Genomic DNA, 228,830 nt, shown 5'->3' on the forward strand with positions numbered 1-228,830 from the left:
CCGCGCTCGACCCTCAGCTGCTGCACCCGGCGCCCGATGATCCCCGGGTCGTCACGCTCGGCCATGCCCAACTCCCCCTGCACCCCTTGCCGTTCGGCTTGGACGGCCCCTAGGTTAAACGGTGTATTAAACCTGCTTAATTGAAACCGCCCGATACCTTGCCTGCCGCTGAGAGGTCGCCGTGGTCGGACGCACCAGCACCACCGCGCGTTACACCCGAGGTGTCGCCGCCGCCGTGGTCACCGTGGCGACGCTGATCCTGGCGGCGAACGCGGGGCCGGCGAGAGCGGCGGAGACCCGGCCGGCGTGGCATCCGCAGACCACGACCGGACCGGCGGCCTCCGCCGGCCGCTGAGGGCACCGTCAGAGCTGGAACTCCGCCGGGGACAGACCCAGCGCCGCGCATGCCTCTCTGAGGACCTCCTGCTCCGACTGCGAGAAGTAGCCGTCGGCGCCCGCGATGACGATGCCGGTCTGGATGACCGCCCGCGCCTCGGTGGGCTTCTTCGCGGCCTTGGCGATCTCCTGCATCGCCTCGGCCTTGCCCTGCGGGAAGTTGCGGGTCAACAGGTCCACGTGCTTGTTGAAACGCTGGCGCAGCTGGTCCGGCGGGAAGTTCTGCAAGACCTCGTTGCTGAGGATCATCGACTCCATCTGCTGCTGCTCGGACGGGTCCACATGACCGTCCGCCGCCGCGACCAGGGCGCACATCGCCATGCTGGCGTCCCGGTACGCCCCGCTCTTCAGCTCCGTCTTGAGGGAGCCGAGCTGGGTCTTGAGCAGGCCCACCAGCTGGGCGCGCGACGCGCCCCGCGAGCCGCCGGACCGGGAGCCGCCGTGTCCGGCCTGCCCGCCGTGCCCGCCGTGCCCGCCACTCGCTCCGTGGCCCCCCTGCACCTGCTGCTGGAGATTCTTCGCCTGGTCCTTGAGCCGGTCGAACAGCGCCATTGACGTCACCTCGGTATTCGTCGGAGTCATCCGGGTCATCGGTCATGACCCCGCTCGCACGCACTACCCCGATCAACGTCTGCCCATGACCGGAAGTTCCAAGCCGCCCCCGGACGGCCCGATCATCCTGGCCGGCCGGGTCGTCCGTCAGCCACTGACCTGAAGCTGCCGCAGCCGCTCGTGGACGTTCTCCAGGGCGCCCCGCCGACGGCCGGGCACCCGGCCGCGCAGCTCCGCGAGGAGGCCGCCCAGCTCCTGCGCGAGCGCCGTGTCGTGGATCTGCCCCCACTGGTGGTGGGCCCGGTCCACGGCGGCCTGCACCACCGGCAGGTCCGGGCTCTGCCCCGCGGAGAGCCGAGCCGAGGCGACCGTCAGCCAACTCCGGCAACTGCGCACCGCGTCCCCCGCCAGCATCGCCAGATCCGCCCGCACCTCGATCCAGTGCCACGCCTCCTCGGAGGCATGCCCATGGGCCCGCATGGCTACGAGCTCATGATGCGCGGCCAACGCATCGGCCTCCCCATGCCGCCCGGCCTCCACAGCGGCACTGATGACACTGTGCGGATCACCGGCGACGTCTGCGGCGGCTGGCGCGGAGGCCGGGGCGGGCGCGAAGGCCGGGGCGGGGGCCCGGGTCGGGATCGGGGGAATGGCGTCGGCGGAGATCCGGGTGGCACCGTCCACGAGGGCGAGCGCGGGGGGCTCTCCCGCACTCGGGGCCGGAGTGGCCGCGAGGGCGTGCGCGGGGGGCTGCGCGGAAGTCGGGGCTGGACTCGCCGCGAGGGCGTGCGCCGGGGGCTGTAGCGAACTCGGGGCTGGAGTCGCCGCCGGCACAGGCGCGGACGGCTCCGCCGAACCCAGCGCGGCACCCGGCCCTGGCGCGGGCGTGGGGGACTGCGCTGCGCCCAGGGCTGCACCCGCCACACGGGCGTGGGCGAGGGGCTGCGCGGAAGACGCCGCGGCGTCGGCACCGGCGTCGATACCTGCCGTGGCGGTCGGGGCCGAGGCAGGTGCGGGTGCATGTGCGGACGCAGAGTGCGCGCTCTCAGCCGAAGGAGACGGCTCAGCGAGCGGAGCGGTCAGCGCGGGGAGTTGCAGGGTTTGCGGCTCGGTCGGCTCCGGCAGGCTCCCGCTCCGGACTGAATCCGGGACGGCAGCCGGCGCGGGACTCGCAGCCTGCTTCTGATCCGGGCTCACCGCAGGCACTCCCACGGCACTTGCGGCGGCCGAGTGCTGATCCGCACCCGCCCCAGGCACCCCCACGACACGCACAGCCAAGTCCTGATCCGCACCCGCCCCAGGCACCCCCACGGCACTCGCCACAGGGACCTGTACAGCACCCGGCCGAGGTGCCGTCACCGAAGCGGGCACGGGAGCCGGGGCGGGGGCAGCCGCAGGGAGCGGCCGGCTCTGCGGGGGCGTCTGGGCGGGCATCGCGGGCAGACCCCGCGGGGCGCCGTGAGGCAGTCCCTCCGGGGCGCCGTGCGGCAGACCCTGCGAGCCGCCGTGGGGCGGGCCCGGCTGCAGGTCCGGGGTCGGGAGTGGCTGGGCGTGGGGGGTCGCTGGTTGGAAGCCGGGGGCCAGGGGCAGGGAGGGTGGGGGGAGTTGGGGGGCCTGCTGGGCCGTCAGGACGATGTCGGTGGCCGGGCCGCCGTCGGGGGTGGTGCGGGAGAGGGCCTGCTGGTGGAGCTGGTCCAGGGGCGGGCGGTGGCCGCTGCGCAGGAGGGTCGCGACGGCCTTCATGTACGCCGGTCCCGCGACCCGGCGCCGCTGCGGTGGCGGGGCGACACGGCCGTACACCGCGTTGTTGCGGCCCGAGTCGAGGGGGTTGGCGCGCAGCCACTCCCAGGTCTCGGCGTCGGCGTGCAGGTCGAGGAGGAGGGAGGTCGAACCCGGTGCGCGCAGGCGCAGTTCCTCACGGATCCAGTGCCAGGGAAAGCCGGTGTAGCGGACCGTCGACGGGGTGGTCCGGGCCAGCGCGAGGTGGGGCAGGTGCTGGCGGCGGTCCAGTTGCAGCTGGCCGGTGACGAACACGGTCAGCGGGCCGGGAGCGACCGCGGCGGCGCGCAGGCGGGTGAGGACGGCCTGGGGTTCCAGGGGGTCGGCCAGTTCGATGACGTTCGCCGTGTCCGTGCCGGAGAGCACCGCCGGTGGCACCGCGGCGAGCACCGGAAGCACGGAGGCGGCGTCCACCAGACACCCCTTGCCCGCCGGTGCGGCGGCCAGCAGCAGAACGGTTCCGGGCATCGGTCCCTCCCCATCCCCCGTCGATCACGTACGGCAGCACCGTAACCGGTGCGGCTGCAAAGCGGGATCTCCGGACGGCCTCAGGGCTCTTTTCGGGCGCTGGTGGTCCCGTTCCCCGCAGCGGCTGTCCTGCGCACCGCGAACACGGTGGTGTCGTCGCCCAGACGGCCGCCGCAGTGCCGCAGCGTGCGCTCCCGCACGAACCCCACCAGCCGCTGCGGCTGCACGAGCTCCGGATCGGCGGCGACCGCGGCGGCGACCTCGTCGGCGAGCGGGTAGAAGACGCCGTCGCCGTCCCTGGCCTCGGTCACCCCGTCCGTGGTCAGCAGCAGCGTCTCGCCGGGCCCGAGGGGCACCCGCAGCACCGGCGGCGGCCCTTCGTCGGGGGCGAGTCCGCCGTAGCCGAGGGGCAGGCCGTGCCCGGGCGGCAGGGGCCGTACGCCGTCGTGGCACACGACGAGCGGGGCGTCGTGGCCGAGGACGACGGCGTCCAGCGCATCCGGCCGCTCCTCGGGGAAGCCGAGCAGCACGGCGGTGGCGAACCGGTCCCCTTCCTCACCCCCGAGGGCGGTGCGCATCCGGATGTGCCGCTGCATCCGCACCTCCAGCCGCCACGCGACCGTCGCCAGCTCCGGCTCGTGATAGCCGGCCTCCCGGAACGTGCCGAGCAGGGCCGAGGCCGCCTCCACCGCGCCGAGCCCCTTGCCCTGGACGTCGCCGAGGATGACGCGAGTGCCGTGCAGGCCGGCCTGGATGTCGTAGAAGTCGCCGCCGACCCTGGCCTCGCTGTCCGCGGCGAGATACACCTCCGCGTGATCCAGGCCGCCCCAGCCCGGCGGCAGCGGGCGCAGCACGGTACGGCGGATGGTCTCGGCGACGTCCTGCATGTGCAGCATGCGCTGCTCGCCGCGCACCCGGACCACGCAGGCCAGCGTGGCGAGGACACCACCGAGGCCGGCTAGGACCAGGTCGGGCAGGCCGGCCTCGTACTGGTGCGGCAGAAAGGCGTCCGCGGCGACATAGCTGGCGGGCGCGAGCACCGCGAACGCGGCCGTCCCCCACACCCCGCAGATCGCGGCGGCGATACCGGGCACCAGCACGGTCCAGGACAGGATCCGGAAGTCGCTGCTGGTGCGGAAGTCGACCGCCACGATGGCGATGAGCAGCAGCAAGGGGGGCACCCAGGCGACGCTGCGGCCTCGCACACGCAGCAGCTGCGGCCGGCGCGCGCTGCCCAGCGGGCTGGCTCCACCGTCGCTGACGGCCCTCATGAGCCTCAGCGAAGCACGCCGTCCGACCCACCGCATCCGGGTGCCCGGGCCCGTACGACTTGCCGCGGCCCGGCCACAGGTGTGCCCTGGATGGCGGGGGCGAGGAGAGAGGAGTGCTCCCATGGCTCATGCGGCACCCCTGCCCGGCGGACAGGCCGGACGGGCGACGACGGCGATCGGAGCGACCGGTGGGAGCGGCCCGTCCGGCACTACCGGTACGAGTGGTCCGCGCCGTGCGCCCGATGTCTTCGGCGCGCAGACGCACCGGATCGCGCACATCGGCGTGGCGATCGTCCTCGGCCTCGTCTATGGCTACTGGTGCGCGGCGAACCAGCGCTTCGGCGGGGAGATCACCGGCTGGAACCTGCTCTTCGGGTTCGTCACCGCGATCGTGTTCGCGGCGCTCTACCTCGCTCTGCACGCCCTGGCCCCTCATCTGAGGCGCGAGCTGCACGCGCTGCTGTGGGCCGCGTTCGCCGGCAGCGCGGGCGGGTTCCTGTACAGCCAGAGCAGCGAGACCGTGCTCAGCTCGGCGATCCTGGGGGCGGTGATCGGCGCGGGCTGCTTCGTCGTGCTGTTCTACCGGTACTACACCCACGAGGACGCCCAGGGCCGCCGGATCGGCTGAGGTCTCCCGGCCCGCGGTTCGGCCCCGGCTGCGCGCCGGGGCCGAACCGTTCCCCTTCATCCACCCACGTGAGCGCCCTGCTCGCTCCCTCGGACTCCGCTGGGCGCTCCTGATCCATGAGACACCCGTTCGGGTGAACTCTCCACCGGAGAGCGCTTCGGTGCGGCCGTATGCAGTCACGCGGCTGGCGCCCCCGCCCCGGTGCTCCTTGCCTGAGAGGGTGCCCACCCCTTTGCGGAACGCCCTGTCGGCGGCGCTGATCGCGCTGGCGTGCCTCCTGGTGCCCTTCGGGGCCCTCGCGGCCTGGGTGGCGTACGGACTGGCCGACACCGGGCGCTATGTCACCGCGATGGCCCCGCTCGCCGCGGATCCGGCCGTGCAGGGCGCGGTGGCGGACACCGTCGGGGACGGGATCATGCGGGAGGTCGCTCCCCGGCTCGAGGACGAGCTCGGCGCCCGTGAGCTCGGCGCCCGTGACGAGCGCGGTGCCGTGCGGCCCTTCGTACGGGACGCGGTGCGCTCGTTCACCCGGACCGATGCCTTCCGCACGGCCTGGGAGGGCGGGAACAGGGCGGTCCACGACGCCGTGCTGAGCGCCCTGAGGGACGGGCGCGCCCGTGCGGTCACCGTCGATCTGGCCCCGGTCACCGCCCAGGTCAAACGCCGGCTCACCGAGGACGACGTGCCGTTCGCCCAGCACATCCCGGTCGAGCACACCGAGGTCGCCGTGCTCCCGGCCGAGGAGCTGGACCGGCTCAGGAAGGGGTACCACGTGCTGGAGGTCGCCGGTTTCTGGCTGCCTGTCTCGGCCGCCGTCCTCGCCGCGACCGGTGTCGCGGTCGCCGCCTGCCGCCGTCGCGCGATCACGGCGACCGCGCTGGGCACGGCTCTCGGCGGCGCCTTTCTGCTGCTCGCGGTGGCGATCGGCCGCCGGCTCACGCTGGCCGACCTGCCCGAGGCCGCCCACCGCCCGGCCGCGGGCGCGGTCTACGACGCCCTGACCGAGACCCTGCGCACGGTGTCCTGGCTGCTGATCGCGCTCGGTCTGGCGGTCGCCCTCGGCTGCCGACTCATGGGCCTGTTCGCGCGACGCCGGCGAGTGTCCGCAGCGCCCGCCGCAGATCCGGCTCAGGAGCCGACGCGAGCCCGAGCCTGACCGCGTCCGGGGTGCGGCTGGGGTCGACGGCGAAGGCGGGGCCCGGCGTCACCGCGATCCCGTGCGCGGCGGCGGCGGCCGTGAAGGTGTCGGCCCGCCAGGGCGCGGGCAGCTCCCACCAGGCGAAACCGGCCCGGGGATCGGACCGTACGGCGAATGCGCCCAGCTCCTCGCCGACGAGGCGCTGCCGGTGCGCCGCGTCCGCGCGCTTGGCCGCGACCAGCCGCCGCACCGTTCCGTCCCCGATCCACCGCACGGCCGCCTCCAACGCGAAGCGTCCGGCACTCCACCCACCCGACCGCACGGCGCCCGCCACCGCCTCGACGCGCCCCTCGGGCACCACGAGGAAGCCGACGCTGAGCCCGGGGGCGACGCGCTTGGAGAGGCCGTCGACGACATGGACGAGACCGGGGGCGTGCACGGCGAGGGGGTCGTCGTCGGTGAGGTACGACCAGATGCGGTCCTCGACGACCGGGATGTCCAAGTCGACGGCCAGGGCGGCGAGTCGGCGCCTGCGCTCGGGGCTCGTCGTCACCGACGTCGGATTGTGCAGGGTCGGCTGGAGATACAGCGCGGCCAGGGGAGCGGTGCGGTGGGCGGCGGCGACGGACCGCGGTAGCGGGCCCTCCGCGTCCGTGGCCAGGGGCACCAGGGTGATGCCGAGCCGGGCGGCGATCTCCTTGACCACGGGATACGTCAGCGCCTCGGCGCCGACCCGGCCGCCCGGCCGGACCAGACCGGCAAGAGCGGCGGCGATGGCCTGGCGGGCGTTGCCGGTGAAGAGGACCTGGTCGGGGGCGGGGCTGTGGCCCGGGGTGGCGAGGAGGGACGCCGCCGCGGCACGGGCCTCGGGGGTGCCGGTGGCTGCGGCCGGGCGCAGGGCCTCGGTCAGCACGTCGGCGCGCAGGAGCGGTGCGAGCGAGCGGGCGATCAGCTCCGACTGGCCTGGCGCCGAGGGGTAGTTGAGCTCCAGGTTGACCGGCGCCTCGGTGGCGGCCTCGACGAGGGACCGCCCGGTCCCCTCGGGGGCGGCCCGTACGAAGGTGCCGCGGCCGACCTCGCCGACGACCAGCCCGCGCCGTACGAGTTCGGCGTACACCCGCCCCGCGGTGGAGGCGGCGATGCCGAGCCGGCGGGCGAACACGCGCTGCGGAGGCAGTCGTTCTCCGGGCTTGAGCCGTCCGGAGGCGATGCCGTCGGCCACGCGGTCGGCGAGACGCCGGTAGTCCTCCATGAGCTTGCCCCCTGCACCCTTTCGACTTCAACGCTGCCCGCCCTTCCGGGCGCCGCTCCCTCGATTGCACCGAGGGCAAAGATCTTATTGCACCGAGGAGTTGAGCCGCTCTAGGGTCGTTCACATGAGCCCCTTCCTCGCATACGAGGACAAAGGCACCGAGACCTCTTCGGTCCCCCTCGTTCTCGTCCACGGCCATCCCTTCGACCACACGATGTGGACCCCGCAGATCGAGGCGTTCTCCACCGCCCGCCGGGTCGTCGCCCCCGATCTGCGCGGCTACGGCTCCTCGCCGGTCGTCCCCGGCATCACCCGCCTCGCCGACTTCGCCGGGGACATCGAGGCGCTCCTGGACGACCTGAAGGTGGAGGCGTTCGTCCTGGCGGGCCTGTCGATGGGCGGCCAGATCGCCATGGAGTGCTACGCCCGCTTCCCCGGCCGCATCCGGGGCCTGGTCCTGGCGGACACCTTCGCCGCCGCGGAGAGCGCGCAGGGCAGGCGGGCCCGGGGCGCCATGGCGGACCGGCTGCTGCGCGAGGGCATGCGCTCGTACGCCGACGAAGTGCTGGAGAAGATGGTCGCGCCGTACGCCGACGCCGAGGTCAAGGCGCACGTCCACCGCATGATGACGGCGACGCCCCCAGAGGGCGCCGCGGCGGCCCTGCGCGGGCGCGCTGAACGTCCCGACTACCGGGACCTGCTCACCCGGGTCACGGTCCCCGCCCTGGTCGTCGTCGGCGAGGACGACGCCTTCACACCGGTCCGCGACGCGGAGGCGATGCACGCGGCACTCCCCGACTCGACACTGCGGGTGATCGCGCGGGCAGCCCATATGCCGAACCTGGAACGGCCGGCGGAGTTCGACGCGGCGCTGGAGGCGTTCCTGACCCGCATCGACGGATGATCCGCACCCCGCCTCACCCCGCCCCCGGCTCGGCCTGCGCACGACCTTCACTCATGAGCCCCGTCCTTGAGGGAGAATCCGGGCATCCCACCCACGAGCGGAAGGCCCGGACTTGGAGACTGCGGCTGCCGGGTGGACCTCGCCCCCGGACGACAGGCCCCGTCGGCGCCCCGGACGCCGGACCGGGCGGTGGTTCGCCGCCTTCCTCCTCGTCTGCGTCACCGTCGTCGTGGGATGCCGCACCCTCGACACCGACGGCATCACCCCGGTCCCCCAGCTGCTCGCCTTCCTGCCCTGGCTGCTCGTCCCCACGGGCTGCGCGCTGCTGCTGTGCCTGCTCACCCGCTGGTGGACCGGCCTGTGCTGGGGCGTGGTCGTGCTGGGGCTGCTGGCGTGGTTCATCGAGCCGTACGGAACGAGCGAGCAGGCGGGCGGGCCACCGCTCGCGTCCTTCCGGGTGCTGACCTCGAACCTCGAGTTCGGGCACGCGACCGACGCCCTCGTCACCGCCGTCCGCAGCGAGAAGCCGGACCTGGTCTTCGTCCAGGAGTGCGAGCACAGCTGCGACGCCACGCTCCGCACGGCCCTCGGCGCCGAGTATCCGCACCGGGTGGCACGCGTGGCCGACGGTTCGGCGGGGTCGGTCGTCCTCAGCCGCTTCCCGCTGAAGCCGGCCGAGGGGGTCGACGGCGCCATGGCCATGCCCGGCGCCGTCGCCGACGTCCGCGGGCACGCCGTACGGCTGCAACTCGCGCATCCGATGCCGCCGCTGCCCGGCGAGGTCGACGCATGGCGCCGGGAACTCGGTGCGCTGCGGGACTTCGCCGCCGCGGCCGGCCGCGAGCCCCTGATCCTCGCCGGGGACTTCAACGCCTCCCAGGACCACGCCGTCTTCCGGCACATCCTGGACACCGGCCTGCGCGACGCCGCCCGCCTCACCGGCCACGACCGCACGCCCAGCTGGCCGGCCCGGTCGGCACCGACGCTCGGCGCGCAGATCGACCATGTGCTCGTGTCCGCCCACTTCTCCGTCGGCACCACCCGCTTCCTGGACCTGGCCGACACCGACCACCGGGCCGTGCTCACCGACGTCACCCTGCACGACAGAAGGTGACAGCCGTCAGGGACGGGCGTGGGGCAACATGTCGGCGCGGCCGCCCCGTGCAGGAGGGCGACCGCGCCGTGTGTGGGGGGTGGGTTCCGGCTGACTAGCGCGCGGACTTCTGCAGGGCCTTGTCCATGGCCGCCGCGAAGCCGTTCGCCCACAGCTGGTTCACGCGGGCCCGCTCGTTGGCGTCCGGGTTGGCGTTGGTGCAGGACGGGCCCGGGCCGCCGCCCGACATCAGCTCGCTGCACGGGCCTTCGTAGTGGTCGGGCAGACCGAGGACGTGACCGGTCTCGTGGGCGGTGACGCGGGTGGAGTCGTACTGCTGGTTCTGCCGGTAGTCGAGGAAGATGTAGCCGTTGCCGTGCCCGTCGGTCGAGGCGTAGGAGCCGCGCGGGTCATTGCCCTCGCGGTAGGTGAAGTCGGCGTTCGAGCCCTGCTGGAGCCGGACGTTGGACACCGAGCTGTTCCATATCTGGGTGCTGCGGGCTATCTGCGCGCTGAACGTCGGCGCGCGGGAGGCGTCGTAGACGACGGTGACGGCCTTCAGGCTCGGGTTCGCGGCGCGCTTCTCGGCCACGGACTTCAGTACGGCCTGGAAGAACGCCTCGCTCGCGTCCGACTTCGGTGATTCCGCCGACTTCGTGACGAACCCGGCGTGACCGGGAGTGGCGGCGGAAGCGGGAACCGCCGTGCCGAGGCCGGCCGTTGCGAGAGTGAGGGTGAGGACCGCCACCGTACGGGCGGACAGGGACGTACGGATACGCATTGAAGACTCCTAGGTGGGGGGTGAGTCGTTCAACACGTGAGTTTCGGCCCCTGTGGGCCCGCTGTGATGATGGCAACCGGTGATAGCCCAGCCCTATCGGGGGCCCAATTGGCAGGCATCCGAGGGGATTTGTATGGCTGGTGAAAGCCTTGATTCCGCTTTAGTCTCCGAGGGCATGGACCTCGAGGTCAGACACCTCCGCGCGCTGTGCGCCATAGCGGACACCGGCAGTCTGCACCGGGCCGCTCGCCAACTGGGGGTCGCCCAGCCGTCGTTGAGCACTCAGCTGCGGCGGATCGAGCAGGAGCTCGGCGGCGCGCTGTTCCTGCGCACGCGATCCGGCTGCCGCCCCACCCCACTGGGCCGCCTGGTCCTCAGCCGCGCCCGCCCCCTGGTGGCCGACATGCGTGCCCTCGTCGCCGAGGCCCGGGCAGCCGCGGTGGGCGGCCCGCAGCTGCGCATCGGCTCGACGGCCAGCAAAGCCCTGGCCGGCTGGCTGCGCAGGCTGCGCGGCCACGGCCAGGACCCCACCCTCCATATGAACGTGTCCCCCAACGCCCTGCTGCGCATGGTCGCCGACGGCCAGCTGGACGTCGCCTTCGTGCACGAGGTGGAAGGCAGCCCCCTGCGCATCCCGCCGGAGCTGCGGCTGCGGGTGCTGATGGAACGCGAACCGCAGTTCGTGTCGTTGCCGGCCGACCATCCGGCGGCGGCCAAGCCCGAGGTCGACCTGCGGGACCTGGCCGGCGACCGCTGGATGATCGACCCCACGGTGGACGGCGAGTGGGACGCCGTGCAGAGGATGTTCCGCGCGGCCGGCGTCAACCCCCACGTACTGCACGGCGACTACCACACGGCCGGCGCCCTGGTCGCCACCGGCGAGGTGGTCACCGTCTGCCAGCCGACCAACGCCTCCAGCGCCGACATGGCGGTACGCCGCCTGCACGGCGACCCGCTCGGCGTACGCCTGCTCCTCGCGGGCCGTACGGAGACGGACCTGGACGGCGTCTATCCCGCGCTGGCCGAGGCGTACGGGGAGGCGGCCCGGCAGGCACCGGCGTACCGGGAATGGCTGGAACACGACGGCGAAAAGCAGCCACCACCGGTCCCAGCCCTCCCCTGACCGTCCTGCGGCCGTCCCACGGCCGTCCCTACGACCGCACCAAGACCGCATTCCCCCCATCGGCCGGGGCTCAGACGCCGATGTCGCAGCCGTCCTTGCGCCAGACCGCCACCACCGCCGGACGGTTGATCTTCCCGGCCCCGTCGGGCCAGGCGCTCAGCGGCTTCTCGGCCGTGGCACCGTCGATCTCGCCCGGGTGCTGCACGGAGACGAGCACCCGGCGGTCCTGGATGACCGGGCCGCAGGTCTCCGCGCCCTTCGGCATCGTCAGGAACTGCTTGAGCTCACCGCGCCGGTCACCGCGGGTCGCGACGCCGAAGAGGCCGTCGTGGAAGCCGAGGGCGTTGCCGTCGGTGGAGATCCACAGGTTTCCGTAGGAGTCGAAGGCGACGTTGTCCGGGCAGGAGATCGGCGAGACGTCGCTCTTCGGGAACCCGGCGAAGTAGGTGGCCGGGTCGTCGGGGTCGCCCGCCACCAGGAACAGCTTCCAGGCGAACTTCTTGCTGTCGGCGCAGTTCCAGCGCTCGGTGAGCTCCAGGACCTGGCCGTGCTTGTTGGAGTTGCGCGGGTTGGCCTCGTCGGCCTTGGCGTTGCTGCCGACACCGCGGTTGGTGTTGTTGGTGAGGGCGACGTACACCTTGCCGGTGTGCGGGTTGGGCTCGATGTCCTCGGGCCGGTCCATCTTGGTGGCGCCGACCTTGTCACCGGCGAGACGCGTGAAGACGAACACCTCCTCGGCGCTCATGCCCTCGACATGCGAGACGGCACCCTTCGCCGTCGCCGTGGCCAGCGGGATCCACTCACCGCTGCCGTCGAACTCACCGTCGGCGGGAAGCTTTCCGGTCCCGTCGATCTCGATGGCGGGGGAATCACCGGTGAGCTTGGCGACATACAGCGTCCCCTCGTCCAGCAGCGACAGATTGTGCTCCCGCACCGCCCGGCTCGACCCCTTCCGCATCCGCTTGCTGCCGACGAACTTGTAGAAGTAGTCGAAGCGCTCGTCGTCCCCGGAGTACACGACGGGCCGCCCGTCGTCGGTCAGCCGCACGGTCGCGCCCTCGTGCTTGAAACGGCCGAGCGCGGTGCGCTTGCGCGGCTTGGAGGTGGGGTCGTACGGGTCGAGCTCGACGACGTACCCGAACCGGTGCGACTCGTTGGGCTCCTGCGCCACGTCGAACCGCTTGTCGAACCTCTCCCACTTGCGCTCGCTCGCGCCCGTCCCGAGCCCGTACCGCTTGTCGGTGGCCCGGGTGGCGTTGGCGAAGTACTGGTTGAAGTTCTCCTCGCCGTGCAGCGTCGTGCCCCACGGGGTGACGCCGCCGGAGCAGTTGTTGAGGGTGCCGAGGACCTTGGTGCCGGTCGGGTCGGCGGAGGTCTTCAGCAGGTCGGAGCCGGCGGCCGGGCCGGTGACCTTGAACTCGCTGGTCGCGGTGACCCGGCGGTTGAGCGGGTGCCGCGGCACGGGCGTGAGCTTCCCGCTCCTGCGGTCGCCCTCCACGACGACGGCGGACAGCCCGTGGGCGGCCCACGCGACCTCGACCTGCTGCCGGGTCGGGTTGGCGGCGTCGTACCCGCGGAACATGAGCACCTCGTCGGTGTACTCATGATTGGCGACCAGGATCTGCCGGCCCCGCTCGCCCGGCAGCGGGAGCAGGGCGAGGAAGTCGTTGTTGTAGCCGAACTGCTTGGACTGCGCCTCGCCGGTCTGCTTCTCCGGGTCGAAGGCGGGCGCGCCCCGCAGGATGGGCTCGCCCCAGCGGATGACGATGTTCTGTACGTATTCGTCCGGAATCGTCACAGCATCAGCGGTGTTGGGCGCGACGGGAGTGAAGCGCAGACCGCGCGCACCCCGGGAGTGACGCGGTCCCGCCGCGGGCTTCTCGGCGGCCTTCGCCTCCGGCGCGGCGACGGTGGCGGAGGCCCCCACGGCGGCGGCCGCGGTGACGACGGCGGCGGCGCGCAGCGTCGTACGGCGGCTGACGGCCTCGGCGATGACGTCGCCTACGTATGGGTTCGTGGTGGTATTGGGCACCTCGTGGAAACAGGCGTCACCACACCGGAACCGGCAGGTCAGGGCGGCCCGGCCGCCGTGGTGCGAGTCACTGTTCGTGCGGACGATCGGCAACGGAATGCGCATGGTGTGTCTTTCTCCCTGCTTCCCCATGAAGTGCAGCGTGGGGGACGCTAGGGGCACGTTTGTGCGGCAGTGGAGCGACGGCGTGAACGACGGGTGAACCAGAGGTGTCCGTAAGCCAGTTGAGCCCCGACGCGCGCCCCTCGCCCGACTCGGCGCGATCCGGCCTTGACGCAGGGGGTCCACCGCGCCCGCCCCTCCCCAAGATCGCTACCGAGGGCCGCTAACCTTACGTGTCCGTCCTGGCCAGGGATCTACGGGCATCAACTCACGCGAAGGGTTGCGCACATGGGCATTCTCACTCTCCTGCGGAACGCATTCGGCCGGTCACGCAAGGGACGTACCGCCGAAGCAGAGGGTGCGACTCCTTCGCCGGAACCGCAGCCGACACTCCCCTCCCCGTCCCCGGAACCCCAGCCCCCGGCCACGGCCCAGGTCCCGGAACCCCGCACCGCGGAACCCTCGGGCGACGAGGAACACGAACTGGTCTCGGCGGCCTTCGACAACATCACAGTCCCGAAGCCGACGTCTCCGGCAGACGCCCACCCCGAGCCTCAGACGGGCGCGACGGCGGCCGAGGAGCCGACGCCCACGGCGCCGGCGACGCAGACACCGGCGGCCGAGGAGCGGACCCCTGCGGAGGCCGCGGCGGAGACGCCGGCGGTTGAGGAGACGGCGCCCGCGGAGCCGGTGGCTGAGGAGCAGACCCCTGCGGAGGCCGTGGCGGAGACGCCGGCGGCGATCGAGGATCCGGTGGCGGACACACCGGCGGTTGAGGAGGCGGCCCCTGCGGAGGCGGTGACAGAGACGCCGACGGCGATCGAGGATCCGGTGGCGGAGACGCCGACGGTTGAGGAGGCGGCCCCTGCGGAGGCGGTGACAGAGACGCCGACGGCCGAGGAGACGGCGCCCACGGAGGCCGTGGCGCAGACGCCGGCGGTTGAGGAGACGGCGCCCGCGGAGCCGGCGGCTGAGGAGCAGACCCCTGCGGAGGCCGTGACGGAGACGCCGGCGGCGGTCGAGGATCCGGTGGCGGAGACGCCGGCTGTTGAGGAGGCCGCGACGGAGAAGCCGGTCGCCGAGACACCGGCTGCGGACGAGCCTGCCGAGGAGCCGCTCGTCGAGGCGCCCGCAGCCGAGGAGGCGGTCGCGCCCGCAGCCGCCGACGGCGAGGACGCCCCACAGGGGCCACCCGCAGCCGACGACGAAAGCAGCACGGGTGGTGCGGGTGGGACCACGAACGCCGAAGGCGAAGCCGAGGCGCCGGTCCCGGTGGAGCCGCCCGCAGCCGCCGTCGGCGAGGACGCCCCACAGGGGCCACCCGCGGCTGACGACGAAAGCAGCACGGGTGGTGCGGGTGGGACCACAAACGCCGAAGGCGAAGCCGAGGCGACCCCCACAGCCGCCGCAGGCACAGGCACCCCCACCCCCGCCCCCACCCCCCGAACCCTCCGCACAGCCCACCGCGCCGCAGCCGCAGCCCTGGAGAAGTTCGACCTCACCGGCACCCGAGCCAAGGTCTACCTCGTCCTCGACCGCTCCGCCTCCATGCGCCCGTACTACAAGGACGGCTCCGCCCAGGCCCTCGGCGACCAGACCCTCGCCCTCGCCGCCCACCTCGACCCGGCCCCCGAGCCCAAGGTCCAGGTCGTCTTCTTCTCCACCGAACTCGACGGCACCGGCGAGCTCACCCTCACCGACCACGAGAACAAGATCGACGAGCTCCACGCGAGCCTCCCCCGCATGGGCCGCACCAGCTACCACGTGGCCGTGGAGAAGGTCCTCACCCACCACACCGAGACGTCCCCCGAGACCCCCGCCCTGGTGGTCTTCCAGACGGACGGCGCCCCGGACGCCAAGACTCCCGCCACCCACGCCCTCACCGTGGCCGCGAAGGACCACCCCGCCGTCTTCTTCTCCTTCGTCGCCTTCGGTGACCCCGAGCAGAAGGCGTTCGACTACCTGCGCAAGCTCAAGACGGGCAACACGGCCCACTTCATGGCGGGCGAGACCCCCCTCGAACTGACCGACAAGCAGCTCTACGAGGGCATCCTCGCGAACTGGCGCCCCTAGCCCCACCAGCGCCCCGACCAGCGGCCCCACCAGCGGCCCCGCCCAGACCCGCACCCGGCCGCCCGCCCACCCCTTAAAACGGGAAGCGGGCGGCCCACCCATGTCGGCTACGATTTCAAGGTTCGAAAACAACGACAGACGCCCCGAAACCCGGCGCCCGTCACCCCACGTAGCGACTTGGGAGCAGCCCGCGATGGCTCGACACCTCATCACCAGCGCCCTTCCGTACATCAACGGAATCAAGCACCTGGGCAACATGGTGGGGTCCATGCTCCCGGCGGACGTGTACTCCCGGTACCTCCGCCAGCGCGGCCACGACGTCCTCTACATCTGCGCCACGGACGAGCACGGCACCCCGGCCGAGCTGGCCGCGAAGGAGCAGGGCCTGCCCGTGGCGGACTTCTGCGCCCAGGCGCACGACGCGCAGAAGGCGGTCTACGACGGCTTCGCGCTCGCCTTCGACTACTTCGGCCGCAGCTCCAGCGAGCAGAACGTCGAGATCACCCAGCACTTCGCCCGCAAGCTGCACGAGAACGGCTTCATCGAGGAGCGCGCGATCCGCCAGGTGTTCTCACCCGCGGACGACCGCTTCCTCCCGGACCGCTACGTCGAGGGCACCTGCCCCCACTGCGGCTACGACAAGGCCCGCGGCGACCAGTGCGAGAACTGCACCCGCGTCCTGGACCCCACCGACCTGCTCGACCCGCGCTCGGCGATCTCCGGCTCCACGGACCTGGAGGTCCGTGAGACCAAGCACCTGTTCCTCCTCCAGTCCAAGCTCCAGCGCGAGGTCATGGAGTGGGTGGCCCGCCACGACGGCGTCTGGCCGCACCTGGCGTCCTCCATCGCCCACAAGTGGCTGACCGAGGGCCTGCACGACCGCGCGATCACCCGTGACCTGGACTGGGGCGTCCCCGTCCCGGCGGACACCTGGCCGGAGCTGGCGGCCGAGGGCAAGGTCTTCTACGTCTGGTTCGACGCCCCGATCGAGTACCTCGGCGCGACGAAGGAGTGGTCCGACCAGGACACGGAGAACCGCGACTGGAAGTCGTGGTGGTACGACGTCGACACCGACGTCCGCTACACGCAGTTCATGGCCAAGGACAACGTCCCCTTCCACACGGTGATGTTCCCGGCCACCGAGCTCGGCATCCGCGAGCCGTGGAAGAAGGTCGACTTCGTCAAGGCCTTCAACTGGCTGACGTACTACGGCGGAAAGTTCTCCACCTCCCAGAAGCGCGGCGTCTTCACCGACCAGGCCCTGGAGATCCTCCCTGCCGACTACTGGCGTTACTTCCTGATCGCCAACGCCCCCGAGTCGGACGACTCGTCGTTCACCTGGGAGCACTTCACCGCGACGGTCAACAAGGACCTCGCCGACACCCTCGGCAATTTCGTCAACCGCGTCCTGTCCTTCTCCAGGAAGCGCTTCGGCGACGAGGTCCCGGCCGGCGCCGAGGCCGGTGCGGCGGAGGCGCGGCTGGGCGAGCAGATCGCCGAGCTCCTCGCCGAGTACGAGCAGCACATGGAGACCCTCCAGTTCCGTAAGGCAGCCGCCGCCCTGCGCGCCTTGTGGTCGGCCGGCAACTCCTACCTGGAGGAGAAGGCCCCCTGGCTGGAGATCAAGACCGACAAGGACGGCGCCGCGCTGACGCTCCGTACGGCGATGAACCTGATCCACCTCTACTCGGTGGTCTCGGAGCCGTTCATCCCGGCCTCCTCCGCCGCCATGCGCGGCGCGTTCGCCCTCGCGGACGACACCGCCACCTGGGTCACCCCCGAGCAGGCCAGGTCTCTGGACTCGGTCCCGGCCGGCACCCCCTTCACCGTCCCTCCGGTCCTGTTCGCGAAGCTCACGGAAGACGACCTCCAGGCGTACAAGGAGCGCTTCGGCGGCGAGGCGGCGTAGTCGGCGAAATCGAGGTGAAGGCCCTGATGCGGGTGTGATGGAGTGAGGTCATGACGTACTACGTCACGACCCCCATCTACTACGTCAACGACGCCCCGCACCTGGGCCACGCCTACACCACGGTGGCGGCCGACGTCCTCGCCCGCTGGCACCGCGCGCGGGGCGAGGACGTGTGGTTCCTCACGGGGACCGACGAGCACGGCCAGAAGATCCTGCGCGCGGCCGAGGCGAACGGCGTGCCGCCGCAGGTCTGGGCCGACCGGCTCGCCGAGGAGTCCTGGAAGCCGCTCTGGCGGCACCTGGAGATCTCCCACGACGACTTCCTCCGTACGACGCAGAAGCGGCACACGGACCGGGTGCAGGAGTTCTACCAGGACCTGTACGACAACGGCCGGATCCGCAAGGGGGTCTACGAGGGCCCGTACTGCGTGGCCTGCGAGGAGTACAAGCTCCCCGGCGAACTGATCGAGGCGGAGGACGGCACCCTTCTCTGCGCGATCCACAAGCGCCCGGTGGAACTCCTCAAGGAGGAGAACTACTTCTTCAAGCTCAGCGAGTACGGTGAGCGCCTCCTCGCCCACTACGAGGCCAACCCCGACTTCATCCAGCCGGAGTCGGCCCGCAACGAGGTGGTGAACTTCGTCCGGGGCGGCCTTCAGGACCTCTCCATCTCGCGCTCGTCGTTCGACTGGGGAGTCAAGGTCCCCTGGGACGACGGCCATGTCTTCTACGTCTGGGCGGACGCCCTCCTCAACTACGCCACGGCCGTCGGCTACAACGAGAACCCGGACAAGTTCGGCTCGACGTTCCCCGCCGACGTCCATCTCGTAGGCAAGGACATCCTCCGCTTCCACGCGGTCATCTGGCCGGCGATGCTGCTGGCGAACGGCCTGCCGCTGCCCGGCAGGATCGCCGCGAACGGCTGGCTGCTGGTAGGCGGCGAGAAGATGAGCAAGTCCAACCTGACCGGCATCAGGCCGCAGGACCTGACCGCGCACTTCGGCGTGGACGCGTACCGCTGGTACTTCCTGCGCGCGATCGCCTTCGGTCAGGACGGCTCGTTCTCCTGGGAGGACTTCACCGCCCGCTACACCAGCGAGCTGGCGAACGACTACGGCAACCTCGCCTCCCGGGTCACCGCGATGGTCGGCAGGTACTTCGACGGCACGCTGCCGCGGGCCACCGCCGACGGCACGACCGAGGCGGCGATCCGGGCGGGCCTCACCGAGGCCGTCGCGCGGGCGGACCGCCGGATCGGCGACGAGCTGGACTTCCAGGGCGGCATCCTGGCCGTCTTCGACTTCGTGAAGCAGGTCAACGGCTACCTCACCGACCAGCAGCCCTGGAAGCTCGCCAAGGACGAGTCGCAGGAGAGCCGCGCCCGCCTCGCCACCATCCTCTACACGGCCGCGGAGTCCCTGCGGGCGATCGCGGTGCTCCTGGCGCCGATCATGCCGGAGACCTCCGGGCGGCTCTGGGCCTCCCTGAGCGCGGAGGCCACCCTGGGCCCCCTCCAGGACCAGAGGATCCAGGGTGCGTCCACCTGGGGCCGGCTCCCCGCCGGGACGAGGGTCAGCAAGGGCGCGATGCTGTTTCCGCGTCTGGAGGAGTCGCCGACCACTTGAGGACCCCGGCTCCGGTCGTCGCCGGCTCCGTCGGTCCGGCGAAACTTCCCCCACACGTAATCGGGGCACTTTGGACAGACCCGAGTTTCACCTTCCATTCCGCACCTAGACTTTTACGACCGCGGTGGAAGGGATGCCCGTGCAAGGTGGGGGGACGAACGAGATGGTCATGCAGTCGGCTGATCCGGACACGCCTGGCGCGCCTGCTCCGGCACCTGGTCAGCGCGTGACCGTACGCAACCGCCCCTGGGTGGTCACCGACGTCCTCCGGTCGACCGCCGCCAGCGACGACCCGGCTCGCGCCGCGGAAGCCGCCGCCAGCCACCTGATCACGCTGTCGTCGCTGGAGAGCGACGGTCGGGACGAGGAACTGCGGGTGGTCTGGGAGCTGGAGCAGGCTACGGACGTACACGACCAGTACGAGCTGCCTTCCCCCGCCGACGGCTTCGACGAACCCGGACGTCTGGACGCCTTCCTGGACGCCGTGCGCTGGGGAGCCATCGCCTCTGCCGACAAGACCGCACTCCAGGCCCCGTTCCGCTCGGGCGTCGAGATCCAGGACTACCAGTTGGATCCGGTGGTCCGCGCCCTGTCCATGCCCCGTACGAACCTGCTGATCGCGGACGACGTCGGTCTGGGCAAGACCATCGAGGCCGGTCTGGTGATGCAGGAGCTGATGCTGCGCCACCGCGCCCGCTCCATGCTGATCGTCTGCCCCGCCGGCCTGACCCTCCAGTGGCGGGACGAGATGCGGGACAAGTTCGGCCTGGACTTCCGGATCGTCAACACCAGGATGCTGCGCGACCTGCGCCGCTCGGCCGGGCTGTACGCCAACCCATGGACCCACCACCCGCGCCTGATCGTCTCGATCGACTGGCTGAAGCGCGAGCGCCCGCTGCGGATGCTGCGTGAGCTGCTGCCGCCGGTGCCGGAGTATCCGCGTGCCTTCGATCTGCTGGTGGTGGACGAGGTGCACACCTGCGCGCCGTCGGGCACCGGCAAGTACGCGGTGGACTCGCAGCGCACCCGTGCCGTGAAACTGCTCGCGCCGCACTGCGAGCACCGCCTCTTCCTCTCCGCGACCCCGCACAACGGCTACCTGGAGTCCTTCACCGCGCTCCTGGAACTACTCGACGACCACCGTTTCGCCCGTGGCATCAAGCCGTCCGAGGAGCAGCTGCGCCGCGTGATGGTGCGCCGCATGAAGTCGGACCTGCCGCCGCTGTGGAACGGCAAACCCCGCTTTCCCCGGCGCGTACCGCACGCCCTGGAGGTCGAGTACAGCGAGGCGATGCGTGAGGCGTACGCCAAGCTGACGGAGTACGCGCGCTCGCGCCGCGGCGGACAGGGCGACGGCAAGGCGGGCCGGACGGCCGCCGACTTCGTGACGACCCTGCTGAAAAAGCGTTTCCTGTCGTCGCCGAAGGCGTTCGCGGAAACCATCAACACCCATCTCAAGACGATGACGACCCGGCAGGTCGAGCCCGCGGAAGAACCGGCCCCGAGCGTCCGCGTGCTGCGGCCGCTGATCAACGGGATCGAGGAGGCCGAGGAGGAGGACGAGCAGGAACAGGCCGAGGCGGCGACGCGCGCCTTCACCGCGGCACGCCAGGCCATGCGTCCGCTCTCCGACCGCGAGCACACGCTCCTCAAGGAACTCGACGCCTGGGCCGTGGACGCCGGGAAACGCCCGGACGCCAAGTTCGCCTGCTTCCAGGAGTGGCTGGACGGAATCGTCTGCCCGGACGGCCCACTGGGCGAGTGGAAGCCGAAGCGGGTCATCGTCTTCACCGAGTACCGCGACACCCAGCGCTGGCTGTACGGGCAGCTGATCGCGGCAGGGTACCCGGCGGAGCGGATTGCCCAGCTCTACGGCGGCCAGGACCAGGAGGAGCGCGAGCGGGTCAAGCAGGTCTTCCAGGAGAGCCCCGACCTGTCGCCCGTCCGCATCCTGCTCGGCACCGACGCGGCCAGCGAGGGCATCAACCTCCAGGCGCACTGCCACCGAGTGCTGCACTGGGAGATCCCCTGGAACCCCAACCGGCTGGAGCAGCGCAACGGCCGCGTCGACCGGCACGGCCAGAAGGCCGAGCAGGTGGACGTCTTCCACTTCGTGCCGGAGGGCTGGCAGGGTTTCGACCCGGCGCACGACCACCAGACGGACTCGGGCTACGAGGACGGCGCCCTGGAGGACGAGCTGCACTTCCTCGCCGTCGCCGCCCGCAAGACCGAGCGCATCCGCGAGGACCTGGGCAGTGCGGGCGAGGTGATCGCCGCACAGGTCGAGCAGAAGATGCTGGGCCGCCGTTCGAACTGGACGACCGCCGACGCCGAGATCACGAAGCGGTCCGGGAAGGCCGTCCTGAAGGTCGAGCGTGACCTTGCCCGTGACCTGGAGAATCTGGTGGGCGCCCTGACGGACAGCCGCCAGCAGCTCCACCTGCACCCCGAGACCGTCGAGCGGGTCGTCCGTACGGGCCTGCTGCTGGCCCACCGCAAGGACCTCACCGAGGTCCCCGACCCCAAGCAGGGCAAGGCCGCCCGCTGCTTCCGACTGCCGGAGCTGCCCGGCGCCTGGGCGCGCGCCCGCAACGACGGCCTGCGCCACCCGCTCACCGGCAAGGAGCGCCCGGTCGTCTTCGACGAGGTCGAGGCCCGCGACCGTACGGACGTGGTCCACATGCACCTGGGTCACCGACTGGTGCAGATGTGCCTGCGGCTGCTGCGTGCCGAACTGTGGTCGAGCGGCGCGGGAGCCCATCTGTCCCGGGTCACGGCCCGGGTGGTGCCGGACGGCGCCCTGCGGCAGCCGGCACTGGTGGCGCACGGCCGGGTGGTCATCACCGGCAGTGGCGGGACGCGGCTGCACGAGGAGGTGATCACGGCGGGCGGCTTGATCGAGGCCGGAAAGTTCGTGGCCGCGAAGATGGAAGACGTCGATGGGTGGCTGGCCGAGGCGACGGAGGAACTCCCCTCCGACTCCGTAGGGACTGAACTGACGGATCTCTGGCCCCAGTTGGAGGAGCGTCTCGCACGCGCCCTGAACACCCGGGCGAACCGGCGCTTCCGTTCCCTTGAGACAGTGCTCGCGGAACGCTGCGAGCAGGAGGTCGAGGGCATGCGGGCGATCCTGGAGGACCTCGGCCGCTCGATCCGGGACCGGCTGGACGACACGGGACACTGGCAGCAGGAGTCGCTCTTCGACATCGACGACGAGCGCCGCCAGCTGCGCGCGGACCGGGCGGCGCTGCTGGAGCGGCTGCGGCGGCTGCCAGAGGTGACGGAGACAGAGACGGCCACGCTGCGCCGCCGCTGGGCCGATCCCTCGCCACGCTGGTTCCCGGTCGCCGTGACCTTCCTCGTCCCCCGTTCCCTCTCAGCAACCGCCCGCCAGGAGAACCGCTGATGCCGACCGCCGCCCGTACCGCCAGGAAGATCCCGCCGAAGGGCTCGGTCCCCACCCCCGCCGAGCAGCACGAGGACTGGCTGCGGCTGCTGCGCCCCGACGGCCCGTTCGTGTCGCTGCCGGTGCTGGTCGGCGCATTCCCGCAGGGCCTGGACACCATCCCGCCGGAGACATGGGCGAGGCTGCGGCAGGCATGGGCGGAGGTCCAGGAGGACCCGGCCCTGCTGCGGCCAGCCTGGGAGAAGTTCGTCCTGACCGAACTGCTCGGCTGGCGTGCGCCCGGCCTGCGCGAGGGCGCGGGGATCCCCGAGTCACTGCGCGCCGGCGCGAACACACCCGACGCGGTCGTCCTCGGCCCCGGACGCTCCGGCGGCTCCGCCCCGCGTGCCCTGTTCTTCCGAACGGAGGACTGGGAGAGCCCCCTCAACCGCCCGCGCGGCGAACAACCGGGCCTCGCCGACCGGGCGGCCGAGCTCTGCCGCGCCCGCGACGTGCCGTTGGCCCTGCTCACCAACGGCCGCGAGTGGGCCCTGGTCCACGCCCGCCCGAAGGAGGCGACGACCGTCGCCGTCTTCGACGCGGACCTGTGGACCGAGGAGCCGATCCTCGCCCGCGCCTTCGCGAGCCTGCTCGCGGCGAGCCGGGTGGTCCGACCGCCCCTCGACGCGGAGGGCAAGTCGACTGACTCGACGGCGGGCTTGTTCGCCCGCACGGTGGACGCCCAGGCCGACGTCACCGACACGCTGGGCCGCCAGGTGCGGGAGGCGGTGTCGCTGCTGGTCGCGGAGTTGTCCCGCCTGGACAGGGAGTCGCGGGGCGAGCTGCTGCGAGACGTACCCGCCAAGCAGGTCTACGAAGGCGCGCTCACTGTCATGATGCGCCTGGTCTTCCTCCTGTACGCCGAGGAGCAGCGCCTGCTGCCCTCCAGCGAGGAGCTGTACAGCAAGTCGTACGCCGTCGGCCCCCTGCACGACGAGCTGGCAACGGCCCAGAGCCTGCACGGCGACGAACTCGGCGACCGGGTCGAGGCGACCTGGCCGCGCCTTCTCGCCGTGTTCGCCGCGATCCACGGCGGCAGCACGCACGACCAGCTGTGGATCCCTCCGTACGGCGGCTCGCTCTTCGACCCGTCCCGCTTCCCGTGGCTCGTCCCGGCCAAGGTGACGGACCGGGTGGTGTACGAGATCCTCGACGCCCTTCTGACCCTGCGCGCCCGCAAGGGCTTCAAGGGCAAGGAGCGCCTGTCGTACAAGGGCCTGGACGTCGAGCAGATCGGCCATGTCTACGAGGGTCTGCTGGAGTACGGCTGCCACCGGGCGGAAGAGCCGTACGTGGGGGTCTCCTTCGGGCGGGACAAGAAGTACGAGGCCGTGCTGCGGCTGGAGCTGCTGGAGGAATGGGAGGCCGCCGGGACGCTCGCGGAGCGGGTGGCGGAGGCGGCGGGGACCAAGCCGGCCACGGTGGCTGCGGCGCAGGCCAAGTCGTCCGGTGCGGTGACGGTCGAGCTGGAGACGGCGTGCGGCAGTGACGTCGAGCTCGTCGAGCGGGCGGCTGCCTTCTCGGGTTTGTACGGCATCGATCTGCGCGGCGAGCCGAAGGTGTGGCCAGCGGGGTCAGTCATCGTCGTCCGCTCGGGCAACCGCCGGGACACGGGCACGCACTACACGCCGAAGGCGCTGGCGGAGGAGGTCGTGGAGCACACGCTGGCTCCACTCTGCTTCTCGCCGGGTCCGGCGGAAGGTGCGGCGCCCGGCGTGTGGCGGCCGAAGAAGGCCGAGGAGCTGCTGAAGCTGCGGGTGCTGGACCCGGCGATGGGTTCGGGGGCGTTCCTGGTGTCGGCGTGCCGGTACTTGTCGGACCGGGTGGTGGAGGCGTGGCTCCGGGAGGACGTACTCCCACCGGAGATCGCGAAGGACGTGGACCGGGACGACCACGAGCAACTGCACCAGATCGCGCGGCGGTTGGTGGCCGACCAGTGCCTGTACGGCGTGGACCGTGACCCGATGGCCGTGGAGCTGGCCAAGCTGTCGCTGTGGTTGGTGACGCTGGCGAAGGGGCGGCCGTTCTCGTTCCTGGACCATGCGTTGCGGTGTGGGGACTCGCTGATCGGGGTCATCGACGTACGGCAGGTCCGGCAGTTCCATCTGGACTGGCAGGACCGGCAGTTGAGTGCCGAGGTCGCGCGGGCGCTGGAGGGGACGGAGGGGCTGCTGTCGCAGGCCGCCGAGCTGCGGCGGAAGATCGAGTCGACTGCGGTGACAGATATCCGTGTCGTCCGGGACAAGGCGGACCTGCTCGCGAAGGCAGAGGCGCTGAGCGGCAAGCTGCGGCTGGCGGCGGACGCGGTGGTGGGGGCCGCGCTGGCTGCCGAGGGCATCTCCGACGAGGAGGCGTCCGAGATCTCCGGTGAGGAGAACGTGGGTGGGGCGCGGGGGGCTGCGCGGTTCCGGGATGCCAAGGAGGACGCGAAGAGCCGGGCCTATCGGTACCGGCTGGAGGCTGTGGCGGGGCTGGTGGCTACGGCGTTGGGGGAGGGTGACGGGTCTGAGGAGGCGGAGGCTCAGGCGCGGGAGATTGTCGCGGGGTGGTTGAAGGGGCCTCGGGCTGAGGCGGTTCGGCCGTTGCATTGGCCGTTGGAGTTTCCTGAGGTTATGGGGGTGGGGGGCTCCCATGGGTTTGATGTGGTCGTGGGAAATCCGCCGTTTGTGGGCGGACTCAAGATCACCGGGGCCCTGGGCCAGGATTACCGGGAGTACCTGGTCAATCGCCTGGCGGGCGGTGCTCGTGGGCATGCGGACTTGTGTGCCTACTTCTTGCTGCGGAATTTGAGGATCGCACCGGGACAGCGCACAGGCATCATCGCGACAAACACGATCGCTCAGGGCTACACCAGAGATGTAGGGCTTGAGCAGGCCACGGCAGAGGGTTGGACCGTTAGCCGAGCAATCAAGTCTCAGCCTTGGCCTGGGACGGCCAACCTTGAGGTTGCCCTCGTGTGGCTCGCGCAGAACCTGGGACCAGCAGAAGCAGTGTTCTTGGACGGCCACCAGGTGGATGGGATCACTCCTCTGCTAACCGCTCGTTCACAGGCATCGGGCAAACCCCATCAGCTGGTGGAAAACGAGAACCGGGCTTTCATCGGGTCGTACGTGCTGGGTTCAGGATTCCTCCTCGAGCCCGAACAGGCTCAGGCACTCATCGAGAAGAACCTCAGGAACAAGCAAGTCTTGCGTCCCTACTTCAACGGTGACGACCTCAACCAAAGAACAGGTGCACTAGCACGCCGCTGGGTTATCAACTTCCGGGACTGGTCTCAGGAAGAGGCGTCGCGATACGAGGACGTCTTTGCAATCGTAGAACGGGAGGTAAAGCCAGTACGTGCAAAGAATAATAGGCCAGCTCGCCGCGACCGCTGGTGGCAGTTCGCCGAACGAGCCCCACAGCTCTACGAGTCAATCGATCACCTAGATCAGGTGATCGCCATCGGTCAGACCAGCAGCACCCAACTCCCCGCGCTCCTGCCGCGCGATTCCGTCTTCGATCAAAAGCTGGTTGTTTTCCCCACAGACAGCTACGCAGAACTAGCCTTTCGGAGCAGCGAGTTTCAATTTTGGTGGACTGAAAAGTACGGCCCAACCCGAACAGCAGATCTCGTTTACACACCAACCACCTGCTGCGTTCCCCTACCTTTGCCTAGGCTCAACGATCAGCTTGGCGACCTGGGCAAGGAGTTGGAAGCAGCCCAGAAGCGCACGGGCCTCGCCTTGACGCCGCTGTCTCAGGGGATCCACTCCCCCAAGGAGTCAGCAGCCGAGATCGTCATGCTCAGGGATATTCATCGCCGGATCGATCACGCCATCCTGGCGAGCTACGGCTGGGACGTCGACCTAGACTATGGCTTCCACGAGACACGGCGCGGAACTCGTTACACCATGTCACCAGAGGCCCGGACCCGAATTCTTGACCTGCTCCTTGAGCTGAACCACGCCCGCTACAAGGAAGAGATGGAAAAGGGCCTGCACACTCCGGAAGCCAAGCGGCGCCGTGCTGCTGCCCGCAAGGCCAAGGCAAAAGCTCGGGCCGCCGCGCGCACCCCCCAGAGTGCCGACACCTCGGAGGACTTCAACGATGACGGACTCTTCCCTCAGCCGGACGCCCTGTTCTAAGCCCTGCGACGACGCCCCGCACTGGTGACAACCATGCGCGGGGCGTGCAGTTGCGAGGTCAGCTCCCCGACGCGTACGCCACAAAGTCCGTCCATGCCTCCCGCGCAAGCGCGAGGCGCGGGCTGGCGTCGCGGTACTTGGAGTCGCGGACGTGGATGGTGCCTGGGGTGGTGGCAACCTCAACACAGGACTCGCCGTCATTGCCACTGCTGTAGCTGCTCTTGAACCACGCCCATTCGGAGGCGTCTCCGGCGGAGGCCTTGCGGATCATGTTTCTCCCAGCAGTTGCTCGATGAAGGCCAGCGACTCCCATGGCGGGAGAGCCTGCGCCCGGATGGTGCCATACCGCAGCTCAAGGATGTGAAGCTGACTCGGTTCGGTTACCGGACGACCGTTGAACGCTCCGTCGGAACGCGCGACCGCCGTACCGTCCGCGAACTTCAGCAACTCGATCCTGCCGTCCAAGCCCGAGTGGACCTCGACGTGCGTCGGCATCACCTGAAGTGTGACGTTGCGCATCCGCCCTACCTCCAGCAGATGTTCGAGCTGCTGCCGCCACACCATTGTGCCTCCGAGCGGGCGTCGCAGCGGCGCCTCTTCCAGGACGAAGTGAATGGAAGGGACCGGGGCACGCTCGAAGATCGACTGCCGGGCCAGACGCGCGGCAACCATCCGTTCCACGTCGTCCGGTGAGTACGGCGGCTGCGCTGCCTCGATCAGAGCGCGGGCATGCTCCGGCGTCTGCAACAGCCCATGAACGCTGTGGCACTCGTACAGGCCGATCTCGACCGCCTTGGCTTCCATCTGCGCCAAGGCCCGCACCTTCTTCGGATAGCGGACCTTCTTCACGTCCTCCCAAGCCGCCGAGACGAGCCCATCCGCCCCCAACACCTCGTCGGCCTTGTCCAAATACTCCTGCCGGGGAATCCGCTTCCCGCCCTCGATCTTGTAGACGAGGTCCTCGCCGTACCCAACAGCCTTGGCGAACTCAGGAACCCGCATCCCCACCGCCTCCCGCCGCAGCCTCAACTGCCGCCCCACAGTGGCGATGACAGCCACACCCCAGTCATCGTCCGGATCCACCTTCCAACCCGGCTCGTCCGCCTCGCTCCTGAGCCGTCCAGCCTCCGCCTCCACCGACATCCCGCACCCCTCCGTCGTACGACCGTGCCGCAACGCCCCTACCCGTACGCCCTCTGGACAGCCTGGACACCTCTGGACAGGCCCTGGACAGTCGCTCTACGTACCGGCGTGATCACTCATTCACCGTAGGCACATTCGGCCACGCTGAGTGACGTGATTCAGAAACTCGCCGAGCTCACAGGCCGCTCCTCCCACCCCGCCCAACCCGACGGCCTCATCCCCAACTTCAGCGTCCTGCTGTCCCCCACCCCCCGCGGCGCCCGCCTCGCCCGCCTGCTCGCCACAGAGCAACTCCGCACCTGGGGCGCCCCCTTGGACCCGGCGGCGCACATCGTCGCCGAACTGGCAAACAACGCGGCCACCCACGGCCGCGTCCCCGGCCGAAGCTTCCGGCTCCTGCTCTACGTGGTCGGCGAAACCCTCCGCGTCGAAGTCACCGACACGCGCGGTGACCGATCACCGCACCCCCAACCCATCGCCACCCCTGACAGCGAAGCCGGCCGCGGCCTGACCCTCGTGGACGCCCTCGCCGACCGCTGGGGAGTGTCCCCAGGCCTACCCCCACGCAAGACGGTCTGGGCCGAACTCCGACTCCCCACCCGACCCCACGGGTCACCGAAGCCTGACGCCCCATACTCCGGTCCGACCTGCGCTCCCTATGCACCACCCACTGGGGAGAAAGCACCCCACCAAGCCCCACCCCTCCCTCCCGCCGGGCAAACTCACCCCCGCGAGTGAATATGCCCAACTCAGCTGGATTCGGGACCGGTTGCCTGCCTTACGCTCACCGGAGCAAGACACAACCACAGACATGCGACGGCCCCCGCCGGGACGGCAATCCCAGTGCGAGGGCCTGACCACCGAGGAAGAATTGAGCTTCCCGATGGACACCGAAAACCCTAGCGCGCCCCCGCGCGCCCAGTCCCGTATCCCGGGCAAAAACCACCCCCACGCGCGGCCACAATCCGGCGTCGTCCACGACAACGCCCGCCACACCGAGAACTTCACGGTGATCGGCAACGACCTCATCCAGCACCGGGAGCTCTCCGGGCTCGCCATCGGCCTGGCGTGCTACATCCAGTCGGTGCGCCAGGGCACCGCCGTCGACATCAAGACCCTCGCCGACCGCTTCCCCGAGGGCCCCACCCGTATCGCCGCCGCCCTGCGCGAACTCGAAACCCACGGTTACCTGCGTCGCACCCGCGAACGCACCCCCACCGGCCGAATCGTCACCCGCACGGTCTCCTGCAACAGGCCAGGACACCGGAGGAACACCCCCTCCGAGCCCTCCGACAGGCGACCCGCCCGACGCCCGGATCCGGACAAGCCACCCCCACGCAAGCGCCTCCCCGCCGTACCCCAGCCCTCGTACACCTCGCCCGCCGTCCTCCAGGCAGCCGTCGACGTCCTCGCCGGCCTCCGCCGCCGCGACCCCCGCCTCCTCCTCTCCGCCACCGACGCCGAACACCTCGCGCCGGGAGTCGCCGCCTGGCTGGAGCGCGACCTCACCCCCACCGCCGTACGCCACGCCCTGACCGAGAACCTCCCAGCGGAACCCTTGATCCGCCCGGCCGCCTTCCTCGCCCACCGCCTGGCCGCACAGCTCCCGCCCCCGCCGCCGTTCCGGCCCCCTGCCCCATCGGCCCCAGAGCCCAGGCACCCCTTCCAGACCTGCGACGGCTGCGACCGTCCCTTCCGTGCCCCAGCGCCCGGCCGCTGCCGCGACTGCCGCGTCCCCACTCCAGCCTGATGAAGAGCTCCCGCATCCCTCACTACGGGCTCCTCTGCCTCCCCCGACGGCTACCCTGGCCAGGGCATCCCCTGGAGGACACCATGAGCACGCAGGCCGACCATGGGCACGACCTGATCCCCCGCCCCGAGCAGACCCCCGACGCACTACGGGCGGCGCTCGCCGTGGTCGCACCGGGCCGTTTGGGGGAGATGCAGGCGACGAAGGACGAGGCGTTCGCCAAGGCGGTCGAGTGGCAGTCGCTCAGCCCGGTGCAGAGCTGGGTCCTGATCTGGGCCAGGGACATCGAGATCGCCCGCCGACCCGACCTGTGGACCCGCTACTCCCACGCCAAGAGCACTCTGGAGGACGAGGATCCGGTCGCCGCTGAGGAAGCCCTGCGGGAGCTCAGCGCCGTCCTTGAGGAAGCCATGAGGGCAGTGCGCGAGTGACCTGGAAATGGGAGTACGCCTTTGGCGCGGAAGAAGCCGTGCGCACCGCCCCTGCCGGCTTCCTGGCCGAAGTCCACAGGAAGGCAGACGAGCTGGTCAGGGCTGCCGAAGCACTCCATGTCCATGGCCAGGCGCACGCGGGCACGGACCCGAGGGGCGGCGACATCATCATCCCCGGCGGCATGTTCACGTACCAGGTCGTAGTACGTGCCGAACGCGTCTACGTCGTCCAGATCACCTACCTGGGCTTCTGATCCTCACACTGAGTGACTGTGCCTGGCGACAGCTGCCCGAGCGCTGCTGCACACTGAGCCGCCTTTACTCCGGCCGCACCACGAACGCAGTCACCCCCCGCATCCGCACCCCTGTGCCCCGCGGCTCCAGGTCCCCGGTCACAGCGACCTCCAGCCCGTCGCGCCAGGCGTCGGTGGCCTTGTCGATGTCCTCGGGGCGAAGCTCCACCCGAACGCGTCGCTGGCGCAGGGATTCCTCGGGGAGGAGCGAGCCGTAGATCGTCGCTTCGCGCGGGTGTACATCCCGGTGGAGTTTCATCACGACACCGCGCACAACCGCCCCTTCCTCACGCCCCAGCCGTTCCCGCAGATCCTTCGCAACCGCCTCCAGCGCACCCGCATGCTCTCGTCTGATCGCGATCGGCGGTGAGGGCTGCTCCATCGGCCTCTCGGACGACCACGAGAAGGAAAGCGAGAAGTCACGGCGCTCCTCGCCCGCGATCTTCACGAGTGCCTCGCATAGGTTCGCCGACAGGCCGGCGCCCGCCATGTCCTCGACGTGGGGCACCGAGTTCATGGCCAGGGTGCTGTCCGCCGCCGCACGAGCGCACGTAACGCCCGCGTAGAGCATTCGGGAGACCCTGCGGCCGAACGGTTCGGACGGGTGCAGGTACAGCATGCTGCGCCTGGCCTCCGCCTCGTCGAAGAGGGCCCCCTGGCCGTTCCGGTCGTTTCCGCCGGACGGGCCCTCCGGCAGAGGGGTGTGCGCGGCGATGACGTAACTGCCGACGCGGGTCTGGTCCAGCCGTACCGCCGCTACGTGGTCCTTCACGAGCTGGGGTTTCTGTGCGGGCTGTACCGCCCGTGTGCCGAGTACCGAGGAGGCCGCCGCCGTGTGCAGGTCCTTCAGGCCCGTGAGTGCCGAGACCAGGTCCAGGAGGGGTGCCGTACCCGAGGGGCCAGGCGGTACCAGGTGGAGGAACTGCCAGTCCACCGGCGGCAACCACATCTCACGCAGGATGTCCCCAGGGGGGCGCGCCTCGACCACGGCCAGAGTCTCCAGGATGTCTGCGACCCGCCCCGCGTAGTCCCGGCGGCGCTGCACCGGGACCAGGAGTTCGTACGGTGGGCCCGGTTCGTAATCCTGCGGCCGCCACTCCCACAGCTCGGCACCGGACAGGTCGCGCTCCGCACTCCACCCCTTGCCGCTCAGATAGCGCCGCAGGACTCCGGGGGCGAGGGTCGCAGCCTGCTCGAACTCGGTGTCCGTGATCGCGGTCATGAGGCTCCCACCAGCTCCCGGTAGTCCTCGGCGAACAGGTCGTGTAAGGAGCCGGCGGTCAGCAGGTGGGCACGCGGGATGTGGACCGTGCGGGTGCTGTCCGTTTTCGACCTGTTCTCGGGCGGGGGGAGCGGTTCCTGGTCGTGCAGGCACAGCCAGTACGCGGCGTGGCTGAGGCGCAGGCGGTCCTCGGTGGCGTGCGACCAGGCGAACGCGTCGGACGGGGCCAGGACGAGGAACAGAAAGCGGGGCATCTCGTAGTCCGGGCCGGCCAACTGGTTGTAGTTCTTCACCTTGAGCTTGTAGTGAATGTGGTCGCCATGGATGTCCGGAGACGATGTGCACTTGACCTGAGCCTCAATGGCCGGAAATCTTCGGGTGCCCCTCCGGCCCGTATAGCCCAACTGCCAGTCCACGCCGACCCGGTCGCGCTCCTTGCGGGTCACGTCGAGGTTGGCCGCGGTGGCCAGCATGCGGATGAACTCCTCGCCGAACGCGCCCCGGTGGCCGTTGTCGCCGAAACCCATCGAGCCCGTGGCCCATCCCGGCGCCTGCTGAGGGCTGAACAGGCGCCTCAAAAGGCCGTTTGACGGCTGGTGTGGGATACCGCCGGTCGTGCTGTCTGTCATACGCCCCCGCTCACCCTTCGCCCCGCGATACCGCGCCTCCGGCTCCCGTGCGCGTGTCGTACCCCTCAGGCGACGCACCGTAACGGCGGTCACACCCTTGGCCAACATCCTTGATCGGAATCAGGCCGGTTCCGTAAGGAAGTCCGTACCGGTTGTCAGTGCGCGGACCTACTCTGACCCCGTGACCCAGCAACCTCTCGTCGGCCCAGGCTCCGAGCCGGACCCCGCCCCCGGCGGCGCGGTGCTGTCCGCGCCCACTCCGCAGCAGCTGCGCGACAAACTCGCCGAGCTGGTCGTACGCGATCTCCAAGGGCCCACCGGAGACGAGCCGGAGGAGCTGGCGGGCAACCCCTTGGACCACTACATCATCGGGCGACTGGCCCCCGGCGGTGTACGGGACGAGGACGGAGCCCCTCTGCGGACCGTCGGCAAGGTGGTCGAGCCCGAGACACTCGAGGAGCCGGGCATGGCGCCCGAGCAGGAGCCAGAGGCCGGGGATCCCGAGCCGTCGGCACCCTCGATGCCGAGTCTGCACCCGTCGACGCTGGGACTGACGCTGAGGGTGGAGCAGCAGGTCCAGGAGCTGACGGTCGACTGCGCCTGGGCGCGGTACGAGCGCGGCGACTCGGAGATCGAAGGGAACCCGAAGCGGGTGTGGCACCGGGTGCCCTGCTCGGGCACGGTCACAGTGAAGCTGGTGGAGGGGAAACTGGCCCCCCAGCCCGTGCATGTCCGGGACTTCCCGCACATCGTGGTCCGTGGCCGAGCCCGATCGCACGAGGGGTCGTGGCTGGTGTCCCTCTTCCTCGTCAACGGGCAGGAGAACAAGCCGGGCTCCACCCATTGGATGTTCCAGGCCTCGATGACCGTGGCGGGTGCCGCGGGCACTGCCCCGTTCCTGCCGCGCCGCTCCGTCGAGCAGCCCGGCGGCAGCCAGGACGAGCGGCGCTCGCTGGCCATGACGTACCGCTTCCACCCCGAGTTCGCGGTCGGCCACGGCACTGGCGTGCACGCCGAGACGGCTCCGGAGAACCCCCGGCGGGCCGTGCGCATCTCCACCACCGCCACTCCCTCGTACGAGGTCCCGCATACGGACGTGCCGGACCCGCGCCGTGACCGGCGGGACGAGGACCTGCCGGAACTCAAAGAACTCGTCCTGGACATGAGCGAGTTGAGCAGGCTGGAAGCCACTCCGCTGCGGGCTGCTCTGCTCCCCCTCGTGGACGGCTACCGCTCCTGGATCGAGCGGCAGAAGCAGTCGATCGACGATCCAGCCACAGGGCTCGACGCCTACCGCGCGGAAGCCCGGGAGAACATGCGTCTCGCCGGTCGAGCGGCCAAGCGCATCCAGGCCGGAATCGATCTGCTACAGGACGATCCCGACGCGCTCGACGCCTTCCGGTTCGCCAATCGCGCCATGTGGCACCAGCGCGTGCACACCATCGCCGCGGGCAGCCGGCGCCGGTCATCGACCATGTCGCTGGAAGAAGCGGTCCAGGCCGCCGACGTGCCGAAGAACCGCAGCTGGCGCCCCTTCCAGCTGGCCTTTCTCCTGCTCAACCTGCCCTCGCTGGCCAATCCGGCTCATCCCGAGCGCGCCGACGACGACAGTGCCCTGGCGGACCTCCTGTGGTTCCCCACCGGTGGTGGCAAGACCGAGGCCTACCTCGGGCTGACCGCGTTCACGTTCGCCATCCGCCGCCGCAAACCCCACCTCGGCGGTCTCGACGCCGAGCACGGCGTCGCCGTGATCATGCGGTACACGCTGCGTCTGCTCACCATCCAGCAGTTCCAGCGCGCCGCCGCGCTGATCTGTGCCTGCGAGGTGATCCGCCGCGAGGAACCCGACCGTTGGGGCCGCAACCCGTTCCGTATCGGCCTGTGGGTGGGCGGCAGAGTCACCCCCAACACCACGGACCAGGCCTCCGACTGGGTCAAGGAACGCAAGAAGGACAAGGGATACAGCGGCTTCGGCCGTATGGGCTCCCCCCATCAGCTCACCAGCTGTCCCTGGTGTGGAGCGAAGATGGAGGCGGGCCGCGACATCACAGTCGACAACACCCTGCGCCGCACCTTCATCACCTGCCCCGACGCCTACGAATGCCCCTTCGGCGCCGCCGCGTTCGGTCTGCCCGCCGATGAGCAAGGGCTGCCGATCCTCGTTGTGGACGAGGAGATCTACCGCAATCCGCCCAGCCTCGTCATCGCCACCGTCGACAAGTTCGCCCAGCTGCCCTGGAAGGGCGAGACCCAGGCGCTGTTCGGCCAGGTCTCCCGCCGCTGCACACGGCACGGATACGTCACACCGTCCGCCGTCGACGTGGAATGGGAGTCCTCCAGCCATCCCGCGAGCAACGGCCATCCGGCCGCCTCCACCGTCGACGCCGCACGTGTCCGCCCGCCGGACCTGATCGTCCAGGACGAGCTGCACCTCATCTCCGGACCGCTCGGCTCCCTCACCGGCCTGTACGAGACGGCCGTGGACCGGCTCTCCACCTGGGAACCCGAACCGGGCCGAACCGTGCGGCCGAAGGTCATCGCATCAACGGCCACCGTCCGCCGCGCCGACCGGCAGATTCACGATCTCTTCGCCCGCAGGACCGCAGTGTTCCCGCCGTCGGGGCTCAACGCCGACGACACGTTCTTCGCGCGACGCCGGTCCCCCAAGGAGACGCCCGGCCGTCGGTACGTAGGCATCTGCGCGCAGGGAGTGCGTACCAAGTCCGTGGCGATCAGGGTGTTCGTCGCCCAGCTCGGAGCCGCCCAGTACCTGTACAACACCTACGGGGCGAGCGAGCTGACCGACCCGTACATGACGCTGGTCGGCTACTTCAACAGCCTGCGCGATCTCGGTGGCATGCGACGGCTGGTGGAGGACGACGTGTCGGCCAGGCTGGTCCGAGCGGACCGACGAGGGCTCGCCACACGGTACGTCGACGAACTGGCCGAGCTGACCAGTCGGATGGCCTCCGATGCCATTCCGGACATCCTGGCAAAGCTCGACATAAGCTTCGGCCGCCGGCCCAAGGGCTCGCCGCGCCCCATCGATGTCCTGCTCGCCACCAACATGATCGCCGTCGGCGTGGACGTCTCACGACTCGGCGTCATGGTCGTCAACAACCAGCCCAAGTCGACCGCCGAGTACATCCAGGCCACCAGCCGCGTCGGCCGACGGGCACCCGGCCTGGTCTTCACCGTCCTCAACTGGGCCCGGCCACGCGACCTTTCGCACTACGAGACCTTCGAGTCCTTCCACGCCACCATCTATCAGCACGTCGAAGCGCTGTCCGTCACGCCGTTCGCCGACCGCGCCGTCGACCGAGGCCTGACCGGCGTCCTGGCGTCTCTGGTCCGCAATCTCAAGCCCGAGTACAACCCCAACCGCGGTGCCCAGTGGGTGGATCGCCGCGGTGAGGTCGTCAGTCACGCCGTACGCTCCCTGGAACTGCGTGCCCGAGACGTCCTGGTCGACCAGCACGTCGCCAACGAGGTACGCACGCGGCTCGACGCCCGCCTCGACTACTGGGAGCAAAAGCGCAAGGCACCCGGGGCCGTCCTCGGCTACCGCGCGGCCCGGCGCCAGGGCGACGTCGCTCCGCTGCTGTTGGAGCCGGACAGCGGCCCCTGGCGGCTCATGACCTGCCCAACCTCGCTGCGCGAGGTCGAGCCGCCGATCAGGCTGATCTTCACCGACGCGACGGGGCCCGAACCCGACGAGGAACCGCCCTACGTCCCGCGCCAGCAGGCCGATGACAGTACGCCGGCCGGTGACGAAGATCCATGGGAGACGACATGAGCAGCCCCACCACCAACGCACTCCGCGTGGGCGAGCTGCGTCCGAGCCAGCTGCTACACACCTATGGCATCGGCGCCGTCACGGACCTGCCCAACCTGTCCACCATGGTCATGGGCCTGGACGAATGGGACCCGGTCCGCGCGCGCGTCCTGACCGAGGACCGCCTCCTGGCCGCGGTACGGCGCCGTCTTGGTGGCCAGGTCAGCGCCCTGCGTACGCCGCCCCACGTACCCGAGAACCCCGCCGACCCATACGGCGACTGGACCAGGACGGGCGTGCCGGTCGGGCTTTTCCCCCGGTGGCTGCGCTGCTCCCGCGAGCGGTGCAACCAGCTGGCTCCCGCTGCGAGCGGCCTCTTCCAGCTACGGCCGAATTTCCACCGACCGGAGAAGACCAAGTACGTCCACACCAACTGCGGCGGCCCCGGCAAGGGCCAGCCGACCGCCTTGCCCGCCCGGTTCCTGGTCGCCTGCAAGGACGGCCACATGGACGACTTCCCATGGGTCTACTTCGTCCACGGCGGCGGCTCTGGGTGTGCGAACCCCACCCTGAGCCTTACCGAGTCGGGCACCACCGGCGAGGCGGCCAACGTCTTCGTGCGCTGCACCTGCGGGGCCGTCCGTTCCATGGCGGATGCCATCGGCCAGGCAGGAGAGCGGAACCTGCCGGCATGCCGTGGTCACCACCCCCACCTCGGCATTTTCGCGCAGAACGGGTGCTCGGAGCACGCACGCACCATGGTGCTGGGTGCCACGAACAGCTGGTTCGCCTCCCAACTGAAGGTGTTCAGCATCCCGCGCGCCGAGGAGCCGCTCACTCAGGCGGTCAAGGAGCACTGGAGCCTGCTGTCCCCACTGGCCGCCGTACCGGCGGACGCGGCGAAGATGCTGCTGCCCACGCAGGCATGCTGGCCCGAGTTGGAGCAGTACGGGGCCGAGGCGGTCTGGACCGCAATCACCAGGGAGGCTCAATCGGTCGCGGGTGAACAGAACGACGAGGACGAGGAGTTTGACCTCATCAGCCCGGAGTGGCGGGCCTTCACTCATCCTCGTGACCACGCGCTCCCGGACTTCACCACCGTCCGTGAGCGACGCGTACCCGACGGCACGGCCGACTGGCTCGACAGTGTCGTCCTGGTCCACCGGCTGCGCGAGGTCTCGGCACTCACCGGTTTCACACGGATCGAGGCTCCCGAATGGCTGCCGGAGGAGGAGGCCCGCACCCGCCCGGGAGCGCCGCTAAGCCGCAACGACCCCACGTGGGTTCCCTGCGCCGAGCTGCGCGGCGAAGGCGTGTTCCTCGCTCTCAAGGAGCAGCAGCTCTCCGAGTGGGAACAGCGCGAGGCCGTACTCGCCCGCGAGGAGATCTTGAAGGACGCGCACTGGGCCTGGTGCATGGCTCGTGGAGTGGAACCCCGCTGGCCCGGTATCAGGTACGTGCTCCTGCACACCCTGGCACACGTGCTCATCCGCCAGTTCGCCCTGGAGTGCGGCTACGGCGCCTCGGGCATAGCAGAACGGATCTACGCCCGCTCCGGCCCCGATCCCATGTCCGGCATCCTGCTCTACACCGCTGCCCCCGACAGCGAAGGAACCCTGGGCGGACTGGTCTCACTCGGCCGCGGCGACCGGCTCGGACCGGCTATCGCCCAAGCACTCGAAGAGGCCAGACTGTGCAGCTCCGACCCGATGTGTGCCGAGCACGATCCGCGCATCCACTCTCGGTTGCACGGGGCTGCCTGCCACGCCTGCCTGTTCGCTGCGGAGACCTCCTGCGAGCGGGGCAACCACTACCTGGACCGAGCGCTGCTGGTGGAAACGCTGGCGGACGACAAGTGCGCTTTCAGGCAGTGAACAAGCCAAGCGGAGTACCCGATCAGGAGGAGCCAGACAGGCCTTCGCTCCGCTCAGGGGGCGTGCCGGGGGCACGAAGCAGTACGCATCCATACCGGCTTCCCGTTCTTCTGGCTGCCCTGGGCGAGCGCCTGCCTGCAGACCGCATGGCCGTCCTGGAGCATGTCCTGGAGAGGGCCAGCGGCCCTGACGACGTACTGGTGAGCCGCTTCATTGCGGCTCAGACCGCAGCCGGTCTGACTCACCAGCTCACGGAGATCACCCGAGCCTGGCGAACCGAAGCACCGGACATGACCGGAGCGGGACTGGCACTCGCCCTTGCCACGGCCCGGTCACACCCACGGACCCGGCCAGCGCAGGTGGTGATCAGCGGCCCCGTGGGCGCGTCGGTCCCGGCACGGCTGACGAGTGGAGTGGCTGTGGAGGTCATCGGTTCGGCGACCACGTCACTGCTGATCGCCAGCTTCGCTGCGCACGGTGCTCGGGACGTTGTGGCAGAGATAGGACGAGCCGTCGACCGGGGGGTTGCCGTGGACCTCCTCCTCGAAGAGTCAACTCAGGCTGCGGCAGCCTTCGCCGCGCTGCCCAGGAGGGTGCAGATCTGGCACCGCGTAGGGGGAACAGGTGTGCTGCACGCCAAAGTGATCGCTGCCGACCGGCACACCGCGCTCCTGGGCAGCGCCAACCTCACTGATCGGGCCTTGTCCGACAACATCGAACTCGGAGTGGTGCTCCGTGATCCTCGTCTGGTGGAACCCCTCATCGAGCATTTCCACTGGCTGCTGACGCCTGAGAACAACGTTCTGCGCCGGATGTGACCGATCTGCGTGGCAATTAGGGCCGAGCCGATGGCCTATTGCCAACTCCTTTCCCCAGGCCGGCGTGCTGCTTCAGGAAGTCCGCGCCCGTCGACGTCGCCATCGGTCGCTAGGTTCCTCCCAGCCCGCAGGCCCGCGTGATAGCCGGCTTCCAGTTCGTGGTCGTGGAAGTTGCAAGGTTGCCGTGATTTTCTTGCCCGATTTGTGGCCACCTCGGGGACGTCACGCGGATGTTGGCCCAGGGGTTGGCATGGATCACGCCCCACCGGCACCATGCCCCCCGCGGCAACCGTAAGGTTTCCGCCATGGCAGTCCCTGAGGTCATCCCGATCGCCTACGAGCCGCACGGCCGTACCGAGGCGATCGGCCATTACGCGGACGGGCAGTTCCTGGGTTCGGTCACCTACGCCTTTCCCAAGGGATTCGTCCTCGACTCCGGCTGGGAAGAGCACAAACGCCTCTACGCGGCCCTCCACACCTTCGACCCCGACGGCACGTACCGCGACTCGGAGATCTGGTGCGCCGGCAGCTGGGCCGAGCAGCAGCGCGCCCCGCACGGCCCGGACTCCGTCGTCGCCCGCGCCCGGGCCCACCTGGCGACACTGCTGCGCAGTCTCCCCCGGCGCACGTACACGGACATCGCGATACGTCCCTTCCAACTCACCTACGAGAACGTGCTGTTCGGGCTGGTGACGGGGGAGGACGAGGGCGAGCCCTGGGCCGAGCTCTACCCGGACCATCTGGGCTTCGGCGCGCCCTGGGACGGTTCGTACGACACCTGACGTTTACCCCCTATGCCTGGACGCCCCCGAGGGGCTATACATTGCGAAGATCACGCAAGGCCATCACATGGGGGGATCCAGCCATGGCACTCTTCGGCAACGCACACACCGTCGACCAGGGGCAGGCGCAGCAGGACTACGCGCGGCTGCTGGGCCACGGTGAGCAGGTGCACGCCGCGTATCTGCTGATACGGGACACCATCCTGTTCACCGACCGCCGTCTGATCCTGGTCGACAAGCAGGGCATCACCGGCAAGAAGGTGGAGTACCACTCCATCCCTTACCGCAGCATCACGCACTTCGCGGTGGAGACCGCCGGCACCTTCGACCTGGACGCGGAGCTGAAGATCTGGCTCTCGGGGTCGGCGACGCCCATCCAGAAGACGTTCACGAAGGGCGTCGACATCTACGAGGTGCAGGCGATCCTGACGCAGTTCGTGGCCCGCTAGCCCGACCGCACCGCCGACTGTGCGCGGCGGTCGTCTCGTCGGCCCCGCCGAGGTTCTTCCCTCGGCGGGGCCGACGGCGTTCCTTGCACGGTCCGGTGCCGACTCCGCGCCATAATCAGCGCACGATGATCCCCCACCACCGCCATCTGCCGACCGACGTCCTCACCGTCGGCGCCCGCTACCCCTTCGTGCTGGCCGGCGAGTACGCGGTCCACGCACATGGCCTGACCCCCAGGCCGCCCCGGGAGACCCCGCCGCAGGAGCCGGGCGGGGAGCCACTGGAGCTGCCGAGCGGGGAGCCGCTGGAGGAACCGCGCGGTACACGCGGGAGGGAGCGCCGCCGGACGTCACGCACCGGCCCGGTCGAAGTGGCGACGGAAGCCCCGGACCCCATGGACCGGATCGCGGCCGTGATCCGCGCCGGCCTGACCGAACGCGGCTGGCAGGTACGCCTGCTGGAGACCGACCCGCTCTCCGCCCGGCTGCTCGTCACGGACCCCGACACAGGCGAGGAACGCACGGTCGACCTGCTCAAGGAGACCTTCTGGCGCCCCCCGGTCACCACCGACCTCGGCCCGGCCCTCGCACTGGAGGACCTCATCGGCACGAAGGTCCGCGCCCTCACCGACCGAGGCTCCGCCCGTGACGTCGTCGACGTCTATCTGGCCGCGCCCGACTGGAGCTTCCCCGACCTGGAGGAACTGGGCCGCCGCCACTCCTTCGACGAGTTCGACCCGGCCGACCTCCAGTCCCGCCTGGAGGCAACGGAACTCCTGGACGACTGGGAATTCACCACCCGGGGCCTCCCCGCCCCCGCCCTGCCACCCCTACGCCACTGGATCCGCTCCTGGGCAACCGACATCGCAGAACGCCTCCTGGAAGAGCAAGCCCTCGAACCACCGCCGGAGGAATGACCGCCAGGCGACGGGAACGTTTCCCCGCCACCCGAAAGAGCGAACGACTCCGTTTTCTCGTCCGGGCGCCCATGGACCCGCCTAGGTTCCGCACATGGTCACCTCCACGCATGAGGCCTCGCACCGGATCTTCCAGGACCATCCGGAGGCCCTGGCCCCCGTTTTCGAAACCCTGGGCGTCCCGCTGCCCGCGAAGTCGGACATCAGGGAAATCACCCCGGACGCAACGGAGATCCGGCCCTTGGAGCGCCGCGTGGACACGGTGCTGAAGGTCGAGCCGCCGGAGGGCGAGAGCTACCTGCTCGCGATCGAGTCCCAGACCAAGCAGGACCCGGACAAGGCGACGAGCTGGGCCTACTACGTGGCGTATCTGCGCGCGAAGTACGACCTGCCGGTCCTGCTGGTCGCGGTATGCCGGGACCGGCCCACGGCGAACTGGGCGTCCGGGCCCTTCGAATGCGGAGTAGGGCCCTGGACGACCCAGGTCACCCGGCCGTATGTCCTCGGGCCCGGCACCGTGCCGGAGATCACCGACGCGGCGACGGTGCTCGAACAGCCGGCGCTGGCCGTGCTCTCCGCCATCGTCCATAGCGAGAGCAGGAGAAGCCCGGCCATACTGGAAGCGCTGCTCCACGGGCTCACGTCGTTCGACCGCGACACCTTGAAGTACTGGTGCGAGGTGCTGGAGCTCGGGCTGGAGAACACTCCGGTCCGTAGGAAATGGAGAGAGCTGGTGAAGGCAATCACTAACTTCCCTGGCCATGGAACCGTCTTCGAGGAGACGTACCTGGAGGGCAAGGCCGAGGGGCTGGCCAAGGGAGAGGCGACGGCCGTTCTGCGGGTGCTGGAGCGGCGTGGCATCCCCGTTCCGGAGAGTGCCCGCGTCCGTATCGCCGAGTGCACCAGCCTCGACACCCTGGGCGTCTGGCTCGACCGCTCTCTGACAGCCACCGTCGTCGACGACCTGTTCGTCGAGGGCCCGGAAGAGACCTGACAGGCGGACCGGACCAAAGGAGGAGGGGCCCGGAACCGGCGTCGGTTCCGGGCCCCTCCTCGTATGGCGGCTACTTGGGCTGCGGCTTGCGCACCGTCAGGTGCAGTTCCTTCAGCCGGGCCTCTTCCAGCTCCGTCGGCGCGCCCATCATCAGGTCCTGGGCGTTGCCGTTGAGCGGGAAGGCGATGGTCTCGCGGATGTTGGGCTCGTCCGCGAGGAGCATCACGATGCGGTCGACGCCGGGGGCGATGCCGCCGTGCGGCGGCGCGCCGAAGCGGAAGGCGCGCAGCATGCCGGCGAACTTCTCCTCGACGGTCTCACGGTCGTAGCCCGCGATCTCGAAGGCCTTGAGCATGATCTCCGGCTCGTGGTTCCGGATCGCGCCGGAGGACAGCTCGACGCCGTTGCAGACGATGTCGTACTGCCAGCCCAGGATGTCCAGCGGGTCCTGGGTCTCCAGGGCCTCCAGACCGCCCTGCGGCATGGAGAACGGGTTGTGCGAGAAGTCGATCGCGCCGGTCTCCTCGTCCTTCTCGTACATCGGGAAGTCGACGATCCAGCAGAACCGGAAGACGCCCTCCTCGAAGTGCCCGGCACGCTTGGCCGCTTCGACGCGGACCGCGCCCATGATCTTGGAGACCTCGTCGAACTCGCCCGCGCCGAAGAACACGGCGTGACCGGCGGCCAGCGACAGGCGCTTGGTCAGCTCGGCGACGTTCTCCTCGGTGAGGAACTTCGCGATCGGGCCGGAGAGTGAACCGTCCTCGGCGACGCGGACCCAGGCCAGGCCCTTGGCGCCCTGCGAGACCGCGAAGTCACCGAGCTGGTCGAAGAACTTGCGGGGCTGCGCGGAGACGTCCGGCACCGGCAGGGCGCGGACGTGCTTGCCGGCGAACGCCTTGAACTCCGAGCCCTCGAAGATGTCGGTGATGTCGACGAGTTCGAGCTGGGCCCGCAGGTCCGGCTTGTCGGAGCCGTACTTCAGCATCGCCTCGCGGAACGGGATCCGCGGGAACGGCGAGGTGACGTGGCGGCCGTTGCCGAACTCCTCGAAGAGCTCGGTCATCAGCTTCTCGACGGGCTGGAAGACGTCCTCCTGCTCGACGAAGCTCATCTCGATGTCGAGCTGATAGAACTCGCCCGGCGAACGGTCGGCGCGCGCGTCCTCGTCGCGGAAGCAGGGCGCGATCTGGAAGTAGCGGTCGAAGCCGGAGATCATCAGCAGCTGCTTGAACTGCTGCGGCGCCTGGGGGAGGGCGTAGAACTTGCCCGGGTTGAGGCGGGAGGGGACGACGAAGTCGCGGGCGCCCTCGGGGGAGGTCGCGGACAGGATCGGCGTCGCCATCTCGTTGAAGCCCAGCGCCGTCATCTTGTGGCGGATCGCCGAGATGACCGACGTACGCAGCAGGATGTTCTTGTGCATGCGCTCGCGGCGCAGGTCCAGGAAGCGGTACTCCAGGCGCCGCTCCTCGTTGACCCCGTCCTCGGTGTTGATCGTGAACGGCAGCGGGGCAGCCGCGCCGAGCAGTTCGACCTCGCCGACCTCGACCTCGACCTCGCCGGTGGGCAGCTCGGGGTTGATGTTCTCGGCGCCGCGGGAGACGACCTTGCCGTCGATGCGGACCGTGGACTCCTTGGAGAGCTTGTCGAGAGCCTCGTAGGAGGGCGTGCCGGGACGGGCGACGAGCTGCGTGATGCCGTAGTGGTCGCGCAGATCGATGAAGAGGATGCCGCCCAGGTCGCGCCGATTGTGCAGCCAGCCACTCAGCCGGACGTCGGTGCCGACGTCAGAGGAGCGGAGCTCGCCGCAGGTGTGGGACCTGTACCGATGCATCGTCGTTCATCCAGTCTTCGCGGATCGGGGGGCGTGTTTCACGTGAAACTTCTCCCAAGCCTACCGGGGACCCCAAGATCGCCTCCCCACCATTTCACCGGGTCCGTCGGCCCCTCCCGACCGGATGTCCCCTACAGCTTCGGTGGCAGTGTCCGATCACCTGTTCTTAAAGTGGGGCAATGCGCACTGGTGAGCCCCTGCCCGCCGTGGGGGAGGTCCTCGCCGCCCTCGCGACCGGCCTGTGGCACTGGAACACCGCCACGGGACTGGTCACGGTCGACGCGGAGGCGGCACGGCTGCTCGGGCTGCCTCCCGAGCAGGCCACGCTCAGCCAGGCCCAGGTGCGCGCTCGGCTGCATCCCGTCGACTGGAACGAGATCACCGGAGTGATCCAGCTGGCCGTCGCCGAAGGCACCCTCGGCGAGGTGCGGGTGCGGATCATGGACGAGCGGGGCGCAATCGTGCGGGTCGGCCGCAGCCGCTTCCACGCGGCCTTCGACCGCGAGAAACGGTCGTACGAGGTCACCGGCTCCCTCCAGGAGGTCACCGAGCCGGCTCCGGGGACCTCCGCCGGGCGCACGGCGGTCACCGGCGACTGGCGGCGCTCACGGGAGGCGTTCCTGCTGGACGCGGGGCGGGCCCTGGCCGAGGCGCGGTCGACGGCGGAGGTGCTGCGGGTCGCGGCCGGCCTGTCGATGCCGGGCTTCTCACCGGACGGTCTCGCGGTGTTCGGGATCACGGGCGACCGCCTGACGATCATCGGCCACCACGGCCACCAGCCCGGCGACGACGGCCCCTTCACACACATGGCGCTGGACACGGACTACCCGGCCGCCGAGGTCGTCCGCACCGGCCGCGCCGTGTATCTCTCCTCGCCCGAGCAGTACAAGGACCGCTACCCGGTCACCTGGCCGCTCGCCGCGCACTTCAACCGTCAGTCCTGGGCGTTCCTGCCGCTGACCGTGGCCGGACGCACGATGGGCGCCTGGATGGCGGCGTTCACCTATCCGGTCGCGTTCACCCCGGACGAGCGTTCCGTGCTGACGACGGTGGCCCGCATGCTCGCCCAGGCGCTCTCCCGGGCCGAGGCCGCAGAGTCCGCGCGGGAGCTGACGGACGGCCTCCAGCGCTCGATGCTGCCCAAGCTGGGCCCCGAGATACCCGGCATGAGCATCGCCGCCCGCTATGTCCCGACCGGCGGCGGACTCCAGGTCGGCGGCGACTGGTACGACATGATCCCGCTGCCGAACAGCCGTTTCGCCCTCGTCATCGGCGACGTCCAGGGCCATGACGTGCGGGCGGCGGGCCTGATGGGCCAGCTGCGGATAGCGCTGCGTGCCTACGCCTCCGAGGGCCATCGCCCCGACGCCGTCCTCTCCCGTGCCTCCCGTTTCCTGCACGGCATGACCTTCGGCGCCCTCGACGAGGATCCGTCCGAGCTGCGCTTCGCGACCTGTCTGTATGTCGAGGTCGACCCCACGACCGGCGTGCTGGACATCGCCCGCGCCGGCCACCCGGACCCGGCGATCCGGATGGCCGACGGAACGGTGCTGTCCCGCCCGACGGCCGGCGGCCTCCCCCTCGGCATCGATCCGGACGCCGACTACCCGACGACCCGGATCACCCTGGAACCCGGCGAGACGATGCTGATCTGCACGGACGGCCTGATCGAGACCGGCGGGCACGATCTGGAGACCGGCTGGAAACGCATCCGGGCGATCCTCGAGGACCACGACGGCGATCTGGAGGTCCTCGCCGACGCCCTGGTCCAGGCCGTCCACGGCCCGTCGTCCCACCACACCACCGGCCCGCTGGCCGACCGGCGCGAGGACGACATAGCGGTGCTGCTGCTGTCCCGGCAGGGGGAGGGCTGCGGCTGCGGTGACCCGGTGGCCGTCCGGCCGACGATCCGGCGCAGCATGCTCACGGTCGCGCAGGCCGAGCCGGAGCGGATCGCGACGGCGCGTCAGCAGCTGCGGGAGCTGCTGCACGACTGGGTGTCCGAGGACCAGGTGGACTCCGCCGTGCTGCTGCTGTCCGAGACGCTCACCAACGTGCTCGTGCACACCGACTCCGATGCCCTGCTCCTCGCCGAGGTGCGGGGTGAGCCGGGCGACCGCCGGTTGCGTGTCGAGGTCACGGACACCAGCGACGACCTGCCGCACAAGCGCCGCCCGGGGGAACTGGCGTCGTCCGGGCGGGGACTGGTGCTGATCGAGCTGCTGGCCCAGGCGTGGGGCGTCGACCCGCGGGGCGAGGGCAAGAGCACATGGTTCGAGTTCTACGAGTCCGAGGGCGCGGTCGCCTCCGACGGCCCGGCGGGGGCGGGGGGCCCGGGGCTCCCGTAGCGCTCCCGCAGTTCATGCAGAACGCCCGTGACGGCGGCGGTGAGCGGCACGGCGAGCAGCATGCCGAGGATTCCGGCGACGGACGCCCCCGCGGTGATCGTCACCATCACCAGGGCCGGGTGCATCTGGACGGTGCGGCTCTGGATCATCGGGGTCAGCACATGCCCCTCCAGCTGCTGCACGGCGAGCACGACGCCCAGCACCCACAGCGCGATGACGAAGCCCCGGTCGGCGAGCGCCACCAGCACGGCGACGGCCCCCGAGAGGAAGGCCCCGAGGTAGGGGATGTAGGCCCCGATGAAGACCAGCGCGCCGAGCCCGACCGCGCCGGGCACGTCGAGGACGAGCAGTCCCACGGTGATGCAGACGGCGTCGATGAGGGCGATGAACGTGGTCCCCCGCATGAAGCCTTCCACGGCCCTGTACGCCCGCCGGGCCATGGCCTCCGCGACGTCCCCGCCCTTGGAGGGAACGACCGAGCGCACGGCGTCGACGGCCCGGTGGGAGTCCCGCAGGAAGAAGAAGACGAGCAGCAGCGCGAGCACGGCCATGGCGATGGTCTCGCCGACGACGCTCACCCCGCTGATCACCCCGGAGGCGGCCGTCCCGCCGAACTTGGTCAGCAGCTCCCGGGAGTTTGAGGCCAGATCGTCCAGCGAGGTCCCGGCCGCCCCGAAGTGTCGGGCGAGATCGCGGCCCGCCAGTTTGAGCGAGGCGACGATCTGCTCGCCGCTGTCGACGATCGCGGCGACGACGATGTAGACGGCTCCGCCGACCAGCGCCACGACGGCGACGCAGGTGAGTGCGGCGGCCACGGACCTGTTCACCCCGGCCTGTACCAGCCGCCGGTGCAGAGGTCCGAGCAACGCGGTTCCCAGCAGCGCGAGCAGCACGGGCACCACGGCCGTCCGGAACTCCACGGCCAGCCGGATCCCGACGTAGACGACTCCGGCGGCCAGCAGCACGACGACGCACCAGGCGGCGAACCGCCGGACGGCTTCGGGCAGCAGCGGGGTGGGGGCCTGCACCCTTCCAGCGGATCATGCGCCGGTCCGTGCTGTCGTGTGCGGGCGGACCGCCCGGGTGACGGAAAAGCGGCGGGGGGTCAGGCCCCCGAGGGTCCGCTCCCGGTCATCCCGTGCACGGCCGGGATCGTCCCGAGCCGGCCCTTCTGGAAGTCGTCGAACGCCTGCTGGAGCTCTTCCCGCGTGTTCATCACGAACGGGCCGTAGTGGGCCATCGGCTCACGGATGGGCTGTCCGCCGAGCAGGACGACCTCCAGGTCCGGCGCGTGGGAGTCCTGCTTCTCGTCGGCGCGGACGGTCAGCGAGCCGCCGCTGCCGAAGACCGCCGTCTGTCCGAGCTGGACCGGCCTGCGCTCGGCCCCCACGGCGCCCCGGCCGGCGAGGACGTACGCGAGCCCGTTGAAGTCCTCGCGCCAGGGCAGCGTGATCTCCGCGCCCGGGGCGAGCGTCGCGTGGATCATCGTGATCGGGGTGTGGGTGACACCGGGGCCCTGGTGGCCGTCCAGCTCACCGGCGATGATCCGCAGCAGCGCGCCGCCGTCGGGGGTGGTGAGCAGTTGGACGTTGCCGCCGCGGATGTCCTGGTAGCGGGGCGCCATCATCTTGTCCTTGGCCGGGAGGTTCACCCACAGCTGGAGACCGTGGAAGAGACCGCCGGACGTGACCAGGGACTCCGGTGGGGCCTCGATGTGGAGCAGGCCCGAACCTGCCGTCATCCACTGGGTGTCCCCGTTGGTGATGGTGCCGCCACCGCCGTTGGAGTCCTGGTGGTCGAAGATCCCGTCGATGATGTAAGTGACCGTCTCGAAGCCGCGGTGCGGGTGCCAGGGCGTGCCCTTGGGCTCGCCGGGCGCGTAGTCCACCTCGCCCATCTGGTCCATCATGATGAACGGGTCCAGGTAGCGGTAGTTGATCCCGGCGAACGCGCGGCGCACCGGGAAGCCCTCACCCTCGAAACCGCTCGGCGCGGTCGTGACGGCGAGCACGGGACGGGCCACGGCCTCCGCGGGCGCGGCGACGCGGGGCAGCGTCAGCGGGTTCTCGACAGTCACTGCAGGCATGTCGGTACCTCCTTGTGCGGCCAGTTTAGTTGAGTATTGAACTTCTTGCCACCCCCAACAGACGAAGCCCGGAGGGCATTCCCCGCGGACGCCCGAAGGCCCTGCGGACACACCCGAAGGCCGACACCCTGACGGGTGTCGGCCTTCCCTTGCGCAAAGGACCCGGTGCTTCGGGAGCGGCTCAGTGTGACAGCAAGTGCCGCCTTGTCGTGGTCAGACCAGGAGTTCCGGCTGCTTCTCCTCCGTGGGCTCCGCCACTTCGGGCGCGCGCCGGTCGTTGCGCATGACCAGCGTCGCCACCAGCGCGGCCACCAGGACCCCGATCGCGCTGACCGTGAAAGTCGTCGACATCGAGGCGGTGAAGGCCTCGCGGGCCGCCGCGACCAGACCGGCGTCGCCGGACGCCACCGCCCCGGCGATGGAGTGCCTCGCCGCCTCGGGCGCCCCCTCGGGCATCCGGTCCGCGAAGCCGCTGGAGAGCAGCGAGCCCAGGATCGCGATGCCGAGGGCGGTGCCGGCCTGCTGGATGGTGTCGTTCAGGGCCGAGCCGACGCCCGCCTTGTCCTCGGGGATCGTGCCCATCAGCGCGGCCACCGCGGCCGGCATCGCCAGGCCCGCGCCGAGGCCGAGGAGACCGAGGGCCACCGCCGGGACGGTGAAGCCGGAGTCCGCCGTGACCGTGGTCAGCAGGCCGAAGCAGGCCACCATCACCAGCATTCCGGCGAGGATCACCCAGCGGTTGCCGTAGGTGGCGGCGAGCTTGACCCCGACGCCGTTGCCGATGAGGGCGGTGATCGCCAGCGGCAGGAAGGCGAGGCCCGCCTCGATGGGCGAGTAGCCGAGCACGAACTGGAGGTACTGGGTCAGGACCAGCAGCAGACCGCCGTTGCCGATCTGGACCAGGGCCAGGGAGAGCGAACCGCCGCTGAAGTTGCGGTGCTTGAACAACACCAGCGGGACCATCGGGGACTTGGTGACGTTCTCCCAGATCACGAAGGAGGCCAGGGAGACCACCGCCACGACCAGGGTGAGCGTGGAACGGCCGCCCAGCGCGCCGTGCTGCGGGAGCTCGATGATCCACCAGACCAGGGCCGTCATGCCCACCGCCGACAGCACCGCGCCCAGCGGGTCGGCCTTCTGCCAGGGCGCTTTGGACTCCGGCATCAGCGTCAGCCCCGCGACGATCGCGAGCGCCACGACCGGCACGTTGATGAAGAAGATCGACTGCCAGGAGAAGTGCTCGATCAGCACACCGCCCAGCACGGGGCTGCCGACCAGGCCCAGCATCGACACCGAGCTCCAGGCCGCCATCGCCTTGCCGCGCTCCTCCTCGTCGAAGACGGTGATGAGGATGGAGAGGGTGGACGGCATGATCAGCGCGCCGCCGACGCCCATCGCGACACGGACGGCGATGACCTCGCCGGGGCTGGTGCACCAGGTCGCGGCCAGTGAGGCCGCCCCGAAGAGCAGTAGCCCGATCAGCATCACCTTGCGGCGGCCGAACCGGTCGCCCAGGCTGCCGGAGGTGAGCAGCAGGCCGGCGAAGACCAGGATGTAGGAGTCCAGGATCCACTGGGTGTCCTGGGCGCTCGCCCCGATCTCCTCGGTCATCACGGGCACCGCGACGGTCAGCGCCATGCTGTCCACGACCAGCACCAGCGTGCTCAGGCAGAGCACGATCAGAATCCACCAGCGGCGTGGATCGCGATTCCCCTTGACGTCCATGACGGTTCCCCTCCGGCTTCGTGAACACCGTTCCTTCGTTGCGAACACTGTACGCACACCGGAACAGTGTTCGCAACAGTCGATTCCTGTACGCTCGATGCGAACGTTGTACGCAGGTGGAACGCAGGCATGTGAAGGAGCGCCGATGGCCGCGAGGACGACGAAGCAGAGCTCCCTGCCCTCCGTGTGGGCCCGCCCCCGGCGCGAGGCCGACCAGCCCGCGCTCAGCCGCGCCGCGATCGTGCGCGAGGCGATCGTCATGCTGGATGCGGAGGGCGTGGAGGCGCTGAGCATGCGCAAGCTCGCCACCAGGCTGAACGCCGGCGCGGCCTCGCTGTACCGGCACGTCGCCACCAAGGACGAGCTGATGGAGCTGGCGGTCGACGAGGTGGCCGCCGAGATCCACGTACCGCCGGCGAACGGCGCCGACTGGCGGGCGGCGGCCGGTGAGGCCGCGGGGGCGTTCCGTGCGACGGCGCTGCGGCACCCGTGGCTGTCGTCGGTGCTCGGACAGGCCGGGCTCGCCTATCTCGGCCCGAACCTGATGGCGTTCTCCGAACGGCTCGCGGCCCTGTTCACGGCCGCCGGATTCACCAGGCCGTCGGGCCCTATCGACACCCTGCTGTCGTACGTGATCGGGATGAGCACCACGGAGGCCGCCTGGCTCACCACGGTCGCCCGCAGCGGCGAGACCGAGGCGGACTTCATCGCCCGCCTGATGCCCGCGGCCCAGCAGGCGGCCGCGGCCCACGAGCACCTCGCCGAGGGATACGCCGAGGCCAGGACGGCCACCCAGGACCCGGTGGCCCTGCGCGACGAGAAGTTCGCCTACGGTTTGGAGGTGGTCCTGGACGGCCTGGCGCTGCGCCTAGGAACACCGGCTTCCTGAACGCGCCCAGGGGCACGGGGAACTGCGCGACCAGCCACAACGGGCCCGCAGACGCCGCGCGACCCGGGGCGGAACCCCGTGCGGCGCTACCCGTACATCCGGCGCATCGCGAACTCGACCATCTGCTCCACGGCCTTCGCGTCGAAGACCATGCGGTGCTCGCCCTCCATGTCGACGACGAAGCCGTAGCCGGTCGGCAGCAGGTCGATCACCTCGGCGCCGGTGATGACGAAGTACTTGGACTCCTTGCCCGCGTACCGCCGCAGCTCCTTGAGCGAGGTGAACATCGGGATCACCGGCTGCTGGGTGTTGTGCAGGGCGAGGAAGCCCGGGTTGTCACCGCGCGGGCAGTAGACCTTGGACGTCGCGAAGACCTGCTGGAAGTCCTCGGCGGACATCTGCCCGGTGGTGAAGGCCCGCACCGCGTCCGCGAGCGAGGGCGGGGACGGCTCGGGGTAGAGCGGCGGCTGCTGGCCGTACCCGCCGACGCCACCTGCCATGGGCTGCTGCGGCGTGGCGTACTGCTGCTGTGCAGCGCCCCCGTCCATGGGCTGGCCGTATCCATACATGGGCGCAAGCGTACCGAGAGCGGCCGGGAGGGCGGGGCCGTACCGGTGTCCTGGCAGAACCGACAGCGACTCGACAGCCACCCGACAGCGCGTGCCCTGGCTTCCCACAGCTGCCGCTCATAGCGTCGGCCGTGCCGGGGCGAGCACCGGCAGGCGGCAGCACATGAGCAAGGGGACAGCCATGCACCGACAGCACGACGACGAGGTCCACGAGCACGACCGAGGGCTCGGTCACGACCTTCCCGTCCTCGCCCGGCGCCGCATGATCGGGCTGATGGCGGGGGCGGGGATGATCCCGCTGGCGGGGTGCACCACGGACGAGGGCACCTCGGCGTCCTCCTCCACGAACACCTCCTCCGCCTCGTCGGCGGCCGGTTCCTCCGGCAGCTCCTCGTCCGCCCAGTGCGCGACCATCCCCGAGGAGACCGCCGGCCCCTTTCCCGGCGACGGATCGGGCGGTGTGAACGTCCTGAAGGAGAGCGGTGTCGTCCGCGACGACATCACCGGGAGCTTCGGGGACTCCGCGGGCGGCACCGCGCAGGGCGTGCCCCTGACCGTCACGCTCACGGTCGTCGACGCCGCCTCCGGCTGCGGCACCCCGAAGAAGGGCGCCGCCGTCTACATCTGGCACTGCGACCGGGAGGGCAGGTACTCCCTGTACTCGGAGGGCGTCACGGACGAGAACTACCTGCGCGGCGTCCAGGAGACCGACGACCGGGGCCGGGTCACCTTCACCAGCGTCTTCCCCGGCTGCTACGCCGGCCGCTGGCCGCACATCCACTTCGAGGTCTACGGCAGCCTCGCCGACGCCACGGCCGCCGAGGCGATCACCAACACCTCGCAGCTCGCTTTCCCCAAGGACGTCTGCGAGACGGTCTACGCCACGGACGGCTACGAGCGCAGCGTGCGGAACCTGGGGCGGCTCTCCCTGGAGCGGGACGGGGTCTTCAGCGACGGCCACGAGCAGCAGATGGCGACGCTGAGGGGCGATGTGACGGACGGCTACACGGCCACACTGACGGTTCCGGTGTGACCTGTCACAGATAACGGATCGGGGTTGCGTCTTATTACTGACGGGTAGCATCATCGTAGCTACTTGTTGGTATGTGAACGAGCGCGAGGATCCAAGTGCCTCGCCGATCCCTCTACGGAGCCGACCATGGGGCACTACAAGTCCAATCTGCGCGACATCGAGTTCAACCTGTTCGAAGTACTCGGCCGCGACAAGCTGTACGGCACGGGTCCGTTCGAGGAGATGGACGTCGAGACCGCGAAGAGCATCCTCGAGGAGCTGACGCGGCTGGCCGAGAACGAGCTGGCCGAGTCCTTCATCGACGCCGACCGCAACCCGCCGGTCTTCGACCCCGAGACCAACACCGCGCCCGTCCCGGCGTCCTTCAAGAAGAGCTACAAGGCCTTCATGGACTCCGAGTACTGGCGTCTGGGCCTGCCCGAGGCCATCGGCGGCACCATAGCCCCGCCGTCCCTGATCTGGTCGTACGCGGAGCTGATCCTCGGCTCGAACCCGGCCGTGTGGATGTACTCCTCCGGCCCGGCGTTCGCCGGGATCCTCTACGACGAGGGCAACGACGTCCAGAAGAAGATCGCGCAGATCGCGGTCGAGCGGACCTGGGGCTCCACCATGGTGCTCACCGAGCCGGACGCCGGCTCCGACGTGGGCGCCGGCCGCACCAAGGCGGTCCAGCAGGCGGACGGCTCCTGGCACATCGAGGGCGTCAAGCGCTTCATCACGTCCGGTGAGCACGACATGGAGGAGAACATCCTCCACTACGTCCTCGCGCGTCCCGAGGGTGCCGGCCCCGGCACCAAGGGCCTGTCCCTCTTCATGGTCCCGAAGTACCTCTTCGACTTCGAGACCGGCGAGCTGGGCGAGCGCAACGGCGTCTACGCCACGAACGTCGAGCACAAGATGGGCCTGAAGGCCTCCAACACCTGCGAGATGACCTTCGGCGACCAGCACCCCGCCAAGGGCTGGCTGATCGGCGACAAGCACGACGGCATCCGCCAGATGTTCCGCATCATCGAGTTCGCCCGCATGATGGTCGGCACGAAGGCGATCTCCACGCTGTCGACGGGCTATCTGAACGCGCTGGAGTACGCCAAGGAGCGCGTCCAGGGTCCCGACCTGGCGAACTTCATGGACAAGACCGCGCCCAAGGTCACCATCACCCACCACCCGGACGTGCGCCGCTCGCTGATGACGCAGAAGGCGTACGCCGAGGGCATGCGCGCGCTGGTGCTCTACACGGCGTCGGTGCAGGACGCCATCGCGGTCAAGGAGGCGGCCGGCGAGGACGTCTCCGCCGAGCACGCGCTGAACGACCTGCTGCTGCCCATCGTCAAGGGCTACGGCTCCGAGAAGGGCTACGAGCAGCTCGCGCAGTCGCTCCAGACCTTCGGCGGCTCCGGCTTCCTCCAGGAGTACCCGATCGAGCAGTACATCCGGGACTCCAAGATCGACACCCTCTACGAGGGCACCACCGCGATCCAGGGCCAGGACTTCTTCTTCCGGAAGATCGTCCGCAACCAGGGCGCCGCGCTGAACTCGCTCGCCGAGGACATCAAGAAGTTCCTGGCGCTCGGCGAGGGCGGCGAGGAGCTCGGCGCGGCCCGCGAGCAGCTCGCCAAGGCGGCCGTGGAGCTGGAGGCCATCGTCGGTCTGATGCTGACCGACCTCGCGGCCACCGAGTCGGACGTCAAGAACATCTACAAGGTGGGCCTGAACACCACCCGGCTGCTGATGGCCTCCGGTGACGTCGTCGTCGGCTACCTGCTGCTCAAGGGCGCGGCGGTCGCCGCCGAGAAGCTGCCGACCGCCTCCAACAAGGACAAGGCGTTCTACCAGGGCAAGATCGCGGCGGCGAAGTTCTTCGCGGCCAACGTCCTGCCGGGCGTCACGGGGGCCCGCAAGCTCGCCGAGAACGTCGAGCTGGACCTGATGGAGCTGGACGAGGCGTCCTTCTGACCGCTCGTTCCCGTCACTGACGGACAATCCACGAAGCCCTCACGAGGGCCCGCTCCCCTTCAACGGGAGCGGGCCCTCGTACGTCGTTAAGGTGAACCCCATGAGCGCACCCCCCCGCTTCGACCGCGGCCACACCGACGACCTGATGTCCTTCCTGGCGGCGAGCCCGTCGCCGTACCACGCCGTGGCGAACACCGCCGAGCGGCTGGAGAAGGCCGGCTTCCGGCAGGTCGCGGAGACGGACGCCTGGGACGGGACGAGCGGCGGCAAGTACGTGCTGCGCGGTGGCGCGATCGTGGCCTGGTACGTGCCCGAAGGAGCGGCGCCCCACACGCCGTTCCGGATCGTCGGCGCGCACACGGACTCCCCCAATCTGCGGGTGAAGCCGCTGCCCGACAGCGGGGCGCACGGCTGGCGGCAGGTCGCCGTGGAGATCTACGGCGGACCGCTGCTGAACTCCTGGCTCGACCGCGATCTCGGCCTGGCCGGCCGGCTGACGCTGCGGGACGGCTCGACGCGGCTGGTGAACGTGGACCGGCCACTTCTGCGCGTGCCCCAGCTCGCCATCCACCTGGACCGCTCGGTGTCGGCGGAGGGCCTCAAACTCGACAAGCAGCGCCACCTCCAGCCGGTCTGGGGCCTCGGCGACGTACGCGACGGCGACCTGATCGCCTTCCTGGAGGAGACGGCGGGACTCGCGGCGGGCGAGGCCACCGGCTGGGACCTGATGGTCCACTCCGTGGAGCCGCCGGCGTACCTGGGCCGGGACAAGGAGCTGGTCGCCGGCCCGCGCATGGACAACCTGCTCTCGGTGCACGCGGGCACCGCGGCGCTGGCCGCGGTCGCGAGCTCCGGCACCGGGCCGTCGTACATCCCGGTGCTGGCCGCCTTCGACCACGAGGAGAACGGCTCACAGAGCGACACGGGCGCCGACGGGCCGCTGCTGGGCGGCGTCCTGGAGCGTTCGGTGTTCGCCCGCGGCGGCTCGTACGAGGACCGGGCGCGGGCCTTCGCGGGTACCGTCTGCCTGTCCTCCGACACCGGCCACGCGGTCCACCCCAACTACGCCGAGCGCCACGACCCGACGCACCACCCGCGCGTCAACGGCGGGCCGATCCTGAAGGTGAACGTCAACAACCGCTACGCGACCGACGGTTCGGGCCGGGCGGTGTGGGCGGCGGCCTGCGAGCAGGCGGACGTGCCCTTCCAGTCCTTCGTCTCCAACAACTCCATGCCCTGCGGCACCACCATCGGCCCGATCACCGCGGCCCGGCACGGCATCAGGACCGTCGACATCGGCGTGGCGATCCTTTCCATGCACAGCGCCCGGGAGTTGTGCGGCGTGGACGACCCGTGGCTGCTGGCGAACGCTCTGGTGGCGTTTCTGGAGGGGTAGTTCGCGACACCGGTCGCATGAGTGACGCCGACCGGGGTACCCGGCCGCCCGGACCGGAACGACCGGTCCGGACAGGGAGGCGACACTCATGGGCCTCGGCGGATGCATCATCCTCATCGCCGCGGGAGCCATCCTCACGTTCGCGACCGACTGGGACATGGAGGGGGTCAACCTCGACCTGGTCGGGATCATCTTGATGATCGTGGGGCTGATCGGCGTCACGACGTTCAGCAGCATCGCCCGGCGCAGGCGTGTGGTGGTGCCACCGACGACGCCCGTGGTCGGCGAAGAGGGACACCACCATCGCAGGGACGGCTACAGCAACGGCTACGGCGCCTGAGCGTCCGTCATGTCACCGGCCGAACCGTCCATCCCGGCGAGCACCAGCGGGAGACGGTCCGCGCCGCCCGCGGTGAGGCGGACCGGCACGCCCCAGTCCTGCTGGTGGACATGGCAGGCCGGGTACTCTCCCCCAGTCTTCGACCGGGAGGTGCCCCCAGCCGGGTCGTCGTCGCAGGACGCGGCCATCGCGGAGACATGCAGGACGCCCTCCGCCACGGACGGGTCGAGGTCGAGGGCGCGGGAGAGGCCGGTCCCCGCGCCCTCGCCCGCGCGCAGCAGCTCAGGCGGGGTGGCGGAGACCAGCAGCCGGGTCGAGGGGCCGTACCGGGTGTCGAGCTTCTGGCCCGCGGGCGCCTGGAAGATCACATCCAGGTGGAGTCTGCCGGGCGCCACTTCGGTGGCGGCGCGCCGGGTGCGGTGCGCGACCGCCTCGACGCGTACGGCCTCCTCCGGCAGCCGCAGCCGGGTCAGCCGGTGCCGGGCCGACTCCACGACCACGAGGTCGTCCCCGGCCAGAACCGCGTCGGACGGCTCCCGCAGATCCGTGGCCAGGGTGGTGACCTCGCCGGTCGTGGGGTCGTAGCGGCGCAGCGCGTGGTTGTAGGTGTCGCTGATCGCGACCGAGCCGTCGGGCAGGGCGGTGACCCCCAACGGGTGCTGCAACAGGGCCTGTCCGGCGGCGCCGTCGCGGTGGCCGAAGTCGAACAGACCGGTGCCGACGGCGGTGTGGACCGTGCCGTCCAGGTCGACCCAGCGCAGCGCCGAGGTCTCCGAGTCGGCCAGCCACAGCCGCTCGGGCGTCGCAGCGAGGCCCGACGGCTGGGCGAACCAGGCCTCGTCGGCGGGGCCGTCGACGAGCCCCTCGTTGGTGGTGCCGGCGGTGACGGCCACCGTGCCGGTGTCCGGGTCGTACGCCCACAGCTGGTGGACGCCGGCCATGGCGATCCACACCCGCGCGCCGAAGACCGCCACGTCCCACGGTGACGACAGGTCCACCTCGCACGCGGGGCCCGAGGTGGGCGAGCCCTGCCACCACTGTCTGCCGGTTCCGGCGAGCGTGGTGACCTCTCCGGTGCCGAGGTCGAGGCGGCGCAGGGCGTGGTTGACGGTGTCGGCGACGACGGCCGCGGTGTCGTCGAGGAGGGCGAGGCCCTGCGGCTCGTTGAAGGCCGCCGAGTCCGCCGGGCCGTCGGCCAGCGCGCGCGTGCCGGAGCCGATCCGCCTCACGACCGTCTCCCCGTCCGCCGCCAGCTCCACCAGCTGATGCCGGGTCGTGTCGCTGACCAGGAAGTTCCCCGACGGCAGCAGCAGTGCCTTGCCCGGGAACCGCAACACCGTCGGCTCCGGCTCCGGCGCCACGTACGGGCCGTCGCCGCGCCGCAGGGTGCCCTTGACCTCGTGCTCGGCCTCCAGCTCCGTCACCAGGCGCTCGATGGCGTGCACATGCCCCTCACCGGCGTGCTGCGCGACGACATAACCCTCGGGGTCGATCACCACGAGCGTCGGCCAGGCCCGCACCGCGTACTGCTTCCAGGTGGCGAGCTCGGGGTCGTCCAGCACGGGATGCTCGACCTCGTACCGCTCCACGGCGTCGACGACCGCCTGGTGCTCGGCCTCATGCACGAACTTCGGCGAGTGCACGCCGACGACCACCACGGTGTCCCGGTGCTTCTGCTCCAGCTCGCGCAGCTCGTCGAGGACATGGAGGCAGTTCACGCAGCAGAATGTCCAAAAATCAACGATCACGATGCGACCCCGGAGCTTCGCCAGAGCGAGCTCCTCGCCGCCGGTGTTGATCCAGCCGCCCCTGCCCACCAGCTCGGGGGCGCGGACACGTACGCGCTTTGCCATGCTTCCAGCCAATCACACGGGTCGGACAGGCGGCGGGCTCAGCCCCTCGGCCTACGGACGGCGTGCGGGGCCGGGCCGTGGGGAACGGCTCGTCCCATGAGATTCCTCGTGCGCGACCGGCTCCTCGGCATCGGTGACGACTACTGGATCGAGGACGACCAGGGCAACAAGGTCTACCTCGTGGACGGCAAGGCGATGCGGCTGCGGGACACCTTCGAGCTGAAGGACACCCAGGGGCGGGTCCTCATCGACATCCACCAGAAGATGCTCTCCCTGCGCGACACGATGGTGATCGAGCGGGACGGCGAGCCGCTCGCGAAGATCCGCCGCAAGCGGCTGTCGCTGCTGCGCAACCACTACCGGGTGTCGCTGGCGGACGGCAGTACGGAGCTCGACGTCAGCGGCAAGATCCTCGACCGGGAGTTCGCCGTCGAGTACGAGGGCGAACTGCTGGCCGTCGTGTCCCGGCGGTGGCTGCATGTGCGGGAGACGTACGGCGTGGACGTCGTACGGGACGACGCCGATCCCACGCTGCTGATCGCGGTGGCGGTGTGCGTGATCCATCTGGCGGAGAAGGAGCACGCTGACGACTGAGGGTGAGCAGGGTCGTACTCGGCGACCGGTGCGGTGCCCTCTCGGCGACCTGTGCCCCCTCGGCGACCGGTGGGCGCCTCAGCGACCCGTGCGCCCCTCAGCGACGCGGCGCCGCCAGCCCCAGGACCCGGTCCTTCAGCGCGGGGAACTGGTCCCGTGTCGCGGCGACCTTGCCCGGGTCGAACTCCACCGTGAGGACCTGCTCGCCGGCGCCGGCCTCGGCCAGCACCTCGCCCCAGGGATCCACCACGATCGAGTGACCGGCCTGCGGAACTCCCGCGTGCGTCCCGGCCGTTCCACAGGCGAGCACGAACGCCTGGTTCTCCACCGCCCGCGCCTGAGCCAGCAGCGTCCAGTGCGCCCGGCGGCGCTCCGGCCAGCCCGCCGGGACGACCAGGGTCTCGGCGCCGGCGTCGACGAGAGCGCGGAAGAGTTCGGGGAAACGGAGGTCGTAGCAGGTGCCCACACCGACGGTGGTGCCGGTCTCACCCGTCTTGCCGTGCGGTCCGGGCATGCGGAACGTGACCAGTTCCTCGCCCGCGCCCATCAGCACGGCCTCGCCCTTGTCGAAGCCGAAGCGATGGATCTTGCGGTAGGCGGCGACCAGGTCCCCGGACGGGGAGAAGACGAGGGAGGTGTTGTAGAGCGGTCCTTCCGGATCCCGCTCGGGGATCGAGCCCGCGTGCAGCCATACGCCGGCGTCGCTCGCGGCCTTCGCCATCACCTCGTACGTCGGCCCTTCGAGCGGCTCGGCCTCGGTGCCGAACTGCTCGTAGGCGAATGCGCCGGTGGTCCACAGTTCGGGCAGGACGACCAGGTCGGCCGATCCGGCCTGATCCCGGACGAGGGCGGCTACACGCACACGGCGCGATTCGACCGATTCGCCCTCGTTGACGTCGATCTGGAGCAGAGAGGCGCGCACACTACCACCGTCCTGGCATTCGAGTCGTCCACACGGGCCTACGATCGTCACACGAAAGCACTGCCGGGGTGCCTCACAGCAGCGTAACTTAGCGTTCCGAGACACCCGCCGACAGCAGCCGCCTCCCACCTGGCACCGACGCCACAACCTGCCCGCGTACCGACGTACCAACCGCCGAGGGGTCCCGTTCCGTGAGTCTGCATCCCACCCTCCAGCCCTACGCCGACGCCTGGACCCACTCCATCGAAGCGATATCCGAGCTGGTGACGCCGCTCGTGGAGGGCGAATGGAACCGGCGCACCCCTTGCCCCGGCTGGTCGGTCCGTGACGTGGTGTCCCATGTCATCGGCCTGGACTGCGAGATGCTCGGCGACCCGCGCCCCATCCACACGCTGCCGCGTGACCTCTTCCACGTCACCAACGACCAGCAGCGCTACATGGAGATGCAGGTCGACGTCCGCCGCCACCACACGGCGCCGGAGATGACGTCCGAGCTGGAGTACACGATCATCCGCCGCAACCGCCAGCTGCGGAACGACTCCCGCGACCCCGGCACCAAGGTGCGCGGCCCGCTCGGTGCGGAGCTCACCCTCGAAGAGGCGATGCGGACCCACGCCTTCGACGTCTGGGTCCACGAACAGGATCTGCGCACCGCCCTCGGCCGTCCCGGCAACCTCGACTCCCCCGGTGCGCTGGTGGCCCGTGACGTCCTGCTCGGCCGGCTGCCCGAGGTCGTCGCGACCAAGGCCGGAGCTCCGCGCAGCTCGGCGATCGTCATCGACGTCCACGGCCCCGTCGAGTTCCTGCGCACGATCCGCATCGACATCCAGGGCCGCGGCTCCCTGGAAACGGCCCCCGCCCTGGGCCCCGCCGCCACCCTCACCCTCGACTGGGAGACGTACGTCCGTCTGGCCTGCGGGCGTATCACGCCGGAGGCGGTGGCGGACCGGCTGAAGACGGAGGGCGACACGGACCTGACGACGGCGATCCTGCGCAACTTCACCGTCACGCCGTAGGAGCAGGCGCGGCAGCGGCCGGAGCGAACGGCCGTGACAGCGCCCTGGGCGCCGTTCAGGCGCCGGCTGCCGGGGGGTGGCGGCCCGAAATTCGTTGTCGGCGGCGGGCGGCACGCGATTAGCGTGCTTGCCGTGACCGAGACGACAAGCGAAACCGAGGCCGCCCCCGGCCCCCGTACCGACGAACCGCCGAGTCTGACCCGCCTGGCCTTCCACGGCCCGCTGTCCGAGGCAAGGGCGCGAAGGTTGGTCGAGCGGCTGACCCGTACGAACCCTGCCACGGTCCTGGACATCGGCTGCGGCTGGGGCGAGTTGATGCTGCGTGTGCTGGCCGCCGCACCCGGGGCGAAGGGCGTCGGCATCGACATCAAGGGCGAGGACCTGGCCCGTGGACGCCGCAGCGCCGAGGCCAGAGGTCTGGCGCAACGGGCCGAATTCGTCGAGGAGTCCGCCCTGGGAACCTCGCGCGGGCCTGCCGACCTCGTCCTGTGCGTCGGAGCGAGCCAGGCCCTGAGCACGGCCCCGACGCCGCAGCACACCACCGAGGCCCTGCGCGCGCTGCGCCGCCTGGTCACCGACGGTGGCCGCGTCCTGCTGGGCGAGGGCTTCTGGGAGCGCACCCCGTCCCCCGCCGAACTCTCCGGCATGTGGCCGCAGGCCACCGCCACGGACCATCACGACCTGGCGACCCTGCTGGATCTCGCGGTCGAGGCCGGTTTCCGCCCGGAGTGGACCGAGACGGCGAGCCTCGACGAGTGGGAGGAGTTCGAGTCGGCGTACCAGGCGGACGCCGAGATCTGGCTGGCCGAGCATCCGGACCATCCGCGCGCGGCCGAGACACGTGAGCGTCTGGACCGCCATCGCGCCCAGTGGATGAGCTATCGGGGCGTACTGAACCTCGCTTACCTCACGCTCGTCCCGGCCCGGTAGCGCGGGGCCCTGCCGCAGCGTCGGCTCACGCGGGAACGTGCACCGTCTCCACCCGGCTGGCGACCAGCCGTTCCCGCTCCCTGCGGGCCGCCCGCTCGCGCAGCCGCAGGATCTGGCCGACGCCCAGCGCCTGGAGCGCGAAGACCGCCGAGAAGGCGACGGAGTAGTCGTCCCCCGTCGCGTCCAGCAGCACCCCGACCGCGAAGAGCGTGGTCATCGAGGCGACGAAGCCGCCCATGTTGGTGATGCCGGACGCCGTGCCCTGCCGCTCCGGCGGGTTCGCGGGGCGCGCGAAGTCGAAGCCGATCATCGAGGCCGGACCACAGGCCCCGAGCACCGCGCACAGCACGATGAGCAGCCACATCGGCGCCGTGGCGCCGGGCCAGGCCAGGGTCGTCGCCCACACCACCGCCGTCGCCGTCACGGTGCCGAGCGCCAGCGGCAGCCGCGCCTCGTGGTGGCGGGCGACGACCTGGCCGTAGACCAGGCCGACGACCATGTTCGACAGGACGACGAGGGTGAGCAGGGCACCGGCCGTCGCGCGCGACAGCCCCTGCGCCTCGATCAGGAAGGGCAGTCCCCACAGCAGCAGGAACACCATGGCGGGGAACTGCGTGGTGAAGTGCACCCACAGGCCCAGCCGGGTGCCAGGCTCCCGCCAGGACGCGGCGATCTGGCGCCGTACGTACGCGGTGCCCTGATGCGGGACCGGTTCCGGCTCGTGGCCCTCGGGGTGGTCCTTCAGGAACAGCAGCAACAGCACCAGTACGACGGCTCCCGCGCCCGCGCTGCCCGCGAACGCCGCCGTCCAGCCCACCCCGTCCAGCAGCCGGGCCAGCACCAGTGTGGAGACGAGGTTGCCCGCCATGCCGACGAGGCCGGCGAGCTGTGCGATCAGCGGTCCGCGCCGGGCGGGGAACCAGCGGGTGCCCAGCCGCAGCACGCTGATGAACGTCATCGCGTCCCCGCAGCCCAGCAGCGCGCGGGAGGCGAGGGCGGTGCCGTACGACGGTGAGAAGGCGAAGCCCAGTTGGCCCGCCGTGAACAGCACGACGCCGAGGGTCAGCACCTTCTTGGTGCCGAGCCGGTCGACCAGCAGGCCGACGGGTATCTGCATGCCCGCGTACACGAGCAGTTGGAGGATCGAGAACGTCGACAGCGCCGAGGCGTTGACGTCGAAGCGGTCGGCGGCGTCCAGTCCGGCGACGCCCAGGGACGTACGGAAGATGACGGCAACGAAGTACACCGAGACGCCGATGCCCCAGACGGCGACGGCACGCCGGCCGCCCGGGGGGTCGCCGGGCAGTGCGGGGGGCTTCATCGCTCCTCACCCCGCGCGAGGTGCGAGAACCAGTCGATGTGCCGGTGGACGAGGCCGACCGCGGCCCGGGAGTCGCCGGAGCGCAGTGCTTGCAGGATCTCCTCGTGCTCGGCGAGGGTCTTGGCGATCCGGTCGGGGTGGGAGTGCAGCACGGCGACGCCCATGCGCAGTTGGCGGTCGCGCAGTTGGTCGTAGAGCCGCGACAGGATCTCGTTGCCGCCGCTGCGGACGATCTCGGCGTGGAAGCACCGGTCCGTGACGGCGGCCCCCGCGAGGTCGCCGGCGGCGGCCTGGGCCTTCTGACGGGCGAGCAGTTCCTCCAGGCGCTCGATGAGTCCGGGGGGCGCGGGGACGGCCTTGCGCGCCGCGTACTCCTCGACGAGCATCCGCGTCTCCACCACGTCCTTGATCTCCTGCGCGGAGACCGGCAGGACCAGCGCTCCCTTCTTCGGGTAGAGCTTGATCAGCCCTTCGACCTCCAGCCGCAGCAGTGCCTCCCGCACCGGCGTGCGCGAGACGCCCACGGCCTCCGCGAGCTCGCCCTCGGTCAGCAGCGTCCCGCCCTCGTAACTGCGCTCCAGCACACCCTGTTTGACGTGGCTGTAGACACGGTCGGCGGCGGGCGGCTGCTTGAGGGACGAGGTCGTGGCGGCAGACATGCGCACAGCATAGATACAACACGCACTCAAGGCGGGGCGGGTCCAGCATCCGGACGGGGGCGGCCATGAGGCCAACCGGGTGATCCCGCCCCGGCTGCCGCACAACCTTCTGTGCTAGTTACGTGTCACAACACGTGCGGCCCGCCTGTCTTCCCCCCTCCTCTCTCGGCCGCACCCAGGGGCATTCGACGCAATCGGGGTATTTCAGTTGATAAGCGCCAACAAGAGCTTCCGTATCCGCAGAGCCGCGGCCGTCGCCGTGACGACGGGAGCGGTGCTCGCGACCGGAGCTCTCACCGCGGCACCCGCGCAGGCCGTGACGACGCCCAGCATCAATGCCAAGGGCGGGTTCGTGATGAACAGCGCGAACGGCAAGACCCTCTTCACCAAGTCCGCCGACACCAAGCGGCTCACCGCGTCGACGACGAAGATCATGACCGCCAAGGTCGTGCTCTCGCAGTCGAACCTGAACCTCGACACCAAGGTGACGATAAGGAAGGAGGTCAGCGACTACATCGTCTCCCAGGGTGCCTCGTCGGCCAGCCTGATCGTCGGTGACAAGGTCACCGTCCGTCAGCTGCTCTACGGGATGATGCTCAAGTCCGGCTGCGACGCCGCGATGACCCTCGCCGACAAGTTCGGTTCCGGCTCCACGGTCAAGGCCCGCACCAAGAACTTCATCGGCAAGATGAACACCATGGCCAAGAGCCTGGGCATGACGAACACGCACTTCGACTCGTTCGACGGCATCAGCAACGGCTCCAACTACTCGACGCCGCGCGACCTGACCAAGCTCGCCCGCAGCGCGATGAAGAGCTCCACCTTCAAGACGGTCGTGAAGACGAAGTCGTACACGGCCAAGACGATCACGAAGACCGGCTCCATCCGCACGATGCAGGCGTGGAAGAACACCAACACGCTGCTCGGCTGGAACGGCACGCTCGGCGTGAAGACCGGCTCCGGCAGCGAGTCCAAGTACTGCCTCGTCTTCGCCGCCACGAAGAACGGCGAGTCGGTCATGGGAACCGTGCTCACGGCCGCCTCGGAGGCCAAGCGCACGGAGGACGTGAAGAAGCTCATCAACTACGGCTACGCCAAGATCAGCTGACGCGCGCGCATCGCAAGCGGAAGGGGCGGTCACTCGACCAGTGACCGCCCCTTCTCGCTACCGCCGCCGGCTCACGCCCAGGTGATCAGCCGCTTCGGCTGCTCCAGGATCGCCGCCACGTCGGCCAGCACCTTGGAGCCCAGCTCGCCGTCCACCAGACGGTGGTCGAAGCTGAGTGCCAGCGTGGTGACCTGACGCGGCTTCACCTTGCCCTTGTGGACCCACGGCTGGAGCTTGATCGCGCCGACCGCGAGGATCGCGGACTCGCCGGGGTTGAGGATCGGGGTGCCGGTGTCGACGCCGAAGACGCCGACGTTGGTGATGGTGACCGTGCCGCCCTGCATCGCCGCGGGGCTGGTCTTGCCGTCCCGTGCCGTCGACACCAACTCGCCCAGCGCCTGCGCCAGTTGCGGGAGCGTCTTGGCGTGGGCGTCCTTGATGTTCGGGACGATCAGACCCCGCGGGGTCGCCGCGGCGATGCCCAGGTTGACGTAGTGCTTCTGCACGATCTCCTGGTTGGCCTCGTCCCAGGACGCGTTGACGTCCGGGTTGCGCTTGATCGCGACCAGCAGCGCCTTGGCGATCAGCAGCAGGGGGTTCACGCGCAGGCCCGCGAACTCCTTGTCCCCCTTGAGCTCCTCGACCAGCTTCATCGTCCGGGTCACGTCCACCGTCACGAATTCCGTGACATGCGGCGCCGTGAACGCCGAGCCGACCATCGCCGCGGCGGTGGCCTTGCGGACTCCCTTGACCGGGATACGGGTCTCGCGCGCCGTGTCGTGCGCGGCCACCGGCGCCGGGGCGGCGACGGGGGCGGCGGCCGGGGCTGCCTGCGGCACCGGCTGGGCGGCCGGGGCCTGCGGGGCCACCGCCGCGTGGACGTCCTCGCGGGTGATGATGCCGTCGGGGCCGGTCGGGGTCACCGTGGCCAGGTCGACGCCCAGGTCCTTCGCGAGCTTGCGCACCGGCGGCTTGGCCAGCGGCCGGGGCGGCGCGAGGGTTCCGGCGGGGCCGTGGCCGTTCATCTCCGACTGAAGGGCCTGCGCCGCGGCCGGGGCCTCCTGGCGCGGGGCCTCGGCGCCCTTGCGCGGGCGGCGCTTCGTCGAGGACGTGGCCACGCCGTAGCCGACGAGCACCGGCTGGCGGCCGGATCCCTCCGTCTTGGGCTCTTCCTGCGGAGCCTCAGGCTGCGCGGCCGGCGCCGAGGCCGGTGCCTCGGCCCCGGGTGCCGTGGCCGCGGGGGCCGCCCCGCCCGCCACGTCCACCGCGATGATCGACGTACCGACGTCCACCGTGGTGCCCTCGGGGAAGTGCAGCTCGCGGACCACCCCGTCGTACGGGATGGGCAGCTCGACGGCCGCCTTGGCCGTCTCGACCTCGCAGACCACCTGGCCGTCGGTGACCGTGTCGCCCGGCTGGACGTACCACTTGAGGATCTCGGCCTCCGTGAGTCCCTCGCCCACGTCGGGCATCTTGAACTCGCGCACGGACGCTTGTGTCATCGTCGTCACGACCCTCTCCTCAGTACGCCAGGGCACGGTCGACGGCGTCGAGCACCCGGTCCAGGCCCGGCAGGTACTCCTCCTCCAGACGCGCCGGCGGATACGGGGCGTGATAGCCGCCCACCCGCAGCACCGGGGCCTCCAGGTGGTAGAAGCAGCGCTCCGTGATCCGGGCGGCGATCTCCGCACCCGAGCCGAAGAACACCGGGGCCTCGTGGACCACGACCAGACGCCGGGTCTTCTCCACGGACGCCTGGATGGAGTCGAAGTCGATCGGGGAGACCGAGCGCAGATCCAGGACCTCCAGGCTGCGGCCCTCCTCGGCCGCCGCGTCGGCGACCTCCTGGCAGAGCTTCACCATCGGGCCGTACGCGGCCAGCGTGAGGTCCGCGCCCTCGCGCACCACCTTGGCCTTGTGCAGCGGGCCCGGGATCGCGTCGGTGGTGACCTCGCCCTTGTCCCAGTAGCGCCGCTTGGGCTCGAAGAAGATCACCGGGTCGTCGCTCTGGATGGCCTGCTGCATCATCCAGTAGGCGTCCGACGCGTTCGACGGGCTGACGACCTTCAGGCCCGCCACGTGCGCGAAGAGCGACTCCGGGGACTCCGAGTGGTGCTCGACCGCGCCGATGCCACCGCCGTAGGGGATCCGGACGACGACGGGCAGCTTGACCTTGCCCAGCGAGCGGGCGTGCATCTTCGCGAGCTGCGTGACGATCTGGTCGTACGCCGGGAAGACGAAGCCGTCGAACTGGATCTCCACGACCGGCCGGTAACCGCGCAGGGCCAGACCGATCGCGGTGCCGACGATGCCCGACTCGGCGAGCGGGGTGTCGATGACCCGGCTCTCGCCGAAGTCCTTCTGGAGGCCGTCCGTCACGCGGAAGACGCCGCCGAGCTTGCCGACGTCCTCGCCCATGACGAGGACCTTGGGGTCCGTGTCCAGGGCGCGGCGCAGCGACTCGTTGATCGCCTTGGCCAGAGCCATCTTTTCCGCTGCCATGTCAGGCCCCCTCTACGTCCGCGAACGACGCCTGGTAGGCGGCGAACTGGGCGCGCTCCTCGTCGACGAGCGCGTGCCCGTCCGCGTACACGTTCTCGAAGATGGCGAAGTGGTCCGGGTCCGGCATGGCACGGACCGCCTCGCGCACTCGTTTGCCCAACGCTTCGCTCTCGGTCTCCAGTTCCGCGAAGAATCCCTCGTCCGCGTGGTTTGAAGCCTCGAGATAGGCGCGCAGGCGCAGGATCGGGTCCTTCGCCTCCCAGGCCTGACGCTCCTCGTCGTGGCGGTAGCGGGTCGGGTCGTCGGAGGTGGTGTGGGCGCCCATGCGGTACGTGTACGCCTCGACCAGCGTCGGCCCCTCGCCGCTGCGGGCACGCTCCAGCGCCCACTTCGTCACGGCCAGGCACGCCAGCACGTCGTTGCCGTCGACGCGGATGCCGGGGAAGCCGAAGCCCTGCGCACGCTGGTAGAGCGGCACCCGGGTCTGCTTCTCGGTCGGCTCGGAGATCGCCCACTGGTTGTTCTGGCAGAAGAACACCACGGGGGCGTTGTAGACCGCGGAGAAGGTGAAGGACTCCGCGACGTCGCCCTGGCTGGAGGCGCCGTCGCCGAAGTAGGCGATCACCGCGCTGTCCGCGCCGTCCTTGGCGATGCCCATGGCGTAGCCGGTGGCGTGCAGCGTCTGGGAGCCGATGACGATCGTGTAGAGCTGGAAGTTGTTGCTGTTCGGGTCCCAGCCGCCGTTGTTCACGCCGCGGAACATGCCGAGCAGATTGGCCGGGTCGACCCCGCGGCACCAGGCGACGCCGTGCTCGCGGTAGGTCGGGAAGACGTAGTCGTCCTCGCGGGTGGCCCGGCCGGAGCCGATCTGGGCGGCCTCCTGGCCGAGCAGCGACGCCCACAGGCCCAGCTCGCCCTGGCGCTGCAGGGAGGTGGCCTCGGCGTCGAAGCGGCGGGTGAGCACCATGTCGCGGTAGAGGCCGCGGAGCTCTTCGGGGGTGATGCCGGCGACGTACTTGTCGAACTCGGCGTTCTTGACGCGCTTGCCCTCGGGCGTCAGCAGCTGAACGAGTTCGGGGTCGGTGCCTGGCGATTTCTTTGCGGTCGTGCGCTTGCCGGCCGTGCTCTTGGTACCGGCGCTGCGTCGCGGCTGTCGCGCAGCAGTGCTCTCCACGGTCACGTGTGCTCCTCCGTCGGTCCGGCATCCCGGGTTCGCCGGGTGCCTGGGGTCCCCCCAGCTCGTTCAGGGCCTGGGGGAGCGGCTCACCTGCGGCCCTCGGACGCACGGGGTGGGGTGCGGCTCAGTGGGGACAGGCGTGACAGGTGCCCCGGCGAGCGCCCTGCAACAGGCACGTTACCCAGTGCTCCACATTTCTGTGAAACCCCTCCTGACCTGCGTTTTTGCTTGGATTTCCAAGTAAATCGCGAAAGTCTGGAACAAGTCCTGGTCACAGCCTTGCAGGGGGCCGGAACAACGGCACGTTATATCGGTGACCCAGGTCACGGGAAGAGCAGCCGGGTGCGACTTTCGCGGTGGATCATGACTTCGGAGCGCCCGAGGAGGCCGTTCGGGTGTTCGGCGAGGGGGGCCGATTCCGGCCATCGCGCTCTCGGGTGCACGCGCTCTGGGGTGCACGCGCACTCGGGTGCAAACGCCACGCGCGCGTGGAGCCCGTTCGGGGGCCGCACGCGCGCGTGGGGTGTTCTCGGCGGGACGAGTGCCTCACAGGGGCACCGCCGGTCAGCCTTCGCCGCCGCCCGTCGGGGCCGTCGGGTCGTCCGTCGGCTCGGTGGTCGTCGGGTCGTCCGTCGGCTCGGTGGTCGTCGGGTCGTCCGTCGGCTCGGTGGTCGTCGGATCGTCCGTCGGCTCGGAGGTCGGGTCCTGCGTCTCCGGCTGCGTCGGCTCGTACGTGGGTTCGTCCGACGGCGTGTAGTCCGGATCGGTGCCCGTGTCGCCGCCGTCGTCGGTGACCTCGTCGGTCGGGTCCTGGGTCACCTCGTCGGTCGGGTCCTCGGTGGCCTTGTCCTCGTCCTGGGTCTGCGAGGTGGTCGGCTCCTGTGTGGTCCCCCCGCCGGGGTCGTTGCCGCCGCCCTTGTTCAGCGCCAGCGCGACACCCGCGGCGATCGCGATCACCGCGAGGACGGCCAGGATCCACAGCTTGCCGCGACCGCTGCCCTTGTTGCCGCGGCCCTCGAAGCCGCCGTCGTCCCCGTTGCCGTAGCCGGAGGGCAGGATCGGCTGCGGGATCTGCGTCGTGCCGGAGCCGGGGTCGCCGGGGTGACCCATGACGGTGGTGTGGGCAAGGCCGCCCGCCGGGGTGTGCCGGCCCTCGTGCATCGTCACCGGGCCGGTGTTCCAGGTGCCGGTGTGGCCGCCCTGGTCGTACAGCATCTGGAGGCCGTACTGGACGAGGCCGCGCATCTCCTCGGCCGTCTGGAAGCGGTCGTCCGGCTCCTTGGCGAGCGAGCGCATGACCAGGCCGTCGAGCTCCGGCGGTGTGGCGTCGGAGACCTCGGACGGCGGGGTCGGGATGTCCTGGACGTGCTGGTAGACCACCGACAGCGGGGTCTCGCCGGTGAAGGGCGGGCGCAGCGCGAGGAGTTCGTAGAGCAGACAGCCGGTGGCGTACAGGTCGGAGCGGTGGTCGACCGCCTTGCCGAGCGCCTGCTCCGGCGACAGGTACTGGGGCGTGCCCATGACCATGCCGGTCTGGGTCATCGTCGACTGCGCGCCGTGCAGGGCACGGGCGATGCCGAAGTCCATCACCTTCACGGCGCCGTTGTTGGTGATGATGACGTTGGCGGGCTTGATGTCGCGGTGCACGATGCCGTGCTGGTGCGAATAGGCGAGCGCCTCCAGGACACCGGAGACGATGATCAGGGCCTGCTCGGGGCCGGGCGCCTCGGCGTTGAGGAGCAGGTCGCGGATCGTGCGGCCCTCGACGATCTCCATCACGATGTACGGCACGGACTGGCCGTTCACGCGGTCCTCGCCGGAGTCGTACACGGCGACGATCGCGTGGTGGTTGAGGCCGGCGACCGACTGCGCCTCGCGCGTGAAGCGGGCCTTGGAGACCGGGTCCTCGGCGAGGTCGGAACGCAGCAGCTTGACCGCCACGGTGCGTCCGAGACGCACGTCCTCGGCCGCGAACACCTCGGCCATCCCGCCCCGGCCGAGTCTGCGGGTCAGCCGATAACGGCCGTCCCCGACAAGTCCGCCATTACCCCACATTTCCGGCGCGTCTGACATACCGCCGCCAGCCGCCTCGGGGTCGGACGGGCCCTGAGCGCGCTGCTGCTGCTCCATCAGTCCTCGCCGTCGTTTCTGCCCGCGGTGCGCGCGGTGTTGTTACGGTCTCCGTCGGCCACGCTACAGCCTCCGCGCAAGCCGTCGGTCCGAGACGGTCGCCCCGACCGGCCGGAGGCGGACCGGCCATCAAACCGGTATCCCGACTCCTCGTGCAAATTCTGTGTACCGGCCGTACCGCCCCTGTAACGCTTGCGCGGCGCTTCTTTCGCGTACGGTCACGGAACGGGCACCCCGCTTGACCTGTCAGTGCCGTGGGGCAGACTTGGCCGGGAATAGCACATTGGATCATTCGGATCACCTGATCCACCACGATCGCAGGCGCCCAAGAGGCTACGGGGGACGCAGAACATGAGCCAGGACGGCGCGCAGGGCCGGTACGCGGGGCGGGCAGTCGCCGGCGGCCGGTATCAGCTGCGCGACTTGCTCGGCGAGGGCGGCATGGCCTCGGTGCATCTCGCGTACGACTCCGTGCTCGACCGGCAGGTCGCGATCAAGACGCTGCACACCGAGCTCGGCCGCGAGCAGGCGTTCCGCGAACGCTTCCGCCGCGAGGCACAGTCCGTGGCGAAGCTCACGCACACCAACATCGTCTCGGTCTTCGACACCGGCGAGGACACCCTCGACGGGATGACGACGCCGTACATCGTCATGGAGTACATCGAGGGCCGGCCGCTCAGTTCCGTCTTCGACGAGGACGTACGGCAGCACGGCGCGGTGCCCGCCGACAAGGCGCTGAAGATCACCGCGGATGTGCTCGCGGCCCTGGAGATCAGCCATGAGTCGGGGCTGGTCCACCGGGACATCAAGCCGGGCAACGTGATGATGACCAAGCGCGGCGTCGTCAAGGTGATGGACTTCGGCATCGCGCGCGCCATGCAGTCCGGTGTGACGTCGATGACACAGACCGGCATGGTGGTCGGCACCCCCCAGTACCTCTCGCCGGAGCAGGCGCTGGGCCGGGCCGTGGACGCCCGCTCCGACCTGTACTCCGTGGGCATCATGCTGTTCCAACTGGTCACCGGGCGCCTGCCGTTCGACGCGGACTCGCCCCTGGCGATCGCCTACGCGCATGTGCAGGAGGAGCCGGTGGCCGCGTCCTCCATCAACAGCGCGCTGCCGCCGGCCGTGGACGCGCTGATCGCCCGTGCGCTGAAGAAGAATCCGAACGAGCGTTTCCCGAGCGCCGAGTCCATGCGTGACGAGTGCCTGCGGGTGGCCGCGTCCTTCCAGGCGGCCCCGCCGAGCATCGTGCCGGGCGCGCAGACGCAGAGCGGCCAGGGCGTCGGGGCCTCGGTGTTCCCGCCGGTCGGCCAGACGCCCCCGGCCTCGGGCCCGGTGCAGACGCCGTACCAGCCGAATCACCCGAACCCGAACCCCGCGCAGACGCCGGCTCCGGGCCCGAATCCCTACGGCACCCCGCCGCCGTCGATGCCCTCGCCGGCCTACGGCTACCCGCAGCAGCCCGGGCCCGGCTACCAGACCCCGCCGCCGGCCTCGTACTCCCCGCAGCCGGGCCACGCGACCCCGCCGCCGTACACCATCGCCCCGCAGCCGCAGCGCACTTCGGGCGGCAGGAACAACCGGCCCGTCGTCATCGGCTCGATCATCGTGTCCATCGTCGCGGTGGGCGGCCTGATCGTGGCGCTGTCACTGAAGGGCGGCGGGACCGATGACAAGGGGGGCGGCGGCGGCTCGACGGCGACGTCCGAGGTGACGAAGGCCCCGGGACACCGGGAAGGGGACAGCTCGAAGACGGTCGAGACGACCGAGTGCACCGAGCCCTCCGAGTCGTACAGCGACCCCGACCAGGTGGAGATGCCCGACTTCTCGTACAAGTACTGGCCCTCGGTCGAGGCATGCCTCAAGGCCGCCGGGTGGGAGTACGAGAAGATCGACAAGAACGAGAACACCTTCGGCCAGGGCACCGTGCTGAAGCAGTCGCCCAAGACGCGGTTCAGCTTCGACCCGGACGACCCGCCGGAGATGACGTTCGAGGTCTCGACGGGCAATCCGGAGTGACGGCCACGGCACGGTGACGTGCACGGCGCGGTGACGTAGAAAGGGCCCGGCAGCAACCGCTGCCGGGCCCTTCGCGTATCGGTCGGTGGCCGTTGGTATCGGCGGCCGGTTGTTACAGGTACGGCCCGCCCGTGCGGCCGGCCTGGCGGTGGTCGCCGTCCTCCTGGCCGCCGACTCCCGGCGGGAGGGCGCGGCGCATCTGCTCCAGCTGGGCGCGGGCGGCCATCTGCTGGGCGAAGAGCGTGGTCTGGATGCCGTGGAAGAGGCCCTCCAGCCAGCCGACCAACTGGGCCTGCGCGATGCGCAGTTCCGCGTCGCTCGGGGTCGCCTCGTCCGTGAACGGCAGGGAGAGCCGCTCCAGCTCCTCGACGAGCTCCGGCGCCAGGCCGTCCTCCAACTCCTTCACCGAGCTGGCGTGGATCTCCTTCAGCCGGACCCGGCTCGCCTCGTCCAGAGGAGCGACGCGCACCTCCTCCAGCAGCTGCTTGATCATGCTGCCGATCCGCATGACCTTCGCCGGCTGTTCGACCTGCTCCGTCACGGGGATCTCCCGGGAGTCCTCGTCTGCGTTGCCGCCGGTGAGAGCCATCCCGTCCTGGCCCACGACCAGGATCTGGGGGTTCTCGGACGACCTTTCGTTCCTCGGCATCTCCATGCCGCCATTCTCTCGCACCCGTACAGCTCATCATCGTGGTGCCCCCGCCGGGGCAAGATCCACCGTTTACGCCACGGGACTTTCGTCCGCGCCGCGGATCTTTCGCCCGCGCTTCGGCCCTTTCGTTCACGCGGCGGGCTCTCCGTCATTCCTCGACTGGTCCGGCCGGCGGGGCCGTCCGGGCCGTCCGGGCCGTCCGGGCCGTCCGGGCCGTCCCGATCGACTGAGCCGCACATGTCTGCGCTGTGCCGCGACGACGTACCGTGCGCGCCGGGTGCCGCCACCGCCATGACCAGCTTGATCGCCAGCTGCCCGATGTCCAACGGCCAGGCGCCGCCCGCACGCGCCTCGAACTCGGTGCGCAGGCGGGAGCCGTAGCGGGCACCGGGTTCCAGGAGCGCCAGCAGTCCGTGCCGTATCGACATCACCGGAATTGTGCGCCGGATTCGGTCGGGTGGCGGCGTCCGAAATGCCGGGTTCCGCAACGACTGTGACGCTTGTTCCATGACTCCATGGCTGGGAGTGAGGCGAGTGAGACGGATGCGGCCACGAGCCGCTTCCGGCGGTGTGTGCGGTGTGGGGTGGCGGGGTGCGGGGTGGCGTGGTGTGGGGCGGCGGGGCGCGCGGTCGGCTTCCCTGGCCTCGAAGATGCTGGTCGGGGTCGTGGCGGGGCTGACCGTGGGGGTGGGCGGCGTCGGGATGTGCGGGGTGGCGGCGGCGTACGGCGCCGAGGTGCCCCGGGGCCCCTCCCGTGTGGCCTCCGCGCTCGGGGGATCGTCCGGTACTGCCGCACTGTCCGGAGCCACCGGCGCGTCCCGGGCGTCGTCCGTACCTTCGGGGTCGCCTTCGGCCCCTGCCGAGGAGGGCGCCGTGGGCTTCTTCGACGCCGCTGCCGAGCCGCTGCCCTCCCCTGCCGCCGTGGCGGACGGGACGAGCGGCCTCCTGCCGACGGCGCAGCCGCCCGGGTGGCCCGGCGAACCCTGGCAGGGAGAGGGGGCTGACGAGGCAGGCGGCGTCCGGGGTGACGACTTGAAGGGCGAGGAGGGCGCGGAGGACGCGCGGTCCGGGGACGGCCGAGGGGCCATGGACGCGAAGAAGGCCCGGGAGTCGCACGAGCCCGGAGCGTCCCCGGCCTCGTCCGCCTCCCCGGCCCACGGCCCCGTCACTTCCTCTCCTGAACCTTCCGACAAACCCTCCAGGGCCGGGAGCCGGGCGGGCGAAGGGCGCGAGCGGCCGGGGCGGGAGAAAGGGCCGTTGGAGGACGAGGAGGCGGCTGCGGACGAGCCCGATGGCCGAGAGCGGAACGACCAGGACGCAGGCGCCGGCGACGGCGAACAGGACGGCGACGGCGACGGATCGACCGTGCCCGAGTCGGAGCGTGCGGACGACGGGGGGAGCGCGGCCGACGACCCGGACGCCGCCGGTGACGCCACCGAGGACGCCTCCACGGCGCCCTCCGCCCCGCCGAGCCGGTCCGGCGGTCAGCCCGTCTCGCATGCCGAGGGGCCGGCCGAGCCCGTACTGGAGGTCCTGCCCCTGGGCAGCGGGCTGGTGCTCATCGGGCTCGGCCTGGGGCTCGCCTTCGTCGGCCTACGGCTGCGGCGGGGTTAGGAGCGGCCTCGCCCCTCGGGCGGCAGTGGGCCCGAGGCGCGACGCCGCCCGGATCTCAGCCCTGCGGCGCCACCAGCAGCACTTTCCCCACGTGCCCGCTCTCCTCCACCACCCGGTGCGCTTCCGCCGCGTCGGGCATCGGGACCTCGCGGTCGACGACCGGCCGGATGTGGCCGCCGTCCAGCAGCGGCCACACATGCTCGCGTACGGCCGCGACGATCGCCGCCTTCTCGGTGAGCGGCCGGGCGCGCAGCGAGGTCGCGCTGACGGCACCGCGCTTGGCCAGGAGCGCGCCGATGTTGAGCTCGCCCTTGACGCCGCCCTGCATGCCGATGATCGCCAGACGGCCGTTGACGGCGAGGGTCTGGACGTTGCGGTCCAGGTATTTGGCGCCCATGTTGTCGAGGATGACGTCGGCACCCGCCCCGTCGGTGGCCTTCCTGACCTCCTCGACGAAGTCCTGCTCCCGGTAGTTGACCAGGATGTCCGCGCCCAGCTCGGCACAGCGGTCGAGCTTCTCACTGCTGCCCGCCGTGACGGCGACCTTGGCACCGACGGCCTTGGCGAGCTGGATCGCCATGGTGCCGATGCCGCTGGAACCGCCGTGCACGAGCAGGGTCTCGCCGGGGCGGAGGTGGGCGACCATGAAGACGTTCGACCAGACCGTGCACACCACCTCGGGCAGGGCGGCGGCCTGGGTCAGGCTCACGCCCTTGGGCACGGGCAGCAGCTGACCGGCCGGGACGACGACCTTCTCGGCGTAACCGCCGCCCGCGAGCAGCGCGCACACCTCGTCGCCGACGGCCCAGCCGGAGACGCCGGAACCGAGCTCGGCGATGCGGCCGGAGCACTCCAGTCCGGGGTAGGGAGAGGTACCGGGCGGCGGGTCGTAGAAGCCCTGCCGCTGAAGGATGTCGGCGCGGTTGACGGCCCCGGCCACCACCTCGACCAGCACCTCGCCCTCGCCGGGCACGGGATCGGGGACCTCGTCCCACACCAGCGCCTCGGGCCCACCAGGTTCGGGAATCGTGATCGCATGCATGGCACGGACGGTACTCCGCCTCCGAACCGGCCCCCACGGGCCCCGGGCCCACGCCCTCGGTCGGTCCCCGGCCCCTCACGGCTTCGGCCCCCGGGCCCACACACCTCTCGGTCCCCGGGCCCACACACCTCTCGGACTTCGGGCCCACACACCTCTCGGACTTCGGGCCCCGCGCCCTCGGTCCCCGGACCCCCGCACCCCCGGCCTGCGGGCTCGCATCCCTCCGCCCGCCGGCCCACGTCTCTCCGCCCACGTCTCTCCGCCCCCAGCCAACCTCCCTCAGCCCCTGGCACGACTTCATAGGCCCTTCGACGGGTCCTTCGAAAAAATGCTGGGCAGCAGCGATGAGTTTGCGCCACCGTAAAAGTCTCCCCATGCGTAGCCCAAGAACGTGGAAGGCCACTCGGAAGGACCCCGGAGTATGAGCACGCAGACGACGTCCGGTCTCGCCATCGAGACCGCGGGCCTGGTGAAGACATTCGGTGAGACACGGGCCGTCGACGGCGTGGACCTCGCGGTTCCGGCCGGGACGGTCTACGGAGTCCTCGGCCCGAACGGCGCAGGCAAGACGACCACGGTGAAGATGCTCGCCACCCTGCTGCGACCGGACGGCGGTCAGGCGCACGTATTCGGCCACGACGTCGTCCGCGAGGCCGACGAGGTACGCGGCAGGGTGAGCCTCACCGGCCAGTACGCCTCGGTGGACGAGGACCTCACCGGCACCGAGAACCTGGTCCTGCTGGGCCGGCTCCTCGGCCACGGCAAGCCCGCCGCGCGGGAGCGTGCCGCGCAGCTGCTGGAGGCCTTCGGGCTGACGGACGCGGCGGCCAAGCAGGTCAAGAACTACTCCGGCGGCATGCGGCGCCGGATCGACATCGCCGCCTCCATCCTCAACACCCCTGACCTGCTCTTCCTGGACGAGCCGACCACCGGCCTCGATCCGCGCAGCCGCAACCAGGTGTGGGACATCATCCGCGCGGTGGTCTCCCAGGGCACCACGGTGCTGCTGACCACGCAGTACCTGGACGAGGCCGACCAGTTGGCCTCCCGGATCGCCGTCATCGACCACGGCAAGGTCATCGCCGAGGGCACCAAGGGCGAACTCAAGGCGTCCGTCGGCGCCGGTTCCGTGCATCTGCGGCTGCGCGACGCGGCGCAGCGGCCGGAGGCGGAGCGCGTGCTGCGGCTGACCCTGGACGCGGACGTACAGCTGGAGCCCGATCCCGTGGCGCTCACCGCGCGCGTCGGCTCCGGCGCGACCAACGGACAGGGCGCGGCGGAGCAGGCCGGCCGCGCGCTCGCCGAGCTGGCCCGCACCGGCATCACCGTCGACAACTTCTCGCTGGGGCAGCCCAGCCTGGACGAGGTCTTCCTCGCCCTCACCGGACACGACACCCAAGAGAACAAGGCCGACAAGGACGAGGTGGCGGCATGAGCACCGTGACGCAGACCGAGAGCAAGGAACTCGCCCCCGTCAGCGCCGAGTCGCTCGCCGCGCTGCTGGTCTCCGGGGAGCGACCGCCGCGGCCCAGCGCCTGGTCGGCCTCCATGACGTTCGGCTGGCGGGCGATCCTCAAGATCAAGCATGTCCCTGAGCAGCTGTTCGACGTCACCGCGTTCCCGATCATGATGGTGCTGATGTACACCTACCTGTTCGGTGGTGCCCTGGCCGGCTCCCCGAAGGAGTACATCCAGTTCCTGCTGCCGGGCATCCTGGTGATGTCGGTCGTGATGATCACGATGTACACCGGCGTCTCGGTGAACACCGACATCGAGAAGGGCGTCTTCGACCGCTTCCGGTCGCTGCCCATCTGGCGGCCCTCGACGATGGTGGGCTATCTGCTGGGCGACGCCCTGCGCTACACGATCGCGTCCGTCGTGATGCTCACCGTCGGCATCATCCTCGGCTACCGCCCGGACGGCGGGGTCGGCGGAGTGCTCGCCGGGATCGCGCTGCTGGTCGCCTTTTCCTTCGCGTTCTCGTGGATCTGGACGATGTTCGGGCTGATGCTGCGCTCCGAGAAGTCGGTGATGGGCGTCAGCATGATGGTGATCTTCCCGCTCACCTTCCTGTCCAATGTGTTCGTCGACCCGAAGACCATGCCGGGCTGGCTCCAGGCGTTCGTCAACAACAGCCCGATCACCCATCTGTCCTCGGCCGTGCGCGGAGTCATGGCGGGCGACTGGCCCGCCGACGAGATCGCCTGGTCGCTGGGCTGGGCCGGACTGTTCATCGCGGTCTTCGGGCCGATCACGATGCGGCTGTACAACCGCAAGTAGCCGGGTCGCGCGCCGGGACCCCCGGGGAGCCTCAGATGGGCTTCATCCCCGGGGGCAGACGCCTGTCGTCGGGCGCGATCTGACTGCTCGGTGTCGCCCGCACGATGGTGATGAGCCGGTCCGTCAACTCCAGTCTCGCGACAGCCGGATCGTCGTATCCGAGCACCCGGTGCCCCCGTACGACGCTGACCACCAGGTCGTCCGTCTGCCGCGGGCTCTTGCCCACCTCGGCCTTTATGACGGGCCGCTCGACGATGTCCAGGCCGCTGCCCTGCTGGATCAGATCCTCCAGGACCATGCCGGCGGTGGGGCTGAGCACGGACAGGCCGAGAAGCCGGCCGGCCGCGCTGGCGCTGGTGATGACCGCGTCGGCGCCGGACTGCTTCAGCAGCGGGGCGTTCTCCTCCTCCCGCACCGCGGCCACGATCTTCGCGCCGGCGTTGAGCTGCCGGGCCGTCAGCGTCACCAGCACGGCGGTGTCGTCGCGCTGCGTGGCGATGATGATCTTCCGTGCCTTGTGCACCTCGGCCCGTTTCAGGACCTCGCTGCGCGTCGCGTCGCCCGTGACCCCGGCGTATCCGTCCGCGACCGCCGCCTCGATCACCTTGGCGCTCGGGTCGACCACGACGACCTGGTCTTTCCTCAAGCCCGTCGCACAGACGGTCTGGATCGCCGAACGTCCCTTGGTGCCGAAGCCGACGACTACGGTGTGGTCGCGCAAAGTGGACCTCCAGCGATTCAGACGCCATTCCTCCCGGGTCCGTTCGGTGAGGACCTCGAGCGTGGTGCCGACCAGGATGATCAGGAACAGCACCCGCATCGGCGTGATGACGAAGATGTTGGTCAACCGGGCGGCGTCACTGACCGGGGTGATGTCGCCGTATCCGGTGGTGGAGAGACTGACGGTCGCGTAGTAGAAGGCGTCGAGGAGGTCGACGGAACCGTCGGAGTTGTCGTTGTAGCCGTCGTGGTCGGCATAGACGATCAACGCCGCCGACACGAGCAGGGTCAAGGCCAGCGTCACCCGCTTGGCGACCTGGCGGAACGGGTGCTCCACGAGCTTCTTCGGAAGCCTGACCCGATAGGTCTCGACACGTTCGTCCGCCCGACGGGCGATCGCGTCCTGGCCCGGAAGTTTCACGTGAAACACACCTCGATGCCGGCGCTCGCCCAGGGCAGATCCAGCAGTTCTGTCTCCTGCCCCGCCCTCGCACCACCCGGTGGTACGACGGCCAGGGCATCGGCCGCCGCCATGCCCCGCAGCATGGCCGGACCCTGGTAGTGCAACGGCACGGCATGGTCGCCGCGCAACACGACGGGGATGAGCCGGGTGTCGTACGGATGCCCGTGCGCCGCGTCCTTCAGCGGCAGTGTGTACGACTCCGGAGCCGGCCGGGCGGCGAGGGTGCGCAGCAACGGCTCGGCGAGCGTGAGCAGGCCGGAGACCGCGGCGAGCGGATTGCCGGGCAGGCCGACGAGGTGCTGGTCCTCCTTGAGCCGCGCCAGCAGCATGGGGTGACCGGGCCGCACCTTGACCCCGTCCACGAGGAGTTCGGCGCCGATACGAGCCAGCGTGGGGTGGACGTGGTCGACGGGGCCGGCCGCGGTGCCGCCGGTGGTGACGATGAGGTCGGCGTCGGAGCTGGTGAGGGCCTTGTGCAGGGCCTTGGCGTCGTCGCCGAGCCGGCGTACGGCGATGACCTCGGCGCCCAGTGCGCGCAGCCAGGGCGGGAGCATCGGGCCGAGGGCGTCCCGGATCAGCCCGTCGTGCGGGAGCCCTTCGGTGAGCAACTCGTCGCCGAGGACGAGGACTTCCGCGCGGGGCCGGGGTACCGCGGTGAGGGTGTCGTATCCGGCGGCGGCGGCGAGACCGAGCACGGCCGGAGTCACTACGGTGCCCAGGGCCAGCAGTTGATCGCCGCGACGGCACTCCTGGCCGCGGGGACGGATGTCCTGACCGGGCTGGACCTCCCGGGTGGCGTGCAGCCTGCCCTGGCTGTCGGAGCGTCCGTGCTCGGTGCGCAGCACGGCGTTGGTGTCCGGCGGGATACGGGCGCCGGTCGCGATGCGCACCGCCTCGCCGTCGATCAGCGGCTCGGGCTCGCCGCGCCCGGCCAGAACTCCCTCGTCCCGCACGGCCCAGGGGCCAGGGCCCGCGACCGCCCAGCCGTCCATCGCCGAGGTGTCGAAGGAGGGCAGGTCGGTGAGGGCGGTGAGGGGGGTGGCCAGGGTGAGGCCGAGGGCCGCGTCGAGGGGGACGGACACGGGAGCCTGGCGGGCATCGCGGGCAGTGGCACGGGCGACGCGGGCGGCACGCGCGGCGGCATCGCGGGCTTCGGGCCAGGGGGTGGCCTTGTGGTGACGGTCCTTGCCGTGCGGGCCCGGGGCGTGCGCGGCGGGGGCATGCGGGGCCGGGGCATGCGGGGCGGCGGAGGCGGGCACGTGGTCGCCGGGGGTGTGGTGGCCTGGCGGGTGGTGACCAGGCGAGTGCTGGCCTGCCGAGTGCTGGCCTGACGAGTAGTGACCAGGCGAGTGGTGGCCGTTGTGGTCGTTCACGAGGGCGAGCACCTCCTCGACATCGAGGTCCTCGGCGTCCCCGTCGGCCTGGATGCCGCGGGCGGTCATTCGGCGTCCGGGCGGGTGTCGAGGGCGGCGTCGGACTTGGCGGCGGCCTCTTCCGCCCAGCGCAGGGCGAGAGCGGCGGCCTTTCGGGAGGCCTCGGCGACGGCTTCGGGGCCGCCTCCGCCGTGCTTGGCCTGCGCCGCCGCGTATCCGACGAGGAAGGTGGTCAGCGGGGCGGCTGGCCGTGCCACGCCGTGGGCGGCGTCGCGGGCGAGGTCCAGCAGGACCTTGGTGTCGACGTCGAGGTCGACGCCCAGCTCGTCCTTGACTGCGGAAATCCATTCATCCAACACGTGCCCATGCTCCCTGATGCGTGCCCTGGCGGTGGCGATGTCGTCCCAGGTGTCGCAGTCGAAGGACGCGACGGGGTCGGAGACGCGGGTGAGGTCGAGCGCGCCGGTCAGCCGACGCAGGGGGAGGCCGGTGAGGCCGTCGTGCCCGGGGGTGAGCGCGGCCAGTTCGCGGCGCAGTACGGGTGCCCGGTAGGCGGCGACGAGGGGCTGGTCGCGCCCGTCGGCATCGGTGAGCAGGGCGCCGTCGGCTCCGCTCGCGCGCAGGGCGGCCAGCAGCCGCCGTATCGTGCCCTCGTCGAGGAACGGCAGGTCGGCGGAGAGTACGACGACCTGCTCCGCCGTGGTGTGCCGCAGCCCGGCGTCGAGGGCGGCGACCGGGCCGCCGCCCGGCGGGGCCTCGCGGGCCCACGTCACGGGTCGGGCGGTGGGCCGGGGATCCGCGACGACGACGGTGGTGCCCGCGTCGGCGCAGGCTGCGAGCACACGGTCGAGCAGCGCCCGCCCGCCGACGCGCAGCCCCGGCTTGTCGGCGCCGCAGAGCCGCCGCGCGGCACCACCGGCGAGCACGACGGCGTCGTACGCGACGTCCTGCCCACCCTTGTCGGCGCCCCGCACACTCGGCGGTTCATACGCGGTCACCCCCCGAGTATGCGTGCCTCCACGATCACAGGGAACGCAGTGGCACCACGCGATGCCCGCGACGTACCGATCAGCTGGGGGCGGTGGGGGTGGCCGGGGCGCTTAGGCAGGGCGCCCGGGGTGGGGGCCATGAGCTGGGGCCCGGGAGTGGGGGCCGGGCTCGTCACAAGGCACGCGACGGGATCTGTCCGGGCACCTTGGCGACCGGGTCCCGGGTGCGCGGCGAAGCGCACGCGAGGCGGTCGCGGCCGGCGACCCGGATCACCGGCGGGCGGAGGCGGCGTCCCGAGGGCCCCTCGTGGCTCGGTCACCCCCGGCCCGCCGCCCGGTCACAGGGTGCGCAGCAGCACCGTCGGCTGCTCCACGCAGTCCGCCACATACCTCAGGAAGCCGCCCGCCGTGCCGCCGTCGCAGACGCGGTGGTCGAAGGTGAGCGACAGCTCGACGATCTGCCGGACCGCCAACTCCCCTTCGTGCACCCAGGGCTTGGGGATGATGCGGCCGACGCCGAGCATCGCGGCCTCGGGGTGGTTGATGATCGGTGTGGAGCCGTCGACGCCGAACACGCCGTAGTTGTTCAACGTGAAGGTGCCGCCGGTGAGTTCCGCGGGCGTGAGGGTGCCCGCGCGAGCCGCCTCGGTCAGCCGGGCGAATTCGGCCGTCAGCGACTCCGCGTCGCGCGCATGCGCGTCCCGCACCACCGGGACGACGAGGCCACGCTCGGTCTGCGCGGCGAACCCGAGATGCACTTGGTCGAGCTGGACGACCTCCCTGGCCTCCATGTCCACCGTGGAGTTGAGCTCGGGGAACCGGGCCAGGGCCGCGGTGCAGATACGTGCCAGCAGCGCGAGGAGGGAGATCTTCGGGCCACCGGCGGCGTTCATCGCCGTCCGCGCCCGCATCAGCTCGGTCGCGTCGGCGTCCACCCAGCAGGTCGCGTCCGGGATCTCGCGCCGACTGCGCGAGAGCTTGTCGGCTACGGCGCCCCGGACGCCCTTGAGCGGGGTGCGGATGCCGCTGGGGCCGGCCTTGGCCCGGGCCGGGGATGGTGCCGGGGCGGCTGCGGGTGCCGCGGCCGGACGCGCCTGCGCGGAGGCGGCCCGCAGCGCGTACTCCACGTCCGCGCGCAGGATCAGCCCGTCCGGGCCGGAGCCGTGCAACTCCCGCAGATCCAGGCCGTTCTCGCGGGCGAGGCGGCGTACGAGGGGGGAGATCACCGGCACCGGGCCCTCATGGCCGCCGTTGTGGACGCTCTCCCGCTGCGGCTCGGCGGGGGCGGAGGAGGGCTCGGGAGCGGCCGGCTTCTGCGGGGCCGGTGCTGTCGGAGCCGCCGACCGGACCCGGCGCCGCCGTGAGGGTGCCTCGGAGGTGCCGTAGCCCACCAGCACGTTCCCGGAGCCCTCGGACTTGCGGTCGGAGGCCGCCACGCCCTCGGTCTGCCGCCCGGTCGCGTCGGCGGCGGCCGGCGCCCCCACCGCGACCGTCAGCAGCGGTGCCCCGACGGGCAGCTCCGTGCCTTCCTCGCCGAAGCGGGCCGTGACCACTCCGCCGTAGGGGCAAGGGACCTCGACCATCGCCTTGGCCGTCTCGACCTCGACGACCGGCTGGTCGACGGTGACGAGGTCTCCGACCTCGACGAGCCAGCGAACGATCTCCGCTTCGGTGAGTCCCTCACCCAGGTCGGGGAGCTTGAACTCCAGACTGTGCATGTCAGAAGCGTGTGCCATCAGCCTTCGGCCTCCCACTGCAGACGCCCGACGGCGTCCAGGATCCGGTCCACGCCGGGCAGGTGGTGACGCTCCAGCATCGGCGGCGGGTAGGGGATGTCGAACCCGGCCACACGCAGCACCGGTGCCTCCAGATGGTGGAAGCAGCGCTCCATGACGCGGGCCGCGATCTCCCCTCCCGGGCCACCGAACCCGCCCGACTCGTGCACGACGACCGCCCGTCCGGTCCGCCGTACCGAGGCGGCGACCGTCTCGTCGTCGAACGGCACCAGCGAGCGCAGATCGACGACTTCCAGGTCCCACCCCTCCTCGCGCGCCGCCTCGGCGGCTTCGAGGCAGACGGGCACGGACGGTCCGTACGTGATGAGCGTGGCGCTCCGGCCGGAGCGCCGCACCACCGCGCGGCCGATGGGTTCAACGTTCTGCGGGTCCTCGGGGTTCCAGGTGTCCTTCGACCAGTACAGCCGCTTCGGCTCCAGGAAGACCACCGGGTCGTCGGAGGCGATGGCGGCACGCAGCATCCCGTAGGCGTCGGCGACGGTCGCGGGCATGACGACATGGAGCCCCGGAGTCGCCATGTAGTACGCCTCGGAGGAGTCGCTGTGGTGCTCGACGCCGCCGATGCCGCCGCCGTAGGGGACGCGGATGGTGATGGGGAGCGGCATCTTGCCGCGGGTGCGGTTGCGCATGCGCGCGACGTGCGAGACGAGCTGCTCGAACGCCGGGTAGGCGAACGCGTCGAACTGCATCTCCACGACCGGGCGCAGACCGTACATGGCCATGCCGACCGCCGTGCCCAGGATGCCCGCCTCGGCCAGCGGCGTGTCCGTGCAGCGGTCCTCGCCGAACTCCTTGGCCAGCCCGTCGGTGACCCGGAAGACACCGCCGAGGGTGCCGACGTCCTCACCCATGACGTGCACGGTGGGGTCGGCGGCCATGGCGTCGCGCATCGCGCGCGTGAGGGCCTGCGCCATGGTGGCCGGCTTGACGGCGACGGTGGTCATCGGTGCGACCCTTCGGACTCGGCTTCGAGCTCGGCCTGCAACTGGGCGCGCTGTTCGCGCAGTTGCAGGGTGGGCTCGGCGTACACATGGGCGAACAGGTCCATCGGATCGAGTACCGCGTCCTGGTTCATGCGCGAGCGCAGATCGGCGGCCATGGTCTCGGCGGCGTCCCTTGCGGCCTGCTTCCCGGCTTCGTCGAGGAGGCCGCGCTCGGTCAGCTCGTGCTCGATGAGCGCGATCGGGTCGTGTCCGCGCCAGGTCTCGACCTCGGAGTCGCCGCGGTAGCGGGTCGCGTCGTCGGCGTTGGTGTGGGCGTCGATGCGGTAGGTGATCGCCTCGATGAGCGTGGGTCCGCCGCCCGCGCGCGCGTGCCGAACGGCGTCGCTCAGCACCTCGTGCACGGCGACCGCGTCATTGCCGTCGACCAGGCGGCCGGGCATGCCGTAGCCGACGGCCTTGTGGGCCAGCGACGGGGCCGCGGTCTGCTTGGCGAGCGGGACGGAGATCGCGAAGCCGTTGTTCTGGACCAGGAAGACGACCGGCGCCTGCCAGACGGCGGCGAAGTTCAGCGCCTCGTGGAAGTCGCCCTCGCTGGTGCCGCCGTCGCCGACCATGGCGAGCGCGACCACGTCGTCGCCCTTGAGGCGGGCGGCGTGCGCGAGGCCGACGGCGTGCGGGAGCTGGGTGGCGAGCGGCGTGCACAGGGGGGCCACGCGGTGCTCGTGGGGGTCGTAGCCGGTGTGCCAGTCGCCGCGCAGCAGGGTCAGGGCCTCGACGGGGTCCACTCCGCGGGCGACGGCCGCGAGGGTGTCGCGGTAGCTCGGGAAGAGCCAGTCACGCTCCTTCAGGGCCAGTGCGGCGGCGACCTCGCAGGCCTCCTGGCCGGTGCTGGACGGATAGACGGCGAGGCGGCCCTGCTTGGTGAGCGCGGTCGCCTGCGCGTTGTACCGGCGTCCGCGCACCAGCTCGGCGTACAGCCGGCGCAGCAGGTCCGGGTCGGACTTCGCGGCGGCCTCGGTGCCCAGGACGCGGTAGGGCTCCGCGTCGGGCAGCAGCGGCGCGGGGTCCATGCGGGGCTGCCAGGCGGGCGGCGGCGATGGCCGGTACGCGCCTCGCTGCTCCATGACCGTCATGACGGCACCTCCTCGTGGGAGCGGCTACGGGAGGCGCGACGTCAGTGACGCGCCTCACCTACCGATTGTTCGGTCGCCGGCACATTTTGGCTACAGGCCCCCCGAGGCTGTGGACAAACGGTTCTCCACAGCCTCCAATGAACGCAGTACGTCCACGGGAGGAAGGTGGGGGGACATGGCGCCTGAACAAATGGCCGAGAGTCCGGGCGAGGGCACGCCGCTGCCGCACCCGCGTCCCCTCGACGCCATCGATCAGGACATCCTCCAGATGCTCCAGGCGGACGGCCGCGCGTCGATACGGTCGGTCGCCGAGCGGGTCCATGTCTCGCGCGCCAACGCCTACGCCCGTATCAACCGCCTCATCGAGGACGGCGTCATCCGTGGTTTCGGCGCCCGGGTCAACCACGAGCGCGCCGGTCAGGGGACATCCGCGTACATCACCCTGAAGATCGTCCAGAACTCCTGGCGCACCGTGCGCGAGCAGCTCACCGAACTTCCGGGCGCCTCGCACATCGCGCTGGTCGGCGGTGATTTCGACGTGCTGCTCCTGGTGCACACGTCCGACAACAGGGCGCTGCGCGAGCTGGTCCTCACCCGGCTCCAGGCGATTCCCGAGGTGCTCAGCACGCGCACGCTGCTGGTGTTCGAGGAGGAGGACCTGGAGCCGCAGGGGTGACGGCTCTGCGGGGCTCATGACGTGGACGTAGCCGCGGTCGTGAGCCGCAGGGGTGACGGCTCTGCGGTCCTCACGACGTGGACGTAGCCGCGGTCGCGACCATCAGCCACAGCGCCGGAAGCAGCGCGAAGCCGAGCCCTGCGCCGGCGAGAGCCATGCGCGGCGTCCGCACGGACCGGCGGTGCGGCAGCAGCCAGGCGAGGGCGAGCAGGCCGCACGCCCAGTAGAGCACTCCGGCGAAGGCGCCGGTTTCGCCGTGGGACGCGAACCAGCGGCACTCCAGGCCCAGGAAGGGCAGGCCGAGCAGCGAGGCCACGAGAGGCGCCTTCCACCAGGTCGCGTGGTGCGCGGAGGTCCGAATCATGTGCCTCAGCCCATCAGCGGCGGGCGGGCCACGGCATCCGGAGCCGTACTCGATCCCCGCCACGCGCGCGTACTCAGGTGTCTGTGGCGACGAGTGGCCGTCCATGGCGACGAGCAGTGGTCAGCCCGCGTGCCGCCGCTGGCCGTGATCGGCCGGCGTGGCCGCAAGCGGTCGTCAGCCCGCCTGCCGGAGCCCCCCGAAGACCAGCCGCACCACCGTGTCGGCGACCTCGCGCTCGGTGACGCCGCGGCTGTCGGGGCGGTACCACTCCACGATCGAGTTGATCATGCCGAAGACGAGGCGGGTCGCCAGCCGCACCTCCACGTCCGCCCGCACCTCGCCATCGGCGGCGGCGGCCTTCAGCAGCTCGGCCACCTTGTGGTCGAAGTCGCGGCGCCGCATCAGGGCCCAGCGCTCGGTCTCGGTGTTGCCGCGCACCCGCAGCAGCAGCGTCACATAGGGCAGGTCGGTTATGAGCACCTCGACCATGCGCCGCACCACGTACTCGAGGCGGTCGGCGGCGTGCCCCGCGCGCGCGTGCTCCTCGCCGAGGATGGCGAAGAGCCCGTCCAGCGCGCGGCTGACGGCACGGCGCAGCAGCTCCTCCTTGCCCGTGACGTGGTGGTAGATCGACGACTTGGAGATGCCGGCCGCCTTGGACAGATGCTCCATGGAGGTGCCGTCGTAGCCACGCTCGTTGAAGACCTGCACGGCGACGGAGAGCAGCGTCTCGGGCGTGTAGGTGTCGCGCTTGGCGGTGGTCATGGGGTGCTGCCCTCCGGGGTCATGAGGTGCTGCCCTCCGGGGTCATGAGGTGCTGCCCTCACGCTTGTCGGTTGCGTACGCGTGCCGGTACAGCGCGAGGGAGGGCGCGTACCGCCCGGAGGGGTCGCGCAGATGCAGGTCGTCGAGGAGGGCGTAGGCCCAGTTCCGGCCGAGTCTGCGGCTCCATTCGAAGGGGCCGAGCGGGTAGTTCACACCGAGCCGCATCGCGGTGTCGATGTCCTCCTCGGTGGCCACGCCCTTGGCGACGGCGTCGTGCGCGAGGTCGACGATCCGGGCGACCGTGCGGGCGACGATCATGCCGGGGACGTCGCCGATGACGCTGACCTTCTTACCGAGCGCCTGGAAGAGCCCAATGGCTTCGGCGAGGGTCTGGGAGGAGGTGTCCTGGGAGGCGGACAGAGCGATCCGGGTGGCCCGGCGGTAGTCGAGGGCGAGATCGAAGTAGACGACGTCGCGGAACTCCACCGACGTCTGCCCGTCGGCGAGCGCGAGCTGCCCGCCGCCGGGCAGCACCAGGCGGCTGCCGTGGTCCTCGTCGTCCTCGCGCACCTGGATGCCCGCCTCGCGGATCAGCGCGATCAGCTCGGAGGCCGGGCCCAGGTCACCCTCGGCGACGACGTAGGCGGGCGGCTGCCGCTGCTCGGCGGTGTGCGGCTCGTCGCGCTCGGCGGCGCCGTCGCCGCCGGAGTAGTCGTACCAGCCGTGCCCGCTCTTGCGGCCGAGCCGACCGGACTCCACCAGCCGACGCTGGGCGAGCGAGGGCGTGAAGCGGACGTCCTGGAAGAAGGACTGCCACACGGAGTGGGTGACGGACTCGTTGACGTCCTGCCCGATGAGGTCGGTGAGCTCGAAGGCGCCCATCCGGAAGCCGCCGGACTCGCGCAGCACGGCGTCGATGGTGGCCGGATCCGCGCCCTGTGCCTCGTGGACGGCGAAGGCCTCGGCGTAGAAGGGCCGGGCGATGCGGTTGACGATGAAGCCGGGGGTGTCGGCGCAGGCGACGGGCGTCTTGCCCCAGGCGCGTGCCGTCTCGTACGCGCGCGTGGCCGACGTGACGTCGGTGGCGAACCCGGAGACGACCTCCACCAGCGGCAGCAGCGGCGCGGGGTTGAAGAAGTGCAGTCCGACGAAACGGCCCGGATTGGCCAGAGCTCCGCCGATGGCCGTGACGGACAGGGAGGAGGTGTTGGTGGCGAGCAGGCAGTCCTCGCCGACGACGGCCTCCAGCTCGCGCAACAGCTCCTGCTTGACGTCCAGGCGCTCCAGGACGGCCTCGACGACGAGGGCGCAGTCCGCGAGGTCGGCGAGTGACTCGGCGGGTGCCAGCCGGGCCCGGGCCGCGTCGCGGTCGGCGCCGGAGAGGCGGTCCTTCTCGACGAGCCGGTCGAGGCGCGCGCCGATCGCGTCGGCCGCCTCCTGGGCCCGCCCGGGAACGGCGTCGTACAGCCGTACGGGATGGCCGGCGACCAGCGCGACCTGGGCGATGCCCTGGCCCATGGTGCCGGTGCCGACGACGGCCACGGGGCTGCTGAGGTCGAGTGCTGTCATGTGCGCGATCCTCCCGCACGGCGTTATCCACAGATGCGGCGGACCCCCTTGTCCCGACCGATCGTTCGGTTACTCTAACTCTGACCGCCTGTTCCTGCCCATGTTTCTGCCCAGGTCATGAGCTCGACGGAGAGCTCTGGAAACGAGGAGTTGGTCCCGCATGGCCGCCGAACTGACCGCCCACGAGCTGATCGCCAAGCACCGGCCCACCCTTGACCAGGCGCTGGAAGCGATCCGCACGCGCGCGTACTGGTCTCCGCACCCGGAGCACCCCAAGGCCTACGGCGAGAACGACAGCCTGGACGCGGCGGCGGGCAAGGCGGCCTTCGACGCCCTCCTGGGCACCCGCCTCGACCTCGGCCAGGCCGGCACCGACGACTGGGTCGGCGGCGAGAGGTCCCCGTACGGCATCGAGCTGGGCGTCGAGTACCCGCACGCCGACATCGACGTGCTGCTGCCCGCCATGAAGGCCGGTCAGCGTGCGTGGCGGGACGCGGGCGCGGAGATGCGCGCGGTGGTCTGCCTGGAGATCCTCAAGCGGATCAGCGACCGCACGCACGAGTTCGCGCACGCGGTCATGCACACCTCCGGCCAGGCGTTCATGATGGCCTTCCAGGCGGGCGGCCCGCACGCGCAGGACCGCGGCATGGAGGCGGTGGCGTACGCGTACGTCGAGCAGGTCCGCACCCCCGACACCGCGGAGTGGACCAAGCCGCAGGGCAAGCGCGACCCGCTGGCGATGAACAAGCAGTTCACGCCGGTCCCGCGCGGGATCGCCCTGGTCATCGGCTGCAACACCTTCCCGACCTGGAACGGCTACCCCGGCCTGTTCGCCTCCCTCGCCACCGGCAACGCGGTCCTGGTCAAGCCCCACCCGCGCGCGGTGCTGCCGCTCGCGCTCACCGTGCAGGTCGCCCGGCAGGTGCTCGCCGAGGCGGGCTTCGACCCGAACCTGGTCGCGCTGGCCGCCGAGCGTCCCGGCGAGGGCATCGCCAAGACGCTGGCGACCCGCCCCGAGATCCGGATCATCGACTACACGGGCTCGACCGTGTTCGGCGACTGGCTGGAGGCCAACGCCCGTCAGGCGCAGGTCTACACGGAGAAGGCCGGCGTCAACACGGTGATCGTGCACTCCACGGACAACTACAAGGGGATGCTGTCCAACCTGGCCTTCTCGCTGTCCCTGTACAGCGGCCAGATGTGCACCACCCCGCAGAACCTGCTCGTCCCCCGCGACGGGATCCGCACCGAAGAGGGCCCGAAGACCTTCGACGAGGTCGTCGCCGACCTCGCCCGCTCGGTCGACGGCCTCCTCGGCGACGACGCCCGCGCCAACGCGCTGCTCGGCGCCATCGTCAACCCCGATGTGAAGGCCCGCCTGGAGGCCGCGGCCGGGCTGGGCGAGGTCGCCCTCACCTCGCGGGAGATCGCCAACCCGGAGTTCCCGGGCGCGGTGGTCCGTACGCCGGTGATCGTGAAGCTGGACGGCGCCAAGCCGGACGACGAGGCCGCGTACATGAGCGAGTGCTTCGGCCCCGTCTCCTTCGCCGTCGCGATCGACTCGGCGACGGACGCGGTGGAGCTGCTGCGGCGGACGGTGCGGGAGAAGGGCGCGATGACGGTGGGCGCGTACACCACCGACGACGAGGTGGAGGGCGCGATCCAGGAAGTCTGCCTGGAGGAGGCGGCACAGCTGTCCCTCAATCTGACCGGTGGGGTGTACGTGAACCAGACGGCCGCGTTCTCCGACTTCCACGGGTCGGGCGGCAACCCGGCGGCCAACTCGGCGCTGTGCGACGGGGCGTTCGTGGCCAACCGGTTCCGGGTGGTCGAGGTGCGCCGGGAGGCCTAGGCCGCGTCGCGGGGCAGGCGGGACTGCCCGACGCGGCCTAGGACAGGGCCTGCGGCCCGCCCATGCTCCAGTGGTACAGCGTCATCGCGACGCTGGTCGCCAAGTTGTAGCTGGAGACCTGCGGACGCATCGGCAGGGACACCAAATGGTCGGCACGCGCGCGTAGTTCGGCCGACAGGCCGCTGCGTTCCGAGCCGAACGCGAGGACGGCGTCGTCCGGGAGCCCGATCCTCCGGATGTCGCCGCCCTCCGGGTCGAGTGCGAACAGCGGCCCGGCCGGCAGCTCGGCCACCTCCAGCCGCTCCACGGCGGTCGCGAAATGCAGACCCGCCCCGCCGCGCACGACCGTGGGATGCCAGGGGTCGAGCGTGCCGGTGGTCACGACGCCGGTCGCGCCGAAGCCGGCGGCCAGCCGGATCACGGCGCCCGCGTTGCCGAGGTTGCGCGGGTTGTCCAGGACCACGACCGGGGCCGTCCGCGGGGTGTGCGCCAGCGCTTTGAGGTTGGCCTCGCGGGCCGGACGTACCGCGAGGGCGGCCACCGCGGTGGGATGCGGGCGCGGCACGAGGGAGGCGTACGTCGGCTGCGAGACCTCTGTCAGGAGCGCCTCCAGTGTCGCCCGTACGTCGGGGGCCAGTTCCTCGGCGAGGGCGAGCGTGCTGTCCCGGTCGACGGCGACCGCCACCGGCACCTCGGCACCGAAGCGCACGGCGTGCTTGAGGGCGTGGAAGCCGTCGAGCAGCACAGAGGTCTCGGCGAGCCGGTTCCAGATGGTCACGGTCATGCCGGGAAGCCTACGTGGGCCTGCTCGGGGTTCTCGGGGGAGCGCTGCTCGGGCAGTACCGCGGGCTCGTCGCCGCGCCGGACCAGCCGCGAGAGCCCGGCACGCGCGCGTGCCGTCCGGGCGCCGAGGCGGCGCAGGAACGACGTCGGCAGGAAGACCGCGTCCGCCGCGATCATCGCCAGCGAGAAGAACGGCAGTCCGAGGACGACCGCGATCACCGCGTGCTCGGTGATCATGGCCGCGAGCAGGACGTTCTTGACCCGCCGGTTGAACAGGGTGAACGGGAAGGCGACCTGCACGATGACCGTGCCGTAGGTGATGAGCATCACCATCGTGGCGCTGGAGGACAGCAGCTCGGCGAGGGCCGGCCAGGGTGAGAAGTAGTCCAGGTGCAGCGGGTAGTAGACGGCGGTGCCGTCCTGCCAGCGGGTGCCCTGGATCTTGTACCAGCCGGCGGTGGCGTAGATCAGGCAGGCCTCGGCCATGATCACGAGCAGCGCGCCGTTGTGCACGACGTTACCGACGACGTCGAGCAGGATGCGGGGCTGCGCGGTCCGCGCGAAACGGCCCACGAGCCACCACACGCCCAGCGCCGGCCAGACGAGCCACAGGATCGCCGGCACCGTCGGATCGCCGTCGAGGCGGCCCGCGAGGGTCACCGCGACCAGCGCGAACCCGAACAGGCACCACAGGAGCGGGCCGGCCCGGTCCGGCGCGACCCGCTCGCCACGCGCGTGTGCCGCGCCCGAGCGCCGCAGCCGGCGCTCGTCCAGCGACCACACCTGGCCGCAGCGCGTGAACACGAGGTAGATGCACATCAGGTGCAGGACGTTGTCGCCGCCGTCGCCCATGAAGATGGACCGGTTCTGCAGCGAGAGCACACCGATCATGAACAGCACGGACATCGTGCGGGTACGCCAGCCGAGCAGCAGCAGCACACCGGTCAGGAAGGCGAACCCGTAGACGGCCTCGAACCAGAGCCCGTCGCTCGACCAGATCAGGGCGGTGAAGGAGCCGTTCGTCCCGATCAGCTGCTGGGCCAGGTCGAAGTCCCAGGGGGCCTCGGGGCCGTACAGCTCGTGCCGGTGGGGGAACTCGCGCAGCAGGAACAGCAGCCAGGTCGCGGTGAAGCCGATGCGGATCACGGCCGTCTGGTACGGGCCGAGGGCGGACTCGGTGACGCGGGCGATGCCCGACGAGATCGCGAGGGTGAAGCGGTTCACCGGGCGCTCCCCTCGGTGCCGGGCCCACTGTCCCCGCCGGCCGCGCTCGCGGCGGCCGTCGCGCCCCCTGGCGCCTCCCACCCGACCGGCCACCACGGCAGCACGCGGTAGACCGGTTTGTCCGAGACCTTTTCCTCGCTCCACTTCGGCGGGGGCACGTTGGTGGTGCGCGAGCGGAACTGGACCCGCTCCACGACGCCGCCCGCCCCGGCCGCGTCCTCTCGGTCCAGCCGCAGCTGAGCTATGCGCCGCAGATACGTCTCGGACAGCGCGCCCCGCAGCCCCACGGGACGGTTCTCGGCGTCGTGCGTGGCGACGAAGAAGTCCCAGGCCCGGCGCAGCTCGTTCTGCTGGGTGTGGCTGGGCAGCAGATTGCCGTCGATGGCCCGGCCGTCCTGCGCGGAGAGGTCGTACCAGCCGGTCGTGCCGGTGCCGCCGTCGGCCGTGGCGACCTCGGCGCGGACCTGCACCGAGATGTTCTGTTGCAGCGGGTTGGGGGCGAACAGCTTCCAGTTCTGCTCGAACTCCGGATATATCCAGTCGTCGATCGCCTTGCCGTGCTGCTTGGTGACCGTGTTCGGCGGCGCCACGTGCAGGAAGACCATGCCGACATGGACACAGACGGCGATCGCCACGACCGCGACCGCGAGGGCGGCGCCGATCTGGTACTTCAGCGAGAGGGCGGCCACACCGGTGCGGGCTTCCGGGAGCGGCGGGGCGGGCGGCGGCACGACGGCGGACGGGGCGTCCCGCGGCTCCTCCTGCGGCCCGTGCCGGGCGGCCGAGCCTGCGTCGTACGCGTCCATCCTGCCCCGTTCTCTGATTCCGGTTCGGCTGCCCTGAGCACTCGCACGGGAACGGTACTCAGGCCCACCCGCCGGGCACAGCCCCTGGCGGGCCGCCATTGTCCACACCTTAAGGGGGCCCCACCCGGGCCATTCCCTTCTTCTAGAACCTGTTCTACATTGACGCTCCGTCAGATCGCCGTGCGTCGGGACGTGTGGAAGGGCAGGGACCGTGGACTTCACCTTCACCGAGGAACAGCAGGCGGCGGCCGAGGCGGCGCGCGGGGTGTTCGCCGGGGTCGCGCCGGACGCGGTGCCCTCCCCCGCGCTCACGCCGGGCGCCGTGGCCGACGGCTTCAACCGCCCGCTGTGGAGCCGCCTCGCGGAGGCGGACCTGCTCAGCCTGCTGTCGGCGCCGGAGTACGGCGGGGCCGGCCTCGACGCCATCGCCCTGTGCCTGGTGCTGCGCGAGTCGGCGAAGGTACTGGCCCGGGTACCGCTCCTGGAGAGCAGCGCGGCGCTGGCCGCGGTCCAGTCCTACGGCGGCCCCGAGCTGAAGGACGAGCTGCTCGCGCGGGCGGGACGCGGCGAGATCGTGCTCACGGTCGCCGCGCACGGCCGCACCGGCCACGATCCGGCCGAGCTCGCGGTGACCGCCCGGCAGGACGGTCCCGGCTGGGTGCTGGACGGGGTGCAGACCGCGGTTCCCTGGGTGTACGACGCCGATCTCGTGGTCGTGCCGGCCCGTACGGCCGCCGACCGGACCATCCTCGCGCTGGTGGCGCGCGATGCGGAGGGGGTTTCGCTCGCCGAACAGTTCTCGACCAGCGGGGAACGGCTGGGAGAGCTGCGGCTGGAATCGGTGCGGCTCGCAACGTCGTACGTCGTCGACGCCGGGGGCGCCTGGGAGTGGCTGCGGGAGCTGCTCGCCACGGGGACCTGTGCGCTGGCGCTCGGGCTCGGTGAGCGGGTACTGGAGATGACCGCGCAGTACGCGAGCAAACGGGAGCAGTTCGGGCATCCGATCGCCACGTTCCAGGCCGTCGCCGTGCAGTCCGCCGACCGCTACATCGACCTGCGCGCCATGGAGGCCGCGCTGTGGCAGGCCGCCTGGCGGATCACCTCGGGGGCGCCGGGGTCACTGCCGGCCGCCGGGGATGTGGCGGTGGCCAAGATCTGGGCCTCGGAGGGCGTACGCCGGGTCGTGCAGACGGCCCAGCATCTGCACGGGGGCTTCGGCGCCGACGTCGACTATCCGCTGCACCGGTACCACGCCTGGGCCAAGCACCTGGAACTGGCGCTCGGCCCGGCGGCGGCACATGAGGAGGCGCTGGGCGACCTGCTGGCGACACATCCACTGGCCTGACGATCCGGTCGACCGGCAGCGGCGGACGGCTCAGCGGGCCGGCACAGAGGATGACGGCTCAGAGGGACGACGGCACAGAGGACGACGGCTCAGAGAACGAAGCCGGGCCGGCCCTCGTCGTTCACCACGGGGCGTCCGGCCGCGGCCCACACCTGCATGCCGCCGTCGACGTTCACCGCGTCGATGCCCTGCTGGACCAGGTACATCGCGACCTGCGCCGAACGGCCACCGGAGCGGCAGATCACATGGACGCGGCCGTCCTGCGGAGCGGCCTCGGTCAGCTCGCCGTAGCGGGCGACGAACTCGCTGATGGGGATGTGCAGCGCCCTCTCGGCATGGCCCGCCTGCCACTCGTCGTCCTCGCGGACGTCCAGGAGGAAGTCGTCGTCCTTGAGGTCGCTGACCTCGACCGTGGGTACGCCTGATCCGAATTGCATGGCTCCGACGCTACCCGACGCCGCGCGGGCCATCCGGACACCCAGGGGGAGGGGGGCCCAGTCGCGCGGTACGGCGCAATGTCCGGCCCGTGGTCGGGCCGCGCGGTTCCCCTCGCCCTGCACACCCAGGCCCTGCGCCCTAAGGCCGGCCCTCGTCCTCCTGCCCAAGCAGTGCCGCCAGTTCCGTCTCGCGCTGGGCGACCTGGGCCAGGAGCTGGTCGGCGATCTCGTCGAGGAGCCGGTCGGGGTCCTCCGGGGCGAGCCGCAGCATCGCGCCGATCGCGCTCTCCTCCAGCTCCTTCGCGACGAGAGCGAGCAGCTCCTTGCGCTGGGCCAGCCATTCCAGGCGGGCGTAGAGCTCCTCCGCCGGCGTCGGGCCCTGCTCCTCGGCGACGGGGCCCGCGGCCCACTCGTCGGCCAGCTCCCGCAGCAGTGCCTCGTCGCCACGGGCGTAGGCGGCGTTCACGCGGGTGATGAACTCCTCGCGCCGGGCCCGCTCGGCATCTTCCTGCGCCAGGTCGGGGTGAGCCTTGCGGGCCAGGTCCCGGTAGAGCTTGCGGGCCTCGTCGCTGGGGCGCACCCGCTCCGGCGGCCGAACCGGCTGATCCGTGAGCATCGCCGCAGCCTCGGGGAACAGACCGTCGCCGTCCATCCAGCCGTGGAACAGCTCCTCGACGCCGGGCATCGGCATCACCCGGGCACGGGCCTCGTCCGCCTTGCGGAGGTCCTCGGGGTCGCCGGTGCGCGCGGCCGTCGCCTCGGCGATACGGGCGTCCAGCTCGTCGAGGCGGGCGTACATCGGGCCGAGCTTCTGATGGTGCAGCCGGGAGAAGTTCTCCACCTCGACGCGGAAGGTCTCCACCGCGATCTCGTACTCGATCAACGCCTGCTCGGCAGCCCGCACGGCCCGTTCCAGCCGTTCCTCCGGCCTGCCGGCACCGTTCTCGGCCGTCACCTGCGCCTCACCACCCTGCTCGGCTCCACCGGCGGGCATCGCGGCACCGCCCTGCGTCCCCGCACCAGCGGGCTCGGCCTGGGACTGCTCAGCTTCCGGCGTCGTCACCCGACCAGCGTAGGCCACGCCCGACGGGCCCTTCGTCCCCGCGACAACGCTGCGGCGGCCGACCCCTCCACCTGACCCTCTACCTCGTCCTCAGATGTTCGCGCAGTCCGCGGTCACCCACTCCGCCACCAGATCCCGGCCGACGACCAGCAGCGTCCCCTGCCGACAGGCGATCTCGTGCGAGCAGCCCTGGGGATGCGCCAGCACCTCGTCGAGGATCACCTCCCCGCATGCCTGCACATCACAGACGTCCACGGCGCCCGCGCCGCCCACCGCATCCACTCCGGCCACCTGAAATCGGGAGACTCCCGCGTAGCGCACGACCAGGTCCTCGTCGTGCTTCCAGCAGTTGTGCCGGAGGTGGAGCTCGATCCTGTCGTCGCCGATGCGGCGGACCTCGTGCGGCCTCAGGTCCTTCACACAGCGCTTTCCGGAGAAGTCGTAGTGCCCGGGGTCGGTGGCGAACGCTCGCGCCCCGGCCGGCAGCTGCCCCGCAAGTGTGGTCAGCCGGGCCAGATAGGCGGTCGGGTCGATGCCCCCGGCCGCCCCACCGGACCCATCGGACCCACCGGACCCACTGGACCCACCGTTGACGTCGATGTACTTCACCGAGCCCGCCCCACGAGCGGACCGTGACCTCTCACACCCCCACCTCCGCCGCGATCCGCCCCGCCCGCACCGCCGCCACCAGGGCGGCGTGGTCCGCCTCCGTGCGGTCGGCGTAGGTGACGGCGAAGGTGGCGATCGCCTCGTCCAGTGCCTCGTTCTTGCCGCAGTAGCCGGCGATCAGGCGCGGGTCGGCGCTGTGGGAGTGGGCGCGGGCCAGGAGGGCGCCGGTCATACGGGCGTAGTCGTCTATCTGGTCGGCGGCCAGCGCGGCCGGGTCGACGCTGCCCTTGCGGTTGCGGAACTGGCGTACCTGGAAAGGTCGGCCGTCGACCGTCGTCCAGCCCAGCAGGATGTCGCTGACCACCTGCATCCGCTTCTGCCCGAGCACCACGCGCCGCCCTTCGTGCTCCGGCTCCAGCGCCTCGAAGCCGGCTGTCTCCAGGTGCGGGACGAGGGCCGAGGGGCGGGCCTCCTTCACCTGGAGGACCAGGGACTCGCCACGGTGGTCGAGGAGCAGGACGACATACGAGCGGGTGCCGACGCTGCCCGTGCCCACCACACGGAACGCCACATCGTGCACCGAGTGCCGGGCCAGCAGGGGAAGACGGTCCTCGGAGAGAGTCGTGAGGTACCCCTCCAGCGACGCCGCCACCGCCGCGGCCTCCTCGTCCGGGACGCGGCGCAGCACCGGCGGGGCGTCGACGAACCGCCGGCCACCGTCCTCGGTCGGCTCGGTCGACTTCGCCGCGAAGCGACCGCTGGTGTTCCCCCGCGCCTTCTCCGCGACCCGATCCAGCGTGCCGAGCAGGTCGTGGGCGTCGGTGTGGGAGACGAGCTCCTCGTCCGCGATCGCGTTCCACGCGTCCAGCACCGGGAGCTTGGCCAGCAGCCGCATCGTGCGCCGATAGGCACCGGTCGCGTCGTGGGCCGCCTCACGGCACGCTTCTTCGTCCGCCCCGGCCTCCCGGCCGGCGAGCACGAGCGAGGCGGCGAGCCGCTTGAGATCCCACTCCCAAGGGCCGTACAGCGTCTCGTCGAAGTCGTTCAGATCGATCACCAGGCCGCCGCGCGCGTCGCCGTACAGACCGAAGTTCGCCGCGTGCGCGTCGCCGCAGATCTGAGCGCGGATCCGGGTCATGGGGGTGCGGGCGAGGTCGTACGCCATGAGTCCTGCCGAGCCACGCAGGAAGGCGAAGGGCGTCGCCGCCATCCGGCCCACCCTCATCGCCGTGAGGTCGGGGAGCCGGCCGAGGTTGGACTCCTCGACGGCAGCCACGGCGTCGGGGCGGGCGGCGTCGAGGGGGAGGTCCGCGTGGGCCTCGCGCGGGAGCCGCTTGCGCAGCGCCTTGCCCTCCTCCTTGGGCGACCCGCCGCCGGGCCACTCGGCGAAGCCGCCGACCCGGGGCAGCCGACGCGACCCGGACTTCGAGGCCCCGACCGGCGCCTGTGACCCCGACTCCGAGCGGACCTCAGCCACTCCCGCCGAAGCCTCGGCACCCTCCGCACCGGCACCTGCCATTCCGACCGCCTCCCCCGCTCACGCACGAACATCAACTCGTGCCGACGTTACAACCGGTGGCCGAAACTCGTCAGACCCTGTGGACAACTCCGCAGCTGTGGAAAACCCGCACCCGCTCATCGAGAACGCGAGCCACCACCTTCACCGGCCTCCACCACCCTCACCCCCACCGGCCTCCGACCACCCGCCACCCTCGCCCTCCACCACCCGCTGCCGTGACCTGAGGGCCCCCCAACAGGTCACGGCAATCGAGCCAAGGTCGCTGAGGATCACCAGGTGAGCGCGTCGTCCATCGACTGCTGCCAGTAGGTGACCTTGAGCGAGTCGTCGATGTGGACGCCCTCCGCGGGCAGCGACGGGTTGGCGCCCTTGCCGACGCTCTCGTTGCCGGACCGGCCGTGGTAGTAGACGGCCAGGGACTTCTCGGTGCGGCCGTTCGCCCCGCTGCCGTCGGCGGCGGCCAGCACCACGGCGGCGTAACCGGACTCGCCCGGGTCGAGCGTGACGACGGCCTGCGGCTTGGACTCCTCGATGACCGGCGGCACGGACTGTGCCTCGCCGAAGCGGACGGCCGGGTAGGTGTAGAGATGGCAGGGCGCGCTGCCGGTGTTGGTGACCGTGAGCAGCATGTGGTTGAGCGGCCGGTTCAACGGGGCTGCGACGGTCTTGGTGTTGGAGCCCTCGCAGGTGACCGGCTTGGCGGAGGAGGCCGGACGCTTCGTGGCGGTGGTGCCCGCCGTCGGGTCCTGCTCCTGGCCCCCGGACGCGGAGGTCCCGCCCGACATGGACGAGGACGAACTTCCGGCGGACGCCTCGGAGTCGTTCGATCCTGTGGAGGACGACGTTGTCGGGGTGGCGCCGGCCGAGGCGCCTTCGTCGTTGACGCCCGTTCCGTTGTCGCACGCGGTCATCGAGAGCGCGGCGATGACGACTGCCGCGGCGGCGCCGACGAGACGGGTACGGGTGTTTCGGGTGGCGGACATGCTGCGGTGCCCCTTCGCTGTTCGGGTCGGTGTGGTGCTTGGATGGCTGAAGCTTGTGGACTGATCTGTCCCAAGCGCCACGCACAGCGGGCAGTTGGGGACACTGGAACACCGAAATGCGCTCTGACCTGGGGGAATCGACCGCCCCTGGAATGCGCGAACGGGACGCCGGGGGATGGAGGAACGGGTGTCGGGGACGGCTGGGGCCAGGGAGACCGAGGAGTTCGCGGCGTCGCTGCGCGCGCTCAAGGACCGGTCGGGACTCAGCTACGGAGTCCTGGCCAAGCGGCTGCACATGAGCACATCGACGCTGCACCGCTACTGCAACGGCACCGCGGTCCCGAACGAGTACGCGTCCGTCGAGCGCCTCGCCCGGGCCTGCCGGGCAACGCCGCCGGAGCTCATGGAACTGCACCGCCGCTGGATCCTGGCGGACGAGGCACGCAGGCGCAGGGCGGAACAGGCGACGCCGAAGGACGCTCCCCGGAACGCCGCTTCACCAGAACCGACCCCACCCAAGGCCGCACCCACGACCCCGCCCACGGCCGCACCCCCGGCACCGACCCCGGACTCGACGGAACAGCCCCCCACACCCATAACCACACCCCCACCGCAGGACTCCACCGAGCCCTCGCCCCGGCCCCCTACGACGACGCCGTCCGAGCACGGCACCGAGCACGGCGACGACACCCCCACCCCACCGGCCGCCCTCGACGCTCCCCAGGCCCCCACCCCCCATGACCCCACCCCCCACGACCCCACACCACACGCCCCCGCCCCACGCCGACGTCGCCGCACCGCACTGATCGCCTCCGCCGCGGCGGTCGCCGTGCTGGGGGCCGTAGGGCTCGTCGTCAACCCACCGTGGGGCGGCGACGGCGAAGGCGACCCGCGGGACCGCCAGGCAGCCGGCGCGCCCGCGCCCCACGGCGGGACCGGCGCCGGCAAGCCCGCCGCCACCCCGTCCCCGGGCGAACCGGGCGGACGCAAGCGCACACCGTCGGCATCGGCCTCCGCCCCGGCCACCGCTTCCGGCGAGGCACAGGACGGCGCCGAGCGCGAAGGGGCTCCCGAGCGCACCGGCGGCGGTGACGGCAGCGGCGACGCCCCCGTCCCGGTCACCGTCGGAACCCGCCCCTACGTCTACCAGGACCCCTGTAGCCAGCACTTCCTCGTCGACAGCGAGCCCGAACAGGTCGGCCCGCCCGCGAGCGAACAGGACGCCCCGCGCTGGGCTGCCGCGTACGGCGCGGTCTCCTCGGGTGAACAGCAGGTCGCCCTCACCGTGCAGGGCACCGGCGCGGACACCGTCGTCCTCCAGTCACTGCATGTGCGCGTCGTCTCCAAGGGTGCACCGCTCGCCTGGAACGACTACTCGATGGGCGTCGGCTGCGGCGGCAACGTCTCCACCAGGTCGTTCGACGTCGACCTGGACCAGGGCAGCCCGACGGTCACCGTGAAGAACGGCCAGCGCGCCTTCCCGTACAGCGTCAGCGAGTCCGACCCTGAGGTCTTCTACGTCACCGCCCACACCAAGGCGCACGACGTCCGCTGGTATCTCACCCTGGAGTGGTCCAACGGCAGCCGCCGCGGCACCGTCCGTATCGACGACAAGGGCACCCCGTTCCGCACCAGCGCCGACGTCGGCCGCCCCGGCTACGACTATCCGCTCGGCGGTAGTGACTGGATCGAACGCCAGGGCGGCTGACCCGCCCCGGCCCTGATGGTGGCCCCGCCCGTGAGATAGCTCACGGGCGGGCCTTTCATCGGCACCGATCGGCTGCGCGAACCCGCCGCGGCCTCTGTGCGATCCCTCACGGCCTCCCACGGTCCCTCACGGTCCCTTGTGATCGCTCACAGGCGACGACATACGAGAAACGGGCCCCTGCCGGTGACTTCCATCACTGGCAGAGACCCGTTCATCGGTATCTCATGGTGCGCGAGGGGGGAGTTGAACCCCCACGCCCTTGCGGGCACTGGAACCTGAATCCAGCGCGTCTGCCTATTCCGCCACCCGCGCATTGGGTGTGTCTTCCGGCCTCTTGCCCCTTGGGCCCGGCGCCTTCCGACACCCAGAACATTAGCACGCCGTCCAGGGTGGGTTCACATCCCTTATCGCTGGGCAGCCGCCCGTGCGAGCGCCCACCAGCGCAGTCGGTGCGGGCGGGCGGAGGGGGCCGATCGAGGGGGCGTCCGGCGTTCCGTCTCAGCGCAGACCAGTTCACGTATCAACCTCGTACCGGTAGTACTCGTCTCCCCAGGAGCCGGTCGGGGTCCACAGTCAGGTGCGGGACACTGGTCTTCGGCCGCCTCTACGATCCATGGCAAGACTGTGTGCGTGAAGAGTTCGAAGGGGAGCTTCGAAGGGAACTTCGAGGGCGTCGACACCCGTCGACCGGGCCGACAGGGGGAACCAGCCGATCGACCGGCGCGTGGATACGATCAGTAAGCAGTACCAGGTAAGGCAGTGCCCGCCCGGCGGGATGCAGGACGAAGGCAGCGACGGAGGAGGTGCCCCATGGGAGTCCTGAAGAAGTTCGAGCAGCGTCTCGAAGGTCTGGTCAACGGCACCTTCGCCAAGGTGTTCAAGTCCGAGGTCCAGCCCGTGGAGATCGCGGGAGCGCTCCAGCGCGAGTGCGACAACAACGCGACCATCTGGAACCGCGACCGTACGGTCGTCCCCAACGACTTCATCGTGGAGCTGAGCGCGCCGGACCACGAGCGTCTGAGCCCCTACTCCGGCCAGCTCGGCGACGAGCTCGCCGGCATGGTCCGCGACTACGCCAAGCAGCAGCGCTACACCTTCATGGGCCCGATCAAGGTCAACCTGGAGAAGGCCGACGACCTCGACACCGGCCTGTACCGCGTGCGCAGCCGTACGCTCGCCGGCTCCTCCGACCAGCAGGGCCAGGGCCCCGCGCCCGCCGCCCCGGCCGGGCGGCCCGGCGGCGCACAGCGGACCGGCGGCGCCCAGGGCGGCTACGGCTACCCGCCCGTCGCGCCCGCGGGCGCCCCGCCCATGCCGGCCGCGCCGCCTCCCGGCGGCCGACCCGCCGGTTACGGCTACCCGCAGCCCGCGGGCGGCCAGCGTCCCCCCGCCGCACCCGCGGCAGGCGGTCGCACCCGCTACTGGATCGAGATCAACGGCACCCGCCATCAGATCTCCCGCGCGACGCTCGTGCTGGGCCGCAGCACCGAGGCCGACGTGCGGATCGACGACCCCGGCGTCTCCCGCCGGCACTGCGAGATCCGGACCGGAACGCCCTCGACGATCCAGGATCTCGGGTCCACCAACGGCATCGTGGTGGACGGGCAGCACACCACCCGCGCTACGCTCCGCGACGGCTCGCGGATCGTCGTGGGCAGCACCACCATCATTTACCGGCAAGCCGAAGGGTGAAGCGGGGGCAATGTCAGAGCTGACCCTCACGGTCATGCGGCTGGGTTTCCTGGCCGTCCTGTGGCTGTTCGTGATCGTGGCCGTGCAGGTCATCCGCAGCGACCTGTTCGGTACGCGTGTCACCCAGCGCGGGGCGAGGCGGGAGGCCGGCCGGCAGCAGCAGGCCGCCCGGCAGGCGGCGCCTCCGCAGCAGCGCGGCCAGCAGAGCGGCGGCAGGCAGCGCCGTAACGCACCGTCCAAGCTGGTTGTGACCGAGGGCACCCTCTCCGGCACCACCGTCGCGCTCCAGTCCCAGACGATCACCCTGGGCCGGGCGCACGACAGCACGATCGTGCTGGACGACGACTACGCCTCCAGCCGGCATGCCAGGATCTACCCGGACCGCGACGGCCAGTGGATCGTCGAGGACCTGGGCTCCACCAACGGCACGTACCTCGACCGAACGCGGCTGACGACCCCCACACCGATTCCGCTGGGCGCGCCGATCCGCATCGGCAAGACCGTCATCGAGCTGCGGAAGTAGTACGAAAATGAGCGAGCGGAGCGAGCACGCAGTGGCGGACCGGACCACGGGCCCCGGCGCGCTCCCGACCGGAGGGTGGGCACCGTGCGGATGTACCCGGAGCCGACGGGCGAGGTGCGCATGAGTCTGTCACTGCGCTTCGCCGCCGGATCGCACAAAGGCATGATCCGGGAGGGCAACGAGGACTCCGGATACGCCGGACCCCGCCTGCTCGCCATCGCCGACGGCATGGGCGGCGCGGCCGCGGGCGAGGTCGCCTCGTCCGAGGCGATCTCCACCATCGTCGCCCTCGACGACGACATCCCCGGCTCCGACGTCCTGACCTCACTCGGTACGGCCGTCCAGCGCGCCAACGACCAGCTGCGCGCCATGGTCGAGGAGGACCCGCAGCTGGAGGGCATGGGCACCACGCTCACCGCCCTGCTGTGGACCGGGCAGCGGCTCGGCCTCGTGCACGTCGGTGACTCGCGCGCGTATCTGCTGCGCGACGGCGTCCTCACGCAGATCACGCAGGACCACACCTGGGTGCAGCGCCTCGTCGACGAGGGCCGCATCACCGAGGAGGAGGCCACCACCCACCCGCAGCGCTCCCTGCTGATGCGCGCGCTGGGCAGCGGCGACCATGTGGACCCCGATCTGTCCATCCGTGAAGTGCGCGCCGGTGACCGGTACTTGATCTGCTCCGACGGGCTGTCCGGCGTCGTGTCCCACCAGACCCTGGAGGACACCCTCGCCAGCTACCAGGGCCCCCAGGAGACCGTCCAGGAACTCATCCAGCTCGCGCTGCGCGGTGGCGGCCCCGACAACATCACCGTGATCGTCGCGGACGTCCTCGACCTGGACACCGGCGACACCCTCGCCGGACAGCTGTCCGACACCCCCGTCGTGGTCGGCGCCGTCGCCGAGAACCAGCACCAGCTGCACGACAACGGGATCATGCAGACCCCGGCGGGACGTGCCTCCGGGCTCGGCCGGCCGGTGCCCGGACAGGGCGGCGGCGGGGGCGGCGAGTTCGGCCCGCCCGGCTCCGGCGACACCACCGGCTACGTCCCGGCGGGCAGCTTCGGCGAATTCACCGATGACGACTTCGTCAAGCCCGGCAAGGGCCGCAAGTGGCTGAAGAGATCCTTCTACTCGGCCCTCGCGCTCGCCGTCGTCGGCGGCGGCCTCTACGGCGGCTGGCGCTGGACGCAGACGCAGTACTACGTCGGTGCCAACGAGCAGCATGTCGCCCTGTACCGCGGCATCAGCCAGGACCTGGCCTGGGTCTCGCTCTCGAAGGTGGAGAAGGACCACCCCGAGATCGAACTCAAGTACCTGCCGCCCTATCAGCAGAAGCTGGTCAAGGCGACCATCGCCGAGGGCGGCCTCCAGGACGCCCAGGCGAAGATCGACGAGCTCGCCGTGCAGGCCTCCGCCTGCAAGAAGCGGTCGGAACAGCAGGCCGCCGAGAGCGAGAAGAGCTCCCGCACGGGTGAGGGCGTGGCCGGAGGCACCACGGGAACCACCCGTACCTCCCTTACGTCCAAGGCGACATCGACGCCGTCGGCCACCAAGTCCCCGGACCCGTCCACCTCCCCCTCCCCCTCCACCTCCCCGACACCGACTGCGACGCCAAGCCCCGGCCCCACTCTCTCGGAGGAAGAGCAGAAGGTCGTCACGAACTGCGGTACGCAGTAGGCAAGCCGTGAGAGGCCCCGTCACATCCATGAGCGGTACGAATCCAACGCAGAACTCGCCGACGCATCACACGTCCACGATCGGCGCGATCGGTGCGCCCAGCCGGCGCAACACCGAGCTCGCGCTGCTGGTGTTCGCGGTCGTCATCCCGGTCTTCGCCTACGCCAACGTGGGCCTCGCCATCAACGACGAGGTCCCCGCAGGGCTGCTCGGCTACGGCCTCGGCCTCGGCCTGCTGGCCGGCGTCGGCCATCTCGCCGTACGGAAGTTCGCGCCCTACGCGGACCCGCTGCTGCTGCCCCTGGCGACACTGCTCAACGGGCTGGGGCTGGTGGCGATCTGGCGGCTGGACCAGTCGAAGCTGTTGCAGTCGATCGGACAGGCCGGCGACAAGGCGACCAACCAGCTCATCTACACGGCCATGGGCATCGCCCTCTTCATCGCCGTGCTGGTCTTCCTCAAGGATCACCGCACCCTCCAGCGCTACACCTACATCTCCATGGCGGGTGCGCTGATCCTTCTGCTGCTGCCGCTCGTGCCGGGCCTGGGCGCCGAACTCACCTACGGCGCGAAGATCTGGATCCAGGTGGGCAGCTTCACCATCCAGCCCGGTGAGTTCGCCAAGATCGTGCTGGCGGTCTTCTTCGCCGGTTACCTCATGGTCAAGCGCGACGCGCTCGCCCTCGCCAGCCGCCGCTTCATGGGCCTGTACCTGCCCCGCGGCCGCGACCTCGGCCCGATCATCGTCGTCTGGATGATCTCCATCCTCATCCTGGTCTTCGAGACCGACCTCGGTACGTCGCTGCTGTTCTTCGGAATGTTCGTCATCATGCTGTACGTCGCCACCGAGCGGACCAGCTGGATCGTCTTCGGTCTGCTGATGTCCGCGGCCGGCGCGGTCGGCGTGGCGAGCTTCGAACCGCACGTCCAGACCCGAGTCCAGGCATGGCTCGACCCGATGCGCGAGTACACGCTGAGCCGCACCCCGAACGGCGACGGCCTGGTCCACTCCGAGCAGGCCATGCAGGCCCTGTGGGCCTTCGGTTCCGGCGGCACCCTCGGCACCGGCTGGGGCCAGGGCCACTCCGAGCTCATCCGCTTCGCCGCCAACTCCGACTTCATCCTCGCCACATTCGGCGAGGAGCTCGGCCTGGCCGGCATCATGGCGATCCTGCTGATCTACGGCCTGATCGTGGAGCGCGGCGTGCGCACCGCCCTCGCCGCCCGCGACCCCTTCGGCAAGCTCCTCGCCGTCGGCCTCTCCGGCGCCTTCGCCCTCCAGGTCTTCGTCGTCGCCGGCGGCGTCATGGGCCTGATCCCGCTGACCGGTATGACGATGCCGTTCCTCGCGTACGGCGGTTCGTCGGTCATCGCCAACTGGGCGCTCATCGGCGTACTCATCCGCATCAGCGACACCGCTCGCCGTCCGGCGCCCGCCCCCGCGCCCAACCCCGACGCTGAGATGACCCAGGTGGTCCGTCCGTCATGAACAAGCCTCTGCGCCGGATCGCGGTCTTCTGCGGCCTTCTCGTGCTCGCGCTGCTCATCCGTGACAACTGGCTTCAGTACGTCAAGGCCGACACCCTGCGCGAGGACCCCGAGAACCGCCGGGTCCTCATCGCCCGCTACTCCACCCCCCGCGGCGACATCATCGTCGGCGGCGACCCGATCACCGGGCACAAGGAAACGACGACGGGCGACTTCAAGTACAAGCGCACGTACAAGGACGGCGCCATGTGGGCGCCGGTCACCGGCTTCGTCTCGCAGGCGTACGGCGCCAACCAGCTGGAGTCCATCGAGGACGGCATCCTCAGCGGCACCGACGACCGGCTGTTCTTCCGCAACACGCTCGACATGATCACCGGCAAGGAGAAGGTCGGCGGCAACGTCGTCACCACCCTCAACGCCGCCGCGCAGAAGGCCGCGTACAACGGTCTGAAGCGTCAGGGCGGCAAGGGCGCCGTGGCCGCGATCGAGCCGTCGACCGGCAAGATCCTGGCGCTGGCGTCCTTCCCGTCGTACGACCCCTCCACGATCGCCGGTGGCGGCTCCGCCGACGAGGAGGCGTGGAAAAAGCTCGACAAGAAGAACAACCCGGACGACCCGATGCTGAACCGGGCGCTGCGCGAGGTCTACCCGCCCGGCTCTACGTTCAAGGTGGTCACCGCCGCCGCGGCGCTGGAGAACGGTCTGTACACGGAAGCGGACCAGAAGACCAGGACGCCGCTGCCGTGGACCATGCCGGGCACCACGACCGTGCTGAAGAACGAGGGGAACATCCCCTGCAAGAACGCGACGCTGCGGGTCGCCCTCCAGTGGTCCTGCAACACCGTCTTCGGCAAGATCGGCTCCGACCTCGGCAACGACAAGATGCTGGAGGAGGCCGAGAAGTTCGGCTTCGGGGAGGAGCAGTTCACGCCGACCCGTACCAGCGCGTCGGTCTTCTCCGACGACATGAACCCGTCGCAGACCGCGCTGTCCTCCATCGGCCAGTTCAACACCGCCGCGTCCCCGCTCCAGATGGCGATGGTGGCCTCGGCCGTCGCCAACAACGGCACCCTGATGAAGCCGTACATGGTCGACGAGCGCCAGACCCACAACCTCGACGCCATCGAGAAGACCGACCCCGAGGAGATGAGCAAGCCGCTGTCGCCGGCGAACGCGCAGATCCTCCAGTCGATGATGGAGACGGTCGTCGAGGACGGCACCGGCAAGCGGGCGCGGATCGACGGCGCCACGGTGGGCGGCAAGACCGGTACCGCCCAGCACGGTGTGGACAACAGTGAGAACCCTTACGCGTGGTTCATCTCATACGCCAAGGTCGACAACAGCTCACCGGTGGCGGTGGCCGTGGTGGTCGAGGACGAGAACGCCGTCCGCGACGACATCTCCGGCGGCGGCCTCGCGGCTCCCATTGCCAAGAGCGTGATGGAGGCGGTCATCAACAGCAAGAAGTGACCCCGCTCACGTCCCCTTCACATCGGTGCACGTTGCGATACCGGTCCTGTATCGGGTTACGGGCTTGGCCAGGTCACACAAGATGAGCCGGGTACGGTATGCCCGGACGGACCACCGCCACACCCACAAGGGTGACGGCGGGACCGACGGAGAGGGCTGGTAGGTAGCTATGGAAGAGCCGCGTCGCCTCGGCGGCCGGTACGAACTGGGCCAGGTGCTCGGTCGTGGTGGCATGGCGGAGGTTTACCTCGCGCATGACACCCGGCTCGGCCGCACCGTGGCGGTGAAGACGCTGCGCGCGGACCTCGCGCGCGACCCGTCCTTCCAGGCCCGGTTCCGCCGGGAGGCCCAGTCGGCCGCCTCGCTCAACCATCCCGCGATCGTCGCGGTCTACGACACGGGCGAGGACTACATCGACAATGTGTCGATTCCGTACATCGTCATGGAGTACGTAGACGGCTCCACCCTGCGTGAGCTTCTGCACTCCGGCCGCAAGCTGCTGCCGGAGCGCGCCATGGAGATGACCATCGGCATCCTCCAGGGCCTGGAATACGCCCACCGCAGCGGCATCGTCCACCGCGACATCAAGCCGGCGAACGTCATGCTGACGCGCAACGGCCAGGTCAAGGTGATGGACTTCGGCATCGCCCGCGCCATGGGCGACTCCGGAATGACCATGACGCAGACGGCCGCCGTGATCGGCACCGCCCAGTACCTCTCGCCGGAGCAGGCGAAGGGCGAGCAGGTGGACGCCCGCTCGGACCTGTATTCGACGGGCTGTCTGCTCTACGAGCTCCTGACGGTACGGCCCCCCTTCGTCGGCGACTCCCCGGTGGCCGTGGCCTACCAGCACGTCCGCGAGGAGGCCCAGGCCCCGTCGGTCTTCGACCCCGAGATCACGCCCGAGATGGACGCGATCGTACTGAAGGCCCTGACTAAGGACCCCGACTACCGCTACCAGTCGGCCGACGAGATGCGCGCCGACATCGAGGCCTGCCTCGACGGCCAGCCCGTCGCCGCCACGGCCGCGATGGGTTCGGTGGGCTACGGCGGCTACCCCGACGACCAGCCGACCACGGCCCTGCGCGCCACGGACGCCGGCGCCACGTCGATGCTGCCGCCGATGAACCCGGACGACGGCGGCTTCGGCTACGACGACCGCATGGACCGCCGCCGCCAGAAGAAGTCCAACACCTCGACCATCCTGCTGGTCGTCGCCGCGGTACTGGTCCTGGTCGGCGCGGTCCTGATCGGCAAGTGGATCTTCGACGGCAAGAGCGCGAGCAACACCCAGGTGGCCGTGCCGAACCTCATCAGCGAGAACGAGGAAACGGCCAGAGGACTGCTCACCAACAGCGACCTCAAGATGGGCACGGTCAGCAAGAAGGAGTGCGAGAACCAGCCCAAGGGCAAGATCTGCGACCAGGACCCGGCTGCCGGCGTCGAGGTCGACAAGGAGTCCACGGTCAACATCGTGGTCTCGACCGGGGCGCCGAAGGTGTCGGTGCCCAGCGTGATCGGGCTGAAGCTGGCCGAGGCCAAGCGGGAGCTCCAGGACGAGGACTACCAGTTCGAGATCAAGACCAAGAAGCGGGAGACCTCTTCGGACGATCCGGACACCGTCCTCGACCAGGACCCGAAGCGCGGGAAAGAGGTCGAGAAGGGCTCGACGATCACCCTCACCATCGCGGTCGAGGAGGAGAAGTCCACCGTCCCCGACGTCCGCAACCAGACCTGTGACGCCGCCACGGCCCAGATGGAGGACAACGACCTGGTCGGCACCTGCGTCGAGGTCGAGACCCAGGACCCGAACCAGGTCGGCAAGGTCATCGGTACCGACCCGGCGATCGGTTCCTCGGTCGACAAGGGCTCCACGGTGAGCATCCAGATCGGCAAGGCGGCCCAGCAGAAGACCAGGGTGCCCAGCGTCGTCGGTCAGACGGTGGCCCAGGCCAAGCAGACCCTGCAGCAGAACGGCTTCACCAACATCCAGTTCGCCCAGGGCAGCGACCAGGCCGACACCGCCCTCGTCACCGACCAGGACCCGAAGGGCAACCAGGAGGTCGACGATCCCGCGAACACGCAGGTCACGCTGACCACCATCGGCTTCGGCCAGAACGGCGGCAACAACAACGGCGGTAACAACAACGGCGGCATCTTCGGTGGCGTACCGGGGACGAACGCCCGCGCGGAGGACTGACCCGCGACCCGCATGACCGAGCCCCGGCAGCTTGCACAGGCTGCCGGGGCTCGTTCGTTGCTCGGCCGAGGACTGCCTCGGTCAGCCCCGCAGTTCCTGCGGCACCGTGCGCTCCTCGTCCACCTTCTCCACCCGCTCCAGCTCGCCCCACACCACGTACCGGTACCGGCTCGTGTACACCGGGGTGCAGGTTGTCAGGGTGATGTAGTGGCCCGCTTTCGTCTTCCCGGACTCCTTCGGGATCTTGGAGAGCGTCTCGACGTTGTACTTCGAGGTCTCGGGGAGGACGGCGTAGACCTTGTAGACGTACCACTTGTCCTTCGTCTCGAAGACGATCGGGTCGCCCTTCTCGAGCTTGTGGATGTCGTGGAACTTCGCTCCGTGCCCGTCCCGGTGCGCCGCGAGGGAGAAGTTGCCCTTCTTGCCCGAGGTCGGCAGCGTCGCCTTGACCGGGTCGGTGTAATAACCGGCCACCCCGTCGTTGAGGATCTTCGCCGTCGTGCCCTTCTCTACCAGGATCTCGCTGCCGCTCATCGCGGGTACGTGCAGGAACCCGATGCCGTCCGCGGGGTCGAACTCGGCGGGCCGCCCGGAGCCGTCGTCCTGGTGGGCCCAGATGTCACGGACCTTGTCGGCCTGCTTGTCCGCCGCGCGGTCGGCGATGACGTTCGTCCACCACAGGGAGTAGACGACGAACAGGCCCAGCACCAGGCCCGCCGTGATGAGGAGTTCGCCGAAGACGCTGATCGCCATCGCGATCCGGCTCATCCCGCGCCGGCGTGCCGGACGACGCCGTGACGCAGGGGGGGCCGTGTGCTCTTCCGTGCCGTCTGTGGTCGCTGCCACTTATCATCTGCCCTTAACTGACGAGCGCATCCGGCTTGCCCTTGCTGCGCGGCCGTTCCTCGACCATCTTGCCCCAGACGATCATCCGGTACTTGCTGGTGAACTCCGGCGTACACGTGGTGAGGGTGATGTAGCGCCCCGGTTCGGAGAAACCCGCGTCCCGCGGTACCGGATCGAGCACGCTCACATTGCCCGGCGACGTCACCGGCAGAATCGACGCCATCTTGTACACGAAGTACTTGTCCTGCGTCTCCACGACGATCGCGTCGCCCTGCGCGAGCCGGTTGATGTACCGGAACGGTTCACCATGGGTGTTGCGATGTCCGGCCAGCCCGAAGTTGCCGGTCTTGGCATCCGGCATCGCCGTCTTCAGCTTGCCCTCGCCGTAGTGACCGACCATGCCCCGGTCGAGCACCTTCTTGTTGTCGATGCCCTCGGCGATCGGCACGACCACGTCCAGCTTCGGGATGTGCAGCATGGCGAAACCCTGCCCCGGCTCGAAGCTGCCCGGCGCCCGCTTGCCATTCGCCCAGTCGTTCTGGAGGGCGCTCGCCTCCTTGTCCGCCTGCGCATGCGCCCGGACGTTGGTCCACCAGAGCTGGTAGCTCACGAACAGCAGCATCAGCACGCCGGCCGTGATGAACGCCTCACCGATCGCCCTGCTCGCGACGGTCGCCGGGCTGGGCTTGCGCGCCCGCGCCTGCCGACGTGCCTCCACCCGGGAAAGGGGCGCACCGGAACCTTCCGGCCCGGTCTCCGCGGCGTCCGACGCCGGGCGCGAGCCGCCATGACGTCCATGACGCCGTTTGGCGGCCTTTCTGCGGGCCGCACGGCCACCCGTAAGGGTTCCGGAGGCCCCCGTGGCTGAGGAGGCGACAGAAGCCGATATGGACGCGTCGGGTGGCGGGTCCGCTATCCGCAGCGCCACGGTCTCGTCGTCGGCGGGCGGTATGTACGGTTTTGCGTACGGCTCTTGTCGCGCGACCGGGGGCTCCTCGGAGCCGTAGCCATGACCTCCCGCGCCATAGCCTCCGGCGCCGTGGCCCTGAGTGCTCTGCCAGTCCTCGCCGTGCCAGTCCTCGCCCTGCCACTCCCCGTGCGCACCGGTCGCCTCGTACGGCTGCTGCCCGTACGAGGTGCCCTGGTCGCCGGCGCCGCCGTAGGAGTCCGAGAAGGACTCCCCGTACCCGGCACCGGACTCGCGCTCGGGGCGCAGCGCGGTCACGCCGTGGCCCTGCCCACCACCGGGGCGAGCCCCGCCGACCTCGCCACCGCGCCCTGGTCGCCGCACTCCACCAGCCAGTTGGCCAGCATCCGGTGCCCGTGTTCCGTCAGCACCGACTCGGGGTGGAACTGCACGCCCTCGACCGGAAGTTCACGGTGCCGCAGGCCCATGACGATGCCGTCGTGGGTCCGCGCGGTCACCTCCAGCTCGGCCGGCACGGTCTGCGGCTCGGCGGCGAGCGAGTGGTAGCGGGTCGCGGTGAAGGGCGTCGGCAGACCCGCGAAGACGCCCTTGCCCGCGTGCTCGACCAGCGAGGTCTTGCCGTGCAGCAGCTCCGGCGCACGGTCCACGACACCGCCGTACGCCACCTGCATCGACTGCATGCCGAGGCAGACGCCGAAGACGGGCACCCCGGTCGAGGCGCAGTGGCGCACCATCTCGATGCAGACCCCGGCCTCCTCCGGCGTGCCGGGGCCCGGCGACAGCAGGACGCCGTCGAAGCCGTCCTGCGCGTGTGCCGTCGACACCTCGTCGTTGCGCAGGACCTCGCACTCGGCGCCCAGCTGGTAGAGGTACTGGACCAGGTTGAAGACGAAGCTGTCGTAGTTGTCCACGACGAGAATGCGCGCGCTCACTGGTTGTCCACCGTCACATCGTTGAAGGGCAGCAGCGGTTCGGCCCACGGGAAGACGTAGTTGAAGAGGACGTAGACCACGGCCACGACCAGAGCGAGCGAGAGCAGCGCCCTCACCCACGCGTTCCCCGGCAGATGCCGCCAGATCCAGCCGTACATGCCGTCCCTTCCGTCGCACCACGGCACAGACTCACGCCGTACAGCCAACAGACTAACGGCGCAACGCCTCCGGTTTCCCGGCCTCCACAGGCTGTGTGGAGTCCAGGTGGGCCCACACGATCAGCCGGTGACTGTGGCCCCACTCCGGATCACACGTGGTCAGGGTCAGATAGCGGCCCTCACGCGTGTACCCCGACTTACGGGGCACAGCGTCGATCACCTCAATGTCGGTGGGCAGGGTTTTGTAGGGGCCTTTGTCGATCCGATAGGTGAACCAGGTGGTTCCGTCCGTCAGCACCACCGCGTCCCCCCGCCGCAGCTCGGGGAAGTCCTTGAAGGGATCGCCGTACGTACGCCGGTGGCCCGCCACCGAGAAATTGCCCTTCTGTCCGAGCTGCGCGGTGTTCGCGTAATGCCCGAGCCCTTTCTTCAGCGTCTTGGTGGCGGTGCCTTCGAGGACCGGCTTGTTCCACGTGAAACCAAGACGCGGGATGTGCATGATCGCGAAAGGCTTGTCCCCGACATACGGGGCGGGCTTGGGCGGGCCGGGCGCGGCGCCCGTCGGACGCATGGTCTCCTGCGCCCACTGCTCCTGTAACCGGTCGATCTGGTCGTCCATGACGTTGTCGGCCTTCACGCCGGTCCAGAACAACACATAGGCCACGAAGAGGACGATCACCGTCCCGGCGGTGATGCACAGTTCGCTGACGGTCCTGATGACGACACGCACCGGCAGCTCCAGAGGCTCACTCCACGGGCTTGGCGTACTGCAGATCCACTGTGCCCGAGTAACCCGGCAGAGTCACCGTCCCGTCCTCGGTGACTTTCCACCCCAGACCGTAGACATTGACGTACACCATGTAGTTCTGGATCGACGGCGAAGCCGCGAGCGCCTTCTGCAACTTCTCCGGATCACCGACGGCCGTGATCTTGTACGGCGGTGAATACACCCGGCCCTGGAGAATAAGCGTGTTGCCCACGCAGCGCACGGCGCTGGTGGAGATCAGCCTCTGGTCCATGACCTTGATGCCCTTGGCCCCGCCCAGCCACAGCGCGTTGACCACGGCCTGGAGATCCTGCTGGTGGATGACCAGGTAGTCGGGCTGCGGCTCGGGATACCCGGGCAGCTTGGCCGTGGCGTCCGGCGGCGCGTCGTTGAGTGTGACGGTCACCGCCTCGCCGGTCACCTTCTGCGTGCCGGCCTTCTTCTCCAGCGCGGCCAGCTTGTCGTCCTCGGCCTTGGTGCTGCCGTCGTCCCGCTCCGCCAGCGCCTCGACGTCGTCACGCAGCGCCCCATTGGTCTCATCGAGCTCACCGTTCTCACGGCTGCGCTCCTGAATCAGGTCCGAAAGCTTCAGCAGCGAGGCGTCCGTACGGATATCGGTGCCCTTGGCCGTGTTGAAACTGGTGAAGAAGATGAGCCCCGCGAGAGCGAAGACGGCCGCGGTCAGCACCCGCACCGGACGAAACCGGCCGCGGGGGCTGGATCCTGTCCCGGGGGAGTCGGCAGAATTGCTCAACGTACCCTTATCTCCTTCAGCGCCACGGAAGCACTACGCTAACGGACGCCCGGGGGAGCAAAGAGTCCCCTTGTACGCTGCCCCGAGCCAGCCACAGTTCCCTGCGCGGCCACGCAGCGCATCGACAGGAGAGACCCTCGTGCCGAAGTCACGTATCCGCAAGAAGGCCGATTACACGCCGCCGCCGTCGAAGCAGACGACCGCCATCAAGCTGAACAGCCGCTCCTGGGTCGCACCCGTGATGCTGGCCATGTTCGTCATCGGCCTGGCCTGGATCGTCGTCTTCTATGTGACCGACGGCTCGCTGCCCATCGACGCGCTGGGCAACTGGAACATCGTCGTGGGCTTCGGCTTCATCGCCGCCGGATTCGGCGTCTCCACACAGTGGAAGTAACGCCGAAGCGATGGCGAGCGGCGGATCGAGGGGCGGCGACTTCCTGGTGAACATAGCTCTGCCCAGGGCTATCCGCTGAGTTATCCACAGCCGTTTTCCACAGTGTTGAAAAAGAACGACGATCTGTGGATAACCTCTCGGACGTTGACGCCGGTGTGACGGAACTATCGGTCGACACCGCGTCCCGAAAACTTGTTCGCCCCCTGCCTGACCTGCGGAAACACAGGTCAGTGACAGGGGGCACAGTTGTTCCCTGGCAAGGTGCACACGATCCGCCACCCGCTGTGGACAACCGGGTACGTCAGGTGAGCTGAGCCGTCCTGAGCAGGGTCAGGAGCACCACCACGGCCAGCACGAGCGCGCTGGTGCCGTACTGCACCAGGGCCCGGTTCTTACGCGGGGCGTGGACCATCGCATAGCCCGTGATGACACCGGCCACCAGGCCCCCGATGTGCGCCTGCCAGGAGATGTTGAAGCCCGGGGCGAAGGTGAAGACCAAGTTGATCGCCAGCAGGGCGATGATCGGCCGCATGTCGTAGTCGAGCCGCCGCATCAGGACGGCCGTGGCGCCGAAGAGGCCGAAGACAGCTCCGGAGGCGCCGAGCGTGGCCGTGTCCGGCGCGGCCAGCAGATAGGCGAGGGCACTGCCCGCCAGTCCGGAGACGAAGTAGACGGTGAGGTAACGGGCACGGCCGAGGGCTGCTTCGAGGGGCCCGCCGAGCCACCACAGACTGAGCATGTTGAAGCCGAGGTGCCAGGGCGCCTCGTGCGTGAACATCGAGCTGACCAGGCGGTACCACTCGCCTCCCGCGACGCCCTCGACGGGCGTGAAGGGCGCCGGCGGCCATGCGCCACGGAGTACCAGATCGTTGAGCAGGGTTTCCGATCCCGCCACCACGGCGAGGAACACCGCCACGTTGATCCCGATGAGGATCTTGGTGACCAGGCGGGGGTCGGCGGCGATGGTGCCGCCGGCCAGGGTGCGGGGCTGGGAGGCCGTCGGGGCGTGCCCGGTGCCGGAACCACTGCGGACGCAGTTGGGGCACTGGAAGCCGACGGACGCGCTGACCATGCATTCAGGGCAGATCGGGCGCTCGCAGCGGGTGCAGCGGACACCGGTCTCGCGGTCCGGGTGGCGGTAGCAGACGGGCACGCTCTGGGCGTCCTGTGAGCTGCCTGCCGGCTGGTCCATGAGGTCCCCTCGGTCGTCGTACGCGATGCATGTCCTCAATGCACCGCCCCGCTCATCCTTACGGACGAGCGGGGCGTTTGGTTCCCTGCGGGAGGTGCCGGACTCAGCCTTCGCGGGTCTCGACGACGACCGACTCGATGACGACGTCCTTGAGCGGACGGTCGGTGCGCGGGTTGGTCTGGGTGGTGGCGATGCCGTCGATGACCTTCTGGCTCGCCGCGTCGGTGACCTCACCGAAGATGGTGTGCTTGCGGTTCAGCCAGGTCGTCGGGGAGACCGTGATGAAGAACTGCGAGCCATTGGTGCCCGGGCCGGCGTTGGCCATGGCCAGCAGGTACGGCTTGTCGAAGGAGAGGTCCGGGTGGAACTCGTCCTCGAACTGGTAGCCGGGACCACCGGTGCCGTTGCCCAGCGGGTCACCGCCCTGGATCATGAAGCCGCTGATGACCCGGTGGAAGACCGTGCCGTCGTAGAGCTTGGCCGTGGACTTCTCTCCGGTGGCGGGGTTCGTCCACTCACGCTCGCCCTGGGCGAGCTCGACGAAGTTCTTGACCGTGATCGGCGCGTGGTTCGGGAGGAGCCGGACCTGGATGTCGCCGTGATTGGTCTTCAGGGTGGCGTAAAGCTGCTCAGCCACGATCTGCCTTCCGTTGTCTTCCTGTGACCCCCTGATCCTCGCATGGAAGGCGGCCCGCGTCGCCCGGCACTCGTTCACCGCCCGGCAACCCGGCAGATCGTTTACGGAAAACCGGTCGAGTAGTCCCGCGACGGGAGCGCGACACGGCGAACCGTGGCATTGTCGACGGCAAGCCCGCGTTGCCCCGCATTGATCCGTTATCGCACTCACTCACAGTTTCATCGGCACCCAAATGCCCGCCCACACATGCCGCGGGGCGTTCCGGCAGGCATGATCCGTAAAAGGGTGGAAAGTCGAATTACCGTACGCCACCGAGGAGGAGGAAACCCGTGACCCGCATCGACAGCGTGCGCGCCGCGACCGGCTCGGCGAAGGACAGCGTGCTGCACGCCGCGGAAGTGGTGGCGCCGTACGCCGACACCGCCAAGGACAGGGCCGCGCACTATGCGCAGGAGGCACGCGTACGGCTCGCGCCAGTGGTGACACAGGCCACCGAGCAGGCCCGTGCACAGGCGCGTATGCAGTACGGCACCCATGTCGCACCGCGTCTGGAGCAGGCCCGTGCGCATGTGCCGCCGAAGGTCGACCAAGCCGCTCATGAGGCCGCCGTCCGCACCCGCAAGGCTGCCCGGCAGGCCGCCGTCTACTCCCGGCCGAAGATCGAGCAGGCGGTTGCCGCGGCCGGGCCCGTCAGGGACGAGGCCACCGCGCGCGGTGCCGCCGCGCTGGCCGCGCTGCGCGGTCAGGTCTCGCCGAAGGAGGTCCAGAAGCTGGTTCGCAAGCATCAGCGGCGCGCGAAGGCGGGCCGTGTGGTGAAGGGGCTGGCGGTGTTCGGCGTTCTCGCGGGCGCTGTTTTCGCTGCCTGGAAGTGGTGGGACAAGCAAGCCAACCCGGACTGGCTGGTCGAGCCGCCCGCCGCGACCGAAGTTCCGGAGTCGACCCGGCTCGCTTCGGTGGACGGCAGTGGGAAGTCCGCCCTGGATCCCGAGGTCCAGGCGAAGGAGGCCGAGGAGGAAGCGGCCCGGCGCGACGAGGGCCAGTGATGTGAGATCTGTGCCCATCGGCACAGCGAAGTGTGCGGTGGGGCGGGAGACTTGAGGGTCTCCTGCCCCACCGCGATGTTTCACGTGGAACATCGGTCGCGTTCCCCCGCGGGGCTGGCTGCGCTCAGGCGGCGTCGGGGTCGGTCGTGTCCGGCGCGGGGGCGGGATCCCGGGTGCGTGGGCGCGAGGGCAGGGGGGCCGGTGGCGGCAGGGCCGGCGACGCCTGCCGTCCACGCCGCCGAGGCCGTTCCGGTGTTGCCGTGGGAGGTGCGACGGGCGCGGCGGGCGCGACGAGGGCGCGTATCCGGTCGGTGAAGTCGGGGTCGGGCAGGGGGAGGTCCAGGTCGTCGTCGACATAGGCGACGGCGGCGGGGACATAGTGCAGGACGGCGTTGACGGGCTCGGGGACCGGTGAGCTGTCGGGCTTCAGGGCGCGCAGGACGCGCAGGGTGGTACTGATCTCGTCCTCGGTACCGGAGGCCGGGTCGCAGACGCGGATGGTGGTGCCGACCAGGACGGTGCCCTCACCTCCCGGGCCGGGGTTGCTGGGGTGCCCGTCGGCTGGGCGGACGCTGCGGGTGTAGCGGGCGTGCTGGGTCTGCCACCAGTCGGCCACGCCGTGCTCACCGAGGGACCGGTGGTGGAGATAGAGGCAGTAGCTGGCGGCGGCGTCTCCGGCACCGGCGGCGTACTGCCACCAGAAGCGGGCCGACTCCTCCCGTGAGCAGAGCTGGAGCATGCAGCCGAGGACGCGGGCACCGGGAGGCGAGGGCAGGGCTCGACTTAGGAATTCCTCGAGGTCGGTGAGGGCGTCGGCGTGGGTGATGACCGTCTCGCAGAGCGTCTGAAGGTCGTCGGCGGCTGAGCGCTCGTCGTGGGGCGGGAGGGCCGGGATGCGGCCAGGCAGGACGGGCGGTGCCTGCAGGCGGGGAGCGCGTGTGGGGTTCGGGCGGGGGGCGCCCGAGAGGGAGGCCGCGCGCAGGGACAGTCGTACTACGGCGGCGTCTATGGCTGCCTGGGGGTAGGGCCGGCGGTGGAGGCGAGCCCGGGCGAGCAGGTCGTCAATCGGCGATGTCATCAGCTTGTCCTTCCTCGGCGTGCCCGCGGGAGTCGTCCCCGTCCCTGCCCGAGTCGGTGAGGTTCTCCCTGACGCCGTAGGCGTGTTGGAGGCGACGCTTGGCGTGGCGGATGGTGGAGCGCACGCCGGCCGGGGTGATGCCGAGGGCCGCCGCTATCTCGACCGCGCTGTAGTCGAGCCCGAAGTGCAGCAGGGCGACGTCCATCTGACGCGGTGGCAGTTGGCCGATCTCCGCGTAGAGGTTGAGGCTCTCCTCGAGTTGGCTGATGGGGTCCACGGCGTGGCCCAGCGCCACGGTCTCGAAAGCCTCGCCCATGAGCGCCGGGCGACGGTCACGGGTCCGGGAGTGGTCGATGGTGCTGTTCTTGAGGACGCGCCAGGCGTACGCGGCGGGGTTCTCCTTGGACAGCACGGTGCTCCATGCCTTCAGCAGCTGCTCGAAGGCCGCGTCGACCGCTTCCTCGGCGTCATGCCAGTTGCCCAGCCGGGACTTGGCCCAGCTGACGTACAGCGGCCTGTACATCTGGTGGAAGGCCTCGAAGTCCGGCGGCAGTTTCTTCATGCGCGGTGCGCGGGATGCCGGGCTCGGCAGGTCCTGTGTCATGCCTGCCCCTCCTGGTGCACGCCCTTGGGGCCTTCGGAGAGGTCGCGCCGCATCTCACTGATCCCCGCACGTACGCCGGCCGCGGCCAGTCGGCGCAGCAGGACGACCGTGTCGCGGCCGAACACCCGTAGGGCGAGCGCCGCCAGGATCACCTCACCGGCAATGTCCATGGTCACTGTGCTGGTGTGCCTTCCTGATGTCAGGCGAGGCCTCTCAGCACCCCCGGTGGCCTCGGGACGGCGTGTGTTTACGCCCTCCGCCCACGATGACGTTTGCAACGGGCCGTGTGTGCAACTCCCGCACAGACTTTCTTAACGGAGCGCATCCCTCTGATTACCCGATTGCGTTCACGCCAGCTCACACAAGGACTCCGGGTCGGCGCACGCCACCCGGGCGCCACGTCAGCCACCTGCGCAAGCCCCTCACAGGCTTCACATAACCCACGCGTTTGCGCAAACAACTGCAACGACCTGCAACGCCCTCGCCGCCCGCCGCGTGACACACGTCACGCGCCCCTGGCCGCCCAGCCACCAGGGCATACGAAAACCGGCCAGAGGCCACGAGGGCATCTGACCGGTCCGAGGTGTGGAGCCTAGGGGAGTCGAACCCCTGACATCTGCCATGCAAAGACAGCGCTCTACCAACTGAGCTAAGGCCCCGGAAGAGGAACGTCCGGCCGGAAGAACCACACTCCGGCGGGCGCCGCAGACCAGAGTACCGGGTCGCCCCCCGTATCTCGCAAAAAGATTGGGGCTCCCGATGAACGACCACTCTCCGTAAGATGCTCGGCGTGGTTCGCTACAGCGAACCGCGGTTCAGGGGAAGCGATGGGGAGACGCAATGGACGCCGCACAGCAGGAAGCCACCGCAAGAGCGCGGGAACTGCAGCGGAACTGGTACGGGGAGCCACTGGGGGCGCTCTTCCGTAAGCTCATCGACGATCTTGGTCTCAACCAGGCTCGTCTCGCGGGGGTACTGGGACTGTCGGCACCGATGCTGTCGCAGCTGATGAGCGGGCAGCGGGCGAAGATCGGCAATCCAGCCGTGGTGCAGCGGGTGCAGCTGCTTCAGGACCTGGCGGGTCAGGTCGCCGACGGCAGCGTGAGCGCGGCCGAGGCCACCGAGCGCATGGAGGAGATCAAGAAGTCGCAGGGGGGTTCGGTGCTCAGCAACACCACGCAGACGACGAACAGTTCGGGGGCGCCCACGGTCAAGCGGGTGGTCCGTGAGATCCAGTCGCTGCTGCGCTCGGTCGCCGCCGCGGGAGACATCCTCGAAGCCGCGGACAGTCTCGCCCCCAGCCACCCGGAACTGGCAGAGTTCCTCCGGGTGTACGGCGCCGGACGCACCTCCGACGCCGTCGCGCACTACCAGTCCCACCAGAGCTGACCGCAGGGCCCGGACCGAGGACCCAGGACGGATAAGGCGGGCCACCGAGGCCGACATACGGGCGGACGCGGACGTCGACGTACGGGGGCGTCGGCACACGGGGGCTCCCGGCACACGGGGCGTCGGCACGGGGGCGTCGGCCGACCGGGGGAGCCGGTCCGGGAGGCCCGCACGAGGCCCGGGGAGGCCGCACGGGGCCCGGGGAGGCCGCACGGGGGAGGTCGGCCCGGAAGGCAGCGCCCGGAGGCCGCACGGGGAAGCACCCGGCGACGGCAGAGGGAAGCGACGAGGGGGAGTCGTTTCACTCGCCGAGGGGGAGGCAAGGGGGTAACCAGAGGGGGAGGAGCGACGCGCAGCCATGGGTGAGGTCTTCGCCGCCCGCTACGAACTGGTCGACCCGATCGGACGAGGAGGCGTCGGCGCGGTCTGGCGCGCCTGGGACCACCGCCGCCGTCGGTATGTGGCCGCCAAGGTGCTTCAGCAGAGCGACGCGCACTCGCTGCTGCGGTTCGTCCGTGAACAGGCCCTGCGGATCGACCACCCCCATGTGCTCGCGCCCGCCAGCTGGGCCGCCGACGACGACAAGGTCCTGTTCACCATGGACCTCGTGGCCGGCGGCTCCCTGGTCCATCTGGTGGGGGACTACGGTCCCCTGCCGCCCTCGTTCGTCTGCACGCTCCTGGACCAACTCCTGGCCGGACTCGCCGCCGTCCATGCCGAGGGCGTCGTCCACCGGGACATCAAGCCCGCCAACGTGCTCCTCGAGGCCACCGGCACCGCACGTCCGCGCCTCAGGCTGTCCGACTTCGGCATCGCGATGCGGCTGGGCGAACCCCGCCTGACCGAGACCAACCTCGTGGTGGGAACACCCGGCTACCTGGCGCCCGAGCAACTGATGGGCGCGGAACCGGACTTCCCCGCCGACCTGTTCGCCGTAGGACTGGTCGCGTTGTATCTGCTGGAGGGTGCCAAGCCGGACGCCAAGGCGCTCGTCCAGTACTTCACCGAGCACGGAACTCCCGGTGCTCCCAAGGGCATTCCCGACCCGATGTGGCAGGTCGTGGCCTCGCTGCTCCAGCCGGACCCGCACGCGCGCTTCCGTACGGCCACGGGTGCGCGCAAGGCCCTGGCCGCTGCCGCGGAGCTCCTGCCGGAGCCCGGACCCGACGACGAGCTGATCGAGATCTTCGACCAACTCGGCCCACTGCCCAAGGGGTTCAGGCCTGAGGGGCCGCTCAAACCGGCACCGGGGGTCGGGGTGGGAACGGGCTCCACCACGGTGGGCGCAGACTCCGTCTGGCCCGGGACCGGGTCCGTATCGAGGGATGCGGGCCCCACACCGGTCGGCCCGGGCGCCGGCCTCGGGAGCAGCACCGACCCCGTCCGCGGCTCCCGCTCCGACGGCTCCGGACACAGCTCCGGATCCACCCCGAGCGACCCGCGCCAGAACATGGCCGCCGCCCGCGACGAGCCCACCCCTTCACGCGCCGACGACGCCGAGCCCTTCACCATGTCGGACACCGGCAGCTTCCATCTGCCGCCGCCTCGGTCCACCGGCTCCTCCCCCCTGCCCACCGGCTCCTCACCTCAGGCGCACACGCCCCCGCCACCGCAGCGGCAGCCGAGCCAGGCCCATGGGGAGGCATACGCACAGCCGCAGCCCCAGGCCCGCCAGGCCGGACAGCAGCAGAACTCCGCCCACACCTCCTCCCCCTACGACACGACGCACGCCCTGTCCCCCCAGCGCCCGGCCCCGCACTACCCGCCTCAGCCCCCGACACCGACGCCCATGGCTGCACCGCCGGCGACGGCGACGTCCGCCCCGCATCACCGCGACGATGCCTCGACCGCTTCGTACACCGCTCAGAGCCCGCAGGTTCCACATCCGGCGCCACCGATTGCCGAGCCACGCCCCCGCGGCGGCCACCGCGGACACCGAGCCCCCCGCCGCGCGGCCCACGGTGTCTCCCGCCGCCCCGGCCCTCCCGCCAAGGTGGCGGTCCCCCTCCTGCTGCTGGCCCTGGCCTGCTACGCCGTGGGGTTCTGGGCACTGGCCCACATCTGAGCTCGCCGAACAACAGCCCCGGCCTACTCAAGCCCCGCTCTCCGTCGAGCCACGACCACCCACACACCCAGCACCACCAGCACCACCGTCCCCGCCCCGATCCCGCTCACCGCGAGGACGGTCATCGCGGTGTCACCGTCGCCGTCACCGTCACCGCCCGCACCCCCGATCCCACCCACAACAGCAGCAGCATCCTCACCCGACGCCACCTCGAAGACCCTTGAGGGCTTCGACTCACCCGCATAACCTGGCCCCGCCTGCGCTTCACCCCCCACCCGGATGCGCAGCTTCACCTCGAACGGCCCGTCGCCGTACTTCTCGGCAACGTCCGCGGCGAGGTGCACCACGAGGTAGTAGGAACCGGCGAACCGCACGCTCTTGTGCCGGGAGGGGATGGCGTACCGGTTCTCGTACGCGACCGGCGGCAAGGGGTCGAGTGCGGCGGCCGTCGGCCCGCCGTCGTAGGAGGCACTCGCGTCGTCGACGAGGTCGCGCACGGGGTTGTAGAGGGACAGGTCGAGCGCCCCGGACGTGTAACCCTTCTCCCCGCTCGCACTGCCCAGTTCGGCGGTGGCGTACAGCTGCCGTCCCCAGCCGAGAGGCACCTTGTAGAAGAGCGTGCGGCCCGGCTCGATGGCAGCGCTCCAGACGCCCTGGCCCACGGATGCCGCCGAGGCGAAGCCCGCACCGCCCGTACGGCGTACGCCGTCGCCGGCGAGGGGAGCCGGGGAGGCGGAGTTCCAGGGCGCGGGGCCGCTGGTGGCGCCGGCCTGTTCCAGGGGCGGCTCCGAGGCGGTGAAGAGTTCGAGGTCCCAGGCGTCCGGCGCGGCGGCGGACGGGCCGACGCGCTCGACGATCACGTAGTAGGTGCCCGCGCCCTTGCAGCGGGGCCCATGGGCGGAGTGCTCGCGCGCACCCCAGGCCGCGATCGGCCGTGGGCTGCGGACGGTGCCGAAGGTCTCGGTGTCGAACGAGCAGGAACGGCCGTCGGGGCCCTCCACGGACACCTTGATTCCGTCACTGGCCTTGACGGTGCTGCTGGAGGCCGGGATCGCCGTCACGGAGACATACGCGTCCGATGCGGCGTCCAGGCCGAGGCTGTAAGCCACCCTCGCGCCGCCGCCGGGAAGAGAGCTCGTGTAGGTCGCGCCGAGTTCCAGGGACGCGGCGCTCGTGGTGCTGGCCCCGCCCGGGACGGACCGAGCGTCCGGCGCGGGGGCGTAGGGGGGCACGGTCTCCGCGGCGAGCGCGGCCGGGGCCGCGAGGACAGCCGTCGTACACAGCAGCAGGGCCCCGGCGACGCTCCCCCGCACGCGGGCGCGGGCGCCCCCACGCCGGTGTGCGCCCCCACACGCACATATGGAGCGAAACCCGCACCGCGCTACCCGCCAGCGGCGTCCCGACCCCGTGCGCCGCCACCCCATCACGCCAGCCAGCCCCTTCTCACCTCACGGCACCGGACTTCTCAAGGCACCGCCCCTGGTTCCGTCACCGCCACCGGTTCCGTCACGCCACGAGCCCATGCACCCCACGGCCGTCGCCCATCCTGCCCAGCGCAGCCGCCCGTCACCCCCACAATCCGTACGACCGTCCGAAACGCCCGGCTCTACGGCCTCTGGCACGCACCCGCAACTCGACGAGGCCACGTCGCCGCCCACCCCGGCCCCTGACGGCCCGGCCCCCAAACGCACAAAACCCCGACCGCAACGCGGTCGGGGTCTGCTTCAGTTTCCGATGTGATGGCTCACGAACCCGTGGGCACGGAGTCAGTCGCCTCCGTCCACAGATCCTGCTCGGCGCGATCCGCCTGGATCTGGCGGTACACGAGGAGCCCGCCGATGGCGGCCAGTGCGACCAGGAGAAGCTTCTTCACCGCGCGACCTCGTCTTTCCTTGACGTAGGGGACCTCTGGCGCCCGACTATACACACCGACCGATATCGATCGGTGACCTGCGTCGAGGCTCAACTGCCGTCCGGAACAGCGCAGTAGAAGCGGACTCCACCGCTCCGATCGGAGGGTGATCACACCCCGACAGACGGTGACTTTGCTCCGCTTCCTCCCGCCTGCCGCACCTTGCTCGACTTTTCAGGCGCCTTGCACCCATCCGAGTGCTGTTCATCTGAAGATCGACGCGCCACGGGCGTCGGTACATGATTTCTCGGCCCCCATACACATCATGAGGAAAGTACGCAAATCGCCCAACCCGAAAGTGAGGGGCCATGGCCCGGAACAAGGTCATGAACCTGTGGACCACCATCGTCACCGCCTTCCTGGCGCTGTTCACGGCGCTCGGATTCGTCACCACGACCTCCGCCGCCGCTGTACCGCACACCGAGACGACCCGCAAGAGCGGCAGCGACGACAGCGACCGCAACACGCAGGTGACGGTTCCGGCGATGCCTCAGTGGGCCTGGTCCTACGCCAGATCGCTGCCCCCCACGATGAAGCAGCGCATCCGCGCCGAGGCGCACGGAAAGACCCCCGGCTGCCGGCACCGCCCGATCACGGACGAGGAAGCGGCCACCACGGCGGCCTCGGAGTCCGGAGAATGCGTCTCCGCCGCCTCCGCCGCCGCCCCGGGCCAGCCGCTCGTGCCGCACCAGCGCTGAACCCACGGCTCCACACCGAGCCGTACCCGTTACTCCTCTCTGTTCCGCCGTTTATCCAGATCGCACCGTCGCAGCGAGCTTGCGTACAGGCACCGCTCCCGAAGACGGCCGCACGGCGAACCTCATCCCTCTCCGACGATGTGCCGGAGATAGGCCCAAGGGTCGTTGAGATAACGCCGCCAGTGGTCGACCAGTTCAAGGTCCCGCCAGTCAGCGGGACGCATCCCGTGGTCACCCACCTCGATGATCTCGGCGCCCGGTAGCGCCGTGAGCACAGGTGAGTGCGTGGCGCAGATGATCTGCGCACCGGACCGCCCCAGTTCGTGCAGCACCCCGACCAGTTGTAGGCAGGAAGCGAAGGACAACGCGGCCTCGGGCTCGTCAAGGACGTACAGCCCAGGCTCCTGGAACCGCTCGCGGAAGGCCATCAGAAAGCCCTCGCCGTGGCTCATCTCGTCCACGGCCCCGGACAGCCTTCCCGTCTGCTGCTCCCGGCCCAGCGCGTCCAGCGCGGTCTCCGCCCGCAGGAAGAACCCTCTGCGGCGCGTACGAGGACCGCGCAGCATGCGGCGGCCGGCCACCGTGGCCTCGAAACGTATCCGTCCGCCGAGCGCCGAAGGCTCGCGCGGGCCGGCGTATCGGTAGCCCGCGGACCCGCCCCAGGAGTCCAGCCCGAACCCTTCCGCCAACGCCTCGACCAGCGTCGACTTGCCCGAGCCGTTCTCCCCCACCAGGAAGGTGACCGGCGCGCTGAACTTCAGGCCGTCCTCCAGCAGCTGCCGCACACACGGCACCGACCAGGGCCACGAGCTGCCCTCCTCCAGCTCGCCCTCGGTGACATGCGCGTACGCCCTTTCGACGATCATGCCGTCAGGCTCTCATCCGGCACTGACAATCAGGCTCGGCGCCCGCCCGGCCCGTCACCGGCATGCCCCGGTGACGCCGAAGGCCCCCCGACCACATCGGCCGGAGGGCCTTCTCCCAGGCATGTCCCGTGAACGTCAGCCGGTCGGCCTGGTCAGGGCAGCGATCTCGCTGTACGGCGAGTAGTTCCCGTCCGAGTCATAGCTGCGGGCCCGGTACTGGTAGGTCTTGCCGTCGGCGGGCAGCGCGTCGCAGACGGTGGCCGTCGCGGTGGCCGGACGCGGGTCGAAGCCCTGGTGCATGACGACCGACCACGTCTGGGTCCCGAGCTGACGGCGCTCGACCTCGAAGCCGACGAAGTCGCGGATCGGAGCCGGCGTGCTGTCGGAGACGGTCGCCCGGATGCCGCCCTCACAGGCGCCTACGGCCAGGTCGGGCGCGTAGGCGGGGGCTATGCCGTCCGGGACGGGGAGCCAGAGCTCGTTCGTGGCGTTGGCGTCGAGCCAGCGAGGGTTGTAGGTCGTGGTGCCGCCGTCATTGGTGACGAGGACGCGGTAGTGGCGCGTCTCACCGTCGGCGGTGATGGGCCCGGTGGTCCAGGTGTTGCCCTTGGTGGTGCCGAGCGGCACCCACTCGTAGGAACCCTCCACCAGGTCGTTGCTCAGGACCGTGTAGTGGTCGAAGTGCGGCTCGGTGTTGAGCGGCCATGTGAGGCTGACCTTGCCGGTCGCCTTGTCGTACGTGCCGGTCAGCGAAGTGACGACCGGCAGGGGGCGGACGATGGTGTCCGTGCTGCCCGACGAGGTGTTGCCGGCCTTGTCCTTGGCGCGGACCTCGTAGTAGTAGGGCGTGCGGTCGTCGGGGTTCACGAGCGGGTCGGTGTGGCTGCGCCCGGTGGTCGTGGTGACCTTCGTCCAGGTGCTGCCGCCGACGGGCCGCCGGTAGAGCGAGTAACTCGCCAGATCCATCTCCTTGTTGGCGGACCAGGAGACGGTCGTCTTGCGGGTGGTGGTGTTGTAGGCGGTCCTCACGCCCGCCGGGGCGAGCGGCTTCGTCTTGTCGTACGTGGCCGTCGTCCGCGGCGTGTACGTGTACTTGATCTTCGCCGCGCCGGTCCAGTTCACGTAGTCGACGCGAAGGGTGTGCTTGCCGGAGGGGACGGTGAGGTTGACGCTCTTGGAGCGGGCGGTGTCACCGGTGCCCTGCCACAGGTCGATCTTGCGGACGCCGTCCAGGTAGACGCGTACGCCGTCAGTGGCGGAGGCGGTGAACGTGAAGGGGCCGCCGGAGCCGAAGTCGCGGGTCACCGACCAGCGGACACCGAAGTTGTTCGTCGGCACACCGGAGAGCGGGCTGCCCGACCAGCTCTGGTCGATGGCACTGTCACAGTCGGTCTTCACCGGGGAGCCGGGGAACGAGGTGTTCTTGTAGAACGTCCGCTTGTAGACGTTGGTGGAGCAGGTGACGTCGGCGGCGGCAGCCTGCGGGGCGACGGCCAGCAGGCCGCCGAGGACGACGGCGGACAGGGCACCACCGGACACGGCGGCGACGAGACTCTTGTGGCGCACGGGGACCTTTCGCGCTGTGCGGGGACGTACGACGTACAGCGGGGAGACTCGCCAAGGGGAAGGAAGGTTGCATGAAGATCCCCATCCGACATCTCGGCGGTCGGGCACGGCAGGCGACGCCAAAAGACCCCCGGCCCTGATGGACCGGGGGTCTTTCTTGTATGTGGGGCTAACAGGATTTGAACCTGTGGCCTCATCCTTATCAGGGATGCGCTCTAACCAACTGAGCTATAGCCCCGCCGCGCTCTGCGGGGGTCTCCCGCGCGCTGACTCCTGAAGATTAGCGCACGACATGGGCAGTCCCAAAATCGGTTGTCGGGTCACCGTCAGGCGATTGTCGGGCCCCCGTCAGGGGAGCAGGGCGTCCTCGGCCCTGCCTCACCGGTACCGCCGGTGCCTCACTCGTCCTCCGCGAGCGTCAGCTCCACGCCGCCCACGAAACCGGCGGAGAGGTTGTAGATGAACGCGCCGAGCGTGGCCAGCGCCGTCGCGAGGACGACGTCGATGACCGCGATGATCGACGTGAACATCAGCACATGCGGCAGCGACAGGAAGGACTGGAGGTCGAAGCCGTTCGACTCGTTCGAGCCGGTCGCCTCGGAGATCGTGCCGCCGACCGTCGAGAAGACGCCCATGGCGTCCATGACCATCCACAGGACGGCGGCGGCGACGATCGTGCAGATGCCCAGCGCGATGGAGAGCAGGAAGCTGACCTTCATCACCGACCACGGGTCGGCCTTGGCCACACGCAGGCGCGCCTTGCGGGTGCGCGGGGTCGTACGCGCCCCGGCATCGGTGCGCGGTCTGCGCACCGCGCTCGTCGCCGGAGCGGCCGTCTGGTAGGCCTGCGGGGGGTGGTAGGGCCCGCCGTGCTGCTGGGGCTGCCGTTCGCCCGGCAGCGGCGACGGCGACTGCGCGGAGGCCGGCTGCTGCGCACCCGTGGGCGTGGGCTGCGGCTGGGCGCCCGCGCCGGCCGGGTACTGCTGGGTCTGCGGACCTCGGTCCGTCACGGTTCCCCCCTGGGATCCAGGTGCGTCGGGCGCGGCCGAGTCCTTCGCGGACGACTTGATCGCTTTGAGCTGGGTCGTGTGCGGGTCCGCCGGTCGCGCGGCGGAGCCACGGTCGCCGCCGCCCGTCTCCTTACCGGCCGTGGGACCGGTCGAGGTACCGGGCGATCCGGCGCCCGTGGCTCCGCTCACGATGACTCACTCCTCGTGCTACTCGGCCGAGGGTGCCGCACCCTCGTCCATGCCGGTGGTCGCGGCGTCCTCGGCGGTCTCGTCGAAGACCACGTCGCCGTCGACCTCCTCCGCCTCGCGCCCCGCCTCGGCGTTACGAGCGATGCCGACCACGGCATCGCGCTTGCCCAGGTTGATCAGTTGGACGCCCATGGTGTCACGGCCCGTCTCCCTGACCTCGTTGACTCGCGTACGAATCACACCGCCGCCCAGCGTGATGGCGAGGATCTCGTCGGTCTCCTCGACCACCAGCGCGCCGACGAGCGAGCCGCGGTCCTCCACGATCTTCGCGGCCTTGATTCCGAGGCCGCCGCGACCCTGAACGCGGTACTCGTCCACGGCGGTCCGCTTCGCGTACCCGCCGTCGGTGGCAGTGAACACGAACGTACCGGCTCGAACAACATTCATCGAGAGCAGCTCGTCTCCCTCGCGGAAGCTCATGCCCTTGACACCCGAGGTGGCGCGGCCCATGGGACGCAGCGATTCGTCCGTCGCCGTGAACCTGATCGACTGAGCCTTCTTGCTGATCAGAAGCAGATCGTCATCGGCCGAGACGAGCTCGGCTCCGATCAGTTCGTCGTCGGAACCGTCCGCCGCCTCACGAAGGTTGATCGCGATGACACCGCCGGAGCGCGGCGAATCGTAATCCTTCAGAGGCGTCTTCTTCACCAGACCGGCCTTGGTGGCGAGCACGAGGTACGGAGCCGCCTCGTAGTCGCGGATCGCGAGGATCTCGGCGATCGCCTCGTCCGGCTGGAAGGCCAGCAGGTTCGCGACGTGCTGCCCGCGCGCGTCCCGGCCGGCGTCGGGGAGCTCGTACGCCTTCGCCCGGTACACCCGGCCCTTGTTCGTGAAGAACAGCAGCCAGTGGTGCGTCGTGGAGACGAAGAAGTGGTCGACGATGTCGTCTTCCTTGAGCTTCGTGCCGCGTACGCCCTTGCCGCCGCGCTTCTGCGCCCGGTAGTCGTCCGTCTTGGTGCGCTTGACGTAGCCGCCGCGGGTCACGGTGACCACGATGTCCTCTTCGGCGATGAGGTCCTCGATGGACATGTCACCGTCGTAGGGGACCAGCATGGTCTTGCGGTCGTCGCCGTACTTCTCGACGATCGCGGCGAGTTCCTCGCTGACGATGCCACGCTGGCGGACCGGCGAGGCCAGGATCGCGTTGTACTCCGTGATCTTCGCCTGAAGCTCGTCGTGCTCCTGGATGATCTTCTGGCGCTCCAGAGCGGCAAGTCGCCGCAGCTGCATCTCGAGGATGGCGTTGGCCTGGATCTCGTCGATCTCCAGGAGGTCCATCAGGCCGTTGCGGGCGATCTCGACGGTCTCGCTGCGCCGGATCAGCGCGATGACCTCGTCGATGGCGTCCAGGGCCTTCAGCAGACCGCGCAGGATGTGCGCGCGCTCCTCGGCCTTGCGCAGGCGGAACTTCGTACGGCGGACGATGACCTCGATCTGGTGCGTCACCCAGTGGCGGATGAACGCGTCCAGGGAGAGCGTGCGCGGGACGCCGTCGACGAGCGCCAGCATGTTGGCGCCGAAGTTCGTCTGGAGGTCCGTGTGCTTGTACAGGTTGTTGAGGACGACCTTGGCGACCGCGTCGCGCTTCAGCACGATGACCAGGCGCTGACCCGTGCGGGAGCTGGTCTCGTCGCGGACGTCCGCGATGCCGCCGATCTTGCCGTCCTTCACCAGGTCGGCGATCTTCTGCGCGAGGTTGTCCGGGTTGACCTGGTAGGGCAGCTCCGTGACCACCAGGCACTGGCGGTTCTGGATCTCCTCGACCTCGACGACCGCGCGCATCGTGATGGAGCCGCGGCCGGTGCGGTACGCCTCCTCGATGCCCTTGCGGCCCACCACCAGGGCGCCGGTCGGGAAGTCGGGGCCCTTGATGCGCTCGATGAGCGCGTCCAGCAGCTCCTCGTGCGAGGCCTCGGGGTTCTCCAGGTACCACTGGGCGCCGGAGGCGACCTCGCGCAGGTTGTGCGGCGGGATGTTGGTCGCCATGCCGACCGCGATACCGGCCGAGCCGTTGATCAGCAGGTTCGGGAAGCGGGCCGGCAGGACGGTCGGCTCCTGGGAGCGGCCGTCGTAGTTGTCCGTGAAGTCGACGGTCTCCTCGTCGATGTCACGGACCATCTCCATCGACAGCGGCGCCATCTTGCACTCGGTGTAGCGCATGGCCGCCGCCGGGTCGTTGCCCGGCGAGCCGAAGTTGCCGTTGGAGTCGACCAGCGGCATGCGCATCGACCACGGCTGGGCGAGGCGGACCAGGGCGTCGTAGATCGAGGAGTCGCCGTGCGGGTGGTAGTTGCCCATGACGTCGCCGACGACGCGGGCGCACTTGTAGAAGCCGCGCTCGGGGCGGTAGCCACCGTCGTACATGGCGTACAGGACGCGGCGGTGGACGGGCTTGAGGCCGTCGCGGACGTCCGGCAGCGCACGCGAGACGATGACGGACATCGCGTAGTCGAGGTACGAGCGCTGCATCTCCGTCTCGAGCCCGACGGGCTCGACGCGCAGGGCCAGGCCGTCGTCCTCAGGCGTGACGGGAGTGTTCTCGTCGGTCATTGCTGGTGAAGATCCTTTCTGATGCGGTCAGCTGAGACCGACTCAGATGTCGAGGAAGCGGACGTCCTTGGCGTTGCGCTGGATGAACTGGCGCCGGGCCTCGACGTCCTCGCCCATGAGGACGGAGAACAGGTCGTCGGCCTGGGCGGCGTCGTCGAGGGTGACCTGGCCGAGAACGCGGTGCTCCTGGTCCATGGTCGTCACGCGCAGCTCCTCGGCGTTCATCTCGCCGAGGCCCTTGAAGCGCTGGATCGAGTCCTCCTTGACGCGCTTACCGCGCTGACGGCCCATCTCCAGCAGCGCGTCACGCTCACGGTCGGAGTACGCGTACTCGACCTCGTCCCGGCCCCACTTGATCTTGTAGAGCGGCGGACGGGACAGGAACACGTGGCCGGCCTCGACCAGCGGACGCATGAAGCGGAACAGGAAGGTCAGCAGCAGGGTGTTGATGTGCTGGCCGTCGACGTCGGCGTCCGCCATCAGGATGATCTTGTGATAGCGCAGCTTCTCGATGTCGAAGTCCTCGTGGACTCCGGTACCGAAGGCCGAGATCAGCGCCTGGATCTCCTGGTTCTGGAGGATCTTGTCGATCCGCGCCTTCTCGACGTTGAGGATCTTGCCCCGGATCGGGAGGATCGCCTGGTACTGCGGGTTGCGGCCGGACTTGGCCGAGCCGCCGGCGGAGTCACCCTCGACGATGAAGATCTCGCACTTGGTGGGGTCGTTCGACTGGCAGTCGGAGAGCTTGCCCGGCAGGGACGCGGTCTCCAGCAGGCCCTTGCGACGCGTCAGGTCACGGGCCTTGCGGGCCGCCACGCGCGCGGTGGCCGCCTGGATGCCCTTGCGGATGATGTCCGCGGCCTCGTTCGGGTTGCGGTCCAGCCAGTCGGTGAGGTGCTCGTAGACGACCTTCTGGACGAAGGTCTTCACCTCGGTGTTGCCCAGTTTGGTCTTGGTCTGGCCCTCGAACTGCGGCTCGCTCAGCTTCACCGAGATGATCGCCGTCAGACCCTCGCGGATGTCGTCACCCGTGAGGTTGTCGTCCTTGTCGCGCAGCAGCTTCTTGTCGCGCGCGTACTTGTTGATCAGCGAGGTCAGCGCGGCACGGAAGCCCTCTTCGTGCGTACCGCCCTCGTGGGTGTGGATGATGTTGGCGAAGGAGTACACACCCTCGGTGTAACCGCCGTTCCACTGCATGGCGATCTCGAGGGACAGAAGCTTGTCCTTGTCCTCCGCCTCAAGGTCGATCACGGTGGGGTGCACCGCTTCTCCCTTGCGGGAGTTGAGGTACTTCACGAAGTCGACGATGCCGCCTTCGTAGTGGTACGAGACGTGCTTGACCTCGTGCTTCTCGTCCTCGCCCGCCTCGTCCGCACCGGCGGTGGCCTTCGCCGACTCACGCTCGTCGGTGAGGCTGATGCGCAGGCCCTTGTTGAGGAACGCCATCTCCTGGAAGCGCCGCGAGAGCGTCTCGAAGGAGTAGTCGGTGGTCTCGAAGATGTCCGGGTCGGCCCAGAAGGTGACCGAGGTGCCGTGCTCGTCCGTGGCCTCGTGCTGGGCGAGCGGGGCCGTCGGGACGCCCAACTTGTAGTCCTGCGTCCAGCGGTGGCCGTCGGTCTTGATCTCGACGGACACCTTGGTCGACAGGGCGTTCACGACGGAGACACCCACGCCGTGCAGACCGCCGGAGACCGCGTAGCCGCCGCCGCCGAACTTTCCGCCCGCGTGCAGGACTGTCAGCACGACCTCGACGGCCGGCTTGCCCTCGGAGGGGACGATGCCGACCGGGATGCCACGGCCGTTGTCGACGACCCGTACGCCGCCGTCGGCGAGGATCGTGATGTCGATCGTGTCCGCGTGCCCGGCCAGGGCCTCGTCGACGGAGTTGTCGACGACCTCCTGCACCAGGTGGTGCAGGCCCCGCTCACCGGTGGAACCGATGTACATACCGGGTCGCTTGCGGACCGCGTCCAGACCCTCGAGGACGGTGATGGCGCTGGCGTCGTACGAGGCGGTGACCTCGCCGTTCGACGAGCTCGCCTCGGCGTCGGTGGACGGGATGTTCTCGTTGGGGTTGCCGGAATCGGCCACGAAGCGCCCTTTCTGGCACAGCACGAGCCAGGCTCTGGGGATCCCCCCTCCGGGGGAGGTGCCGGAGCGGCTGCGGCATGTTGCGTTGGTAAGCCTTGATCAGCGTTGCTCAGCTTTTCCCGGACGGTCCCCACGATTGGGGCGGGATTGGCCTCCAGTCTACCGGTTGCGCCGACAGTGATGGGGGTTTGCCGGTACCTGAGTCCGCATGTGCCGCCCTGAACCCGGCTCGGCCTACTCCCGATATGCGGATGGGGGCTCCAAGAGGCTCAGAGAGCCACTCAGCGCTTCCGGCCGTCAACCCATGGCTACTTAGGAGTCAGGTCGCGATTCGCAACCGCGTGCGGTTGTGCGACAAGCAGGTCGCCGGCGGTGCGTCGGGGCCGTTGTCGACTGGTGATGTGATGTCGGTCACCTGCGGCTGACGGGGTCCGTGAGGCAGGTGTGACGGGCGCCCGGAGGGGCCTGGATCCGCGTCGGAGGAGGTCGCCGGGCAGGCGCGCGGGCGAGCAGGGACGCGGGTGGGCGAGCAGGGACGCGGGTGGGCATGGAGGCGCGTGGGCAGGGACGTGGGTGGGCGGCGGGGCGGTCCACCCAGCCGGCGGCGCCTTGTGGTCGGACCGTTCCTCGGGGCCGGAGCATCGGGTCCAGGACCGAGGCGGGGTCGGAGACGTGCGCCGGGTCGGGGGCCGGCGTCTGGTGGAGAACCGGCGCCGGGACCGGGCCAGGTCCAGGGCCCAGACCGGGTCGGAGACTTGCGCCGTGTCGGGGGGCGACGGTGGTGGAGGGCCGACGGTGGTGGAGGGCCGGCGCCGAGGCCGGCTCGGCGCGGCCGGCTCGACGTGGCCGGTTCCGTCAGCCGTACGTGTCACCCGGCCCCGTGCTGCCGGGCGCGCGCAGCGGGCCGTAGCGGCGGGCGGGGCCGCCCGGGCCGTTCACCTTGATGTGCCGGACCGCGCCATGACCGAGGTCCTCGTTGAGGCGGGCGACCAGCGTCGGCGCCAGCAGCCGCAGGTTCGTCGCCCAGGCGGTGGAGTCGCAGCGCACGACCAGGACGCGCTCGTCCTCGTCGTACTTCTCCGGCACACAGTGCTTGGCGACGTCCTCGCCGACGATCTGCGGCCAACGCCCCATCACCCCGCCCACGGCGGCCGTTGTCTCCCAGCCCCGCTCGGTGATCAGGCGGTTGATGGCGGAGCCGAGCGCCATCGGATCGCGGCCGTCGGCACGCGCGCCGGAGCGCAGCCCGCCGCGCCTCGCCTGCTTCTTCTGCCGCGCCGCGTCCCCACGCGCGCGTGCCTGTTCCCTGGCCGCCCGCAGCGCCACGCGCGCGAGGTCGACGCCGGAGGGCTCGGGGGTCTTCTCGGGAGCGGGCCCGGACAGACCGCCGGTGGGAGTCCCGGAAGGGCCCCCGATCGGGCTCGCGGCGGAGCCATCGGCGGGGTTCTCAGAGGGGTTCTCGGAAGGGCTCCGGCTCATACGCGCTCCACCGCCCCCTCGGACACGGAGTACCGCGCCCCCGTCAGCACATCCGGTACGTCGTCGTCGACCGCGGCCGTCACCAGCACCTGCTCGCCGGGCGCCACCAGCTCGGCCAGCCGTTCGCGGCGCCGGGAGTCCAGCTCCGCGAAGACGTCGTCGAGGACCAGCACCGGCTCATTGCCCTCGGCCCTGAGCAGGTCGTACGACGCAAGACGCAGCGCCAGCGCATACGACCAGGACTCGCCGTGCGAGGCGTATCCCTTGGCGGGCAGCTGACCGAGTCTGAGCAGCACATCGTCCCGGTGCGGGCCCACGAGGGTGACGCCGCGCTCGATCTCCTGCTTGCGGGCCTCGGCTAGCGCCGCCATCAGCTGCTCGAAGAGGTCCTCGCGGGTGTGCGCCTCGCCGGGAGCCGACGGCTTGTAGTCCAGGGCGACCGGGCCGCCGCCGGGTGCCAGTTGCTCGTACGCCTTGTCGGCGAGCGGCTGGAGTGCGGCGATCAGGTCGAGGCGCTGGGCGAGCAACTCGGCGCCCGCGCGCGCGAGATGCTGGTCCCAGACGTCGAGGGTGGACAGGTCCATCGTGCGACCGCCGTGCCGCCGGGCCAGCGCGGCCGACTTCAGCAGGGTGTTGCGCTGCCTGAGCACCCGGTCGTAGTCGGAGCGCACGCCCGCCATGCGCGGGGAGCGGGCGGTGATCAGCTCGTCCAGGAAGCGGCGCCGCTCGCCGGGGTCGCCCTTGACCAGGGCGAGGTCCTCCGGTGCGAAGAGGACGGTGCGCACGATGCCGAGCACATCACGGGGTCTGACCTGCGAGGACCTGTTGATGCGGGCTCGGTTCGCCTTGCCGGGGTTCAGCTCCAGCTCGACCAGCTGCTGCCGGTCGCCCTGCCGCACCTGCGCCCGGATGATCGCCCGCTCGGCGCCCATGCGGACCAGGGGGGCGTCGGAGGAGACCCGATGGCTGCCGAGGGTGGCGAGATAGCCGACGGCCTCGACGAGGTTCGTCTTGCCCTGGCCGTTGGGGCCGACGAAGGCGGTGACGCCCGGGTCGAGCGGCACTTCGACCCGGGCGTACGAGCGGAAGTCGGCCAGCGACAGATGCGTGACGTGCATGGTCGTTTCGCCGACCTCCCCCAACGTGTGTGGTTCAACCGTCCCCAGCTGTGGACAACCGGGCCACCCAGGGTGCCAGATCGGCGTCCCCAGGGTGTGGACTACTTCTTCTCGACCGCGTGGCCACCGAACTGGTTCCGCAGCGCCGCGATCATCTTCATCTGCGGAGAGTCCTCCTGGCGGGAGGCGAACCGCGCGAACAGCGACGCGGTGATCGCCGGCAGCGGCACCGCGTGGTCGATGGCCGCCTCCACGGTCCAGCGTCCCTCGCCGGAGTCCTGTGCGTAACCCCGGAGCCGGTCCAGGTGCTCGTCCTCGTCGAGGGCGTTCACCGCGAGGTCCAGCAGCCAGGAGCGGATGACGGTGCCCTCCTGCCAGGAGCGGAAGACCTCCCGGACGTCGGTCACGGAGTCGGCCTTCTCCAGCAGCTCCCAGCCCTCGGCATAGGCCTGCATCATCGCGTACTCGATGCCGTTGTGGACCATCTTCGCGAAGTGGCCCGCGCCGACCTTCCCGGCGTGCACCGAGCCGAAGTCGCCCTCCGGCTTGAGGGCGTCGAAGATCGGCTGCACCTTGGCGACGTTCTCCGCGTCACCGCCGTACATCAGCGCATAGCCGTTCTCCAGGCCCCAGACGCCACCGGAGACACCGCAGTCGACGAAGCCGATGCCCTTGGCCGCCAGCTGCTCGGCGTGCTTCTCGTCGTCCGTCCAGCGGGAGTTCCCGCCGTCCACCACGACGTCGCCGGGCTCCAGCAGCTCGGCGAGCTCGTCGATGGTCGACTGGGTCGGGGCGCCTGCCGGGACCATCACCCAGACCACGCGCGGGCCGGGGAGCTTACCCACAAGCTCTTCCAGGCTGTGGACATCCGCGAGGTCAGCGTTGCGGTCGTATCCGACGACGGTGTGGCCTGCGCGGCGGATCCGCTCACGCATGTTGCCGCCCATCTTGCCGAGGCCGACGAGACCGAGCTCCATCAGTTGTGTTCCTTAGGTTGCTGTGGCGTAGGAGGCACCTTCGTACCCACGTACGAGCCTAAACCCGGACGTCCGCGCACAACTGTGGGCATACGCGCTCATACGTACACCCTCACCTGCGGGTTTCCCCACAGGCCGAGTCGGTTTCTCCCCGGCCTGTGGACAACCGTCGGTGAACGCCGGGCGCTCAGCCGCTCAGCCGCACCGGCATGATCAGGTACTTGTAGGCCTCGTCCGCCTCGGCGTCCAGCGCGGGCTTGCCGCTCAGCAGCGCCGGCTTCGTGGACGTCGTGAACGACAGCTGGGCCACCGGGGAGTCGATGGCGCTCAGGCCGTCCAGCAGGAACGTCGGGTTGAAGGCGATCGAGATGTCGTCGCCCTCCAGCTGGGCGTCGACCCTTTCCACAGCCTGTGCGTCGTCGCTGGAACCGGCCTCCAGGATCAGCACACCCTGCTCGAAGCTGAGCCGCACCGGGGTGTTCCGCTCGGCGACCAGGGCCACACGCTTGACGGCCTCCACGAAGGGGGCGGTCTCGATCACGGCGACGGAGTTGAACTCCGTCGGGAACAGGGTGCGGTACTTCGGGAGGTCGCCCTCCAGCAGTCGCGTCGTCGTACGCCGGCCGGCGCCCTCGAAGCCGATCAGGCCCTCGCCCGCGCCCGAACCGGACAGCGCCAGCGTGACGCTGTCACCGCTGGTCAGCGCCTTGGCGGTGTCCAGGAGCGTCTTGGCGGGCACCAGGGCGACCGCGGAGGCCTCCGGGTTCTCCGGCTTCCACAGGAACTCACGGACCGCGAAGCGGTAGCGGTCGGTGGAGGCGAGCGTCACCGTGTCGCCCTCGATCTCGATGCGCACACCGGTGAGGACGGGCAGCGTGTCGTCACGGCCGGCGGCGATGGCGACCTGGGCGGCGGCGGAGGCGAAGACCTCACCGGGGACGGTGCCGGTCGCGGTGGGCATCTGCGGCAGCGCCGGATACTCCTCCACAGGCAGCGTGTGGAGTGTGAACCGCGAGGAACCGCAGACCACGGTCGCCCGTACACCGTCTGTGGAAATCTCCACCGGCCGGTTGGGCAGGGCACGGCAGATGTCGGCGAGGAGACGGCCGGACACCAGCACGGTGCCCTCTTCCTCGATCTCCGCCTCCACACCCACGCGCGCGGAGACCTCGTAGTCGAAGCTGGACAGGCTGAGCTGACCGTCGTCGGCCTTGAGGAGGAGGCCGGCGAGGACAGGCGCCGGCGGACGGGCCGGGAGGCTGCGCGCCGCCCAGGCCACGGCCTCCGCGAGTACGTCGCGTTCCACCCGGATCTTCACTGTTGCCGCCTCCTGCTGTTGCCGGCGCTTCTCGGCCTGCCTGGCTTCGTCGTCTGTCTCGGTGTCGTCGGCCCCAGCGAGGGGAAGGACACCGGGAACAGTCTGACGCACCCCACTGACAGTAGGTGCCTCTCGGGGTCAAGTCGTGACGAGGGGCAGCCGGGAGCCGGACAGCGAGTTGTGCACAGGACCCCCTTCGAAACGAATTCCTCGCTCTCTCTAGTTGGGAGTAGTAGTAGGGCCTGTGGATACCGTGGATAACCGCGTTTTCCCAGCTCAGAGCAGAGATTTTGTCCACCGGCCCTGTGGGCGGAAGCAGTGGACAACCGGGTGTCTCTGTGGAGAACAGAAAGTTCTGCACACTCCATGCACAGCCTGAGGCGACTTCTCCCCAGCGCCGTCCCCAGGTTTACGCACCTTTCCCACAGGGCGGTCCGGCAGCTTCGTGTGACGCCTTTCACTCGACACGGTGAGGAGGTGCGTCGGGTTGCCGAACAGTGGACAGCGATGTGGAGAAGCTGGGGATCACTGGGGACAACTGGCTTCAGCCTGTGGGTTGTCGGTGGACAACTTGATGCACAGCCTGTGGATCTTCTCGCTGTCCACAGTCTGTGGAGATCTTTCGTCCACGAATCCACAAGTGGCTGACCTGGTCTGATCCTCTTTCAACAGGCGGGCCTGTGGACACAGTCTGGACAACTTTGCAGTCCCCAGGGTGTGGACGCGAGAAAGTCACCGAATCTGTGGAGAGAGGCCGTAACCCTGCAGGTAATCGAACAGTGGGTGTCCGTACGTACGGATCGCGCGGGAGTGCCGGCAGGGCTCGTGCGGGGTGCTGCGGGCTCATGCGGGGTGCTGCGGGCTCATGCGCGAGCCTCGGGTGGCTCGGGCAAGGGTCCCGCGGTGCTCGCGCAAGGCTCTCCGGAGGGCCCAGCCGCCGCTCATCCGGCGCTCACCGGCCGCTCATCCGCGGCTCAGGCATGACGAAGGGCGCCCAGGTGCTCGTCCCGGGGCGCCCTCAGTGACGTAGGACGGTCCTCGGCGTCCGGCGTCCGTGCCGGTGGCCGTCAGCCGTTCTTGATGCGGTTCGTGAGCTCGGTGACCTGGTTGTAGATGGAGCGCCGCTCGGCCATGAGATTGCGGATCTTGCGGTCGGCGTGCATCACCGTGGTGTGGTCGCGGCCTCCGAACAGCGCGCCGATCTTCGGCAGCGACAGGTCAGTCAGCTCACGGCACAGGTACATGGCGATCTGCCGGGCGGTCACCAGGGCACGGCCACGGGAGGTGCCGCACAGGTCCTCGACCGTCAGCCCGAAGTAGTCGGCGGTCGCGCCCATGATGGCCGTCGAGGTGATCTCCGGGGCCGAGTCCTCACCGCCCGGGATCAGGTCCTTCAGGACGATCTCCGTCAGGCCCAGGTCCACCGGCTGCCGGTTGAGCGACGCGAACGCTGTCACGCGGATCAGCGCGCCCTCCAGCTCGCGGATGTTGCGCGAGATGCGGGAGGCGATGAACTCCAGTACCTCCGGCGGGGCGTTGAGCTGTTCCTGCACCGCCTTCTTGCGCAGGATCGCGATGCGCGTCTCCAGCTCGGGCGGCTGGACGTCGGTGATCAGACCCCACTCGAAACGGTTCCGCAGCCGGTCCTCCAGCGTGACCAGCTGCTTGGGCGGCCGATCACTGGAAAGCACGATCTGCTTGTTGGCGTTGTGGAGCGTGTTGAAGGTGTGGAAGAACTCCTCCTGCGTCGACTCCTTGTCCGCCAGGAACTGGATGTCGTCGACGAGCAGGATGTCCATCTCCCGGTACCGCTTGCGGAAGCTGTCGCCCTTGCCGTCGCGGATGGAGTTGATGAACTCGTTGGTGAACTCCTCCGAGCTCACATACCGCACGCGCGTGCCCGGGTAGAGGCTGCGCGCGTAGTGCCCGATCGCGTGCAGCAGATGGGTCTTGCCGAGCCCTGATTCCCCATAGATGAACAGGGGGTTGTACGCCTTCGCCGGTGCCTCGGCGACGGCGACCGCGGCGGCGTGTGCAAAGCGGTTGGAGGCGCCGATGACGAAGGTGTCGAAGAGGTACTTCGGGTTCAGGCGCGCGGTCGGCTCACCTGGGCCGGGGGCCGGCGCGGGCTGTGCGGCCAGCGGGCCGGGCGCGCCGGTGGTGGGCAGGCTGGCGCCGACGGGGCCGCCGCGGTGCACATGGCCGGAGCCGGCGGGCGGCTCGGGCAGATCGCGCCGGGCGCCCTGGTCGTAGTCGCCGCGCGGCTGGTCGTAGTCCGACCGCTGCTGCTGCTCGTAGTCGGCCCGGCGCTGGTCGTAGTCCGGGCGCTGCTGGTGCTGATGCTGGTTCTGGTGCTGGTCGTAATCGGGCCGGCGCGGCTCGTAGTCGGGGCGGTGACCGTCGTAGGAGGACCGGTCCGTCGGCTGTGGGCGGTAGTCCTGGGAGGGCGAGCCGTAGTTGTCCTGGGTGTAGGAGTCCTGTCCGTAGGACTCCTGGGACGGCGAGGCGTACGGGTCGCGATCGGGGAAGCCGAGTCGTTGCTGCTGCCAGCCGTAGTCGTCCTGGCTCGGGCGGGGCCAGCTGCCGGGGGCGGACTCGGGGCGCTGGTACTCGCTCGGGTAGGTCGGGCGGGCGCTGGGCAGCGGGTCGGCGGCGGCGCCGGGCGTGTGCTGGTCGTCGGCGTGGTGACGACCGTAGCTCTCGTACGAGGGAAGCTCGGGCTCCTCGTAGCGAGGCTGGGGCGGGGCCTGGGACGCGGGCGGTGCCGGCGGGGCCGGGGGCTCGCCGGCGGAGTCGTCGACCGTGATCGCGATGCGGATCGGGCGACCGCACTCACGGCTCAGGGTCTCGCTGACGATCGGGGCCAGACGGCCCTCCAGTACGCCCTTCGCGAACTCGTTGGGTACGGCGAGCAGGGCGGTGTCGGCTACCAGCGCGAGGGGCTGGCAGCGCCGGATCCAGTGTTCGTCCTTGACTTCGACACCCTGTCCGCGACCTTCGCCGAGGAGCTGCTCCAGTACACGTGGCCACACTGCGGCAAGATCGGCAGGTACGTCAGCCACAGGGCACGCTCTCTCACGGGTCCCACGAACGTGTGATGTGGGACGGGTCGGGGTTTCAAATCGGGTGGAGCAAGATTCAAGGGGACAAGGGAACGAATCGGAGTTCAGCCACGGTAGTCAGGGCGGCGGGTACGGTTCAAGTTGTTGTCCCCAGCCTGTGGATAGTGTCTCGTGGCGCCCCCTGGTTTGACCGGATGGCGTAGCCGCGCGTACCGTAACCAGGTCGAGTTGTCGATGGCTGCTGCCGCCTGCCTCCGATGGGCACAGATCGCGTCAAGGTGATCGGTAAGCGGTGCACTCGGGCGTAACTGCGAGCTACTCGTGGGCGCACGGTGACAGCCAGGACGGCACCCGCCAAACACCGATTTCTTCTGGAGCCCCCGAGTGAGCAAGCGCACCTTCCAGCCGAACAACCGTCGTCGCGCGAAGACCCACGGCTTCCGGCTGCGTATGCGCACCCGTGCCGGCCGCGCGATTCTCGCGTCCCGCCGTAGCAAGGGTCGCGCCCGTCTGTCCGCCTGATCCCGGTCAGGTCATGACGTCGTGCTGCCCACCGAGAACCGGCTGAGGCGGCGCGAGGACTTCGCGACCGCGGTACGACGAGGACGCCGGGCAGGCCGCCAGCACCTCGTCGTCCATCTTCGTAGCGGTGCCACGGACCCGCACGCGCCTGGGGAGAGCGCTCCCCCGACGCGTGCGGGTTTCGTCGTGAGCAAGGCTGTGGGCGGTGCGGTCGTCCGCAACAAGGTGAAGCGCAGGCTTCGTCATCTGATGCGGGACCGAGTCGACCAGCTGCCCCCCGGTAGCCTGGTAGTCGTACGAGCGCTGCCCGGTGCGGGTGACGCCGACCATGCACAGCTGGCCCGAGACCTGGATGCCGCTCTGCAGCGGCTCCTGGGAGGGGGCGCGCGATGAAGTACCCACTGCTGGCTCTGATCAAGCTGTACCAGTGGACGATCAGTCCGCTGCTCGGGCCGGTGTGCAAGTACTACCCGTCGTGTTCTCACTACGGCTACACGGCCATCGACCGGCACGGTGCGATCAAGGGCACGGCGCTCACCGCCTGGCGCATCCTGCGGTGCAACCCGTGGTCGCTGGGCGGTGTGGACCATGTCCCGCCGCGCAAGCGCCCGCGGTGGCACGAACTGCTGCGCAACGCTTGGCGCGCACGCAAGGGCGGGACCTCCGCCGCCGAATCGGCCACCGAGGGGAAGGTTCCTTCGAGCCCGGCCGCAGAGACTCCGTCCCATGTCCAAGGAGCATGATTAGTGGACACGATTGCCAGCCTCTTCAGCTTCATCACGACACCCGTTTCCTGGGTCATCGTCCAGTTCCACTCGGTCTACGGCGCCATCTTCGGCCCTGACACCGGGTGGGCCTGGGGCCTGTCCATCGTGTCCCTGGTGATTCTGATCCGCATCTGCCTGATCCCGCTCTTCGTGAAGCAGATCAAGGCGACGCGGGCGATGCAGACGCTCCAGCCTGAGATGAAGAAGATCCAGGAGCGCTACAAGAACGACAAGCAGCGTCAGTCCGAAGAGATGATGAAGCTGTACAAGGAGACGGGCACCAACCCGCTCTCCTCGTGCCTTCCCATCCTGGCGCAGTCGCCGTTCTTCTTCGCCCTGTATCACGTGCTCAACAGCATCGCGAACAACGACACCGTCGGTGTGATCAACGAGAGCCTGCTGAAGAGCGCGCAGGAGGCGCACATCTTCGGGGCCCCGCTCGCCGCGAAGTTCACCGACAGCGCCTCTGACGTAGCCGCGCTCGATGCCTCGCTGACCACCGTCCGCATCGTCACCGCGGTCATGATCGTCCTGATGTCGGCGTCGCAGTTCTACACGCAGCGCCAGCTGATGACGAAGAACGTCGACACCACGGTGAAGACGCCGTTCATGCAGCAGCAGAAGATGCTGATGTACATCTTCCCGGTCATGTTCGCCGTCTTCGGCATCAACTTCCCCGTCGGTGTCCTCGTCTACTGGCTGACCACCAACGTATGGACCATGGGCCAGCAGATGTACGTCATCCGCAACAACCCGACTCCGGGTTCCAAGGCTCAGGCCGCCTACCTGGACCGCCTGCACAAGCGCGTCACACAGCACGGCAAGACGCGCGGTCGTGGTGAGAAGGCCATCGTCAAGGCCATCGTCGCCAAGGGCCGTGACCGCAACGAGTACGAGCGCAAGTTCATCAATGGCCTGTCCAAGGCGAATCTCGCGCCGCAGGCCGACGGCACCGTGGTCAAGAGCGAGGGCGCTGTCGCCACCCTGACCGAGGACGGTACGCCGACCACCGCCGGCACCCCCAAGCGTCAGCAGCCGAAGCGGCAGAGCAAGGCCCAGCGTCAGTCCGGCCCGAAGCAGGCCGGCGAACCGATGTCGTTGGAGAAGTCCGACGAGCCCTCGGACGCCAAGCCCGGTGCTGCCGGCAAGTCCGCGCAGAAGTCCGGCGGCAGCGGTCGCAGCAAGGCCCAGTCCGGGCAGCGCAAGGGCGGACCGCAGCGCCCCAAGTCCCCGTCCAAGAAGTAAGAAGGAGCCCATCCCGTGACGGAAGGCACCACCTCCGCCGCTGCCGAGGGTGCAGACACCCTGACCCGCCTGGAGCAGGAGGGCGAGATTGCGGCGGACTACCTCGAGGGTCTGCTCGACATCGCCGATCTTGATGGCGACATCGACATGGACGTCGAGGCCGACCGCGCCGCTGTCTCGATCATCAGCGACGCGGGCAGCCGAGACCTGCAGAAGCTGGTGGGGCGGGACGGCGAGGTGCTGGAAGCCCTCCAGGAGCTCACGCGCCTGGCCGTGCACCGGGAAACCGGGGACCGCAGCCGGCTGATGCTGGACATCGCGGGCTATCGGGCCAAGAAGCGCGCGGAGCTCTCCGAGCTGGGCGCCAAGGCCGCGGCCGAGGTCAAGAGCAGCGGTGAGCCTGTGAAGCTGAAGCCGATGTCGCCGTTCGAGCGCAAGGTCGTGCACGACGCGGTCAAGTCGGCGGGTCTGCGCAGTGAGTCCGAAGGCGAGGAGCCGCAGCGGTTCGTCGTTGTGCTTCCTGCCTGATCGGCTCGTTCGACTCTCCCGGCCCCGTCTGCCCGCCAGGCGGGGCCGAACTTTGTCAGCCTGATAGTTCTGGTGGTTCTGGTGTCGGCGCCCGGTGCGCCGCGCGGTACGGAAGGACGGTCCCCCCGTGACGGAGGCAGCGGAGCTTCCCCCTGTGCCCGAGCAGGCACGTGAGGTGTTCGGCGATCGCTTCGCTGATGCGGTCCGCTACGCCGAACTGCTCGCCGAGGCCGGTGTGCAGCGCGGCCTGATCGGCCCGCGAGAGGTGCCCCGCCTGTGGGAGCGGCATCTGCTGAACTGTGCGGTGCTCTCCGAGGTCGTTCCAGAGGGCGTGACGGTGTGCGACGTCGGTTCGGGCGCCGGTCTGCCCGGTATCCCTCTGGCGCTGGTCCGGGAGGACCTGAAGATCACTTTGCTGGAGCCCCTGCTGCGGCGTACGAACTTCCTGACGGAGGTCGTGGAGCTGCTGGGGCTGGACCATGTGACGGTCGTCCGTGGCCGCGCCGAGGAAGTCATGGGCAAGCTGCCACCGGTGCATGTGGTCACCGCACGTGCCGTGGCGCCGCTGGACCGCCTGGCCACCTGGGGCATCCCGCTGCTGCGTCCCTATGGCGAGATGCTTGCCCTGAAGGGCGACACCGCCGAGGAGGAGCTGAAGAGCGCCTCCACCGCCCTGAGCAAGCTGGGTGCCGTGGAGACGTCGATCATGCATGTCGGTGACGGCGTAGTGGATCCGCTGTCGACGGTCGTGCGAGTGGAGGTCGGCGAGAGCCCCGGCGGTGTGCGCTTCGCGGCCAAGCGAGCCAAGGCGGCTCGTACGGGACGAGCGCGTCGCCGACGCTGATCCGTCCTGACGACGAGACGTACTCCACACAAGCTGGCAAACCTACCCATGCCGGAGTGTCGCGGCTGATCGGCCACGGCTGCTGTGCATCGTGTTTCACGTGAAACGTCGCTCACTGCTGCACGGCATCATCAGTCGTGGTCGCGCCGCGGCCGAACCTCGAGATCGAAAGCCCCTCGGTTCTCTCGGAGAGGGTGCTTCCGGCAACGCTCCGTCCTCCCTGAGGGGCACGGAGTTGTCCACAGAGGTGGATTTCTCCACAGAACACCAGGCCTCACTGGTTCACGACCCCGAAGACATGGGAGGCTCTGTTCATTGCGAGCCTGAAGTCGAGGAGAGTGAATCCTTGCGGTCCGACGCCAACATCGCGGGACCGATGACCGATCCGGTCCCCGGTCCCCGTACCGAGTCGATGGGGGACGATGTTTCACGTGAAACACCGCCCCCGATGGACGACACTCCCATCGGTCGTGCTGCCCAACTGGCAGTGGAGGCTCTAGGCCGTGCCGGCGAGGGCCTGCCACGGCCCGAGCAGACCCGCGTGATGGTGGTCGCCAACCAGAAGGGGGGCGTCGGCAAGACGACGACAACCGTCAACCTTGCCGCGTCGCTGGCCCTGCATGGTGGCCGTGTGCTGGTCATCGACCTCGACCCGCAGGGCAATGCGTCCACGGCACTGGGGATCGACCACCACGCGGAAGTGCCTTCCATCTATGACGTGTTGGTCGAGAGCAAGCCGCTCGCCGAAGTCGTCCAGCCGGTCCCCGATGTCGAGGGTCTGTTCTGTGCCCCTGCCACGATCGATCTCGCCGGTGCGGAGATCGAGCTGGTGTCCCTGGTGGCACGAGAGAGCCGACTGCAGCGGGCGATCCAGGCGTACGAGCAGCCGCTGGACTACATCCTCATCGACTGCCCGCCCTCCCTCGGACTGTTGACGGTCAACGCGCTGGTGGCCGGGCAGGAAGTCCTGATCCCGATCCAGTGCGAGTACTACGCCCTGGAGGGCCTGGGTCAACTGCTGCGCAACGTCGACCTGGTGCGGGGCCACCTCAACCCCGCCCTGCATGTATCGACGATCCTGCTCACCATGTACGACGGCCGGACGCGACTTGCCTCCCAGGTCGCGGACGAGGTGCGCACCCACTTCGGTGACGAGGTACTGCGGACGAGCATCCCTCGCTCGGTCCGTATCTCCGAGGCGCCGAGCTATGGACAGACCGTGCTGACATACGATCCAGGATCGAGCGGTGCCCTGTCCTACCTTGAGGCGGCCCGAGAGATCGCGCTGAAGGGTGTCGGCGTCAGTTACGACCCGACGCACGCCCACATCGGCGCCCAGAGCAACCCGAGCATGGTGGAGGGGATCCAGTGAGCGAGCGACGGAGGGGTTTGGGCCGTGGTCTCGGCGCACTGATCCCTGCTGCACCGACGGAGAAGACAGTCGCCCAGGCTGCGATGGGGAGCCCTGCTGCTTCCTCGCCGGCCGCTGTCCCGGTGCTGACCGACCGAGGAGTGGCCGCGGCCAAGGTGGCCACGCTGCCGCCTGTTTCACATGAAACCGAGGAGCCGCCGCCGAGCAGTGCGGTGGAGGCGCCCGCGTCGGTCATGGGCGCTCACTTCGCGGAGATCCCCCTCGATGCGATCACGCCGAACCCGCGGCAGCCACGCGAGATCTTCGATGAGGATGCTCTACAGGAGCTCGTCACCTCCATCACGGAGGTCGGTCTCCTCCAGCCCATCGTCGTGCGGCAGCTCGGTCCCGCGCGGTACGAGCTCATCATGGGTGAGCGGCGCTGGCGGGCCTGCCGTGAGGCCGGCCTGGAGGCCATCCCGGCCATCGTGCGGGCCACGGACGACGAGAAGCTTCTTCTGGATGCGTTGCTGGAGAACCTGCACCGTGCCCAGCTGAATCCGATCGAAGAGGCCGCTGCCTACGATCAGCTGTTGAAGGACTTCAACTGCACGCACGATCAGCTGGCGGACCGCATCGGCCGTTCCCGGCCGCAGGTCTCCAACACCTTGCGTCTGCTGAAGCTCTCGCCGAAGGTGCAGAACCGAGTGGCCGCCGGGGTGCTCTCAGCGGGGCATGCTCGGGCGCTGCTCTCCGTCGACGACCCGGAGGAGCAGGAGCGGCTGGCCTACCGGGTGGTGGCCGAGGGGCTCTCTGTCCGCTCCGTCGAAGAGATCGTGACGCTGATGGGCTCCCGCCCGCAGAAGACTCAGCGCTCCAAGGGGCCGCGGGCCGGCTCCGTGCCGTCCCCGGCGTTGTCCGATCTTGCGACGCGGCTCTCGGATCGCTTCGAGACGCGGGTGAAGGTCGAGCTGGGTCAGAAGAAGGGCAAGATCACGGTCGAGTTCGCCTCTCCGGAGGATCTCGAGCGGATCCTCAGCACCCTCGCGCCCGGCGAGAAGCTGGCCCTCCAGAAGAGCCTTCTGGGCGATGACGTGGAGGAGACCGAGGGCTGAGGCCGCTCGGCCGGGGTTCTGCTTCCCGGTCTCCCCAGGCGGGCCGTGTCCGGTGTGTCCGGAACACGGCCCGCTCTTTTGCTTTCTGGCGGTATCGATGGAATCACATGGTGGATACGATGCGTTCGGGTATGGCGCATCCACTTGGCAGACTCCTTAAAGGAGGGCGGGGTCCATGCGAACGGTGAGCCGCACCGGACTGGTGAGCGCAGGTCTTGGTCTGGGCGCGGTCGGCGGGTTCGTCGGCAGCCTGCTCAGGGAACGAAATGCCCTGACAGCCGCTCGCGAAGCCGCGGGCGAAGGAAGCGAGGAACAGCCTTCATGGGGCGTCGGCTCGTACCGCTCACGCTGGACAACCTTCAGGACCTTCCCAAGCGCTGCCGCTCGTGTGTCTTCTGGGAGTTGGACCCGGTCAGCGGTGAAGCCGCGGTAAAGGCCGGCACGTCCGCGCTGGAGAAGGAAGCCTGGATCTCCGCCGTGCTGCTGGACTGGGGCTCCTGCGGGCGGGTCGTCTACGTCGATGACGTTCCCGTCGGTTTTGTGTTGTACGCGCCTCCGGCCTATGTCCCCCGCTCCACGGCGTTCCCCACGAGCCCTGTCTCAGCGGATGCGGTTCAGCTGATGACCGCGTTCATCATGCCGGGGTACCAAGGGCAGGGGCTGGGCCGCGTGATGGTCCAGACGGTCGCCAAAGATCTGCTGCGACGGGGCTTCAAGGCGATCGAGGCCTTCGGGGATGCACGCTGGAAGGAGCCGGCGTGTGTGCTGCCCGCAGACCATCTTCTGGCCGTGGGCTTCAAGACAGTCCGCCCGCACCCCACGTATCCCCGTCTTCGACTGGAGCTGCGGACGACGCTGTCCTGGAAGGAAGACGTGGAGATGGCGATCGACCGGCTGCTGGGGGCTGTTCAGAAGGAACCAGCGCTGAGACCGCTCTGAAGTGGGTCCGCCTTGAGACGGCGCTTGCTTGAAGCGGGCTACCCGACCGGGGCAGGATGCCGGGTAAAGCGAATGGGCCAACCCCTTGCGGGCTGGCCCATTCGTGTTTCACGTGAAACATCACTCGGCGATGAAGTCCTCAAGGTCGCGGACGATCGCGGCCTTCGGCTTGGCGCCGACGATGGTCTTGGCGACCTCGCCGTTCTGGTAGACGTTCAGCGTCGGGATGGACATGACGCCGTACTTGGCGGCCGTACCCGGGTTCTCGTCGATGTTGAGCTTGACGATCTCGATCTTGTCGCCGTACTCGGCGGCGATCGCCTCGAGGGACGGCGCGATCTGGCGGCACGGGCCGCACCAGGCGGCCCAGAAGTCCACCAGGACAGGCTTGTCGCTCTTGAGGACGTCCTGCTCGAAGGAGTCGTCGGTTACGTTCTTCAGGGTGCCGGCCACGGCGGGCTCCTTAACTGTTGGTGCGTGGGGCGGGTGGGGTGGGGTGTGGGTCAGACAGAGGTCTTCTCGGGCTCAGCAGGCTTTTCGTCCGCGAGGGCGGCGAGGAATCGCTCCGCGTCGAGGGCGGCGGAGCAGCCCGTGCCGGCCGCAGTGATCGCCTGGCGGTAGGTGTGGTCGACCACGTCGCCCGCTCCGAAGACACCGGCCAGGTTGGTGCGGGTGGAGGGGGCGCTGACCTTGAGGTAGCCCTCCTCGTCCAGGTCCAGCTGGCCCTTGAACAGTTCGGTGCGCGGGTCGTGGCCGATCGCGATGAACAGGCCGGTGACCGCCAGGTCCGAGAGCTCGCCGGTCTTGACGTTGCGCAGCTTCAGACCGGACAGCTTCTGGTCTCCCTGGACCTCGGCCACCTCGCTGTCCCAGATGAACTTGATCTTCGGGTCGGCGAAGGCGCGGTCCTGCATCGCCTTGGACGCGCGCAGGGTGTCGCGGCGGTGGACGATCGTCACGGACTTGGCGAAGCGGGAGAGGAAGGTCGCCTCCTCCATCGCGGTGTCACCGCCGCCGATGACGGCGATGTCCTGGTCCTTGAAGAAGAAGCCGTCGCAGGTGGCGCACCAGGAGACACCGCGACCGGACAGGGCGTCCTCGTTGGGCAGACCCAGCTTGCGGTGCTGGGAGCCCGTGGCGACGATGACGGCCTTCGCACGGTGGACCGTGCCCGAGGTGTCGGTGACGGTCTTGATGTCGCCGCTCAGGTCGACGCTGACGATGTCGTCCGGGACGAGTTCGGCTCCGAAGCGCTCGGCCTGGCCGCGCATGCTGTCCATGAGCTCGGGGCCCATGATGCCGTCCTGGAAGCCAGGGAAGTTCTCCACCTCGGTGGTGTTCATGAGCGCACCACCAGCGGTGACGGCGCCCTCGAAGACCAGCGGCTTCAGCGACGCGCGCGCGGTGTAGAGCGCCGCCGTGTAGCCGGCGGGCCCGGAGCCGATGATGATCACGTTACGGACGTCGCTCACGGCTTGATTCCTCGTCTCTGGACTGCGTCGTCGGACCGGGGGAGCCCCTTTGAGAACTCTCACCCCACCCAACGGATCCTAAGGGGCGCGCATTCCCACTGTGTCCGGGCACACGGCGACGCCACACCCCAGGGGTTGCCACGGGGCCGGAGCCGAACCGTCGGGGTCTCAGCGACGTGCGAAGGAGTCCTTGAGGAGAACCTCCGCCGGGCCGGACGACGGATGTGTCACACAGGTCGCGTCCACGACGTAGACGTTGACCCGGCTGTCGTCCGTGGCTTCGGGCATCACGACGAGCAGAGCGTCCTTCCCCTTGTAGACGCCTTCCTCCGTCGCAATCGCCGAGCCGCTGCGGCCGATGCCCTTCTGGACGCACTCGGGGACTGTGACGGCACGGAAGACCCGAGGCCGCTCGGTGTCGGGACCGCCTTCCACACCCATGCTGCGCTCCGGCTTGCGGGAGCCACTCCCGGAGCTCTCGCTCTTGGTCAGGAGGTCGGCGACCTGACTGTCGAGCTTCCCGGCGGAGAAGGTGTCGGCGGCGGTTTGCCCGCCGTCCGCCGACGGTCCCGAGCCTCCGCCGCCCATGAGTGAGGTCAGCAGTACCGAGCCGAGCCCGAGGGCGGCGGCTGTGAAGGCGGCGCTCAGGACGGCGACCTTGCGTCGCCCTGTCTTCTTGCGCTCCTTGCGGCCGGGTCCGGTCGTCGAGGAACGGGGTCGCCCTGTCGGACGGTCTGCCGCGGGCGATGTTTCACGTGAAACATGCGCGGCGTCGTCCGCAGCGGATGTCGTCGCGGACGCACCGGCGAGCGCGGCCGGGGCCCTGTCATCGGAAGCTGTGGCGTTGAGGAGGGCTTCTGCGGCCAGAGCCGCGTCGATGCGTTCGGCGACATCAGCGGGCATCCGCGAGGGTCCCGGTAGCGTGCCGAGCAGCCCTCGGATCTCCTCCAAGGATGCGTGGACGTCTGCGCACAGCTCGCACTCGTCCAGATGCCGCCGGAGATCGGCCGCCCTGGACGGAGGGAGCAGCCCCTCGGTGAGGTCGGAGATCTCGGCGACGTCCGGGTGCCCGGCCGTGTCTGTCGTGGATGTCACGCTCGCCCACCTCCGCCCTTCACAGCAGTTGAATCACTAGGCCCGGTATCAGGCGGGTCCGTGCCCTGCCCCGAAGCTTGGTCCGTGGCAGAAGGGCCCGCTGCCGGTGGGACGGATGTCTCCTGCGTCCGGTTCCGCCTTCGGCCGTCCTCCTTGCCTTCTCCGGCGCCTCCCGGGCGCAGATGAGTGAGGAGAGGCAGGAGTCTGGCTCTGCCCCGCGCGCATCGGCTCTTGATCGTGCCGGTCGGTACATCGAGGATCCGGGCTGCTTCCGCGACCGGGTATCCCTGCATGTCCACCAGAACGAGCGCCGCCCGCTGGTCGGCCGGCAGTGTGCCGAGAGCCTCCAGTAGCTGGCGGTGTAGATCGTTGCGCTCTGCGGGCGCCGAGGCGGACTCGTGCGGCTCCAGCAGCTGCTCCAGGCGCTCGGTGTCGTCCACCGGCGACGTCTTGCGGGAGGCCGCCTTGCGGGCGCGGTCCAGGCAGGCGTTCACCGTGATCCGGTGCAGCCACGTTGTGACGGCCGACTGGCCCCGGAAGGTGTGGGCGGCCCGGTAGGCGGAGACGAGGGCGTCCTGGACGGCGTCAGCGGCCTCCTCGCGGTCCCCCAGAGTCCGCACGGCCACCGCCCACAGTCGGTCCCGGTGCCGGCGCACGAGCTCACCGAAGGCGTCCGGGTCGCCGGCCACATGGCGGGACAGCAGATCCGCATCTGTTGCCTCGGTGTCGATGTGATCACCTCTCACGAACCCGCTCCTACCGCTGCGACAGCAGTTTTTGGCCCAGCGAACAGTCCGTCAAGGGGTGCCCTGGTGCTGACGCCGATTGCGTTTGCTCTCAAGATCATCCGAGTCTACGGTCAGCGAGTAAGTCACAAGTGGTTCCTAGTTCTTGGGGGTAACGTGAGATTTTCGCGTCGGGTGATGACTGTGGTCGCCCTGGGGTCCGCCGCCGTCCTGGCAAGCGCTGGTTCAGCAATGGCAGACAGCGTCGTGTTCACCAATCCGTCTTCGGCCGGCTATGGCTCCTTCGTGTCGGAAGGCGAGAAGGTCACGATCTGCGACTCACGCGCCGACGGGTACGGCGTGAACTTCTTCCTCACGGATCGCTGGAGCGGCGCACTCCTCGGGAAGGGCCACATCGGGGGGAAGGGCAAGTGCGCCAACTTTGACTACGCTCTGGCCGAAGGCCGGGATGTGTGTATTGACGTCTCGCTCTACAAGAACGGCGTGATCAAAAACGGGTCCGGCAACACGGGTTGCACCAGGGCCTGAGCGCGGTATCCCGGATGAATGGGCGGGGACTCGATCGACGGGTCCCCGCCCCATCCATTGCTCAGCTGGTCACCTTGATGTCCGCCACCCGGCCACGGAACTGCCCGTCATCGGCCTGCTTCGGCAGATCGGTCAGCCAGACCAGAAGGTAACGGGCCTTGACGGCATCACCCGGCTTGAGCGTCACGCTCGTGCCTGAACCTTCGGCAACCTTGGCAAAGCCGTCGAGGGACGTCGGTTCCGAGCCGGTGTCACCGGAGGCGGCACGCAGTTCCACAGAGGTGTCGCCCACGAAGGTGACGGTCACCTTGCCCACCTGCTGGACCTTCCCGAGATCGAGAATGACGCCGACGCCCGACTTCAGCCGCCCGAAGTCGGAGCTCGCGTAGTAGCTCGTCTGCCAGTAGGAACTCGCATCGGAGTCACGGACGCTGTCTATGTCCCTCGAATTTTCGGAGCCGTCCGAGCCGAGCGGGTCGAAGTCACGGGCACTTTGGATCGCGATCGGCTTGCTCACCGGCTTCGCCGGGTTCTTGTCGTTGCCGTCTGTCGTCTGCGTCTGGTCGGGATCGTCGGAGTTGTTGCCCTGGTCCATGAGGGCGTCTGCCAACTGCCAGCTGCCGAGGCCCAGCGCGGCGATGAGAAGCGCCGAGACGGCCCACTTGAGAGCTTTGCCGGTGCGGCTCTGAAGTGGGGGTGGCGGGGTCGGTACCGGCTGGGTGACGCCCGGATGCGGCGCCTGGCGGCCGTACGTGCCCTGCTGGTACGTGGTGCGCTGGTAGTCCGGCGGCGTCGTGAACGAGGGCTCCGGCGGGCGGATGCGGGGCATCTCGCCGATCGCCTTCACCAGTTCCTCCGGCGTCGTGCACGCGGACTCGTGGCGGGAGGCGGTCGCGCCGTTGTTGACCAGCGCACGCATGGCCAGTTCGGACAGGCCACGGTGCACGCCCGCCCGCACCTGGTCGGGGGCGATCAGACCGACGTCCTTGGGCAGGCCGGACAGACCGTAGGCGTCGCTCTCGTACGGCCAGCGCTGGGTGAGCGCCGCGTACAGCAGCGCGCCGATGGCCTCCGTGTCCGTGCGCTGCGGGGTCTCGGATGTGATGCCGCGCAGGGCGGCGTTCACGGCGAGGCCGCGGATGCGCCACTGGCCGGACGAGGTGCGCAGAACGGCGTTCGGGTTGAGGCGCAGATGGGCCAGGCCCTCACGGTGGGCAGCAGCCATCGCGGCGGACACCTGGGTGACCATCTGATAGGCGTCGTACACCTCCAGCGGCCCGGCGGCGAGCAGCGTGGTCATCTCGGTGGCGTCGGGGAGCCACTCGTGAACGACGTAGACCAGATCGTTTTCCTCGACCGCGTCGAGGACCTGGACGAATCGAGGGTCGCCGAGCAGCGCGGAGGAGCGGGCCGCGGCCAGCACGGAACGCGCCCGCGTGTGATCCGCGGGCAGGATATGGACGCCTACGGCGCGCCGCAGTTTCTCGTCGACCGCACGCCAACTGCTGAAGCCGTCCAGACGGGTGACACACTCCTCGAGCCGGTAGCGTCTGGCGAGCTTGTGGCCGCTGTGCAGCTCGGGTGCTGAGGCCTTTCCGGAACTCTCGGTCCCGCCGCTCCCCTGCGCCTCGTCGGTGTCCGTGTCCCGCTCCCGATTCTTGGCCACCCCGTCGGCCGTGGACTGGTCCGCCTGAGCGGTCAGCGGCTCATCACCGCTGTTGTCTGCCACGTCGACGGCAGCCGTGCTCCGTTCCGCCACCGTCGTTCCTGCCTCCCCATCCATCGCGCGCGTTCCGACTCAGTGCGCGCCGTCCGACGCCGAAACCAATTGTGCCCACAGTCCGCCGCTAAGCACGACACACGATGGCGGACGATGGTTGTGCGCGTACCCCCACTTCAGCGACCCAGGCGCCCGCGGACCATGCCGACCAGCGAGTTCAGCTCTTCGATGCGCATCCGGCGGGCGGCGACGAAGAAGACCCCGAGCAGCACTGCTCCACCGCCCAGCAGCGCGGCGAAGGACCCGATGACACCCTGACCGAGGGTCTGGGCGATCCCGTAGCAGGCCGCACCACTCAGCAACGTGGCCGGAACCGAGGCCAGACAGAGCCGGGTGTACGTCTGCCTCACCCGGGCGCCGTCCAGGTCACCGCCCAGCTTCACGCGCAGTCGTCGCCAGGCGATGCCGACGCCGATCACATAGGCCAGGCCGTACGAGGCGGCCATGCCGACCACGGCCCAGCGGGCCGGCAGAACGAGGTAGCAGACGGCGGAGGCGACGGCGTTGCCGGCGGCCACGATGACCGTGTTGTAGAAGGGCGTGCGGGTGTCCTCGTAGGCGTAGAAGGCACGCAGCACGACGTACTGCACGGAGTACGGGATCAGGCCGAGGCCGAAGGCCATCAGCATGTAGCCCATGTTGGTGGCCTCGCTCGTGCCCGAGGAGCCGAACATCAGCGTGCACATCGGGATGCCGAGCGCCAGGAAACCGAAGGCGAGCGGCACGATCGCGACCGCGGTCGTGCGCAGGCCCTGCGAGATGTCGTCCCGTACGGCGCCCGAGTCGTCCTCGGCGGCCGAGCGGGAGATGCGTGGCAGCAGGGCGGCCATCAGGGAGACGGTGATGATGGCTTGCGGGAGGCCCCAGATGAGCTGGGCGTTGGCGTAGGCGCTGAATCCGGTGCCCTTGACGTCGGAGTCCGTGATGGCCGCCGTGGCGAGTTGGGTCACGACGAGGGCGCCCGCCTGGTTGGCGAGAACGAAGAAGATCGTCCATTTGGCCAGCATTGCGGCCTTGCCGAGGCCGTGGCCCTTCCAGTCGAAGCGAAGGCGAAGCTTGAACCCGGTCTCGCGAAGATAGGGGATCATTGCGAGGGCCTGGACGACAAGACCGAGGAGGACGCCGACTCCGAGCAGGCGAACGGCCTCCGGGGGAATGGTCGTGACGTCCATGCCTGAGTGCGCGGCGGTCCCGTACACCCAGAGGAAAGTCCCGAGCGTCACGATGATGACGATGTTGTTCAGGACCGGTGTCCACATCATCGCGCCGAAACGGCCGCGGGCATTGAGGATCTGCCCCATCACCACGTGGATACCCATGAAGAAGATCGAGGGCAGGAAGTACCGGGTCAAGGTCACCGCGGTCTCATTGGCCGCGGGATCATTGGCCAGGGGCGTGGAGAGTCCTCGGACCAGGTACGGGGCGGCGAACATGCCGAGTGCGGTGAGGGCACCCAGGGCCACCATGACCACGGTCAGCAGCCGGTTGGCGTACGCCTCACCGCCGTCCTCGTCCTCCTTCATGGCGCGGACGAGCTGGGGGACGAACACGGAATTGAGGCCGCCGCCCACCGTAAGGATGTAGATCATCGTCGGCAGCTGGTAGGCCACCTGGAACGACTCACCGAGCAAACCCAGGCCGAGTGCTGACACGATCATTGCTGACCGGACGAACCCGGTCAGCCGGGACACCATCGTGCCCGCCGCCATCACCGCGCTCGACTTCAGCAGGCCGCCGCCCTTGCCGCTCTTCTTCGCGGCGGGTGCGGACTCGGGAGCGGCTGCCGGGGCAGGGGCCTCGGCCACGGGAGGTGCGGGCGGTGCCGGCTGCTGGACCGCGGCCGGCACCGGGGACGGCCCGGGGACCGTCGGCGGCTGGTAGTGCGGGTGGCCGCCGGCCTGCTGCTGGTCCCGGAAGAGGTGAGCGAAGGCGTCGTGCTCCGGGCGGTCCCCGGTGGAGTGCGTGACGAGGTCGTCGACGCCCACGTACTGGGTCGAGCGGGGGTCGTCGCCGTACGGAAGGTACTGGGAAGGGCCCTCCGGCTCGGGGGCCGGTGTCTGGGCCCACACCTGCGGGTCGGGGGCGTACGGCGACTGGGGCGGCTGTCCGTAGAGCGGCTGCTGCGGCTGGTACGAGCCCGGCGGGGGCGGCGGGTGGGCGGCGCGGTCGTACAGCGCCTCGGCGACCGGATCCTGGGCGGTGAGGTCCTGCGCCCGGTAGGGGTCCTGGTCGTAGGCGTCCTGGAGGTACATGTCCGCGGGGTGCTGCGGCGGTACCTGGCCCTGCTCGGGCGGCGGGCCCTCGGGGCGCCCCGAGCCGCCCGCGGCCTGGCCGCGGTCACCGTCGTACGGCGCGTTCATGGTTACCCCACCTCATCGTCCCGGGCCCACCGGCCACGACATCGCTCAACGGTCCACTCTCTCACCCGTGCCGGACGGGTCGGCGCTTTCCGCTGCGGTGTCCGGTTTCAGGTCACTCGGCTGCTCCGGGGCGTCTGCCGGGGTTCCGGTGCCGGACTCCTCCTTGCCGAGGTCTTGAGGAAGGGGACGCTCATCGGGGCCCTCGGAGTTCTCCTGAGCGCGGTCGTCCTCGGCCGGCTCCTCAGCGGTGCCGTCAACGATCGCGTCCTCCGCGAGGGCGTCCTCCTCGGCCGCACGGGCCGCTGCCCGCTTGCGCTGGGTGTACATACGGAACCCGGCGAGGACCAGCAGGAGGAAGCCGCCGCCGATGACCAGCATCACGGTGGCCGTGAACTCGGTGACCTTCACGTCGAACCTGACGGGGGCGCCGTACTTCTGGCCGTCCTCCGTGTACAGCTGGGCGATCACCTCGGCCCGCCCGTTGGCCTGAGCGGACGTGGTGAACTTCACCGTCTGGCTGTGCCCGCCGGAGACGGTGACGGGCTGCTCGTAGAAGGCCTCACCGCCGATCTCGAGCCGCCTCGGGCTCGTCGAGGTGAGCCGCAGCACCAGGTGCTCGGCGCCCTGCACGAGGTTGTTCTGCACGGTCACGGGGATCGTGGCGCTGCGCCCGGAGAGCTTGGTCTCCGACTTGTCGATCAGTGTGACCTGGCCGGCCAGGGAGTCGAGGTACGCCTCGACGCCGTTGCGGTAGTCGGCCGCCGCCGCGGAGCGGCCCCGCCAGGACGTGGACATCTCCCGGTTCATGGCCCGCCCGAAGGGGGTCACGACCCGGGACTGGTCCGAGAGGATCACCTTGAACTTGTCGAGCTTGTCCTGCGTGGTCTCGATCTGCTCGAAGGCCGAGCGAGGCAGTTCCTGCTTGCGCAGCGAGGACGGATACCTGGAGGCCGCCGGCACCTTCGTGGTGGCGCCCGGGTCGGGCTTGGCCGCGGCGGCGGCCGTGAGGTCCTGGGACTGGGCCCAGGTGCCGCCCTGGAGCGCTGTCACCGCCTCGGCCAGCGCACGAGCCTGGCTGGCTGTAGGCATCCGCTGCGGGGCGACGACGATGTTGCGCTGCTTGTCCGACTGCAGGTTCAGGGCCAGGCTCTGGGCGAGGAACCGCTGAACGGCGAGCGAGGAGCTCGACGCCCGTGTCAGATTGCCCTGGAAGCCGTTCGACATCCGTGCGTCAGCGACGACCGCCGTCGTGCCGCCGCCGATGGGGCGGGCCGCATTGGGTGTGTAGGGCAGGCCGCCGGTCTCCACCAGGCTGTCATTGCGGGCGATCACCTTGTCCGCTCCGCCGGAGGTGGCGACCTTGACGATGGACGGGTCGATGGCACCGTCCATGGGCCAGGCGAAGTCGGTGGTCGGCTGCACATGGAGGATCGAGTCGACGGTGTCGGCGGCGACGTCGGTGGCCTCCTTGAGGTGGCTGAGCGAGCCGGTCACCTTGGTGCCGTTGTGGGCCAGGGATGCCAGGTCCGGGTCGCCGAAGGGCAGAGCGACGACTTCCTTGTCCTGCACCGCCTCCTGGAGCTGCGCCAGCCAGTCCATGGCGACCCTCTGATGGGTGCCCGGCGTGGTCGTGTCGCCCTCGCCCTGGACGCGGTAGCTCTCCGTCATCGCGTCCACGGAGGCCAGCAGATCGGGGTCGATGACCCAGGTGACGTCGAGTTCCTTGCCCAGCGAGACCATCTGCTCCAGCCGCCCGCCCGGGGCGATCTCCTCGGCGAGCTCGTCGTCGCTGAAGACCGGCGTCTGCGACTCGTTCGACCCTGTCTGGGCCGTCATGTGCGCGGTGGAGACCAGCGGCCAGAGCACCGTCGTGCGGGTCTCCGTGTCCGCCCCGTCGGGCTGCCACGGCAGGAAGGTCCGCTGGATGCCGAGCACGCGATTCCACGGCTGCGTGGAGGTCTCGCCGGACAGGGAGACGGCGAACTGGTAGACCCCGTCCGCGCCGAGGTCCAGCTCGTCGACCGGTACGGAGATGCTGAAGCGGTGCGCGACGCCCGGAGTGAGCTTGGAGAACTCCTTGACGTACTTGTCGCCCACCGCGGCTCCGTCGAGGCCGTCCTGGTAGGCGCTGCGCCGGGCGACGGTGTCGATGTCTCCGCGGGTGTTGAGGGCGGGCCCCAGGCGCAGGTCCACCTGGGCGTCCGTGACCGTCTGCTTGCCCTCGTTGGTCACGGAGCCGGACACGGTCAGCGTGTCGCCTTCACCGGGGACGGCGGGGGTGAGCGAATCCACAGCCACGGCCACTGTCCCGGAGCCGGAAGCGGCCTTCAGGGAGTCCTGCTCGACCGCGTGCGTGGGCGCGGCGGCGGACAGCTGAAGCAGGCCGGCCAGCAGTGGCACCCCGGCGAACAGTGCTCCCGTCCGCCGCAGCCACCGGCGGGCAGGTGAGGGACTGGTCCCCTGGAAGTCTGCCGCGTCGGCCACGCGCTCGCCCGTCCCTCGTCGTCGTCAGTGGTCGTCGGAATGTGCGTCCACGCATGGTAACGATGCGCGCTGAGAGGAAGTGCCGAGGAGTGCCTCACAAGATCGGCTCGCACTGCCGCACCTGTCCCTCTATGTACAGGTATAAGGAACAGCGTTTCCGTGCGTCGCAAGCGCTGCCCTTGTGAGCGTATGGACAGAGGTGTCCTTGCACACGGAGTGCGCATTTAATGGAGGCGCCCCCGGTCACCGGGGCCACGTACCCTCTTCTGTTGTGCCGAACGCCAACGAAGACAAGCCCAGCGTCCTGAGCCAGGTGCAGCACCGTGCGGTGAGTGAACTGCTGCGTGTTGCCCCTGTCGCCGACGACCTCGCCCGCCGCTTCCAGGAGGCCGGGTTCTCGCTCGCCCTGGTCGGCGGATCGGTCCGCGACGCGTTGCTGGGTCGGCTCGGCAACGACCTGGACTTCACGACGGACGCCCGTCCCGAGGACGTACTGAAGATCGTCCGTCCCTGGGCCGATGCCGTCTGGGAGGTCGGGATCGCCTTCGGCACGGTAGGGGCGCAGAAGTCCGGCTATCAGATCGAGGTCACGACCTACCGGTCGGAGGCCTACGACCGGACCTCACGCAAGCCCGAGGTGTCGTACGGCGACTCCATCGAGGAGGACCTCGTCCGGCGCGACTTCACTGTGAACGCGATGGCTGTCGCACTGCCGGAGAAGGAGTTCATCGACCCGCATGGCGGGCTGGAGGACCTCGCTGGTCGGGTGCTGCGGACCCCGGGCACACCTGAGGAGTCCTTCTCGGACGATCCGCTGCGGATGATGCGGGCGGCGCGCTTCGCCGCGCAGCTGGACTTCGAGGTGGCGCCCGAGGTGGTGACCGCCATGACGGAGATGGCCGGGCGGATCGAGATCGTTTCCGCGGAGCGGGTGCGGGACGAGCTGAACAAGCTGGTCCTCTCCGCCCACCCGCGCAAGGGTCTGACGCTGCTGGTCGACACCGGGCTCGCCGGACACGTCCTGCCCGAGCTGCCGGCGCTGCGACTGGAGAGCGACGAGCATCACCGGCACAAGGACGTCTACGAGCACTCCTTGATCGTCCTGGAGCAGGCGATGGCGCTGGAGGAGAACGGCCCCGACCTGACCCTCCGGCTGGCCGCGCTGCTGCACGACATCGGCAAGCCGCGCACCCGCCGCTTCGAGAAGGACGGGCGGGTCTCCTTCCACCACCACGAGGTGGTCGGCGCCAAGATGACGAAGAAGCGCATGACCGCGCTCAAGTACTCCAATGAGCTGGTGAAGGACGTCTCTCGTCTCGTCGAACTCCACCTGCGCTTCCACGGATACGGCACCGGCGAGTGGACGGACTCCGCGGTTCGCCGTTACGTCCGTGACGCCGGACCGCTCCTGAACCGCCTCCACAAGCTGACCCGCTCGGACTGCACCACGCGGAACAAGCGCAAGGCGTCGGCGCTCTCCCGTGCCTATGACGGACTGGAGGGGCGCATCGCTCAGCTCCAGGAGCAGGAAGAGCTGGACGCCATCCGCCCCGACCTCGACGGCAACCAGATCATGGAGATCCTGGGCGTCGGACCGGGCCCGGTCATCGGGCGCGCGTACAAGCACATGCTGGAGCTGCGGCTGGAGAACGGGCCGATGGAGCAGGATGAGGCGGTGGCCGCGCTCAAGGAGTGGTGGGCCGGACAGTAATAGGGCTCGTGATCTGGATCTGTTTCACGTGAAACAGATCCATGGCGCGCGTCGAGGGGGGCGATGTTTCACGTGAAACATCGCCCCCCTCGCTTGGCCGGGACGAGACCTACTGGCCCGAGTACTTCTCAAGGCACAGGGTGAAGGAGTCTCCCTTACGGGTCTCCGTGTAGCTGGCGTACTTCGTGCGGTCGCAGCTGGTGGAGCTGCCGTCGTGCTTCTCGGCGACCTTGTACGCGGCCTTCGAGTCGCCGCAGTCCACGACCTCGAGGTCCGGGTCGGTGGCGCTGTTGGGGTTGCCGATGCTCATGCAGTCGCCGACGCTCGCCGTGTCGGCGTCGTCCCGGCTGGCTATGTAGCCACCGATGACCATGCCGGCGACGACCACCGCCACGACGATGTTCTTGACCTTCTTGAAGGTCCACTTGCGCCCCGGCTGCTGCGGCGGAACAGGCGCATACGGCGCCCCCTGCTGGGGGAACCCGGGCTGACCCGGCTGCTGCGGGTACGGAGCCTGGCCCTGTGGCGGCTGGCCCTGGGCGTACGGGTTCTGGCCCTGGGCGAACGGGTTGCCCTGGGGCGGCGGAGTTGTCACTTGGGGTTCCCCCTAGAACATGGGTGCGCAAAGCGAACGGTGCGCGAAATAAGACGCACGTAAGCTACCGGCCACCACTGACAACCCTGTAGCCGAGGGGGACTCTGTGTCATTGATGTGACACTTACTGGCGCCCAAAGCGGGCCATAGTCGCAGCAACTGCCGCGTAGAGAACGGCGACTGTCACCACCAGGGGTGCCGATCGGCCGTCCGGAGGCAATATCAGGGCGGCTGCGCCGGCCGCACCCACGAACGCGACGTTGAACAGCACGTCGTAGACCGAAAAGATCCGGCCACGGAAGCCGTCCTCGACCGAGGTCTGCACGATCGTGTCCGTCGCGATCTTCGCCCCCTGTGTCGTCAGGCCCAGGACGAATGCCGCCACCAGCATGGGAGTTGTGGCGAACGGCAGCCCGAGCGCCGGCACCAGGAGCGCGGCGGTGCCCGCGCACACGACGATCCAGTGGCTGGGACCCAGCCGTCCCGCCGCCCAGGGCGTCACCAGGGCCGCTGCGAAGAAGCCGGCACCGGAGACCCCCAAGGCCAGCCCGAGCAGGGCGAGTCCGTCATCGGCGTTCGACGAGAAGGCGTATCGGCAGAGCATCAGCAGCATGACCAGCAGGGCGCCGTAACAGAAGCGCATCATCGTCATCGTGAACAGCGCCCAGGCTGCCTGGCGGCGCGCTGGTGAGGCGAGATGGCGGATGCCTGCCACCAGGTCGCGTGCGGTGCCGGAGAGTGCTGCCGCGAGGCGGAGCTGCACCAACTCCGGATCAGGCCCCAGCAGTTCGCGCGACATACGGAGTGACGCCAGTCCTGCGCACAGATACAGGGCGGCTCCCAGAAGCACCACGGCGGCATCGGAGTCCCAGGCCACCAGCCGAACGACAAAGGCCAGCCCGGCCCCCGCGGTCGCGGCGAGTGTTCCGGCGGTCGGCGAGAGCGAGTTGGCGATGACGAGCCGTTCCTCGTCGACCACCCGCGGCAGTGCGGCCGACAGCCCGGACAGGACGAAGCGGTTGACGGCCGTGACGCACAGGGCGGAGACGTAGAAGAGCCAGTCCGGGACCTCGGAGACGATCAGGAGGGCCGTCGCCGAGGCCAGCACGGTGCGCAGCAGGCTGCCGTACAGCAGGACCTGACGGCGGCGCCAGCGGTCCAGCAGCACCCCGGAGAAGGGGCCCACCAAGGAGTACGGCAGGAGCAGTACCGCCATGGCGGAGGCGATCGAGGCGGCCGAGGTCTGTTTCTCCGGGGAGAAGACGACGTATGTGGCGAGCGCCGTCTGGTAGACGCCGTCGGCGCCCTGCGAGAACAGGCGTACGACTAGCAGGCGCCGGAAGTCCCGGAAGCGCAGCAGGACCCGCAGGTCGCGTACGACGGACATGGGGCCCAGCCTCACATACGGAGAGGGTCCCCGGGCGGTACAACCCGGGGACCCTCGGCAGCTCTGGCAGGAGCGTTCAACTGCGGCGCCGTGGTGCTTAGCGCTCGACCTCGCCCTTGATGAACTTCTCGACGTTCTCACGGGCCACGTCGTCGAAGTACTGCACCGGCGGGGACTTCATGAAGTAGCTCGACGCCGACAGGATCGGGCCGCCGATGCCGCGGTCCTTGGCGATCTTCGCGGCGCGCAGGGCGTCGATGATGACGCCGGCGGAGTTCGGGGAGTCCCAGACCTCGAGCTTGTACTCCAGGTTCAGCGGGACGTCACCGAAGGCACGGCCCTCGAGGCGGACGTAGGCCCACTTGCGGTCGTCGAGCCAGGCGACGTAGTCGGACGGGCCGATGTGGACGTTCTTCTCGCCGAGCTCACGGTCGGGGATCTGCGAGGTGACGGCCTGCGTCTTGGAGATCTTCTTGGACTCGAGGCGGTCCCGCTCGAGCATGTTCTTGAAGTCCATGTTGCCGCCGACGTTCAGCTGCATCGTGCGGTCCAGGATGACGCCGCGGTCCTCGAACAGCTTCGCCATGACGCGGTGCGTGATGGTGGCGCCGACCTGGGACTTGATGTCGTCGCCGACGATCGGGACGCCCGCCTCGGTGAACTTGTCCGCCCACTCCTTCGTACCGGCGATGAAGACCGGAAGGGCGTTGACGAAGGCGACCTTGGCGTCGATGGCGCACTGGGCGTAGTACTTCGCCGCGTCCTCGGAGCCCACGGGCAGGTAGCAGACGAGGACGTCGACCTGCTTGTCCTTGAGGACCTGGACGACGTCGACCGGGGCCTCGGCGGACTCCTCGATGGTCTCGCGGTAGTACTTGCCGAGGCCGTCGAGGGTGTGGCCGCGCTGGACGGTCACGCCGGAGCGGGGCACGTCGCAGATCTTGATGGTGTTGTTCTCGCTGGCGCCGATGGCGTCCGCGAGATCGAGGCCGACCTTCTTCGCGTCGACATCGAAGGCAGCGACGAACTCGACGTCACGGACGTGATAGTCGCCGAACTGCACGTGCATCAGGCCGGGGACCTTCGACGCCGGGTCGGCGTCCTTGTAGTACTCGACTCCCTGAACCAGCGACGCGGCGCAGTTGCCCACACCGACGATGGCTACGCGAACCGAACCCATTCCGGTTGCTCCCTGTGTGTACGAGTGAGGCCCTGAGTGGACCTCACGTGGCGGTGTCGTCGGGCGTATCCGGCCGAGGGGCGTCCCCCGGCCGGGGCAGGCCGCCCGGCGCTCCAGATGTCCTGTCCGGCGAGTCGGGCTCCCCGGAGGCGGAACCTCTCAGGTCCCGCCCGGCCCGCTCGCTCTCGATGAGCTCGTTCAGCCAGCGCACTTCGCGCTCCACGGACTCCATCCCGTGGCGCTGGAGCTCAAGCGTGTAGTCGTCGAGGCGCTCCCGCGTGCGGGTGAGAGAGGCGCTCATCTTCTCCAGGCGCTCCTCCAGCCGGCTGCGACGGCCCTCCAGCACGCGCATGCGCACGTCCTGAGGCGTGCGTCCGAAGAAGGCAAATCGGGCAGCGAAGTGCTCGTCCTCGTACGCGTCAGGGCCGGTCTGCGAAAGCAGCTCCTCGAAGTGCTCCTTACCTTCCGCCGTCAACCGATAGACGATTTTGGCGCGACGCCCCGCGAGTGGTGCGGCGAGAGCGTCCTCGGTGGTGTTCCCCGGTTCCTCGATCAACCAGCCGTTGGCGACCAGCGTCTTGAGGCAGGGATAGAGCGTGCCGTAGCTGAACGCACGGAACACGCCCAGCGACGTATTGAGTCGTTTGCGCAGCTCATAGCCGTGCATCGGGGACTCGCGGAGCAGTCCGAGAACGGCGAACTCGAGGATCCCGGAACGTCGGCTCATCCCCTCGCCTCCTCGTCTTATCTCGCGCTGATGTATCGACTCGATACATCAAGACGATAGAACGGCCTTCCGGGCGCGACAAGTGGGGGAACGGTGAACGGGATCACATCAACGATTCATGTGGAGCGAGTTGCCTGATTTGGGGTGAAGTTCGGGGCTAGGTGGACTTTGACGGTGCGTAGTCTGTGCGCCATGCACAGCACCGGGAACCAAGTGACGCCTGGGGACGTCGTCGTCCTTGGTGCAGTACGGGTGAATGCGAAACCATCCGCATCCGTACTTCGGGGGGACCGGAAAACAGCCGCCGTTGCCAGGCGCGCAGGGGTGCGCCTGCCCGAGGAGTAGTCGTTCGATGAGCGAGCACCGTCGCAAACCGCCGCAGCCGCAGGGAGGCGGACGTGCCGCGGCCCGACGCGGCCAGGCCGGCTCGTCCTCCGGCCGCCGAGCGGCACCGCGAGGCGCCACCGGATCTCCTTCCGACTCGTACGGGTCGGGGTACAGCGGTTCCGGAGGCGAGGAACGTCAGTACGGCGGACGAGCCGAGGCTCGTCGTGCCGCGCAGAGAAGCAGTGGCGGCCGGCGCAGGGCACCGGAGCCTGCCCGCGGCGGCCGGCGTGCGGCTCCCGGCGGGCCGGGTGGCCGTGGCCGGGGCGCTCCCCCCGGCAAGAGGCGGTTCATCGACTATCCGCGGGCAGGCAAATACGGCGTCGGCCGCTGGCTGCCGTCCTGGAAGCTCGTGTCGGGCCTCTTCCTCGCCTTCTTCGGCAGCCTGGTCGCGGTGGCCGGCATCGGCTACGCCATGGTGGGCACCCCGAAGGTCGACGAGACCGCCGAGGCGCAGAACAACGTCTACTACTGGTCCAACGGAACCGAGATGGTCTCCACGGGCGGCGAGACCAACCGGCAGATCATCAACCTGTCGCGGATTCCCAAGGCGATGCGCAACGCCGTCATCTCCCAGGAGAACAAGACCTTCAAGGAAGACAGCGGCATCGACCCGAAGGGCATCGCCCGCGCCGTACTCAACATGGCCAAGGGCGGCGAGACGCAGGGCGGCTCGACGATCACCCAGCAGTACGTCAAGAACGCGATGCTGAACGATCAGTCGCAGACCCTCTCCCGGAAGTTCAAGGAGATCCTGGTCTCGGTCAAGGTGGGCGCCACGTGGTCGAAGGACGACATCATGGCCGGCTACCTGAACTCCGCCTACTACGGGCGCAACGCCTACGGGATTCAGGCCGCGGCCCGCGCGTACTTCGACAAGGACGCGATCGATCTGGACGAGGGTGAGTGCGCCTTCCTCGCGGCCATGCTCAAGGGCGCCACGTACTACGACCCCGCGGGCTCGACGTCCATCGATCCGGCGGCCACACCCAAGGCCAACAGCAAGCGGGCCCTTGTGCAGATGCAGGACACCCTCGACAAAATGGTCGAGTACGGGCATCTGGACCCCCAAGTGCGAGCCAAGTACACCGGGCTGCCTGCCGTGAAGAACCCGCGCTTGAACACCGCGTTGAGCGGCCAGATCGGCTATCTCGTGGACCTCGCCAACGGCTACCTGGTCAACAACAGCAAAAAGACCGGGATCACCGAGCGCAGCCTGCGGGAGGGCGGCCTCTCGATCTACACGACCTTCGACAAGAAGAAGGTCAAGGAACTCGAGTCCGCGGTCACGACGGTCTACAAGAAGAACATCAAGCCCAAGGAACGGCCGAAGACCGATAGGCACGTGCAGTTCGGCGGTGCCTCCGTCGACCCGGCGACCGGCGCGATCAGGGCCTGCTACGGGGGTACGGACGCGACCGAACACTTCACCAACAACTGTGACGTCACGGGTGCACAGGTCGGTTCGACATTCAAGCCGTTCGTGCTCGCAGCCGCGATGAAGTGGGGCGTGCGGGACAAGGACCTCGGGCCGGAGCAGGCGCAGGACGAGCGCACGCAGGTCTCCCCGAAGAGCCTGTACAGCGGCAAGGACAGGCTGAAGATCAAGGACTATCGAGGCGAGATCTGGCGGAACGGGAAGGGTGAGGAGTGGAACCAGGTCAATGACGGCGATGAGTCGTACGGCTCTCCCCCGCTCTACCAGATCGACCTCCGTGAAGCGATGAGGGAGTCGGTGAACTCCGCCTTCGTTCAGCTCGGCATGGACGTCGGCCTGGACAGGGTCAAGGAGGCGGCCATGGACGCCGGCCTTCTCGAGAACAGTCTGACCGGCACCGACTACCCGTCCTTCTCCATCGGCACATCCCAGCCCAGCGCGATTCGCATGGCGGGCGCGTACGCGACCTTCGCCACCAGCGGAAAGCAGCGTTCTCCGTTCTCGGTCACGAGGGTCACGGACAAGGACGGCGAGAAGTTCCGCCATGAGACCGAGACCGAGACCGCTTTCACTCCTCAGGTCGCCGACAATGTCACGGACGTCCTGAAGACCGTGGTCGAGGAGGGTACGGGTAGCAACGCCCAGCTGTCCGATCGCGAGGTGGCCGGCAAGACCGGTACCACCGACGGCAACCGTTCCGCCTGGTTCGTGGGCTACACCCCGCAGCTGTCGACGGCGATCACGATGTTCCGGCTGGACGACAACGAGAAGAATCAGAACCGTGAGTTCCTGAAGATGTTCGGCACGGGCGGTCAGAAGAAGATTCACGGTGCTTCATTCCCGTCCGTGATCTGGCACGACTATATGGAGCAGGCGCTGAAGGGGACGAAGCCGAAACCGTTCCCGACACCGGAGCCCATCGGTGAGGTCATCAACGAGATCCCGACCCCCACACCGATTCCCACTCCCAGCCAGACGGAGGAGGCCAGCCCGACGCCGAGCCCGACGCCCAGTGAGTCGCTGACCTCGCCTACGCCCACGCCGACCGATACCTGCTTCGGTTTCCAGTGCAATGACATCGGCGGCTCGGACAACGGCGGCACGGACGGAGGCGTGACGTCGACGCCGACGCCGACGGAAACCGAGACAGAGGGCAACAGCAACGGGAATGGCAACGGCAACGGAGGCATTTTCGGCGGGCCCTCAGGCTGATCCACAGCCCATCCGATGAGGCAAGGCCAATGACCGGCACCCATGAGCAGGGTGCCGGTCATCGGCCTTTCTCGCAGCAGGTCAGCCCCTGCTGCTCGGCGTCGGCCTGTTTCACGTGGAACGTCGGTTTCACGTGAAACACTCGGCTGCCGCACCCCAGTCGTCCTCGCACCGTTCTCAGACAGGTACGGCAGGATGTGCCCCATGCCCAGTGCAGAGACGACGCATACGAGCGCGCACGAGCCGGACCGTGTGCGGCCGACCACGGAGGACGTGGTCGCCGCGAGCGGGAGTGAGCTGATCGGCGGCCCCATCGGACGGCGTGCCCTGCTCGGGACGTCCTGGTGGACCCCGGTGCGGATCATCGCGCTGGTGGCCATCGGCATGTTCGCCCTCGGCCTGGTCCAGAAAGCACCCTGCTACGACGGCGCCTGGTTCTTCGGTGCCAGCTCGCAGTACACGCATGCCTGCTACTCGGACATCCCGCACCTCTTCCAGGGGCGCGGCTTCGCCGATGGGCTGGTGCCGTACTTCGACAAGCTGCCGGGCGACATGGAGTACCTCGAGTACCCGGTGCTGACCGGTGTGTTCATGGAGGTCGCTTCCTGGCTGACGACGGACAGCGGCAGCATTCAGGACCAGCAGCAGTGGTACTGGATGGTCAACGCCGGGATGCTGATGGTGTGCGCCGCGGCCATTGCCGTCTGTGTGACCCGCACGCACGCCCGTCGCCCCTGGGACGGACTGCTGGTCGCCCTGGCGCCCGCGTTCGCGCTGACGGCAACCATCAACTGGGACCTGCTGGCCGTCGCTCTGACGGCCGCGGCGATGCTGATGTGGTCGCGGGGCCGCACGCTGGCCTTCGGGGTCCTCCTGGGGCTCGCTACGGCCGCGAAGCTCTATCCCGTCTTCCTGCTGGGCCCTCTGTTCGTTCTGTGCTGGCGCGCGGGCAAATGGCGTGACTTCGGGAAGGCGCTGGCCGGCACGGTCCTCGCCTGGCTGGTCGTGAACCTTCCGGTGATGCTCCTCGCCTGGGACGGCTGGTCGCAGTTCTACCGGTTCAGCCAGGAGCGGGGTGTCGACTTCGGTTCCGTCTGGCTGATCCTTGCCCAGAACTCCAGTGACCCGCTGAGCACGGAGACGGTCAACACCCTTGCCACGTTGCTGATGCTGCTGTGCTGTGTGGGCGTCGCCGCGCTCACGCTCACCGCGCCGCGCCGTCCGCGCTTCGCCCAGCTGGCCTTCCTGATCGTCGCGGCGTTCATCCTCACCAACAAGGTCTACTCACCGCAGTACGTGCTGTGGTTGGTGCCCCTGGCCGTGCTGGCCCGGCCACGGTGGCGGGACTTCCTCATCTGGCAGACCTGTGAAGTGGCGTACTTCCTGGGGATCTGGATGTACCTCGCGTACACGACCAGCGGGGACGCCCACAAGGGACTGCCCCCGGACGGCTACCACTGGGCCATCGGCCTGCACCTGCTGGGGACGCTGTACATGTGCGCCGTCATCGTGCGGGACATCCTCATGCCGGAGCGGGATCCGGTACGCCGGGCCGGCGACGACGACCCCTCGGGGGGTGTACTCGATCGGGCCGAGGACGCGTTCGTGCTCGGCTCCGCGGCCCATCCGGCGCGGCACGCAGCCCACTTCGAGGGGCGACAGGTGGCGTGGGGCACGCAAGGGACGGCCGACTGTTCGCTCTGAGCGAACAGCGCGGGCCCCAGCCCATGCAAAAGGCCGTGCACGTGAGCCGTGTACGGCCTTTTCTCACGTCGGCGTCGGTGTTGTCGAACGCTGCCGAGCCACCGATTCACCGCGTCGGCGAGCGGCGGTTGTTCAGCGGTCGACCAGCCGGTCGAACTGCGTGGTGGTGTGCCGCAGGTGAGCGACCAGCTCGTCGCCCACCTGCGGCTCGGGAGCGTCAGCGGGAACGAACAGGATGGAGACCTGCATGTGCGGGGGCTCCGCGAACCAGCGCTGCTTGCCGCCCCACACGAAGGGAGAAAGGTTCCGGTTGACGGTGGCGAGGCCGGCCCGGGCGACGCCCTTGGCACGCGGCATGACGCCGTGCAGGGCCTTGGGGGCCTCCAGACCCACACCGTGCGACGTGCCGCCCGCCACGACCACCAGGAAGCCGTCCGAGGCCGCCTTCTGCTGCCGGTAGCCGAAACGGTCGCCCTTGGAGACGCGTGTGACGTCCAGGACCGCGCCGCGGTACTCGGTGGCCTCGTGGTCCCCCAGCCACAGCCGTGTGCCGATACGCGCGCGGAAGCGGGTCTGCGGGAACTGCTGCTGGAGGCGGGCGAGTTCCTCGGCCTTGAGGTGGCTGACGAACATCGTGTGCAACGGCAGCCGGGCCGCCCGCAGTCGGTCCATCCAGCCGATGACCTCCTCGACGGCGTCCGAGCCGTCGGTGCGGTCGAGCGGCAGGTGAATGGCGAAGCCCTCGAGGCGGACGTTCTCTATGGCGGCGTGCAGTTGCGGCAGGTCGTGCTCGCTCACACCGTGTCGCTTCATCGAGGACATCACCTCGATGACGACACGGGCGCCCACCAGGCCGTACACGCCGTCCACCGACGACACCGAGCGGATCACCCGGTCCGGCAGCGGCACCGGCTCCTCGCCGCGCCGGTAGGGCGTGAGCACCAGCAGGTCACCGCCGAAGTAGTCCTTGATCCGCGCGGCCTCGTACGTCGTTCCCACGGCGAGGACGTCGGAGCCCAGGCGTGTGGCCTCTTCCGCGAGCCGCTCGTGCCCGAACCCGTAGCCGTTGCCCTTGCAGACCGGGACCAGCCCCGGGAACTGCTCCTGGACGTGCTTGTGGTGCGCCCGCCAGCGCGCGGTGTCGACGTAGAGCGTGAGCGCCATGGCCGGACCTGGAACCTTTCTCGTGGCTGCGGTGCATCGGAGGTAGGAAAGCTATCGACGGTGCAGCAATTGACGGTATCGAAGCAGAGAACGCGAGGTCAGCGACGCGACATGTAGATGTCGAGCGCCTTGTGGAGCAGCTTGTTCAGCGGGAAGTCCCATTCACCGAGGTACTCGGCGGCCTGCCCGCCCGTGCCCACCTTGAACTGGATCAGACCGAAGAGGTGGTCGGTCTCGTCCAGGGAGTCGGAGATGCCGCGCAGGTCGTAGACGGTCGCGCCGAGAGCGTAGGCGTCGCGCAGCATCCGCCACTGCATCGCATTCGAGGGCCGGACCTCACGGCCGATGTTGTCGGAGGCTCCGTAGGAGTACCAGACGTGTCCGCCGACGATCAGCATCGTCGCCGCCGAGAGGTTCACCCCGTTGTGGCGGGCGAAGTACAGCCGCATGCGGTTGGGGTCCTCGGTGTTGAGAGCCGTCCACATGCGCTGGAAGTACGACAACGGGCGGGGCCGGAAGTGGTCGCGCACCGCCGTGATCTCGTACAGCCGCTGCCATTCCTCGAGGTCCTGGTAACCGCCCTGCACGACCTCGACACCGGCCTTCTCGGCCTTCTTGATGTTGCGTCGCCACAGCTGGTTGAAGTTCTTGTGGACCTCTTCCAGCGACCGATTGGCCAGCGGCACCTGGTAGACGTAGCGGGGCTGTACGTCGCCGAAGCCGGCCCCGCCGTCCTCGCCCTGCTGCCAGCCCATACGGCGCAGCTTGTCGGCGACCTCGAAAGCGCGCGGCTCGATGAAGTCGGCTTCGATGTCACGCAGCCGCTTCACGTCCGGGTTCTGGATGCCGGCCTTGATGGAGGGGGCCTCCCAGCGCCGGATGATCACCGGCGGGCCCATCTTCACGGAGAAGGCGCCCTGGTGCTTGAGGTGCGCGAGCATCGGTTCCAGCCAGTCGGTCAGATTTGGCGCGAACCAGTTGATGACCGGGCCCTCGGGCAGATAGGCGAGGTAACGCTTGATCTTGGGAAGCTGCCGGTAGAGGACGAGGCCCGCGCCCACGAGCTCACCGCTCTTGTCGAACCAGCCGAGGCTCTCCGAACGCCACTCCGCCTTGACGTCAGCCCAGGCCGGAACCTGCATGTGGCTCGCCGACGGCAGGCTCTGGATGTATGCCAGATGCTGCTCGCGACTGATCGTCCTCAGGGTCAGGCTCATTCGGGGCGCTCCTCGGGCTGGTGTGTCCCCATGGGTACAGGGGCTCCGGCTCTCGCGGAAGCCTACTGCGCCTCGGGAGCGCCCCGACTGGGCGTACGGAAGCTTCGCCCCGGCCCGTGAGCCGCCGGGGCGTTCGATCGTGTTCTCTGCGGTGTTCTACCGGTGTTCGGAGGGCGGGCCTCCTTGCCGGCAGGGGAAGAGCTGTGCCCCTGGCGTCAGAAGACCCCGCCGAAGAGGCCGCCGTGCGCCATGCCGAGGAAGAAGCCGACAGCCGAGGCACCCAGGCCGATGATCAGCCCGAAGCGCTCGCGCGTCGTCTCCGAGATCCACTGCCCGTACGCGCCGGTGAGGATGCCCACCAGGCCGGTCCAGGAGCTGAGCAGGTGCAGGTGGTGGAACATCGCCGTGACGAAAGCCGTGATCCCCAGCACCAGGGTCACCACGAGCAGGGTGTCCTGGAGGGGGTGGGGCTTTCCGTCCGTGGCGAAAAGGCCTCCGACGGTGTTGGGTCGCAATGCCTGTGCCATAGGGCACCTCCTGCGGAAGGCGGCGCATCGTAGCGCCATACACACCCGATGTGTACAGACTGACGGCCTCCGAGGGCGGATTTCAACCGGAAGCACGTGTGCGGGTACTCTGTACCGTCTGCACCGGTGTCTGCCCAGGCCATGCCAGGGAGCCCGCCCAGTCCACGCAGGGGAACCGCCAGCGGGCCCCCGATTGTCAGTGGCGGCCGATACCGTTGCGTACGCATCACGACCCTCCTGCCACGGAACGACCGTGGCCGCTGAGTCCAAAGGAGGTGGGTTCCACATGCGTCACTACGAGGTGATGGTCATCCTCGACCCCGATCTGGAGGAGCGCGCTGTCGCCCCCCTGATCGAGAACTTCCTCTCCGTCGTCCGTGAGGGCAACGGGAAGGTCGAGAAGGTCGACACCTGGGGCCGTCGTCGTCTCTCGTACGAGATCAAGAAGAAGCCTGAGGGCATCTACTCGGTCATCGATCTGCAGGCCGAGCCTGCGGTCGTCAAGGAGCTCGACCGCCAGATGAACCTGAACGAGTCGGTCCTCCGGACCAAGGTCCTCCGCCCCGAGACCCACTGAGCTCTCCAGCTCAGTTGATTTCGGGATTCGAGTAGCAGCAACCAAGCAGCCAGAGCAGCAAACCCGCCGAGAGGTTCCCCCATGGCAGGCGAGACCGTCATCACGGTCGTCGGCAATCTTGTCGACGACCCCGAGCTGCGCTTCACCCCCTCCGGTGCGGCGGTCGCGAAGTTCCGTGTCGCGTCCACGCCCCGCACCTTCGACCGCCAGACCAACGAGTGGAAGGACGGCGAAAGCCTCTTCCTGACCTGCTCGGTCTGGCGCCAGGCGGCGGAGAACGTCGCGGAGTCGCTCCAGCGAGGCATGCGCGTGATCGTGCAGGGCCGGCTGAAGCAGCGGTCGTACGAAGACCGCGAGGGCGTCAAGCGCACGGTCTACGAGCTGGACGTCGAGGAAGTCGGCGCCAGCCTGCGCAACGCCACGGCCAAGGTCACCAAGACCAGCGGTCGCGGTGGCCAGGGCGGTTACGGCGGCGGTGGCGGCGGCCAGGGTGGCGGCAACTGGGGCGGCGGTCCCGGCGGCGGCCAGCAGGGCGGCGGTGCTCCCGCCGACGACCCGTGGGCGACCGGTGCTCCCGCCGGTGGCCAGCAGGGCGGCGGCGGTGGCGGCGGCTGGGGCGGTGGCTCCGGCGGCGGTGGCGGCTACTCGGACGAGCCCCCCTTCTAGACCTATGGGTCCGGCCTTCGAGGCCGGTCCAGGTCAAGGGCGGGTCGTACCCAAACTTCTTGATCACACAGGAGAAACATCATGGCGAAGCCGCCTGTGCGCAAGCCGAAGAAGAAGGTCTGCGCTTTCTGCAAGGACAAGGTCACGTACGTGGACTACAAGGACACGAACATGCTGCGGAAGTTCATTTCCGACCGCGGCAAGATCCGTGCCCGCCGCGTGACCGGCAACTGCACGCAGCACCAGCGTGACGTCGCCACGGCCGTCAAGAACAGCCGTGAGATGGCGCTGCTGCCCTACACCTCCACCGCGCGATAAGGGAAGGGTGACCGAAACATGAAGATCATCCTCACCCACGAGGTCTCCGGCCTCGGCGCCGCGGGCGACGTCGTCGACGTCAAGGACGGTTACGCTCGCAACTACCTGATCCCGCGGAAGTTCGCTATCCGCTGGACCAAGGGTGGCGAGAAGGACGTCGAGCAGATCCGCCGTGCTCGCAAGATCCACGAGATCCAGACCATCGAGCAGGCCAACCAGATCAAGGGCCAGCTCGAAGGGGTCAAGGTTCGTCTGGCCGTTCGCTCCGGCGACGCCGGTCGTCTCTTCGGTTCCGTCACCCCGGCCGACATCGCTTCCGCGATCAAGGCTGCCGGTGGTCCCGAGGTCGACAAGCGCCGCATCGAGCTCGGTGCGCCGATCAAGACCCTGGGCGCCCACGAGACGTCCGTGCGTCTGCACCCCGAGGTTGCCGCCAAGGTCAACATCGAGGTCATCGCGGGCTGATCGCCGCGCTCGGCTGAACAGCTGAAATGAAGGGGCCGCACCCCGCGTGGGTGCGGCCCCTTTGTTCTGCCGCACTGCGGCCTCGCCAGGATGGACCGTCAGGCGACCGGTCCGAGCTGTTCATCTGTTTCACGTGAAACGCCGTGTTTCACGTGAAACAGTCAGCGCGTGGCGCCGGTGACGATCCAGCGGCCCGAGCGCGTACGCAGCCAGAGCGTCAGCATGCGCACCGCCATCATCAGGGTCATGGCCGCCCAGACTGCTGTGAGACCGCCGCCGACCGCGGGGACGAGCAGTGCCACGGGAGTGAATACAGCCAGCGTGACCACCATGGCCCAGGCCAGGTAGGGACCATCGCCTGCGCCCATCAGGACGCCGTCGAGGACGAAGACGACACCGCAGATCGGCTGGGAGATTGCCACTACGAGCAGGGCAGGGAGAGCTGTGTCCTGGACGGCCGAATCGCTGGTGAACAACGGCAGGAACAGTGGTCGGGCAAGCACGACGAGCAGGCCGAGGATGACGCCGGCCGCGATGCCCCACTCCACCATGCGGCGGCAGGCAGCGCGGGCCCCTTCGGCGTCGCCTGCCCCGAGGTAGCGCCCGATGATGGCCTGCCCGGCAATGGCGATGGCGTCCAGGGCGAAGGCGAGCAGGCTCCACAGCGACAGGATGATCTGGTGCGCGGCGATGTCGGCGTCCCCGAGGCGGGCGGCGACGGCTGTGGCGATCATGAGAATGGCCCGCAGTGACAGGGTACGGACCAGGAGGGGGACCCCGGCCTGTGCCGAGGCTCTGATGCCGGCAGCGTCCGGACGCAGGGACGCACCGTGCTTATGCGCGCCGCGCACGACGACCACGAGATAGGCCGCGGCCATGCCGCACTGGGCGATCACGGTGCCCCAGGCGGAGCCTGCGATACCGAGGTCGGCGCCGTAGACAAGACCTGCGTTGAGGGCGGCGTTGGCGATGAACCCCGCGATGGCGACATAGAGCGGTGTTCTCGTGTCCTGGAGCCCACGCAGGACGCCGGTGGCGGCCAGCACCACGAGCATGGCCGGGATGCCGAGTGCCGATATCCGCAGATAGGTGATCGCGTACGGGGCCGCGGTGTCGGAGGCGCCGAAGAGTTCGACGAGGAACGGTGCCGTGGGCAGGACGACCGCGACAACGGCGGCACCGAGCAGGAGTGCCAGCCAGATCCCGTCCATGCCCTGGCGGATGGCGGCCTGGAGGTCGCCGGCGCCGACGCGTCGGGCGACGGCCGCTGTTGTGGCATAGGCGAGGAAGACGAACACGCTGACGGCTGTCAGGAGGAGGGCCGAGGCGACTCCCAGGCCGGCGAGCTGGGCGGTGCCGAGATGGCCGACGATCGCGCTGTCGACCATGACGAAGAGGGGCTCGGCGACGAGCGCGCCGAATGCCGGGACGGCCAGCGCGATGATCTCTCGGTCGTGCTGTCGCCGTGCGGCCTTGGGGGTCGCGGGGGCCTGTGTCATGGCCACCAATCTAATCGTCCACAGGTAAGAGATGCAAAGGTATATGGACCCTTACTAACCGTCTTGGGGCGTGTGCGCCCGTGCAGCGTTCGAACCGATCTTGGTCCGACTGGGGAAGTTTTTCTTCTGCACAACCAGTGGACGGTAAACATGCAGGTCAACAGTGCTGTCCGGGAATCACCCGAAGCTTGTTCACAGGGCTGTCCACCGTGTCGTGCACAGGTTTTGCGGAGTTCTCCACAGCATCGGGGCCGTCGTCCACATGGCCTGTGGATAACCAGATTGGCTGACGGTGCCCGCGGGCCTACCGTGGTCCGGCGCCCACTCCGTCCGTCGGCCGGGAAACCGTCATAAAACCGACGGCTCAGAACCGGAGTTGGGCCTCTTATTTGTCAGTGGCGTGCCGTAGAACTGAGGGGCACGGCGAGGTCCGCTCCGCGGACGGGAGGAGGTGGCTCGGTGAGCATTTCCGAGCCCTTGGACGATCCGTGGGCCGACAGTGGTCCCAGCGATCGTCTGCCCGCCTCCCGCCGACGAGGTGACAGCGGACGGGGCCGTGATGAACAGCACGATCGAGGCCGGGACAGCGGCGAGTGGGACGGCGGCGGTTCGACATTCGAACGGGTACCGCCCCAGGACCTCGACGCCGAGCAGTCCGTGCTGGGTGGCATGCTCCTGTCGAAGGACGCCATCGCCGATGTCGTCGAGGTCCTCAAGGGCCACGACTTCTACAAGCCCGCGCACGAGACGATCTTCCAGGCGATCCTCGACGTCTACGCCAAGGGCGAGCCGGCCGACCCCATCACCATCGCCGCCGAGCTCACCAAGCGCGGTGAGATCAACAAGGTCGGCGGCGCCTCGTATCTCCACACCCTGGTACAGACGGTGCCGACGGCGGCGAACGCCGAGTACTACGCGGAGATCGTGCATGAGCGCGCCGTGCTGCGCCGCCTGGTCGAGGCCGGTACCCGCATCACCCAGATGGGATACGCGGCCGACGACGACGTCGACGAGATCGTCAACCGCGCACAGGCCGAGATCTACGCGGTCACCGAGCAGCGCACCAGCGAGGACTATCTGCCGCTCGGCGACATCATGGAGGGCGCACTCGACGAGATCGAGGCGATCGGCTCCCGTAGCGGTGAGATGACCGGTGTCCCCACGGGATTCACGGACCTGGACTCGCTGACCAACGGCCTGCATCCGGGCCAGATGATCGTCATCGCGGCCCGCCCGGCCATGGGTAAGTCCACGCTCGCACTGGACTTCGCACGAGCGGCATCCATCAAGCACAACCTGGCCAGCGTCATCTTCTCGCTGGAAATGGGGCGCAACGAGATCGCGATGCGTCTGCTGTCGGCCGAGGCACGCGTCGCCCTGCACCACATGCGTTCCGGCACGATGACGGACGAGGACTGGACGCGTCTGGCGCGCCGGATGCCCGAGGTGTCGGCGGCGCCGCTCTACATCGACGACTCCCCGAACCTGTCGATGATGGAGATCCGTGCGAAGTGCCGCCGGCTGAAGCAGCGCAATGACATCAAGCTCGTGATCATCGACTACCTCCAGCTGATGCAGTCCGGTGGGTCGAAGCGCTCCGAGAGCCGTCAGCAGGAGGTCTCGGACATGTCCCGTAACCTCAAGCTCCTGGCCAAGGAGCTCGAAGTCCCGGTGATCGCGCTCTCGCAGCTCAACCGTGGTCCCGAGCAGCGCACGGACAAGAAACCGATGGTCTCCGACCTGCGTGAGTCAGGATCCATCGAGCAGGATGCCGACATGGTGATCCTGCTGCACCGCGAGGACGCCTACGAGAAGGAGTCGCCGCGCGCCGGCGAGGCGGACATCATCGTGGGCAAGCACCGTAACGGCCCGACGGCGACGATCACCGTCGCCTTTCAGGGCCACTACTCGCGGTTCGTGGACATGGCACAGACCTGATCCTTCGCACCCGGGGGATATGCACTCGACTCCCGACCGCCCACCGGGGTGGACTGGGGGCATGACGAAATCTCAGGAAGAGCTGCTTCCCGGCACGCGCCGCGCACTGCTGCACCGCATCGCCGTGGCCCAGGCCGAAGGGCGGGCTCCCTCGCTGGTCGCCGCGGTCGTTCGGGACGGGAAGGCCGTGTGGCACGGCTCGCGTACCTCGGTGGACGGGCACGGGCCGGACGAGAACGTGCAGTACCGCATCGGTTCGATCACCAAGACCTTCACCGCCGTACTTGTGCTGCGGCTGCGCGACGAGGGCCTGCTCGACCTCGGAGATCCGCTGGAAAAGCATCTGCCGGGCACCGGGGCGGGGGAGGCGACCATCGCGGAACTGCTCGCGCACACCACTGGCTTGGCGGCCGAGTCGCCCGGACCCTGGTGGGAGCGGACTCCGGGATCCATGCGGCCGGAGCTGTCCGATGTGCTGGGTGAGCAGCCCTTCCTGCATCCGTCCGGACGCCGGTTCCACTACTCGAACCCCGGCTACACGCTGCTGGGCGCACTGATCGAGAGGCTGAGGGACGCTTCGTGGGAGGACGTGCTCAGGCGAGAAGTGCTCGAGCCTCTGGGACTGAACCGAACGGGTGCGCATGCGCAGGCGCCGCACGCCGGTGGCTGGGCCGTGCATCCCTGGGCCGATGTGATGCTTCCCGAGCCCGTCGAGGATCTGGGCCGGATGGCGCCTGCCGGTCAACTGTGGTCGACGACCGCCGACTTGGCACGGTTCGCCGTCTTCCTGACCAAGGGCGACGACCGGGTGCTGAGTGCTCGGTCGGTACGGGAGCTGCGGACACCGGCAGCGCCACCCGAGGCCGCGGATGTGGCGGACGGGGCGGCATACGGCCTCGGGATGCAGATCCAGCACAGGGAGGGGCGGCTCCTTGTGGGGCATGGCGGATCGTTGCCGGGCTTCCTTGCGAGCCTGATGATCAGTGTCGAGGACGACGTGGCGGCCGTCGTGCTGGCCAACTGCACGTCGGGTCCCCAGGTGTCCCTTGTGGCCGCCGATCTCGTCCGTATCGTCGCCGAGGCCGAGCCGCGTATCCCAGAGCCCTGGAAGCCGATGAGCGAAGCCGACGCGGTGGAGCTGGAGTTGGCGGGCCAGTGGTACTGGGGAACACATGCCTTTGCTCTGCGGCTGAACGCTGATGGACTGGCTTCATTGGAGCCGCTGTCCGGCAAGGGCCGCCGCTCGCGATTCCGGGCCAACGGCGACGGCACATGGACGGGCCTGGAGGGCTACTACGCCGGCGAGCTCCTGAAGGCCGTGCGACGCCCGGATGGGACCGTGGACCATCTGGACCTCGGCTCGTTCGTGTTCACCCGTCAGCCGTATGACGAGACCGCCGCTGTGCCGGGCGGGGTGGATCCCGACGGTTGGCGGGGGACCGGTTCGTTCTGAGCGTGCGGCGATGCGCCTGTTTCACGTGAAACAGGCGCATCGCTGTGTCAGAGCGGGAGCTTGAAGCCCACGTGCGAGGCCGTGAAGCCGAGCCGCTCGTAGAAGCGGTGTGCGTCCTCCCGGGTCCTGTCGGAGGTCAGCTGAACCAACTGGCAGTTCTGTCGGCGGGATTCCTCGATCGCCCACTCGATGAGCCGCGTGCCCAGCCCGCTGCCCCGCTCGTCGGCGTGGACACGCACGGCTTCGATGATCGACCGGGTGGAGCCACGCCGGGACAGCCCGGGAATGATCGTGAGCTGGAGAGTGCCGACCACGCGGCCCTCGCGAACCGCCACGACCAGGTACTGGTTCGGATCGCTGGTGAGCCGGTCCAGTGCGGCCAGGTACGGGGTCAGATCGTCCGGCGATTCGCGCTGGGCGCCTAGTGGATCGTCCGCGAGCATGCCGACGATCGCGGGAACGTCGGCTGCGACGGCGGTGCGTATCTCAGGATCTTCCATCTCCGCACCTTATGCGGGCGTCGGTAGCGACTGGCTCTGGGCGAGCGCGGTAGGCGCGGGCCCGTCGCTGTCGTGGCGTTTCACCGCCCCGGAGTGACTGGGGGCCGAGTAGAGCGGTGTCGCAATAGCCTGCGTTTGCAAATATACCGCGCATGCAAGTATTGTCATCACTCGTAAAGCGCTCCTGCAATCGTCTCGGAAGGTGTACCTCCTTCATGCCTCTCGCGCTTCTGGCCCTCGCGATCGGGGCCTTCGGAATCGGAACGACCGAGTTCGTGATCATGGGCCTGCTGCCCGAGGTCGCGGGCGATTTCGGGGTCTCCATCCCCACTGCCGGACTGCTCGTGACCGGATACGCACTCGGCGTGGTCCTCGGCGCTCCACTGATGACCGTACTGGGCACCAAGGTGTCCCGTAAGCGGATGCTGATGCTGCTGATGGGTCTGTTCATCGCAGGCAATCTGCTGTCCGCACTCGCGCCCGGCTTCACCGTCATGCTGATCGGCCGTGTGGTCGCCTCGCTCGCCCACGGCGCCTTCTTCGGTATCGGCTCGGTCGTCGCGGCCGATCTGGTCGCCCCGGACAAGAAGGCGGGGGCCATCGCGATGATGTTCACCGGCCTGACCGTCGCCAACGTGGTCGGCGTCCCGCTCGGCACCTTCGTCGGGCAGTCCGTCGGCTGGCGCGTCACCTTCGCGCTCGTCGCCGCCCTCGGGGTCGTCGGCCTCGCCGGCATCGCCAAGCTCGTCCCCGACATGCCCAAGCCCCAGGGTGTCCACCTGCGCCACGAGCTGGCCGCTTTCAAGAACGCCCAGGTTCTGCTCGCCATGGCGATGACGGTCCTCGGCTTCGGCGGCGTCTTCGCGGCCATCACGTACATCGCCCCGATGATGACCCACGTCGCCGGGTTCGCCGACGGCTCCGTCACCTGGCTGCTGGTCCTCTTCGGGCTCGGCATGGTCGGCGGCAACCTCATCGGCGGCAAATACGCCGACCGAGCGCTGATGCCCATGCTGTACATCTCCCTGGGCGCTCTCGCTGTCGTTCTCGCGCTCTTCACGCTCACGGCGCAGAACAAGATCCTCGCGGCCGTCACCATCGCGCTGATAGGCGCCCTGGGCTTCGCCACCGTGCCCCCGCTGCAAAAGCGGGTCCTCGACCAGGCGCACGGCGCCCCGACGCTCGCCTCGGCCGTGAACATCGGTGCCTTCAACCTCGGCAATGCCCTCTCCGCCTGGCTCGGCGGCATCGTCATCGCGGCCGGCTTCGGCTACACGTCCCCCAACTGGGTCGGCGCCGCCCTTGCCGCTGCCGCGTTGCTGCTCGCCGTCCTGTCGGCCGCGCTGGAGCGTCGCGACCGAGCGACCGACAGCACCGTGGTCACCGGCGCCATGCCCGCGGCGCCAGCCGTGCAGGCCGTGCCCGCCGAGCAGCGAGCCGCCGCACACCGCTGAGCCGACTCGTCCTGCGGGGCAGGGCCGCCCCGCAGCACCCCGGCTGCGCCCCATCCCCCCCTCAGCACCACCCTGCAAGGAGAAACCCCATGAGCACCGCCACCGCCGTCCCTCACCTGACCACCCAGGACGCCGACACTCTCGTCGCCGCCGCCCGCGGGGCCGCCGAGGCCGCCGGGGTCACGGTCAGCGTCACCGTTCTGGACGCCGGGGGTCACATGCTCGCCTTCCGACGGGACGACCGGGCTGTGCTGATCTCCGGGGAGACCAGCACCCGCAAGGCCTACACGGCCGTACAGCTCGATGCCCCCACCGCCGATCTCGTCGACGCCATACAGCCCGGCGGGCCCTTTCACACCCTGCCCACGGCGCTCGATCGGCCGCTGCTCTTCATCGCCGGTGGCGTGCCGATCCACCGCGACGGCCGGCTGATCGGCGCGGTCGGAGTGGGCGGCGGTGCGCCGGAGCAGGACCACCAGTTCGCGACGGCCGCGATCGAGGCCCTTGTCTGATCAAGCGTCAGGCAGCGAAGACGAAACGCCGGTCCCCGGACGGGGACCGGCGTTTGTCATGCGGCTTCAGCGAGCCGAGCGCCTCAACCCGCCGCCACCGTCAGTGGAGCGAAACGTCGGCTCCAGTCGCCGGGCAGCTCTGCGATGCCGTGCGTCATGACCGCGTTGAAGGCGACCGGGGCCAGACCGTGCTCCTTCGCCCAGGTCAGCAGCTCCTCATGGCGCACGTCGATGTCCGTACGCAACCGGCGGTCGGTGTGAGCGGCGAGGGAGGCGATCAGGGCCTTGGCGCTCTCCGTGTCGCGGGCGATCAATGGGCCCACCACATGCGTGTCCATATTGGGCCAGGCACCCGCGTAGCCGATGATCCGGCCGTTCTCCTCTGCGACGCGCAGCTGGTCGGCGAATGCGGGCAGCCGCGTGATGATGTGCGTCCGATCGGCGCCGAACACCTCCTCGTCGAGCCGCAGGATGGCGGGGAGGTCTTCGGCAGTGGCCGCGCGCGTGGCCACCTGAGGCTTCCAAGTGGCGGGCGACGAGAAGTGCCCGCAGACCATTTCGGCTCGGGCGGTCACTTTGAAGCCGAGTTCCTCGTACAACGGTTGGCCGTTCGGTGTGGCATGGAGGGTCAGCGGTGTCGGGCCCATGGCGGAGACGACGTGACCCATCAAGCGGCGTCCGATGCCTCGCCGCGAGTGCCGCTCCGCGACCAGGACCATGCCGATGGCACCCAACTGGGGGCGGTCCTGAGGTCCGTATTCCGTGACTACGCAGGCGGTGACGAGCCCGCCGTCCGGGTCGTCGATGCCGTAGCCCTTTCCGGCGGTGAGGAGGAACTGCCACTTGTGTTCCTCACGGGGCCAGCCCCGATCCTGGGACAGGTCGGCGCAGGCGGTGAGGTCGCGAGGCGTCAGGCGGCGGATGGGCAGAGCGGCGGAGGAAGGAGTCGGCACGCAGGTCAGGCTGTCCGACGACGGCCCTGGTCGTCCAGCCGTTTCCGGTAGACGGACGGGCTTTTGGCCATGTCATGGTCCGCCGCACTGGGCGCTGACGGGCGCCGGGTGTTTCACGTGAAACGAGGACGACGGCGGCGACAGCATCCCTGGACCTCTCGAAGTGGACCTTGTCCGCCCTTCATTGATCCCTCTCGCCCATCCCCTACGCCCGCCTCCTTCGCCCGTCTCCTCACGCCCTTTGTGCGAGAAGAAGGGGGGACTTGTGATCGGCGCGTCGGCCGGTAGGGTCGACTCCGTTCGTGTCCGAGTCGTGATGTGGGCTCAGTGCGAGCCGAGCGCAAAGGCAATGGAGCCTAACGGGACGGAGAGATCGAAGACCCGCATTCCCGGGTATGCGGCCCAAGCGCCCACGCGCGGTGGGATGCTGCGGTGAGAGCACTGCGGCCAATGTCACACTCTCGCCTTACTTGTCCGTTCCGGGCATGAATGCAGGTTGCATGTGGCCTTATTGGTCGACACAACGAATGGGGTAGAGCAAGCCGCCACGGGGAAGCAGGCACCTTCCGTCTCGGAAGTGCGTAGACCGACCGAGAGATGTTCGAGGCGAGGCACACCATGGACGCTCCGACCACCACGTCGGCCGACGACGGCACTTCCGGCGGCGGGGGCGCCTGGTTCACACCGCACAAGCAGCCGGAATCCACTGCGGACAGTCTCCCGACGCAGCCCGCCCTCGTCTCCGCCCCAGGCCAGGGCCCACCCACGGCCCCAGCCCACGCCGGCACAGCCCGGCCCCAGCCCTCGATACCGGGCCTCACCCCGACCCCTGAGGCCGCACCCTCCCCCCACCCGCACGTTCCGAGCCGGCGTCCCGCCCCCGGCGCAGCCGCCTCCCCGGACGCGATCCTGATCCGCCGGACGATGGCCGAGATCGCCCCCGTAGCCGACAAGGTCACCTCGTACTTCTACGCACTGCTCTTCGTGCGCCACCCCGACCTGCGCTCCCTGTTCCCGGCCGCCATGGACACCCAGCGCGACCGGCTGCTCAAGGCCCTGCTCACAGCTGCGGACCACATCGACGACAGAGCCGTCCTCGTCGACTATCTGCAGAACCTCGGCCGCGGCCACCGCAAGTACGGCACCCGGCCCGAGCACTATCCGGCCGTCGGTGAATGCCTCATCGGCGCGCTGAGCAGGTACGCCGCCGGCGTGTGGGACCGGGAGATGGAGGCGGCCTGGGTCCGGACCTACACGACCATCTCGCAGGTGATGATCGACGCGGCTGCGGCGGACGAACTGCGTGCTCCCGCCTGGTGGTACGCGGAAATCGTGTCGCACGACCTCAGAACGCCGGACGTCGCGGTCGTCACCGCCCGCCCTGACCAGCCCTATCCCTTCCTCGCCGGGCAGTACACGAGCCTGGAGACGCCTTGGTGGCCGAGGATCTGGCGGCACTACTCCTTCGCCTCCGCGCCCCGGTCCGACGGTCTGCTGACCTTCCATGTGAAGGCCGTGCCCGCGGGCTGGGTCTCCAACGCGCTGGTGCATCGCGCGCGACCGGGGGACATCATCCGGCTCGGCCCGCCGACCGGTTCGATGACCGTCGACCACACCACCGACAGCGGGATGGTCTGCGTGGGTGGAGGCACCGGCATAGCGCCGATCAAGGCATTGGTGGAGGACGTGGCGGAGCACGGCCACCGGCGACCGGTCGAGGTCTTCTACGGCGCCCGCAATGACCATGACCTCTACGACATCGACACGATGCTCAGGCTCCAGCAATCGCACCACTGGCTGGAGGTCCGGCCGGTGGTGGACCGGCACGGACTGCTCCAGCTTCCCGAAGCCATCCGCGAGTACGGACCGCGGACCGAGTACGACGCCTATGTCTCCGGCCCGCCCGGCATGATCCGCAGCGGTGTGGACGCCCTGAGGGACATCGGGATCCCATGGGACCGCATACGCCATGACTCGGTGGAGGAGCTCGCCGCCATCGGCAACTGACCTCCGCAAACCGACGCCGCCGGTGCTCCACTCAGGTCGGCCGAGGTCAGCCCAGGGATGCGCGGGTCAGTCCAGGTCAGCCCAGATCGGGAGCGTGCATCGCACGGACGCCCTCGATGTTGCCGTCCAGGTAGTGCCGCAGCGACAGCGGTACGAGATGCACCGAGGCGATCCCGACCCGGGTGAACGGCACCCGCACGATCTCGTACTCGCCGATGGGCTCGTCCACCTCGGGACCATGCCGCAGCGAGGGATCCATGGACTCCAGACGGCAGACGAAGAAGTGCTGCACCTTTACACCGGTCGCTCCGCCGTCCTCGCCGATGTGCTCGACGGTGTCGACGAAGCAGGGCACCACATCGATGATCTTGGCGCCGAGCTCCTCGTACACCTCCCGGTGAAGGGCTTCGACGACAGTCGTGTCCGTCGGCTCCACCCCGCCACCGGGAGTGAGCCAGTAGGGATCGATACCGGGCTTGGTGCGCTTGATCAGGATGAGATGGTCGCCGTCCAGAAGGATGGCTCGGGCGGTGCGCTTGACCACGGGTCGGACGGTCATGGGAGAAATGTGGCCCGGCTGGTTCCACGTGAAACATCGCGAGACGTCACCGGTCCGGCTGACGGTGTGAGAAGCCCGCACACGCCGGGCGAGGTGCTTCGTCAGGCCCAGTCGGAAGCGGCTCGCAACAGCCACTCATGGGCGCGGGCGATGTGCGGCATGGCCAGTGTGCCGGTGCGGACCACGAGGAAGTACGTCCGCAGTGGTGGCACCGGCGGATCATGCAGGGCGACGATGTCCCCACGTCGTAAGGCCGCAGCGCACAGATAGCGGGGCAGTACCGCCAGCCCCGCCCCCGTGGCCGCGCAGGCGAGCACCGCCCGCAGATCGGGGACGATCACGGTGCCCGGGGCCGCGGGGCGGGAGTCGTAGACCGACGCCCAGTAGCGGGAGACGAAGGGCAGAGACTCGTGCACCTCCACCACCGGGACTTCCTCCAGCGCATGCGCACCCTTGCGCCGCAGCATTCCCGAACCTATGCGCTCGGCCCACAGCGGAGCCGCCACGAGGACATGTTCCTCGTCGCAGAGCGGAGTCGCCGTGAGCAGAGCGCCGCGGGGACGGGCCGTGCTGATGGCCAGATCGTGATGCCCGGCGGCCAGTCCCTCGAGGATCTCCTCGGCGTTGCCGAAGGACGCGCGCAGTGCGAAGTGCTGGCCCTCCTCGCCGGTGAGCTCGGTGAGTGCGGGCAGCGCCCGCTCGGCGGTGAACTCGGGAGGCCCGCCGACGTGCAGGGACCGTAAGGAGGACTCGTCGTCGATTCCTGTCTCGGCGATCTCCACCAGGGCGTCGAGATGCGGCGCGGCCTTGTGCGCGAGTTCGTCGCCCATGGTCGTCGGCGTCACACCGCGGGCCTGCCGCAGGAAGAGGGGGCGGCCCAACTGCCGTTCCAGGGTGCGGATCTGTGAGGTCACGGCTGGCTGGGACAGCCCGAGCAACGCGGCGGCGCGGGTGAAGGAGCCGGCCCGGTGCACGGTCACAAAGGTGCGCAGCAAGGCCAGATCCATGCGACAGCCTCCCCTTCCCCGCCCTTCTCCCCACCCCCAGGGCAGGGCCCAACTATAAATAAGTCGATAGGTCGCTGTCGCCACCGTGATTGGACACTGACAGACAGTCAACTAGCCTTGTTCGCGCGGTTCTTCGCCCGCGGAACCGAGGGCGGTCCGAGCCACGAGGGGGGAGGCTCGGACCGCCCGGACCACCTGCGTGAAGCACGGGCGCACTCCAGGGGGCGAGGTCACTTCGCCGATTCGTCCAGCGCGCGCAGTACGTCGGCCACCAGGTCCTCGGGGTCCTCCGCCCCGACCGACATACGAACGAACCCCTCCGGTACGGCGTCGCCGCCCCAGCGTCCGCGCCGCTCGGCCGTGGACCGTACCCCACCGAAGCTGGTCGCGTCGTCCACGAGCCGCAAAGCCTCCAGGAAACGCTCGGCACGGGCGCGTGTGGGCAGCGTGAAGGACACCACGCACCCGTAGCGCCGCATCTGCCGCGAGGCGATGGCGTGCGAGGGGTCGTCGGGCAGCCCCGGATAGCGCACCCCGAGCTCCTCCCGCCAGTCCCGCAGCGCTTCGGCGACCGCGAGGGCATTGGCGTTCTGCCGCTCCACACGCAACTGGAGCGTGGCGAGCGAACGGTGCGCGAGCCATGCCTCCATGGGCCCCGGAATCGCTCCGACGATCTTGCGCCAGCGCCGTACGGCGGTCATGGCCTCGCTGTCGCGGCCGGTGACGTATCCGAGGAGCACGTCACCGTGTCCCGTGAGCTGCTTGGTGCCGCTGGCCACCGAGAAGTCGGCGCCGAGTTCCAGAGGCCGCTGACCGAGCGGTGTCGCGAGCGTGTTGTCGACGGCGACGCGGGCGCCCCGCGCGTGTGCCGCCTCGACGAGGCGGGAGATGTCGCAGACATCCAGCCCGGGGTTGGACGGCGTCTCGATCCACAGCAGTTTCGCGCCGTCCAGGACGTCGAGTTGAGCGTCCCCACCGGTCGGCGCCGTGCGCACCTCGATGCCGTACGCCTCCAACTGCGCCCGCGCCAGAGGCAGCGCCTGATAGCCGTCGCTGGGCAGGACGACGGCGTCGCCGGTGCGTAGCTGGGAGAAGAGCACCGACGAGGTCGCGGCCATGCCCGAGGGGAAGACCAGCGTCTCGATACCGTCCTCCCCCGGCGCCTCCAGCTCGCCGATGGCGCGCTCCAGGTGGGTCCAGGTCGGATTCTCGTCGCGGCCGTAGGTGTACGGGCCGGTGGGCTCGCCCGGCAGGTGGTAGTGGGCGGCGAACACCGGGCCCGGCAGGGTCGGCTCGTACTTGACCGGCTCGGGCAGCCCGGCCCGCACCACGCGCGTGCCGTCGCCGCCGACCGGAAGCCTCCGTTCCGGCCCGCGATCCTGTCCCTGCTGCCACCCCCGCGCGTGCGTGCCGCTCATGCCGCCCGTCCTTCCACCCGCTCGCGGACCGCTGCAAGCAGGCCCGTGCTTGCAGCCTCCACCATCGCGAGGCACTCATCGAAGCCGTCCCTGCCGCCGTAGTACGGGTCGGGCACGTCCAGGTCGTCGCCCGCGGCGGGATCGTAGGAACGCAGCAGCCGCACCTTCGCCGCGTCCTTTGGTGAGGGCGCGATGCGGCGCAGGGCCTTGAGATGGCTGTCGTCGAGCGCGATGACGAGGTCGAGGCGGTCGAACCAGGACGGCCGGAACTGCCGGGCTGTGTGGCCGCTGTCGAAGCCGTGCTCCTCCAGGACGGAGACGGTGCGCGGGTCGGCGGGATCGCCCTCGTGCCAGCCACCGGTGCCGGCGCTGTCGACCTCGACCAGACCGCCGAGCCCGGCCTCCTCGACACGTGCGCGGAAGACGGACTCGGCCATCGGCGAGCGGCAGATGTTGCCGGTGCAGACGAAGCAGACGCGGTAGGTCATCGGATGTTCGGTCCCCGTCTGTTCAGTCCCCGTCGGGAAGGATCATGTTGAGGGCCCACGAGACGATCGAGATGATCAGGCCACCGAGTACGGCGGTCCAGAACCCGTCGACGTGGAAGCTCAGGTCGAGCTTGTCCGCGAGCCACGATGTCAGCAACAGCATCAGCGCGTTGACGATCAATGTGAACAGGCCGAGGGTCAAAATGAGCAGCGGCAGGCTCAAGAGCTTGACTATGGGCTTGACCAGGAAGTTCACCAGGCCGAAGAGCAGCGCGACGAGTATGAGGGTGCCGATCTTCTTGCCCGTGCTGTCACCGGTGAGGGTGATCTTGTCGAGCAGCCAGACGGCGACCGCCAGGGCGCCCGCGTTGGCGATCGTCTTGACTACGAAATTCTTCATGTGTCTGATCGTGGCAGACGTAATCGGCCATGAGCACGGGTGACGAGGGCGGACAAGAGCGATGAAGGCATTCCGGCTGGATGAACTGGAGGCGGAGCGCGCCGCCAACGAGGGCGCCTACCTGCAGTTTCTGCGGGAGCGGAACATGTCGGTCGGTCTCTACGCGCTCAACGCCGGGGAGCACGATCCACAGAAGCCGCACAATCAGGACGAGGTCTACTTCGTTGTGAGCGGCCGGGCCCAGATCACCGTCGGCATGGAGACCACTCAGGTGGCGCGCGGCAGCGTGGTGTACGTGCCGGCCGGAGTCGCCCACAAGTTCCATCACATCAGCGAGGACCTGAGGGTGCTCGTGGTGTTCTCTCCGCCCGAGAGCTGACCTTCGACCTCAGGGTTCCCTAGGGGTTCGATCAGGGGAGGACAAGGGCTGCGAGGGCCCCGCCGGGGCACCTGCCGGCCCTAGCATCGAGTGCAGGGAATCAGCAGATTCAGAGAAATCGGCAGATTCGAAGGATCAGGACCCGGCACAGCGATGGTCGGAGAGATGAGGACGAGGGCGATGCGTGAGATCTTCGCGGGACTGCCGTGGTGGGTGAAGTGGATCGCGGTGCCGGTCATCGCCCTGGTCGTGTTCGGCGGGTTGATAGCCAGCGTCGTCGGGTTCGTCATCGGGTTGCTCTTCAAGGTGCTGGTGTTCGTGGCCCTGGTCGGTGGACTGATCTACGTCGTACGGAAGTTCACCTCGAGTTCCTCGTCGCGCAGCGACTGGTGAGGGCCGTGAGGCCAGGGGTGCGGTAACAGGAATTGCCGGTTCCCTCGGGCGAGGGAAGTTTTCCGGGCGGCGCGTCTGCAAGCGGTGACAGGCGAATAGAGTCCGGAAATCGACGCGGGGAAGACCCCGTGAGCGGCGTGCACCCCAACCCGTGTTCCCCAGCACGGGCTCCCCCCTCGCGCTTCGGGAGTAACCCTTGGCCACGGTTGACACCGCACCCTCAGACCCCCACGCATCCGTCGGACGGCCGTGTTCCTCCGTTGCCCAGGTGCCACGGCAGGCGTCCCCGAACTCCTCCGAGCAGTCGTCCTCCGCGACGCTCATCGGGTCCGTCCAGCGGGCCATGCGCCTGCTGGAATGCGTCGCCGGGCACCAGTACGGCGCGCCCGCCAAGCAGCTCGCCCGCGAGACGGGCCTGGCGCTTCCCACCGCGTATCACCTGCTGCGCACCCTGGTGCACGAGGGCTATCTGAGCCGCGACAAAGGGCTGTTCTTCCTCGGCGAGGCGGCCGAGCGGCTGAGCAGCAGTGGAGCCCAGCAGAAACGTCGCAGCACCGTCGCGGACGCGCTGGCCCAGTGTCGTGACGCCATCGGGGTCCCCGTGTACTACGCCCTGTATCGCGAGGGCGAGATCGAGGTCATGTGCGTGTCCGACACCCCCGGCAATCCGGCGGTCGAGGAATGGGCCGACTTCCGGGAGACCGCCCATGCGCACGCCATCGGCCAGTGCCTGCTGTCCCAGCTGGACGAGGAGGACCGCCGGGACCACCTCGACCGTCATCCCGTGCAGGCCATCACCCCGTACACGGTGCGCGACAACAGCGCCCTGCTCCGACGCCTGGACCGGGCCCGCCGCATGGAGCCGGTGACCGAACGTCAGGAGTACGCGCTGGGCACGGTGTGTGCGGCGATCCCGATCACGGTGGGCACCACGGCCGCGACGATGGCCATCTCCCTGCCTGTTCACCAGGCCGACCGGCTGCTGTCGGCGGCCCAGCAACTACAGGACCAAGTCGGACGCCTGCTGGGGTCACTCGCGATCTCTATCAGTATCTGAAAACTCACTCCTTGTGATCTCTCGTGTACGTTCAGCAAGATTCCACCAGTGTCGGGAGCCGTTTCCCGGCCAGTCGACGGCAAACGACGGGGTAGGCGATGCGAGAGTCCGTACAGGCAGAGGTCATGATGAGCTTCCTCGTCTCCGAGGAGCTCTCTTTCCGCATCCCGGTGGAGCTGCGCTACGAGACCTGCGATCCCTATGCCGTACGGCTGACGTTCCACCTGCCCGGGGATGCCCCGGTGACATGGGCGTTCGGCCGCGAGTTGCTGGTCGACGGAGTCGGCCGACCGTGCGGGGAGGGCGACGTACGAGTGTCGCCGGCCGGTGCCGAGACCCTGGGTGATGTCATGATCCGGCTTCAGGTGGGCGCCGACCAGGCGCTGTTCCGCTCTTCGGTGGCGCCGCTCGTGGCCTTCCTGGACCGCACCGACAAGCTGGTGCCGCTCGGCCAGGAGGGCGCCCTCGCCGACTTCGACGCACACCTCGACGAGGCACTGGACCGCATCCTGGCCGAGGAGCAGAGCGCGGGCTGAGGGCTTTACGGCGGCGCGAGCGGGGGTGGCGTAACGCTTCGCCGGGTGCGGTGCCGTCCGGCGCGAGAGAGCGCTCCGATGGGTGCGGGGGCTCGATGTGCGAGGGGGGTCCGATGTACGAGGCCGGTTCGCTGGGCGAGGGCGAGGGTGAGGGCGACGGCGGGGCGAACCCGGCCGTGGCCGTCACCGTTTGCGCCGTCGGCCCCGTCCGCCACGCTGAGCCTGTTGCCCAAGAGCCGGCCGGCCAGGAGACGGCTGACCGGCGGCCGGTTGCGCACCTGGAGTGACCGGCTGGGCCCCTGCGGGCACGCCCCCCTTCTCGGGTCGGTCCGCGGAGACCACCAGGGCCGCGAGAGCCGTGGTGACCGGCACCGACGCGACCAGGCCGATCGAGCCCACCAAGGTGCGGACGATTTCCTCGGCCACCAGCTCACTGTTGGCGACCGTGCCGACCCCGCTCTGCGCGATCGAGAAGAGCAGCAGCAGCGGCAGCGCGGCGCCCGCGTAGGCGAGGACAAGGGTGTTGACGACGGAAGCGATGTGGTCGCGGCCGATCCGGATACCCGCCCGGTACAGTCCGCGCCAGCCCATCGCCGGGTTGGCCTCGTGCAGCTCCCAGACCGCGGACGTCTGGGTGACCGTCACGTCGTCGAGGACGCCGAGCGAGCCGATGATGATGCCGGCGAGCAGCAGACCGCTCATGTCGATCGACGGGTACAGGCCGTGGATCAGGCCGGTGTTGTCGTCCGTGTTGCCGGTGAGCGCGGCCCAGTCGATGAACACCGAGCCGAGGACGCCGATCAGCAACAGCGAGATCAGTGTGCCGAGCACGGCCACGGACGTACGGGCGGACAGGCCGTGGCAGAGGTACAGGGCGATGAGCATGATGGCGCTCGACCCGACCACCGCCACGACCAGCGGGTTCGAGCCCTGGAGGATCGCCGGCAGGATGAAGAAGGTGAGCACCATGAAGCTGATGGCCAGCGAGATCAGCGCCATGACCCCGCGCAGCCGCCCGACGATCACCACGGCGACCGCGAAGATGCCGGCGAGCACGGCCAGCGGTACGCGCCGGTTCACATCGGTGACCGAGTACTGGAGATCCTTGGGGGCCGAGGGCTCGTAGGCGACCACGACCTCCTGGCCCTCGTGCAACTGCCGTGACTGGTCGGGCTGCACGATCTCCGTGAACGTACGGCCCTTGTCCTTGCCCGTGTCGACGCGGATCGTCGCCTTCTTGCAGGTGCCCTGCTCCTGTTGCACGGCGGAGGAGCCTTCGGCGGTGGAGGTGTCGCCGGTCGGTGGCACGCCCGAGGCTCCCACCTCCTTGCAGCTCAGCTCGACCACCTTGGTGACCGTCGCCTGCTGCGTCTGCCGGTCGAAGCCCACCCCGGTGCGCTCGTGCGGCGGGGCACCGCCCGGCCAGAGCACCACGAGCCCCACCAGCACCGCCGCGGTGAACGGGATCAGGACCGCCGCGATGACCTTGCGCAGATGCCGGGAGACGGGCGTCGCGGGACCGTGGGCGTGACTGTGCGAGTGCCCATGACCGCCACCGCCACCGGCACCACCGCCACCATCCGCACCGCCACCGCCACCGCCACCGGTACCGCCACCGCTGTCACCGCCGCCGTGCGAGCCGCCGGAGCCATGACCGTGCCCACGCCCGCCTGAGTCGTGCCCGTGCCCATGGCCACCTGAGTCGTGCCCGTGCCCATGGCCACCTGAGTCGTGACTGTGACCATAGCCACTCCCCGGCACCCGACCGTGCTCGCCCCAGCCGCCGGAACCAGCAGCATGATCGTCGGCGCCTTCTCCGGAACCCCGGCCGTATCCGCCGTCGTAGCCACCCTCGTATCTGCCGCGAGGGACCGCCGAACCCGGGCCGTCCGTGCGGCCGTTGCCCAGGGCGGGGCCGTTTCCGAAGCCGGAGCCACGGCGCGGCTCGGGCGGTGGGTACGGAGGTTCATGCGTCGTGGTCACCGACCGATCATCGCAAGAACGATGGGGGCCCTCTGTTCACCGCGCCCGAATTGACGCTAGCGTGGAGCCACCTTTGTACACGCGGGAGCTCGGAGCACCGGGCTGAGAGGGCGCTGACCTCCGTCCCAGCGATGTTTCACATGAAACATCACCCATCGCGAGTGATGTTGCACACGAAACATCGGCAGACGGATACCGCTGCGTCGACCGCCGAACCTGTTACCGGGTAATGCCGGCGTAGGGAGTAGGTCTCATGACCATCAAGGACGCGCGCACGCCTGCCTCCGTTCAGGACGAGAAGTTCCAGGAGGCCGGGAAGTCCATCGGCTGGCACAAGGCGTACGTCGAGGGCTCACGCCCCGACCTGCGGGTGCCGGTCCGCCAGGTGCACCTCACCAACGGGCAGTCGGTCACGTTGTACGACACGTCCGGCCCATACACAGATCCGCTCGCCGAGACGGACGTCCGCAGGGGGCTGCCCCCGCTGCGGGAGAACTGGATCATCGCCCGCGGCGACACCGAGGAGTACGCGGGCCGTCCTGTCCGTCCCGAGGACGACGGCATCAAGCACACCTCGCCCCGCGGCGGCCTGCGCAACCTCGACGCGGTCTTCCCCGGGCGTCCCCGTCAGCCGCGTCGCAGCCGCGACGGCCAGGCGGTCACACAGCTCGCCTATGCCCGGCGAGGCGAGATCACTCCGGAGATGGAGTTCGTGGCCATTCGGGAGAACGTTTCTCCCGAAGTGGTACGCGACGAGATCGCCGCGGGCCGGGCGGTGCTGCCCGCCAACGTCAACCACCCGGAGATCGAGCCGATGATCATCGGTAAGCGGTTCCTGGTGAAGGTCAACGCCAACATCGGCAACTCGGCGGTCACGTCCTCCATCGAGGAGGAGGTCGAGAAGATGACCTGGGCGACCCGTTGGGGCGCGGACACGGTCATGGACCTGTCGACCGGCCGCAACATTCACACCACACGCGAGTGGGTGCTGCGCAACTCCCCCGTACCGATCGGCACGGTGCCGCTGTACCAGGCGCTGGAGAAGGTCGACGGCCGCGCCGAGGAGCTGACCTGGGAGATCTACAAGGACACGGTCATCGAACAGGCCGAGCAAGGCGTGGACTACATGACCGTCCACGCGGGTGTGCGCCTGCCGTACGTACCGCTCACCGCCAACCGCAAGACCGGCATCGTCTCGCGCGGCGGCTCGATCATGGCCGCGTGGTGCCTCGCGCACCACAAGGAGTCGTTCCTGTACGAGAACTTCGAGGAACTCTGCGAGATCCTCGCCGCGTACGACGTCACGTACTCGCTCGGCGACGGCCTGCGGCCCGGCTCGATCGCGGACGCCAACGACGAGGCACAGTTCGCGGAGTTGAAGACGCTCGGGGAACTCAACACGATCGCGAAGCGTTTCAATGTTCAGACCATGATCGAGGGCCCGGGCCATGTCCCGATGCACAAGATCAAGGAGAACATCGACCTTCAGCAGGAGATCTGCGAAGAAGCCCCGTTCTATACGCTCGGCCCGCTGACCACGGACGTCGCCCCGGCGTACGACCACATCACCTCCGGCATCGGTGCCGCGATGATCGCCTGGTGGGGCACGGCGATGCTCTGCTACGTCACGCCCAAGGAGCACCTGGGGCTGCCCAACCGGGACGACGTCAAGACGGGCGTCATCACCTACAAGATCGCCGCCCATGCGGCCGACCTCGCCAAGGGGCACCCCGGTGCACAGGAGTGGGACGACGCGCTGTCCGATGCCCGCTTCGAGTTCCGGTGGGAGGACCAGTTCAACCTGGCACTCGACCCGGACACGGCACGGGAGTTCCACGACGAGACCCTGCCGGCCGAGCCGGCCAAGACGGCGCACTTCTGCTCCATGTGCGGGCCGAAGTTCTGCTCGATGAAGATCAGCCAGAGCATCACAGAGCGGTTCGGTGGTGGCGCGGCTGAGGGGGCATCGCCGGAGGAGGTCGCCGAGGGCATGCTGCAGAAGTCGAAGGAGTTCGCAGCGAGCGGGAACCGTGTGTACCTGCCACTGGCGGACTAGTTCGTAGCCCTACAGGACGACCCGCGCCCCATGGAGGAGCCGCGGGTTGTCCTGTTGTCAGAGGTAGAGCCCTGCCAGACGGGGCAGTCTCCGCCGCATCTCATCCGCGTCGTCGAAGTCGAAGTCTTCCCCCATGTCCGCTGCGTCGCTGTCCTGCTCGTCAGCTGATCGGTACTCAGCCCACGCTTCGTAGAAGGCGTCCGGGTTGCCTGTAAGGCGTTCAAAAGCACCACTGGCCGCGTAGTTCACGTCCTCGTAGAACAGCGCCTCGTCCAAATGGGCGGTCGCGGCTTCGATGACAGCGGGGTGCTCGGCGAGGCTGTCCGGATCCAGAGCGGTGCGCTCGTACCAGTCTCGCCCCAGTGCGATCACTCCCGCTCGGAAGTCCATGAAACTGTCGTCGGAGCAGCCACCTCCGATGAGGTAGGCCGCTGCCCAGACATCCCAGCGGTACAGGGCGTCATGTACCTCATCGAACTGCTCTGCGTATTCAAGGATCTCCTGCGGAGTACATCCGACAAGGAGGTCTACCAGCACCTCGTCGAAGAGCCTGCCGGAGGCGGCGGCCGAAGAACGCGCGGATTCGATGATGTCCCAGAAGCGGTCGATGTACATGAAGCCGCACTGTGCCATCCCGGTATGACAATGGGAGGAGGAGTGTCCGGTCGGCGGACGCTGGTCCCGTAACGGAACGGGTACGACGCCGCTTCGTTCGATCAAGATCCCTAAGGTCTTTCGTGTGAGTGGGATCGATGTCACCAACGGAGTGGTCGGCGCCTTCATCGGCATGCTGTTCGCGGTGCTGTTCCAGCAGCCCCTGCAGAACGCCTGGTACCGGCTGCGCAGGCGGTCGGCCGGTGCGTTGCGCAATCTGGGGCGCAGGGAGGAGTCCGGGCCTGCCTGGAGCACGTTCTCGCTGGGCCCGTTGCAGACGTCCGCGCTGATCGTGGAGGGCGACGGCGACAAGCCGATACCCCCGGAGTCGGTGTATCTCCATGTGCTCGACGGCGAGGTGGAGTTGCCGTCGGACATGGCCGGCTGGCGTGCGGAGATCGCCGAGGAGAGCGAGCGGCTGCGAGTCGAGGGCCGTACGCCGCTGTGGAACGGGCCGCGCTATGCGGTCGAGTCGGTCGATGTTTCCCGGACCGCTCTCGAGGAGTCCCCCGAGGTGCATCTGCGGCTGCGCCCGACCGACTACTACACGTTCCTGGCAGCTCAGCAGCTCGACCGGCGGCTTCCGGACGGCACCACTCCGCGCTCCCGCTATCTGGACCCGGAACGCCCGCTTCAGGCCCCGGACTTCCTCCAGTGCAGTTTCGCCGTCAACATCGCGGTGGTCACCGCCGACGACATGCTGGTGGTGAGCCGGCGCAGCGACCGGGTCCGCATGGCGCCGGGCGTATGGAACTCCTCCGTCAACGAGGGCCTGTCACGGCACATCGACTCCTCCGGCAGAAGCGCACCGGACCTGCACGCGGTGGCCCGCCGCGGGATGCGGGAGGAGCTGGCCGTGGAGCCGCACGAGTACACGCTCGAACTGCTGGCGTTCGTGCTGGACATCGACAAACGCCATTGGAGCGGGCACTTCCACGCCAGGCTCAAGGAGCTGAAGAGCTCGGATCTCCAGTCGCGGATGAGCCGGGGCGTCGCGGACCGGTGGGAACACGAGACGATCGAATATGTGCCGTTCCGGCCGGCCGCCGTGATCAAGTATCTGCTGCGGGAGGACCGGGTGCATCGATGGGCACCGTTGGCCCCGGCCCTGTTCCATCTGTCTCTCGTGCACGCATTCAGCCGCGCCCTCGTCGAACGCGTGGAAGCGCAGTGCCTCCGGCGTCTGTAGCGCGCCGCACGTCATCGGCCGGCCTGCCGTAGCGCCGGGTCTTCGGCTTGCGCTCCCTTGGGCGGGGGCGCAAGCCGAGGGGCAGCGCCAGCCGACGTCACTCCGGCTGGTGCTCCGGCCCCCCGAAGTCCGGGCTCGAGTAGTCCGGGCTGCTGAAGCTCGGGCGCGAACCACGCGAGGCCCCGTCGTCGGGGCTGCTGAAGCCGGGGCGGTCGTAGCCCAGGTTCGGCATGCGGCCGGCCGGTGTCGACGGTGGCGCGTGATGCAGTGCCGATGCCGTGCCGGGGTCGGCGAGTGCCTCCCGCAGGAACGGCAGAATGCCGCGTTCCAGCAGGGCTTCGCGCCAGGCTTCCCGGGCCCGGGCGACCTCCTCGCTCAGTTCGCCGTACGGACCGCCGTCGAACGCGGGGCGGTTGCGCAGGGCGGTGAGCAGGAGTCCGACGGCGGCGACCATGATCGCTGCCGCGGCCAGGGCGCCGAACACCCATCCGGTGGTGAGCATCGTCTGGGCGAACGCCGGCTCCGGGTTGAACATCTTCAGGATGTAACCGACGAGCAGGAAGATCGCCGCCGCGGTGCCGGCGAGGACGGGTGCCAGGACGGCGAGGACGGCGACGATGCCGGGGCCGGCGGTCTCGGCGACCTCGCCCATGGTGGTGGCGAGCCCCATCGCAACGCCGCCCGACTCGGTGGAAGAGCCGGACTCGCGGCTGGACGACGGGGTGGACGGCGCCGGTTGGCGCAGTTCCTCGCGGACCTTCACATAGTGCTGGTACTCGGTCGCCGCAGCCGCCGTGATGAGTGCGGTGGCGTTGAGCGCCATGGTGCGCAGCTGTTCGGGGTTGAGCCGCTGTCCGACAGCGGTCAGTTCCGGGCGGTGTGGGGCGGAGCGCAGCGCCGCATCGAGGATCCGCTCGTATTCCTGGCGGTCCTCGCTCAGCAGGTGCTGCGGAACGCTGTTCATGTGCATCCCCCGATGCTCCGTAGGGCTTGGGGCTCGCATGCCAACGAGCCGTCGGGCAGAAACGGAGGGGAGCCTGCTACGGATAAGCCGATGGTAGAGCGGTGACGGCACACGGTGACAGGGGGTTTGCCAAAATTGGGCCCTGGCCTGCACCGTCCCCCGTCGCCGCCGCTGTGGGCGACGCCTGCCCCGTGAACGCTCAGATATCCAGGGGAAGTTGCTGGACCAGTAGCTTTCCGGCCATGGTCACGCCGCCGTCCATCGCGATGGCGAGCCCGTCGGCGTAGACATGCGGTCCTTCGACCGAGGGTCCGCCGCCGTCCTCGTTCTCCTCGGAGCCGACCTCGCCGAGCAGGTACGGAATGGGGCTGTGGCCGTGAACGACGCGGGTGCCGCCGTACGTATCGAGCAGCGAGCGCACATGGTCGGCGCCGCCTTCGTCGCGGAAGGAGAAGCGCTTGGTGAACTTGCGGAAGAGGTCCCAGACTTCGTCGGCGTCGTTGCGCGTGAGTGTCTCGCGGACGGTGTCGTTGACCGCCTCGATCGAGTCGCCGTAGTCGAGATAGGCGGTGGTGTCCGAGTGCACGAGGAGATGGCCGTCGACCTCCTCCATGGCGTCCAGCCGGGACATCCACTGAAGGTGATGGTCCTGGAGCCGGTCCATGTCGGTCTTCTGGCCGCCGTTGAGCAGCCAGGCGGCCTGGAAGGTGGCGGTGCCCGCGCCGGAGTTGACGGGGGTGTCGCCGAACCGCTTGGCACCGATCAGCAGGAGCTCGTGGTTGCCCATCAGCGCCTTGCAGTAGCCGCCCGCCGCGGCGGCCTCCGCGGACAGCCGCATCACGAGGTCGATGACACCGATGCCGTCCGGGCCGCGATCGGTGAAGTCGCCGAGGAACCACAGCCGGGCGGTGCCGGCGCACCAGTTGCCGGCGGAGTCGATGAGGCCCTTCTCCTGGAGGGCGGCGACCAGCTCGTCCAGAAAGCCGTGCACATCGCCGACGACGAACAGCGGACCGGCGCCGCCGACCGACTGGGGCGCCGACACGACGGCGGGGTCGATATGCACCTGAACCGTGTCACCCCGGTTGATGACGGGCAGGTCGCGCTGGGTGGGCGTGTAGCCCTCCGGGTACGTCTGGTCGAGGTGCGGGGCGATATCGCCGGGGTGTGTGCTCTGGGCGTACGGACCGGTCTCGTGGACGTAAGCGGGCACCCGGAAGTCGCGCAACGTCGCCGTCCGCTCCACCTCGGGTCCCTGACCGGCCCCCTGAGTCATCAGACCCCTCCACCATCGCGCCGCAGCTGCACCGCATCGGACTGCCTGGTCGCAGCGGCCCGCGGTGTCGTGGGCCCATCATAGGAATGCCGATCGCGCCGTGTGATGACCCAGGGGTAGTGAATCGGAGCAGGACTCCTGTTCCCCGCGGCTTTCGCCCCGATTGGGCAGGTCTTCGGCCGTCCGGCGACGACGTCCCGCGTGGCTCTCCGACCCGCCTCGCCTGCCCCGGACCTGCCGCCCGACCTGCCTTCCTGCCCCCGGTCACTACCGCCCGACCTGCCGCCCGACCTGCCCCCACCTGCTCCTATCGCCGGCCCCGGCGGGGTCCACCCCGCTTTTCCGGGGCCGACTGCCGCCGTCTCCCCGACCGCTCCTGCCGTCCCCGGGACCGCTCCTGCCGTCCCCAGGACCAGCTCCTACCGGCCCTCCGGGGACCGCGGCGGGCTGACCGTCGTCCGAGGCGGCCGTCGCTGGGACGAGGTACGCACGATCAGCTCGGTCGGTATCACCTGCTCGACCGGCTGGTCCGAGTCGACCCCTTCGATGGCGTCGATGAGGAGCTGGACCACGGCGGTACCGATGCGGCGCGGCTTCAGGGAGAGCGTGGTGATGGGCGGCTCGGTGTTGGCATACACGGTGGATTCGCTGCAACACACCAGAAGCAGGTCGTCCGGTACGCGCAGGCCGTAGCGGCGTGCGGCGGCCAGCAGGTCGGTGCCGTTCGGGTCGAACAGCCCGTAGACCGCGTCGGGCCGGTCGGGCCGGGCGAGCAGCCGGTCGGCGGCGACGGCGCCCGCGCATGGATCGTGCGCCGGGTAGGCCTCGTACACCGGGTCCTGGCCGACCCGCTCGCACCAGCGCAGATACGCCGTGGTCGACAGGTGGGTGTACGTGTCCGTCGTGGTGCCGGTCAGCAGGCCGATCCGGCGGGCGCCGGCGTCGGCCAGGTGGTCGAGGATGCCGAGTACGGCGGCCTCGTGGTCGTTGTCGACCCAGGCGGTGACCGGCAGCGAGCCGGCGGGGCGGCCGTCGGAGACGACCGGCAGGCCCTGTCGGACCAGTTCGCTGACGACCGGGTCCTGGTCGGACGGGTCGATGACGACCGTGCCGTCGAGAGCGACGTTCGACCAGACGTCGTGGCGCGAGGTCGCCGGGAGGATCACCAGGGCGTAGCCGCGGGCGAGCGCGGCCGAGGTGGCCGCGCGGGCCATCTCGGCGAAGTACGCGAACTCGGTGAAGGTGAAAGGTTCATCCCCGTATGTCGTCACGGTCAGGCCGATGAGGCCCGACTTGCCGGTACGGAGGGTGCGGGCGGCGGCCGATGGTCGGTACCCGAGTCGGTCGGCGACCTCGCGGACATGGCGTCGGGTGGCATCGGGGAGCCTGCCCTTGCCGTTGAGGGCGTCGGAGACGGTCGTGATGGAGACCCCGGCGGCGGCGGCCACGTCTCTGATCCCCGCCCGCCCGGGCCGGCTGCCTCGACGTGAGGTTTCCGCGCGGCTCACCTGGTGCTTCCCTGCTGCTGTCATGGCGAGCCGATAGTAGGGCTCATGCGGTGGGGTAGTGCGGACGCATATGCACGCGTTGACAGGCACGATTCTGCAAGGTCATCAAGCGTCAAAGTCCTTGGATTACAAGGGAGTTGAACGATCCAATAGTAAGACGTGACTTGTCGGCACGCATGAGCCTGCCAAGTGTCCGATGTTTCGAAGAGGTCTCAACTCACCTTCACGAGGGATGCGCGCCACGGCGCGAGCTACCGGCGCATAGATATATGTGTGATGCGCCCCCCAATTCGTACAGCTTCGTACAGTGATGCCCCTGATGCTGGTGTGACAGGTGAGGTTCTTGACGAACAGGCGGGGTTCGCGGAACGAACAGGCGGGGTTCGCCGAACAAAGAGGTGGGTTCGCGGAACGGAAGAGGTGGGTTCGCGGAACGAGGGGTCGCGCCTGAAACGAGAAGACCGCACCCTGTACGCATCGGCGGCGAATCCTCATAAGGTAAGCAGCATTGAAGCCGGCGGTGCTGAATGGACCGCCAGTGGTCACGAGGAGGACTGCGGTGAGCGAGACGAGCCCCAGGCTGCGCGCCGAGCTGGAGGGTATCCCCACCTACAAGCCGGGCAAGCCCGCCGCGGCCGGTGGCCCCGTGGCCTACAAGCTGTCCTCCAACGAGAACCCGTATCCGCCGCTGCCCGGCGTGATGGAGACCGTGACGGCCGCCGCCTCGTCGTTCAACCGGTACCCGGACATGATGTGCACGGGCCTGATGAACGAGCTGTCCGAGCGCTTCGGCGTCCCCGTCACCCACCTGGCGACCGGCACCGGCTCGGTCGGTGTCGCCCAGCAGCTGATCCAGGCCACCGCCGGTCCCGGCGACGAGGTCATCTATGCCTGGCGGTCCTTCGAGGCGTACCCGATCATCACGCAGATCAGCGGCGCCACGTCCGTACAGGTGCCGCTGACGCCGGGCGATGTGCACGACCTGGACGCGATGGCCGAGGCCATCACCGACCGCACCCGGCTGATTTTCGTCTGCAACCCCAACAACCCGACCGGCACGGTCGTGAGGCGGGCCGAGCTGGAGCGGTTCCTCGACCGGGTGCCCGCCGATGTGCTGGTGGTCCTCGACGAGGCATACCGCGAGTTCATCCGCGACCCCGAGGTCCCGGACGGTGTCGAGTTCTACCGTGAGCGGCCGAACGTCTGTGTGCTGCGGACGTTCTCCAAGGCCTACGGCCTCGCCGGTCTGCGGGTCGGCTTCGCGATCGCCCATGAGCCGGTCGCTGCGGCCCTGCGCAAGACGGCCGTGCCCTTCGGAGTGAGCCAGCTCGCGCAGGACGCGGCCATCGCCTCGCTGCGTGCCGAGGACGAACTGATCGGCCGGGTCGGCTCATTGGTGTGCGAGCGCAACCGTGTGGTCGACGGGCTGCGCGGGCAGGGCTGGACGGTGCCCGAGACCCAGGCGAACTTTGTGTGGCTGCGGCTGGGGGAGCGCACGGTCCCCTTTGCCCAGGCCTGTGAGCAGGCCGGCGTGGTGATCCGACCGTTCCCGGGCGAGGGTGTGCGGGTGACGGTCGGCGAGGCCGAGGCGAACGACATCTTCCTGAAGGTGGCGGAAGGGTTCCGCAAGGAGCTCTGAGGCACCGTACGAGGGCTCCGGGGTCGTCCCGAGCTACTGTCGCCGACCTCCGCGACGCCGTCGGCGTGTGCTGCGTGTCAGGAGCCTCATCCGTCCATGAGCTCCACGCGTATGGGGTCACCGGCGCGCACTGTGGACAGGAGCCGAGGGTCGCCGTCGAGCTGACCCAGAACATTGCAAGGGCTCGCGAGGCGGCATTCGTCGCCTCGCGAGATCGGTGTGGGTCCATAGGGGAGGGCGAGCGCGTCGCCGTCCGTCCAGAAGGTGACCGTGCCGGCTTCGACGACCTGCCGGGCGTTGGTTTCACGTGGAACGACGACACCTGTGTCGAGATAGACCTCCTCGCCCCAGGTCTGGGCGGTGGAGACGAGGGGCAGGGCCTTGGCGAGGGCCTGCGTGGTCGTGGTGTCGTCGAGGGTCGCGGTGAGATGTCCCGCGGGCCAGGAGATGCGTATCCGTAGGGGCGACTGTGTCTGCATGCCGCTGATTCAACAATATGTTGAAGTTCGCGCCAAGGGTTGACGTCAATGGGGGACCCCCCTTCGAGGCACGAACAGCCGTGCTGCATAATTGCTTGTGAATGTGAACGCTTTCACAAGCGTAGGTAAGGAGCGGCGACGTGGACCTGGCTCTGGCGCCGGAGACGCTGGCGCGCTGGCAGTTCGGCATCACCACCGTCTATCACTTTCTGTTCGTCCCCCTGACGATCTCGCTGGCCGCCCTCACGGCCGGACTGCAGACCGCATGGGTGCGGACGGAGAAGGAGAAGTACCTCCGAGCGACGAAGTTCTGGGGCAAGCTCTTCCTGATCAACATCGCGATGGGTGTGGTCACCGGCATCGTGCAGGAGTTCCAGTTCGGCATGAACTGGTCCGACTACTCCCGCTTCGTCGGCGACGTCTTCGGCGCCCCGCTCGCCTTCGAGGCGCTGATCGCCTTCTTCTTCGAGTCCACCTTCATCGGTCTGTGGATCTTCGGCTGGGACAAACTGCCGAAGAAGATCCATCTGGCCTGTATGTGGATGGTCTCGATCGGCACGATCCTGTCGGCCTACTTCATCCTCGCGGCCAACTCGTGGATGCAGCACCCCGTCGGCTACCGGATCAACGAGGCGAAGGGGCGGGCCGAGCTCACCGACTTCTGGCTCGTGCTGACCCAGAACACCGCTCTCGCGCAGGCCTTCCACACCCTGTCGGCGGCCTTCCTCACCGGTGGCGCGTTCATGGTCGGCATCTCCGCCTTCCATCTGCTGCGCAAGAAGCACATCCGCGAGATGAAGACCTCGCTGCGGCTCGGCCTGGTCACCGTGGTTATCGGAGGCATGCTCACGGCGATCAGCGGTGATGTCCTCGGCAAGATCATGTACGAGCAGCAGCCCATGAAGATGGCCGCGGCCGAGGCCCTCTGGGACGGCGAGAAGCCCGCGCCCTTCTCGATCTTCGCCGTCGGCGACGTCGACAAGGGCCACAACAAGGTCGCGATCGAGATCCCGGGCCTGCTGTCCTTCCTGGCCAAGGACGACTTCTCCTCGTACGTCCCGGGAATCAACGACGTCAACAAGGCCGAGCAGGAGAAGTACGGTCCGGGTGACTACCGGCCCAACATCCCGGTGGCCTACTGGGGCTTCCGCTGGATGATCGGCTTCGGCATGGCGTCGTTCACCATCGGACTGATCGGGCTCTGGCTGACCCGCAAGAAGTTCATGCTGCCGCAGCACCTGAGGGTCGGTGACGACGAGGTGCCGCATCTGGTCCTGCTCCCGAACAAGGCACTCGGCCCGAAGCTGACCAAGTGGTACTGGCGCATCGCGATCTGGACCCTGGCCTTCCCGCTGATCGCCAACTCCTGGGGCTGGATCTTCACCGAGATGGGCCGCCAGCCATGGGTCGTCTACGGCGTGCTGCGCACCCGTGACGCGGTCTCCCCCGGCGTCTCCCAGGGCGAAGTCCTCACCTCGATGATCGTCTTCACCACGCTGTACGCCATCCTCGCCGTCGTCGAGGTCAAGCTGCTCGTGAAGTACATCAAGGCCGGCCCGCCCGAGCTGACCGAAGCCGACCTGAACCCGCCCACGAAGATCGGCGGCGACTCCCGGGACGCCGACAAGCCGATGGCCTTCTCGTACTAGGCCGAGGGAGCTGCACAGTCATGGAACTTCACGACGTCTGGTTCGTCCTCATCGCCGTCCTGTGGATCGGCTACTTCTTCCTGGAGGGCTTCGACTTCGGGGTCGGCGTCCTCACCAAGGCGCTCGCCCGCAACCGGCCCGAGCGGCGGGTGCTGATCAACACCATCGGGCCCGTCTGGGACGGCAACGAGGTGTGGCTGCTCACCGCGGGCGGCGCCACCTTCGCGGCCTTCCCCGAGTGGTACGCCACGCTCTTCTCCGGCTTCTATCTGCCCCTGCTGCTCATCCTGGTCTGCCTGATCGTCCGGGGCGTCGCGTTCGAGTACCGGGCGAAGCGGCCCGAGGAGAACTGGCAGCGCAACTGGGAGCAGGCGATCTTCTGGTGCTCGCTGATCCCGGCGTTCCTGTGGGGCGTGGCGTTCGCCAACATCGCGCGGGGTGTGAAGCTCGACCAGAACCATGAGTACGTGGGCACTGTGCTGGACCTGCTCAACCCGTACGCGCTCCTGGGCGGCCTGGTCACGCTGACGCTGTTCACCTTCCACGGGGCGGTGTTCACCGCGCTCAAGACCGTCGGGGAGATCCGGGAGCGGGCACGGAGGCTGGCCCTGTGGGTCGGTCTCGCCACCGCGGCGCTCGCGCTGATCTTCATGCTCTGGACACAGATCGAGAGCGGCGACGGCAAGAGCCTGGCCGCGCTCGTCGTGGCTGTGGCCGCGCTGGTGGTGGCGCTGGTGGCGAACCAGGCCGGGCGGGAGGGATGGTCGTTCGCCCTGTCCGGCGTCACCATCGTGGCCGCCGTGGCGATGCTCTTCCTGACGCTCTTCCCGAACGTCATGCCGTCCTCGCTCCATGACGAATGGAGCCTCACCGTCACCAACGCCTCGTCGAGCCCCTACACCCTGAAGATCATGACCTGGTGCGCGGTGATCGCCACGCCCATCGTCATGCTCTACCAGGGCTGGACCTACTGGGTGTTCCGCAAGCGGATCGGCACACAGCACATCGCTGAATCCGTCCACTGAGGTGTGTTTCACGTGAAACCAATCGACCCCCGTCTCCTCCGATATGCCCGTGCCACCCGCCTCTTCCTGGTGGCGGTCATCGGCCTGGGTGCCGTCGGCGCCGGGCTGCTGATCGCCCAGGCGATGCTCATCGCCGAGGTGGTGGTGGGTGCGTTCCAGCATGGTCTCTCCGCCGCTGAACTGCGCACTCCCCTGATGCTGTTGGTGGCTGTCGCTATCGGTCGTGCGGTGGTCGCCTGGCTCACCGAGCTGGCCGCTCATCGCGCGAGCGCGGCCGTGAAGTCGGAGCTGCGGAGGCGGCTGCTGGAGCGCGCGGCAGAGCTGGGGCCGGGCCGGCTGAGCGGACAGCGGACCGGGTCGCTGGTCGCCCTCGCCACACGAGGTGTCGACGCCCTCGACGACTACTTCTCGCGCTATCTGCCCCAGCTGGGGCTCGCCGTGGTCGTGCCGATGGCGGTGCTGGCCCGGATCGTGACCGAGGACTGGGTGTCGGCGGCCATCATCGTCGGCACCCTGCCGCTCATCCCGGTCTTCATGATGCTGATCGGCTGGGCCACCCAGTCCCGGATGGACCGTCAGTGGCGGCTGCTGTCCCGGCTTTCCGGGCACTTCCTGGACGTCGTGGCCGGGCTGCCGACCCTGAAGGTGTTCGGACGGGCCAAGGCTCAGGCCGAGTCGATCCGGCGGATCACCGGCGAATACCGTCGGGCGACCATGCGGACCCTGCGGATCGCCTTCATCTCCTCCTTCGCCCTGGAACTGCTCGCCACGCTCTCGGTGGCCCTGGTCGCCGTGACGATCGGCATGCGGCTCGTCCATGGCGAGATGCACCTGTACGACGGTCTGGTCGTCCTGGTGCTGGCACCGGAGGCCTATCTGCCGCTGCGGCAGGTGGGTGCTCAGTACCACGCGGCGGCCGAGGGGCTGTCCGCGGCCGAGGACATCTTCGAGGTGCTGCAGACCCCGGTGCCGGCGACGGGTGCCGCGGCGGTGCCGGCGGGGGCGGTGTCGTTCGAGAACGTCTCGGTACGGTTCCCCGGGCGGTCCGCCGACGCCGTGACGGACGTGTCCTTCTCGGTCGAGCCCGGTGAGACGGTCGCGCTCGTCGGGCCCAGCGGTGCGGGCAAGTCGACGCTGCTGAACGTGCTGTTGGGGTTCGTGCGGCCGAACGAGGGGCGTGTGCGGGTCGGGGGAGCCGACCTTGCCGAGCTCGATCCGGCGGAGTGGCGGTCGCGGATCGCCTGGGTGCCGCAGCGTCCCCATCTGTACGCCGGGACGATCGCCGAGAACGTACGGCTGGCGCGTCCCGAAGCGGACGAAGCCGCCGTGCGCCGGGCACTGGGGGACGCCGGGGCTCTGGAGTTCGTGGATGCGCTGTCCCAGGGCGTCGAGACGGTGCTGGGCGAGGACGGGGCAGGGTTGTCCGCGGGGCAGCGGCAACGGCTCGCGCTGGCCCGGGCGTTCCTGGCGGACCGGCCCGTCCTGCTGCTCGACGAGCCGACGGCCGCGCTGGACGGGGCCACCGAGGCCGAGGTCGTGGAAGCCGTACGCAGGCTCGCGGTGGGCCGGACGGTCCTGCTGGTGGTGCACCGCCCGGCCCTGCTGGGGGTGGCCGACCGGGTCGTGCGGCTGACGGAGGCCGGGACACGAAGGCGGCGGGAGGCCGCGGCGTCCGCACAGGTGGGGGCCGCGGCTGCAAGCGCGGAGGTCGATGCCGCAAGGGTGGCGGCTTCGCCCACGGCTGCCGTCGGCCGTCCCGTCGAGCAGGACGGGCCCGGCGGTTCCGGCGAGGACAGCGTCGAGGTGCTGCCGGTGGCGACCGGTGGACGGGGTGTCCTCGGCCGTGTGCGTGCCATGTCCGGCGCCCGGCGCGGTCGCCTGGCCCTCGCGCTGCTGCTCGGGAGCCTCGCGCTCGGCAGTGCGGTCGGGCTCATGGGCACCTCCGGGTGGCTCATCTCGCGGGCCTCGCAGCAGCCGCCCGTGCTGTATCTGATGGTCGCCGTGACGGCGACGCGGGCCTTCGGGATCGGACGCGCCGTGTTCCGGTACACCGAGCGGCTGGTGTCGCACGACGCGGTGCTGCGGATGCTGGCCGACACCCGGGTCGCCGTCTACCGGCGGCTGGAGCGGCTCGCACCCGCAGGGCTGCGCCGCACCCGCCGGGGTGATCTGCTCTCGCGGCTCGTCGCCGATGTGGACGCGTTGCAGGACTACTGGCTGCGGTGGCTGTTGCCCGTCGCGTCCGCGGCCGTGGTGTCCGCCGGGGCCGTCGGCTTCACCGCCTGGCTGCTGCCGGAGGCCGGTGCCGTGCTCGCGGCGGGGCTGCTGGCGGCCGGGGCCGGGGTCCCGCTGGTCACGGGCGCCGTCGCCCGGCGTTCCGAACGCAGGCTGGCGCCCGCACGCGGCGCACTCTCGACACAGGTGACGGATCTGCTCACCGGCACCGCGGAGCTCACCGTCGCCGGAGCCCTGCCCAGGCGCACGGCCGAGGCGCGGCGGGCCGACGGGGTGCTCACCCGGATCGCCTCGCGGGCCGCCACCGCCACCGCGCTCGGCGACGGACTCACCGCTCTGATCTCAGGACTGACCGTCTCCGCCACCGCCCTCGTGGGTGCCCAGGCGGTCGCGGACGGGCGGCTCGCCGGTGTGACGATGGCCGTCGTCGTCCTCACTCCGCTGGCCGCCTTCGAGGCCGTGCTCGGCCTGCCGCTCGCCGTCCAGTACCGGCAGCGAGTGCGCAGGAGCGCCGAGCGCGTGTACGAGGTGCTGGACGCCCCCGAGCCCGTACGCGAACCGCGGCGGCCCCGGCAGGCGCCCGCCTCGCCGTTCCCGCTGACCGTCAGCGGCCTGACCGCCCGGCATGCCGGACAGGACCGGGACGCGCTCGCCGGCCTCGACCTCACCCTGGAGGAGGGCCGCCGGATCGCCGTCGTCGGGCCTTCCGGGTCCGGCAAGACGACGCTGGCACAGGTGCTGCTGCGCTTCCTGGACGCGGACGCGGGCTCGTACACGCTGGGCGGCATGGACGCGTACGCGCTCGACGGCGACGACGTACGGCGGCTCGTCGGGCTGTGCGCGCAGGACGCGCATCTCTTCGACAGTTCCGTACGCGAGAACCTGCTCCTCGCCAAGAAGGACGCCACCGAGGCCGAACTGCGTGACGCGCTGAAGCGTGCCCGGCTCCTCGACTGGGCCGACGGTCTGCCCGGCGGACTGGACACGCTGGTGGGCGAGCACGGCGCCCGGCTGTCCGGCGGGCAGCGACAGCGGCTCGCGCTGGCCCGCGCACTCCTCGCCGACTTCCCCGTCCTGGTCCTGGACGAGCCCGCCGAACACCTCGACCTGCCCACCGCCGACGCCCTCACCGCCGACCTGTTGGCCGCCACCGAGGGCCGTACGACCCTGCTCATCACCCATCGGCTGGCCGGCCTCGACGCCGTGGACGAGGTGGTCGTCCTGGACGCAGGACGGGTGGCGCAGCGGGGGACGTTCGCGGAGCTCGCCGCGGTCGACGGGCCGCTGCGGGGGATGCGGGAGCGCGAGGAGGAGGCCGACCTGCTGGCCGGGGCGCGACAGGCGTCGCACACACTGCCGCGGCAGCGGTCCACTGACCCGTCCGCAGCGCCGCACTGACCCGTCCGCAGCAACCCGTCCCCCAGGCGTACGACCTGAACAGGACCGCAGCCCGTTCCACGGGTCACGATCGCTGACATGCGCTCATATCGACGCCGTACCCTCCTCGTTCCGGCGCTGCTGTGCGTGCTCGTCGTGCCCATGGCGCGGCCCGCCGCGGCTTCCGGCGACGGCGAGGGCACGCCCGTGCACAACGGGCTGGGCGAGGACGCTGCGCTCAGCGCCCAGGTCGTGCGGCTGTACGAGGACGCGGCCCTGGCCACGCGTCGGTACGAGACGGCGCGACAGGCGGCCGAGACCCAGCGCGCCAAGGCACAGCGGGTCGAGGAGCTGCTGGAGCGGGAGCGGCGGGAGCTGGGCGTCCTGCGTAAGGACCTGGGCCGGATCGCGCGCGCCCAGTACAGAAGTGGCGGCGGGATGCCCTTGACCGCGCAGATCATCCTCGCCAAGAGCCCTGACGAACTGATGCGCGGCCAGCACGTCTTCTCCCAGACCAGCCTGGTCGTCAACAACGCCCTCGAGAAGAGCCGTCGCGCCGAGGCACGGCTCGCCTCGGACGAGGCCAAGGCCGCGGCGGCCTGGCAGAGCCTGGAGAAGCGCAACGCCGAACTCGCCGACCTGAAGAAGGGCATCGAGGAGAAGCTCGACGCGGCCCGCTGGCAGTTGCAGGGCCGCGCCGACGCCTCCGTCGCGGCCGGCTCCTGCCGAGGTGCCGTCCGGCTCGATCAGCCGGAGACGGACCTCGCGACCGCGTGGGTCGCGCCGGTGGAGTCGTACGCGCTGTCCGCGTCGTTCGGCAGCGGAGGCAAGCGGTGGGCCCGCCGGCACACCGGGCAGGACTTCGCCGTGCCGATCGGCACGCCGGTGCGCGCGGTCGGGGACGGCCGCGTCGTCAAGGTGTCGTGCGGGGGCGCGTTCGGCATGGAGATCGTCGTCCGGCACACCGACGGCTACTACACGCAGTACGCCCACCTCGCCTCGGTCGCCGTCGACCAGGACGAGCGGGTCGACGCCGGGCAGTGGATCGGTCAGTCGGGAACGACCGGCAACTCCACCGGCCCGCACCTGCACTTCGAGGTGCGGGTCACCGCGGAGCTGGGCTCGTCGGTGGATCCGGTGCCGTGGATGACGGAGCGGGGCGTGCAGCTCGGGTAGCCGGCCGCCGCCCGCATCCGGCTACTGCTGTTCCGCCAGCAGCTGTTCGATGACGACCGCCACACCGTCCTCGTTGTTGGCGACCGTCCGGCCCGAGGCGGCGGCGACGACATCGGGATGTGCGTTGCCCATCGCGTAGGACCGGCCCGCCCACGTCAGCATCTCCACGTCGTTCGGCATGTCACCGAAGGCGACGACCTCCTCGTGCGAGATCCCGCGCTCGGCGCAGCACAGGGCGAGCGTGCTCGCCTTGGAGACGCCGGGGCCACTGATCTCCAGCAGGGCGCTGGGGCTGGAGCGGGTGACATTGGCACGCTCGCCGATGGCGAGGCGGGCGAGGGTGAGGAAGGCGTCGGGGTCGACGGTGGGGTGGTAGGCGAGGATCTTGAGGACTGGCTCGTCCGCACCGGGGCCGTCCGGTGCCAGCAGCTCCTCGGCGGGGGCGAGCTGGTCCGGTATCTCCATGTGCAGCTTGGGGTAGTCCGGCTCCTGGTAGAAGCCGTACGTCTGCTCCACCGCGTACACCGTGCCCGGCGCCGCGTCCCGCAGCAGCCGTACGGCGTCCAGCGCGTTCTCGCGCGCCAGCTCCCGCACCTTCACGAAACGGTGGGCGCCGGGACCGCCGTGCAGGTCGACCACCGCGGCGCCGTTGCCGCAGATCGCCAGGCCATGGCCGTGGACGTGGTCGCTGACGACGTTCATCCAGCGCGCCGGGCGGCCGGTGACGAAGAACACCTCGATGCCCGCGTCCTCGGCGGCGGCCAGCGCGGCGACCGTGCGAGGGGAGACCGACTTGTCGTCCCGCAGCAGGGTGCCGTCCAGGTCGGTGGCGATGAGCCGGGGGCGGAGCGTGGGGGCGCCGCCCTGGGGGTGGGGCTGTCGAGTCGCTGAGGTCACCGGGTCATTCTCCCGCATATGCCTGCACGCCCGTGCAGGACTCCGCACATCTGAGGTGGCAGGTGAGGAGATACCGCCCCTGAGATCACCGCCGACACCGCCCTCACCAGCAGCGTCCCGCCGACCGGGGTCAGCGCAGCTGCGCCGGTGCTTCCATGGCGATCTGCTCGAAGACCTTCTCGTCGGCCGCGAAGCCCGACTCGGGGATCGGCCAGTGCACCACGATCTCGGTGAATCCCAGTTCCTGATGGCGCCCCGCGAAGTCCACGAACGCGTCCAGGGACTCCAGCGGACGGCCGCGGTCCGGGGTGAACCCGGTGAGCAGCACCTTGTCGAGCTCGTCTGCCTCCCGGCCGATCTCGGCGCATGCGTCGGCCAGCTTCTCGGCCTGTCCGCGAATGGCTTGAACCGACTGTTCGGGAGTGCCGTTCTCGTACAGCTTGGGATCGCCGGTGGTCACCCAGGCCTGCCCGTACCGTGCCGCGAGCCGCAGCCCGCGCGGGCCGGTCGCGGCGATCGCGAAGGGCAGCCGGGGGCGCTGCACACAGCCCGGAATGTTGTGCGCCTCGTGCGCCGAGTAGAAGTCACCCTCGTAGGACACCGAGTCCTCGGAGAGCAGCCGGTCCAGGAGCTGAACGAACTCGGCGAACCGATCGGCCCGCTCGCGCGGCGTCCACGGGTCCTGACCGAGCACCGTGGCGTCGAACCCGGAGCCTCCCGCACCCACGCCGAGTGTGAGACGACCGCCGGATATGTCGTCGAGGGAGATGAGCTCCTTGGCGTAGGGCACCGGATGGCGGAAGTTCGGCGAGGTCACCAGGGTGCCCAGGCGCAGCTGGTCGGTGACGGCCGCCGCGGCGGTCAGAGTCGGCACGGCGCCGAACCAGGGGCCGTCCCGGAAGGTGCGCCAGGACAGGTGGTCGTAGGTGTACGCGGCATGAAAGCCGAGTTGCTCCGCGCGCTGCCATGCGTCGCGACCCCCCTCGGACCAGCGGCGATACGGGAGGATCACGGTGCTCAGGCGCAGACTCATGCGTCGAGCCTATGCGGCCGAATGGGTTTCACGTGAAACGGTCACCGCGTGCGGCTGCCCGGCCACGCAGTGAGGCGGAGCGGACGAGGCGAAGCCCGCTGTGGGCGCGCAGATCAGTGCGAGGCGGGAAAGCGCAGGTACTGCGGCGGCACGGCCTTTGTCAGCCACACCCCGTTCGCGCTGACGTGGAAGACATGGCCGTCGCGGTGCATGGCGCCGGAGTCCACGGAGAGCACCACCGGGCGGCCTCGCCGCGCGCCTACCCGTGTCGCGGTCTCCCGGTCCGCGGAGAGGTGCACGTCGTGCCTGTTCATGGGCCTGAGACCCTCGCTGCGAATCGCTTCCAGGCTGCGGGCCACGGTGCCGTGGTAGAGGTACGGCGGCGGGGTCGCCGTGGGCAGCCCGAGATCGACGTCGATGCTGTGGCCCTGGGAGGCGCGGATCCGGGTTCCCTCGATCGCGAAGCGCTTCTTGTCGTTGGCGGCCACCACATGGTCCAGCTCTTCCCGGGTGAACCGGAATCCGTGTGTGGCCGCGGCGTTGATCAAGGTGTCGATCTCGATCCAGCCGCCCTCGTCGAGGGTGAGACCGATGCGCTCGGGTTGGTGGCGCAGGTGCTTCGAGAGGTACTTCGACACCTTCACGGTGCGTCTTTCGTCCATGCCACCAGCCTGCCGTCAGAGGCACGAATCACGCGAACGATTTCGCTCCGGATGTTTGATCCACAACCAAGTACGGTTATCCACAGGGGAATTGACGGTTCTGTGGACAACGAGCCGTCGAATCAGGGAGTTTCGTCAAGATCAGTTGATGAGCGATGACTTGCGGTGAGGCGGTCCAAGGCCCGTGCCTGTACCTCCCGTTCGGCAGCCAGTGAGATGAACTCGGCGGCCCGCTCGGGGCCAACCAGGCTTTCCACCGCCTGCATTGTCTCTTCGGGCAGAGGCACGGTTCTGGTCGGATGCGAGGATTTCGGCGTCTCGTCGGCTCCGAGGTGCTGACGCAGATGCCGGACCGCCAACAGCCGCATGGCACGGGCCAGTTCCGCGTCCATCGTCTGTTGGGCGAGCGGGCGCAGCCGACGTATGAGGGAGGCCGCTTCCGCCGCTTCGGCGTCGGTCGGTCGGTGAGGTCCGTCGAGATAGCGAGCGAAGACGTGTTCCGTGGTGAACTCCAGGAAACGGGCCGCGATGTGCTCGACCTGCCCCCTCAACTCCCTCAGGTGGCCCGCGATCGCGGACAGCGGTACCCCGGCGGCATGCAACTCCACTGCCACGGCCAGCTCTTGGGGGCTCGGTACGACAAAGGCGTCCTCATCGCCCGGAACCGGATCCAGCACACCGAGCTCCACCGCGTCGGCCACCGCCGCGGCGTCCGGCGCGCCGCCGAAGCGCTCGTCCAGCTCGGCGCGTGAGATCCGCACCGCTTCCTCGTCGGTCCACGGTCCGTCCACCTCGGCGACCAGCCCGAGCACCCCGCCGAGGCCCCGGCCGGCGTCCCATGCCTCCAGGAGCTCCTTGATGGAGGCCAGGGTGTAGCCCCGGTCGAGAAGATCGGCGATCTGGCGGAGGCGGACGAGATGGACGTCCGAGTAGAGGTTGGCACGACCATGGCGCTGGGGGCGGGGGAGCAGGCCGCGGTCCTGGTAGGCGCGGATGGTGCGAACGGTGGCGCCGCTGCGGTGCGCGAGGTCCTCGATCCGGTAGGAGGGCTGCGCCGGGTCCACCGCCGTACGCCCGGACTCGTCCCGCTCCCCCTTCACTCCGTCGCCCTCGCCCCGGGCGATCTGTGCGGGGACTCCGGTATCCGCCCACCCGACGGTGAGCATGCGCCGGGCATGACCCCGCCGGGGTGGCCCGGGGGCACGCGGCCGGGGACGGCGGCGTTCACAGGGGTGGCTCCAGCCGTGCGAGAGCCCGCAGTGCCTTCGGCGTGAACCTCGACATGACATACGCCCCGCGCGCTTCCGGCGTCACGGGAACGACGGCCTCACCGCGCACCACTGCCCGCAGGATGGCGTCGGCCACCTTCTCCGGTGGATAGTTCCGCAGCCCGTACAGCCGCGCGGACTTCTTCTGCCGCCGCTTCTCCTCCTCCGGGTCGACCCCGGCGAAGCGTGCGGTCGAGGTGATGTTGGTGTTGACGAGGCCGGGGCAGATGGCCGTGACACCGATGCCCTGCCCGGCCAGCTCCGCTCGCAGGCATTCGCTCAGCATCAGCACCGCCGCCTTGGAGGTGCTGTAGGCGGGCAGCACCCGGGAGGGCTGGAACGCCGCCGCCGACGCGGTGTTGACGATGTGGCCGCCCTGCCCGCGCTCGGCCATCTGCTTGCCGAAGAGCCGACAGCCATGGATGACGCCCCACAGATTGACGTCGAGGACCTTCTTCCAGTCCTCCGGTGTGGTGTCGAAGAAGGAGCCGCCCAGCCCGATCCCGGCGTTGTTCACCAGGACGTCGACCACGCCGTACTCGGCGGCGACCTTCGCGGCGAGCTTCTCCATGGCCTGTTCGTCGGAGACGTCCACCGTCTCCGCCCAGGCTTCGGGCGCACCGATCAGCCGGGACATCTCAGCGGTACGGACCGCGCTCGCCGCGTCCCGGTCGACGGCCACCACGCGGGCGCCGGCCTCGGCGAACGCGTACGCCGTCGCCCGGCCGATGCCGCTGCCGGCGCCGGTGACCAGGACGAGCTGCCCGCCGAAGCGGTCGGCGTGCCTACCTGTCGCCGTCACCGCTTCCGGCCTCCCGCCCTCCACGGATGTGACGAACTCAGTGATCCAGGCCGAGAGTTGGTCGGGCCGGGAGCGTGGTATCCAGTGCTTCGCCGCCAGCGTGCGCCGGGTCAACTGCGGAACCCACAGCTCCAGGTCGTCGTAGAGCCGCTCCGACAGGAAGGCGTCCCCGAGCGGCGTGATGAGCTGCACGGGCGCGTGCGCATACGCGTCCGTGCGCGGGCGGCGCAACCGGGCCCGTACGTTGTCCCGGTACAGCCAGGCCCCGTGTGCCGCGTCGGTCGGCAGGGACGAGGTCGGGTAGCCGTCGCCCGGCACCTTCTCCGCCCGCTCCAGCATGCGGGGCCAGCGCTTGCCGAGCGGACCCCGCCAGGCCAGTTCGGGCAGCACCGGCGTGTGCAGCGCGTAGACGTACCAGGACTTGACGCCCTGCCCCAGCAGCTGTCCGACCCGGCGCGGGGTCGGGCGCCTGAGGCGCCGGCCGATCCAGTGACCGAAGTGGTCCAGGGAGGGCCCGGACATCGAGGTGAAGGACGCAATCCGGCCCTCGGTGCGCTTGACCGTGGCGAACTCCCAAGCCTGCACCGAGCCCCAGTCGTGCCCCACGACATGCACGGGCCGGTCCGGGCTGACCGCGTCCGCGACGGCCAGGAAGTCGTCCGTCAGCTTCTCCAGCGTGAACCCGCCCCGCAACGGCTTCGGCGCCGTCGACCGGCCATGGCCCCGGACGTCGTACAGCACCACATGGAAGCGGTCGGCGAGCCGGGCGGCGACCTCGGTCCACACCTCCTTGCTGTCCGGATAGCCGTGCACCAGGATCACCGTCGGCTGCCCCGCCTCGCCCAGCTCTGCGACGCACAGCTCCACCCCGCCGGTCCGCACCCTGCGCTCGCGCGCGCCCTGAAGAGTCACCGGCACCGTCACTTCTCCTCCGCCCAGCGCCGCACATGCGGCAGATCGTCGTCCAGCCAGAAGGCGCTCTGCTCGGGGTCCGCGGAGTCGGTGACGACCAGGATCTCCTCGAACTTGGCGCCCGTACCCCGAAAGCCCAGATGCGGTTCGACCGCCCACAGACCCGGCTGCGGCGGATGGTCGGAGAACCGGTACGGCGACCACAGCGGGGACCACCCGTCGCGGTGGCCGTGCAGCGCGTCGCTCGCCAGACCCTTCAGGGACTGGATGCCGAACCCGAACACATGCGGCGACCAGCGGCGTTGCTTGACCCGGTCGACCTTGTGCGCGATGACGCCGAAGGGATAGGCGCGATGCCGGTTGGCGTATCCCTGGCGGACCATGAGGCGGTCGACGTCCTCGTAGATCTCCCTCAGCGGTCGCCGCTCACGCACCTCGCGCAGGATCAGCTCCCGGTGCGCCTGAAGGTCCGTCATCAGCTTGTCCTGGACGGGGTTGATGCCGAGGGAGCCGGAGTAACCGATGTCCGCCGTGCAGCCCTCGTACACCGGGGCCATGTCCAGGATGAACGGCATCCCGGGCTCCAGCCGGCGGTTGGTGGGGAAGAACTGAAGCGGCACACGGAAGTTCACGAACGCCGTGCGGTCCCCGAACCAGGCGAAGGGCAGATGGAACCAGTCCCGCACCCCGCGCTCACGCAGCCACTCGCGCTGCATCCGCGCCGCCTCGCGCTCGGTGATACCCGGCTCCAGCTGCGCCGCGACGGCCTCCGCGCACTCGTACGCCAGCCGCTGGACACGTCTGAACCCTTGCAGCTTTTCGGAGTCCGCCGAGATGTCCCCTGTGACCGCCGTAGTCATGCCACCGCCCCACTCGTCCACACTGACTGCGGTACGTGCTCGTAACTTGACACTGGCGAATGTGACAGTTGTTAGAGGCTGCGTCAATAGGGCCGTCCCGGGCTGTGGAAAAGCCCACCGATGTGGAAAACCCGGGCGTCCTCGCTCGACCTCTGGGGTGACCCCTAGGGATCCGTACGTCTGAGGTCTGACTTCAAGACAGCTCTGCGGGGTGACGACCGGCGTGGCCGACGTCACTACCTTCGAAGCGTGACTGTGATCGCGACCGAAAGCCTGAGCAAGCGGTTCCCCCGGGTGACCGCGCTTGACCGGCTCTCCGTGGACGTCGGGCCCGGTGTGACCGGACTCGTCGGAGCCAATGGGGCCGGCAAGTCCACACTGATCAAGATCCTGCTGGGTCTGTCCCCCGCCACCGAGGGCCGTGCCGAAGTGCTCGGCCTCGATGTCGCCACCGAGGGCGCCGCCATCCGCGAGCGCGTGGGCTACATGCCGGAACACGACTGCCTGCCGCCCGACGTCTCGGCCACCGAGTTCGTCGTGCACATGGCCCGCATGTCCGGTCTGCCGCCCACCGCGGCACGTGAGCGCACCGCGGACACCCTGCGCCATGTCGGTCTGTACGAGGAGCGCTACCGCCCCATCGGCGGCTACTCGACCGGCATGAAGCAGCGCGTGAAGCTGGCCCAGGCCCTGGTGCACGACCCCCAGCTGGTCTTCCTGGACGAACCGACCAACGGCCTCGACCCGGTCGGCCGTGACGAGATGCTCGGCCTCATCCGCCGCATCCACACCGACTTCGGCATCTCGGTCCTGGTCACGTCCCACCTGCTGGGAGAACTGGAACGCACCTGCGACCACGTCGTCGTCGTCGACGGCGGCAAGCTACTGCGCTCCAGCTCCACCACCGACTTCACCCAGACCACGACGACCCTCGCCGTCGAGGTCACCGACACCGACGACCACCCCGACGGCACCCGCGCGGTGCGCGACGCGCTCCACGCGCGCGGGGTGGAGGTGCTCGACGGCAGCGGCGGCCTCCCGGGCGCCGGCCACATCCTGCTGCTCACCGCGCAGGGCGACGAGACCTACGACCTGGTGCGCGACGTGGTCGCCGACCTCGGCCTCGGCCTGGTGCGCATGGAACAGCGACGGCACCACATCTCGGAGGTCTTCACCGACGGCGAGCAGGGCGGCGAGCACAGCAGCATGCAGAGCACCGGGGCACAGCGGAAGGAGGCGGTCGGCCATGGCGGTTGAGCAGCCCATGCGGACACCGGTCACCCAGCCGGGTGACCAGACCCGTATCCACAACATCGGCTACCGCTCCTACGACGGCCCGCGCCTCGGCCGCTCCTACGCCACGCGGTCCCTGTACTCGCAGTCCCTGCGCGGCTCCTACGGCCTGGGCCGCTCGGTGAAGTCCAAGGTGCTGCCGATGCTGCTGTTCGTGGTGATGTGCGTGCCCGCGGCCATCATGGTCGCCGTCGCGGTCGCCACCAAGGCCAACGACCTGCCCGTCGACTACACCCGCTACGCGATCATCATGCAGGCCGTGATCAGCCTGTACGTCGCCTCGCAGGCACCGCACTCGGTCTCCCGAGACCTGCGCTTCAAGACCGTACCGCTGTACTTCTCGCGGCCCATCGAAACCGCGGACTACGTACGGGCGAAGTTCGCGGCGCTCGCCTCGGCGCTGTTCATCCTGACCGGCGCCCCGCTGATCGTGCTCTATGTGGGCGCGCTGCTGGCCAAGCTCGACTTCGCCGAGCAGACCAAGGGATTCGCACAGGGACTTGTCTCCGTGGCACTGCTCTCACTGCTCTTCGCCGGCATCGGCCTGGTCATCGCATCGGTCACCCCGCGCCGCGGCTTCGGCATCGCGGCCGTGATCGCCGTCATGACCATCTCCTACGGCGCGGTGTCCACGCTCCAGGCCATCGCCGACGCGCAGGCGCTCGGAGAGGGCGGCAGCAGCGGCACCATCGCCTGGATCGGCCTCTTCTCGCCGGTCACGCTCATCGACGGGGTGCAGTCCGCCTTCCTGGGCGCGACCTCCACGTTCCCCGGCGGGGTGGGTCCCGGCAACGGCGAAGGTGTCGTCTACGTCCTCGTCACCCTCGGCCTGATCGCCGCCGCCTACGGCCTCCTGCTGCGCCGCTACAAGAAGGTGGGACTGTGACCACGCTCCAGATCGACCATGTCTCCCGCTGGTTCGGCAACGTGGTCGCCGTCAACGACATCACCATGACGATCGGCCCCGGCGTCACCGGCCTCCTCGGCCCCAACGGCGCCGGAAAGTCCACCCTCATCAACATGATGGGCGGCTTCCTCGCCCCCTCCACCGGCACCGTCACCCTCGACGGGCAGCAGGTGTGGCGCAACGAGTCGATCTACAAGCACATCGGCATCGTCCCCGAACGCGAGGCGATGTACGACTTCCTCACCGGCCGCGAATTCGTCGTCGCCAACGCCGAGTTGCACGGCCTGGGCGCCAAGGCGGCCCAGAAGGCCCTGGCCACGGTCGAGATGGAGTACGCACAGGACCGCAAGATCCAGACGTACTCCAAGGGCATGCGCCAGCGCGTGAAGATGGCGAGCGCCCTCGTCCACGACCCGTCGCTGCTCCTGCTCGACGAGCCCTTCAACGGCATGGACCCCCGCCAGCGCATGCAGCTCATGGACCTGCTGCGCCGCATGGGCGACGAGGGCCGCACGGTGCTGTTCTCCTCGCACATCCTCGAGGAGGTCGAGCAACTCGCCTGGCACATCGAGGTCGTGGTCGCCGGACGCCACGCGGCGAGCGGTGACTTCCGCAAGATCCGCCGCCTGATGACCGACCGTCCGCACCGCTACCTGGTGCGCTCCAGCGACGACCGCACGCTCGCCGCCGCGTTGATCGCCGATCCTTCGACGTCCGGCATCGAGGTCGACCTGACCGAGGGCGCACTGCACATCCAGGCCGTCGACTTCGGCCGCTTCACCGCCCTGCTGCCCAGGGTGGCGCGCGACCACGGCATCCGCCTGCTCACGGTCTCGCCGTCGGACGAGTCCCTCGAGTCCGTCTTCTCGTATCTCGTCGCGGCGTAGGAGGCCGAAGATGTACGACCCCACAGTCGCCCGGCTCACCTACCGGGCCCTGCTCGGCCGCCGTCGGGCCCTCATCCTGGGCGCGCTGCCGCTGCTGCTGATCGTGATCGCCGTGGCCGTACGCGGCCTCGCCGGGGCGGACGACCAGACGGCGTCCGACCTGCTGGGCGGACTCGCCCTCGCCACGATGGTGCCGATCATCGGAGTCATCGCCGGCACCGGCGCGATCGGGCCGGAGATCGACGACGGCTCGGTGGTGTATCTGCTGTCCAAGCCGGTGAAACGGCCCACGATCATCTTCACCAAGCTGATCGTGGCGATCGCCGTGACGATGGTGTTCTCGGCGCTGCCCACCTTCATCGCCGGCTTCATCCTCAACGGCAACGGGCAGCAGATCGCCGTCGCCTACACGGTCGCCGCACTGGTCGCGTCCATCGCCTACGCCGCGATCTTCCTGCTGCTCGGCACGGTGTCCCGGCACGCCGTGGTGTTCGGGCTCGTGTACGCGCTGGTCTGGGAGGCACTGTTCGGCTCCCTGGTGTCGGGTGCGCGCACGCTGAGCGTCCAGCAGTGGTCGCTGGCGGTGGCGCAGAAGGTGGCCGGCGGGGACATGGTGACATCGGATGTCGCCCTGCCCACGGCGACGGTCCTGCTCGCGGTCGTCACCGTCCTGGCGACCTGGTACGCGGGACAGAAGCTGCGATCGCTGACCCTCGCCGGGGAGGAGTGAGCCAGAGCCTGCCGGTGTGAGGAGCCGGGCCCCCTGAGCGGGGCCCGCTCTTGACGGGGGCTTCACCTCCGCCCGGGCACACTGGGCCAAGGGACGCACCGCATGGACGGGAGGACCGGATGGCAGGCGGGACGTCACAGCACGAGGATCGCGAACACTCCGGGGACGACGCCTGGGACCACACGGTCCTGGACGACGACTTCATACGCGGGGCCGATACCGCGGAGCCCTCCGCCCGCGCCCGTATGCTGGCCGCCCGTTGGCGCCGTGAGCGGCCCGAGCCGCAGCCGTGGCGCTCTGACGAGCCGCCCGCCGGGTGGCTCTTCAGCAAGGTGCGCCGACGCAGATGGCGCCGGCGCTGACGCGGCGCTCATGTCGTACGGGCGTTTTATTCAGTGGCGTCCAACTCGTCGCCCGGGCACCATGGTTGTGTGCGCTGGTCGAGGCCGGCGCCATGGTCTGGGAGAGGAGCTGGGCGATGTCCATGCACGACAGTACGTTCAGCTCCCGACAGGGCAGCCCGCGGCGGGTTCCGGTGTAGTTACCCCACCGTCGAGTCCGCTCCGCACACGGAGCTGCCCGGGGCGGCCGCTTCGAGCACGCGATGTCGCTCTCGCGTGGGCCGCCCACCCGGAGGATTGGCCGAGTGGAAAGGCACTGGCTTGCTGAGCCAAGGTCGGGCCTGAACAGCCCGCGCACGTTCGATCCGTGCATCCTCCGCCAGACGTCGCCGCTGTGGCTCGGCCGAGCCACAGGAACCCGGGTGATGTGACACGCACCCGGCGCTCCAGGTCAGGCGCCAGCCGAGCAACCGCTCCGGTCAGGCGTCAGCCGAGCAACCGCTCCAGCACCACCGCGATGCCGTCCTCCTCGCTGGAAGACGTCACCTCGTCGGCCACCGCCCTGAGTTCGGCGTGGGCGTTGGCCATCGCCACCCCATGTGCCGCCCAGGCGAACATCGGGATGTCGTTGGGCATGTCGCCGAAGGCGATCGTGTCCGCCGCCTTCAGGCCCAGGCGGCGCGCCGCAAGGGACAGGCCCGTCGCCTTGGACAGGCCCAGCGGGAGCAGCTCGACGATGCCCTCACCGGCCATCGCCACCGTGACGAAACCGCCCGCGGCGCGGCGGGCCGCGTCGGCCAACTCGTCGTCCGACAGCGTCGGATGCTGGATGTAGATCTTGTTCAGCGGTGCGGTCCACAGATCCGACGCGTCCGTGAACGGCGTCGACGGAAGCTTGCCCGTGACCGTGTAGCCGGGGCCCACCAGGATCTCGCCGTCCAGGCCGTCGCGGCTGGCCGCCAGGAACAGCGGTCCCACCTCGGCCTCGATCTTGGCCAGTGCCACCCCGGCCAGCTGGCGGTCCAGGGTCACCGCCGTCAGCAGGCGGTGCGCACCGGCGTCGTACACCTGGGCGCCCTGGCCGCAGACGGCGAGGCCCTGGTAGCCGAGGTCGTCGAGGATGTGGCGGGTCCAGGGGACCGCCCGGCCCGTGACGACGATATGTGCCGCGCCCGCCGCGCTGGCCGCCACGAGCGCGTCACGGGTGCGCCGGGAGACCGACTCGTCGGAGCGCAGGAGCGTTCCGTCCAGGTCGGTCGCGATCAGTCGGTAAGGGAACCCGGCGTCGGGCGGGGCGGTGCTCACTTCGCGACCGGCTCCAGGACCTCCCGGCCGCCCAGGTACGGGCGCAGCACCTCGGGAACCCGGACGGAACCGTCGGCCTGCTGGTGGTTCTCCAGGATCGCCACGATGGTGCGCGGGACTGCGCACAGCGTGCCGTTGAGCGTGGCCAGTGGCTTGACCTGCTTGCCGTCACGGAAGCGGATCGACAGCCGGCGGGACTGGAACTCGGTGCAGTCCGAGGTCGACGTCAGCTCGCGGTACTTGCCCTGCGTCGGGATCCACGCCTCGCAGTCGAACTTGCGGGCAGCCGAGGAACCGAGGTCGGCCGAGGCCACGTCGATGACCCGGAACGGCAGCTCCAGCGACGTCAGCCACTGCTTCTCCCACTCCAGCAGGCGCTGATGCTCGGCCTGCGAGTCCTCGGGGGCGACGTAGGAGAACATCTCCACCTTGTCGAACTGGTGGACGCGGAAGATGCCCCGGGTGTCCTTGCCGTGCGAGCCGGCCTCGCGGCGGAAGCAGGGCGAGAAGCCGGCGTAGCGCAGCGGGAGCTTGCCGGCGTCGAGGATCTCGTCCATGTGGTACGCCGCGAGCGGGACCTCGGAGGTGCCGACCAGGTAGAGGTCGTCGTCGGCGAGGTGGTAGACGTCCTGGGCGGCCTGGCCGAGGAAGCCGGTGCCGGCCATCGACTGCGGGCGGACCAGCGCCGGGGTGAGCATCGGCGTGAAGCCGGCCGCCGTGGCCTGCGCCATCGCGGCGTTGACCAGGGCCAGCTCCAGCAGGGCGCCGACGCCGGTGAGGAAGTAGAAACGCGAGCCCGAGACCTTCGCGCCGCGCTCGACGTCGATCGCGCCGAGGAGCGCGCCGAGCTCCAGGTGGTCCTTCGGCTCGAAGCCCTCGGCCGCGAAGTCACGGATCTCGCCGTGCGTCTCCAGCGTGGCGAAGTCCTCCTCGCCGCCGACCGGGACGTCGGGGTGGACGAGGTTGCCGAGCCGGAGGAGCAGCTCCTGGGTCTCGGCGTCGGCCGCGTCGCGCTCGGCGTCGGCCGCCTTGACGTCGGCGGCCAGCTGGCTCGCCTTCTTCAGCAGCTCGGCCTTCTCGTCCCCGGATGCCTTGGGGATGAGCTTGCCGAGCTGCTTCTGCTCGGCACGGAGCTCGTCGAAGCGGACGCCGGACGACCTGCGCCGCTCGTCGGCAGACAGGAGGGAGTCGACGAGTGCGACGTCCTCTCCACGGGCGCGCTGCGAGGCGCGCACTCGGTCGGGGTCCTCACGGAGCAGGCGAAGGTCAATCACGCGCTCCAGGCTACCGGGGCGGGATGACAGCTCACGACTCGCTATTCCGGAGTGCGGCTTACGTTCCGTTATGGGGGAATTGCGAAACGTGTCAATAAAGGCCACCCCATTCCCTGGAAGGGGCAGACGGGCTGCGGCCGGTTGACTCGAATCCCTTGTGGAGAACGGGACTTGGGGCGGCGTTGTCCACAGGAATCCCCAGCCTCCCGAAAGTTATCCACAGGGTGTGTGGATGGACTGTGGACTTCGGAATCGATCACTCCGCAACGCATCGATCAAGTCGAGGATTCCCAGGACAAACCATCCCCACCCCCACTTTTGAGTGGAAAGCGGTCGCCCCAAAGGATGACCCAAAGGAAAAGCGTGGACGAAGGGTGACTTGCCCGCAGGTGGACGTGGGTGGGGCCTGAGGGCCGATTTGTCGACAGACTCATGCTTCTCTGTCGACTTGTCCCCAGGTCGAGATGCGGACCTGTGGATAACCCCTGTGGATAACGACTATCGGCAGGTAGGACTGGCTCAGAACCGCCCGTCCTGACAGCGCGCCACCCAGTCCGCAGCCGACACGAACTCCTCGTCCGACGTACCCGGACGCGGCGGCTGGACATCCCCCGGCTGCATGCCCGCGCGCGGATACGAGCCCAGGAATCGCACCTCGAGGCAGATCCGCTTCAGCCCCATCAGCGCCTCCGCCACCCGGCGGTCGGAGATATGGCCCTCGGCGTCGATGCAGAAGCAATAATTGCCGATGCCGGCGCCCGTCGGCCGGGACTGGAGCAGCATCAGGTTTATGCCGCGCGTGGCGAACTCACCGAGCAGGTCACGCAGGCCACCGGGGTGGTCGTCGCGCTGCCACAGCACCACGGACGTCTTGTCCGCGCCGGTCGGCGCCGCGGGCCGGGCCGGCCGCCCGACCAGTACGAACCGCGTCTGGGCGTTCTCCGCGTCGTGGATCCCGGTCTCCAGGGCCTCCAGGCCGTACCGGGCGGCTGCGAACTCGCCGGCGAAAGCGGCGTCGTACTGGCCCTCCTGGACCAGGCGCGCGGCGTCCGCGTTCGAGGCGGCGGACTCCCAGTGGACGTCGGGGAGGTTCTTCTTCAGCCAGTTGCGCACCTGCGGCTGGGCGGCCGGGTGCGCGGAGACCGTCTTGATGTCGGACAGCTTGGTGCCGGGGCGGACCAGCAGCGCGAAGGTGATCGACAGCAGCACCTCGCGGTAGATCATCAGCGGCGCGCCCGCGACCAGCTCGTCGAGCGTGGTCGTGATGCCACCCTCGACGGAGTTCTCGATCGGCACGAACGCGGCCTCGGCCTCGCCGGCGCGCACCGCGTCGAGCGCGGACTGCACGGACACATAGGGGATCAGCTCCCGGGTCGCGGCCTCGGGAAGCGTGCGCAGGGCGACTTCGGTGAAGGTGCCCTCGGGGCCCAGATAGGCATAGCTCGCTGGCATGACCTCACCCTAATGGGCCTTGCGAAACGCGGCGCACAGATCTCACCCGGCCGCCGGAAGGGATGAACCGGCGCCGCGGGCCGGGCCGGCCGCCGTCATCGCCGCCGTCACCCCTCCAGCAGCCGCTGCCCCACGTACTCGCCCTCGGCCGCCCCACCCGGCACCGCGAAGAGCCCGCTCGCCTCGTGCCGGATGAACTTCGACAGGGCGTCGCCCCGGTCGAGCTTGCGCTGGACGGTGACGAAGCCGCGCAGCGGATCGGCCTGCCAGCAGACGAACAGCAGCCCGGCATCGGGCACCCCGTCCGCGTCGATGCCGTCGTGGTACGAGAACGGGCGTCGCAGCATGGCGGCCCCGCCGTTCTGGTCGGGCCGGGTGATACGGGCGTGCGCGTTGATCGGGACGACCAGGTTCCCCGCCTTGTCGGTCTTCTCCAGGTCCATCTCGGTCGTCTCGGTGCCCCCGGACAGCGGCGCCCCGTCGGACTTTCGGCGCCCGATGACCCCCTCCTGCTCCTTGAGCGAGAGCTGCTCCCAGTCGTCGAGGAGCATGCGAATACGGCGTACGACGGCGTAGGAGCCGTTCGCCATCCAGGCCGGGTCGTTCGAGCCGGACTCCGGCACGAAGATCCGCTCGTCGAAGTCGGCCTCCGCCGGCTTCGGATTGCGGGTGCCGTCCACCTGGCCCATGAGGTTGCGGGCCGTCATCGGGTGCGCGGTGGCACCCGGCGAACGGTTGAAGCCGTTCATCTGCCATCGCACCCGGGCGGCCCGGCCGGCGTCCTTCTGGATCGCGCGCAGGGCATGGAAGGCGACCAACGCGTCGTGCGCGCCGATCTGCACCCACAGGTCGCCGTTGCTGCGCGCCCTGTCGAGCTGGTCGGAGGAGAAGTCGGGCAGCGGGTCCAGGGAGACGGGGCGCTGTTTCTCCAGGCCGGTCCGTCCGAAGAAGCTGTGCCCGAAGCCGAAGGTGATCGTCAGCGAGGACGGCCCGGCGTCGCGGGCGACATCCGTGTCGTCCTGCTTGGCCGCCTCGCCCGCCATCAGCCGCCGGGCCGTCTCCGACCAGCGGCGCAGCAAGGCCGCCGCCTCCTTGCGGCCCGCGCCCGCCGCCAGGTCGAAGGCGACGAGATGGCCGCGCGACTGAAGGCCCTGGAGGATGCCGGGCTGATGTTTCCCGTGAAACATCACCTGATCGGCACCCAAGGAGGTCAGCGGCGTCGCCTCGGCCGGCCGCGCCGCATACCCGACGGCCCCGCCGGCCGCACCGAGCACCAGCCCGCCGGCCCCGGCCGTCCCGAGCAGCCGACGCCGTGACAGGCCCTCGCGGGTGTCCTCGACAACGCCCCCGTCGAGCGCCGTGTCCCGCGTGCGGGCCTGCGGAATGGACTGGTCAGCCATGGTGGTTCAGCCGATCTGCGCGTTCTTGGAGACGGTGGCCTGGTCGATGTCGGAGGTGCGCACGGTCACGGCGATCTTCCACTCGCCGGCCATGGGGATCTGCACTCCGCTCGCCGACCAGTGTCCGGTGGCGATGTGGTCCGGGACGACGGGCAGCGGCCCGATGTCCTGGGCCTCGAGGGTGAAGGCGATCTTCACCTCGGGGATGTCGAAGGCACGGCCATTGGGCCGCTGGACGTAGACGTGCATCTCGTTGCCGCCCACGCGCGCGGGATCGAGGTCGATCCGGACGACGCCCTTGCCGTCCTCGCCGCCGGTGTCGAAGGACATGTCCAGGGTCAGCGCCCCGGACGACGACGCGTCGGCGGAAGCGGCCGACGCTGCCGCCCTGGCCTCCTCCTCCGTACGCCCCGGCTCGGTCGAGGTGAGCATGGTGGTGACCGCGAGCAGGACGACCGCGACCCCCGCCTCGGCGAGTACGGAACGCCGCAGCCCGAACCGGTTGGGGTCGGCGTCCCGCTGCCGCTTCTGCCGGGCCGCGTCGATCGCGTCCCGCTGCCGGGCGAGCTGGGCGGCACGCTCGGAGCCGCCGCGCTTTCCGTCGTGCCCTCTGTCGCGCGTTCCGTCGTGCCTTCCGTCGGGATCTGCGCCGCGCTTCCCGCCGGAGGCTTCGTCCTCCCCGCCGGACACGGTGGCCGAGGCGGCCTTCTTGCCGGTGGAGGACAGGGCGGCCGAGGCGGTCTTCTGGCCCGAGGAGGCAGCGGTGGCGTGCGTTTTCTCGCCCGGACCGGTCTCCCTCGCGCCCTTGACCGTCTCCTTCGCGCGCGTGCCGGCGTCGTCACCCTTGCCCGGGTTCAGTACCGCTGCCTCCGCCAGGCGCGTCGTCCACCGGCGTGAGATCCACGCGACCCCGACGAGCAGCACCACGAGCCCGATCTTGACGAGCAGCAGCTGCCCGTAGCGCGTGCCGGTGAACGCCGACCAGGACCCGAGCTGACGCCAGGACTGGTAGACGCCGGTCGCGACCAGCGCCAGCACACTGCCGAAGGCGACGCGCGAGAAGCGTCGTACGGCACTCGCCCCGACCGGTGCGTCCGCGGGGGTCCGGTAGAGGGCGACGAGAAGGGCGGTGAGCCCGCCGAGCCAGGCCGCGACAGCGACCAGGTGGACGATGTCGACGGGCATCGCGATCCCGGCCTGGAGCCCGGTGGAGGCGTGCTCGGACATCGCCCAGCTCGCCGCGAGCCCCGCGGCCACCACGGTGCCACCGATGGCGAGCCCGAAGGTCAGGTCCTGCTTCTCCTCGTCCTCGCGCTTGTCGTACGCCCCGAAGAGGACGGCGATGAACAGCGCCGCCGCGGCGAGCAGCAGCAGCCGGGACACCAGCGCGGCGCCCGTCTTGGTCTGGAGCACCTGCCCGAGCAGCTCCAGGTCGAAGATGTCACCGACCTTCGAAGTGGTGGTGTACGAGCCGCGCAGCAGCAGCAGTCCGAGTGTGGCGGCGGTCAGCGCCAGCCACCCGGAGACGACGAGCCGCTGAAGCGCCCGCACGCGCGAACCGCGCTGCCAGCAGGCCAGTACGAAGGCCGCGCCGCCGACGAGGACGATGAAGCCGGCGTACGACACGTACCGCCCGAAGCCGTAGAGCAGGCCGACCACGCCGCCGCCCGCCTCCTGGCCGGAGACGGAGACCGAGGTCTGTGAGGGGGCTCCGATGGAGAAGGTGTAGGCGCCGGCGACGGGATGGCTGTCCTCGGACACCACCTGGTAGGTGACGGTGTACGTGCCGTCGGGCAGGCCGCCGTGGAGTTTCACGGAGTACGTGGTGCCGCCGCCGAGGTTGGCCGGGTCGCCGCGGTCGATGCGCTTGCCCTTGGGGTCGAGCACGCGCAGGGAGTCGTCGGACAGGGCGACCTTCTCGGAGAAGGTCAGCGAGACCTGCTCCGGCGCCTTGTCCACCACCGCGCCCTGCCGGGGGTCGCTGCCGGTCAGCGCGGCGTGCGCGGAGACCGGCCCGGCACCGGCGAGGAGCAGCCCGGTGGCGGCCAGGAGCAGCAGCACCAGGGTCCGGACACGGGGAGCGATGGTCTGGGACAAGGCGATCTCTCCCTCAGTGTCCGGTGTGCGGGCGGTAGGTGGCGGGCTGCACCGGCATCTCGACGGTGACCGTGCCGGACTCGGCGAAGTGGAGCCGCACGGTCACCTTCTCGCCCTGCTTCGGCTTGCGCTTCAGCTTCTCGAACATCAGATGGCTGCCGCCGCTCTTGAACACCAGCCGGCCGTGCGCGGGGACGGCGATGTCCTTGACCTCCTGCATCGAGGAGTCGACGGTCTCGTGGGTGGTGACATCGCCGACGTCGCTGGTGACGGAGG

195 protein-coding genes, 4 tRNA genes and 1 riboswitch (2 of these 200 running past the window's edge) are annotated in these 228,830 nt (G+C 69.6%); of the genes, 90 read left to right on the top strand and 109 right to left on the bottom strand.

Going from position 1 to position 228,830, the window contains the following annotated elements:
* Positions 1 to 65: the 5' end (the start) of a tetratricopeptide repeat protein gene (locus ACHBTE_RS09030; protein WP_394723014.1), read on the bottom strand. Its footprint begins 1,279 nt before the window's first position; the window shows 65 of its 1,344 coding nt (coding positions 1-65); it begins with the start codon at positions 63 to 65; its stop codon lies off the left edge, out of view.
* A gap of 116 nt (positions 66 to 181) precedes the next feature.
* On the opposite strand from ACHBTE_RS09030, the gene ACHBTE_RS09035 reads away from it, so the two are divergent.
* Positions 182 to 355 carry a hypothetical protein gene (locus tag ACHBTE_RS09035; protein WP_394723016.1) on the top strand — a complete coding sequence of 58 codons (174 nt, stop codon included), beginning with the start codon at positions 182 to 184 and terminating at the stop codon, positions 353 to 355.
* A gap of 8 nt (positions 356 to 363) precedes the next feature.
* Here the strand turns inward: ACHBTE_RS09035 and ACHBTE_RS09040 are convergent, their stop codons facing one another.
* The 3 genes from ACHBTE_RS09040 to ACHBTE_RS09050 form a co-directional block, all read right to left on the bottom strand.
* Positions 364 to 948, bottom strand: coding sequence for a tellurite resistance TerB family protein (locus ACHBTE_RS09040; protein WP_394723017.1), 585 nt, complete (start codon positions 946 to 948; stop codon positions 364 to 366).
* Between the two features lie 147 nt (positions 949 to 1,095).
* Positions 1,096 to 3,195, bottom strand: coding sequence for a hypothetical protein (locus tag ACHBTE_RS09045; protein ID WP_394723018.1), 2,100 nt, complete (start codon positions 3,193 to 3,195; stop codon positions 1,096 to 1,098).
* Between the two features lie 80 nt (positions 3,196 to 3,275).
* The gene (locus ACHBTE_RS09050; protein ID WP_394723019.1) at positions 3,276 to 4,466 is read right to left on the bottom strand and encodes a PP2C family protein-serine/threonine phosphatase; all 1,191 of its coding nucleotides are present in this window, start codon (positions 4,464 to 4,466) and stop codon (positions 3,276 to 3,278) included.
* A gap of 121 nt (positions 4,467 to 4,587) precedes the next feature.
* Here ACHBTE_RS09050 and ACHBTE_RS09055 point away from each other — a divergent pair, with 121 nt between their 5' ends.
* Together ACHBTE_RS09055 and ACHBTE_RS09060 are read left to right on the top strand one after the other, a co-directional pair.
* Positions 4,588 to 5,094, top strand: a complete 507-nt coding sequence (locus ACHBTE_RS09055) for a hypothetical protein (protein WP_394723020.1) — start codon at positions 4,588 to 4,590, stop codon at positions 5,092 to 5,094.
* A 220-nt stretch (positions 5,095 to 5,314) separates the two neighbouring features.
* Positions 5,315 to 6,250 (top strand): hypothetical protein, encoded by a 936-nt coding sequence (locus ACHBTE_RS09060; RefSeq protein WP_394723021.1) that lies wholly within the window; start codon positions 5,315 to 5,317, stop codon positions 6,248 to 6,250.
* Here the strand turns inward: ACHBTE_RS09060 and ACHBTE_RS09065 are convergent.
* Positions 6,165 to 7,484 carry a PLP-dependent aminotransferase family protein gene (locus ACHBTE_RS09065; protein WP_394723022.1) on the bottom strand — a complete coding sequence of 440 codons (1,320 nt, stop codon included), beginning with the start codon at positions 7,482 to 7,484 and terminating at the stop codon, positions 6,165 to 6,167. The genes ACHBTE_RS09060 and ACHBTE_RS09065 overlap by 86 nt on opposite strands.
* Before the next feature lie 124 nt (positions 7,485 to 7,608).
* On the opposite strand from ACHBTE_RS09065, the gene ACHBTE_RS09070 reads away from it, so the two are divergent.
* Positions 7,609 to 8,388, top strand: a complete 780-nt coding sequence (locus ACHBTE_RS09070; RefSeq protein WP_394723024.1) for an alpha/beta fold hydrolase — start codon at positions 7,609 to 7,611, stop codon at positions 8,386 to 8,388.
* A gap of 112 nt (positions 8,389 to 8,500) precedes the next feature.
* A complete protein-coding gene (locus tag ACHBTE_RS09075) occupies positions 8,501 to 9,502 on the top strand; it encodes an endonuclease/exonuclease/phosphatase family protein (protein WP_394723026.1) in 1,002 nt (333 codons plus the stop codon).
* A 94-nt stretch (positions 9,503 to 9,596) separates the two neighbouring features.
* On the opposite strand, the gene snpA is transcribed toward ACHBTE_RS09075, so the two are convergent.
* Entirely contained in the window at positions 9,597 to 10,262 is a 666-nt protein-coding gene (gene snpA, locus ACHBTE_RS09080) for a snapalysin (RefSeq protein ID WP_394723027.1), read from the bottom strand.
* A 175-nt stretch (positions 10,263 to 10,437) separates the two neighbouring features.
* Between snpA and ACHBTE_RS09085 the strand changes: the two genes are divergently transcribed.
* Entirely contained in the window at positions 10,438 to 11,385 is a 948-nt protein-coding gene (locus tag ACHBTE_RS09085) for a LysR substrate-binding domain-containing protein (protein ID WP_394723028.1), read from the top strand.
* A 70-nt stretch (positions 11,386 to 11,455) separates the two neighbouring features.
* Here the strand turns inward: ACHBTE_RS09085 and ACHBTE_RS09090 are convergent, their stop codons facing one another.
* Positions 11,456 to 13,522, bottom strand: coding sequence for a PhoX family protein (locus tag ACHBTE_RS09090; RefSeq protein ID WP_394723030.1), 2,067 nt, complete (start codon positions 13,520 to 13,522; stop codon positions 11,456 to 11,458).
* A gap of 285 nt (positions 13,523 to 13,807) precedes the next feature.
* Between ACHBTE_RS09090 and ACHBTE_RS09095 the strand changes: the two genes are divergently transcribed.
* The 5 genes from ACHBTE_RS09095 (at position 13,808) to ACHBTE_RS09115 (ending at position 26,698) form a co-directional block, all read left to right on the top strand.
* Complete coding sequence (locus tag ACHBTE_RS09095; protein ID WP_394723031.1) at positions 13,808 to 15,592, top strand: VWA domain-containing protein; 1,785 nt, start codon at positions 13,808 to 13,810, stop codon at positions 15,590 to 15,592.
* Between the two features lie 193 nt (positions 15,593 to 15,785).
* On the top strand, positions 15,786 to 17,501 hold the full coding sequence (gene metG / locus ACHBTE_RS09100; protein WP_394723032.1) for a methionine--tRNA ligase: 1,716 nt from the start codon (positions 15,786 to 15,788) through the stop codon (positions 17,499 to 17,501).
* Between the two features lie 50 nt (positions 17,502 to 17,551).
* Positions 17,552 to 19,126: a methionine--tRNA ligase gene (gene metG / locus ACHBTE_RS09105; RefSeq protein ID WP_394723033.1), complete on the top strand. Its 1,575-nt coding sequence runs from the start codon at positions 17,552 to 17,554 to the stop codon at positions 19,124 to 19,126.
* Between the two features lie 169 nt (positions 19,127 to 19,295).
* The gene (drmD, locus tag ACHBTE_RS09110) at positions 19,296 to 22,532 is read left to right on the top strand and encodes a DISARM system SNF2-like helicase DrmD (protein ID WP_394723035.1); all 3,237 of its coding nucleotides are present in this window, start codon (positions 19,296 to 19,298) and stop codon (positions 22,530 to 22,532) included.
* Complete coding sequence (locus tag ACHBTE_RS09115; RefSeq protein WP_394723037.1) at positions 22,532 to 26,698, top strand: Eco57I restriction-modification methylase domain-containing protein; 4,167 nt, start codon at positions 22,532 to 22,534, stop codon at positions 26,696 to 26,698. The genes drmD and ACHBTE_RS09115 overlap by 1 nt, the downstream gene beginning before the upstream one ends.
* Before the next feature lie 58 nt (positions 26,699 to 26,756).
* Here the strand turns inward: ACHBTE_RS09115 and ACHBTE_RS09120 are convergent, their stop codons facing one another.
* Together ACHBTE_RS09120 and ACHBTE_RS09125 are read right to left on the bottom strand one after the other, a co-directional pair.
* Entirely contained in the window at positions 26,757 to 26,969 is a 213-nt protein-coding gene (locus tag ACHBTE_RS09120) for a DUF397 domain-containing protein (RefSeq protein WP_394723038.1), read from the bottom strand.
* Positions 26,966 to 27,841: a helix-turn-helix domain-containing protein gene (locus ACHBTE_RS09125; RefSeq protein WP_394723039.1), complete on the bottom strand. Its 876-nt coding sequence runs from the start codon at positions 27,839 to 27,841 to the stop codon at positions 26,966 to 26,968. The genes ACHBTE_RS09120 and ACHBTE_RS09125 overlap by 4 nt, the downstream gene beginning before the upstream one ends.
* Before the next feature lie 156 nt (positions 27,842 to 27,997).
* Here ACHBTE_RS09125 and ACHBTE_RS09130 point away from each other — a divergent pair, with 156 nt between their 5' ends.
* The 4 genes from ACHBTE_RS09130 to ACHBTE_RS09145 all read left to right on the top strand — a co-directional run bounded on the left by ACHBTE_RS09130 (position 27,998) and on the right by ACHBTE_RS09145 (position 30,276).
* On the top strand, positions 27,998 to 28,579 hold the full coding sequence (locus ACHBTE_RS09130) for an ATP-binding protein (RefSeq protein ID WP_394723272.1): 582 nt from the start codon (positions 27,998 to 28,000) through the stop codon (positions 28,577 to 28,579).
* A gap of 145 nt (positions 28,580 to 28,724) precedes the next feature.
* Positions 28,725 to 29,591: a helix-turn-helix domain-containing protein gene (locus ACHBTE_RS09135; RefSeq protein WP_394723041.1), complete on the top strand. Its 867-nt coding sequence runs from the start codon at positions 28,725 to 28,727 to the stop codon at positions 29,589 to 29,591.
* Positions 29,592 to 29,674: 83 nt separating this feature from the next.
* Positions 29,675 to 30,022 (top strand): hypothetical protein, encoded by a 348-nt coding sequence (locus tag ACHBTE_RS09140; protein ID WP_394723043.1) that lies wholly within the window; start codon positions 29,675 to 29,677, stop codon positions 30,020 to 30,022.
* Entirely contained in the window at positions 30,019 to 30,276 is a 258-nt protein-coding gene (locus ACHBTE_RS09145) for a hypothetical protein (protein WP_394723044.1), read from the top strand. The genes ACHBTE_RS09140 and ACHBTE_RS09145 overlap by 4 nt, the downstream gene beginning before the upstream one ends.
* A 64-nt stretch (positions 30,277 to 30,340) precedes the next feature.
* Here ACHBTE_RS09145 and ACHBTE_RS09150 read toward each other — a convergent pair whose 3' ends face one another.
* Positions 30,341 to 31,537 (bottom strand): hypothetical protein, encoded by a 1,197-nt coding sequence (locus tag ACHBTE_RS09150; RefSeq protein ID WP_394723045.1) that lies wholly within the window; start codon positions 31,535 to 31,537, stop codon positions 30,341 to 30,343.
* Entirely contained in the window at positions 31,534 to 32,166 is a 633-nt protein-coding gene (locus ACHBTE_RS09155; RefSeq protein WP_394723047.1) for a DUF4365 domain-containing protein, read from the bottom strand. The genes ACHBTE_RS09150 and ACHBTE_RS09155 overlap by 4 nt, the downstream gene beginning before the upstream one ends.
* A 181-nt stretch (positions 32,167 to 32,347) precedes the next feature.
* Here ACHBTE_RS09155 and drmA point away from each other — a divergent pair, with 181 nt between their 5' ends.
* From drmA to ACHBTE_RS09190, 7 genes are all read left to right on the top strand, one after another.
* A complete protein-coding gene (gene drmA / locus ACHBTE_RS09160) occupies positions 32,348 to 35,962 on the top strand; it encodes a DISARM system helicase DrmA (RefSeq protein ID WP_394723049.1) in 3,615 nt (1,204 codons plus the stop codon).
* Positions 35,959 to 37,815, top strand: a complete 1,857-nt coding sequence (drmB, locus tag ACHBTE_RS09165; protein WP_394723051.1) for a DrmB family protein — start codon at positions 35,959 to 35,961, stop codon at positions 37,813 to 37,815. The genes drmA and drmB overlap by 4 nt, the downstream gene beginning before the upstream one ends.
* Before the next feature lie 62 nt (positions 37,816 to 37,877).
* The gene (gene drmC / locus ACHBTE_RS09170) at positions 37,878 to 38,633 is read left to right on the top strand and encodes a DISARM system phospholipase D-like protein DrmC (protein ID WP_394723053.1); all 756 of its coding nucleotides are present in this window, start codon (positions 37,878 to 37,880) and stop codon (positions 38,631 to 38,633) included.
* 305 nt (positions 38,634 to 38,938) lie between these two features.
* Positions 38,939 to 39,415, top strand: coding sequence for a hypothetical protein (locus tag ACHBTE_RS09175; RefSeq protein WP_394723055.1), 477 nt, complete (start codon positions 38,939 to 38,941; stop codon positions 39,413 to 39,415).
* Positions 39,416 to 39,498: 83 nt separating this feature from the next.
* A complete protein-coding gene (locus ACHBTE_RS09180) occupies positions 39,499 to 39,864 on the top strand; it encodes a PH domain-containing protein (protein ID WP_394723057.1) in 366 nt (121 codons plus the stop codon).
* Between the two features lie 125 nt (positions 39,865 to 39,989).
* A complete protein-coding gene (locus ACHBTE_RS09185; protein ID WP_394723058.1) occupies positions 39,990 to 40,778 on the top strand; it encodes a nucleotidyl transferase AbiEii/AbiGii toxin family protein in 789 nt (262 codons plus the stop codon).
* Positions 40,779 to 40,872: 94 nt separating this feature from the next.
* On the top strand, positions 40,873 to 41,772 hold the full coding sequence (locus ACHBTE_RS09190) for a hypothetical protein (protein ID WP_394723059.1): 900 nt from the start codon (positions 40,873 to 40,875) through the stop codon (positions 41,770 to 41,772).
* Between the two features lie 70 nt (positions 41,773 to 41,842).
* Here the strand turns inward: ACHBTE_RS09190 and aspS are convergent, their stop codons facing one another.
* The gene (aspS, locus tag ACHBTE_RS09195; protein ID WP_394723062.1) at positions 41,843 to 43,606 is read right to left on the bottom strand and encodes an aspartate--tRNA ligase; all 1,764 of its coding nucleotides are present in this window, start codon (positions 43,604 to 43,606) and stop codon (positions 41,843 to 41,845) included.
* Between the two features lie 179 nt (positions 43,607 to 43,785).
* Here aspS and ACHBTE_RS09200 point away from each other — a divergent pair, with 179 nt between their 5' ends.
* Positions 43,786 to 45,954, top strand: a complete 2,169-nt coding sequence (locus ACHBTE_RS09200) for a SpoIIE family protein phosphatase (protein ID WP_394723063.1) — start codon at positions 43,786 to 43,788, stop codon at positions 45,952 to 45,954.
* On the opposite strand, the gene ACHBTE_RS09205 is transcribed toward ACHBTE_RS09200, so the two are convergent.
* From ACHBTE_RS09205 to ACHBTE_RS09215, 3 genes are all read right to left on the bottom strand, one after another.
* Positions 45,888 to 46,982, bottom strand: coding sequence for an AI-2E family transporter (locus tag ACHBTE_RS09205; RefSeq protein ID WP_394723064.1), 1,095 nt, complete (start codon positions 46,980 to 46,982; stop codon positions 45,888 to 45,890). The genes ACHBTE_RS09200 and ACHBTE_RS09205 overlap by 67 nt on opposite strands.
* 77 nt (positions 46,983 to 47,059) lie before the next feature.
* Positions 47,060 to 48,040 (bottom strand): pirin family protein, encoded by a 981-nt coding sequence (locus ACHBTE_RS09210; RefSeq protein ID WP_394723065.1) that lies wholly within the window; start codon positions 48,038 to 48,040, stop codon positions 47,060 to 47,062.
* Positions 48,041 to 48,253: 213 nt separating this feature from the next.
* Complete coding sequence (locus tag ACHBTE_RS09215; protein WP_394723066.1) at positions 48,254 to 49,765, bottom strand: MFS transporter; 1,512 nt, start codon at positions 49,763 to 49,765, stop codon at positions 48,254 to 48,256.
* A gap of 145 nt (positions 49,766 to 49,910) precedes the next feature.
* Here ACHBTE_RS09215 and ACHBTE_RS09220 point away from each other — a divergent pair, with 145 nt between their 5' ends.
* Positions 49,911 to 50,654: a TetR/AcrR family transcriptional regulator gene (locus tag ACHBTE_RS09220; protein WP_394723067.1), complete on the top strand. Its 744-nt coding sequence runs from the start codon at positions 49,911 to 49,913 to the stop codon at positions 50,652 to 50,654.
* A gap of 86 nt (positions 50,655 to 50,740) precedes the next feature.
* On the opposite strand, the gene ACHBTE_RS09225 is transcribed toward ACHBTE_RS09220, so the two are convergent.
* The gene (locus ACHBTE_RS09225; RefSeq protein ID WP_394723068.1) at positions 50,741 to 51,223 is read right to left on the bottom strand and encodes an SseB family protein; all 483 of its coding nucleotides are present in this window, start codon (positions 51,221 to 51,223) and stop codon (positions 50,741 to 50,743) included.
* A gap of 181 nt (positions 51,224 to 51,404) precedes the next feature.
* Between ACHBTE_RS09225 and ACHBTE_RS09230 the strand changes: the two genes are divergently transcribed.
* From ACHBTE_RS09230 to ACHBTE_RS09245, 4 genes are all read left to right on the top strand, one after another.
* Entirely contained in the window at positions 51,405 to 52,256 is an 852-nt protein-coding gene (locus ACHBTE_RS09230; protein WP_394723069.1) for an intradiol ring-cleavage dioxygenase, read from the top strand.
* 126 nt (positions 52,257 to 52,382) lie between these two features.
* A complete protein-coding gene (locus tag ACHBTE_RS09235; protein ID WP_394723070.1) occupies positions 52,383 to 54,209 on the top strand; it encodes an acyl-CoA dehydrogenase in 1,827 nt (608 codons plus the stop codon).
* 100 nt (positions 54,210 to 54,309) lie between these two features.
* Positions 54,310 to 55,605 (top strand): M18 family aminopeptidase, encoded by a 1,296-nt coding sequence (locus ACHBTE_RS09240; RefSeq protein WP_394723071.1) that lies wholly within the window; start codon positions 54,310 to 54,312, stop codon positions 55,603 to 55,605.
* A gap of 88 nt (positions 55,606 to 55,693) precedes the next feature.
* Positions 55,694 to 55,945 (top strand): DUF6458 family protein, encoded by a 252-nt coding sequence (locus tag ACHBTE_RS09245; RefSeq protein WP_394723072.1) that lies wholly within the window; start codon positions 55,694 to 55,696, stop codon positions 55,943 to 55,945.
* Here the strand turns inward: ACHBTE_RS09245 and ACHBTE_RS09250 are convergent.
* Positions 55,933 to 57,798, bottom strand: coding sequence for an NHL domain-containing thioredoxin family protein (locus ACHBTE_RS09250; RefSeq protein WP_394723073.1), 1,866 nt, complete (start codon positions 57,796 to 57,798; stop codon positions 55,933 to 55,935). The genes ACHBTE_RS09245 and ACHBTE_RS09250 overlap by 13 nt on opposite strands.
* Before the next feature lie 96 nt (positions 57,799 to 57,894).
* Between ACHBTE_RS09250 and ACHBTE_RS09255 the strand changes: the two genes are divergently transcribed.
* Positions 57,895 to 58,392 carry an LURP-one-related/scramblase family protein gene (locus ACHBTE_RS09255; protein WP_394723075.1) on the top strand — a complete coding sequence of 166 codons (498 nt, stop codon included), beginning with the start codon at positions 57,895 to 57,897 and terminating at the stop codon, positions 58,390 to 58,392.
* 97 nt (positions 58,393 to 58,489) lie between these two features.
* Here ACHBTE_RS09255 and ACHBTE_RS09260 read toward each other — a convergent pair whose 3' ends face one another.
* Positions 58,490 to 59,314, bottom strand: coding sequence for a carbon-nitrogen family hydrolase (locus ACHBTE_RS09260; protein ID WP_394723076.1), 825 nt, complete (start codon positions 59,312 to 59,314; stop codon positions 58,490 to 58,492).
* Between the two features lie 191 nt (positions 59,315 to 59,505).
* Here ACHBTE_RS09260 and ACHBTE_RS09265 point away from each other — a divergent pair, with 191 nt between their 5' ends.
* Both ACHBTE_RS09265 and ACHBTE_RS09270 read left to right on the top strand, forming a co-directional pair.
* Positions 59,506 to 60,330 carry a maleylpyruvate isomerase family mycothiol-dependent enzyme gene (locus ACHBTE_RS09265; protein WP_394723078.1) on the top strand — a complete coding sequence of 275 codons (825 nt, stop codon included), beginning with the start codon at positions 59,506 to 59,508 and terminating at the stop codon, positions 60,328 to 60,330.
* A gap of 132 nt (positions 60,331 to 60,462) precedes the next feature.
* Positions 60,463 to 61,260 carry an SAM-dependent methyltransferase gene (locus ACHBTE_RS09270; RefSeq protein ID WP_394723080.1) on the top strand — a complete coding sequence of 266 codons (798 nt, stop codon included), beginning with the start codon at positions 60,463 to 60,465 and terminating at the stop codon, positions 61,258 to 61,260.
* Positions 61,261 to 61,285: 25 nt separating this feature from the next.
* Here the strand turns inward: ACHBTE_RS09270 and ACHBTE_RS09275 are convergent, their stop codons facing one another.
* Complete coding sequence (locus tag ACHBTE_RS09275) at positions 61,286 to 62,581, bottom strand: nitrate/nitrite transporter (RefSeq protein WP_394723081.1); 1,296 nt, start codon at positions 62,579 to 62,581, stop codon at positions 61,286 to 61,288.
* The gene (locus tag ACHBTE_RS09280; protein ID WP_394723083.1) at positions 62,578 to 63,240 is read right to left on the bottom strand and encodes a GntR family transcriptional regulator; all 663 of its coding nucleotides are present in this window, start codon (positions 63,238 to 63,240) and stop codon (positions 62,578 to 62,580) included. The genes ACHBTE_RS09275 and ACHBTE_RS09280 overlap by 4 nt, the downstream gene beginning before the upstream one ends.
* A 259-nt stretch (positions 63,241 to 63,499) precedes the next feature.
* Here ACHBTE_RS09280 and ACHBTE_RS09285 point away from each other — a divergent pair, with 259 nt between their 5' ends.
* Positions 63,500 to 64,348: a D-alanyl-D-alanine carboxypeptidase family protein gene (locus ACHBTE_RS09285; RefSeq protein WP_394723273.1), complete on the top strand. Its 849-nt coding sequence runs from the start codon at positions 63,500 to 63,502 to the stop codon at positions 64,346 to 64,348.
* A gap of 71 nt (positions 64,349 to 64,419) precedes the next feature.
* On the opposite strand, the gene ACHBTE_RS09290 is transcribed toward ACHBTE_RS09285, so the two are convergent.
* The 4 genes from ACHBTE_RS09290 to ACHBTE_RS09305 all read right to left on the bottom strand — a co-directional run bounded on the left by ACHBTE_RS09290 (position 64,420) and on the right by ACHBTE_RS09305 (position 70,157).
* Positions 64,420 to 65,859: a dihydrolipoamide acetyltransferase family protein gene (locus ACHBTE_RS09290; RefSeq protein WP_394723084.1), complete on the bottom strand. Its 1,440-nt coding sequence runs from the start codon at positions 65,857 to 65,859 to the stop codon at positions 64,420 to 64,422.
* Between the two features lie 10 nt (positions 65,860 to 65,869).
* Positions 65,870 to 66,850 carry an alpha-ketoacid dehydrogenase subunit beta gene (locus tag ACHBTE_RS09295; RefSeq protein WP_394723085.1) on the bottom strand — a complete coding sequence of 327 codons (981 nt, stop codon included), beginning with the start codon at positions 66,848 to 66,850 and terminating at the stop codon, positions 65,870 to 65,872.
* Between the two features lies 1 nt (position 66,851).
* A complete protein-coding gene (gene pdhA, locus ACHBTE_RS09300) occupies positions 66,852 to 68,030 on the bottom strand; it encodes a pyruvate dehydrogenase (acetyl-transferring) E1 component subunit alpha (protein ID WP_394723087.1) in 1,179 nt (392 codons plus the stop codon).
* 561 nt (positions 68,031 to 68,591) lie between these two features.
* Positions 68,592 to 70,157 carry a protein kinase gene (locus ACHBTE_RS09305; RefSeq protein WP_394723088.1) on the bottom strand — a complete coding sequence of 522 codons (1,566 nt, stop codon included), beginning with the start codon at positions 70,155 to 70,157 and terminating at the stop codon, positions 68,592 to 68,594.
* Positions 70,158 to 70,508: 351 nt separating this feature from the next.
* Here ACHBTE_RS09305 and ACHBTE_RS09310 point away from each other — a divergent pair, with 351 nt between their 5' ends.
* Entirely contained in the window at positions 70,509 to 72,179 is a 1,671-nt protein-coding gene (locus ACHBTE_RS09310; RefSeq protein WP_394723089.1) for a protein kinase, read from the top strand.
* Between the two features lie 112 nt (positions 72,180 to 72,291).
* Here the strand turns inward: ACHBTE_RS09310 and ACHBTE_RS09315 are convergent, their stop codons facing one another.
* On the bottom strand, positions 72,292 to 72,834 hold the full coding sequence (locus ACHBTE_RS09315; protein WP_394723091.1) for a bacterial proteasome activator family protein: 543 nt from the start codon (positions 72,832 to 72,834) through the stop codon (positions 72,292 to 72,294).
* A 648-nt stretch (positions 72,835 to 73,482) separates the two neighbouring features.
* On the opposite strand from ACHBTE_RS09315, the gene ACHBTE_RS09320 reads away from it, so the two are divergent.
* Positions 73,483 to 74,445, top strand: coding sequence for a hypothetical protein (locus ACHBTE_RS09320; protein ID WP_394723092.1), 963 nt, complete (start codon positions 73,483 to 73,485; stop codon positions 74,443 to 74,445).
* Between the two features lie 55 nt (positions 74,446 to 74,500).
* On the opposite strand, the gene ACHBTE_RS09325 is transcribed toward ACHBTE_RS09320, so the two are convergent.
* Positions 74,501 to 75,487, bottom strand: a complete 987-nt coding sequence (locus ACHBTE_RS09325; protein ID WP_394723093.1) for an NAD(P)H-quinone oxidoreductase — start codon at positions 75,485 to 75,487, stop codon at positions 74,501 to 74,503.
* Between the two features lie 421 nt (positions 75,488 to 75,908).
* Between ACHBTE_RS09325 and ACHBTE_RS09330 the strand changes: the two genes are divergently transcribed.
* Both ACHBTE_RS09330 and ACHBTE_RS09335 read left to right on the top strand, forming a co-directional pair.
* Positions 75,909 to 76,922 (top strand): ATP-binding cassette domain-containing protein, encoded by a 1,014-nt coding sequence (locus ACHBTE_RS09330; RefSeq protein WP_394723095.1) that lies wholly within the window; start codon positions 75,909 to 75,911, stop codon positions 76,920 to 76,922.
* Entirely contained in the window at positions 76,919 to 77,767 is an 849-nt protein-coding gene (locus ACHBTE_RS09335; RefSeq protein WP_394723096.1) for an ABC transporter permease, read from the top strand. Before ACHBTE_RS09330 ends, ACHBTE_RS09335 begins: the two co-directional genes overlap by 4 nt.
* 31 nt (positions 77,768 to 77,798) lie before the next feature.
* Here the strand turns inward: ACHBTE_RS09335 and ACHBTE_RS09340 are convergent, their stop codons facing one another.
* The 6 genes from ACHBTE_RS09340 to pdhA (ACHBTE_RS09365) form a co-directional block, all read right to left on the bottom strand.
* Positions 77,799 to 78,917, bottom strand: a complete 1,119-nt coding sequence (locus ACHBTE_RS09340) for a potassium channel family protein (protein WP_394723097.1) — start codon at positions 78,915 to 78,917, stop codon at positions 77,799 to 77,801.
* Positions 78,905 to 80,392 carry a molybdopterin molybdotransferase MoeA gene (locus tag ACHBTE_RS09345; protein WP_394723098.1) on the bottom strand — a complete coding sequence of 496 codons (1,488 nt, stop codon included), beginning with the start codon at positions 80,390 to 80,392 and terminating at the stop codon, positions 78,905 to 78,907. Before ACHBTE_RS09345 ends, ACHBTE_RS09340 begins: the two co-directional genes overlap by 13 nt.
* Positions 80,389 to 81,321: an NTP transferase domain-containing protein gene (locus tag ACHBTE_RS09350; protein ID WP_394723099.1), complete on the bottom strand. Its 933-nt coding sequence runs from the start codon at positions 81,319 to 81,321 to the stop codon at positions 80,389 to 80,391. The genes ACHBTE_RS09345 and ACHBTE_RS09350 overlap by 4 nt, the downstream gene beginning before the upstream one ends.
* 329 nt (positions 81,322 to 81,650) lie before the next feature.
* Positions 81,651 to 83,048 carry a dihydrolipoamide acetyltransferase family protein gene (locus ACHBTE_RS09355; RefSeq protein ID WP_394723100.1) on the bottom strand — a complete coding sequence of 466 codons (1,398 nt, stop codon included), beginning with the start codon at positions 83,046 to 83,048 and terminating at the stop codon, positions 81,651 to 81,653.
* A complete protein-coding gene (locus ACHBTE_RS09360) occupies positions 83,048 to 84,052 on the bottom strand; it encodes an alpha-ketoacid dehydrogenase subunit beta (protein WP_394723101.1) in 1,005 nt (334 codons plus the stop codon). The genes ACHBTE_RS09355 and ACHBTE_RS09360 overlap by 1 nt, the downstream gene beginning before the upstream one ends.
* Positions 84,049 to 85,185 (bottom strand): pyruvate dehydrogenase (acetyl-transferring) E1 component subunit alpha, encoded by a 1,137-nt coding sequence (gene pdhA, locus ACHBTE_RS09365; RefSeq protein ID WP_394723103.1) that lies wholly within the window; start codon positions 85,183 to 85,185, stop codon positions 84,049 to 84,051. The genes ACHBTE_RS09360 and pdhA (ACHBTE_RS09365) overlap by 4 nt, the downstream gene beginning before the upstream one ends.
* Positions 85,186 to 85,375: 190 nt before the next feature.
* Here pdhA (ACHBTE_RS09365) and ACHBTE_RS09370 point away from each other — a divergent pair, with 190 nt between their 5' ends.
* On the top strand, positions 85,376 to 85,861 hold the full coding sequence (locus tag ACHBTE_RS09370) for an Lrp/AsnC family transcriptional regulator (RefSeq protein WP_394723274.1): 486 nt from the start codon (positions 85,376 to 85,378) through the stop codon (positions 85,859 to 85,861).
* A gap of 70 nt (positions 85,862 to 85,931) precedes the next feature.
* Here ACHBTE_RS09370 and ACHBTE_RS09375 read toward each other — a convergent pair whose 3' ends face one another.
* The 3 genes from ACHBTE_RS09375 to ACHBTE_RS09385 all read right to left on the bottom strand — a co-directional run bounded on the left by ACHBTE_RS09375 (position 85,932) and on the right by ACHBTE_RS09385 (position 88,559).
* Positions 85,932 to 86,225: a hypothetical protein gene (locus ACHBTE_RS09375; protein ID WP_394723104.1), complete on the bottom strand. Its 294-nt coding sequence runs from the start codon at positions 86,223 to 86,225 to the stop codon at positions 85,932 to 85,934.
* 174 nt (positions 86,226 to 86,399) lie between these two features.
* Entirely contained in the window at positions 86,400 to 86,990 is a 591-nt protein-coding gene (locus ACHBTE_RS09380; RefSeq protein ID WP_394723106.1) for a TetR/AcrR family transcriptional regulator, read from the bottom strand.
* Between the two features lie 42 nt (positions 86,991 to 87,032).
* A complete protein-coding gene (locus ACHBTE_RS09385; RefSeq protein ID WP_394723108.1) occupies positions 87,033 to 88,559 on the bottom strand; it encodes a 3-hydroxyacyl-CoA dehydrogenase in 1,527 nt (508 codons plus the stop codon).
* A gap of 160 nt (positions 88,560 to 88,719) precedes the next feature.
* On the opposite strand from ACHBTE_RS09385, the gene paaN reads away from it, so the two are divergent.
* Positions 88,720 to 90,411: a phenylacetic acid degradation protein PaaN gene (paaN, locus tag ACHBTE_RS09390; protein ID WP_394723110.1), complete on the top strand. Its 1,692-nt coding sequence runs from the start codon at positions 88,720 to 88,722 to the stop codon at positions 90,409 to 90,411.
* A 37-nt stretch (positions 90,412 to 90,448) separates the two neighbouring features.
* Here paaN and ACHBTE_RS09395 read toward each other — a convergent pair whose 3' ends face one another.
* The 3 genes from ACHBTE_RS09395 to ACHBTE_RS09405 are packed head-to-tail and all read right to left on the bottom strand — an operon-like array spanning position 90,449 to position 93,224.
* Entirely contained in the window at positions 90,449 to 91,195 is a 747-nt protein-coding gene (locus tag ACHBTE_RS09395) for a TrmH family RNA methyltransferase (RefSeq protein ID WP_394723112.1), read from the bottom strand.
* Positions 91,192 to 92,418 carry an HTTM domain-containing protein gene (locus tag ACHBTE_RS09400; RefSeq protein ID WP_394723113.1) on the bottom strand — a complete coding sequence of 409 codons (1,227 nt, stop codon included), beginning with the start codon at positions 92,416 to 92,418 and terminating at the stop codon, positions 91,192 to 91,194. The genes ACHBTE_RS09395 and ACHBTE_RS09400 overlap by 4 nt, the downstream gene beginning before the upstream one ends.
* The gene (locus tag ACHBTE_RS09405; RefSeq protein ID WP_394723114.1) at positions 92,415 to 93,224 is read right to left on the bottom strand and encodes a DUF5819 family protein; all 810 of its coding nucleotides are present in this window, start codon (positions 93,222 to 93,224) and stop codon (positions 92,415 to 92,417) included. Before ACHBTE_RS09405 ends, ACHBTE_RS09400 begins: the two co-directional genes overlap by 4 nt.
* A gap of 211 nt (positions 93,225 to 93,435) precedes the next feature.
* On the opposite strand from ACHBTE_RS09405, the gene ACHBTE_RS09410 reads away from it, so the two are divergent.
* Complete coding sequence (locus ACHBTE_RS09410) at positions 93,436 to 94,569, top strand: acyl-CoA dehydrogenase family protein (RefSeq protein WP_394723116.1); 1,134 nt, start codon at positions 93,436 to 93,438, stop codon at positions 94,567 to 94,569.
* Positions 94,570 to 94,658: 89 nt separating this feature from the next.
* On the opposite strand, the gene ACHBTE_RS09415 is transcribed toward ACHBTE_RS09410, so the two are convergent.
* The 5 genes from ACHBTE_RS09415 to ACHBTE_RS09435 form a co-directional block, all read right to left on the bottom strand.
* Positions 94,659 to 95,006 (bottom strand): rhodanese-like domain-containing protein, encoded by a 348-nt coding sequence (locus tag ACHBTE_RS09415; protein WP_394723118.1) that lies wholly within the window; start codon positions 95,004 to 95,006, stop codon positions 94,659 to 94,661.
* A gap of 139 nt (positions 95,007 to 95,145) precedes the next feature.
* A complete protein-coding gene (locus tag ACHBTE_RS09420) occupies positions 95,146 to 96,000 on the bottom strand; it encodes a J domain-containing protein (protein ID WP_394723275.1) in 855 nt (284 codons plus the stop codon).
* A gap of 159 nt (positions 96,001 to 96,159) precedes the next feature.
* Positions 96,160 to 96,678 carry a hypothetical protein gene (locus ACHBTE_RS09425; RefSeq protein WP_394723120.1) on the bottom strand — a complete coding sequence of 173 codons (519 nt, stop codon included), beginning with the start codon at positions 96,676 to 96,678 and terminating at the stop codon, positions 96,160 to 96,162.
* Between the two features lie 31 nt (positions 96,679 to 96,709).
* Positions 96,710 to 98,197 (bottom strand): DUF2252 domain-containing protein, encoded by a 1,488-nt coding sequence (locus tag ACHBTE_RS09430; RefSeq protein ID WP_394723122.1) that lies wholly within the window; start codon positions 98,195 to 98,197, stop codon positions 96,710 to 96,712.
* A 269-nt stretch (positions 98,198 to 98,466) separates the two neighbouring features.
* Complete coding sequence (locus ACHBTE_RS09435; protein ID WP_394723123.1) at positions 98,467 to 99,180, bottom strand: DUF4232 domain-containing protein; 714 nt, start codon at positions 99,178 to 99,180, stop codon at positions 98,467 to 98,469.
* A gap of 175 nt (positions 99,181 to 99,355) precedes the next feature.
* Here ACHBTE_RS09435 and ACHBTE_RS09440 point away from each other — a divergent pair, with 175 nt between their 5' ends.
* Positions 99,356 to 100,888, top strand: a complete 1,533-nt coding sequence (locus ACHBTE_RS09440) for a helix-turn-helix domain-containing protein (protein WP_394723125.1) — start codon at positions 99,356 to 99,358, stop codon at positions 100,886 to 100,888.
* Between the two features lie 225 nt (positions 100,889 to 101,113).
* Here the strand turns inward: ACHBTE_RS09440 and ACHBTE_RS09445 are convergent.
* Positions 101,114 to 101,200 (bottom strand) — tRNA-Leu (locus ACHBTE_RS09445).
* Positions 101,201 to 101,698: 498 nt separating this feature from the next.
* Between ACHBTE_RS09445 and ACHBTE_RS09450 the strand changes: the two genes are divergently transcribed.
* The 6 genes from ACHBTE_RS09450 (at position 101,699) to pknB (ending at position 109,941) form a co-directional block, all read left to right on the top strand.
* Positions 101,699 to 102,580 (top strand): FhaA domain-containing protein, encoded by an 882-nt coding sequence (locus ACHBTE_RS09450; RefSeq protein ID WP_394723126.1) that lies wholly within the window; start codon positions 101,699 to 101,701, stop codon positions 102,578 to 102,580.
* A 10-nt stretch (positions 102,581 to 102,590) separates the two neighbouring features.
* Entirely contained in the window at positions 102,591 to 103,103 is a 513-nt protein-coding gene (locus tag ACHBTE_RS09455) for an FHA domain-containing protein (protein WP_394723127.1), read from the top strand.
* A gap of 90 nt (positions 103,104 to 103,193) precedes the next feature.
* Positions 103,194 to 104,783: a Stp1/IreP family PP2C-type Ser/Thr phosphatase gene (locus ACHBTE_RS09460; protein WP_394723276.1), complete on the top strand. Its 1,590-nt coding sequence runs from the start codon at positions 103,194 to 103,196 to the stop codon at positions 104,781 to 104,783.
* Positions 104,784 to 104,811: 28 nt separating this feature from the next.
* Positions 104,812 to 106,272, top strand: a complete 1,461-nt coding sequence (locus tag ACHBTE_RS09465) for an FtsW/RodA/SpoVE family cell cycle protein (RefSeq protein ID WP_394723128.1) — start codon at positions 104,812 to 104,814, stop codon at positions 106,270 to 106,272.
* Positions 106,269 to 107,741, top strand: a complete 1,473-nt coding sequence (locus ACHBTE_RS09470; RefSeq protein ID WP_394723129.1) for a peptidoglycan D,D-transpeptidase FtsI family protein — start codon at positions 106,269 to 106,271, stop codon at positions 107,739 to 107,741. Before ACHBTE_RS09465 ends, ACHBTE_RS09470 begins: the two co-directional genes overlap by 4 nt.
* 169 nt (positions 107,742 to 107,910) lie before the next feature.
* Positions 107,911 to 109,941 carry a Stk1 family PASTA domain-containing Ser/Thr kinase gene (gene pknB, locus ACHBTE_RS09475; RefSeq protein ID WP_394723130.1) on the top strand — a complete coding sequence of 677 codons (2,031 nt, stop codon included), beginning with the start codon at positions 107,911 to 107,913 and terminating at the stop codon, positions 109,939 to 109,941.
* An 81-nt stretch (positions 109,942 to 110,022) separates the two neighbouring features.
* On the opposite strand, the gene ACHBTE_RS09480 is transcribed toward pknB, so the two are convergent.
* Genes ACHBTE_RS09480 through ACHBTE_RS09505 form a run of 6 tightly spaced genes read right to left on the bottom strand, consistent with a single transcriptional unit; the run spans position 110,023 to position 114,325 of the window.
* Positions 110,023 to 110,787 (bottom strand): class E sortase, encoded by a 765-nt coding sequence (locus ACHBTE_RS09480; RefSeq protein ID WP_394723131.1) that lies wholly within the window; start codon positions 110,785 to 110,787, stop codon positions 110,023 to 110,025.
* 13 nt (positions 110,788 to 110,800) lie between these two features.
* Complete coding sequence (locus tag ACHBTE_RS09485) at positions 110,801 to 112,012, bottom strand: class E sortase (RefSeq protein WP_394723132.1); 1,212 nt, start codon at positions 112,010 to 112,012, stop codon at positions 110,801 to 110,803.
* Entirely contained in the window at positions 112,009 to 112,647 is a 639-nt protein-coding gene (locus tag ACHBTE_RS09490) for an aminodeoxychorismate/anthranilate synthase component II (protein WP_394723133.1), read from the bottom strand. Before ACHBTE_RS09490 ends, ACHBTE_RS09485 begins: the two co-directional genes overlap by 4 nt.
* Positions 112,644 to 112,805 carry a hypothetical protein gene (locus ACHBTE_RS09495; protein ID WP_128435629.1) on the bottom strand — a complete coding sequence of 54 codons (162 nt, stop codon included), beginning with the start codon at positions 112,803 to 112,805 and terminating at the stop codon, positions 112,644 to 112,646. The genes ACHBTE_RS09490 and ACHBTE_RS09495 overlap by 4 nt, the downstream gene beginning before the upstream one ends.
* Before the next feature lie 52 nt (positions 112,806 to 112,857).
* Entirely contained in the window at positions 112,858 to 113,535 is a 678-nt protein-coding gene (locus ACHBTE_RS09500) for a class E sortase (protein ID WP_394723134.1), read from the bottom strand.
* A gap of 16 nt (positions 113,536 to 113,551) precedes the next feature.
* Positions 113,552 to 114,325 (bottom strand): DUF881 domain-containing protein, encoded by a 774-nt coding sequence (locus ACHBTE_RS09505; RefSeq protein WP_394723135.1) that lies wholly within the window; start codon positions 114,323 to 114,325, stop codon positions 113,552 to 113,554.
* A 139-nt stretch (positions 114,326 to 114,464) separates the two neighbouring features.
* Here ACHBTE_RS09505 and crgA point away from each other — a divergent pair, with 139 nt between their 5' ends.
* Positions 114,465 to 114,719 carry a cell division protein CrgA gene (gene crgA / locus ACHBTE_RS09510; protein ID WP_394723136.1) on the top strand — a complete coding sequence of 85 codons (255 nt, stop codon included), beginning with the start codon at positions 114,465 to 114,467 and terminating at the stop codon, positions 114,717 to 114,719.
* Positions 114,720 to 115,020: 301 nt separating this feature from the next.
* Here the strand turns inward: crgA and ACHBTE_RS09515 are convergent, their stop codons facing one another.
* Positions 115,021 to 115,911, bottom strand: a complete 891-nt coding sequence (locus tag ACHBTE_RS09515; RefSeq protein ID WP_394723138.1) for a rhomboid family intramembrane serine protease — start codon at positions 115,909 to 115,911, stop codon at positions 115,021 to 115,023.
* Positions 115,912 to 116,014: 103 nt separating this feature from the next.
* Positions 116,015 to 116,548 (bottom strand): peptidylprolyl isomerase, encoded by a 534-nt coding sequence (locus tag ACHBTE_RS09520; protein ID WP_394723139.1) that lies wholly within the window; start codon positions 116,546 to 116,548, stop codon positions 116,015 to 116,017.
* A 329-nt stretch (positions 116,549 to 116,877) separates the two neighbouring features.
* On the opposite strand from ACHBTE_RS09520, the gene ACHBTE_RS09525 reads away from it, so the two are divergent.
* Complete coding sequence (locus tag ACHBTE_RS09525) at positions 116,878 to 117,591, top strand: DUF5324 family protein (protein WP_394723140.1); 714 nt, start codon at positions 116,878 to 116,880, stop codon at positions 117,589 to 117,591.
* A gap of 124 nt (positions 117,592 to 117,715) precedes the next feature.
* Here the strand turns inward: ACHBTE_RS09525 and ACHBTE_RS09530 are convergent, their stop codons facing one another.
* From ACHBTE_RS09530 to ACHBTE_RS09545, 4 genes are all read right to left on the bottom strand, one after another.
* Positions 117,716 to 118,669: a hypothetical protein gene (locus tag ACHBTE_RS09530; RefSeq protein ID WP_394723141.1), complete on the bottom strand. Its 954-nt coding sequence runs from the start codon at positions 118,667 to 118,669 to the stop codon at positions 117,716 to 117,718.
* A complete protein-coding gene (locus ACHBTE_RS09535; RefSeq protein WP_394723143.1) occupies positions 118,653 to 119,273 on the bottom strand; it encodes an RNA polymerase sigma factor in 621 nt (206 codons plus the stop codon). Before ACHBTE_RS09535 ends, ACHBTE_RS09530 begins: the two co-directional genes overlap by 17 nt.
* The gene (locus ACHBTE_RS09540) at positions 119,270 to 119,449 is read right to left on the bottom strand and encodes a hypothetical protein (RefSeq protein WP_394723282.1); all 180 of its coding nucleotides are present in this window, start codon (positions 119,447 to 119,449) and stop codon (positions 119,270 to 119,272) included. The genes ACHBTE_RS09535 and ACHBTE_RS09540 overlap by 4 nt, the downstream gene beginning before the upstream one ends.
* Positions 119,450 to 119,859: 410 nt before the next feature.
* Positions 119,860 to 119,932, bottom strand: a tRNA-Ala gene (locus ACHBTE_RS09545).
* A 181-nt stretch (positions 119,933 to 120,113) separates the two neighbouring features.
* Here ACHBTE_RS09545 and ACHBTE_RS09550 point away from each other — a divergent pair.
* A complete protein-coding gene (locus ACHBTE_RS09550; protein WP_394723145.1) occupies positions 120,114 to 120,662 on the top strand; it encodes a helix-turn-helix domain-containing protein in 549 nt (182 codons plus the stop codon).
* Between the two features lie 358 nt (positions 120,663 to 121,020).
* Complete coding sequence (locus ACHBTE_RS09555) at positions 121,021 to 122,727, top strand: serine/threonine-protein kinase (protein ID WP_394723146.1); 1,707 nt, start codon at positions 121,021 to 121,023, stop codon at positions 122,725 to 122,727.
* Between the two features lie 23 nt (positions 122,728 to 122,750).
* Here ACHBTE_RS09555 and ACHBTE_RS09560 read toward each other — a convergent pair whose 3' ends face one another.
* The gene (locus ACHBTE_RS09560; RefSeq protein WP_394723147.1) at positions 122,751 to 124,040 is read right to left on the bottom strand and encodes a hypothetical protein; all 1,290 of its coding nucleotides are present in this window, start codon (positions 124,038 to 124,040) and stop codon (positions 122,751 to 122,753) included.
* Between the two features lie 431 nt (positions 124,041 to 124,471).
* Complete coding sequence (locus tag ACHBTE_RS09565; RefSeq protein ID WP_003999697.1) at positions 124,472 to 124,600, bottom strand: DLW-39 family protein; 129 nt, start codon at positions 124,598 to 124,600, stop codon at positions 124,472 to 124,474.
* A 347-nt stretch (positions 124,601 to 124,947) separates the two neighbouring features.
* On the opposite strand from ACHBTE_RS09565, the gene ACHBTE_RS09570 reads away from it, so the two are divergent.
* The gene (locus tag ACHBTE_RS09570) at positions 124,948 to 125,337 is read left to right on the top strand and encodes a DUF6344 domain-containing protein (RefSeq protein ID WP_394723148.1); all 390 of its coding nucleotides are present in this window, start codon (positions 124,948 to 124,950) and stop codon (positions 125,335 to 125,337) included.
* A 122-nt stretch (positions 125,338 to 125,459) separates the two neighbouring features.
* Here the strand turns inward: ACHBTE_RS09570 and ACHBTE_RS09575 are convergent, their stop codons facing one another.
* From ACHBTE_RS09575 to dnaA, 11 genes are all read right to left on the bottom strand, one after another.
* Positions 125,460 to 126,203 carry an AAA family ATPase gene (locus tag ACHBTE_RS09575; RefSeq protein ID WP_394723149.1) on the bottom strand — a complete coding sequence of 248 codons (744 nt, stop codon included), beginning with the start codon at positions 126,201 to 126,203 and terminating at the stop codon, positions 125,460 to 125,462.
* Between the two features lie 135 nt (positions 126,204 to 126,338).
* Entirely contained in the window at positions 126,339 to 127,769 is a 1,431-nt protein-coding gene (locus ACHBTE_RS09580) for a PA14 domain-containing protein (RefSeq protein WP_394723150.1), read from the bottom strand.
* A gap of 164 nt (positions 127,770 to 127,933) precedes the next feature.
* A tRNA-Ile gene (locus ACHBTE_RS09585) sits at positions 127,934 to 128,007 on the bottom strand.
* A 160-nt stretch (positions 128,008 to 128,167) separates the two neighbouring features.
* The gene (locus tag ACHBTE_RS09590; protein WP_394723151.1) at positions 128,168 to 128,968 is read right to left on the bottom strand and encodes a DUF3566 domain-containing protein; all 801 of its coding nucleotides are present in this window, start codon (positions 128,966 to 128,968) and stop codon (positions 128,168 to 128,170) included.
* Positions 128,969 to 128,986: 18 nt separating this feature from the next.
* On the bottom strand, positions 128,987 to 131,578 hold the full coding sequence (gyrA, locus tag ACHBTE_RS09595; protein WP_394723152.1) for a DNA gyrase subunit A: 2,592 nt from the start codon (positions 131,576 to 131,578) through the stop codon (positions 128,987 to 128,989).
* A 42-nt stretch (positions 131,579 to 131,620) separates the two neighbouring features.
* A complete protein-coding gene (gene gyrB, locus ACHBTE_RS09600) occupies positions 131,621 to 133,669 on the bottom strand; it encodes a DNA topoisomerase (ATP-hydrolyzing) subunit B (protein ID WP_394723153.1) in 2,049 nt (682 codons plus the stop codon).
* A gap of 855 nt (positions 133,670 to 134,524) precedes the next feature.
* Complete coding sequence (locus ACHBTE_RS09605; protein ID WP_394723154.1) at positions 134,525 to 135,148, bottom strand: DUF721 domain-containing protein; 624 nt, start codon at positions 135,146 to 135,148, stop codon at positions 134,525 to 134,527.
* Positions 135,145 to 136,266 carry a DNA replication/repair protein RecF gene (gene recF, locus ACHBTE_RS09610; protein ID WP_394723156.1) on the bottom strand — a complete coding sequence of 374 codons (1,122 nt, stop codon included), beginning with the start codon at positions 136,264 to 136,266 and terminating at the stop codon, positions 135,145 to 135,147. Before recF ends, ACHBTE_RS09605 begins: the two co-directional genes overlap by 4 nt.
* Positions 136,267 to 136,367: 101 nt before the next feature.
* Positions 136,368 to 137,243, bottom strand: a complete 876-nt coding sequence (gene gnd / locus ACHBTE_RS09615) for a phosphogluconate dehydrogenase (NAD(+)-dependent, decarboxylating) (protein WP_394723158.1) — start codon at positions 137,241 to 137,243, stop codon at positions 136,368 to 136,370.
* Positions 137,244 to 137,430: 187 nt separating this feature from the next.
* Positions 137,431 to 138,561 (bottom strand): DNA polymerase III subunit beta, encoded by a 1,131-nt coding sequence (gene dnaN / locus ACHBTE_RS09620; RefSeq protein ID WP_394723277.1) that lies wholly within the window; start codon positions 138,559 to 138,561, stop codon positions 137,431 to 137,433.
* A gap of 1,067 nt (positions 138,562 to 139,628) precedes the next feature.
* Positions 139,629 to 141,623 carry a chromosomal replication initiator protein DnaA gene (gene dnaA / locus ACHBTE_RS09625; protein WP_394723159.1) on the bottom strand — a complete coding sequence of 665 codons (1,995 nt, stop codon included), beginning with the start codon at positions 141,621 to 141,623 and terminating at the stop codon, positions 139,629 to 139,631.
* Between the two features lie 384 nt (positions 141,624 to 142,007).
* Between dnaA and rpmH the strand changes: the two genes are divergently transcribed.
* The 9 genes from rpmH (at position 142,008) to ACHBTE_RS09670 (ending at position 148,934) form a co-directional block, all read left to right on the top strand.
* Positions 142,008 to 142,145: a 50S ribosomal protein L34 gene (gene rpmH, locus ACHBTE_RS09630; RefSeq protein ID WP_003956500.1), complete on the top strand. Its 138-nt coding sequence runs from the start codon at positions 142,008 to 142,010 to the stop codon at positions 142,143 to 142,145.
* 21 nt (positions 142,146 to 142,166) lie between these two features.
* On the top strand, positions 142,167 to 142,538 hold the full coding sequence (gene rnpA, locus ACHBTE_RS09635; protein ID WP_345015364.1) for a ribonuclease P protein component: 372 nt from the start codon (positions 142,167 to 142,169) through the stop codon (positions 142,536 to 142,538).
* Complete coding sequence (gene yidD, locus ACHBTE_RS09640; protein WP_394723160.1) at positions 142,535 to 142,888, top strand: membrane protein insertion efficiency factor YidD; 354 nt, start codon at positions 142,535 to 142,537, stop codon at positions 142,886 to 142,888. The genes rnpA and yidD overlap by 4 nt, the downstream gene beginning before the upstream one ends.
* A 3-nt stretch (positions 142,889 to 142,891) precedes the next feature.
* Entirely contained in the window at positions 142,892 to 144,157 is a 1,266-nt protein-coding gene (yidC, locus tag ACHBTE_RS09645) for a membrane protein insertase YidC (RefSeq protein ID WP_394723161.1), read from the top strand.
* 15 nt (positions 144,158 to 144,172) lie between these two features.
* Positions 144,173 to 144,685 carry a protein jag gene (locus tag ACHBTE_RS09650; RefSeq protein ID WP_394723162.1) on the top strand — a complete coding sequence of 171 codons (513 nt, stop codon included), beginning with the start codon at positions 144,173 to 144,175 and terminating at the stop codon, positions 144,683 to 144,685.
* A 127-nt stretch (positions 144,686 to 144,812) separates the two neighbouring features.
* Positions 144,813 to 145,529, top strand: coding sequence for a 16S rRNA (guanine(527)-N(7))-methyltransferase RsmG (gene rsmG / locus ACHBTE_RS09655; RefSeq protein WP_394723163.1), 717 nt, complete (start codon positions 144,813 to 144,815; stop codon positions 145,527 to 145,529).
* Between the two features lie 298 nt (positions 145,530 to 145,827).
* Complete coding sequence (locus tag ACHBTE_RS09660; RefSeq protein ID WP_394723278.1) at positions 145,828 to 146,901, top strand: ParA family protein; 1,074 nt, start codon at positions 145,828 to 145,830, stop codon at positions 146,899 to 146,901.
* Positions 146,898 to 147,995, top strand: a complete 1,098-nt coding sequence (locus ACHBTE_RS09665) for a ParB/RepB/Spo0J family partition protein (RefSeq protein ID WP_394723164.1) — start codon at positions 146,898 to 146,900, stop codon at positions 147,993 to 147,995. The genes ACHBTE_RS09660 and ACHBTE_RS09665 overlap by 4 nt, the downstream gene beginning before the upstream one ends.
* Before the next feature lie 321 nt (positions 147,996 to 148,316).
* Entirely contained in the window at positions 148,317 to 148,934 is a 618-nt protein-coding gene (locus tag ACHBTE_RS09670; RefSeq protein ID WP_394723165.1) for a GNAT family N-acetyltransferase, read from the top strand.
* Between the two features lie 120 nt (positions 148,935 to 149,054).
* Here ACHBTE_RS09670 and trxA read toward each other — a convergent pair whose 3' ends face one another.
* From trxA to sigM, 4 genes are all read right to left on the bottom strand, one after another.
* Positions 149,055 to 149,387, bottom strand: a complete 333-nt coding sequence (trxA, locus tag ACHBTE_RS09675) for a thioredoxin (protein ID WP_007492540.1) — start codon at positions 149,385 to 149,387, stop codon at positions 149,055 to 149,057.
* Between the two features lie 50 nt (positions 149,388 to 149,437).
* The gene (gene trxB / locus ACHBTE_RS09680; protein ID WP_394723166.1) at positions 149,438 to 150,406 is read right to left on the bottom strand and encodes a thioredoxin-disulfide reductase; all 969 of its coding nucleotides are present in this window, start codon (positions 150,404 to 150,406) and stop codon (positions 149,438 to 149,440) included.
* 168 nt (positions 150,407 to 150,574) lie between these two features.
* Entirely contained in the window at positions 150,575 to 151,501 is a 927-nt protein-coding gene (locus ACHBTE_RS09685) for an anti-sigma factor family protein (RefSeq protein ID WP_394723167.1), read from the bottom strand.
* The gene (gene sigM / locus ACHBTE_RS09690; protein ID WP_394723168.1) at positions 151,498 to 152,247 is read right to left on the bottom strand and encodes an RNA polymerase sigma factor SigM; all 750 of its coding nucleotides are present in this window, start codon (positions 152,245 to 152,247) and stop codon (positions 151,498 to 151,500) included. The genes ACHBTE_RS09685 and sigM overlap by 4 nt, the downstream gene beginning before the upstream one ends.
* 231 nt (positions 152,248 to 152,478) lie before the next feature.
* Between sigM and ACHBTE_RS09695 the strand changes: the two genes are divergently transcribed.
* A complete protein-coding gene (locus tag ACHBTE_RS09695) occupies positions 152,479 to 152,775 on the top strand; it encodes a hypothetical protein (RefSeq protein ID WP_394723169.1) in 297 nt (98 codons plus the stop codon).
* 61 nt (positions 152,776 to 152,836) lie between these two features.
* Here the strand turns inward: ACHBTE_RS09695 and ACHBTE_RS09700 are convergent, their stop codons facing one another.
* From ACHBTE_RS09700 to ACHBTE_RS09710, 3 genes are all read right to left on the bottom strand, one after another.
* The gene (locus ACHBTE_RS09700) at positions 152,837 to 154,534 is read right to left on the bottom strand and encodes a protein kinase family protein (protein ID WP_394723170.1); all 1,698 of its coding nucleotides are present in this window, start codon (positions 154,532 to 154,534) and stop codon (positions 152,837 to 152,839) included.
* Between the two features lie 137 nt (positions 154,535 to 154,671).
* Entirely contained in the window at positions 154,672 to 156,915 is a 2,244-nt protein-coding gene (gene murJ / locus ACHBTE_RS09705) for a murein biosynthesis integral membrane protein MurJ (RefSeq protein ID WP_394723171.1), read from the bottom strand.
* 45 nt (positions 156,916 to 156,960) lie between these two features.
* The gene (locus ACHBTE_RS09710; RefSeq protein WP_394723172.1) at positions 156,961 to 159,399 is read right to left on the bottom strand and encodes a DUF6049 family protein; all 2,439 of its coding nucleotides are present in this window, start codon (positions 159,397 to 159,399) and stop codon (positions 156,961 to 156,963) included.
* 271 nt (positions 159,400 to 159,670) lie between these two features.
* Here ACHBTE_RS09710 and ACHBTE_RS09715 point away from each other — a divergent pair, with 271 nt between their 5' ends.
* On the top strand, positions 159,671 to 161,110 hold the full coding sequence (locus ACHBTE_RS09715; RefSeq protein ID WP_394723173.1) for a CCA tRNA nucleotidyltransferase: 1,440 nt from the start codon (positions 159,671 to 159,673) through the stop codon (positions 161,108 to 161,110).
* 109 nt (positions 161,111 to 161,219) lie between these two features.
* On the opposite strand, the gene ACHBTE_RS09720 is transcribed toward ACHBTE_RS09715, so the two are convergent.
* From ACHBTE_RS09720 to ACHBTE_RS09735, 4 genes are all read right to left on the bottom strand, one after another.
* Positions 161,220 to 161,705 (bottom strand): hypothetical protein, encoded by a 486-nt coding sequence (locus ACHBTE_RS09720; protein ID WP_394723175.1) that lies wholly within the window; start codon positions 161,703 to 161,705, stop codon positions 161,220 to 161,222.
* Positions 161,706 to 161,829: 124 nt separating this feature from the next.
* Positions 161,830 to 163,092 (bottom strand): MFS transporter, encoded by a 1,263-nt coding sequence (locus ACHBTE_RS09725; RefSeq protein ID WP_394723176.1) that lies wholly within the window; start codon positions 163,090 to 163,092, stop codon positions 161,830 to 161,832.
* 97 nt (positions 163,093 to 163,189) lie between these two features.
* Positions 163,190 to 164,272, bottom strand: a complete 1,083-nt coding sequence (locus ACHBTE_RS09730) for an inositol-3-phosphate synthase (RefSeq protein WP_394723177.1) — start codon at positions 164,270 to 164,272, stop codon at positions 163,190 to 163,192.
* 43 nt (positions 164,273 to 164,315) lie between these two features.
* On the bottom strand, positions 164,316 to 164,999 hold the full coding sequence (locus ACHBTE_RS09735; protein WP_394723178.1) for a PadR family transcriptional regulator: 684 nt from the start codon (positions 164,997 to 164,999) through the stop codon (positions 164,316 to 164,318).
* Between the two features lie 352 nt (positions 165,000 to 165,351).
* On the opposite strand from ACHBTE_RS09735, the gene ACHBTE_RS09740 reads away from it, so the two are divergent.
* Together ACHBTE_RS09740 and ACHBTE_RS09745 are read left to right on the top strand one after the other, a co-directional pair.
* Positions 165,352 to 168,033 carry a transglycosylase domain-containing protein gene (locus ACHBTE_RS09740; RefSeq protein ID WP_394723279.1) on the top strand — a complete coding sequence of 894 codons (2,682 nt, stop codon included), beginning with the start codon at positions 165,352 to 165,354 and terminating at the stop codon, positions 168,031 to 168,033.
* Positions 168,034 to 168,237: 204 nt separating this feature from the next.
* Positions 168,238 to 169,737: a glycosyltransferase family 87 protein gene (locus ACHBTE_RS09745; protein WP_394723179.1), complete on the top strand. Its 1,500-nt coding sequence runs from the start codon at positions 168,238 to 168,240 to the stop codon at positions 169,735 to 169,737.
* Positions 169,738 to 169,869: 132 nt separating this feature from the next.
* On the opposite strand, the gene ACHBTE_RS09750 is transcribed toward ACHBTE_RS09745, so the two are convergent.
* The 3 genes from ACHBTE_RS09750 to ACHBTE_RS09760 form a co-directional block, all read right to left on the bottom strand.
* Positions 169,870 to 170,901 (bottom strand): alanine racemase, encoded by a 1,032-nt coding sequence (locus tag ACHBTE_RS09750; RefSeq protein ID WP_394723180.1) that lies wholly within the window; start codon positions 170,899 to 170,901, stop codon positions 169,870 to 169,872.
* A gap of 98 nt (positions 170,902 to 170,999) precedes the next feature.
* A complete protein-coding gene (femX, locus tag ACHBTE_RS09755; RefSeq protein ID WP_394723181.1) occupies positions 171,000 to 172,118 on the bottom strand; it encodes a peptidoglycan bridge formation glycyltransferase FemX in 1,119 nt (372 codons plus the stop codon).
* A gap of 215 nt (positions 172,119 to 172,333) precedes the next feature.
* Positions 172,334 to 172,645, bottom strand: coding sequence for a hypothetical protein (locus ACHBTE_RS09760; RefSeq protein ID WP_394723182.1), 312 nt, complete (start codon positions 172,643 to 172,645; stop codon positions 172,334 to 172,336).
* 286 nt (positions 172,646 to 172,931) lie between these two features.
* Between ACHBTE_RS09760 and rpsF the strand changes: the two genes are divergently transcribed.
* From rpsF to rplI, 4 genes are all read left to right on the top strand, one after another.
* Positions 172,932 to 173,222: a 30S ribosomal protein S6 gene (gene rpsF / locus ACHBTE_RS09765; RefSeq protein WP_005482942.1), complete on the top strand. Its 291-nt coding sequence runs from the start codon at positions 172,932 to 172,934 to the stop codon at positions 173,220 to 173,222.
* Between the two features lie 81 nt (positions 173,223 to 173,303).
* Positions 173,304 to 173,888 carry a single-stranded DNA-binding protein gene (locus tag ACHBTE_RS09770; protein ID WP_394723183.1) on the top strand — a complete coding sequence of 195 codons (585 nt, stop codon included), beginning with the start codon at positions 173,304 to 173,306 and terminating at the stop codon, positions 173,886 to 173,888.
* 81 nt (positions 173,889 to 173,969) lie between these two features.
* Positions 173,970 to 174,206, top strand: a complete 237-nt coding sequence (gene rpsR, locus ACHBTE_RS09775; protein ID WP_003949403.1) for a 30S ribosomal protein S18 — start codon at positions 173,970 to 173,972, stop codon at positions 174,204 to 174,206.
* 18 nt (positions 174,207 to 174,224) lie between these two features.
* Positions 174,225 to 174,671, top strand: a complete 447-nt coding sequence (gene rplI / locus ACHBTE_RS09780) for a 50S ribosomal protein L9 (RefSeq protein ID WP_394723185.1) — start codon at positions 174,225 to 174,227, stop codon at positions 174,669 to 174,671.
* Positions 174,672 to 174,832: 161 nt separating this feature from the next.
* On the opposite strand, the gene ACHBTE_RS09785 is transcribed toward rplI, so the two are convergent.
* Positions 174,833 to 176,170: an MATE family efflux transporter gene (locus ACHBTE_RS09785; protein ID WP_394723186.1), complete on the bottom strand. Its 1,338-nt coding sequence runs from the start codon at positions 176,168 to 176,170 to the stop codon at positions 174,833 to 174,835.
* Positions 176,171 to 176,629: 459 nt separating this feature from the next.
* On the opposite strand from ACHBTE_RS09785, the gene dnaB reads away from it, so the two are divergent.
* Entirely contained in the window at positions 176,630 to 178,108 is a 1,479-nt protein-coding gene (gene dnaB, locus ACHBTE_RS09790) for a replicative DNA helicase (RefSeq protein WP_394723187.1), read from the top strand.
* 61 nt (positions 178,109 to 178,169) lie between these two features.
* Positions 178,170 to 179,561: a serine hydrolase domain-containing protein gene (locus tag ACHBTE_RS09795; RefSeq protein WP_394723188.1), complete on the top strand. Its 1,392-nt coding sequence runs from the start codon at positions 178,170 to 178,172 to the stop codon at positions 179,559 to 179,561.
* A 47-nt stretch (positions 179,562 to 179,608) separates the two neighbouring features.
* Here the strand turns inward: ACHBTE_RS09795 and ACHBTE_RS09800 are convergent, their stop codons facing one another.
* Entirely contained in the window at positions 179,609 to 180,061 is a 453-nt protein-coding gene (locus tag ACHBTE_RS09800) for a GNAT family N-acetyltransferase (RefSeq protein WP_394723189.1), read from the bottom strand.
* 215 nt (positions 180,062 to 180,276) lie between these two features.
* Between ACHBTE_RS09800 and ACHBTE_RS09805 the strand changes: the two genes are divergently transcribed.
* Both ACHBTE_RS09805 and ACHBTE_RS09810 read left to right on the top strand, forming a co-directional pair.
* Positions 180,277 to 181,515, top strand: coding sequence for an MFS transporter (locus ACHBTE_RS09805; protein ID WP_394723190.1), 1,239 nt, complete (start codon positions 180,277 to 180,279; stop codon positions 181,513 to 181,515).
* Between the two features lie 89 nt (positions 181,516 to 181,604).
* Entirely contained in the window at positions 181,605 to 182,027 is a 423-nt protein-coding gene (locus ACHBTE_RS09810; protein ID WP_394723191.1) for a heme-binding protein, read from the top strand.
* Positions 182,028 to 182,110: 83 nt separating this feature from the next.
* Here ACHBTE_RS09810 and ACHBTE_RS09815 read toward each other — a convergent pair whose 3' ends face one another.
* Positions 182,111 to 182,980, bottom strand: coding sequence for a GNAT family N-acetyltransferase (locus ACHBTE_RS09815; RefSeq protein WP_394723192.1), 870 nt, complete (start codon positions 182,978 to 182,980; stop codon positions 182,111 to 182,113).
* 618 nt (positions 182,981 to 183,598) lie between these two features.
* Between ACHBTE_RS09815 and ACHBTE_RS09820 the strand changes: the two genes are divergently transcribed.
* Entirely contained in the window at positions 183,599 to 184,987 is a 1,389-nt protein-coding gene (locus ACHBTE_RS09820) for a globin domain-containing protein (protein ID WP_394723193.1), read from the top strand.
* A 76-nt stretch (positions 184,988 to 185,063) separates the two neighbouring features.
* Here the strand turns inward: ACHBTE_RS09820 and ACHBTE_RS09825 are convergent, their stop codons facing one another.
* From ACHBTE_RS09825 to ACHBTE_RS09845, 5 genes are all read right to left on the bottom strand, one after another.
* Positions 185,064 to 185,546 carry an NUDIX domain-containing protein gene (locus tag ACHBTE_RS09825; protein WP_394723194.1) on the bottom strand — a complete coding sequence of 161 codons (483 nt, stop codon included), beginning with the start codon at positions 185,544 to 185,546 and terminating at the stop codon, positions 185,064 to 185,066.
* Positions 185,547 to 185,647: 101 nt separating this feature from the next.
* The gene (locus tag ACHBTE_RS09830) at positions 185,648 to 186,553 is read right to left on the bottom strand and encodes a LysR family transcriptional regulator (RefSeq protein WP_394723195.1); all 906 of its coding nucleotides are present in this window, start codon (positions 186,551 to 186,553) and stop codon (positions 185,648 to 185,650) included.
* 230 nt (positions 186,554 to 186,783) lie between these two features.
* Complete coding sequence (locus ACHBTE_RS09835) at positions 186,784 to 187,971, bottom strand: cystathionine gamma-lyase (RefSeq protein ID WP_394723196.1); 1,188 nt, start codon at positions 187,969 to 187,971, stop codon at positions 186,784 to 186,786.
* Entirely contained in the window at positions 187,968 to 188,459 is a 492-nt protein-coding gene (locus ACHBTE_RS09840; RefSeq protein WP_394723197.1) for a low molecular weight protein-tyrosine-phosphatase, read from the bottom strand. Before ACHBTE_RS09840 ends, ACHBTE_RS09835 begins: the two co-directional genes overlap by 4 nt.
* A 22-nt stretch (positions 188,460 to 188,481) precedes the next feature.
* On the bottom strand, positions 188,482 to 188,859 hold the full coding sequence (locus tag ACHBTE_RS09845) for a phage holin family protein (protein ID WP_394723198.1): 378 nt from the start codon (positions 188,857 to 188,859) through the stop codon (positions 188,482 to 188,484).
* A 61-nt stretch (positions 188,860 to 188,920) separates the two neighbouring features.
* Here ACHBTE_RS09845 and ACHBTE_RS09850 point away from each other — a divergent pair, with 61 nt between their 5' ends.
* From ACHBTE_RS09850 to ACHBTE_RS09865, 4 genes are all read left to right on the top strand, one after another.
* Positions 188,921 to 189,238: a cupin domain-containing protein gene (locus ACHBTE_RS09850; protein ID WP_019755167.1), complete on the top strand. Its 318-nt coding sequence runs from the start codon at positions 188,921 to 188,923 to the stop codon at positions 189,236 to 189,238.
* Between the two features lie 180 nt (positions 189,239 to 189,418).
* Positions 189,419 to 189,631, top strand: a complete 213-nt coding sequence (locus ACHBTE_RS09855) for a DUF5326 family protein (RefSeq protein ID WP_030048440.1) — start codon at positions 189,419 to 189,421, stop codon at positions 189,629 to 189,631.
* A 268-nt stretch (positions 189,632 to 189,899) separates the two neighbouring features.
* Positions 189,900 to 190,688, top strand: a complete 789-nt coding sequence (locus ACHBTE_RS09860) for an IclR family transcriptional regulator (RefSeq protein ID WP_394723199.1) — start codon at positions 189,900 to 189,902, stop codon at positions 190,686 to 190,688.
* 98 nt (positions 190,689 to 190,786) lie between these two features.
* Positions 190,787 to 191,224 carry an SsgA family sporulation/cell division regulator gene (locus ACHBTE_RS09865; protein WP_394723200.1) on the top strand — a complete coding sequence of 146 codons (438 nt, stop codon included), beginning with the start codon at positions 190,787 to 190,789 and terminating at the stop codon, positions 191,222 to 191,224.
* Positions 191,225 to 191,407: 183 nt separating this feature from the next.
* Here the strand turns inward: ACHBTE_RS09865 and ACHBTE_RS09870 are convergent, their stop codons facing one another.
* On the bottom strand, positions 191,408 to 193,207 hold the full coding sequence (locus ACHBTE_RS09870) for a YibE/F family protein (protein WP_394723202.1): 1,800 nt from the start codon (positions 193,205 to 193,207) through the stop codon (positions 191,408 to 191,410).
* Positions 193,208 to 193,278: 71 nt separating this feature from the next.
* Positions 193,279 to 193,468: riboswitch (TPP riboswitch) on the top strand.
* Between ACHBTE_RS09870 and thiC the strand changes: the two genes are divergently transcribed.
* Complete coding sequence (thiC, locus tag ACHBTE_RS09875) at positions 193,461 to 195,263, top strand: phosphomethylpyrimidine synthase ThiC (RefSeq protein ID WP_394723204.1); 1,803 nt, start codon at positions 193,461 to 193,463, stop codon at positions 195,261 to 195,263. (Overlaps the previous riboswitch by 8 nt.)
* A 57-nt stretch (positions 195,264 to 195,320) precedes the next feature.
* Here the strand turns inward: thiC and ACHBTE_RS09880 are convergent, their stop codons facing one another.
* Positions 195,321 to 195,878 (bottom strand): DUF4240 domain-containing protein, encoded by a 558-nt coding sequence (locus tag ACHBTE_RS09880; protein ID WP_394723205.1) that lies wholly within the window; start codon positions 195,876 to 195,878, stop codon positions 195,321 to 195,323.
* Positions 195,879 to 196,002: 124 nt separating this feature from the next.
* Here ACHBTE_RS09880 and ACHBTE_RS09885 point away from each other — a divergent pair, with 124 nt between their 5' ends.
* On the top strand, positions 196,003 to 197,106 hold the full coding sequence (locus ACHBTE_RS09885; protein ID WP_394723207.1) for a hypothetical protein: 1,104 nt from the start codon (positions 196,003 to 196,005) through the stop codon (positions 197,104 to 197,106).
* Positions 197,107 to 197,203: 97 nt separating this feature from the next.
* Here the strand turns inward: ACHBTE_RS09885 and ACHBTE_RS09890 are convergent, their stop codons facing one another.
* From ACHBTE_RS09890 to ACHBTE_RS09900, 3 genes are all read right to left on the bottom strand, one after another.
* The gene (locus ACHBTE_RS09890; protein ID WP_394723208.1) at positions 197,204 to 198,076 is read right to left on the bottom strand and encodes a hypothetical protein; all 873 of its coding nucleotides are present in this window, start codon (positions 198,074 to 198,076) and stop codon (positions 197,204 to 197,206) included.
* 193 nt (positions 198,077 to 198,269) lie between these two features.
* Complete coding sequence (locus tag ACHBTE_RS09895) at positions 198,270 to 199,346, bottom strand: metallophosphoesterase (RefSeq protein ID WP_394723209.1); 1,077 nt, start codon at positions 199,344 to 199,346, stop codon at positions 198,270 to 198,272.
* A 419-nt stretch (positions 199,347 to 199,765) separates the two neighbouring features.
* Positions 199,766 to 200,878, bottom strand: a complete 1,113-nt coding sequence (locus ACHBTE_RS09900) for a LacI family DNA-binding transcriptional regulator (RefSeq protein ID WP_394723210.1) — start codon at positions 200,876 to 200,878, stop codon at positions 199,766 to 199,768.
* Positions 200,879 to 201,413: 535 nt separating this feature from the next.
* On the opposite strand from ACHBTE_RS09900, the gene hisC reads away from it, so the two are divergent.
* Positions 201,414 to 202,493, top strand: coding sequence for a histidinol-phosphate transaminase (gene hisC, locus ACHBTE_RS09905; protein ID WP_394723212.1), 1,080 nt, complete (start codon positions 201,414 to 201,416; stop codon positions 202,491 to 202,493).
* Positions 202,494 to 202,579: 86 nt separating this feature from the next.
* Here hisC and ACHBTE_RS09910 read toward each other — a convergent pair whose 3' ends face one another.
* Positions 202,580 to 202,972 carry a cyclophilin-like fold protein gene (locus tag ACHBTE_RS09910; protein WP_394723213.1) on the bottom strand — a complete coding sequence of 131 codons (393 nt, stop codon included), beginning with the start codon at positions 202,970 to 202,972 and terminating at the stop codon, positions 202,580 to 202,582.
* 140 nt (positions 202,973 to 203,112) lie between these two features.
* Between ACHBTE_RS09910 and ACHBTE_RS09915 the strand changes: the two genes are divergently transcribed.
* From ACHBTE_RS09915 to ACHBTE_RS09930, 4 genes are all read left to right on the top strand, one after another.
* Positions 203,113 to 204,621 (top strand): cytochrome ubiquinol oxidase subunit I, encoded by a 1,509-nt coding sequence (locus tag ACHBTE_RS09915; RefSeq protein WP_394723214.1) that lies wholly within the window; start codon positions 203,113 to 203,115, stop codon positions 204,619 to 204,621.
* 20 nt (positions 204,622 to 204,641) lie between these two features.
* On the top strand, positions 204,642 to 205,646 hold the full coding sequence (cydB, locus tag ACHBTE_RS09920; RefSeq protein ID WP_394723216.1) for a cytochrome d ubiquinol oxidase subunit II: 1,005 nt from the start codon (positions 204,642 to 204,644) through the stop codon (positions 205,644 to 205,646).
* Positions 205,647 to 205,658: 12 nt separating this feature from the next.
* On the top strand, positions 205,659 to 209,279 hold the full coding sequence (cydD, locus tag ACHBTE_RS09925; protein ID WP_394723217.1) for a thiol reductant ABC exporter subunit CydD: 3,621 nt from the start codon (positions 205,659 to 205,661) through the stop codon (positions 209,277 to 209,279).
* 78 nt (positions 209,280 to 209,357) lie between these two features.
* Positions 209,358 to 210,434: a M23 family metallopeptidase gene (locus ACHBTE_RS09930; protein ID WP_394723218.1), complete on the top strand. Its 1,077-nt coding sequence runs from the start codon at positions 209,358 to 209,360 to the stop codon at positions 210,432 to 210,434.
* Between the two features lie 21 nt (positions 210,435 to 210,455).
* On the opposite strand, the gene ACHBTE_RS09935 is transcribed toward ACHBTE_RS09930, so the two are convergent.
* The 6 genes from ACHBTE_RS09935 to ACHBTE_RS09960 form a co-directional block, all read right to left on the bottom strand.
* Positions 210,456 to 211,349, bottom strand: a complete 894-nt coding sequence (locus ACHBTE_RS09935; protein WP_394723219.1) for a Cof-type HAD-IIB family hydrolase — start codon at positions 211,347 to 211,349, stop codon at positions 210,456 to 210,458.
* 112 nt (positions 211,350 to 211,461) lie between these two features.
* A complete protein-coding gene (locus tag ACHBTE_RS09940) occupies positions 211,462 to 212,364 on the bottom strand; it encodes an LLM class flavin-dependent oxidoreductase (protein WP_394723220.1) in 903 nt (300 codons plus the stop codon).
* 113 nt (positions 212,365 to 212,477) lie between these two features.
* On the bottom strand, positions 212,478 to 213,026 hold the full coding sequence (locus ACHBTE_RS09945; RefSeq protein WP_394723221.1) for an RNA 2'-phosphotransferase: 549 nt from the start codon (positions 213,024 to 213,026) through the stop codon (positions 212,478 to 212,480).
* A gap of 122 nt (positions 213,027 to 213,148) precedes the next feature.
* Positions 213,149 to 214,192: a MerR family transcriptional regulator gene (locus ACHBTE_RS09950; protein WP_394723223.1), complete on the bottom strand. Its 1,044-nt coding sequence runs from the start codon at positions 214,190 to 214,192 to the stop codon at positions 213,149 to 213,151.
* A 58-nt stretch (positions 214,193 to 214,250) separates the two neighbouring features.
* Entirely contained in the window at positions 214,251 to 216,008 is a 1,758-nt protein-coding gene (locus ACHBTE_RS09955; RefSeq protein ID WP_394723280.1) for an SDR family oxidoreductase, read from the bottom strand.
* Between the two features lie 8 nt (positions 216,009 to 216,016).
* Positions 216,017 to 216,868, bottom strand: a complete 852-nt coding sequence (locus ACHBTE_RS09960; protein WP_394723224.1) for a M24 family metallopeptidase — start codon at positions 216,866 to 216,868, stop codon at positions 216,017 to 216,019.
* A 255-nt stretch (positions 216,869 to 217,123) separates the two neighbouring features.
* Between ACHBTE_RS09960 and ACHBTE_RS09965 the strand changes: the two genes are divergently transcribed.
* The 6 genes from ACHBTE_RS09965 to ACHBTE_RS09990 all read left to right on the top strand — a co-directional run bounded on the left by ACHBTE_RS09965 (position 217,124) and on the right by ACHBTE_RS09990 (position 221,408).
* Complete coding sequence (locus ACHBTE_RS09965) at positions 217,124 to 218,125, top strand: ABC transporter ATP-binding protein (protein WP_394723281.1); 1,002 nt, start codon at positions 217,124 to 217,126, stop codon at positions 218,123 to 218,125.
* A complete protein-coding gene (locus ACHBTE_RS09970; protein WP_394723226.1) occupies positions 218,115 to 219,047 on the top strand; it encodes an ABC transporter permease in 933 nt (310 codons plus the stop codon). Before ACHBTE_RS09965 ends, ACHBTE_RS09970 begins: the two co-directional genes overlap by 11 nt.
* Entirely contained in the window at positions 219,044 to 219,955 is a 912-nt protein-coding gene (locus ACHBTE_RS09975) for an ABC transporter ATP-binding protein (RefSeq protein ID WP_394723227.1), read from the top strand. Before ACHBTE_RS09970 ends, ACHBTE_RS09975 begins: the two co-directional genes overlap by 4 nt.
* Positions 219,956 to 219,965: 10 nt before the next feature.
* Entirely contained in the window at positions 219,966 to 220,685 is a 720-nt protein-coding gene (locus ACHBTE_RS09980) for an ABC transporter permease subunit (RefSeq protein WP_394723228.1), read from the top strand.
* Between the two features lie 119 nt (positions 220,686 to 220,804).
* Positions 220,805 to 221,047 carry a hypothetical protein gene (locus tag ACHBTE_RS09985; RefSeq protein ID WP_394723229.1) on the top strand — a complete coding sequence of 81 codons (243 nt, stop codon included), beginning with the start codon at positions 220,805 to 220,807 and terminating at the stop codon, positions 221,045 to 221,047.
* 270 nt (positions 221,048 to 221,317) lie between these two features.
* Positions 221,318 to 221,408, top strand: a tRNA-Ser gene (locus ACHBTE_RS09990).
* Positions 221,409 to 221,512: 104 nt separating this feature from the next.
* On the opposite strand, the gene ACHBTE_RS09995 is transcribed toward ACHBTE_RS09990, so the two are convergent.
* From ACHBTE_RS09995 to ACHBTE_RS10020, 6 genes are all read right to left on the bottom strand, one after another.
* Positions 221,513 to 222,331: an HAD family hydrolase gene (locus ACHBTE_RS09995; protein ID WP_394723230.1), complete on the bottom strand. Its 819-nt coding sequence runs from the start codon at positions 222,329 to 222,331 to the stop codon at positions 221,513 to 221,515.
* Positions 222,328 to 223,605 (bottom strand): serine--tRNA ligase, encoded by a 1,278-nt coding sequence (gene serS, locus ACHBTE_RS10000; protein WP_394723231.1) that lies wholly within the window; start codon positions 223,603 to 223,605, stop codon positions 222,328 to 222,330. Before serS ends, ACHBTE_RS09995 begins: the two co-directional genes overlap by 4 nt.
* 519 nt (positions 223,606 to 224,124) lie before the next feature.
* On the bottom strand, positions 224,125 to 225,057 hold the full coding sequence (gene pheA, locus ACHBTE_RS10005) for a prephenate dehydratase (protein ID WP_394723232.1): 933 nt from the start codon (positions 225,055 to 225,057) through the stop codon (positions 224,125 to 224,127).
* Between the two features lie 107 nt (positions 225,058 to 225,164).
* Positions 225,165 to 226,457 carry an iron uptake transporter deferrochelatase/peroxidase subunit gene (efeB, locus tag ACHBTE_RS10010; RefSeq protein ID WP_394723233.1) on the bottom strand — a complete coding sequence of 431 codons (1,293 nt, stop codon included), beginning with the start codon at positions 226,455 to 226,457 and terminating at the stop codon, positions 225,165 to 225,167.
* A gap of 6 nt (positions 226,458 to 226,463) precedes the next feature.
* Positions 226,464 to 228,554, bottom strand: coding sequence for a copper resistance protein CopC (locus tag ACHBTE_RS10015; RefSeq protein WP_394723234.1), 2,091 nt, complete (start codon positions 228,552 to 228,554; stop codon positions 226,464 to 226,466).
* A 13-nt stretch (positions 228,555 to 228,567) separates the two neighbouring features.
* Positions 228,568 to 228,830, bottom strand: the 3' portion of a protein-coding gene (locus ACHBTE_RS10020; protein WP_394723235.1) for a copper chaperone PCu(A)C. It continues 202 nt past the right edge of the window; the window shows 263 of its 465 coding nt (coding positions 203-465); the start codon falls outside the window, past its right edge — the gene reads right to left on this strand; it ends in the stop codon at positions 228,568 to 228,570.

The sequence above is a fragment of the Streptomyces sp. M41 genome, assembly GCF_043673425.1.
Classification (GTDB): Bacteria; Actinomycetota; Actinomycetes; order Streptomycetales; family Streptomycetaceae; genus Streptomyces.

Excerpts from the sequence above, each read along its gene's own strand:
- ACHBTE_RS09040 (WP_394723017.1), bottom strand. The coding sequence starts at position 948 with ATGGCGCTGTTCGACCGGCTCAAGGACCAGGCGAAGAATCTCCAGCAG.
- ACHBTE_RS09045 (WP_394723018.1), bottom strand. The coding sequence starts at position 3,195 with ATGCCCGGAACCGTTCTGCTGCTGGCCGCCGCACCGGCGGGCAAGGGG.
- ACHBTE_RS09050 (WP_394723019.1), bottom strand. The coding sequence starts at position 4,466 with ATGAGGGCCGTCAGCGACGGTGGAGCCAGCCCGCTGGGCAGCGCGCGC.
- ACHBTE_RS09055 (WP_394723020.1), top strand. The coding sequence starts at position 4,588 with ATGGCTCATGCGGCACCCCTGCCCGGCGGACAGGCCGGACGGGCGACG.
- ACHBTE_RS09065 (WP_394723022.1), bottom strand. The coding sequence starts at position 7,484 with ATGGAGGACTACCGGCGTCTCGCCGACCGCGTGGCCGACGGCATCGCC.
- ACHBTE_RS09070 (WP_394723024.1), top strand. The coding sequence starts at position 7,609 with ATGAGCCCCTTCCTCGCATACGAGGACAAAGGCACCGAGACCTCTTCG.
- snpA (WP_394723027.1), bottom strand. The coding sequence starts at position 10,262 with ATGCGTATCCGTACGTCCCTGTCCGCCCGTACGGTGGCGGTCCTCACC.
- ACHBTE_RS09085 (WP_394723028.1), top strand. The coding sequence starts at position 10,438 with ATGGACCTCGAGGTCAGACACCTCCGCGCGCTGTGCGCCATAGCGGAC.
- ACHBTE_RS09090 (WP_394723030.1), bottom strand. The coding sequence starts at position 13,522 with ATGCGCATTCCGTTGCCGATCGTCCGCACGAACAGTGACTCGCACCAC.
- ACHBTE_RS09095 (WP_394723031.1), top strand. The coding sequence starts at position 13,808 with ATGGGCATTCTCACTCTCCTGCGGAACGCATTCGGCCGGTCACGCAAG.
- metG (WP_394723032.1), top strand. The coding sequence starts at position 15,786 with ATGGCTCGACACCTCATCACCAGCGCCCTTCCGTACATCAACGGAATC.
- metG (WP_394723033.1), top strand. The coding sequence starts at position 17,552 with ATGACGTACTACGTCACGACCCCCATCTACTACGTCAACGACGCCCCG.
- drmD (WP_394723035.1), top strand. The coding sequence starts at position 19,296 with ATGCAGTCGGCTGATCCGGACACGCCTGGCGCGCCTGCTCCGGCACCT.
- ACHBTE_RS09115 (WP_394723037.1), top strand. The coding sequence starts at position 22,532 with ATGCCGACCGCCGCCCGTACCGCCAGGAAGATCCCGCCGAAGGGCTCG.
- ACHBTE_RS09120 (WP_394723038.1), bottom strand. The coding sequence starts at position 26,969 with ATGATCCGCAAGGCCTCCGCCGGAGACGCCTCCGAATGGGCGTGGTTC.
- ACHBTE_RS09125 (WP_394723039.1), bottom strand. The coding sequence starts at position 27,841 with ATGTCGGTGGAGGCGGAGGCTGGACGGCTCAGGAGCGAGGCGGACGAG.
- ACHBTE_RS09135 (WP_394723041.1), top strand. The coding sequence starts at position 28,725 with ATGGACACCGAAAACCCTAGCGCGCCCCCGCGCGCCCAGTCCCGTATC.
- ACHBTE_RS09140 (WP_394723043.1), top strand. The coding sequence starts at position 29,675 with ATGAGCACGCAGGCCGACCATGGGCACGACCTGATCCCCCGCCCCGAG.
- ACHBTE_RS09150 (WP_394723045.1), bottom strand. The coding sequence starts at position 31,537 with ATGACCGCGATCACGGACACCGAGTTCGAGCAGGCTGCGACCCTCGCC.
- ACHBTE_RS09155 (WP_394723047.1), bottom strand. The coding sequence starts at position 32,166 with ATGACAGACAGCACGACCGGCGGTATCCCACACCAGCCGTCAAACGGC.
- drmB (WP_394723051.1), top strand. The coding sequence starts at position 35,959 with ATGAGCAGCCCCACCACCAACGCACTCCGCGTGGGCGAGCTGCGTCCG.
- ACHBTE_RS09175 (WP_394723055.1), top strand. The coding sequence starts at position 38,939 with ATGGCAGTCCCTGAGGTCATCCCGATCGCCTACGAGCCGCACGGCCGT.
- ACHBTE_RS09180 (WP_394723057.1), top strand. The coding sequence starts at position 39,499 with ATGGCACTCTTCGGCAACGCACACACCGTCGACCAGGGGCAGGCGCAG.
- ACHBTE_RS09185 (WP_394723058.1), top strand. The coding sequence starts at position 39,990 with ATGATCCCCCACCACCGCCATCTGCCGACCGACGTCCTCACCGTCGGC.
- ACHBTE_RS09190 (WP_394723059.1), top strand. The coding sequence starts at position 40,873 with ATGGTCACCTCCACGCATGAGGCCTCGCACCGGATCTTCCAGGACCAT.
- aspS (WP_394723062.1), bottom strand. The coding sequence starts at position 43,606 with ATGCATCGGTACAGGTCCCACACCTGCGGCGAGCTCCGCTCCTCTGAC.
- ACHBTE_RS09200 (WP_394723063.1), top strand. The coding sequence starts at position 43,786 with ATGCGCACTGGTGAGCCCCTGCCCGCCGTGGGGGAGGTCCTCGCCGCC.
- ACHBTE_RS09210 (WP_394723065.1), bottom strand. The coding sequence starts at position 48,040 with ATGCCTGCAGTGACTGTCGAGAACCCGCTGACGCTGCCCCGCGTCGCC.
- ACHBTE_RS09215 (WP_394723066.1), bottom strand. The coding sequence starts at position 49,765 with ATGGACGTCAAGGGGAATCGCGATCCACGCCGCTGGTGGATTCTGATC.
- ACHBTE_RS09220 (WP_394723067.1), top strand. The coding sequence starts at position 49,911 with ATGGCCGCGAGGACGACGAAGCAGAGCTCCCTGCCCTCCGTGTGGGCC.
- ACHBTE_RS09225 (WP_394723068.1), bottom strand. The coding sequence starts at position 51,223 with ATGTATGGATACGGCCAGCCCATGGACGGGGGCGCTGCACAGCAGCAG.
- ACHBTE_RS09230 (WP_394723069.1), top strand. The coding sequence starts at position 51,405 with ATGCACCGACAGCACGACGACGAGGTCCACGAGCACGACCGAGGGCTC.
- ACHBTE_RS09235 (WP_394723070.1), top strand. The coding sequence starts at position 52,383 with ATGGGGCACTACAAGTCCAATCTGCGCGACATCGAGTTCAACCTGTTC.
- ACHBTE_RS09240 (WP_394723071.1), top strand. The coding sequence starts at position 54,310 with ATGAGCGCACCCCCCCGCTTCGACCGCGGCCACACCGACGACCTGATG.
- ACHBTE_RS09245 (WP_394723072.1), top strand. The coding sequence starts at position 55,694 with ATGGGCCTCGGCGGATGCATCATCCTCATCGCCGCGGGAGCCATCCTC.
- ACHBTE_RS09250 (WP_394723073.1), bottom strand. The coding sequence starts at position 57,798 with ATGGCAAAGCGCGTACGTGTCCGCGCCCCCGAGCTGGTGGGCAGGGGC.
- ACHBTE_RS09255 (WP_394723075.1), top strand. The coding sequence starts at position 57,895 with ATGAGATTCCTCGTGCGCGACCGGCTCCTCGGCATCGGTGACGACTAC.
- ACHBTE_RS09275 (WP_394723081.1), bottom strand. The coding sequence starts at position 62,581 with ATGAAGCCCCCCGCACTGCCCGGCGACCCCCCGGGCGGCCGGCGTGCC.
- ACHBTE_RS09280 (WP_394723083.1), bottom strand. The coding sequence starts at position 63,240 with ATGTCTGCCGCCACGACCTCGTCCCTCAAGCAGCCGCCCGCCGCCGAC.
- ACHBTE_RS09295 (WP_394723085.1), bottom strand. The coding sequence starts at position 66,850 with ATGGCAGCGGAAAAGATGGCTCTGGCCAAGGCGATCAACGAGTCGCTG.
- ACHBTE_RS09305 (WP_394723088.1), bottom strand. The coding sequence starts at position 70,157 with ATGGAGCAGCAGCAGCGCGCTCAGGGCCCGTCCGACCCCGAGGCGGCT.
- ACHBTE_RS09310 (WP_394723089.1), top strand. The coding sequence starts at position 70,509 with ATGAGCCAGGACGGCGCGCAGGGCCGGTACGCGGGGCGGGCAGTCGCC.
- ACHBTE_RS09315 (WP_394723091.1), bottom strand. The coding sequence starts at position 72,834 with ATGGAGATGCCGAGGAACGAAAGGTCGTCCGAGAACCCCCAGATCCTG.
- ACHBTE_RS09320 (WP_394723092.1), top strand. The coding sequence starts at position 73,483 with ATGCTGGTCGGGGTCGTGGCGGGGCTGACCGTGGGGGTGGGCGGCGTC.
- ACHBTE_RS09325 (WP_394723093.1), bottom strand. The coding sequence starts at position 75,487 with ATGCATGCGATCACGATTCCCGAACCTGGTGGGCCCGAGGCGCTGGTG.
- ACHBTE_RS09330 (WP_394723095.1), top strand. The coding sequence starts at position 75,909 with ATGAGCACGCAGACGACGTCCGGTCTCGCCATCGAGACCGCGGGCCTG.
- ACHBTE_RS09335 (WP_394723096.1), top strand. The coding sequence starts at position 76,919 with ATGAGCACCGTGACGCAGACCGAGAGCAAGGAACTCGCCCCCGTCAGC.
- ACHBTE_RS09345 (WP_394723098.1), bottom strand. The coding sequence starts at position 80,392 with ATGACCGCCCGCGGCATCCAGGCCGACGGGGACGCCGAGGACCTCGAT.
- ACHBTE_RS09355 (WP_394723100.1), bottom strand. The coding sequence starts at position 83,048 with ATGGCACACGCTTCTGACATGCACAGTCTGGAGTTCAAGCTCCCCGAC.
- ACHBTE_RS09360 (WP_394723101.1), bottom strand. The coding sequence starts at position 84,052 with ATGACCACCGTCGCCGTCAAGCCGGCCACCATGGCGCAGGCCCTCACG.
- pdhA (WP_394723103.1), bottom strand. The coding sequence starts at position 85,185 with ATGACGGTCATGGAGCAGCGAGGCGCGTACCGGCCATCGCCGCCGCCC.
- ACHBTE_RS09370 (WP_394723274.1), top strand. The coding sequence starts at position 85,376 with ATGGCCGAGAGTCCGGGCGAGGGCACGCCGCTGCCGCACCCGCGTCCC.
- ACHBTE_RS09375 (WP_394723104.1), bottom strand. The coding sequence starts at position 86,225 with ATGATTCGGACCTCCGCGCACCACGCGACCTGGTGGAAGGCGCCTCTC.
- ACHBTE_RS09380 (WP_394723106.1), bottom strand. The coding sequence starts at position 86,990 with ATGACCACCGCCAAGCGCGACACCTACACGCCCGAGACGCTGCTCTCC.
- ACHBTE_RS09385 (WP_394723108.1), bottom strand. The coding sequence starts at position 88,559 with ATGACAGCACTCGACCTCAGCAGCCCCGTGGCCGTCGTCGGCACCGGC.
- paaN (WP_394723110.1), top strand. The coding sequence starts at position 88,720 with ATGGCCGCCGAACTGACCGCCCACGAGCTGATCGCCAAGCACCGGCCC.
- ACHBTE_RS09395 (WP_394723112.1), bottom strand. The coding sequence starts at position 91,195 with ATGACCGTGACCATCTGGAACCGGCTCGCCGAGACCTCTGTGCTGCTC.
- ACHBTE_RS09405 (WP_394723114.1), bottom strand. The coding sequence starts at position 93,224 with ATGGACGCGTACGACGCAGGCTCGGCCGCCCGGCACGGGCCGCAGGAG.
- ACHBTE_RS09415 (WP_394723118.1), bottom strand. The coding sequence starts at position 95,006 with ATGCAATTCGGATCAGGCGTACCCACGGTCGAGGTCAGCGACCTCAAG.
- ACHBTE_RS09420 (WP_394723275.1), bottom strand. The coding sequence starts at position 96,000 with ATGCCCGCCGGTGGAGCCGAGCAGGGTGGTGAGGCGCAGGTGACGGCC.
- ACHBTE_RS09430 (WP_394723122.1), bottom strand. The coding sequence starts at position 98,197 with ATGGCAGGTGCCGGTGCGGAGGGTGCCGAGGCTTCGGCGGGAGTGGCT.
- ACHBTE_RS09435 (WP_394723123.1), bottom strand. The coding sequence starts at position 99,180 with ATGTCCGCCACCCGAAACACCCGTACCCGTCTCGTCGGCGCCGCCGCG.
- ACHBTE_RS09440 (WP_394723125.1), top strand. The coding sequence starts at position 99,356 with ATGGAGGAACGGGTGTCGGGGACGGCTGGGGCCAGGGAGACCGAGGAG.
- ACHBTE_RS09450 (WP_394723126.1), top strand. The coding sequence starts at position 101,699 with ATGGGAGTCCTGAAGAAGTTCGAGCAGCGTCTCGAAGGTCTGGTCAAC.
- ACHBTE_RS09455 (WP_394723127.1), top strand. The coding sequence starts at position 102,591 with ATGTCAGAGCTGACCCTCACGGTCATGCGGCTGGGTTTCCTGGCCGTC.
- ACHBTE_RS09460 (WP_394723276.1), top strand. The coding sequence starts at position 103,194 with ATGTACCCGGAGCCGACGGGCGAGGTGCGCATGAGTCTGTCACTGCGC.
- ACHBTE_RS09465 (WP_394723128.1), top strand. The coding sequence starts at position 104,812 with ATGAGCGGTACGAATCCAACGCAGAACTCGCCGACGCATCACACGTCC.
- ACHBTE_RS09470 (WP_394723129.1), top strand. The coding sequence starts at position 106,269 with ATGAACAAGCCTCTGCGCCGGATCGCGGTCTTCTGCGGCCTTCTCGTG.
- pknB (WP_394723130.1), top strand. The coding sequence starts at position 107,911 with ATGGAAGAGCCGCGTCGCCTCGGCGGCCGGTACGAACTGGGCCAGGTG.
- ACHBTE_RS09495 (WP_128435629.1), bottom strand. The coding sequence starts at position 112,805 with ATGTACGGCTGGATCTGGCGGCATCTGCCGGGGAACGCGTGGGTGAGG.
- ACHBTE_RS09515 (WP_394723138.1), bottom strand. The coding sequence starts at position 115,911 with ATGGACCAGCCGGCAGGCAGCTCACAGGACGCCCAGAGCGTGCCCGTC.
- ACHBTE_RS09530 (WP_394723141.1), bottom strand. The coding sequence starts at position 118,669 with ATGACATCGCCGATTGACGACCTGCTCGCCCGGGCTCGCCTCCACCGC.
- ACHBTE_RS09535 (WP_394723143.1), bottom strand. The coding sequence starts at position 119,273 with ATGACACAGGACCTGCCGAGCCCGGCATCCCGCGCACCGCGCATGAAG.
- ACHBTE_RS09550 (WP_394723145.1), top strand. The coding sequence starts at position 120,114 with ATGGACGCCGCACAGCAGGAAGCCACCGCAAGAGCGCGGGAACTGCAG.
- ACHBTE_RS09555 (WP_394723146.1), top strand. The coding sequence starts at position 121,021 with ATGGGTGAGGTCTTCGCCGCCCGCTACGAACTGGTCGACCCGATCGGA.
- ACHBTE_RS09570 (WP_394723148.1), top strand. The coding sequence starts at position 124,948 with ATGGCCCGGAACAAGGTCATGAACCTGTGGACCACCATCGTCACCGCC.
- ACHBTE_RS09575 (WP_394723149.1), bottom strand. The coding sequence starts at position 126,203 with ATGATCGTCGAAAGGGCGTACGCGCATGTCACCGAGGGCGAGCTGGAG.
- gyrA (WP_394723152.1), bottom strand. The coding sequence starts at position 131,578 with ATGACCGACGAGAACACTCCCGTCACGCCTGAGGACGACGGCCTGGCC.
- ACHBTE_RS09605 (WP_394723154.1), bottom strand. The coding sequence starts at position 135,148 with ATGAGCCGGAGCCCTTCCGAGAACCCCTCTGAGAACCCCGCCGATGGC.
- recF (WP_394723156.1), bottom strand. The coding sequence starts at position 136,266 with ATGCACGTCACGCATCTGTCGCTGGCCGACTTCCGCTCGTACGCCCGG.
- gnd (WP_394723158.1), bottom strand. The coding sequence starts at position 137,243 with ATGGAGCTCGGTCTCGTCGGCCTCGGCAAGATGGGCGGCAACATGCGT.
- yidD (WP_394723160.1), top strand. The coding sequence starts at position 142,535 with ATGAAGTACCCACTGCTGGCTCTGATCAAGCTGTACCAGTGGACGATC.
- ACHBTE_RS09660 (WP_394723278.1), top strand. The coding sequence starts at position 145,828 with ATGGGAGGCTCTGTTCATTGCGAGCCTGAAGTCGAGGAGAGTGAATCC.
- ACHBTE_RS09670 (WP_394723165.1), top strand. The coding sequence starts at position 148,317 with ATGGGGCGTCGGCTCGTACCGCTCACGCTGGACAACCTTCAGGACCTT.
- ACHBTE_RS09695 (WP_394723169.1), top strand. The coding sequence starts at position 152,479 with ATGGCAGACAGCGTCGTGTTCACCAATCCGTCTTCGGCCGGCTATGGC.
- murJ (WP_394723171.1), bottom strand. The coding sequence starts at position 156,915 with ATGAACGCGCCGTACGACGGTGACCGCGGCCAGGCCGCGGGCGGCTCG.
- ACHBTE_RS09725 (WP_394723176.1), bottom strand. The coding sequence starts at position 163,092 with ATGTCCGTCGTACGCGACCTGCGGGTCCTGCTGCGCTTCCGGGACTTC.
- ACHBTE_RS09730 (WP_394723177.1), bottom strand. The coding sequence starts at position 164,272 with ATGGGTTCGGTTCGCGTAGCCATCGTCGGTGTGGGCAACTGCGCCGCG.
- ACHBTE_RS09735 (WP_394723178.1), bottom strand. The coding sequence starts at position 164,999 with ATGAGCCGACGTTCCGGGATCCTCGAGTTCGCCGTTCTCGGACTGCTC.
- ACHBTE_RS09740 (WP_394723279.1), top strand. The coding sequence starts at position 165,352 with ATGAGCGAGCACCGTCGCAAACCGCCGCAGCCGCAGGGAGGCGGACGT.
- ACHBTE_RS09745 (WP_394723179.1), top strand. The coding sequence starts at position 168,238 with ATGCCCAGTGCAGAGACGACGCATACGAGCGCGCACGAGCCGGACCGT.
- ACHBTE_RS09750 (WP_394723180.1), bottom strand. The coding sequence starts at position 170,901 with ATGGCGCTCACGCTCTACGTCGACACCGCGCGCTGGCGGGCGCACCAC.
- femX (WP_394723181.1), bottom strand. The coding sequence starts at position 172,118 with ATGAGCCTGACCCTGAGGACGATCAGTCGCGAGCAGCATCTGGCATAC.
- ACHBTE_RS09760 (WP_394723182.1), bottom strand. The coding sequence starts at position 172,645 with ATGGCACAGGCATTGCGACCCAACACCGTCGGAGGCCTTTTCGCCACG.
- rpsF (WP_005482942.1), top strand. The coding sequence starts at position 172,932 with ATGCGTCACTACGAGGTGATGGTCATCCTCGACCCCGATCTGGAGGAG.
- ACHBTE_RS09770 (WP_394723183.1), top strand. The coding sequence starts at position 173,304 with ATGGCAGGCGAGACCGTCATCACGGTCGTCGGCAATCTTGTCGACGAC.
- rpsR (WP_003949403.1), top strand. The coding sequence starts at position 173,970 with ATGGCGAAGCCGCCTGTGCGCAAGCCGAAGAAGAAGGTCTGCGCTTTC.
- rplI (WP_394723185.1), top strand. The coding sequence starts at position 174,225 with ATGAAGATCATCCTCACCCACGAGGTCTCCGGCCTCGGCGCCGCGGGC.
- ACHBTE_RS09785 (WP_394723186.1), bottom strand. The coding sequence starts at position 176,170 with ATGACACAGGCCCCCGCGACCCCCAAGGCCGCACGGCGACAGCACGAC.
- ACHBTE_RS09795 (WP_394723188.1), top strand. The coding sequence starts at position 178,170 with ATGACGAAATCTCAGGAAGAGCTGCTTCCCGGCACGCGCCGCGCACTG.
- ACHBTE_RS09800 (WP_394723189.1), bottom strand. The coding sequence starts at position 180,061 with ATGGAAGATCCTGAGATACGCACCGCCGTCGCAGCCGACGTTCCCGCG.
- ACHBTE_RS09805 (WP_394723190.1), top strand. The coding sequence starts at position 180,277 with ATGCCTCTCGCGCTTCTGGCCCTCGCGATCGGGGCCTTCGGAATCGGA.
- ACHBTE_RS09810 (WP_394723191.1), top strand. The coding sequence starts at position 181,605 with ATGAGCACCGCCACCGCCGTCCCTCACCTGACCACCCAGGACGCCGAC.
- ACHBTE_RS09820 (WP_394723193.1), top strand. The coding sequence starts at position 183,599 with ATGGACGCTCCGACCACCACGTCGGCCGACGACGGCACTTCCGGCGGC.
- ACHBTE_RS09825 (WP_394723194.1), bottom strand. The coding sequence starts at position 185,546 with ATGACCGTCCGACCCGTGGTCAAGCGCACCGCCCGAGCCATCCTTCTG.
- ACHBTE_RS09830 (WP_394723195.1), bottom strand. The coding sequence starts at position 186,553 with ATGGATCTGGCCTTGCTGCGCACCTTTGTGACCGTGCACCGGGCCGGC.
- ACHBTE_RS09835 (WP_394723196.1), bottom strand. The coding sequence starts at position 187,971 with ATGAGCGGCACGCACGCGCGGGGGTGGCAGCAGGGACAGGATCGCGGG.
- ACHBTE_RS09840 (WP_394723197.1), bottom strand. The coding sequence starts at position 188,459 with ATGACCTACCGCGTCTGCTTCGTCTGCACCGGCAACATCTGCCGCTCG.
- ACHBTE_RS09845 (WP_394723198.1), bottom strand. The coding sequence starts at position 188,859 with ATGAAGAATTTCGTAGTCAAGACGATCGCCAACGCGGGCGCCCTGGCG.
- ACHBTE_RS09850 (WP_019755167.1), top strand. The coding sequence starts at position 188,921 with ATGAAGGCATTCCGGCTGGATGAACTGGAGGCGGAGCGCGCCGCCAAC.
- ACHBTE_RS09855 (WP_030048440.1), top strand. The coding sequence starts at position 189,419 with ATGCGTGAGATCTTCGCGGGACTGCCGTGGTGGGTGAAGTGGATCGCG.
- ACHBTE_RS09865 (WP_394723200.1), top strand. The coding sequence starts at position 190,787 with ATGCGAGAGTCCGTACAGGCAGAGGTCATGATGAGCTTCCTCGTCTCC.
- thiC (WP_394723204.1), top strand. The coding sequence starts at position 193,461 with ATGACCATCAAGGACGCGCGCACGCCTGCCTCCGTTCAGGACGAGAAG.
- ACHBTE_RS09880 (WP_394723205.1), bottom strand. The coding sequence starts at position 195,878 with ATGTACATCGACCGCTTCTGGGACATCATCGAATCCGCGCGTTCTTCG.
- ACHBTE_RS09890 (WP_394723208.1), bottom strand. The coding sequence starts at position 198,076 with ATGCACATGAACAGCGTTCCGCAGCACCTGCTGAGCGAGGACCGCCAG.
- ACHBTE_RS09895 (WP_394723209.1), bottom strand. The coding sequence starts at position 199,346 with ATGACTCAGGGGGCCGGTCAGGGACCCGAGGTGGAGCGGACGGCGACG.
- ACHBTE_RS09900 (WP_394723210.1), bottom strand. The coding sequence starts at position 200,878 with ATGACAGCAGCAGGGAAGCACCAGGTGAGCCGCGCGGAAACCTCACGT.
- ACHBTE_RS09910 (WP_394723213.1), bottom strand. The coding sequence starts at position 202,972 with ATGCAGACACAGTCGCCCCTACGGATACGCATCTCCTGGCCCGCGGGA.
- cydB (WP_394723216.1), top strand. The coding sequence starts at position 204,642 with ATGGAACTTCACGACGTCTGGTTCGTCCTCATCGCCGTCCTGTGGATC.
- ACHBTE_RS09930 (WP_394723218.1), top strand. The coding sequence starts at position 209,358 with ATGCGCTCATATCGACGCCGTACCCTCCTCGTTCCGGCGCTGCTGTGC.
- ACHBTE_RS09935 (WP_394723219.1), bottom strand. The coding sequence starts at position 211,349 with ATGCGGGAGAATGACCCGGTGACCTCAGCGACTCGACAGCCCCACCCC.
- ACHBTE_RS09940 (WP_394723220.1), bottom strand. The coding sequence starts at position 212,364 with ATGAGTCTGCGCCTGAGCACCGTGATCCTCCCGTATCGCCGCTGGTCC.
- ACHBTE_RS09945 (WP_394723221.1), bottom strand. The coding sequence starts at position 213,026 with ATGGACGAAAGACGCACCGTGAAGGTGTCGAAGTACCTCTCGAAGCAC.
- ACHBTE_RS09950 (WP_394723223.1), bottom strand. The coding sequence starts at position 214,192 with ATGCTCACCGTCGGGTGGGCGGATACCGGAGTCCCCGCACAGATCGCC.
- ACHBTE_RS09960 (WP_394723224.1), bottom strand. The coding sequence starts at position 216,868 with ATGACTACGGCGGTCACAGGGGACATCTCGGCGGACTCCGAAAAGCTG.
- ACHBTE_RS09970 (WP_394723226.1), top strand. The coding sequence starts at position 218,115 with ATGGCGGTTGAGCAGCCCATGCGGACACCGGTCACCCAGCCGGGTGAC.
- ACHBTE_RS09980 (WP_394723228.1), top strand. The coding sequence starts at position 219,966 with ATGTACGACCCCACAGTCGCCCGGCTCACCTACCGGGCCCTGCTCGGC.
- ACHBTE_RS09985 (WP_394723229.1), top strand. The coding sequence starts at position 220,805 with ATGGCAGGCGGGACGTCACAGCACGAGGATCGCGAACACTCCGGGGAC.
- pheA (WP_394723232.1), bottom strand. The coding sequence starts at position 225,057 with ATGCCAGCGAGCTATGCCTATCTGGGCCCCGAGGGCACCTTCACCGAA.
- efeB (WP_394723233.1), bottom strand. The coding sequence starts at position 226,457 with ATGGCTGACCAGTCCATTCCGCAGGCCCGCACGCGGGACACGGCGCTC.